Annotated in this window: 213 protein-coding genes and 2 tRNA genes (2 of these 215 only partly in view); 85 read left to right on the top strand and 130 right to left on the bottom strand. The window is 43.1% G+C overall.

The genetic code is table 11. The features are described 5' to 3' along the window. On the top strand, positions 1-2221 hold the 3' portion of the coding sequence (locus tag AAFN85_RS00245; RefSeq protein WP_347524761.1) for an outer membrane beta-barrel protein. Its footprint begins 488 nt before the window's first position; 2221 of the gene's 2709 nt are visible here — the last part of the coding sequence; its start codon lies off the left edge, out of view; its stop codon occupies positions 2219-2221. Between the two features lie 91 nt (positions 2222-2312). Here the strand turns inward: AAFN85_RS00245 and AAFN85_RS00250 are convergent, their stop codons facing one another. The 7 genes from AAFN85_RS00250 to AAFN85_RS00280 form a co-directional block, all read right to left on the bottom strand. After that, positions 2313-3893, bottom strand: a complete 1581-nt coding sequence (locus tag AAFN85_RS00250) for a M1 family metallopeptidase (RefSeq protein ID WP_347524762.1) — start codon at positions 3891-3893, stop codon at positions 2313-2315. Between the two features lie 99 nt (positions 3894-3992). Further along, positions 3993-4916, bottom strand: a complete 924-nt coding sequence (locus AAFN85_RS00255; protein WP_347524764.1) for a hypothetical protein — start codon at positions 4914-4916, stop codon at positions 3993-3995. 84 nt (positions 4917-5000) lie between these two features. After that, positions 5001-5744, bottom strand: a complete 744-nt coding sequence (locus tag AAFN85_RS00260) for a hypothetical protein (RefSeq protein ID WP_347524766.1) — start codon at positions 5742-5744, stop codon at positions 5001-5003. Positions 5745-5972: 228 nt separating this feature from the next. Next, the gene (locus AAFN85_RS00265; protein ID WP_347524768.1) at positions 5973-6716 is read right to left on the bottom strand and encodes an energy transducer TonB; all 744 of its coding nucleotides are present in this window, start codon (positions 6714-6716) and stop codon (positions 5973-5975) included. Between the two features lie 109 nt (positions 6717-6825). Next, positions 6826-8154, bottom strand: coding sequence for a signal recognition particle protein (gene ffh, locus AAFN85_RS00270; RefSeq protein WP_347524770.1), 1329 nt, complete (start codon positions 8152-8154; stop codon positions 6826-6828). 422 nt (positions 8155-8576) lie between these two features. Then, complete coding sequence (locus AAFN85_RS00275) at positions 8577-9266, bottom strand: response regulator transcription factor (protein WP_347524772.1); 690 nt, start codon at positions 9264-9266, stop codon at positions 8577-8579. Next, positions 9263-10774, bottom strand: coding sequence for a HAMP domain-containing sensor histidine kinase (locus AAFN85_RS00280; RefSeq protein ID WP_347524774.1), 1512 nt, complete (start codon positions 10772-10774; stop codon positions 9263-9265). The genes AAFN85_RS00275 and AAFN85_RS00280 overlap by 4 nt, the downstream gene beginning before the upstream one ends. A gap of 128 nt (positions 10775-10902) precedes the next feature. Between AAFN85_RS00280 and AAFN85_RS00285 the strand changes: the two genes are divergently transcribed. After that, positions 10903-12105, top strand: a complete 1203-nt coding sequence (locus AAFN85_RS00285; RefSeq protein ID WP_347524776.1) for a redoxin domain-containing protein — start codon at positions 10903-10905, stop codon at positions 12103-12105. A gap of 6 nt (positions 12106-12111) precedes the next feature. On the opposite strand, the gene AAFN85_RS00290 is transcribed toward AAFN85_RS00285, so the two are convergent. From AAFN85_RS00290 to ruvX, 7 genes are all read right to left on the bottom strand, one after another. Beyond that, positions 12112-13134: a DUF3078 domain-containing protein gene (locus AAFN85_RS00290; protein ID WP_347524778.1), complete on the bottom strand. Its 1023-nt coding sequence runs from the start codon at positions 13132-13134 to the stop codon at positions 12112-12114. A 361-nt stretch (positions 13135-13495) separates the two neighbouring features. After that, on the bottom strand, positions 13496-14284 hold the full coding sequence (locus tag AAFN85_RS00295) for a hypothetical protein (protein WP_347524780.1): 789 nt from the start codon (positions 14282-14284) through the stop codon (positions 13496-13498). Positions 14285-14455: 171 nt separating this feature from the next. Next, positions 14456-15289, bottom strand: coding sequence for a glucosaminidase domain-containing protein (locus tag AAFN85_RS00300; protein ID WP_347524781.1), 834 nt, complete (start codon positions 15287-15289; stop codon positions 14456-14458). 64 nt (positions 15290-15353) lie between these two features. Next, complete coding sequence (locus AAFN85_RS00305) at positions 15354-15899, bottom strand: glucosaminidase domain-containing protein (protein WP_347524783.1); 546 nt, start codon at positions 15897-15899, stop codon at positions 15354-15356. A 3-nt stretch (positions 15900-15902) separates the two neighbouring features. After that, positions 15903-16541 (bottom strand): O-methyltransferase, encoded by a 639-nt coding sequence (locus AAFN85_RS00310; protein ID WP_347524785.1) that lies wholly within the window; start codon positions 16539-16541, stop codon positions 15903-15905. Between the two features lie 311 nt (positions 16542-16852). Continuing rightward, positions 16853-17266 (bottom strand): acyl-CoA thioesterase, encoded by a 414-nt coding sequence (locus AAFN85_RS00315; protein ID WP_347524787.1) that lies wholly within the window; start codon positions 17264-17266, stop codon positions 16853-16855. 100 nt (positions 17267-17366) lie between these two features. Next, positions 17367-17777 (bottom strand): Holliday junction resolvase RuvX, encoded by a 411-nt coding sequence (gene ruvX, locus AAFN85_RS00320; protein ID WP_347524788.1) that lies wholly within the window; start codon positions 17775-17777, stop codon positions 17367-17369. A 247-nt stretch (positions 17778-18024) separates the two neighbouring features. Here ruvX and AAFN85_RS00325 point away from each other — a divergent pair, with 247 nt between their 5' ends. The 6 genes from AAFN85_RS00325 to rmuC all read left to right on the top strand — a co-directional run bounded on the left by AAFN85_RS00325 (position 18025) and on the right by rmuC (position 24374). Continuing rightward, positions 18025-19170: a hypothetical protein gene (locus tag AAFN85_RS00325; protein ID WP_347524790.1), complete on the top strand. Its 1146-nt coding sequence runs from the start codon at positions 18025-18027 to the stop codon at positions 19168-19170. 3 nt (positions 19171-19173) lie between these two features. Continuing rightward, positions 19174-20724, top strand: a complete 1551-nt coding sequence (gene ricT / locus AAFN85_RS00330) for a regulatory iron-sulfur-containing complex subunit RicT (protein WP_347524791.1) — start codon at positions 19174-19176, stop codon at positions 20722-20724. Then, positions 20721-21203 carry a gliding motility lipoprotein GldH gene (locus AAFN85_RS00335; protein WP_347524793.1) on the top strand — a complete coding sequence of 161 codons (483 nt, stop codon included), beginning with the start codon at positions 20721-20723 and terminating at the stop codon, positions 21201-21203. The genes ricT and AAFN85_RS00335 overlap by 4 nt, the downstream gene beginning before the upstream one ends. Positions 21204-21274: 71 nt before the next feature. Then, positions 21275-22558 (top strand): tetratricopeptide repeat protein, encoded by a 1284-nt coding sequence (locus AAFN85_RS00340; protein WP_347524795.1) that lies wholly within the window; start codon positions 21275-21277, stop codon positions 22556-22558. A gap of 56 nt (positions 22559-22614) precedes the next feature. Continuing rightward, positions 22615-22845, top strand: coding sequence for a hypothetical protein (locus AAFN85_RS00345; protein ID WP_347524797.1), 231 nt, complete (start codon positions 22615-22617; stop codon positions 22843-22845). A 158-nt stretch (positions 22846-23003) separates the two neighbouring features. Further along, positions 23004-24374: a DNA recombination protein RmuC gene (gene rmuC / locus AAFN85_RS00350; RefSeq protein ID WP_347524799.1), complete on the top strand. Its 1371-nt coding sequence runs from the start codon at positions 23004-23006 to the stop codon at positions 24372-24374. Here rmuC and AAFN85_RS00355 read toward each other — a convergent pair whose 3' ends face one another. From AAFN85_RS00355 to nadA, 4 genes are all read right to left on the bottom strand, one after another. Next, positions 24375-25235, bottom strand: a complete 861-nt coding sequence (locus AAFN85_RS00355) for a hypothetical protein (protein WP_347524801.1) — start codon at positions 25233-25235, stop codon at positions 24375-24377. A gap of 44 nt (positions 25236-25279) precedes the next feature. Beyond that, positions 25280-25717 (bottom strand): hypothetical protein, encoded by a 438-nt coding sequence (locus tag AAFN85_RS00360; protein WP_347524803.1) that lies wholly within the window; start codon positions 25715-25717, stop codon positions 25280-25282. Beyond that, positions 25718-26764, bottom strand: a complete 1047-nt coding sequence (thiL, locus tag AAFN85_RS00365) for a thiamine-phosphate kinase (protein WP_347524805.1) — start codon at positions 26762-26764, stop codon at positions 25718-25720. Between the two features lie 473 nt (positions 26765-27237). Beyond that, on the bottom strand, positions 27238-28230 hold the full coding sequence (gene nadA / locus AAFN85_RS00370) for a quinolinate synthase NadA (RefSeq protein ID WP_347524807.1): 993 nt from the start codon (positions 28228-28230) through the stop codon (positions 27238-27240). A 408-nt stretch (positions 28231-28638) separates the two neighbouring features. On the opposite strand from nadA, the gene nadB reads away from it, so the two are divergent. Next, entirely contained in the window at positions 28639-30231 is a 1593-nt protein-coding gene (nadB, locus tag AAFN85_RS00375) for an L-aspartate oxidase (protein WP_347524809.1), read from the top strand. A 41-nt stretch (positions 30232-30272) separates the two neighbouring features. Beyond that, complete coding sequence (locus AAFN85_RS00380) at positions 30273-30758, top strand: hypothetical protein (RefSeq protein ID WP_347524811.1); 486 nt, start codon at positions 30273-30275, stop codon at positions 30756-30758. An 11-nt stretch (positions 30759-30769) separates the two neighbouring features. Here the strand turns inward: AAFN85_RS00380 and AAFN85_RS00385 are convergent. Beyond that, positions 30770-30842 (bottom strand) — tRNA-Gly (locus AAFN85_RS00385). A gap of 75 nt (positions 30843-30917) precedes the next feature. Between AAFN85_RS00385 and AAFN85_RS00390 the strand changes: the two genes are divergently transcribed. Further along, positions 30918-31430: a gamma carbonic anhydrase family protein gene (locus AAFN85_RS00390; RefSeq protein WP_347524813.1), complete on the top strand. Its 513-nt coding sequence runs from the start codon at positions 30918-30920 to the stop codon at positions 31428-31430. Here the strand turns inward: AAFN85_RS00390 and AAFN85_RS00395 are convergent. From AAFN85_RS00395 to AAFN85_RS00415, 5 genes are all read right to left on the bottom strand, one after another. Then, entirely contained in the window at positions 31420-33066 is a 1647-nt protein-coding gene (locus AAFN85_RS00395) for an Ig-like domain-containing protein (RefSeq protein ID WP_347524814.1), read from the bottom strand. The genes AAFN85_RS00390 and AAFN85_RS00395 overlap by 11 nt on opposite strands. Positions 33067-33181: 115 nt before the next feature. Next, the gene (gene mnmG / locus AAFN85_RS00400; RefSeq protein WP_347524816.1) at positions 33182-35044 is read right to left on the bottom strand and encodes a tRNA uridine-5-carboxymethylaminomethyl(34) synthesis enzyme MnmG; all 1863 of its coding nucleotides are present in this window, start codon (positions 35042-35044) and stop codon (positions 33182-33184) included. Positions 35045-35320: 276 nt separating this feature from the next. Next, positions 35321-35566 (bottom strand): hypothetical protein, encoded by a 246-nt coding sequence (locus AAFN85_RS00405; protein WP_347524818.1) that lies wholly within the window; start codon positions 35564-35566, stop codon positions 35321-35323. Beyond that, positions 35566-37431 carry an ABC-F family ATP-binding cassette domain-containing protein gene (locus AAFN85_RS00410; RefSeq protein WP_347524820.1) on the bottom strand — a complete coding sequence of 622 codons (1866 nt, stop codon included), beginning with the start codon at positions 37429-37431 and terminating at the stop codon, positions 35566-35568. The genes AAFN85_RS00405 and AAFN85_RS00410 overlap by 1 nt, the downstream gene beginning before the upstream one ends. Beyond that, the gene (locus AAFN85_RS00415) at positions 37428-38084 is read right to left on the bottom strand and encodes an oxidoreductase (RefSeq protein ID WP_347524822.1); all 657 of its coding nucleotides are present in this window, start codon (positions 38082-38084) and stop codon (positions 37428-37430) included. Before AAFN85_RS00415 ends, AAFN85_RS00410 begins: the two co-directional genes overlap by 4 nt. Before the next feature lie 82 nt (positions 38085-38166). Between AAFN85_RS00415 and AAFN85_RS00420 the strand changes: the two genes are divergently transcribed. The 4 genes from AAFN85_RS00420 to AAFN85_RS00435 all read left to right on the top strand — a co-directional run bounded on the left by AAFN85_RS00420 (position 38167) and on the right by AAFN85_RS00435 (position 41373). Then, positions 38167-38877 (top strand): pirin family protein, encoded by a 711-nt coding sequence (locus AAFN85_RS00420; RefSeq protein WP_347524824.1) that lies wholly within the window; start codon positions 38167-38169, stop codon positions 38875-38877. Positions 38878-38973: 96 nt separating this feature from the next. Next, positions 38974-39753 carry an ABC transporter permease gene (locus AAFN85_RS00425; RefSeq protein ID WP_347524826.1) on the top strand — a complete coding sequence of 260 codons (780 nt, stop codon included), beginning with the start codon at positions 38974-38976 and terminating at the stop codon, positions 39751-39753. Between the two features lies 1 nt (position 39754). Next, positions 39755-40546: an ATP-binding cassette domain-containing protein gene (locus AAFN85_RS00430; RefSeq protein ID WP_347524828.1), complete on the top strand. Its 792-nt coding sequence runs from the start codon at positions 39755-39757 to the stop codon at positions 40544-40546. Further along, positions 40543-41373, top strand: coding sequence for an MlaD family protein (locus AAFN85_RS00435; RefSeq protein ID WP_347524830.1), 831 nt, complete (start codon positions 40543-40545; stop codon positions 41371-41373). Before AAFN85_RS00430 ends, AAFN85_RS00435 begins: the two co-directional genes overlap by 4 nt. Positions 41374-41569: 196 nt before the next feature. Here the strand turns inward: AAFN85_RS00435 and AAFN85_RS00440 are convergent, their stop codons facing one another. From AAFN85_RS00440 to AAFN85_RS00465, 6 genes are all read right to left on the bottom strand, one after another. Then, positions 41570-43549, bottom strand: coding sequence for a glycoside hydrolase family 97 protein (locus AAFN85_RS00440; RefSeq protein ID WP_347524832.1), 1980 nt, complete (start codon positions 43547-43549; stop codon positions 41570-41572). A gap of 268 nt (positions 43550-43817) precedes the next feature. Further along, positions 43818-44708 carry a hypothetical protein gene (locus AAFN85_RS00445; protein WP_347524834.1) on the bottom strand — a complete coding sequence of 297 codons (891 nt, stop codon included), beginning with the start codon at positions 44706-44708 and terminating at the stop codon, positions 43818-43820. Between the two features lie 62 nt (positions 44709-44770). Then, positions 44771-46003: a family 16 glycosylhydrolase gene (locus AAFN85_RS00450; protein WP_347524836.1), complete on the bottom strand. Its 1233-nt coding sequence runs from the start codon at positions 46001-46003 to the stop codon at positions 44771-44773. A 40-nt stretch (positions 46004-46043) separates the two neighbouring features. Continuing rightward, positions 46044-47936: a glycoside hydrolase family 30 beta sandwich domain-containing protein gene (locus AAFN85_RS00455; protein ID WP_347524838.1), complete on the bottom strand. Its 1893-nt coding sequence runs from the start codon at positions 47934-47936 to the stop codon at positions 46044-46046. A gap of 757 nt (positions 47937-48693) precedes the next feature. Continuing rightward, on the bottom strand, positions 48694-50601 hold the full coding sequence (locus tag AAFN85_RS00460; protein WP_347524840.1) for a 7TM diverse intracellular signaling domain-containing protein: 1908 nt from the start codon (positions 50599-50601) through the stop codon (positions 48694-48696). Positions 50602-50787: 186 nt separating this feature from the next. Continuing rightward, positions 50788-52278 (bottom strand): glycoside hydrolase family 30 beta sandwich domain-containing protein, encoded by a 1491-nt coding sequence (locus AAFN85_RS00465; protein ID WP_347524842.1) that lies wholly within the window; start codon positions 52276-52278, stop codon positions 50788-50790. 223 nt (positions 52279-52501) lie between these two features. Between AAFN85_RS00465 and modA the strand changes: the two genes are divergently transcribed. From modA to AAFN85_RS00480, 3 genes are read left to right on the top strand one after another with little or no spacing between them, the layout of a single operon-like run. Next, on the top strand, positions 52502-53278 hold the full coding sequence (gene modA, locus AAFN85_RS00470; protein ID WP_347524844.1) for a molybdate ABC transporter substrate-binding protein: 777 nt from the start codon (positions 52502-52504) through the stop codon (positions 53276-53278). A 16-nt stretch (positions 53279-53294) separates the two neighbouring features. Next, positions 53295-53966 carry a molybdate ABC transporter permease subunit gene (gene modB / locus AAFN85_RS00475; RefSeq protein ID WP_347524846.1) on the top strand — a complete coding sequence of 224 codons (672 nt, stop codon included), beginning with the start codon at positions 53295-53297 and terminating at the stop codon, positions 53964-53966. Then, a complete protein-coding gene (locus tag AAFN85_RS00480) occupies positions 53963-54586 on the top strand; it encodes an ATP-binding cassette domain-containing protein (protein ID WP_347524848.1) in 624 nt (207 codons plus the stop codon). The genes modB and AAFN85_RS00480 overlap by 4 nt, the downstream gene beginning before the upstream one ends. Positions 54587-54900: 314 nt before the next feature. On the opposite strand, the gene AAFN85_RS00485 is transcribed toward AAFN85_RS00480, so the two are convergent. The 3 genes from AAFN85_RS00485 to AAFN85_RS00495 form a co-directional block, all read right to left on the bottom strand. Further along, positions 54901-55530, bottom strand: coding sequence for a hypothetical protein (locus AAFN85_RS00485; protein WP_347524850.1), 630 nt, complete (start codon positions 55528-55530; stop codon positions 54901-54903). A gap of 120 nt (positions 55531-55650) precedes the next feature. After that, positions 55651-55929 (bottom strand): NifU family protein, encoded by a 279-nt coding sequence (locus AAFN85_RS00490; RefSeq protein WP_347524852.1) that lies wholly within the window; start codon positions 55927-55929, stop codon positions 55651-55653. A 31-nt stretch (positions 55930-55960) separates the two neighbouring features. Continuing rightward, positions 55961-57049 (bottom strand): Mrp/NBP35 family ATP-binding protein, encoded by a 1089-nt coding sequence (locus AAFN85_RS00495; RefSeq protein WP_347524854.1) that lies wholly within the window; start codon positions 57047-57049, stop codon positions 55961-55963. A 115-nt stretch (positions 57050-57164) separates the two neighbouring features. On the opposite strand from AAFN85_RS00495, the gene AAFN85_RS00500 reads away from it, so the two are divergent. The 3 genes from AAFN85_RS00500 (at position 57165) to AAFN85_RS00510 (ending at position 61458) form a co-directional block, all read left to right on the top strand. Further along, entirely contained in the window at positions 57165-59417 is a 2253-nt protein-coding gene (locus AAFN85_RS00500; protein ID WP_347524856.1) for a transglycosylase domain-containing protein, read from the top strand. Between the two features lie 243 nt (positions 59418-59660). Then, complete coding sequence (locus tag AAFN85_RS00505; protein WP_347524858.1) at positions 59661-60467, top strand: hypothetical protein; 807 nt, start codon at positions 59661-59663, stop codon at positions 60465-60467. Between the two features lie 361 nt (positions 60468-60828). Then, entirely contained in the window at positions 60829-61458 is a 630-nt protein-coding gene (locus AAFN85_RS00510; RefSeq protein WP_347524860.1) for an NAD(P)H-dependent oxidoreductase, read from the top strand. A 100-nt stretch (positions 61459-61558) separates the two neighbouring features. On the opposite strand, the gene AAFN85_RS00515 is transcribed toward AAFN85_RS00510, so the two are convergent. Next, positions 61559-62572, bottom strand: coding sequence for a LacI family DNA-binding transcriptional regulator (locus AAFN85_RS00515; protein ID WP_347524861.1), 1014 nt, complete (start codon positions 62570-62572; stop codon positions 61559-61561). A gap of 209 nt (positions 62573-62781) precedes the next feature. On the opposite strand from AAFN85_RS00515, the gene AAFN85_RS00520 reads away from it, so the two are divergent. Both AAFN85_RS00520 and AAFN85_RS00525 read left to right on the top strand, forming a co-directional pair. After that, positions 62782-63150, top strand: coding sequence for a response regulator (locus tag AAFN85_RS00520; RefSeq protein WP_347524863.1), 369 nt, complete (start codon positions 62782-62784; stop codon positions 63148-63150). Positions 63151-63269: 119 nt separating this feature from the next. Beyond that, entirely contained in the window at positions 63270-63500 is a 231-nt protein-coding gene (locus tag AAFN85_RS00525; protein WP_347524865.1) for a hypothetical protein, read from the top strand. Positions 63501-63781: 281 nt separating this feature from the next. Here the strand turns inward: AAFN85_RS00525 and AAFN85_RS00530 are convergent, their stop codons facing one another. The 4 genes from AAFN85_RS00530 to AAFN85_RS00545 all read right to left on the bottom strand — a co-directional run bounded on the left by AAFN85_RS00530 (position 63782) and on the right by AAFN85_RS00545 (position 66732). Then, positions 63782-64054, bottom strand: a complete 273-nt coding sequence (locus AAFN85_RS00530) for a hypothetical protein (RefSeq protein ID WP_347524867.1) — start codon at positions 64052-64054, stop codon at positions 63782-63784. A gap of 39 nt (positions 64055-64093) precedes the next feature. Then, complete coding sequence (locus AAFN85_RS00535; protein WP_347524869.1) at positions 64094-64831, bottom strand: MauE/DoxX family redox-associated membrane protein; 738 nt, start codon at positions 64829-64831, stop codon at positions 64094-64096. Between the two features lie 257 nt (positions 64832-65088). Next, positions 65089-65649 (bottom strand): AraC family transcriptional regulator, encoded by a 561-nt coding sequence (locus tag AAFN85_RS00540; RefSeq protein ID WP_347524871.1) that lies wholly within the window; start codon positions 65647-65649, stop codon positions 65089-65091. A gap of 12 nt (positions 65650-65661) precedes the next feature. Continuing rightward, the gene (locus AAFN85_RS00545) at positions 65662-66732 is read right to left on the bottom strand and encodes a serine hydrolase domain-containing protein (RefSeq protein ID WP_347524873.1); all 1071 of its coding nucleotides are present in this window, start codon (positions 66730-66732) and stop codon (positions 65662-65664) included. Positions 66733-66947: 215 nt separating this feature from the next. On the opposite strand from AAFN85_RS00545, the gene AAFN85_RS00550 reads away from it, so the two are divergent. Further along, positions 66948-67910, top strand: a complete 963-nt coding sequence (locus AAFN85_RS00550) for a heme-binding domain-containing protein (protein WP_347524875.1) — start codon at positions 66948-66950, stop codon at positions 67908-67910. 4 nt (positions 67911-67914) lie between these two features. After that, complete coding sequence (locus AAFN85_RS00555) at positions 67915-68382, top strand: hypothetical protein (protein ID WP_347524877.1); 468 nt, start codon at positions 67915-67917, stop codon at positions 68380-68382. Positions 68383-68453: 71 nt separating this feature from the next. Here the strand turns inward: AAFN85_RS00555 and AAFN85_RS00560 are convergent, their stop codons facing one another. From AAFN85_RS00560 to AAFN85_RS00575, 4 genes are all read right to left on the bottom strand, one after another. Further along, positions 68454-69956, bottom strand: a complete 1503-nt coding sequence (locus AAFN85_RS00560) for a TonB-dependent receptor (RefSeq protein ID WP_347524879.1) — start codon at positions 69954-69956, stop codon at positions 68454-68456. Between the two features lie 140 nt (positions 69957-70096). Then, positions 70097-72325, bottom strand: coding sequence for a S41 family peptidase (locus tag AAFN85_RS00565; RefSeq protein WP_347524881.1), 2229 nt, complete (start codon positions 72323-72325; stop codon positions 70097-70099). A 74-nt stretch (positions 72326-72399) separates the two neighbouring features. Next, positions 72400-73014, bottom strand: a complete 615-nt coding sequence (locus AAFN85_RS00570; RefSeq protein ID WP_347524883.1) for a hypothetical protein — start codon at positions 73012-73014, stop codon at positions 72400-72402. Positions 73015-73055: 41 nt separating this feature from the next. Then, positions 73056-73547 (bottom strand): hypothetical protein, encoded by a 492-nt coding sequence (locus AAFN85_RS00575; protein ID WP_347524885.1) that lies wholly within the window; start codon positions 73545-73547, stop codon positions 73056-73058. A gap of 133 nt (positions 73548-73680) precedes the next feature. Here AAFN85_RS00575 and AAFN85_RS00580 point away from each other — a divergent pair, with 133 nt between their 5' ends. From AAFN85_RS00580 to AAFN85_RS00590, 3 genes are all read left to right on the top strand, one after another. After that, a complete protein-coding gene (locus AAFN85_RS00580) occupies positions 73681-73938 on the top strand; it encodes a hypothetical protein (RefSeq protein WP_347524887.1) in 258 nt (85 codons plus the stop codon). An 83-nt stretch (positions 73939-74021) separates the two neighbouring features. Beyond that, positions 74022-75527, top strand: coding sequence for a cryptochrome/photolyase family protein (locus AAFN85_RS00585; RefSeq protein WP_347524888.1), 1506 nt, complete (start codon positions 74022-74024; stop codon positions 75525-75527). Between the two features lie 66 nt (positions 75528-75593). Next, entirely contained in the window at positions 75594-75962 is a 369-nt protein-coding gene (locus tag AAFN85_RS00590; RefSeq protein WP_347524890.1) for a hypothetical protein, read from the top strand. 56 nt (positions 75963-76018) lie between these two features. Here the strand turns inward: AAFN85_RS00590 and AAFN85_RS00595 are convergent, their stop codons facing one another. From AAFN85_RS00595 to AAFN85_RS00605, 3 genes are all read right to left on the bottom strand, one after another. Next, complete coding sequence (locus AAFN85_RS00595; RefSeq protein ID WP_347524892.1) at positions 76019-76402, bottom strand: DUF4440 domain-containing protein; 384 nt, start codon at positions 76400-76402, stop codon at positions 76019-76021. 63 nt (positions 76403-76465) lie between these two features. Continuing rightward, complete coding sequence (locus AAFN85_RS00600) at positions 76466-77236, bottom strand: isocitrate lyase/phosphoenolpyruvate mutase family protein (RefSeq protein ID WP_347524894.1); 771 nt, start codon at positions 77234-77236, stop codon at positions 76466-76468. A 76-nt stretch (positions 77237-77312) separates the two neighbouring features. Next, positions 77313-78125, bottom strand: coding sequence for a helix-turn-helix transcriptional regulator (locus AAFN85_RS00605; RefSeq protein WP_347524896.1), 813 nt, complete (start codon positions 78123-78125; stop codon positions 77313-77315). Positions 78126-78389: 264 nt separating this feature from the next. Between AAFN85_RS00605 and AAFN85_RS00610 the strand changes: the two genes are divergently transcribed. Both AAFN85_RS00610 and AAFN85_RS00615 read left to right on the top strand, forming a co-directional pair. Beyond that, positions 78390-80411, top strand: a complete 2022-nt coding sequence (locus AAFN85_RS00610; RefSeq protein WP_347524898.1) for a PAS domain-containing protein — start codon at positions 78390-78392, stop codon at positions 80409-80411. A 25-nt stretch (positions 80412-80436) separates the two neighbouring features. Further along, positions 80437-80823, top strand: coding sequence for a VOC family protein (locus tag AAFN85_RS00615; protein ID WP_347524900.1), 387 nt, complete (start codon positions 80437-80439; stop codon positions 80821-80823). A 10-nt stretch (positions 80824-80833) separates the two neighbouring features. Here the strand turns inward: AAFN85_RS00615 and AAFN85_RS00620 are convergent, their stop codons facing one another. Next, entirely contained in the window at positions 80834-81301 is a 468-nt protein-coding gene (locus tag AAFN85_RS00620) for a hypothetical protein (protein ID WP_347524902.1), read from the bottom strand. Between the two features lie 401 nt (positions 81302-81702). Between AAFN85_RS00620 and AAFN85_RS00625 the strand changes: the two genes are divergently transcribed. Continuing rightward, complete coding sequence (locus tag AAFN85_RS00625; protein ID WP_347524904.1) at positions 81703-83250, top strand: PAS domain-containing protein; 1548 nt, start codon at positions 81703-81705, stop codon at positions 83248-83250. 12 nt (positions 83251-83262) lie between these two features. On the opposite strand, the gene AAFN85_RS00630 is transcribed toward AAFN85_RS00625, so the two are convergent. Continuing rightward, the gene (locus AAFN85_RS00630) at positions 83263-84009 is read right to left on the bottom strand and encodes a metallophosphoesterase (RefSeq protein WP_347524906.1); all 747 of its coding nucleotides are present in this window, start codon (positions 84007-84009) and stop codon (positions 83263-83265) included. A 137-nt stretch (positions 84010-84146) separates the two neighbouring features. Beyond that, positions 84147-84698, bottom strand: a complete 552-nt coding sequence (locus AAFN85_RS00635) for a hypothetical protein (protein ID WP_347524908.1) — start codon at positions 84696-84698, stop codon at positions 84147-84149. Positions 84699-84867: 169 nt separating this feature from the next. Here AAFN85_RS00635 and AAFN85_RS00640 point away from each other — a divergent pair, with 169 nt between their 5' ends. Further along, positions 84868-85137, top strand: a complete 270-nt coding sequence (locus AAFN85_RS00640) for a hypothetical protein (protein WP_347524910.1) — start codon at positions 84868-84870, stop codon at positions 85135-85137. An 81-nt stretch (positions 85138-85218) separates the two neighbouring features. On the opposite strand, the gene AAFN85_RS00645 is transcribed toward AAFN85_RS00640, so the two are convergent. Beyond that, positions 85219-86592, bottom strand: coding sequence for a hypothetical protein (locus AAFN85_RS00645; protein ID WP_347524912.1), 1374 nt, complete (start codon positions 86590-86592; stop codon positions 85219-85221). A 509-nt stretch (positions 86593-87101) separates the two neighbouring features. Between AAFN85_RS00645 and AAFN85_RS00650 the strand changes: the two genes are divergently transcribed. The 9 genes from AAFN85_RS00650 to AAFN85_RS00690 all read left to right on the top strand — a co-directional run bounded on the left by AAFN85_RS00650 (position 87102) and on the right by AAFN85_RS00690 (position 96486). Beyond that, positions 87102-88331, top strand: a complete 1230-nt coding sequence (locus AAFN85_RS00650; protein ID WP_347524913.1) for a site-specific integrase — start codon at positions 87102-87104, stop codon at positions 88329-88331. A gap of 53 nt (positions 88332-88384) precedes the next feature. Further along, entirely contained in the window at positions 88385-90043 is a 1659-nt protein-coding gene (locus AAFN85_RS00655; protein ID WP_347524915.1) for an RNA-binding domain-containing protein, read from the top strand. 335 nt (positions 90044-90378) lie between these two features. After that, positions 90379-91527, top strand: a complete 1149-nt coding sequence (locus AAFN85_RS00660) for a hypothetical protein (protein ID WP_347524917.1) — start codon at positions 90379-90381, stop codon at positions 91525-91527. A 71-nt stretch (positions 91528-91598) separates the two neighbouring features. After that, entirely contained in the window at positions 91599-91886 is a 288-nt protein-coding gene (locus AAFN85_RS00665) for a helix-turn-helix domain-containing protein (RefSeq protein WP_347524919.1), read from the top strand. Between the two features lie 8 nt (positions 91887-91894). Then, positions 91895-93121 (top strand): primase-helicase family protein, encoded by a 1227-nt coding sequence (locus AAFN85_RS00670; protein ID WP_347524921.1) that lies wholly within the window; start codon positions 91895-91897, stop codon positions 93119-93121. A 253-nt stretch (positions 93122-93374) separates the two neighbouring features. Further along, entirely contained in the window at positions 93375-94292 is a 918-nt protein-coding gene (locus AAFN85_RS00675) for a toprim domain-containing protein (RefSeq protein WP_347524923.1), read from the top strand. 205 nt (positions 94293-94497) lie between these two features. After that, entirely contained in the window at positions 94498-94875 is a 378-nt protein-coding gene (mobC, locus tag AAFN85_RS00680) for a plasmid mobilization relaxosome protein MobC (protein ID WP_347524925.1), read from the top strand. Then, on the top strand, positions 94865-95845 hold the full coding sequence (locus tag AAFN85_RS00685; protein ID WP_347524927.1) for a relaxase/mobilization nuclease domain-containing protein: 981 nt from the start codon (positions 94865-94867) through the stop codon (positions 95843-95845). Before mobC ends, AAFN85_RS00685 begins: the two co-directional genes overlap by 11 nt. Positions 95846-95883: 38 nt before the next feature. Beyond that, positions 95884-96486, top strand: coding sequence for a hypothetical protein (locus tag AAFN85_RS00690; RefSeq protein WP_347524929.1), 603 nt, complete (start codon positions 95884-95886; stop codon positions 96484-96486). 324 nt (positions 96487-96810) lie between these two features. On the opposite strand, the gene AAFN85_RS00695 is transcribed toward AAFN85_RS00690, so the two are convergent. The 14 genes from AAFN85_RS00695 to AAFN85_RS00760 form a co-directional block, all read right to left on the bottom strand. Further along, complete coding sequence (locus AAFN85_RS00695) at positions 96811-97074, bottom strand: hypothetical protein (RefSeq protein WP_347524931.1); 264 nt, start codon at positions 97072-97074, stop codon at positions 96811-96813. Positions 97075-97076: 2 nt separating this feature from the next. Next, positions 97077-97499: a helix-turn-helix transcriptional regulator gene (locus AAFN85_RS00700; RefSeq protein WP_347524933.1), complete on the bottom strand. Its 423-nt coding sequence runs from the start codon at positions 97497-97499 to the stop codon at positions 97077-97079. A gap of 449 nt (positions 97500-97948) precedes the next feature. Beyond that, positions 97949-98755, bottom strand: coding sequence for a hypothetical protein (locus AAFN85_RS00705; protein WP_347524935.1), 807 nt, complete (start codon positions 98753-98755; stop codon positions 97949-97951). A gap of 83 nt (positions 98756-98838) precedes the next feature. Further along, positions 98839-99354 carry a hypothetical protein gene (locus tag AAFN85_RS00710; protein ID WP_347524937.1) on the bottom strand — a complete coding sequence of 172 codons (516 nt, stop codon included), beginning with the start codon at positions 99352-99354 and terminating at the stop codon, positions 98839-98841. Beyond that, positions 99341-101902 carry an ATP-binding protein gene (locus AAFN85_RS00715; RefSeq protein ID WP_347524939.1) on the bottom strand — a complete coding sequence of 854 codons (2562 nt, stop codon included), beginning with the start codon at positions 101900-101902 and terminating at the stop codon, positions 99341-99343. The genes AAFN85_RS00710 and AAFN85_RS00715 overlap by 14 nt, the downstream gene beginning before the upstream one ends. 16 nt (positions 101903-101918) lie before the next feature. Beyond that, on the bottom strand, positions 101919-104819 hold the full coding sequence (locus AAFN85_RS00720; RefSeq protein ID WP_347524941.1) for a TrlF family AAA-like ATPase: 2901 nt from the start codon (positions 104817-104819) through the stop codon (positions 101919-101921). 454 nt (positions 104820-105273) lie between these two features. Continuing rightward, a tRNA-Pro gene (locus AAFN85_RS00725) sits at positions 105274-105347 on the bottom strand. 107 nt (positions 105348-105454) lie between these two features. Then, positions 105455-105946 carry a hypothetical protein gene (locus AAFN85_RS00730; RefSeq protein ID WP_347524943.1) on the bottom strand — a complete coding sequence of 164 codons (492 nt, stop codon included), beginning with the start codon at positions 105944-105946 and terminating at the stop codon, positions 105455-105457. A 201-nt stretch (positions 105947-106147) separates the two neighbouring features. Further along, a complete protein-coding gene (locus tag AAFN85_RS00735) occupies positions 106148-106546 on the bottom strand; it encodes an energy transducer TonB (RefSeq protein ID WP_347524945.1) in 399 nt (132 codons plus the stop codon). Between the two features lie 24 nt (positions 106547-106570). Then, entirely contained in the window at positions 106571-106885 is a 315-nt protein-coding gene (locus AAFN85_RS00740; protein WP_347524947.1) for a hypothetical protein, read from the bottom strand. A 216-nt stretch (positions 106886-107101) separates the two neighbouring features. Next, positions 107102-108187 carry an efflux RND transporter periplasmic adaptor subunit gene (locus AAFN85_RS00745; protein ID WP_347524949.1) on the bottom strand — a complete coding sequence of 362 codons (1086 nt, stop codon included), beginning with the start codon at positions 108185-108187 and terminating at the stop codon, positions 107102-107104. A gap of 2 nt (positions 108188-108189) precedes the next feature. Further along, positions 108190-111444 (bottom strand): efflux RND transporter permease subunit, encoded by a 3255-nt coding sequence (locus AAFN85_RS00750; RefSeq protein ID WP_347524951.1) that lies wholly within the window; start codon positions 111442-111444, stop codon positions 108190-108192. An 11-nt stretch (positions 111445-111455) separates the two neighbouring features. Further along, complete coding sequence (locus tag AAFN85_RS00755; RefSeq protein WP_347524953.1) at positions 111456-112847, bottom strand: TolC family protein; 1392 nt, start codon at positions 112845-112847, stop codon at positions 111456-111458. Positions 112848-113102: 255 nt separating this feature from the next. Beyond that, on the bottom strand, positions 113103-113489 hold the full coding sequence (locus tag AAFN85_RS00760) for a hypothetical protein (protein WP_347524954.1): 387 nt from the start codon (positions 113487-113489) through the stop codon (positions 113103-113105). Positions 113490-113733: 244 nt separating this feature from the next. On the opposite strand from AAFN85_RS00760, the gene AAFN85_RS00765 reads away from it, so the two are divergent. The 8 genes from AAFN85_RS00765 to cysM all read left to right on the top strand — a co-directional run bounded on the left by AAFN85_RS00765 (position 113734) and on the right by cysM (position 121523). Next, positions 113734-114162 carry a hypothetical protein gene (locus AAFN85_RS00765; protein ID WP_347524956.1) on the top strand — a complete coding sequence of 143 codons (429 nt, stop codon included), beginning with the start codon at positions 113734-113736 and terminating at the stop codon, positions 114160-114162. Between the two features lie 144 nt (positions 114163-114306). After that, positions 114307-117642 carry a hypothetical protein gene (locus tag AAFN85_RS00770; protein WP_347524958.1) on the top strand — a complete coding sequence of 1112 codons (3336 nt, stop codon included), beginning with the start codon at positions 114307-114309 and terminating at the stop codon, positions 117640-117642. Between the two features lies 1 nt (position 117643). Next, positions 117644-118066, top strand: coding sequence for an ATP-binding protein (locus tag AAFN85_RS00775; protein WP_347524960.1), 423 nt, complete (start codon positions 117644-117646; stop codon positions 118064-118066). Continuing rightward, entirely contained in the window at positions 118066-118491 is a 426-nt protein-coding gene (gene ybeY / locus AAFN85_RS00780; protein WP_347524962.1) for an rRNA maturation RNase YbeY, read from the top strand. Before AAFN85_RS00775 ends, ybeY begins: the two co-directional genes overlap by 1 nt. Positions 118492-118534: 43 nt before the next feature. Then, positions 118535-119050 carry a glutathione peroxidase gene (locus tag AAFN85_RS00785; RefSeq protein ID WP_347524963.1) on the top strand — a complete coding sequence of 172 codons (516 nt, stop codon included), beginning with the start codon at positions 118535-118537 and terminating at the stop codon, positions 119048-119050. 191 nt (positions 119051-119241) lie between these two features. Then, positions 119242-119589, top strand: coding sequence for a hypothetical protein (locus AAFN85_RS00790; RefSeq protein WP_347524965.1), 348 nt, complete (start codon positions 119242-119244; stop codon positions 119587-119589). 204 nt (positions 119590-119793) lie between these two features. Further along, on the top strand, positions 119794-120624 hold the full coding sequence (epsC, locus tag AAFN85_RS00795) for a serine O-acetyltransferase EpsC (protein ID WP_347524967.1): 831 nt from the start codon (positions 119794-119796) through the stop codon (positions 120622-120624). Positions 120625-120650: 26 nt separating this feature from the next. Further along, positions 120651-121523 carry a cysteine synthase CysM gene (cysM, locus tag AAFN85_RS00800; RefSeq protein WP_347524969.1) on the top strand — a complete coding sequence of 291 codons (873 nt, stop codon included), beginning with the start codon at positions 120651-120653 and terminating at the stop codon, positions 121521-121523. A gap of 173 nt (positions 121524-121696) precedes the next feature. On the opposite strand, the gene AAFN85_RS00805 is transcribed toward cysM, so the two are convergent. From AAFN85_RS00805 to thrA, 5 genes are all read right to left on the bottom strand, one after another. Beyond that, positions 121697-122302: an HAD family phosphatase gene (locus AAFN85_RS00805; RefSeq protein WP_347524971.1), complete on the bottom strand. Its 606-nt coding sequence runs from the start codon at positions 122300-122302 to the stop codon at positions 121697-121699. Beyond that, a complete protein-coding gene (locus AAFN85_RS00810) occupies positions 122299-122655 on the bottom strand; it encodes a hypothetical protein (protein ID WP_347524973.1) in 357 nt (118 codons plus the stop codon). Before AAFN85_RS00810 ends, AAFN85_RS00805 begins: the two co-directional genes overlap by 4 nt. Before the next feature lie 182 nt (positions 122656-122837). Next, the gene (gene thrC / locus AAFN85_RS00815; RefSeq protein WP_347524975.1) at positions 122838-124148 is read right to left on the bottom strand and encodes a threonine synthase; all 1311 of its coding nucleotides are present in this window, start codon (positions 124146-124148) and stop codon (positions 122838-122840) included. Between the two features lie 160 nt (positions 124149-124308). Then, positions 124309-125307: a homoserine kinase gene (locus AAFN85_RS00820; protein ID WP_347524977.1), complete on the bottom strand. Its 999-nt coding sequence runs from the start codon at positions 125305-125307 to the stop codon at positions 124309-124311. A gap of 54 nt (positions 125308-125361) precedes the next feature. Then, on the bottom strand, positions 125362-127812 hold the full coding sequence (gene thrA / locus AAFN85_RS00825) for a bifunctional aspartate kinase/homoserine dehydrogenase I (RefSeq protein WP_347524979.1): 2451 nt from the start codon (positions 127810-127812) through the stop codon (positions 125362-125364). A 492-nt stretch (positions 127813-128304) separates the two neighbouring features. Between thrA and rsgA the strand changes: the two genes are divergently transcribed. Beyond that, a complete protein-coding gene (gene rsgA / locus AAFN85_RS00830) occupies positions 128305-129225 on the top strand; it encodes a ribosome small subunit-dependent GTPase A (RefSeq protein WP_347524981.1) in 921 nt (306 codons plus the stop codon). Positions 129226-129408: 183 nt separating this feature from the next. On the opposite strand, the gene AAFN85_RS00835 is transcribed toward rsgA, so the two are convergent. From AAFN85_RS00835 to AAFN85_RS00850, 4 genes are read right to left on the bottom strand one after another with little or no spacing between them, the layout of a single operon-like run. Then, entirely contained in the window at positions 129409-130596 is a 1188-nt protein-coding gene (locus AAFN85_RS00835; RefSeq protein ID WP_347524983.1) for a serine hydrolase domain-containing protein, read from the bottom strand. A gap of 49 nt (positions 130597-130645) precedes the next feature. Further along, positions 130646-133129, bottom strand: a complete 2484-nt coding sequence (locus AAFN85_RS00840; RefSeq protein WP_347524985.1) for a hypothetical protein — start codon at positions 133127-133129, stop codon at positions 130646-130648. Continuing rightward, the gene (locus tag AAFN85_RS00845) at positions 133092-134150 is read right to left on the bottom strand and encodes a hypothetical protein (RefSeq protein WP_347524988.1); all 1059 of its coding nucleotides are present in this window, start codon (positions 134148-134150) and stop codon (positions 133092-133094) included. Before AAFN85_RS00845 ends, AAFN85_RS00840 begins: the two co-directional genes overlap by 38 nt. Positions 134151-134190: 40 nt before the next feature. Further along, entirely contained in the window at positions 134191-135426 is a 1236-nt protein-coding gene (locus AAFN85_RS00850) for a cystathionine gamma-synthase family protein (protein WP_347524990.1), read from the bottom strand. A gap of 228 nt (positions 135427-135654) precedes the next feature. Here AAFN85_RS00850 and dtd point away from each other — a divergent pair, with 228 nt between their 5' ends. Beyond that, complete coding sequence (gene dtd / locus AAFN85_RS00855; protein WP_347524991.1) at positions 135655-136113, top strand: D-aminoacyl-tRNA deacylase; 459 nt, start codon at positions 135655-135657, stop codon at positions 136111-136113. A gap of 161 nt (positions 136114-136274) precedes the next feature. On the opposite strand, the gene AAFN85_RS00860 is transcribed toward dtd, so the two are convergent. After that, positions 136275-136544, bottom strand: coding sequence for a hypothetical protein (locus AAFN85_RS00860; RefSeq protein ID WP_347524993.1), 270 nt, complete (start codon positions 136542-136544; stop codon positions 136275-136277). Between the two features lie 3 nt (positions 136545-136547). Continuing rightward, positions 136548-137123: a sigma-70 family RNA polymerase sigma factor gene (locus tag AAFN85_RS00865; RefSeq protein ID WP_347524995.1), complete on the bottom strand. Its 576-nt coding sequence runs from the start codon at positions 137121-137123 to the stop codon at positions 136548-136550. A 242-nt stretch (positions 137124-137365) separates the two neighbouring features. Here AAFN85_RS00865 and AAFN85_RS00870 point away from each other — a divergent pair, with 242 nt between their 5' ends. After that, complete coding sequence (locus AAFN85_RS00870; RefSeq protein WP_347524997.1) at positions 137366-138151, top strand: DUF1223 domain-containing protein; 786 nt, start codon at positions 137366-137368, stop codon at positions 138149-138151. 104 nt (positions 138152-138255) lie between these two features. Then, the gene (locus tag AAFN85_RS00875; RefSeq protein WP_347524999.1) at positions 138256-139608 is read left to right on the top strand and encodes an MFS transporter; all 1353 of its coding nucleotides are present in this window, start codon (positions 138256-138258) and stop codon (positions 139606-139608) included. Between the two features lie 217 nt (positions 139609-139825). Here the strand turns inward: AAFN85_RS00875 and AAFN85_RS00880 are convergent, their stop codons facing one another. The 11 genes from AAFN85_RS00880 to AAFN85_RS00930 all read right to left on the bottom strand — a co-directional run bounded on the left by AAFN85_RS00880 (position 139826) and on the right by AAFN85_RS00930 (position 150194). Continuing rightward, positions 139826-141064, bottom strand: coding sequence for a cyclopropane-fatty-acyl-phospholipid synthase family protein (locus AAFN85_RS00880; protein WP_347525001.1), 1239 nt, complete (start codon positions 141062-141064; stop codon positions 139826-139828). Positions 141065-141138: 74 nt separating this feature from the next. After that, positions 141139-141948, bottom strand: a complete 810-nt coding sequence (locus tag AAFN85_RS00885) for a DUF1365 domain-containing protein (protein WP_347525003.1) — start codon at positions 141946-141948, stop codon at positions 141139-141141. 15 nt (positions 141949-141963) lie between these two features. After that, the gene (locus AAFN85_RS00890; RefSeq protein ID WP_347525005.1) at positions 141964-143250 is read right to left on the bottom strand and encodes an FAD-dependent oxidoreductase; all 1287 of its coding nucleotides are present in this window, start codon (positions 143248-143250) and stop codon (positions 141964-141966) included. A 1-nt stretch (position 143251) separates the two neighbouring features. Continuing rightward, a complete protein-coding gene (locus tag AAFN85_RS00895; protein WP_347525007.1) occupies positions 143252-144388 on the bottom strand; it encodes an alpha/beta hydrolase in 1137 nt (378 codons plus the stop codon). Further along, positions 144385-145419 carry a cyclopropane-fatty-acyl-phospholipid synthase family protein gene (locus tag AAFN85_RS00900; RefSeq protein WP_347525009.1) on the bottom strand — a complete coding sequence of 345 codons (1035 nt, stop codon included), beginning with the start codon at positions 145417-145419 and terminating at the stop codon, positions 144385-144387. Before AAFN85_RS00900 ends, AAFN85_RS00895 begins: the two co-directional genes overlap by 4 nt. Positions 145420-145515: 96 nt before the next feature. After that, positions 145516-146310, bottom strand: coding sequence for a DUF1295 domain-containing protein (locus tag AAFN85_RS00905; RefSeq protein ID WP_347525011.1), 795 nt, complete (start codon positions 146308-146310; stop codon positions 145516-145518). Next, entirely contained in the window at positions 146303-146638 is a 336-nt protein-coding gene (locus AAFN85_RS00910) for a DUF1475 family protein (RefSeq protein WP_347525013.1), read from the bottom strand. The genes AAFN85_RS00905 and AAFN85_RS00910 overlap by 8 nt, the downstream gene beginning before the upstream one ends. 1 nt (position 146639) lies before the next feature. Then, entirely contained in the window at positions 146640-147182 is a 543-nt protein-coding gene (locus tag AAFN85_RS00915; protein ID WP_347525015.1) for a peroxiredoxin, read from the bottom strand. 109 nt (positions 147183-147291) lie between these two features. Next, positions 147292-148176: a sugar phosphate isomerase/epimerase gene (locus tag AAFN85_RS00920; protein ID WP_347525017.1), complete on the bottom strand. Its 885-nt coding sequence runs from the start codon at positions 148174-148176 to the stop codon at positions 147292-147294. 195 nt (positions 148177-148371) lie between these two features. Beyond that, positions 148372-148944: a peptide deformylase gene (gene def, locus AAFN85_RS00925; protein WP_347525019.1), complete on the bottom strand. Its 573-nt coding sequence runs from the start codon at positions 148942-148944 to the stop codon at positions 148372-148374. 17 nt (positions 148945-148961) lie between these two features. Next, a complete protein-coding gene (locus AAFN85_RS00930; RefSeq protein WP_347525021.1) occupies positions 148962-150194 on the bottom strand; it encodes a pitrilysin family protein in 1233 nt (410 codons plus the stop codon). Between the two features lie 146 nt (positions 150195-150340). Between AAFN85_RS00930 and hpt the strand changes: the two genes are divergently transcribed. The 4 genes from hpt (at position 150341) to AAFN85_RS00950 (ending at position 152383) form a co-directional block, all read left to right on the top strand. Beyond that, positions 150341-150880 carry a hypoxanthine phosphoribosyltransferase gene (gene hpt, locus AAFN85_RS00935; RefSeq protein ID WP_347525023.1) on the top strand — a complete coding sequence of 180 codons (540 nt, stop codon included), beginning with the start codon at positions 150341-150343 and terminating at the stop codon, positions 150878-150880. A gap of 116 nt (positions 150881-150996) precedes the next feature. After that, entirely contained in the window at positions 150997-151497 is a 501-nt protein-coding gene (locus AAFN85_RS00940) for a hypothetical protein (RefSeq protein WP_347525025.1), read from the top strand. A gap of 96 nt (positions 151498-151593) precedes the next feature. Continuing rightward, a complete protein-coding gene (locus AAFN85_RS00945; protein ID WP_347525027.1) occupies positions 151594-152124 on the top strand; it encodes a hypothetical protein in 531 nt (176 codons plus the stop codon). 49 nt (positions 152125-152173) lie between these two features. Then, positions 152174-152383 carry a DUF2281 domain-containing protein gene (locus AAFN85_RS00950; protein ID WP_347525029.1) on the top strand — a complete coding sequence of 70 codons (210 nt, stop codon included), beginning with the start codon at positions 152174-152176 and terminating at the stop codon, positions 152381-152383. 432 nt (positions 152384-152815) lie between these two features. On the opposite strand, the gene mfd is transcribed toward AAFN85_RS00950, so the two are convergent. Next, a complete protein-coding gene (gene mfd / locus AAFN85_RS00955) occupies positions 152816-156163 on the bottom strand; it encodes a transcription-repair coupling factor (protein ID WP_347525031.1) in 3348 nt (1115 codons plus the stop codon). Positions 156164-156320: 157 nt separating this feature from the next. Between mfd and AAFN85_RS00960 the strand changes: the two genes are divergently transcribed. The 3 genes from AAFN85_RS00960 to AAFN85_RS00970 all read left to right on the top strand — a co-directional run bounded on the left by AAFN85_RS00960 (position 156321) and on the right by AAFN85_RS00970 (position 157918). Continuing rightward, complete coding sequence (locus AAFN85_RS00960; RefSeq protein ID WP_347525033.1) at positions 156321-156731, top strand: DUF4199 domain-containing protein; 411 nt, start codon at positions 156321-156323, stop codon at positions 156729-156731. Further along, entirely contained in the window at positions 156724-157032 is a 309-nt protein-coding gene (locus AAFN85_RS00965; RefSeq protein WP_347525035.1) for a DUF2752 domain-containing protein, read from the top strand. The genes AAFN85_RS00960 and AAFN85_RS00965 overlap by 8 nt, the downstream gene beginning before the upstream one ends. A gap of 511 nt (positions 157033-157543) precedes the next feature. Beyond that, entirely contained in the window at positions 157544-157918 is a 375-nt protein-coding gene (locus tag AAFN85_RS00970; RefSeq protein WP_347525037.1) for a TM2 domain-containing protein, read from the top strand. A 186-nt stretch (positions 157919-158104) separates the two neighbouring features. On the opposite strand, the gene AAFN85_RS00975 is transcribed toward AAFN85_RS00970, so the two are convergent. After that, positions 158105-159751 (bottom strand): M28 family metallopeptidase, encoded by a 1647-nt coding sequence (locus AAFN85_RS00975; protein ID WP_347525039.1) that lies wholly within the window; start codon positions 159749-159751, stop codon positions 158105-158107. A gap of 169 nt (positions 159752-159920) precedes the next feature. On the opposite strand from AAFN85_RS00975, the gene AAFN85_RS00980 reads away from it, so the two are divergent. Further along, on the top strand, positions 159921-161084 hold the full coding sequence (locus tag AAFN85_RS00980) for a hypothetical protein (protein WP_347525041.1): 1164 nt from the start codon (positions 159921-159923) through the stop codon (positions 161082-161084). 135 nt (positions 161085-161219) lie between these two features. Here AAFN85_RS00980 and AAFN85_RS00985 read toward each other — a convergent pair whose 3' ends face one another. The 4 genes from AAFN85_RS00985 to AAFN85_RS01000 all read right to left on the bottom strand — a co-directional run bounded on the left by AAFN85_RS00985 (position 161220) and on the right by AAFN85_RS01000 (position 165877). Then, entirely contained in the window at positions 161220-162599 is a 1380-nt protein-coding gene (locus tag AAFN85_RS00985) for a hypothetical protein (protein WP_347525043.1), read from the bottom strand. Between the two features lie 40 nt (positions 162600-162639). Beyond that, positions 162640-164016, bottom strand: coding sequence for a hypothetical protein (locus AAFN85_RS00990; RefSeq protein ID WP_347525045.1), 1377 nt, complete (start codon positions 164014-164016; stop codon positions 162640-162642). A 329-nt stretch (positions 164017-164345) separates the two neighbouring features. Next, the gene (locus AAFN85_RS00995) at positions 164346-164891 is read right to left on the bottom strand and encodes a ferritin-like domain-containing protein (RefSeq protein WP_347525047.1); all 546 of its coding nucleotides are present in this window, start codon (positions 164889-164891) and stop codon (positions 164346-164348) included. Positions 164892-165106: 215 nt separating this feature from the next. Then, on the bottom strand, positions 165107-165877 hold the full coding sequence (locus tag AAFN85_RS01000) for a Ku protein (RefSeq protein WP_347525049.1): 771 nt from the start codon (positions 165875-165877) through the stop codon (positions 165107-165109). Positions 165878-166230: 353 nt separating this feature from the next. On the opposite strand from AAFN85_RS01000, the gene AAFN85_RS01005 reads away from it, so the two are divergent. From AAFN85_RS01005 to AAFN85_RS01035, 7 genes are all read left to right on the top strand, one after another. Continuing rightward, positions 166231-166929: an SIMPL domain-containing protein gene (locus tag AAFN85_RS01005; RefSeq protein ID WP_347525051.1), complete on the top strand. Its 699-nt coding sequence runs from the start codon at positions 166231-166233 to the stop codon at positions 166927-166929. A 133-nt stretch (positions 166930-167062) separates the two neighbouring features. Then, on the top strand, positions 167063-167911 hold the full coding sequence (locus tag AAFN85_RS01010) for a neutral zinc metallopeptidase (protein WP_347525053.1): 849 nt from the start codon (positions 167063-167065) through the stop codon (positions 167909-167911). Positions 167912-168115: 204 nt separating this feature from the next. Further along, complete coding sequence (locus tag AAFN85_RS01015; RefSeq protein WP_347525055.1) at positions 168116-169450, top strand: APC family permease; 1335 nt, start codon at positions 168116-168118, stop codon at positions 169448-169450. A gap of 431 nt (positions 169451-169881) precedes the next feature. Then, complete coding sequence (locus AAFN85_RS01020) at positions 169882-170037, top strand: lmo0937 family membrane protein (protein WP_022832777.1); 156 nt, start codon at positions 169882-169884, stop codon at positions 170035-170037. Positions 170038-170135: 98 nt separating this feature from the next. After that, positions 170136-170981, top strand: coding sequence for an AraC family transcriptional regulator (locus tag AAFN85_RS01025; RefSeq protein ID WP_347525058.1), 846 nt, complete (start codon positions 170136-170138; stop codon positions 170979-170981). A gap of 156 nt (positions 170982-171137) precedes the next feature. Continuing rightward, positions 171138-172193 (top strand): alpha/beta hydrolase, encoded by a 1056-nt coding sequence (locus AAFN85_RS01030; RefSeq protein ID WP_347525060.1) that lies wholly within the window; start codon positions 171138-171140, stop codon positions 172191-172193. Positions 172194-172364: 171 nt separating this feature from the next. Next, entirely contained in the window at positions 172365-173198 is an 834-nt protein-coding gene (locus tag AAFN85_RS01035; protein ID WP_347525062.1) for an N-acetylmuramoyl-L-alanine amidase, read from the top strand. A gap of 232 nt (positions 173199-173430) precedes the next feature. On the opposite strand, the gene serS is transcribed toward AAFN85_RS01035, so the two are convergent. Beyond that, positions 173431-174702 carry a serine--tRNA ligase gene (gene serS / locus AAFN85_RS01040; protein WP_347525064.1) on the bottom strand — a complete coding sequence of 424 codons (1272 nt, stop codon included), beginning with the start codon at positions 174700-174702 and terminating at the stop codon, positions 173431-173433. Between the two features lie 117 nt (positions 174703-174819). Between serS and rsmI the strand changes: the two genes are divergently transcribed. Beyond that, positions 174820-175551 carry a 16S rRNA (cytidine(1402)-2'-O)-methyltransferase gene (gene rsmI / locus AAFN85_RS01045; protein ID WP_347525066.1) on the top strand — a complete coding sequence of 244 codons (732 nt, stop codon included), beginning with the start codon at positions 174820-174822 and terminating at the stop codon, positions 175549-175551. A gap of 121 nt (positions 175552-175672) precedes the next feature. Continuing rightward, positions 175673-177295, top strand: coding sequence for an apolipoprotein N-acyltransferase (gene lnt / locus AAFN85_RS01050; protein ID WP_347525068.1), 1623 nt, complete (start codon positions 175673-175675; stop codon positions 177293-177295). Positions 177296-177301: 6 nt separating this feature from the next. Here lnt and AAFN85_RS01055 read toward each other — a convergent pair whose 3' ends face one another. From AAFN85_RS01055 to AAFN85_RS01090, 8 genes are all read right to left on the bottom strand, one after another. Next, positions 177302-177883, bottom strand: a complete 582-nt coding sequence (locus AAFN85_RS01055) for a TetR/AcrR family transcriptional regulator (protein WP_347525070.1) — start codon at positions 177881-177883, stop codon at positions 177302-177304. Between the two features lie 75 nt (positions 177884-177958). Then, entirely contained in the window at positions 177959-178708 is a 750-nt protein-coding gene (locus AAFN85_RS01060; protein WP_347525072.1) for a glucose 1-dehydrogenase, read from the bottom strand. 533 nt (positions 178709-179241) lie between these two features. After that, entirely contained in the window at positions 179242-180108 is an 867-nt protein-coding gene (locus AAFN85_RS01065; protein WP_347525074.1) for an N-acetylglucosamine kinase, read from the bottom strand. Next, positions 180105-180485 carry a response regulator gene (locus tag AAFN85_RS01070; RefSeq protein WP_347525076.1) on the bottom strand — a complete coding sequence of 127 codons (381 nt, stop codon included), beginning with the start codon at positions 180483-180485 and terminating at the stop codon, positions 180105-180107. The genes AAFN85_RS01065 and AAFN85_RS01070 overlap by 4 nt, the downstream gene beginning before the upstream one ends. A gap of 486 nt (positions 180486-180971) precedes the next feature. Next, on the bottom strand, positions 180972-182294 hold the full coding sequence (locus AAFN85_RS01075; RefSeq protein ID WP_347525078.1) for a TolC family protein: 1323 nt from the start codon (positions 182292-182294) through the stop codon (positions 180972-180974). 6 nt (positions 182295-182300) lie between these two features. Further along, positions 182301-185468: an efflux RND transporter permease subunit gene (locus tag AAFN85_RS01080; protein ID WP_347525080.1), complete on the bottom strand. Its 3168-nt coding sequence runs from the start codon at positions 185466-185468 to the stop codon at positions 182301-182303. Positions 185469-185475: 7 nt separating this feature from the next. Further along, positions 185476-186558: an efflux RND transporter periplasmic adaptor subunit gene (locus AAFN85_RS01085; RefSeq protein ID WP_347525082.1), complete on the bottom strand. Its 1083-nt coding sequence runs from the start codon at positions 186556-186558 to the stop codon at positions 185476-185478. Positions 186559-186566: 8 nt separating this feature from the next. After that, a complete protein-coding gene (locus AAFN85_RS01090; protein ID WP_347525084.1) occupies positions 186567-187037 on the bottom strand; it encodes a MarR family transcriptional regulator in 471 nt (156 codons plus the stop codon). A 181-nt stretch (positions 187038-187218) separates the two neighbouring features. Here AAFN85_RS01090 and AAFN85_RS01095 point away from each other — a divergent pair, with 181 nt between their 5' ends. From AAFN85_RS01095 to AAFN85_RS01105, 3 genes are all read left to right on the top strand, one after another. Continuing rightward, positions 187219-188973, top strand: coding sequence for a PDZ domain-containing protein (locus AAFN85_RS01095; RefSeq protein ID WP_347525086.1), 1755 nt, complete (start codon positions 187219-187221; stop codon positions 188971-188973). A 112-nt stretch (positions 188974-189085) separates the two neighbouring features. Then, positions 189086-189289: a DUF2683 family protein gene (locus tag AAFN85_RS01100; protein ID WP_347525088.1), complete on the top strand. Its 204-nt coding sequence runs from the start codon at positions 189086-189088 to the stop codon at positions 189287-189289. After that, a complete protein-coding gene (locus AAFN85_RS01105; protein WP_347525090.1) occupies positions 189280-189540 on the top strand; it encodes a Txe/YoeB family addiction module toxin in 261 nt (86 codons plus the stop codon). The genes AAFN85_RS01100 and AAFN85_RS01105 overlap by 10 nt, the downstream gene beginning before the upstream one ends. A 38-nt stretch (positions 189541-189578) precedes the next feature. Here the strand turns inward: AAFN85_RS01105 and AAFN85_RS01110 are convergent, their stop codons facing one another. The 4 genes from AAFN85_RS01110 to AAFN85_RS01125 all read right to left on the bottom strand — a co-directional run bounded on the left by AAFN85_RS01110 (position 189579) and on the right by AAFN85_RS01125 (position 193829). After that, positions 189579-191306 carry a carboxypeptidase-like regulatory domain-containing protein gene (locus AAFN85_RS01110; protein ID WP_347525092.1) on the bottom strand — a complete coding sequence of 576 codons (1728 nt, stop codon included), beginning with the start codon at positions 191304-191306 and terminating at the stop codon, positions 189579-189581. A 201-nt stretch (positions 191307-191507) separates the two neighbouring features. Continuing rightward, entirely contained in the window at positions 191508-192491 is a 984-nt protein-coding gene (locus AAFN85_RS01115) for a FecR domain-containing protein (protein WP_347525094.1), read from the bottom strand. Continuing rightward, positions 192488-193129: an RNA polymerase sigma-70 factor gene (locus tag AAFN85_RS01120; RefSeq protein WP_347525096.1), complete on the bottom strand. Its 642-nt coding sequence runs from the start codon at positions 193127-193129 to the stop codon at positions 192488-192490. Before AAFN85_RS01120 ends, AAFN85_RS01115 begins: the two co-directional genes overlap by 4 nt. Before the next feature lie 19 nt (positions 193130-193148). Next, on the bottom strand, positions 193149-193829 hold the full coding sequence (locus AAFN85_RS01125) for a DUF6134 family protein (RefSeq protein WP_347525098.1): 681 nt from the start codon (positions 193827-193829) through the stop codon (positions 193149-193151). A 243-nt stretch (positions 193830-194072) separates the two neighbouring features. On the opposite strand from AAFN85_RS01125, the gene AAFN85_RS01130 reads away from it, so the two are divergent. Continuing rightward, the gene (locus AAFN85_RS01130; protein ID WP_347525100.1) at positions 194073-194267 is read left to right on the top strand and encodes a hypothetical protein; all 195 of its coding nucleotides are present in this window, start codon (positions 194073-194075) and stop codon (positions 194265-194267) included. A gap of 76 nt (positions 194268-194343) precedes the next feature. Here AAFN85_RS01130 and AAFN85_RS01135 read toward each other — a convergent pair whose 3' ends face one another. Next, positions 194344-194688 carry an HNH endonuclease signature motif containing protein gene (locus tag AAFN85_RS01135; protein ID WP_347525102.1) on the bottom strand — a complete coding sequence of 115 codons (345 nt, stop codon included), beginning with the start codon at positions 194686-194688 and terminating at the stop codon, positions 194344-194346. Between the two features lie 229 nt (positions 194689-194917). Next, positions 194918-195757 (bottom strand): AraC family transcriptional regulator, encoded by an 840-nt coding sequence (locus AAFN85_RS01140; RefSeq protein WP_347525104.1) that lies wholly within the window; start codon positions 195755-195757, stop codon positions 194918-194920. A gap of 200 nt (positions 195758-195957) precedes the next feature. On the opposite strand from AAFN85_RS01140, the gene AAFN85_RS01145 reads away from it, so the two are divergent. Then, the gene (locus tag AAFN85_RS01145; RefSeq protein WP_347525106.1) at positions 195958-196899 is read left to right on the top strand and encodes an NADP-dependent oxidoreductase; all 942 of its coding nucleotides are present in this window, start codon (positions 195958-195960) and stop codon (positions 196897-196899) included. A gap of 439 nt (positions 196900-197338) precedes the next feature. Here the strand turns inward: AAFN85_RS01145 and AAFN85_RS01150 are convergent, their stop codons facing one another. After that, positions 197339-198877, bottom strand: coding sequence for a Do family serine endopeptidase (locus AAFN85_RS01150; RefSeq protein WP_347525108.1), 1539 nt, complete (start codon positions 198875-198877; stop codon positions 197339-197341). 193 nt (positions 198878-199070) lie between these two features. Between AAFN85_RS01150 and dapF the strand changes: the two genes are divergently transcribed. After that, a complete protein-coding gene (dapF, locus tag AAFN85_RS01155; RefSeq protein ID WP_347525110.1) occupies positions 199071-199856 on the top strand; it encodes a diaminopimelate epimerase in 786 nt (261 codons plus the stop codon). Positions 199857-199977: 121 nt separating this feature from the next. Here dapF and AAFN85_RS01160 read toward each other — a convergent pair whose 3' ends face one another. The 5 genes from AAFN85_RS01160 to AAFN85_RS01180 all read right to left on the bottom strand — a co-directional run bounded on the left by AAFN85_RS01160 (position 199978) and on the right by AAFN85_RS01180 (position 204906). Continuing rightward, the gene (locus AAFN85_RS01160; protein ID WP_347525112.1) at positions 199978-200391 is read right to left on the bottom strand and encodes a hypothetical protein; all 414 of its coding nucleotides are present in this window, start codon (positions 200389-200391) and stop codon (positions 199978-199980) included. A 224-nt stretch (positions 200392-200615) separates the two neighbouring features. Continuing rightward, entirely contained in the window at positions 200616-201485 is an 870-nt protein-coding gene (locus AAFN85_RS01165) for a DUF4349 domain-containing protein (protein ID WP_347525114.1), read from the bottom strand. 116 nt (positions 201486-201601) lie between these two features. After that, a complete protein-coding gene (locus tag AAFN85_RS01170) occupies positions 201602-201928 on the bottom strand; it encodes a nucleotide pyrophosphohydrolase (protein ID WP_347525116.1) in 327 nt (108 codons plus the stop codon). Positions 201929-202185: 257 nt separating this feature from the next. Then, positions 202186-204609: a TonB-dependent receptor gene (locus tag AAFN85_RS01175; protein ID WP_347525118.1), complete on the bottom strand. Its 2424-nt coding sequence runs from the start codon at positions 204607-204609 to the stop codon at positions 202186-202188. Between the two features lie 123 nt (positions 204610-204732). Further along, the gene (locus tag AAFN85_RS01180) at positions 204733-204906 is read right to left on the bottom strand and encodes a hypothetical protein (protein WP_347525120.1); all 174 of its coding nucleotides are present in this window, start codon (positions 204904-204906) and stop codon (positions 204733-204735) included. Positions 204907-205071: 165 nt separating this feature from the next. Between AAFN85_RS01180 and AAFN85_RS01185 the strand changes: the two genes are divergently transcribed. The 7 genes from AAFN85_RS01185 to AAFN85_RS01215 all read left to right on the top strand — a co-directional run bounded on the left by AAFN85_RS01185 (position 205072) and on the right by AAFN85_RS01215 (position 211149). Then, entirely contained in the window at positions 205072-205668 is a 597-nt protein-coding gene (locus tag AAFN85_RS01185; RefSeq protein ID WP_347525121.1) for a Crp/Fnr family transcriptional regulator, read from the top strand. Positions 205669-205783: 115 nt separating this feature from the next. Continuing rightward, entirely contained in the window at positions 205784-206371 is a 588-nt protein-coding gene (locus tag AAFN85_RS01190) for a DUF308 domain-containing protein (protein WP_347525122.1), read from the top strand. A gap of 465 nt (positions 206372-206836) precedes the next feature. Then, positions 206837-208171 (top strand): hypothetical protein, encoded by a 1335-nt coding sequence (locus AAFN85_RS01195; RefSeq protein WP_347525123.1) that lies wholly within the window; start codon positions 206837-206839, stop codon positions 208169-208171. Positions 208172-208190: 19 nt separating this feature from the next. Next, complete coding sequence (locus tag AAFN85_RS01200; protein ID WP_347525124.1) at positions 208191-208712, top strand: hypothetical protein; 522 nt, start codon at positions 208191-208193, stop codon at positions 208710-208712. A 10-nt stretch (positions 208713-208722) separates the two neighbouring features. Next, positions 208723-209193, top strand: a complete 471-nt coding sequence (locus tag AAFN85_RS01205) for a hypothetical protein (protein ID WP_347525125.1) — start codon at positions 208723-208725, stop codon at positions 209191-209193. Between the two features lie 18 nt (positions 209194-209211). After that, a complete protein-coding gene (locus AAFN85_RS01210; RefSeq protein ID WP_347525126.1) occupies positions 209212-210174 on the top strand; it encodes a DUF6175 family protein in 963 nt (320 codons plus the stop codon). An 18-nt stretch (positions 210175-210192) separates the two neighbouring features. Then, positions 210193-211149 (top strand): hypothetical protein, encoded by a 957-nt coding sequence (locus tag AAFN85_RS01215; RefSeq protein WP_347525127.1) that lies wholly within the window; start codon positions 210193-210195, stop codon positions 211147-211149. A gap of 109 nt (positions 211150-211258) precedes the next feature. Here the strand turns inward: AAFN85_RS01215 and AAFN85_RS01220 are convergent, their stop codons facing one another. The 18 genes from AAFN85_RS01220 to AAFN85_RS01305 all read right to left on the bottom strand — a co-directional run bounded on the left by AAFN85_RS01220 (position 211259) and on the right by AAFN85_RS01305 (position 225885). Beyond that, the gene (locus tag AAFN85_RS01220) at positions 211259-211618 is read right to left on the bottom strand and encodes a hypothetical protein (RefSeq protein WP_347525128.1); all 360 of its coding nucleotides are present in this window, start codon (positions 211616-211618) and stop codon (positions 211259-211261) included. Next, positions 211608-212255, bottom strand: coding sequence for a hypothetical protein (locus tag AAFN85_RS01225; RefSeq protein ID WP_347525129.1), 648 nt, complete (start codon positions 212253-212255; stop codon positions 211608-211610). The genes AAFN85_RS01220 and AAFN85_RS01225 overlap by 11 nt, the downstream gene beginning before the upstream one ends. After that, entirely contained in the window at positions 212218-212838 is a 621-nt protein-coding gene (locus tag AAFN85_RS01230; RefSeq protein WP_347525130.1) for an outer membrane lipoprotein carrier protein LolA, read from the bottom strand. Before AAFN85_RS01230 ends, AAFN85_RS01225 begins: the two co-directional genes overlap by 38 nt. A gap of 172 nt (positions 212839-213010) precedes the next feature. Continuing rightward, positions 213011-213784 carry a polysaccharide deacetylase family protein gene (locus AAFN85_RS01235; RefSeq protein ID WP_347525131.1) on the bottom strand — a complete coding sequence of 258 codons (774 nt, stop codon included), beginning with the start codon at positions 213782-213784 and terminating at the stop codon, positions 213011-213013. Continuing rightward, on the bottom strand, positions 213778-214827 hold the full coding sequence (locus AAFN85_RS01240; protein ID WP_347525132.1) for a beta-ketoacyl synthase chain length factor: 1050 nt from the start codon (positions 214825-214827) through the stop codon (positions 213778-213780). Before AAFN85_RS01240 ends, AAFN85_RS01235 begins: the two co-directional genes overlap by 7 nt. Before the next feature lie 3 nt (positions 214828-214830). Continuing rightward, positions 214831-216036 carry a beta-ketoacyl-[acyl-carrier-protein] synthase family protein gene (locus AAFN85_RS01245; protein WP_347525133.1) on the bottom strand — a complete coding sequence of 402 codons (1206 nt, stop codon included), beginning with the start codon at positions 216034-216036 and terminating at the stop codon, positions 214831-214833. 6 nt (positions 216037-216042) lie between these two features. Then, positions 216043-216306: a phosphopantetheine-binding protein gene (locus AAFN85_RS01250; RefSeq protein WP_347525134.1), complete on the bottom strand. Its 264-nt coding sequence runs from the start codon at positions 216304-216306 to the stop codon at positions 216043-216045. Next, complete coding sequence (locus AAFN85_RS01255; protein WP_347525135.1) at positions 216299-216913, bottom strand: hypothetical protein; 615 nt, start codon at positions 216911-216913, stop codon at positions 216299-216301. Before AAFN85_RS01255 ends, AAFN85_RS01250 begins: the two co-directional genes overlap by 8 nt. Before the next feature lie 23 nt (positions 216914-216936). Further along, positions 216937-218217 (bottom strand): NAD(P)/FAD-dependent oxidoreductase, encoded by a 1281-nt coding sequence (locus AAFN85_RS01260; protein ID WP_347525136.1) that lies wholly within the window; start codon positions 218215-218217, stop codon positions 216937-216939. A gap of 1 nt (position 218218) precedes the next feature. Continuing rightward, positions 218219-219358 (bottom strand): beta-ketoacyl synthase N-terminal-like domain-containing protein, encoded by a 1140-nt coding sequence (locus tag AAFN85_RS01265; RefSeq protein WP_347525137.1) that lies wholly within the window; start codon positions 219356-219358, stop codon positions 218219-218221. A gap of 12 nt (positions 219359-219370) precedes the next feature. Then, on the bottom strand, positions 219371-219796 hold the full coding sequence (locus AAFN85_RS01270) for an acyl-CoA thioesterase (RefSeq protein WP_347525138.1): 426 nt from the start codon (positions 219794-219796) through the stop codon (positions 219371-219373). Positions 219797-219808: 12 nt separating this feature from the next. Further along, a complete protein-coding gene (locus AAFN85_RS01275) occupies positions 219809-220453 on the bottom strand; it encodes a hypothetical protein (RefSeq protein WP_347525139.1) in 645 nt (214 codons plus the stop codon). 8 nt (positions 220454-220461) lie between these two features. Further along, a complete protein-coding gene (locus tag AAFN85_RS01280) occupies positions 220462-220887 on the bottom strand; it encodes a 3-hydroxyacyl-ACP dehydratase (protein ID WP_347525140.1) in 426 nt (141 codons plus the stop codon). Positions 220888-220890: 3 nt separating this feature from the next. Then, positions 220891-221769, bottom strand: coding sequence for a hypothetical protein (locus tag AAFN85_RS01285; protein ID WP_347525141.1), 879 nt, complete (start codon positions 221767-221769; stop codon positions 220891-220893). Continuing rightward, the gene (locus AAFN85_RS01290) at positions 221769-222026 is read right to left on the bottom strand and encodes a phosphopantetheine-binding protein (RefSeq protein ID WP_347525142.1); all 258 of its coding nucleotides are present in this window, start codon (positions 222024-222026) and stop codon (positions 221769-221771) included. The genes AAFN85_RS01285 and AAFN85_RS01290 overlap by 1 nt, the downstream gene beginning before the upstream one ends. A gap of 11 nt (positions 222027-222037) precedes the next feature. After that, complete coding sequence (locus AAFN85_RS01295; RefSeq protein ID WP_347525143.1) at positions 222038-223258, bottom strand: beta-ketoacyl-[acyl-carrier-protein] synthase family protein; 1221 nt, start codon at positions 223256-223258, stop codon at positions 222038-222040. A 326-nt stretch (positions 223259-223584) separates the two neighbouring features. After that, positions 223585-224313 carry a 3-oxoacyl-ACP reductase FabG gene (gene fabG, locus AAFN85_RS01300; RefSeq protein WP_347525144.1) on the bottom strand — a complete coding sequence of 243 codons (729 nt, stop codon included), beginning with the start codon at positions 224311-224313 and terminating at the stop codon, positions 223585-223587. Positions 224314-224346: 33 nt separating this feature from the next. Continuing rightward, positions 224347-225885, bottom strand: coding sequence for an aromatic amino acid ammonia-lyase (locus AAFN85_RS01305; protein ID WP_347525145.1), 1539 nt, complete (start codon positions 225883-225885; stop codon positions 224347-224349). Positions 225886-226549: 664 nt separating this feature from the next. Between AAFN85_RS01305 and AAFN85_RS01310 the strand changes: the two genes are divergently transcribed. Next, positions 226550-227746, top strand: coding sequence for a DUF2062 domain-containing protein (locus tag AAFN85_RS01310; RefSeq protein ID WP_347525146.1), 1197 nt, complete (start codon positions 226550-226552; stop codon positions 227744-227746). Positions 227747-227749: 3 nt separating this feature from the next. After that, positions 227750-230686 carry the 5' portion of a 1-acyl-sn-glycerol-3-phosphate acyltransferase gene (locus AAFN85_RS01315; RefSeq protein WP_347525147.1) on the top strand. Its footprint extends 918 nt past the window's final position, so 2937 of the gene's 3855 nt are visible here — the first part of the coding sequence; the start codon lies at positions 227750-227752; its stop codon lies off the right edge, out of view.

Genomic DNA, 230686 nt, shown 5'->3' on the forward strand with positions numbered 1-230686 from the left:
CATAACCGTTAACGGAAAAGACGTAAGCAAACTGCTTATTGATGGCAAGCAGTTTTTTGGCACTGACCCTAAAATAGCTACCAAAAATCTCGATGCCGATATTGTGGCTCAGATACAGGTTTATGACGACCGGGAGAACGACCCGGACCACCTCATCAGTGAAACCAAAGTACCCAAGATCATCAACATCAAACTAAAAAAAGCCATTAAGCGTAGCATTTTCGGTAAAGTGTTTGCCGGTGCCGGCTCGCGCGATAGGTATGAAACCGGCGGCTTGTTCAACATGTTCAGGGACACTTTGCAATTAAGCGTAATTGGGCTGAGCAACAACCTGAACCATACCGGTTTTTCGAACCAGGAAATTTACTCGGAAGGGGGCTTTGACCGCAGCGGAGGGAATACCTCATTTAATGGCCGTCAAAATTTCGGCCGCAGTTGGGGAGGGATAGAAAAAATCACATCGGGCGGTTTTAACCTTAATCAAAACTATGGCAAAAAGCTGAAGCTTAACCTGCAGTACTTTTATACGCAACGCAATAACATCAATAACTCATCAAACTATCAGCAGCAGTTTTTGGGCGATACCACGTTGTTAAGCAACTCAACCAATAACCGCACCTCGAGCAACTCCAGCCATACTGTGAGCGGCTTGGTTGAGTGGCAGCCGGATACGGTTCGCCAGTTGCGGTTCAACCCATCGTTAAGCTTAAACTCCAACAATAATAATTCCAGCTCGTTTGGTGATGCGCACAACAACTTTGATATGCCGGTAAACAAATCTGTTGGTAGTAGCTATGGCGACGGCCGTTCAACCCAGTACCGGCAGAGTTTTTATTTTCATAAGCGTTCACGGAAGCACAAAGGCGAATCGTTCAATATATCAAACAACCTGCAAATCAATCCGGGTAAAAGCACCTCGTTTAATAACAATGATGTGCTCAATTACCAGCACGTAAACCTATCCGATAGCCTGCACCGCCGTTCAAGCCGTACCAACAACAATGTTTCGGGCAATATTGATCTGAGCTACCGTTACCCGGTTACTAAAAAACTTACGCTTGATATCACCACATCAAACGCCTATAACAAAAGCAGCGACCAGCTTTTTACCTACGATATCAAAAAAAACCAATTTGACTCATTGCTGGTAAATCAGAGCTCAGACCTGAAACGCGATCAGTGGACTGAGAACGTTAAGCCTGGGCTTACCTATGAGCTTGGTAAAAACACGCAGATAATAGCTGGACTTAATACCCAATGGCAACAAATTAATAACAACTTTGTAAGCAGCAGGCTTAATCAAAACTACTTTTTCCTGTTGCCAACCATCCGCTTTGAAACCGACAGGTTATCCATTAGTTATGATAGGGGAGTAAACCAGCCATCTATATCAAGTTTGCAACCTATTACTATTGTTTATAGCCCGCTGTACACGTTTACAGGCAATCCCAATTTAAAACCAGCCATTAACGATTCGTATAACCTGAATTATCGCCTTTATACCACCCAAAGCCAGATAAGTGTTTGGCTTTATAGCAGTATGTACAAGCAAAAAAACATGTCGATAAATCAGCAGATCATTCGGTCGGACGGATCACAGACGGCAACGGTGGTTAACCGCGATGGCAGGCCAAGCTATAACCTGAATATTGGGTTCAATAAGCGTTTCAGGAAGATGAAAGACTGGCAGATCTATTTCACTTCGTCGGTTTATGGATATTACAATCAAACCCTTAACCTGCTTAACAATGTTGAAGGCTGGCAGAACACCTTTAGCAAAGGCCTTTATGAAAACGTTTATTTTGACTGGAAACAGAAAGTTACTTTAAACCTGGGTGCCGGTTACAGCGTAAACGATACCAAATACAATTACGACGATTTCAAGAAAGTACATACCGGCAACTTTAACCTTAACAATAACCTGGTAGTAAGGCCCGTGCACAACATAACCTGGGAGACCAAACAGGATTTTTACTACAACACCCAAATAGCGCCTGGCTTAAAGAAAGGGGTAAACGTGATCAGCACTTCGCTGGCTATAAATATGTTTAAAAAGGATAGGGGCGAACTTAAATTTACCGTATATGACTTGTTTGATCAAAACGTGAGCATATATCGCTATACAGGCACCAACTCGATAACCGATTCGCAGAACAATACCCTGAACCGTTACTTTTTGGTTACTTACAGTATTAAGTTTAACAAGTTGAGTACGAAGTAAGAAAAACGTTAGGATCAGAATTTACAGAATTATAGTATTTACAGCATACATTCTGCTCATTCTCAAATTCTGTAAATTCTGATTCTGATAATTACATCTCCTCATCAAACGTTGCCAGCAAATTCACGTTCGGATCTATTTTAACATCCGCCGGTTTCGCTTTCAATTTATAGTGTAGCGTTGCCGATTTCTCCTTTACCTGAATGGTTATTATCTGTCCATCAACAGAAACCTCTAACGGAAAATGGTAAACAAAATCCTGGTTTTGCAATACGTTGATGGTTAAGTTGCTTTCTTTATCGTCCCAGGTCCATTTAACGGCCAGTTTGGGATGGCCTGCAGTACGCAGCCACTGGGTAAAAAACTGTTTCAGATCTTTACCGCTGGTTTGTTCCATTACGCGGCGCAGGTCGTCGGTATTGGCGTTCCCGCCCTGGTATTTGGCGTAGTAGTTACGTACACCTTTCCAAAAAATATCATCACCCAATTTGCGCCTTAGCATATGCAGTACCCAATTGCCTTTTTCATAGCTATTGGCGTTAAGCAATTGCATATAATTGGATTTAACCGCAGTATCAACTACGGGCGTTAAACGGGCTTTTTCAAAAGCGATCACTTTTCTTCTATCGGCCGAAAGCCTTTTCTTCAGCGTATCAACACCGTATTTATTTTCGAGGTAGAGGCTGGTCATGTATGTGGCGAAACCTTCGCTTAACCAAAGATGACCAAAGCTCTTTTCGCTTGCGCCATCTCCAAACCATTGGTGGGCAATTTCGTGTGCCATTAACTCTTCTATTCCGGGCGCATTAACCGATTCTTCAAAATAGAATATAGCACTGGCATTTTCCATGCCGCCAAAAATGGTTTTTGATTGTACGTTGGCCAGTTTTTCGTAGCTGTAAGGGCCAACATTTTTAATAAAGTAGGGGAGGATATCTTTCGCTACAGCATAGCTTTTAAATCCAACTTCTTTGCTTTCCGGAAAAACGTAGGTAAACACCGGGATCCCGTTAACATCGCCGGGGTGGTCAATAGCAAACTCGGCCACGCCAATTACCATTACCTTGGTTGGCAGGGCAACGGTTTCAACCCAGTGGGTTAGTTTTAATTTGCCGGGGAGGTTTTTTTCTTCGGTTTTCAATCCGTTTGATACTACTTCGTAATGATCGGGAGCGGTAACCACAAAATCAACCGGGGCTTTATCGGCTATATTATCAACGCAGGGGATCCAGTTGTGCGCACGGTTTGGCCAGTTATCGCCAAAAAAAGTACGGTGACCGAAGGCATTGGTTGATATGATCAATCCATCGGCCGGGATACCGCTGTAAGTAATTGTATAATCGCGGGTATTTCCTTTATAGGCGTTTACGTTTATTTTCAGCTGCTCATCATCCTGGGTAAACTTTACCGGCTTTCCGTTTTCAGTTACTGCCGATACCAGCATACCTTTTCCCTGGGCATTCTTTTTTACCAGGTCGAGGTTAACAGAATTTGCATTAGTTAAAAACCTGGCGGTAACTGTGGCTTTGCCTTCAATATTATTATCGGCATCGTTAAGTTTAATGTTAAAGGTATAGTGCTTAACATCAATAGAGGCACCGGGTACCTGGGCGAAAACGGGAATGGTAAAAAAAGTTGGTAACGATAAAAGAACTGAAAAAATCCTGCGCATAGCTTCCTCAAAAATTGTATTATTCAACAACAAAGCTAACAAAAACAGGCTTTTATTAGTGCCGACACTCCATATGCTCTACTATATTTTTTCAAATAGCTAAAACGTTACATTAACACCTGTGGTAAATAAAAAGTAAAGCCCGTTCATTTTGGTATTGCTCACATAATCAACCTGGTTAAAAGGTTTGATAAGGTAGGGGGTAAACAGGATCTGCACTTTATTAATATTATAAGTTACCGGCAACGAACCGCTAAAGGCCAACAGTTTGTACTGCCTCACTTCGCGCTGGTTTTGCTGAGTTACCGTTTGGGTAATGATGGTTTGTTTAGGCTGATTAGGGAACAAAACATTGATAGGTGTTTGTTTCTGCGGAACATCGACCGAGCGGCTAACCTGCGATTCGGTATAGTACGTTTGATAGAACGATTGCGTACCGGCATACAGCGTGGCCGTAGGGGTAACTTTCAATCCGCTCTTTTTATCGGCCCCGGTTTTAAGCGCGAAGATCTCTTTAGATAGCTCGGCGGTATTAACTACGTCATTACTATTGTTTTTATTGAAACGATAGCTGATGCCGGCTGTTAGTTTTACAATATCATTGGGGTTGGCGTATAACTGGCCATCTAATGTGGCATTGAAAGAAGATAGGATAATTGGGCTGCTACCGGTGATGAAATATTTAGTAGCCGATACATTCCCGCCATAATACCGTTTAGCATCAAAGGCAAACACATAACCCGGCGTAACACTCAACCCCTCGGTACCGGATTTTGCTCCGTTTAAATCAAAATAGCCGATAGCGCTCACAAATATTCCGTGCTTACTAACCAATGTAAACGAGGGGAGGAGCACCGGTACGCTGCTTTCATCGCGCCGGCCGGCATAAGTTAAGTTTGAAAGATATTGAACACCCGCGTTCACAAAAATCTCTTTGGTTTTAGTAACGGTATCTGCTTTTTGTTGGGCGAATGCTGCAGGGCCAGCCAAAGCCAGCAACAGGATAAGTTTAAGTTTTTTCATGGCAAGGGGAAATGATCTGAAAAATGTCCGGATAATCAAAAAGGCCGTAACCGGCCTTTTTGATTTGATATATGTTAAATGCTATTACTGTTTGGTAGCGCTCAATTTAGAGGCACTACTTCCCGAGGTTTTAACAGTTACCGTTTTTTTACCTGCTTTAACCGCAGTGTTTGAAGCACCGCTATTTGAAACTGCCGACCTTAGGCTTTTAGCGCTAACCGCAGTATTGCTTGTGCTGTTCAGGTTACCTGACGATGTTACACTTACATTTTTGCTAACGTTATCAATCCCATTACCCGCAGCAACAGCTGTATTGCCCGCAGTGGTAGTAGCACCGGCACGTAAAGCCGCGGCATTGTTGCTCACTTTTTCGGATGTGTTAGCTGCAACACCTTCGGTTGTAGTTAGGGCTTTTTCGCCTGTTGCGCTTACGGCGGTTGTGTTGATATTACCTGTAGCATTTGTTGTGCTATTGATACCAGCCTGCGCGGCAGTTGAGCCAGCTGTAGCATTTACAGTTGAAGCAACGTTGCTGTTTACATTAGCTGCCTGGTTAACCGCGGTACCAGCCACAGCCTGGTTGGTGCTGGCTTGTGTTTGTGCTGCCGTACGTGCTGCCACATTTTGAGCCTGCGTAGCCGCCTGGTTGGTTACTGTTGAAGTAGTGTTAACTGCCTTTTGGGCGATGGAAGCCGCGTTAACTGTTGGGGTTGCCACTTTTGTAGCTATTTTGGTTGCGGTAGTTGCACCGATATTAACCTGTGCCGAACTAACTTTAAAGGCAAATAACGCCGCGGTAAATAATACCGGTTTAATTAAACTTTTCATGGTCAAATATTTAGTTACTAATATATTAGGATCGCCATAAGCAAATCCCTTTCATATCAGTAGCTAATCAAACCCAGTGCCATCGCCCTGTTCATGACAATTTCATGACTTTTACACACAGAAGGTGTGAAATTGTGTATCATAAATTGTACATGTGTTCATTTTGTTCATCATGGATTGACGCAAATTATCTTTCAAGCCCAAAAACTACGCTTGCACTATTCTTAGTTAATAGTCAAGTGTAAAGCTAACCGGCAACTCCTTTTCAACCACAACCTGTTTTCCCTGATAGATAGCTGGAAGCCATTGGCCACTAATTCGCTTTATTGCGTTAAGCGCCTCTTCGTCGCAGCCGTAGCCTAAGGACTGTACAACCCGGTAGCCGCTCGCGGTCCCGTCCAGATTTATTTTAAATGCTACTATTACCGTTCCCTGTATGTGCTGATTTCTTGCTTCTGCCGGATATCTGATTGTAGAGATCATTGGCTTTCCCATAGCGACTGAGCCATCCAGAAAAATTGGCCCCCGATCAACAGTTACTACAGAGGTATCCTTACCGTTTATTAAATGATATTCCGTTTGAATACTATCCCTGTTTGTTGGCTTATAAAATATCAAGCTATCGCTATCATAATCATACTGCAATTCCAACTCGCCTTTATAGTTATAGGCATTCCAGGCACCTATGCGCTTATCCGCTTTATAGTTTCCTATTTCGGCCAATCGTTGTGTGTAACTGAAATACTTCCAGGTGCTATCTTTCAAGTTATTTTTATAATATCCTTCGCAAAGGAGTTTGTTGTTATAAAAATCGTATTCGGTGTATTTACCGTCCCATATTTTCTTGTCCGATTTAAGTACGGTTATTTTTTGCCTTATCCGCAGTTTCTCATCTGATTTAGTAATCTGGGTAGTTTGTGCAAAAAGTTTTACACTAATAAATATCAATATAAGGGATAGGTTGTATTTCATATCTTAAATATAACCCTTTTATTGAGAGGCATATGCTGACTTTACCTATTTTATAAAAAAACGCCGCTTATTTAGGCAAGCGGCGTTTTTTTTATAATGTGATATAATATTACATTTTAGGCATCCTGCGCATCATGTTGGCCATGGCTGCAGGGTTGCTCATTTGCTTCATCACCTTTTTCATATCGTCAAACTGCTTCATTAAGCGGTTAACTTCATTGATATCGGTACCCGAACCTTTGGCAATACGCGTACGACGGCTTTGATTTATGGTTTCAGGATTTTCTTTTTCAAACGGGGTCATGGATTGGATAATGGCCTCGATTGCTTTGAAAGCGTTGTCATCAACCTCTACGTCCTTCATCATTTTGCCTACGCCCGGTATCATGCCCATCAGATCTTTCATATTACCCATTTTTTTGATCTGCTGAATTTGGCCGTAAAAGTCGTTGAAGTCGAACTTGTTTTTACGGATCTTTTTCTGGAGTTCGGCAGCCTCTTTCTCGTCAAACTGCTGTTGCGCGCGTTCAACCAGGGAAACCACGTCGCCCATGCCCAGGATCCTCGATGCCATACGATCGGGGTGGAAAACGTCCAACGCTTCCATCTTTTCGCCGGTACCTATAAATTTGATAGGCTTGTTAACTACCGATTTGATAGATAACGCTGCACCGCCACGGGTATCACCATCCAGTTTGGTTAATACCACACCGGTAAAGTCCAAACGATCGTTAAACACCTTGGCCGTGTTCACCGCATCCTGACCAGTCATCGAATCGACAACGAACAGGATCTCGTGTGGTTTAACAGCCGATTTAACCTGCTCAATCTCCACCATCATGGCTTCGTCGATAGCTAAACGACCGGCGGTATCGATGATCACCACGTTATGGCCGTTCTGCTTAGCTAATGCTATACCTTCGCGGGCAATAGCAACGGGATCTTTCGATTCGCGGTTGGCATAAACAGGTACACCTATCTGCTGGCCCAATACTTCCAGCTGATCGATAGCCGCGGGGCGGTAAATATCATCGGCAACCAGTAATGGCTTTTTATTGCGTTGTGTTTTTAAGTAGTTGGCCAGCTTACCGGTAAAAGTAGTTTTACCCGCACCGTTCAAACCTGCAATCAGGATAACGGTAGGAGTGGCCGGGAAGCTCAGATCGGCAGTGGTACCGCCCATCAGCTCGGTGAGCTCATCGTTCATGAGCTTGGTAAGCAATTGGCCTGGCGATATCGATGTTAATACGTTATTACCAAGCGCTTTTTGCCTCACATCATCAGTAAATGCTTTGGCGGTTTTATAGTTTACGTCGGCATCAAGAAGGGCCTTGCGGATCTCCTTCATGGTTTCGGCCACGTTTATTTCTGTAATAGTTCCCTGACCCTTCAGGACCTTGAACGCCCTGTCGAGTTTATCCGAAAGATTTTCAAACATTATATTAAAAAACTTTAATCTTTTTTATGAGGATACAAAGGTATGATTTTGAACTATATTAACTCAATTAGTTGGCAGAATAGATGTTTTGATATGATTTATTATAGAGTGGATGAGAAACTTCACGCTAATTTTTCGAATAGATCGGATAATACGAAGGTTAATAGGAGGGGATGCAGGGTAGCTAAGACTTACGAAGTTTTAGAAACTTCGTAAGTCTAATTGGAAAAGATCAGCGAAATCAAAGCAATCATTCTAATCAACGGTTCAAATATGGGCGTTCCCGTTAGCCAACGGGCCGGGCTTTCCGTTACAAGTCCTCGCTTTTCCGCCCCTCAATCCCAACCCGCGCTGTGGGCTTTTCACTACAATCCCTAACGCGGCCTGCGCTCATTTCCCCAAACAATCATGGCGTCGTACTTCTAATATATCAACTTATATCCCCGCCCACGAATATTCAAAATACTCACCGACGGATCGTCCTTCAAATACCGCCTAAGCTTGGTGATGAACACATCCAAACTGCGCCCGCTAAAATAATCGTTGTTTTGCCATAGGTTTAATAACAACTCGTTCCTATCCAATAGCTGATTTTTATTCATGATAAGCAGGTTCAGGATCTCGCCTTCGCGGGTGGTAAGCGCCCGGCGGTTGCCTTGAAAAACCAGATCACCTTGTGGATAGAAAAACTGGTACTTGCCAATTTCTGTCAATCCGTTATTGGTTGGCTTACTAACTACCAAGCGGTTTTTACTCAACAAAGCGCGGATCCGGATGATCAGTTCCTCCAAGCTGAATGGCTTTTTCAAATAATCATTGCCTCCACTTTCAAACCCTTCAACTACATCCTGCGGTAATGAGCGGGAGGTTAAAAATATTACAGGCAGTTCGGTATCTACATTCCTGATCTGTCGGGCCAGATCAAAACCGCTGCCATCCGGCAACATTACATCAAGCACAATAATATCGGGCTTGTTATCATAATATATTGTTCGGGCAGCGGCAATTGTATCCGCCAAAACCACCTCAAAGCCACGCGACTGTAGGCTTTCCTGAACAATTTCGGCCAGTACAGGTTCATCTTCAACCAGCAAGACTTTAACCTTGTTCATATTGCCCATGCTAAGTTTAATGTTGTCCCCTTACCCGGTTCGCTTTCAATTTTGCACCAGCCGCCGTGGCGTTCTACAATGCTTTTTACATAGCTTAACCCCAGGCCGTGGCCTTTTACTTTGTGCATTCCGGTTGGTACGCGGTAAAACTTTTCAAAAACCAGGGGCAGGTCGTTGGCGGCTATGCCTACGCCATCATCTTTTATGGATATGATCAGAAAGTTGTTTTTTACGCTGATGTGGATGTTTATATTCACATCTCCATCTTTTGAATATTTGACCGCGTTATCGATAATGTTATTCATCGCATGCTGAAAATATAACTTATCTGCTTTTACGATAGATACGCCTGTGCTGTTATTGTAAACCCAATGCAGTTCGTTACCCGGTAAAACGGTGGCGTTGGCTAATAGTGATTGTATTTCTGTATCGATATTGAGCGGTTCGGGCTTGATATTAAATTCACCATCTTCATAAACGGCTATACTCAATACCTTATCTACCAAAGTAGATAATTTATCCAGTTCATTTTTGGAATGGGAGAGGTAGCGTTGGGTTCTGGCAGGATCATCAAGTACACCAAACCCACTTAACGCCTCGATAGCCGCCGAAGCCGTGGCAATAGGCGTTTTAAATTCATGGGTAATGTTACCGATGAAATCATTTTTTACGGCTGACAGCCGTTTCTCCCGCAACAATAGCCTTAATAAATAGATCAGGCTAAAAGCCACTACCGCAATAAGTATTATCGAACCTGCAAACATATAACCCGTCCGCGCTATCACGTAAGTAAAGGGGTTGCCGAACAATGCCCGTACAAATTGCTGTTTGGAGTTCTGTTTATAGGTGGGATATGATTTGGTGATGATGGGAAATTTATCCAGCAATTTTTTATCAAAATGACTGTTGTTAAAAGTGCTGTCTCTCTCTCGTAAATAAAACCCGAAGGGAATATTAATGCCCCGCTCGTCAAGATACTTTTTAAGCACCGGCCTTAACCTAAGTGTGTCGAAATCATATTTATTCACCTCATCAACCATAAACGCACCCAGGTTCTGGGTGCGGTAGTAAACTATATGGTTTTGAAGATCTTCTGTGCGCATATTATAGGCAAAGCGTTTGGCAATTACCCATTTAAAAGCCGTATCGCCGGGCAGCACAGCTTTATTAATATCTCTGAAACTTACCGACGAAAAGTTAAAAGCATCTTTAGGTCGGCGTGCGTTGGCTATGGTATAGATCTGCCTGTCCTTCGTGCTATCCCATTTGCTGGTTATCCTAAACTCCGAGGTATCCATCAGGTGTTTTGCAATAAGCATCTGTATGGTATCACAACGCAGGCTGAACTCTTTTTTCAGTGCGTCTTCAAAAGCCATATTTACTTCTTTTTCAAAAGTGGCCTGGTTAACGGCGTAGTAGTTTTTTACCCAATAAAATTGCAGCAGCAGTACCATGGCTATTGCTATAGCGCAAACAACAATTACTACACGGGCATTTTTCTGCATCATCAAATGTAAAACATCGGTTTTAAAAGCCACCTGCCGTTAACATAATATAACGTTAGTTAACCGAGTCGATAACACAGTTTTATTTTTCCACTGGGCACTTTTGCAGGTATAAAAATCTATACCCCGCAATGAAAAAGATCCTCGTTATTATTTTATCGGCGTTTTGCCTTTCTGCCTCAGCCCAATCCAGTTTAAAAACCGGCGATGCCATGCCTGCCATTGTTATCAAACCTATTATCAATGCCCCGGTTTCGCAGGTTAACCTAAACGCTGCTATGAAACCCCGCTTTTACATTTTAAACTTTTGGGGAACCTGGTGCAGCCCCTGCATCCCAGAAATGGATAATCTGGCCAAACTGCAGAAAGCCAACGAAGGCCGCGTACAGATAATTGGTGTTTCAAACGATCCGGTTGATCGCCTGAAAAAATACCTGGCCAAAAAGCCATCTACACTGTGGTTGGCCAGTGATACTTCGTTTTATTTATATAAAGCATTCGGTTTTACCTCGGTTGGGCAGGCCGCAATCATCAATAGTCGGCACCAGGTAGTGGCCCTTGTAAACACCGACTCCGTAAATCAGCACATGGTGAATAAACTGCTTAGCGGCAAACCGGTTAAATCTTCGGCCGACCTAAAAGAGTTGCCGGTAAATACCAGTAAAGATGTATTTGGTGTAGATAGCACCATGGCCGAAAATTTTACCATTCGCGGTTATATGATAGGTCAGCAAGCCATGGCCAGGCATTATTTAAACCCGCCATATTCTGGCCGACGGGTAAGTTATATCAATACCTGCGCCGAGTATTTATATAAAGATGCCTTCGATATCACCTCAAGCAAGCAGGTTATTTATGAGGTTGATGAAAAAACCGTGTGCGACTTTGATAACAAAGCGAGCCGTTACTGCCTCGATCTGCTTGTTAAGCCCGAAGATAAAGATAGCCTGTACAGCATCTTACAAAAAAAGCTCCTTACATCCCTGCCCATAAAAGCCCGCCTCAGTGAAAAAATGATTCCGGTGTACGTGCTAAAAACAAATCCGGCACAAAAACAAGCTTTTAGTACATCTACCCAAAACAAAACAAGCTACAGTTTTAACGGGAATGGATATGATGGCATAGCAGTAACCGTAGAAGACTTTGCAAAAAACTACCTAAGTAATGAGTTTGATTTGCCGGTAGTTGACGAAACCGGACTCAGCGGAAAATATGATATCAAAACCACTGTAGACCTGCGCACTAAAGAAGGCATAATGCAGTCTGTAAACAAGCTCGGCCTTGTGTTGAGCAAGGCCGAGCGTAAAATGAAAGTATTGGTGTTTTATAAATGATCTTGTTTATGGGAACCGGTATAGCATCCCCAGGCCTATGCCTTCGTAGCCCTGGGCCTGGTCGGATGTGTGCCTGTCGTATAAAAACGTTCCGTTTACTGTGGCGCTGATCAGCCTGTTAACTTTGGCGGTGAGCGTTAAATCAACACGATGAGTAATATACTTCATTGATTGGCCGTAGGGAATGAACAACGCGTAACGGGTATTGAGGTGAACGTTTTTGGCAATGTCCTTATCAAATAACGCCACCACCTGAAACGCCAGATCGTTCTTTACGGTTTTCAGGGTATCTACACCGTAGTTATCCGGTTTAAAGCGTTTAATATCATGATCCAACACAAAAGTTTGACGGGCGGTACCGGTACCTAAACGCAAATCGAACCAGCCGGTTGGCTTATACTCAAAACCGACAGATTCTGTCAGATAGCCCGGCGACATGAAGTTGGAGATATACTGTGCATCAAACCTACCGTTGCCCAGATCAACGTAGTTATAACCTTTATCAAACTGCGACTCGAAGGTTAACGCGCCGAAAAAGTACCAGCTTTTTGATAATTGCGAGGCTACTTTATTATCGAAGTAAATACGGTCGTTGGTTTTACGTTTGCCCTGGCCTTTGTTTTTTGACACACCATAGGTAAGGTTCAGTTCGGATACATAGCTGAAAGGCGCTTTGTTGTATTCGGTATGGTAAATAAAGTTGGATCCCAAAGCCACCGCACTTACACCACCAGCCGAATAGTTATTACTGAAAGCCGATTGGCTAAAGTTTAAGCCGAAGGTAACTGCCTTTTTCCAGTAATTGATCTTGTAATCGAGCATGCTTACAGGCACCTGTTCGCGCTGAATTTGGATGGGCCTTGAGCGGGTTGGGATGGCGTTTTTCCGGGAGTCGATCCGGTATTTGTTAAGGATGGCAGTGTCAATTTTAACAGTGTCTTTTTTCAAGGTATCGGTTTGTGCTTTGGCAGATAGCACGCACGTGACAGATACCGCAATTAACAGTAGTACCGGTTTTGTTTTTAACATAGTAAACAAATTAAAGCAAAAATCTCCTTTTTTACCTACAATAAACAAAAATGTTGGCTGTGGGTTTAATCGGGTTGGCAAATTTTGCTGTAAAAATATTCAAAATGTGGGATGCTAAAATGAAGGCGCTGTTATATTTATGGAAATCCCTTTAAAATAACATGCATATATAAATAAAGCGTGATCAAGAAATTTTCACACGAATTTACTTTCAAGTAGGTCACAATTTATCGAATTACACGAATTTCAAATCCTGGTCAAATAAAAATTCGTGTAATTCGATAATTCGCAAAAATTCGTGTGAAAATTTCTATTGGTACGTTTTTCCTCTGTACACATTTTTAAACCCGGTTTCTCTGTATTAATACTGTGGGATATCGCCTTTACCCAAATCCTGCTTATCATCCGATGGAGTAACAAGCGGAGTAAGCGAATATGAGCGCTTAGTGCTGTACCTCAAAAACCGTTTAAGGTTTGTTTTGATGGAAGCGATAAACTCATAATCGCTGGCTGTTTTTACCGTGTAATACCCAGGCCGGTACCTTAGCATAAAATTAGTAAGCTGCTCGCCCTGCAAGTTGGTGATGGCACCAACATAGGTACGGTTAAAGCGATAATCGATAACGCTTTGTTCATAATCTTTCTGGATGGTTTCGCGCAAATGGGCGGCATTGCGGCCACTACGGCTTAATGCACCCCAAATAGCATCAATACTTAAACCGGCGCCCCCTGGGCCAAAACTTAGCAAATCCTGGTTATTAAGTGGACCAAATATCTTTGTGTAGTCGTTTTTGGTAGCGGCGAGTTGCTTCTGGGGGTTAAACATGGTATCGCGCACAATCACCTCTTTAAGCTGGATGGCCTTGGGTTTCATGTAAACAACTAAACCATCATTATTTTGAACTTTTAAGGTATCTGGATGATGATCAAATTTAGTAAACACGAGCACATCTCCAGGCTGGGCCTCTATCTTAAAATCTCCTTTAAAGGTATTATAGATGGATTTGCCGGTGGTAATGTTCTGTACGTTTACTTTGGCAATACGGTCTTTACTGTCCTTATCAAACACAACACCGTCAACCGTTTTTTGCTGGGCAAAAACCGGCACATAGGGGAGGGCAAAACATATAAACAGCAACCAAAATTTCATGGAGGCTGTAAATTTAAGTGTTATGCCCGGCGTGATCATTTTATTTAACAACAATTAACTATTCGGGGAAGAGAATCAAGACATCAGGAGGCAAGATGCAAGACAAAATGAAAGAAAATTCAATCTCCTTATTCTTGCTTCATGACTCTTGGCTTCCTGCCTCTAAACCTTCTACTTCACTACTACCAGCTTCTGACCAATTTTTATGCCGTTGTCGCTCATGCTGTTCAAGGCTTTTAGGTCATCAACTGTAATTCCAAAACGTTTGGAAATGTTGTATAGTGTATCGCCCTGTTTTACGGTGTAGATCTTATCGTCGGGCGGGGTTTTGCTCAGGGTATCCTGGGCAGGGGTGTTAATGGTATTGTTTATCTGGGTTAGTACGCGGTCTTCACGTTTAATTTTGGCTATTTCGCCTTCCGGACGATCGTACTGGGTGAGGTTATATTTTTCGATGATGCCGATAAGCAGATCTGGATATTTAGGGTTGGTGGCATAGCCTGCTTTTTTCAAGCCATAGGCCCAGCCTTTATAATCGTCTTTATCCAGTTCGAAAAGTTTGGCGTAGTTTTTACGTTTCAGGAACGCCGAGTGATCGCGGAAGGAATCTTCCGGGTTATCATAAACGCGGAAACAATCGTTTACCTGGTCGTCGTTTTTATAATACTTTCTGCCTGTCCAATCAGAAGTACATTTGATGCCGAAGTGGTTATTGGCAAATTTAGCCAGTTCGCTGTTACCAGCACCCGATTCAAATAAACCCTGACCAAGCGTGATACTGGCCGGGATACCATATTGGTTCATCTCCTGTATGGCGATATCTTTAAAACGCTCAATATATTCTAACGATGAATACGATTTGTAGTTGGCGGCATCCTTGTTAGATTTTTGGATGTTTTTGTTATTGCGGCTGGCATCTCTGCCAGATACCGACGAAGAGTTTTTACGGGCAGAGCACGATGTAAAACAGGCTAAGGCAGCAAACAGGTATATAAATTTTCGCATTATGCTTAAATCTTATGTAGTGGCTTTTAAATAAATAGGGCCAAATTAAGATTTATAAACGTAATTATTGTTTTTTAGTTGTAGTAGCGTCGGCCAATTGGGTTTGAGTGGCCGGGTTTTCGTCCAGCTCGTTCAGGTTGTAATGGTTAATGATACCTAAAACCTGCGAAGCCCATCGGCGGCTACCGGCATAGCCAGAACGCTGAATGCCCTTTGCCCAACCTTTGTAATCGTAGTGGGTAAGCGCGTCGGCCAGGTGGCTGAACTGTTTACGCTCGGTCATGATGCGGGCAAAATCCTGGAACGATTCAAAAACCGAATCGTAACGTTTGTATGAAGTACGAACCTTTTTGTTGTGTTTGGTATAAACTACAGTGTTGTAGCCCTTTACTCCAAATTGATTATTAAGATTTTGAGCGATGGTGCTGTTGCCGCAGCCCGACTCGTGCATGGCTACACCTAAAACGATGCTGGCCGGGATGCCGGTTTCGTGCATAATACGAATGGCATCATCTTTGAATTTATCAATGTACGATTGTGAGGTATTTTTCTGTGCTGAAGCAGCTAATGTTGAGATCAACAGTGTTGTAATCAGTAAGATTTTCTTCATAATTTATTTTTTTCTGATAACCAGTAAACCGTCACGTACCGGCAGGATCAGTTTTTCTATCCTGCTATCAACAGCTATCTGGTCATTTAGTTTGCGAATCCCCTCAGTGTCGGCATCTTTTTCTGGTCCGTACACCTTTCCTTTCCACAAAACATTATCAATTATTATTAATCCTCCGGATCTGACTTTGTCAAAAACTAATTGAAAGTAGGTATAATTATTCTTTTTATCAGCATCAATAAACACTAAATCGAAAATATCTTCCTGTAAATCAGCAATAACGGCCTCTGCCTGCCCAAAATGCAGCTTTATTTTATTTTCAACATTTGTTAGTTTGAAGTGTGAATTGATGATCTCCTCCATTTCGCGGTTAACCTCGATGGTGTGAAGAATCCCATCTTCAGCCAATCCTTCGGCCAGACAAATTGCCGAGTAACCGGTGAAAGTACCTATCTCAAGAATGCGTTTTGGCTGTACCATTTTGCTCAAAAAACTAAGCAAACGGCCCTGATAATGCCCCGATAACATATGCGGTTTCAGCACTTTAATATGCGTTTCGCGGTTGAGCTTTTGCAGCGCTTCCGGTTCGGGGTCGCAATGGTCATCTAAGTAAGCCAGTAGGGCATTAGGGAGAATATCCATGGGGGCAAATGTAAGGATTTTATTTTTATGCGGGAATTTCAGGATATTTAGCGCTGATAAACAAAGCTTTAGCTTACTCAAAGCATTCGTTGTACAAACTCGATTCTCTCCAAAACGCTATTGCGAGGTATGAAGCAATCCCCGATCGGCAGAGCAGCTGTGCAGGTTTCTCTGTAAGTAGGGGATTGCTTCGTACCTTATAATGACGTGGTTGTTATTTATTTTATGAGGATTTGCCACCATTTTCCCCGAATGGAGAAAATGGTCACACTACCTCTATTCGTCATTTTTAAACCGATTTGTTAAATGGTCTATTGCTCTAAAACAGGTTTGTCTTTAATTTGCTCCAAAATCCCCTCCGGCAAATAAGGCCTTCCACCCGCCGAAATACAAGTCCCCGTAAATACCCCGGTAGTCATCACTTTACCTTTAAAGGTAATAGTCTGCTTAAAATGTAACCTCGGCAAACCTTTCGCATCGCCAAACAACTCACAGCTAACGGTGAATTCATCACCGCTCTTTAACGAGCGCACAAACTTCAGCGAATATTCCGAAAGTACCATGTTCACCCCTTTATGCGCCTGCTCTTCAAAATCAAAGCCCAGCACTTCGCGGATAAAATCATGACGGCACCACTCCATATAAAAAGGATAATATAGGCCATCCATTATGTTTTGAACATCTATGTGTTCGTCTTTTACAGTATAAGTTTTAGTAAAGCTCATTTTATTGTTTTTTATAGATAAAAGGGAAGTAACGGAAAAAGCAGCCGATAAATTACAGCGTATTCGTCGGCAAATTGTAAACGACTGTTTTCAAAGCAGATTAAAATCGGGTGCCCATCCAGCTTTGTAATAGTATCACGGCCGATATGGTATCAACAAGTACCTTGTTCTGCCGGTTCTTTTTGTTCATGCCGCTTTGAGCAATAGTTGCTGATGCCATTTTGGAGGTGAAACGCTCGTCAACCATTTCGATAGGCATCTCCGGGAAAGTTTTCTTTAACAGGTTCACAAAGCCTTTTACATGCTGGGCCGATTGCGATGGGGTGTTATCCATTTGCTTTGGTTCGCCTACAATAAAACGTTCCACCTGTTCGGTTTGCATGTATTTTTTTAGAAACTCGATGATGTTGTTTGGGTGGATGTTATCAAGCCCGGTAGCGATGATCTGCAAAGGGTCGGTAACCGCGATGCCTATGCGCTTGGTTCCATAATCAAATGCCATTACTCTCATGGGGTAAAGATAGGGGATGTGAGAATAGGAGATGTGAGATTTTTTGAAGATAGCACTTCTACCACCCGTCATTGCGAGGAACGAAGCAATCCCCGACTTTACAGGGCGGATTTGCATAACCCCTCGGCTTCAGTGCGATTGCTTCGTTCCTCGCAATGACGAGTTTTTATATTCCACTATGCCATTCCTGTCTCAAATCTCACATCTCATATCTCACTTCTAAAATCTAATTCCTATTTTGCACCAAATGCAGTTTAAAGAAATAGTAGGACAGGAGGCAGTAAAGCAATGTTTACTTAACACGGTGAGCGAGAACCGGGTAAGTCACGCGCAGTTATTTTTGGGTCCCGAGGGTTCAGGTAGCTTGGCACTTGCTGTTGCCTATGCCCAATACCTATCCTGCGAAGATAAACAGCCCGGCGATTCTTGCGGGGTATGTTCATCATGCCGCAAGTACCAAAAACTGGCCCATCCCGATCTGCATTTTTCATACCCCTTCTTCGCTAAACATAAGGATGATACCGCGCTAACTTTTATTGAGCAATGGCGCGATGCCCTGCTGGCCAACCCATATATCAGCCTCGATACCTGGCGCGGATACCTGGATGCCGATAACAAGCAGGCCAATATCAATATTGCCGAGTGCCACCAGATCATCAAAAAACTCAGCTTCAAACCATTCGAATCCGAATATAAAATCCTGATCCTTTGGCTGCCTGAATACCTGGATAAAGAAGGAAACTCGCTGCTTAAAATTATCGAAGAGCCACAACCTAATACATTGTTTTTATTAGTAGCTCAAAACCAGGATCAGATCCTGAACACCATCCTTTCGCGTACACAACTGGTAAAAATCCCGGGATTAACGTACGATGAGGTAAAAGATCATTTATTAGCCGCCCATCATCAAACTGAAGAAGCTGCAGCCGAAATAGCTTATTTAAGCAACGGCAACATGACCGATGCGTTGGCGATGTTACAGCAAGACAACAAAAGTTACCATGAGCTGTTTGTACAATGGTTGCGCTATTGTTTCGGGAATAAAGGTCTCGAGGTAATGGCTTTTGTTGATCAGTTTGCAAAAATGGGTCGCGAAAACCAGAAAAACTTTTTGCGTTATGGCGTAAGCTTCGTTCGTGAATGTTGTTTGCTGCTGGCCGGTGCCGGCAACCTGGTTCACTTACCTGCAAAGGAACTGGACACGGCGCAAAAAATGAGCAATGTGCTTACTATCGACAAGGCACAATCTATCATAACCGAACTGGAGAAAGCGCATTATCATGTGGAGAGAAACGCTAATCCAAAAATTTTATTTTTAGATGTATCTTTACAAATTATAAGAGTGTTAATTACAAGAAACGTCCCCGCGGGGAATCAATATATGCCGAATTAAATTATGGGATGTGGAAGTTGCTCAACAGGTGGCGGATGTTCGCCTGCGGGCTGCAAAAGTAACGGCAGTTGCCTTACTAATGGTTGCAGCAAATTAGATGTTTACGATTGGCTGTCGCATATGGACATGCCGACAAACTATAAACCGTTTAAAGTTATCGAAGTAAAGTTTAAAGGCTCGCGCAAGGAGTTTTTTGTAAACAACGATAATATTTATCTCGAAGCCGGCGAACTTGTTGCTGTTGAAGCTACTACCGGTGGATATGACATTGGTCACGTTTCGCTAACCGGCGAACTGGTGCGCATGCAAATGGTTAAACGCCATGTTAAGGAAGCCGATGTGGTAAAAAAGATCTACCGCAAAGCTACCGTCGCCGATGTAGATAAGTGGAAAGCTGCAAAAGATATGGAATGGGAAACCATGCATAAATCGCGCAAGCTGGCACTTGATCTTAACCTGAGCATGAAGTTGAGTGATGTTGATTACCAGGGCGATAAAACCAAAGCTACTTTTTATTATACTGCCGAAGGTCGTGTTGATTTCAGGGAACTGATCAAAAAAATGGCCGAAACATTTCGCATCCGCATCGAGATGAGGCAGATAGGCATGAGGCAGGAAGCAAGCCGTTTAGGTGGTATCGGCTCATGCGGTCGCGAACTTTGCTGTTCAACCTGGCTTACCGATTTTAAAACGGTATCAACCTCAGCTGCACGTTATCAAAACCTTTCATTAAATACCCTGAAACTGGCCGGCCAGTGTGGTAAGCTTAAATGCTGCCTCAACTATGAGTTGGACACTTACATGGATGCACTTAAACACATCCCTGATAATGTAAACATTCTCCGCACCGAAAAAGGAGATGCCCGTTTACAAAAAACGGATATCTTTAAAAAGATCATGTGGTTTAGCTACCCAAGGGAAGAAAACTGGATCCCGTTGCCAATTGCAAAGGTTAAAGAAATTCAGCAGTTGAATAAAGATGGTGTGATCCCTGAAGACCTGGGCGAAATTGAAGAAGTAGAAACAGCACCTGCAAAAGTGTTGGATTACGAAAACGTAGTTGGCCAGGATAGCCTTACTCGTTTGGATGAGCGCCGTAACAACAATAAAAAGAAGAACAACAAAAACCGCAATAAAGGCGGCCAAAGGCCCGAAGGTCAGCAACAGGCAGAGGGTAAACCCGCTAACCAGCAGCAACGCCCACAGCAACAACAACAAGGTGGTAATAATGCCGGGCAGGACAGGCAACAACAAAAGCCACGCCCTGAAGGCCAGCGCCCGCAGCAGCAAAACAGGCCGCAGCAACAAGGCAACAGGCCTCCGCAGCAAAACAAACCTCAAGGAGAACCACGACCACAAGGTGAAGGTAAACCGCAGGGGGAACCAAGGCAACAGGGAGAAGGAAAACCACAAGGAGAGGGTAGGCCACAAGGCGAACCAAGACAACCAGGTGAAGGCAGTAGCAACAATAATAACAGGCGCCGCAGGCCAAACCGTCCGCATAACCCTAACCGCAATAACAACAACAATAACCCACCCGCCAAATCTGAATGAAACGGGCTTTAAATATCTTTTACCCGGCAGCATTGTTACTTTTAACAATGCTGGCCGGTTCTTGTACCGATCCTAATGCCGTTATTGATAACAACACCGAAATTGCCGATCATAACTGGTCGTACGTAAATAGGGTAAAGTTTGATGTGAAAATTGATGATGAGCAGGCGGCTTATAATGAATACCTGAATTTACGCGTTACCGGCAATTATAAGTACTCCAATATTTTCGTGTTGGTATCGCAAACCCTTCCCGGTAAAAAGAAACAAACTACACGATTTGAAGTAAAACTGGCCAATCCCGATGGCGAATGGCTGGGTAAAGGATCGGGCAATTTATATAGCTACCAGGTATTGTTACGTAAAGGATATCATTTCCCGGGAAAGGGAGTTTACCATTTCGAAATTGAGCAGAATATGCGCGATAACCCATTACATAAAATAAGTGATGTGGGCTTGAGGATAGAGAAGGTGAAGTAATCCGTACTTTCCTTTTTGTGCAGGATGATATAAAAACTTACTTTTAGGCAGTTTTTATATCCTTATCATCAATGAAAAAACTGCTTTTAGTTTCCCTGCTCTTCCCCTTATTTGCGGAAGCACAAAACAATGCCGATAGTTTAAAGCAGGTTAGCAGCCTGAAATATTACACCAAAGCCATCACCCAAAATCCGGGCAGCGCCGATTATTATCATAAACGAGGCGTCGCCAACTACAACCTTCAAAACTACAAAGACGCGATAACCGATCTTACCAAAAGTATCTCTATCGATTCAAAAACGGAAGAGACTTTTTTTGATCGCGGCCGAACTTATTATGCACTTGAAGATTACGATAAAGCCATTGCCGACTATAGCAAAGCCATTATTCTGAAAGCGAAAAACACCGATGCTTTTTATAATCGGGGATTGGCAAAACGTGTTAAAGAAGATTATAAAGGCGCCCTGGCCGATTATAACCAGGCTATCCTTCTAAACCCCAAAGATCCCGATGCTTTTATAGAACGCGGCATTTGTAAACGCCACCTGGAAGATTATAAAGGTGCTATCGCCGACTATACTAAAGCTATAGCCTTAGATCCGAAAGAATACGATGCATATTATAACCGGGCTTTAGCAAAAAACGCTTCGGGCGATTATAAAAGCGCGCTTACCGATCTGAATTTGGTTATAGGTGCCGACCCGGAGCGTTCCAACGCTTTTTACGCGCGTGGAAACTCCAAAAGAAATCTGGACGATTATAAAGGTGCGATAGCCGATTTTTCAGTCTACATCAATTTCAAACCTAATGAAGCCGATGGCTACAATAGCAGAAGTCTTGCCAAAATAGATCTTGAAGATTATTACGGAGCTAAGGAAGATGCCGCTAAAGCCATAGCTATAGATAGTACGTATTCGTTACCTTATTATAACCGCGGATTGGCCGAAGATGGCCTGAATGATTTTAATTCATCGGTAGATGATTATACCAGGTTTATAGCATTAGAGCCGAAGGATGCTGATGGCTACTTTAAACGGGGAAACGCAAAGTTTGATCTGGAGGATTATAAAAGCGCTATCGACGATTATAATTCAGCTTTAAAAATTGACCCTAAATATGTTGATGCACTGTATAACCGCGGCCTGTGCAAGCGTAATTTAAATGATTACAAAGGTGCCATTACAGACTACAACCAGGTAATTATATTTAACCCAAAATACAGCGACGCCTATAACAGCCGCGGCGTGGCCAAAAATTTACTTAATGATAAAACCGGGGCCTGTGCCGATTTTAATAAAGCTTTAGCGCTTGGCAACAAATACGCGCCAGATAACATTAAAAAGTATTGTAAATAAACAATAGGCCTTAAAACAACTTATTCCATTTGCTATTTTTATTAAAAAAACTCCCCATGAAAAAACTGATCATTTTATTTTTCGCAGCCTCTGTTGCCTTGAGTGCATGCCATAGCAACGATAAAAAAACAGACAGGCAGAGCGATACCAGCGCAGCCAAAGGCAGCGGCGGCCCTGCAGATTCGGCTAAAAGTACAGCACCTGGTAACAGTGCTGAAACACCTAACTCGTCGGATACAACAAGCCTTCATGGTGATACTGATTCGGCTGTTCATCCGGTGCATTGATATATCTAAAATATTGCACTTTCTATATTGCCTGGTAAGACTTACGAAGTTTTAAAAACTTCGTAAGTCTGCCATGTCATCCGGCTCTCACTTGTATATTAATTTTATTAGCATTTATAAATTTTAATTCTTTACTTTACTAATATTTTTATCAAAAAATGATTGATATCGTATTAGTTGTTGTTTCCCTCATCATCCTGCTCATAGCTGTTTTTTTATTCCTGAAAAAACCAAAAGCTATCGAGTTGATCTCGCCCGAAGAACTGAACCGTTTACGTGCCGATCACGATCTGCTTAAAATATCGCTCGCCAAAGCCGAAGAAAGGTCAGCCGGTTTAGCAGCCGAAAAAGAGAATATCACCAACTTTTTAAAGGAAGAAAAAAACCGCCTCATTGACGAACTTTTATACGAGCGTACCCAGCTGGCCGAAGCCAATAAATCCTTAGAAAATGCCCGCGCCTACTACAAATCGCAACAGGAAAAACTGCAGGAACAGAAAACCGAGATAGAGCAGATCCGCACACAATTTCAGAGAGAGTTTGAAAATGTGGCCGAAAAACTGCTTAAAGAAAAATCTAAAGAGTTTACCGATATCAACCGTAGTAATTTGGATGTTATCCTCAATCCGCTGAAGGAAAACCTAAAGGCTTTTGAGGATAAGGTAGAGAAAGTTTACAATATGGAAGCTGCCGAGCGCAACACCCTGAAAGGGGTGATCACTCAGCTGATGGACCTGAACAAACAGATCAGCGATGAAGCCCAAAATCTTACCAAAGCATTAAAGGGAGATAACAAACGCCAGGGTAACTGGGGTGAGATGATTTTGGAACGGGTGCTGGAACGTTCAGGACTTGTTAAAGACCAGGAATACCGCATCCAGGCAGCTATGCAGGCCACCGATGGCACGAGGTTTCAACCCGATGTAATCATCGATCTGCCGGATGATAAACACCTGATTATCGACTCGAAAGTCTCATTAATAGCTTATGAAAAATTGGTAAATGCCGATACCGAAGATGACCGTAAGCTATTCGCCAAAGCACATATCGAATCTATCCGCGGGCACGTGGCGGGTTTATCAGCCAAAAAATATCACGATCTGTATAAGATCAATTCGCCAGATTTTGTATTGCTTTTTGTGCCGATAGAATCATCATTCAGCATAGCCGTGCAGCTGGATAATGAACTGTTTAATTATGCCTGGGACAGGAAAGTGGTTATTGTTAGTCCATCTACATTATTGGCTACCCTCCGCACCATTGCCAGCATGTGGAAGCAGGAACGCCAAAACCGTAATGTATTGGAAATTGCCCGTTTAAGCGGCGATATGTATGATAAGTTTGTTGGCTTTTTAGGTGATATGGATAGTATTGGTAAAAACATCAACCAAACGCAATCGGCCTATAATAATGCAATCAACAAACTGTCGGAGGGTAGGGGCAACCTTACTACAACTGCAGAAAAGATCAAAAAATTGGGTGCTAAGGCTGATAAGCAAATCGACCAGAAATTTATTGGCGATGAGTAATTATCGCTTTTTAACCTCTGCAACATAGGATGAAATACCTGCTGATTTCGCCTTAAACGTTATGCCCTGCATTCCCAAATTAAAATTAAAATTCATATTTGAGTTCATGCTACTCATGTAATTATTTTTAATGCTGTAAGCAAGTTTGCCAGTTCCTTTTCCTTCTCCGCTTACGGTAATTTCGGCTCCGTTTTGGATTGTTTTTAAATCCATCGACATAGATTGATCAATATCAAAATTGGCGATGTCATTATCAACTGATAAAAGCTTGTAAACAAGTTTAATATTCATTTTAATATTAGAAAAACCGGGTATAGGCAAGGCCACAGGCATCTCCTGCAAAAATGTCTCGCCAATTTTCATCGGCTTATCCGGAAATTGTATCGTGCTGCTGATATTATTGATCATAGCAGTAACCAGCGATCTTATCTTTTCATCACCATTTTTCCCGGATACCGAATCAACATGTAACTTTCCCTCGGCAGATCCTATACCGTAAATGGTTTGTCCATCTAAAGGATGAGGCGTATCCATCTTTTGCCCATTCAAAGTCATTACTGACTCAGTTACTGGTAGGGTCATTGTAAATGGAAATGAATTATCATTTCTGGAATTTTCCGTAACCATATCCAAATTCTGGATATTATGCCCGGCTATAGTCATCGGCAATTTGGTACTCTTCCTTATTTCGGCCAAACTTGCTTCATCGCCGGTGGCATCCATCTCCATATCAAGATCCGTTTTTATTATAAGATGGTAAGTATGGGAGGGTTTATATTTAACTTTAAAAACAACTGATTTTTGAGCAAAACCATAAGTTGCCGTGAACAACAAAAAGCAAGAGATAATGTAAGTCTTCATTTAAAAGATTTAGGTTTAATTACAAATACGAGTTTTATTTACTTTTATTTTTTCCTGCTAAACCACCAATCGGCCTCTTTATTGATCATCAATGCCCAGCCCCACAACTCAAAACCCATTTCGGCAAGGGTTAAAATGATCAAATAAACCGGCATTTGGAGCTGCTTTTTAGCATCCTTTGTTTCGTGCAAAATACCTAATGCATACAACACCGACCATCCTAACAGCAACACATTCAGTAATATCAATACAGAAAGAATAGATTTAGCCCATTTTCTGCCTTCCCCTGTGGCAAATATTAAAAAGCCACCAACCAGGAAGAAGAATAAAATAGCTGAAATATTAAACCCACCCAGATAATTATTTGCTGTTTGAATAATCAGTGCCAGGTAAAGTATCAGGATCCCTTTAACAAAACCCACCGGTGGCTTACCGTCCGGATGGTTATTCAGGTAAAATTTATCAAAAATATCCTGCAGCATTTATTCTGACTTTTTAAACGCGTTCCATCCTTGCGCTTTCAACTCATGCACAGTACCGCTTTTAGTAACCAAATTGCAACCAGCCGAAGCTTCAGTTATATAACCGATAATGCTGATATCCATTTTAAATTTAATCTTATCATAATCGGCCTGTTTCACGGTGAACAGCAATTCGTAATCCTCGCCGCCGCTTAAAGCGCAAACGGTAGGGTCGAGGTTAAACTCCCGGGCCGTTTCAAAAGTCATCGGATCGAGCGGGATCTTTTCTTCGTACAGGTTACAGCCTTTGTTACTTTGCTTGCAGATATGCAAAAGCTCTGAAGCCAAACCATCCGACACATCGATCATCGAAGTTGGTTTTACCTCAATACTTTTCAGCAATTCTATCACATCACGACGGGCCTCCGGTTTTAACTGACGCTCAACTATGTAATCTTTGCCTTCCAGATCTGGCTGAATATTAGGATTTTCGAGGTAGATCAATTTCTCGCGTTCCAGCAATTGCAACCCGGTATAAGCACCACCCAGATCACCAGACACACAGATCAGGTCACCCTCTTCTGCACCATTGCGGTAAACAATATCGGCTTCATCAGCATATCCTATGGAAGTTACACTGATTACCAAACCTTGTTTCGACGCAGTGGTATCACCACCAATCAAATCCACATTGTATTTTTCGCAGGCGATGTAAATTCCCTGGTAAAGTTCTTCAATAGCTTCCAACGGAAACTTGCTCGACATACCGATAGAAACCGTAACCTGCGATGCGATACCGTTCATCGCATAAATATCGCTCAGGTTTACCTGTATAGCTTTGTACCCCAGGTGCTTAAGCGGCGTATAGGCCAAATCAAAATGAATACCTTCCAAAAGCATATCGGTGCTAATCAACGTTTTTTTGCCGGAAAAATCCAGCACGGCAGCGTCATCGCCAACGCCTTTGTTGCTGCTCTCGTTGGTAAGCTTGATGTTTTTGGTGAGATGACCGATCAGGCCAAATTCGCCAAGTTCCTCTAAATTAGTCCTATCCTGATTTTCAAACATATAGTTTCCCTTAAATCTCCCGAAGGAAGACTTTTAAAAGCTTTTCATTTATAAATTTTCGGGCCGCAACCCGGTATCAAATATTCCGCCGAAGGCGGGAAAATTTTTTTGAGATTTTTAGCTGTTTCCAACTAAAATCAATTGCTACCCCCAAAAGAGGGCTGCAAATATATCGAAGCACTTTGCAGTTTACTGCTTAAGCCCCCCTTGTACTTTTTAACAACATTGTGGATAACTCAAAAATCCGGGCCGCAACCTGTCACCATTATATCCGCCAAAGGCGGAAAAATTTTTGGCGATTTTTAGCCTTTTAAGAGCCTCAAGGTACTTTTCTACCAAAAATACCCTCCAAAAACCACCTGTCAGTTTTCCACAATTACCAGGTTCATAACTTACCGATCAAGACCATCCAACCAATCAAAAAATCGGTGTAATCAATCCTCAATCGGTGTAATCCCAAAAAACAAAAAGAACTACAGCCCTAATTGCGCCGAAATCTCCAGCATTCGCTCGATAGGCTTTACAGCTTTCTCGATGATATGTTCTGGTACGGTTACCTCTGGTGTTTCATTTTTCAAACACAGGTATAACTTTTCCAGCGTGTTACGTTTCATGTGCGGGCAATCGTTACATGCACAGTTGTTGTTTGGAGGTGCCGGGATAAATATTTTATCCGGGTTTTCCTTCTGCATCTGGTGCAATATGCCCGATTCTGTTGCAACAATAAATTCCTTTTCCTGGCGACTGCCGGCGTATTTCAAAATACCGGTTGTCGAACCAACATAATCGGCCATTTCCAGTATAACGTCCTCGCATTCAGGGTGCGCCAACAGTTTTGCACCGGGATGACGCTCTTTAAGTTTGGTGATCTTTTCTCTCGAAAATATCTCATGCACCATACAGGCACCATTCCACAATACCAGGTCACGACCGGTTTTCTTGGCCACATACGCGCCAAGGTTTTTATCAGGACCGAAAATGATCTTCTGATCTTTCGGTAAGCTCTCCACAATCTGCACCGCGTTGCTTGATGTACACACAATATCGGTTAAAGCTTTCAGTTCGGCCGTGCAGTTTACATACGTGATCACCAGGTGATCGGGATAGTTTTCCTTAAACTTTTTAAACAAGTGAGGAGGGCAACTATCTGCTAATGAACAACCTGCCTTCATATCCGGCAGTAAAACCTTTTTTGTTGGCGACAGGATCTTGGCTGTTTCGGCCATGAAATGCACACCAGCAAAAACAATAATGTCGGCATCAGTTTTCGCGGCTTGCTGCGACAGGCCCAAACTATCACCAATGTAATCGGCAATATCCTGAATGTCGCCATCCTGGTAATAGTGCGCCAGGATCACCGCGTTCTTTTGCTTTTTTAATTTTTCGATTTCGGCGAAAAGATCAAGCGTTGGGTCGATCTCTTCATCCACGTATCCTTTCAGATTAATTTCTTCGAAGGTATTCATTTCCACAATTCAATTAATAACAACTACTTTTTAAATAAAAGAAAACTATTGTTTGTTATGGTGTTGGTATTGTGCAAAAGTCGCTCTAATTTTTCTTTTATAAATTAGTTTTCACAACTTATTAACACATATAAACATTTTTCCACCAAAAAGTATGCTGATTTTTAGATATCTGTGACAATCAATTTTTATTTAAAAAAGTTTTATGTTAAAAATTAGCGGGTGGGGAAAATGTTAGCTTTATGACTAAAGTGTCGTAAAAGTCGCTCAAAAAATATTGATATTCGACGCTTAAACAGGAGTTATACACATTCAAATCTATTTTTAAGTTTTTCTTTACATAAACTTAACAGGTTTTACAGCTGTTATTAACATTAGTACTACTTTTACACACATTTCATATAAAACATGACCCGATCTGTTGATTTCCTCGTAGTGGGTTCAGGCATTGCCGGTTTAAGTTTCGCGCTCAAAGCGGCGAAGCATGGTAAGGTTCTGATAGTTACAAAATCTAACGAAGATGAATCGAACACTAAGTACGCCCAGGGTGGGGTAGCTGTAGTTGTGGATAAAAAAGAAGATTCGTTTGAAAAGCATATCCAGGATACCTTAATAAGTGGTGATGGCCTTTGCGACCGAGAAGTTGTTGAAGCCGTTGTTAAAGAAGGTCCGGAACGGATTAACGAAATTATTGAATACGGAACCAATTTCGACAAGACAAATGAAGGTGTTTATGACCTTGCCAAAGAGGGTGGCCATTCCGAGTTCCGCGTATTACATTATAAAGATGTAACTGGCTGGGAGATAGAGCGTTCACTTTTAGAAGAAATTCATAAAAACCCTAATATTGAGATACTTACGCATTATTTCGCTGTCGATTTGATCACCCAGCACCATTTGGGCCAGCTGGTAGGTAAATCAAGTACTGATATTACATGTTTTGGTATTTATGCTTTTAATACGGAAACAAAAATTGTTGAGAAGATCCTATCTAAAGTAACAGTAATGGCTGCCGGTGGTGCCGGGCATATTTACGCGGTTACTACAAACCCAACCATTGCAACCGGTGATGGTATAGCGATGGTGTACCGCGCAAAAGGTAAAGTGCGTAATATGGAGTTTATGCAATTCCATCCTACGGCATTATATAATCCAGGTGAATATCCTTCATTTTTAATTTCGGAAGCTGTACGTGGTTTCGGCGGTGTTTTGAAACGTACGAATGGCGAAGAGTTTATGCACGAGTACGATGAGCGTAAATCGTTAGCGCCACGTGATATTACGGCAAGAGCTATTGATGCCGAGATCAAAAAATCTGGCGAAGATTATGTTTATTTAGATGTAAGGCACCGCAGTAAAAAAGATATCCTGAATCATTTCCCTAATATTTATGCTAAATGTTTAGAGATAGGTATTGATATGACCAAAGATATGATCCCCGTTGCGCCGGCCTGTCATTATATGTGTGGTGGTATTTTGGTTGATCACGTTGGCCAGTCATCTATATTAAGGTTATATGCCTGCGGCGAATGTTCATCAACAGGATTGCATGGTGCTAACCGTTTGGCTTCAAATTCATTGTTGGAGGCTTTGGTTTTCGCACATAGAATTTATGAAGACGCTATAAAAAATTTCGAGAATAATGTGATCCCTGATAACATCCCGGATTGGGATGAGAAGGGTGTACAGCTCTCTAATGAAGATATCCTTGTAACCCACAACGTTCGCGAAATGCAAAAATTGATGAATGACTATGTGGGTATTGTGCGTTCAGATTTTAGGTTGGATAGGGCCTTGCGCAGGTTGAAATTGTTATATGAAGAGACGGAGGATTTTTACAAGAAAACCAAACTTTCAGTAAAACTTTGCGAGCTGCGTAATTTGATCCAGGTATCGTTTATTGTAGTAAAATCAGCTATGTTACGTAAGGAGAGTAGGGGACTACATTATACTACGGATTATCCGGAGCACGCTGCTGAAGTGAGGGATACGGTGTTTTAGTACACATAATTTATATATCTTGCTGTATATATAAACCATTTATGGGAACTCTTAAAGAAGATATTAAAACTCAATCTGATTGGATCGTTAAAGCTTTTGCAGCTGATGGTTTAACACTTGATTACTCTATTAAAAGTTTTATTGAGATAGATAAATTTTTCAATAGAAATTCTACTCCCGGAAAAGCCAAACGTGGAGGACGATTGACTAATAAATTAGGTAGTACGGTATTTTCGATAGGATCTTATATTATTGAGACTATTATGAAGCAGGTTCCCGATGCTGTTTTATTTACAGATGATGAAGCCGCCGATGGCGAAGTTACTATGTCGGTTACCCTACCTGATGGCGGAGTTATTTTTCCGGTACAACGAGTAATGAAGAGATTTAAAAATGGTGAAGAGGATTCTATTTACGTATATGGTCATCAGCTTACAAAGGATTTTACCAAAGAGCCATTCGACGAAAGTTATTGGACTATGAATAATGCCAAAGGCGAGATTAAAAGTTGGTGGAAGTTTTGGTAGTAACTTAAGAGAGCGAAAAACGGGATTCGAACCCGCGGCCTTCAGTTTGGGAAACTGACGCTCTACCGACTGAGCTATTTTCGCTTATTTTGTACTCAAACATAATTAAAATTTCGGATTTCAGAATTTCGATTTCGGATTTAGTTTTAAATTTAAGTCATGCCATTAATATTACCTGTAAAAGATAAAAGCCCGGTTTGGGGTAATGATTGTTTTATTGCCGAAAACTGCACCATAGTAGGGGATGTGGTGATGGGCGATAATTGTTCGGTTTGGTTTAATGCCGTAATTCGTGGTGATGTGCATTATATTAAAATAGGCAATAACACTAATATTCAGGATGGCGCGGTAATTCATGCCACTTATTTAAAAGCCGCAACTAATATTGGCAACCAGGTATCTATAGGCCATAATGCGCTTGTGCACGGCTGCACTTTGCATGACCATACATTGGTAGGGATGGGTGCCATTGTGATGGATCACGCGGTTGTAAACGAGTTTGTGATCATTGCTGCAGGTGCTGTTGTATTGGAAAATACCATTTGCGAATCGGGCTATTTATACGCCGGTATCCCTGCTAAAAAAATAAAGCCCCTTACTGAAGAGCAAAGGGCTATGTTGAAGCAACTACCTCAAAATTATATTATGTACTCCGGTTGGTTTAAGGAGTAATTGGCTCCTTTGGCACCGTTATAGGCTCTTCTGCTTCCCAATTGGGCCTTAGGGTAATGAGCTTTTCATTCAACCATATTTGCTCTGGCTGGCGGCGTTGTTTTACATTGCCGCTATCCCATTTACCATTTTTATTATCATCGTAAATAACCCTGATATAGTATTTGGCTGCCAGGATACCTTTATAAACTATCGAACCGCTTTTGGTTATCGGATTACTCTGGATCTTCTTTTTGTCTTCACTCAAAAGCTCAACTACGTAGGCTTTACCGGTATCGGCCGGTAAAGTTATTTTGGCTGTAAGCTGACTATAATTTTCTATTTTATTGATCTGGAATTTTTTTCCCGGAAGCCGTTTATTTTTATCGCCGTAAACATCCGTCAAAGCGCCTTCATTTAAAATCAGTTCATACCTGCTTTGTTCCCGCCATCGATATTTTAAATTGAGCACTTTGTAATTACCGGTATCCTTTTGGATGGTGAAATCGCTTGTAGCTACCGAGTCTTCATTTAAAGTAATTAATGATTGATCGAAGTTTTCGATAGGGATATTTGCCGTTATTTTAAGGTCTGTACCGGGTTTTAATTTACTATCGTTACCAAGGTTGTACCCGGCTGTAAGTATGCGCGTAAAGCTTTCATTTTTCCGTTTAAGCTGATAAATGGTATCAATAGCTTTTCCTTTTTCATATATGGCTACACGGATAGAATCGAAATTCATGTTGCGCAAATAAACCGAAGCGGTATCGTTATTAGGCGTGTAGGTAACCTGCTTTCGCTCGTCGATATTAGCTGGGTAAATTACTTTAATACCGGGCTGGATCAATCCACGGTTAAATATCAATTGAAGTTTTCCATCCTGGTCAAAACGTTTTTCAGATACCCTGAATTTATCTGCATCTTGCTTAAATAAATTAAGTTGGATATTTGAGGTATCCGATTTAAGGTGAACTACTTTTTTCTGGAAAGCGATCAACTCATTATCGTTATCAAATATTTTATTCGGGCTTGCTTCTTTCAATGCGTAGATACGATAATCATCTTCACGCAAATTGTTCAATGCGAAATTTCCGGATGAATCCGTTAGGGCGAAAATTGCCGGCTTCTTTTTTCCGAATAGGGTATCCTGCTTAACCGGGAAAATAAATACCAATACATCTTTCTCTTTTTCCTGGGTGAGGGTGTTGGTTACCCTACCCGACATACTTAATGAATCGATGTGGTTACCGGTAGAAAAAACGTAAGTGAAATTTTTAAGAATATTACTTTCGTTCACATCCTGGATCGACTTGCCGAAACTGATCACATACGTTGTGTTTTTTTGGAGCGTATCTTTAAACTCAACTTTTAGTTTTCGTTTGTTAGACGAATACTCCGGTTGCTTTTCCATCGCCGGGCTCATACTGATTTCCTGGTAAGCGTTGGTGAGTTTGATAAACTCGTCAAATTCCAGGTCGATTTCTTTGGCGTTAAAATTCCGGGTTTTATTTGCCGGAATTGCCTTCACCAATTTTGGTGGAGTCTGGTCGCGCGGGCCTCCTTGGGGTGGTTGTTGGGCCGCACAGCCTAAAATGAACAAAACGATAAAAATCAGTAAGTAATTTTTGTAAAAAATAGCCGGTTTTGTGTTTAACATGGTTTTTAGGCGATATAAGCGATTTTTATGTTTTTATGAACAGTAATATTAAAATTTTGAAATAATTGATTTAATAAGACTTTTTATAATTATCTAATTACCAGTTATTTATGAATTATCTTGACACGTGAACCATCAAAACAGAAATATCCGAGGGTGAAACGCCCGAAATGCGTGATGCCTGGCCTAAAGTGCGTGGTTTGATACGCATCAATTTTTCGCGGGCCTCTTTTGATAACGACACCAAAGTGTGGTAATCAAAATTTGGATTGATCTCGCGGTCTTCCATTTTTTTCATCTTGTCTACTATCTCCATTTCCTTGATGAAATAACTCTCATATTTAATTTTTATTTCAGCCTGCTCAATAGTTTCTTTATCATAGGCCGATAGTAGTTCGGCTAATGGTGCATCGGCTTTTTTCAGATCTTCAAAAGTTACCTGCGGCCTGCTTAATAAATTGAATAGTTTATTGCTTTGGGTAAGAGCGCTTGTACCTAACTCTTCCAGCAACCCGTTCACGGTAGATGGATCGATAGATTTACTTTTGGTATAAGCTACAATATCATCCGAGTTTTTTACCTTTTGATTTACCTTTTCTAAACGTTCATCATTGATCAATCCCAACTCATGACCAATAGGGGAGAGCCTGATATCGGCATTATCCTGGCGAAGTAACAAACGGTGTTCCGCTCGTGAAGTGAACATGCGGTATGGTTCTTCGGTGCCTTTGGTTACCAGGTCATCAATCAAAACGCCGATGTATGATTCTGATCTTTTAAGGATCAGCTCATGTTTATCATTGATTTTTTGGTGCGCATTGATACCCGCAATGAAACCTTGTGATGCTGCTTCTTCATACCCGGTAGTACCATTGATCTGGCCCGCGAAGTAAAGATTTCTGATCTGTTTAGTCTCTAAAGTTAAACTCAATTGAGTAGGCGGGAAGAAATCGTACTCAATAGCGTAACCTGGCCTGAACATTTTGGCATTCTCAAATCCCGGAATTTTGGTGAGTGCTTTGTATTGTACATCCTCGGGTAGAGAAGTAGAGAAACCATTTACATAGATCTCAACGGTATTCAAACCTTCCGGTTCAACGAAAATCTGGTGACGGTCACGTTCGGCAAAGCGGTTAATTTTATCTTCGATAGACGGGCAATAGCGCGGACCTAAACCTTTAATTCTACCGGTAAACATTGGTGATTTTTCGAAGCCTTCTTTCAAGGTTTCGTGTACATCCGTATTGGTATAGGTGATCCAGCAGCAACGTTGCTCTTCAATCATCGGTACATCTGTGTAAGAGAATTTGCCTCTTACAGGGTCGCCCCATTGTTCCTCCATCAGGCTATAATTAAGGCTTCGGCCATCTACACGGGGTGGGGTACCGGTCTTCATCCTACCTGCTTCAAAGCCTAATTCAACCAATTGCTCGGTTAAACCTGTAGCTGCTTTCTCTCCGGTGCGGCCTCCGCCAAACCTTTTCTCTCCGATATGGATCACACCATTTAGGAAAGTACCATTGGTTAATACTACAGCATCAGCCTCAATTTCGATACCTATAGATGTACGAACGCCACAAACTGTATTGTTTTTTACCAATAGAGAGGTAACAGTATCCTGCCAAAAATCAACATTAGGGGTTGCTTCCAATGCCAATCGCCACTCTTCTGCAAACCTCATCCTGTCACTTTGCGCACGTGGGCTCCACATAGCCGGGCCTTTTGATTGGTTTAGCATCCGGAATTGGATAGATGTTTTATCAGTTATAATGCCCGAATATCCTCCCAAAGCATCCACCTCACGTACTATCTGGCCCTTGGCTACACCGCCCATAGCAGGGTTGCAGCTCATCTGAGCAATAGTACCCATATTCATGGTTATCAGCAAAACTGACGAACCTAAGTTAGCAGCAGCAGCGGCAGCTTCACAGCCCGCATGACCAGCACCAACTACAATAACATTATATTTCTTAAACATTTTATCCTCCTTGTTCCCTTTTTGGTAAGTCTCGAGTCGTAAGTTTTAAGTCTGAATTAGGCTTGTGTTATACGTTTATTAAAGACTTGTTCCACGTGGAACGTTATTTACAATTCTTATTTGTGAGTTTTAAGGCTTTTATTTAGGTAAGCTAAATACTCTGTTTTTTAAACGTTCCACGTGGAACGTTAGCTTTATATGGATCTGATAATCGTTTTGTGAAAACTTTCGACTTCCTACTTAGAACTTCAGACATAGCCTACAAAATTACCTTATCTAAACAGATGTTCCACGTGGAACCCTGAATAATGATATTAAAGCTACAATTGCCCAGATGCTCTCCAATACTACAAAAGGGTAGAAGCTTATCATATACGAAGCATAGCCACATGTGCCTGCTCCTATAAAGTTCATTAAGCTATAAACCTTGCTTTGTGCCGATAATTTACCTGCTAAATTCAACAGGAAGGCTATTAGTAGAATGATAACACCTGTTGTAGCTATAATATCTGAGGTTTTCATTATCCTTCGTTTAATTCGGTTAGTTCCATCCAACGGGCACTTTTATCGTCCAATTGTTTATTCAAAACATCTATTTGCTTTAATATTTCATCAAGCTTTTTAGGGTCGATACCTGTAGCATTCAGTTGTTCATTTTTATCTTTAATATTGGCTTCAATGGTGTTTATCTCGCCTTCTATGCCTTCTAATTCCTTTGCTTCTTTAAAACTTAATTTGCTTTTCTTGGCAGCAGGAGCAGCTTGTTGCACTACAGGAGCAGGTTTTTTAGCCTGTTGTTTTGCTTCTTCCAGTTCTAAACGATATGACGAATAGTTACCATTAAATATGCGTACATGGCCTTTCTCTTCCATAATGAAAAGCTGGTCGGTTAGCTTGTCCAGTAAATACCTATCGTGCGATACCATCATTAATACGCCGCCGTAGTTGGTTAAAAACTCTTCCAGTACGTTTAGGGTATCAATATCCAAATCGTTGGTAGGCTCATCCAGTATCAGGAAGTTGGGGTTCTTCATCAGGATGCTCATCAACTGTAAACGTTTCTTTTCGCCACCGCTTAGTTTCGATATAAAGCCGTATTGCTTGGCAGGAGGGAAGAGGAATAGCGTAAGCAGGGCAGAAGCCGAAATTGTTTTACCATCGGCCATGGTAATAAACTCTGCTACGTTCTTTACTATATCAATTACACGTTCATCCTCTTTAAAGGTGATACCAGATTGGTGAAAGTATCCTATTACAGTAGTTTCTCCTTTTACTACAGTTCCTTTATCGGGCTGTAATGCGCCAGTAATGATATTTAACAGAGTTGATTTACCGCTACCATTTTTACCCGCTAAGCCAATCCTGTCGCCTTTTTTAAATATATAGCTGAAGTTATCTATATAGGTATTGCCATTAAATGATTTGTAAAGGTTATCCATCTCCATGATCTTGTTGCCCTGGCGTGCTGTTTTAACACTCAGCTCAACTTTATCACGCGCACCTCCGTTTTTGGTCTTCTCTTCCAGATCATAATAAGCATCGATACGGGCTTTTGATTTGGTGCCACGTGCCTGTGGCTGGCGACGCATCCATTCCAACTCTTTCCTTAACAGGTTGGAGTTTTTTTGAAATGCTGCTTCGTCGGCTGCTTCACGTTCGGCTTTCTTTTCGAGGTAATAACCGTAACTGCCATTGTAGGGTTGAATTTTACCACGATCAATTTCTAAAATCTCGTTACATACGTTATCCAGAAAATACCTGTCGTGCGTAACCATCAATATAGTTTTATTGCCCTCGGTCAACAGTTTCTCCAGCCACTCTATGGTGTCGATATCCAGGTGGTTGGTGGGCTCATCCAGTATATAAACCTCGGGATCCTCAATAAGCAGCTTGGCTAAGGCCAAACGTTTCTTTTGACCGCCCGATAGGGTAGTGATCTTTTGATTGAGGTGGTGGATATCTAAACGGCCTAAAATGGTTTTGATCTTGTACTCATACTCCCAGGCATCAACCTCGCTCATCTCTTCCATTATCTTTTCAATGGCTTTGGCATTGTCAGGCTCATTCTCCATTAATTCTTCATACCTGCGGATTAGCTGTTGCTGTACATCATCGGCATGAAAAATATAATCGCTGATAGTTACAGCATTTTTAAAGTTTGGATCCTGCTCCAGGTAGCCCATATTCAAATCGCGGGCTTGCACTACTTTACCTTCGGTAGGTTTAATAGTACCACCCAGTATTTTTAACAGGGTTGATTTGCCGGCACCGTTAACGCCTACAAGGGCAACCTTGCGGCCGCGGTTAATACCAATGGTTACATTTTTAAATAACCAGTTGTCATGAAATTGGTGGCCAAGGTTCTCGGCAGATAGATAAGTACTCACGATATTTGTTCTATTTTATCCGACTCGTACACAAATACACCAGTCGCTTTTTTTAATGATTGTTTATACATGGCCATGGCAACAGTAGCGCCCTTTATGGCACGATACTTTTTCCAGCCGCCAATAAATAATGGTGTAAGCAGTTTCATTACTACTACCCAAAATTTTTCCATCGGTCTTTTCTCTCCCCTGTCACCTGCCAGGAATGATGGCCTGTAAATATGTAATGCCGGTATGCCTACAGTGGTGATATCCGCTTCGGTTTCACCTTTCAGTTTAGGATAAAACATCGACGAATTTTTATTAGCCCCTATCGACGATACCAGGTGATATTGCTCAATGCCGTTTTGCTTAGCTATTTGCGCCATTAATAACGGATAATCGTGATCAATCTTGCGGTAAAGCGCTAAATCGGGCGTTTTTTTCTTTGTTGATCCCAAACAGGAAAACACAACATCACCTTTCAACTCTTCAGCATACGATTGGAGTTGATCAAAATCTACCACAAGCTGCTTTAATTTATGATGCTGAAGCGGTAACGTTTTCCTTACCAGGATCACTACTTCATCATAATAGGCTTGTTCTAATAAAATTTGCAGGAGGTGACTGCCAATAAGTCCGCTCGCGCCTGCTAATACAGCTTTTTTGGCCATTACTTATTGATTTTTCGCAAAAATAAGCATTATTAAATTGTGGAATAAATATTGTGTGTTTAAACATATAATATAAAATAACATGAAAGCGATATTTTATCCCGCTGCAGAACGCGGCCAAAATGATATAGGTTGGTTAAAAGCGAATTTCTCGTTCAGCTTTGCATCGTACTACAATCCCGAAAAAATGAATTTCGGTGTTTTGAGAGTTTTAAATGACGATATTATTGCTGCCGGCAGGGGCTTTGGTAGCCACCCGCACGATAATATGGAGATCATCACCATACCTTTAAAAGGAGGTTTGGAGCATAAAGATAGCATGGGCAACACAGGTGTAGTAAAGGCCGGTGAAGTACAGGTTATGTCGGCCGGGACAGGTGTATATCATTCTGAATATAATGCATCTCACAAGGAAGAGGCGAATACTTTACAAATTTGGCTTTATCCAAAACAAAGGGATATCCAACCAAGATATGATCAGATGAGTTTTGCGGATAAATTTAAATTGAATGAGCTTACTACCTTGATCTCGCCACAAAAAGGTGAAGATACACTTTGGATAAACCAGGATGCCACATTTTCGATAGGTGAGTTTGAAGCCGGGCAAACTATTGATTATACCATCAAAACTCCTGGTAATGGGGTTTATGTATTTGTTTTGGATGGAGTGGCTAAAATAAACAACCAGCTTTTAAACAAAAAAGATGCGCTTGGCGTTTATGATACAGATTCACTTGCAATTATAATCGAAGAGCCATCCCGTTTCCTAATCATTGACGTACCGATGTCGTAATCAGTACTACCTAAAACCCGTTAAGTGAATTTTATTAGAGTTCAAAACAACCGGGCGCAGCTTGGTTGTTGTTAACAATTATTTAAGATCACTTAGATGGATGCACAACAGGAACTAAGCGGATGGCGAAAATGGATGGAAAGCATAGGTGACTATGTGCTGTTCTTTTCAAGATTTTTCCGCAACATATTTGCCGGTGGCTTTGAATGGTCGGAGTTTGTGAGGCAATGTTATGAGATAGGATACCGATCAATGATGCTGGTAGGCATTACATCATTCATTATGGGGATGGTGCTTATTTTACAGCTTAGGCCATCGCTTATCTCGCTTGGTGCTGAAAGTATGTTACCTAAAACACTTTCGGTAGCCCTGGTGAGAGAGATTGGGCCTGTAATTACCGCTATTATCTGCGCCGGTAAAATAGCTTCAAGTATTGGTGCCGAGTTGGGTAGTATGAAAGTTACCGAGCAGATTGACGCCATGGAAGTATCTGGCGCTAACCCGGTACAATACCTGGTAGTTACCCGGATATTGGCCACCAGCTTTATGATCCCTTTATTGGCAATTATTGGCGATGCTATCGGTTTGCTTGGTGGTTTCCTGGCGCTGAATCTTACTGATAGCATTAGTTTTTCCCTCTACTTTAATAAATGTATAGCCTCGTTAGATTTTACCGATTTGCTGCCAGCCGTAGTTAAAACTGTGTTGTTTGGTTTCGCGGTGGGTTTTGTGGGATGTTATAAAGGATACCACTCCAATAAAGGTACTGAGAGTGTGGGGATTGCTGCTAATTCGGCAGTGGTAACTGCTTCACTGTGGATCTTTATTATTGATGCCATTGCTGTTCAGATAACCAGTTTGCTGTTTTATAAATAAGATGAAAGGGCCAGACGAACATATCGAACCAAAACAGGAAGCACCTGAAACCAAGCCCGAGGTGGTGATCCATGCCAAAAGCATCAAAAAATCCTTCGGTAAAAAGCAGGTGCTTAAAAATATCAGTTTCGATTTAAAGAGGGGGGAGAACATTGTGGTGTTGGGAAAATCAGGACAGGGAAAATCAGTAACCATTCAATGTGTTGTGGGTATGTTACAGCCCGATGCCGGTACGCTGGAAGTTTTTGGTGAGGATGTTACCGCCATGAGCGATGATGATCTTAAACAGCTTAGAATGAAGATAGGCTTCCTTTTCCAGGGAGGTGCGCTATATGATTCGATGACGGTGAGGGAAAATCTTGAATTTCCGTTAACGAGGGTTTTAAAGCTAAAGGATAAAAAGGAGATAGATAAAAAAGTAGAAGGTGTATTGGATGCGGTTGGTTTGCTGGATGCGATTGATAAAATGCCATCTTATTTATCAGGTGGGATGCGTAAAAGGGTAGGTCTGGCCCGTACGCTCATAGTTAACCCGGAGATCATGTTGTACGATGAGCCAACTACAGGCTTGGATCCCATCACCTCACGCGAGATCAGCGAACTCATCAACCGCCTGCAACGCAAATACGAAATATCATCCATCATCATTACCCACGATATGGAATGCGCCCGCATCACTGCCGACCGCATCCTGGTAATGGACGAGGGCGGGTATATAGCCGAAGGTTCATACAAAGAACTCGAAAAATCAGACAATGAAATGGTCAGATCATTTTTTAACCAACCATCATGAAAACCACATCATCCCAAAAAATAAAGATAGGCCTGTTCACCTTTTTAGGGTTGGCAGTGCTGTTGGTAGGTATATTTTTAATAGGCAATCAAAAAAGTCTGTTTAATTCAACGTTCTACGTGTATGGCCGGTTTAAAAATGTAAGCGGTTTGCAGGTGGGTAATAATGTGCGTTTCGCGGGGATTAATGTGGGTGTGGTACAATCTATCAACATTGTAACTGATAGCTCGGTACGGGTTGACTTGACCCTTAATAAAAGCGTTAAAAAATTCATCAAGAAAGATGCTAAGCTAAGCATTGGCAGTGATGGTTTGATGGGAGATAAGCTTGTTGTAATTGCACCGGGAGGCATTGTAAGCCATGAAGAGATTGAAGATGGAGGAAGGTTAAGTTCGATAAACCCGGTTGATGTAGATAAAATCATCAATAAACTAACCCGGGTTGCCGATAATGCCGAAGCATTAACTACCAGTCTTAACGGGATAGTTGGTAAGATAAATAACGGTAAAGGCAGCATAGGCCGACTGCTTAACGATGATAAAATGGCCCGCGACCTTGAAGGTACCGTACAACAGGCCCGTAGTACCATAAAAAATGTTCATAGAACTACCAATACGCTAAATGAAGACTTAACCGCCGCGCAGCATAACTTTTTGTTGAGAGGTTTCTTTAATAAGAAAAAAAAGATGGAGCAAAAACGGCAGGATAGCATTAAGAAAGCTCAGGAGAAAATTCAGGAAGATAAAGAGAAGGCTGCTAAAGAGGTACAAAAGCAAAAAGAAAAAGCCGCTAAAGAAGCGGCTGATAAGCAGAAGGATAATAATTAATTTTGTCATTTCGACGAACAAGTAAGGGGCATTGTGAAGAGGCCGTGAGGAGAAATCTTGTACGCCCTGCTTTAACAAAACCATAGCCGCTTTGCGGGGCGTACAATATTTCTCTTTCGCCCCTACGCCCGCTTCCTTCGCTGCTCTATCGAAATGACAAATTTATTTTATAATTATTTGATTGTTAATTAGTTATTTAATTAACCTTCTCCAACATCGCCGCCCAACCCCCGCCCGAAGCCAGTTTAATATTCAATTTATCTTTTGAAGTAAGATTAACCACAGTACGTTTATAATCAGTACCATCCCTGTCTGCATTCAAACCATCTTCAAAAATCACCGCTTTATAAATACCCTCACCTAAAAACGAAAGATCAATAGTCATTTCCCGTGCATCCCAATTGGTCATCGCGCCAATGTGCCACGTGGAACCTTTTCGGCGGGCAAGGGCTACGTACTCGCCAACTTTTCCGCTAATGGCTACGGTTTCGTCAAAAGTTGTGGGCACAGCGGCTATAAAATCTGTGCTTTCCTGTTCTTTTTGATAGGTTGTGGGATTATCGGCCATCATTTGCAGCGGAGCCTCAAATATGGTGTACATGGCGAGCTGGTGGCAGCGGGTTCCCTGGCTCATGGGGTTACCATTTACCGGGCGGAAGTTGGCTTTGCTGGCATTGCGCATAGCACCGGGCGTATAATCCATGGGTCCGGATAACATGCGGATAAATGGGATGCTTACATCATAACCGGGATGATCTTTAACTCCCCATTTTACATTCTCTAAACCTTTAACTCCTTCAAAGTTAAGGATGTTTGGAAAAATACGTTGGATTCCGCTCGGCTTGTACATGCCGTGATAATCAACAATTAAATGATGATCGGCGGCTTTTTGGGCGATATCATATAATGATGAAACCATTTTCTGATCATCGCGATCAATAAAATCTATCTTAAAACCTTTAATGCCCATTGCCGAGAATTTTGCCATTGCCGCGTCGGTTTGGCGGGTGAGGGCATACCAGCTTGTCCATAAAATAAGGCCTACGTTTTTCTGGTTGGCATAAGCTATCAGCTCGGAAAGATTGATATCCGGAGAGATCTGGTTCAGATCAACAATGTTCGACCAGCCTTCATCTAACACCACATATTCCACTTTATTGGCCGACGCAAAATCTATATAGTATTTATAAGTAGGGTTATTGATACCCGCCTTAAAATCAACGTGGGTAATATTCCAATCGTTCCACCAGTCCCAGGCCACTTTGCCTGGTTTGATCCATGACAGATCTTTAACCCTGGATGGTTCGGCTATTTTTTGAACCATATCATTGTTAGCCAGTTGTTTATCATCTGTACTGATAACCACAACCCGCCATGGGAAACTACGTGTGCCTTTTGTTTTGGCAATATAATCGGTCCGGCCATTAACCACATAGTTCATATTGGCGTACCCTCCGGTGGTTTCTACGGCGGGGTATTTGGCAAATGCACCCTGCAAACTGTGGCCGTTGCCGGTTAAGTACATTCCCGGATAGTCCTGCAGATCGGCCTCGAGAATCGCCGCTTTTTTACCCTCGCCTACGTCAACCAAGACCGGTAAAAATGCCAGGCTATCTTTAGTTACTTCGGATAGTTTAAGGTTACCGTACAAAGCCTCGAAGGATGTTGTCCATTTATCTTTATTGCGATAATCATTTACAAATGGGAGCCAGGCTTTATCATCGGCCTTAAAATTAAAACCGGCCTCTTCGTTCATAATGGTGATGTCATTCTTTTTTTGAGTAGTGAAGTGATAGGCCACACCGTCATTATAAGCCCTGAATATTAACCCATAATCTCCTTTAAAACTGATGGTTAACTGATTGTATTGGTCATGAACCTTATCTTTTTTATAAATAGGGGTGTTGAAGTATTCATCTTTTGACGAGATTTTTGTGCTTTTTACAACAGGTGATTTGCCCAGTACTTCCCCATTTTGAAGTGTTAGGGAGATAGCCGATGGTGTGATGATGTCAGTACTTTCGTGCTTCACCGACCATTGAATATTATTGCCGGTTGTTATGCTCAAGTCAACCTTACCATCTGGCGATTTTACGTGATAGTTTTTTGACGTTTGTGCTATCGATATAGACGCTGAAAAGCACACAAAAAATGCGGAAAGCAAAATTTTATTCATTGAAGATGGGAATTACCGGGTTTAACGATGGTTTATCGTTAACTAAACTAAGTAATAATCAGCTCAATGAATGATGGTTTTATGACGATTTGTAGTGAGATATAAACGCCCCTTATGTCATTGCGAGGGGGGACGTCGAAGCAATCGCACGGAAGCATAACCGCCCTGTATAGTATGCGGTTGCCGCGCTGCGCTCGCAATGACACGTTTGATATCTTGCTCTTAACATATTCGATTGGAACCAAATGTTGTTTGTGGTAATCTTGGCTTACAACGAAACCTTCAATCCTCCAAACACCCTAAATCCATTCCTATACGCCCCATTCATCTGAGTTTTATCAATCTCGCCACTCGTAAGATAAAGCTCATCGGTACCATTACCGGTTTGCCAGTGCAAATAACCTGCACCTGCTTGTAACCCAATATTTTTAGTGATATCATAAACAAACCGTCCTGCCAAATTAAGCCCGTAACCATTGGCATGATGCCTGTAGCTAACCGGGTGCTGAAAGGTAGTGATCAGGTTCCAGTTGCCCTGAGCGTTGTAACTTACCTGGTTATAGGTAACATCAGCATTAAAATGTAATTGCTCAATAAGTTTTAATGAGGCTATGGCTTTGATAAAAACGCCTTTCCAAATAGTTGAGTAACTGCTGTTTAAATCCGGAAAGCGATTGGCACTGCCGTATAAAAATAATGATTGGCGGTTATCGCTATAACCAGCGTAGGGGGTAAAGCTAAATAAATTGTTGTTGATCAGTTTGTAACCTGCACCTACAGCCCATCCTTGTGTATGGCCCTTTCCGGCATCAAAAGTTTCGTTATAGGTGTTACTGGTACGGTTATCACCGCTGTAATCCGAATCATTTACTGTACCCGATGTGATGAACTGCCGGGTATAATCGGCATAAAAAACAAATTTTTGGTACACGTTCCATTGTAGGGAAGCGGCTGCGTTTTGCCCGCCCAGTTTTGTCCATTTTAATTCAGAAAAAATGTTTGGATTTTGCCCGCTGTTGTTACCGGCTATCGACCAGTGAAAAATTTCGCGCTGATAGCCATCGGTAACATCGATCTGAACTTTATGATCTGCCGATTGTGCAAACAGCCGCGCAGCCGGTATCGTCAGTAAAAAGCAAAAGCCAATAAATTTTTTCATAAGTAGGTGTAAAAAGGAAGCCTGCCCTTGCAACAAGAGCAGGCTAAATATATCATTTTAAATTATTGGTTAATACCAAACGCTTCCCAGCCCGATGCTGTAGCACGGGTGCAGGTCATGGGTTGTGTACCGTTTTCGCTTGAGATGAATTTGCCGTTATTGCCCCTGAAGGTTACTTTACCATCGGTTGTAGGCACCCAGTCAAATTTTTCCCAATCGCTTATTGTGGTACGGTTACAGGTAATGGCTTGTGTACCATTTTCTGACGATACGTATTTGTTCATACTGCGTAAAGCCACTTTGCCGCCGCCTGCATCAACAATGGTAAACTGCTCCCAGGCCGAAGCTGTAGGACGGTTACAGTTCATGGCTTGTGTACCATTTTCGCCACTAACGTATTGATTATTGAAACCTTTTAAGGTAACGGTTTGACCGATAGGAGGGTTGCTTGGATTGCTGGTACCCGATAGGTCATACACCCTTACGTAATCAACTACCATGTTGCAAGGCAGTGCTGCATCATTAATGGTATTACCAGGCAAATCGCCACCGATGGCCAGGTTAAGAATAATGAAGAACGGATTATGGAACGCTCCGGTGTTATTGATGTTGTTGGCAATGTTGCCGGTTACATACAAGGTATTATCTACATACCAGCGGATAGAGTTAGCATCCCATTCAACGGCATAAGTATGGAAGGCAGTGGGAGTAGTGGTAGTGCTGCCGCCATATTGCACGTGGCCATTGCTATTCCAGTGCATAGTACCCAGAATGGTGTTAGAAGTATTTGTTTGCTCCATAATATCGATCTCACCGCACTGTGGCCAGCCTACCGAACCAATGTTGGCACCTAACATCCAGAAAGCAGGCCAGGTACCCTGCACCGCAGGCAGTTTAATACTGGCTTCAATACGACCTGATGTTGGCTGATACTTACCGGCAGTAGTCAATTTGGCCGATGTATAAGGCTGACCTCCGACTGATTGCTTGCGCGCGGTAATAGTTAGGAAACCGCCCGATACCGTGGCATTTGCCGCCTGGTAGTATTCTTTTTCGTTATTAACGTTGGGGTTACCTACGTCAATATTCCAGTTGGCGGTGTTAACGCTTGTACCGTTAAACTCATCGCTCCAGAGTAATGTACCAGCCCTTGGCGTGGTGCTTGAACCGGAAGCAACTGCATCAGTTTTAATGGAAGGTGATGGTTTGTTGAGGTCTTTACTACATGATGAAAAAAGAAGCAGCAGGGAGGATGCCGCGATGGCAACCTTTGCGATAGTTAAAAGTTGTTTCATAATAGTGTTATTTGGTAAATAAATAATTGGTTTTCAGGTGTTATTGGTTTACGCCAAAAGCTTCCCAGCCCGATGGGGTTGCCCGGGTACAGGTCATGGCCTGGGTGCCGTTCTCGCTTGAGATGTATTTGCCGTTATTGCCGCGTAAAGTCACTTTACCATCAGTGGTGGGGATCCAGTCAAATTTTTCCCAGTCGCCGGCGGTAGCGCGGCTACAGGTGATGGCTTGCGTGCCGTTTTCTGAAGAAACATATTTATTCATGCTCCTTAATGAGATCTTACCGGCACCGGCATCAACCACGGTAAATTGTTCCCATGCCGATGTGGTAGCTCGGTTACAATTCATGGCCTGAGTGCCGTTTTCGCCGCTTACGTATTGATTATTAAATCCTTTAAGGGTGATAACAGAGCCGATAGGTGCGCCGGTTCCTGTTCCACCACCGGTTGATTGTGTGCCTGTCCATTTAAAGGTTACTACAGCGCCCGCAGCAAGGGTATAGGTGAATGATTCCGCACCCCATTTTACTTTAAAAGTGCTGCTTGATGAGCCGTTATTTAACGCGATAAGCACTTTACTGCCATCAGAGTTTTTAAACGCCACGTTTTGAATACTTCCCGAAATATTTGAAGAGATCCGCACAGCTCCAGGCCTCACAAATTTTGAAGCATGGCCAATAATGTAATAGCCCACGTTACGGGTAATAGAAGTACCACTAACTGTAATACCGCCTAAGCAGGTGCTGCAACCGCCGTTGGTATGCGGATTATTGTTAGGATCGGCAGCAAGGTTCCACTCCAATACGTTACGGCTCCAGTTACGGGTAGCGCCGATGATGAGCGTGCCTACATGCCATGACAGATCTCCGCCGAAGTTGCTTGGCGCGCCCACCCATTGCTCGGTAAAGTAAACGTTTTTGCTCGGGTAAGCGGTGTGTACATCACTTAACTTATCAATAGTACCCGAATAAAGGTGAAAGGCCGAGCCGTCTACATAAGGATTGGCACCGCCATCGGCCAGTACGGTTTCAGGATAATCGATCCTATCGGTGTTATGATCATAGGCGATGATCTTGGTTTGAAAACCAGCCGCCCTTAACTGCGGACCGAGGTTATTTTTAATAAAGTTGGCCTGTTCGTTAGGTTGCATCACCATACTTGGGTTATTGTATGGGTTAAGTGGTTCGTTTTGAGGAGTTACGGCATCAATGGTTATGCCTTGCGCCTGCATGGCCTGTAGGTATTTTACAAAATAGCGGGCATAGGCATCATAGTAACCTGCTGCGGTATTGAGACTACCGCCGGTGTAACCATTATTACCCGTGGTGTTCACCTTCATCCAGGTAGGGGCCGTCCATGGGGTGGCCAGTATTTTTATAGATGGATTAATGGCGATGATCTTTTTCAATATCGGCAGCAGATCCTGGTTTTCGGCACTGATGCTGAAGTTGTTCATGTTAAAGTCGCCCGAAGTTTGGTTGTAGGTAAAATCATTGGCGCTGAGGTCGGAAGCACCGATGCTGATGCGCACATAACTGATCCCGATCTGGTTGGTGCCGGTACCAAAAAGCTCGTTCAATACACTGGTTTGGTTACTGCCCAGGCCGTTAAGCAAGCCCGCACTGCCACCGGTTAAGGTAAAACCAAAGCCATCAATACCTTGAAAAGTTTGGTTTTCATCCACAGTTACCGTAGTGGCGTTGGTACCTGCATCTGCAGCGAAGTTGAAACTGGTTTGCGGCTGAAGCAGGTTTGACTTGTCGCCGGTAGTTAACCAGGCGTTTACCACTTCGTTAGCAGCTCGGGCTACGGTTCCGCCCGATTTTTGGTCAGGGGCCTCGCCGCCTTGGCTTACATTCTTTTTACAGGAATAGAAAAACAAAGCCGACAGCATGATAGCGGCCGCCAGCCATTTGGTTTTGTAATTGATTTTCATTTGGTTGTTATTTAGTTGATTGATTTGATGCGCAAAAAATTATAGCATAGGTCACCTGCCCACAATTAAAAACATGTTTTAATGTATTTAACTGTAGCTTAATTACACCCGTTAGCAAGGGAATTGGATCACACCCAAACGAGATGGTTTTTCAGCAGGTTAGTTTATTTATAGTTTAATATTGGTTATCACAAATCTACATCAATTTAAACGTAACAAACAAAATAAATGTTCATAAATAATTGATTTATAGTGTATTATGTAGAATTTAATACGCTTCCATCACAGGCCATAAAAACCAAAAAACAGGTTTAAATAAAGTGTGTAGCGTTTTTGTTGCAATTAAATTTTTTTACTGATACGCTTACTTCGCAATTAATTGTAAGTAAAAAAAGTTATAAAATATAGTTGCGGGGATAGGTGTATGGGGTACACGAAGAGAACCGTTGATTGTTTTTTTGATTACGTTGATTTCGCTGATGTCTGAACCGGGATTTGGGGAGTATTTGATTTTTGTCTGAACTCGAATTTGGGGGAATTATAAGAATTTTTTGAATTTGCTTAGCATTCTGTTTATTCCTTAATTCCCCCAAATTCGAGTTCAGACAACTTTTGCGTTAGGGATAGGAGCGGATACCGGCCTGCGCGTAATGCCTGCAGGCGTATGAGCGTATAGCCCGCCCGTTAATTAACGGGAACGCCCATATCATTACCGAAAAATCAATTCGTGAAATTCGTTTAAATATTATCCGCCAGCTCAGACATTCGTGCTATTATCAATCACCAACTTACTCCATCCCTTATCCCCAGCGTTTTTAATTTCTTTTTTACGCAGCTCCATCACCTTTTTAATACGCGAACTATAAGCCCAGCAGGTACTTTGGCGGATGGATAGTATTTCAGAAAGTTTATGCGATGAGATCTTGCCTTTGGTTGAGTACATCAGGAAGATCATGTAAAACGCTTTGTTGATAGGGATCCGGGTGTTTTGCAAAATGGTATAAGCGATCACCGATTCCTCATACCCGCATTTTGAACACCGGCGACTGTAGGGGAGGTGCCCGCTGCCATAGTGGGTATTGCTGCATTTGCGGCAGGCATAGCCATGTTCCCATTTCAGGTCGGACAAGAATTTGAAGCAGGTTTCTCTGTCGGGATAAATACGGCTAAACTCTTCAAAATCGACCTCCGTAAGCATCACCCTGTCGTGGGTTACTTTTTCGATATCGTTGTGAAGGATGATGTTATCTTTTTCCAGCAGTACATTCATGCGCGAGATCTCTTCGGCTTGCTGTTGTAGCAGTTCGTTAACCGATTTTAGTTCTTCGTTTTGCTCGGCTATCATGGTCGATTTTTCAACCAGTTCGCGGGTGCGTTCCTGTACCTGGACTTCGAGGCTACGGTTTAGGGTATCTTTTAGTTCCTCGTTCTGTTTCATTTGCTCTATGGTGCTGAGCTGCGCGTCGTCTTTTTCTTTTTTAAGGATGCGCACCTTATCGCCAATGGCGAAAGAGATGAATAGCATTTCCATAATAAAGCATAGGCTAAGGCTATAGTAATCAAACTCGGTAACGGGCAGCCACCAAATGTTTAGCGCTATACAGGTTTTAATTACAAAACCGGTGAGCAAAAAACTATAGCCGATAACAAAAAAGCGGGCCGGTTTATAACCTTTTATCAGCACATAGCAACCGGCGTAAAAAGAGATACAGAGTGGCAAAAACTCGATGATCTTGTAGTTGAACCAGGCCATATTGGTAAGGCAGGCCAGGAAATAAACACACCTGAAAACGATAACGCCCTGAATTACTTTGTTAAGCCGCGGCGCGTTCACTTTTAAATTGAGCAGTTTTTGCGCAAACAGGATAGCGAAAATACTCGCTGCAAAAAGGGCTATGCCATAGGCATAGTTATTAAAACCCGGATTATTTGGCCAGATGTATTGATAGGCAATGCCATCCACACACATCTCGTACAAACCGATGCTGAGGTTGTAAATGATGTAATACAGGTACTGCACCTGACGCATGGCAATGAACATCATGAAATTATAGAGGCCAAAAACCAGGATCATGCCGTAAAACACGCCGAAAAAGAAATACTCATCCAACGCGTAACCAATAAAACGGCTCACGGTGCGCATCACCATAATTACGTTTACCGAGTGGTTGGCTTTTACGCGGATATAATACACATCATCGGGTCCGTGGTTGCTGTTAATGTTAACGCTGAAATTTTTATGGCGATAAAAGCGGTCGGCAAAGGGATGGTTGCTGCCAAATGAGGCGGCTTTATAAGTTTCGCCAAATGGCGAATAGACCGTAATACTATCGATGGTTTGATCAAAAAACTCGAGAATCCAATTGTTATTGGTAGGATTAGCCTTGCCAATTTTAATGCGATACCAATAAGCCGAATTGTTATGGCGTGTTACAGGGGTAGGTTCGTGGTTGGGTTGAAATTTGCCGGCTATATAGATTGCATGAATACCATCCAGACCGAGTTTGCTTGTGGTATCTTCAAAATAAACAATCTGCTTATATTCAAAAATGCGCTGGTTTACATTGTCGTTTATTTGTACGGTAGTTTGAGCTTTTATACCTGTTGCGGGGCATAAAAAGAGGGTAACAACAACTACAAGATACCTTAGTACAAGTTTAAACATAGGCTCGGCAGGTGGATGTTTTTCGCACCTGCAATGATGGTTTCATTGCAGGCGCGAAAGAAATGGTTGTTTGGTTAGCGTCAGGCCGGATACAATTATAATATATTTATTTTTCTATTCCTATTAAAAGTATGTTATACAGTTATTTAAAATGCTAATTTATAGTAAGTTTTGGTTAAAATACGGTTATTTCCATACGTAAGTGGCCACCGCACCACCAGCTAAAGTACTGTTAGCCGATTTTCCATCTATCTTAAAATTAAAGGTTTGCTGACTTCCGCTTGAGTTTAGTACAATGAGCACCTTACTGCCATCGGTATTTTTAAAGGCCACGTTAGGCAATGTGCTAACCGCGGTAGATGAAATCCGAACCGCACCCGGACGTACAAATTTGGATGCATGTGCTATAATGTAATAAGATACATTGCGTGTAACATCCGATGCTGAATTGATAGTTAAAGCCCCTTTACATACATCGCAGCCACCATCGGTATGCGGACCGTAGTTAGGATCGGTAGCGAGGTTCCATTCCAGTACATTGCGGCACCAGTTGCGGGTTGCACCTACAATAAGGTTGGTAACGTGCCAGTTTAAATCGCCGCCGAAGCCGCCATTTGCCGGGGTATATTGTTCGGTGAAGTACAGGTTTTTAGCAGGATAGGCATCATGTACAGCTTGAAGCGCATTGATATCACCGTTATACAGGTGAAATGCCGAACCATCAACATAAGCGCTGGCCGATGCGTTTTTAAAAATATCCAGCGGATATTGAGTGTTATCAGCATTATGATCCCAAACAATAATTTTGGTATTTAAGCCGGCAGTTTTAAAAGCAGCACCAAGATTCTGAACAAAATTGGCCTGATCGGCAGATTCCATGTACATGGCCGGGTTGTTATAAGCATTAAGCGGCTCATTTTGCGGGGTAACTGCATCAATGGTAATACCTTCGGCTTTCATGGCCTGGATGTATTTTACAAAGTATTTGGCGTAAGCATCGTAGTAAGCAGGGTTAAGGGTACCGCCTTTAAAGCCGTTAAAGCCAAGGGTGTTAAGCTTCATCCAGGTAGGGGCCGTCCATGGGCTGCCTAATATTTTAATGTTTGGATTAATGGCGAGGATCTTTTTAAGGATAGGAAGTAGGTCTGTTTTTTCTACATCGATAGAAAAGTTTTTCAGGTCGACATCTGTTTGGCCTGGTAAAACTTCATCATAGGTATAATCAGTAGCGCTCAAGTCAGACGCGCCGATGCTGATGCGGAGGTAGCTGATACCGATATGGTTATCATCGGTAGAAAAAAGGTCTTTTAACAGATCATCTTTCTTCTGCGCCGACATGGCATTAATAACGCTGGCGCTGCCACCGGTAAGGCAAAAACCAAAACCATCAATAGTTTGGTAGGTGGTACCGGCATCAACGTTAATAGTTGTACCGGTACCGGCAGCTGTGCTGAAATTAATAGGGGTAGTTTGTTTAGTGAAAGCAACGCTTTGATCGGCAGTGGTAAGCCACATGGCCACATCGCTTGTGGTTGGCGTTACCGGCGGATCGACTGGTTTGGTTGGCGTTGTTGGGTTAGTGGGTGTAGCGGTTGATTTTTTACCGCAGGCCTGCCCGCTAAAAACTCCTAATGTAATACATGTTGCCAACAGCGCGTGCGTAAAATTCTTTTTCATGATGGGGTATAAAAGCCGCTAAACTTATGACGGTTTAAAAGCCTTATTTTTGTTAAAATTTGGTTTATTTGATAGCTTAACATCACTAATATATAAAGCGGTTACGGCTATAACAAGTGTGTTTTTGTGGTGTAACAGTATCAAAACCCATGTTTTGGTAAATTATGATACGCTTCAATACCAAACTAAACGGAGGCCATTAAGCCGAAAAACCCTTAAGCCCATGAAAAACGAACAATACAATAGCAGGCTAAAAAAAATGATATTTTTTTTCATCGCGCTGCTTTTTGCGGGTCGATACCCTGCTTTTGCCCAAAATATTAAAGTGGCGGCGGCTGCCAACCTGCAACCGGTGATGGAAGTTTTACAGAAAGATTTTAAGCAGAAAACAGGTATCGGCATTGATCCGGTTATCGGTTCATCGGGCAAGCTGGTAGCGCAGATCAGTAACGGCGCACCCTTCGATGTGTTTTTGTCTGCCGATATGGATTTCCCGGAAACGCTTTTTAAAAATGGTTTCGCCAAACAAAAGCCTGTGGTCTATGCCTCGGGTAGCCTGATCATTTGCAGCACACAAAATATAGGTTTTGATAACTGGGAGAGACTGCTGTTAAGCGCCCGGATAAAAAAGGTAGCCATCGCCAACCCGGCCATCGCGCCTTATGGTAAAGCCGCCGAACAATCATTAACCGATAAAGGCATCCTGGACGATGTAAAACCAAAAACCGTTTATGGCGAAAGCATTTCGCAGGTAAACACCTACATCACTACAGGGGTGGTTGATGTTGGTTTTACCACGCAATCGCTGGTTAAGGAGGTGGGCAATAAATCGCCCTTGTACTATAAAGTTATCGACCCTAAAACATACGAACCTATTTTACAAGGTATGGTGATACTGAAACACGGCGCCACCAACGCCGATGCCGAAAAATTTTACAAGTACATACTAAGCCCGGCAGCAAAAACTATTTTTAAAGCTTACGGCTACCGCATACAATAATTAGTATTTTTAAAAGATGGACCTATCGCCCATATGGCTCACCTTAAAATTGGCCGGCATCACTACGGTGCTACTGCTGCTTATCGGGCTGCCTTTTGCCTGGTGGCTATCCAGGGGCAGAGCATTTATTAAAATCATTATCGAAGCTATCATTACCATGCCGTTGGTGTTGCCGCCCTCGGTGTTGGGATTTTATTTGCTGTTGGCTTTTAGTCCGCAGCATGCTTTTGGAAAATGGCTGCACGATACCTTTGATGTTCAGCTGGTTTTTTCTTTTCCGGGGTTGATTCTTGCATCGGTTATATACAGCATGCCCTTTATGATAGGCCCGGTTAAATCGGCTTTGCAACAATTACCCTCTTCTCTGGCCGAAGCATCATATACTTTAGGCAAAAGCCGTTGGCAAACCTTCTGGTATGTATTATTGCCCAACATCAAACCATCATTATTTACCGCCGCTGTTTTAACTTTTGCCCATACTTTGGGTGAGTTTGGCGTAGTACTGATGATAGGCGGAAATATTCCCGGCGTCACGCGGGTGGCGTCGATAGCGGTTTATGATTCGGTTGAGAAAATGGACTACGCATCGGCCAATAATTACTCGTTGATTTTATTTGCCATCACATTTGTGCTGGTGATAGGTGTATTTGTGTTTAACCGTTACCAGGCAAAAAGCCCCTTGGCATGATCAGGATCAATATCGAAAAAAAGCTAAAGGCCTATAACGGGCAGCAGGTGCTTAAAATCGACCGGACTTTTCCACGTGGTGGTATTACCAAAATTTACGGCCCATCCGGCTCGGGTAAAACCACATTGTTGAAATTGATTGCCGGGCTTGCTAATCCCGATAAAGGCGAGATTATGGTTAATGGATTGCCCTGGTACGATTCGTCCCGCAAGATCGATCTATCGCCACAAAGAAGAAACACCGGCTTTGTATTTCAAAACTATGCGCTATTCCCTAACATGACGGTTGTTGAGCATTTGCAGTATGCCACTAAGGAAGCTGAATGGATTAAGCGATTGCTGTATTTAGGTAAGCTGGACACTTTAAGTACGCATAAACCAGATCATCTCTCGGGCGGGCAACAGCAGCGGTTAGCTATTTTAAGGGCGCTGGCCATTAAGCCTAAGGTGCTTTTGATGGATGAGCCATTTTCGGCATTGGATAGTAAGATGAAGATGGAATTGATAGGGGAGCTGAAATCAGTTTTGGTGGAGTTGGGGGTGACCACTTTGATAGTGAGCCATAATCAGCAGGAGTTGGAGATGTTTGAGGGGGAGGTGATGGATTTTGAGGCGATTTAATCTATTTGTAAAAACATGTCATTGCGAGCGTAGCGCGGCAATCGCACGAAAGCAAAGCATCTTCGCCCTGTATAGCATGCGATTGCTTCGTACCTCGCAATGACATATTGTAAGGCATAATCACGCAACAATAAGAATATAATTCAGCCTGTGGTCGGTGTTTTCACCGTACCACATGATTTAATAGTAAATGTTTAATTGTGGATGTTAACCGACAGCATAAGAGTGGTGCGGTGAAAACACCGACCATAAGCTCTAAAAGCTTTGCGCCTCCGCGCCTTTGCGTGCTGAAATAATAAAGAGGAAGGAAAAATTTACTTTTTACTATCCGCGTCAGAAATAGTCTTGATCAAACTACCCCATGCAAATGGGTTAAGCAGTGGGTTAGGAGTAAGCGAATGCTGGTTAAGGATGCTGGTATGCATAGCCTGCGCATTGGCCGACTGGATTTCCTGAGCGTTACGTGGCAACGTATTGTATAAAGCCGACAACGTTGCTTTGCTGATATTTTTACGGGCAATTTCCAGGTCGTCATCAGCCAGTTTAATGGTCAGGAAATCTTTCTTAAACTCATCGGTAGTAGCCCATGGAAATACGTGGAATGTAGGCAGGTTAATGATCTGCGCTTTTAAGGCTACCTCGGTAGTGTAGCTTTTGCTTGGCACATTTGATGGAATCACCACCAGCATTTGGCCGTAACCTACACAGCTAAAGCGCAGGGTATCCTGCTCGTGCGCCACAAACGAAAAATAGCCCCTGTAATTACTGGTATTTACAACCTTATTGGCCGATAGATTGGTAATGGTTACATAGGGGATGGTAACCTTGGTACTATCGGCATTGCGTACTATGCCTGTAAATTGCACAATAGGCCTGTTATCGCTTTTTTGAGCGAAAGCACCTATCGAAACGAACAGTAATAATAAGCCAACTAAATATTTCATAACAGTATTAACTACTTAGCTCCGGTATATATTACGCCATGGATGCTAAAATAGTTTTCAATCTTTATCAAAATTACCTTATAGCGCGTAATTAAGCATTGTATTTAACAATTCTTAACATTAGCGCAGGTTTTCGGGCAGTACCGCGTTCGGATCATCAATATCCGTTAGGTTAATTGCTTCGATAGCGGTAACCTCGGGCACAGCTTTTTTAATGGCCTGCTCAATACCTGCTTTAAGGGTCATGATACTCATTGGGCACGATCCGCACGAACCCAATAATTTTAATTTAACTACACCTTCAGGGGTTATCTCCTCAACAGAAACATTCCCACCATCAGCTTCCAGATACGGACGGATGGTATCTAATGCTGACTCGACCTGACTTAATAAACTCATTTTTATTAATTTATAACGATATGTAAAGTTATTAATTATTTACAACATTTTCGGCACTCAAAGCCTTAGCGTTTGATATGGCCACCTGTTGTGCAACACGCTGTGCCATCGCGACAAAAGCAGTCGTCATCGGGCCATCTTCCTCAAGCACAGTAGGCATACCTGCATCACCCGAATCGCTGATGCCTTTTATCAACGGGATCTCGCCTAAAAACGGAACCTCAAGGATCTCGGCAAATTTACGGCCGCCGCCTTTTCCAAATATATAATATTTATTTTCCGGCAGCTCGGCAGGGGTAAAGTACGACATATTTTCAACCACTCCTAATATCGGTACATTGATGGCCGGCATCATGAACATGCCTACACCTTTTTTAGCATCGGCCAAGGCCACATTCTGCGGGGTGGTTACAATAACTGCGCCTGTTACAGGGAAGCTTTGCGTTACAGTGATATGGATATCGCCGGTGCCCGGTGGCAGATCCACTACCAGGTAATCCAACTCGCCCCAATCGGCATCGTTGAACAATTGTTTTACAGCGGTTGATACCATTGGTCCGCGCCATGGCACAGGCTGGTTAGGATCGGTAAAGAAACCTATCGACAATAGCTTGATACCATATTTTTCAATAGGCTCGATACGGGTTTTGCCGTTCTCTTGCGTGGCCATTGGGCGTGCGCCTTCTAAACCAAACATAATAGGGATTGACGGACCGTAAATATCAGCATCTATCATACCCACTTTTGCTCCGGTTTTTGCCAATGCCAAAGCCAGGTTAACCGCTACCGTTGATTTACCTACACCGCCTTTACCCGATGCTACCGCGATAATATTTTTAACGCCCGGAACGCCGGTGTTTTTTTGTGTGGTTACGCGCGAAGTCATGTTGATATTGATAACGGCTTCTTTGCTCACAAAATGCAGGATGGCATTACGGCAGGCATTTTCGATCATGGCCTTCAGCGGGCAAGCCGGTGTGGTGAGGATGACCGAGAAGCTTACGTTGTTGCCATCGATATGGATATCCTGGATCATGTTGAGGGTAACCAGGTCTTTTTTCAGGTCCGGCTCTTCAACATTGCCCAGTGCTTGTAATACTTGTTCTTTAGTAATTGTCATAATATGAGGCAAATTTATGAAAACCGGGCGTTGATTGGCTTTGCTTAGAAACAATTTGATTAAACATCCGTTTGCAGGGGATAAGATTTAGTTTAGTTTTGGATAAAATTGACAAATGAAGCGCCTTAATCCTAAATATATACGCATAGCCGCATACATCCTTGTTCCCTTAATTCTTATTCTGCTAATCGGCGGATTTATTGCCTACTCAAAGCGCGAAGCCCTGCTTGAAAAAGCCATTGACAAAGCTAAGTTAAAAGCCAAAAACGAGTATAATTTAGATGTAAAAATAGGCTCGGCCAAATTTACAGGACTAAGCACCGTTTCGTTTTCGGACGTAAGCATTGTGCCCGAAGGCCGCGACAGCTTATTGAGCATCAAAAACTTCGCGGTTAGTGTACGTGTTATGCCATTGCTTTTAGGCGAGGTAAAACTATCCGATGTAACGCTGGAGGACGGATTCATCCACCTCATCAATAACAAGGGCGTAAAAAACTTCGATTTTCTGTTTAAAAAGAAAAAGGATACCACCGCCACCGGCAACAAGGCCGACCTGAGCGCGCTGGCCGATAACCTGGTTAACCAGGTGCTTTACAAAATTCCGGATAACCTTTCGCTCAATAATTTTACCATCAGCTTTAAAAGCGACAGCGACCAGATCAAGCTACAGGCTCAAACCGCACTGATCAAAGACGGGCAACTAACATCAACCATTAAAGTTAATGATGGCGAGGCTACCTGGCACTTTGCCGGTAAAATGCATCCATCAGATAAAGACATTGATGTAATGCTTTATGCAGATAACAAAAAAGTGGAGTTCCCACTCATCGAAAAGAAGCTTCATCTGAAACTGAACTTCGATACACTGCAAACCAAACTCACTAAAGAAGATCACAGCAGCGGCGAAACCAAAATTTCCGGCTCATGGTCGGTTAAAAATTTGTTGATCCATCATCCGGGTATTTCATCAACAGATATTGTTTTCCCATCGGCCTCTATCGATGCTGACCTGAGCGTAGGTACAAATTATGTAGCTATTGATAGCACATCGCTTATCCACATCAAAAAACTAACCGCGCATCCTTACATCAAATACACGCTTAACCCAACCAAAATTTACGAACTGAAAATTAACACCGGCTGGCAAAATGCACCCGATGTATTTGATTCTTTCCCTTCGGGGATGTTCGACGCGTTGGATGGCATCCAGGTGGCTGGCAAGCTGAACTACCACATGAACTTTTTCATGGATACCAGTAAACCTGATGACCTTGTATTCGATTCGGGCCTGGATAAAGAAAACTTCAAGATCCTGAAATTTGGCCGCACCGATCTGACTAAGTTAAACAGCCCGTTCGTGTACACGCCATATGAAAATGGCAAGCCGATGGCACCGCACCTGATAGGCCCGGATAACCCGGAGTTTACCCCGCTAAGCCAGATCTCGCCAAACTTAAAATACGCGGTAATGACTGCCGAAGACCCATCATTTTATACCAACCACGGTTTTGTGATGGAGGCTATCCGCAAATCGATAGCTACCGATTTCAAGACAAAGAAATATAAACGTGGCGGTAGCGGGCTGTCGCAACAGTTGGTTAAAAACGCCTACCTGAGCCGCGAAAAAACACTGGCCCGTAAAATAGAGGAGATCATGATAGTTTGGTTGATCGAGAACAACCGCATCATGACCAAAGACCGCATGCTGGAAGTTTACTTCAACATTATTGAATGGGGCCGCGGTATTTACGGTATTGCCGAGGCATCGCACTACTACTTTGGCAAAGCGCCATCTGAGCTTAACATTGGTGAAGCCATTTACCTGGCCAGCATTGTACCGTACCCTAAGGGAGGCTTGTACGCCTTCCAGCCAGACGGGACCCTGCGACCGGGACTGCATGGCTACTTTAACCTGATAGGCAAGCTGATGGCCATGAAGGGCTATACCGCCCGCGATACCAATGCCTACGGCTTTTACGATGTGCGGCTGAAAGAAAGCCTGCGCCGCCAAATCGCACCCGTTGATACCGCCACCGCCGATAGTCTAATGAAACAGGGAGGTGCCGATGACGATAGCATTTTACCGGTTGTAGAAGAGCCGGCAAAAAAACCAAACTTTTTCCAACGCTTGTTCGGTAAAAAAGACACCACCGAGCAAAAGGCCGAAGAGAAGCTGAAACAAAAAGAAGAGAACCTGAAAGACCAGATCAAGGCACAAATAGAAGCCCTGAAAGCTGAGTATAAAATCAGGATAGACGCGGTGGATACCACAGGTGGCAAAACCCGAAAGGATGTACGGCAGGAAAAACGGCGGTTGAAGGATGAAGAGAAGGAGAAAGAAAAAGAATTGAAGGATAAGATGCCGTAAGGCGATTAAAGGGGCGAAAGCCCCTTTTGTATTTCTCTTAACTGCCGCGGGTTTAGCGTAGCGTAACCCGTGGTAATAATTGGTTAAGTTGGAAACTTAACCCCCAGAGTTGAAAATGTGTACATATGAGCATCACGCATTCTGCAACGCCGAACTTGTGACAGCAACGATACCTAATATCTTAGAAAGGTCTTTTTGTTTTAAAATATAAGGTTATACCTTAGCTCAAAACTTAAACTTTTCATGAAAATAAAAACAAGGTTTCTTTTCGTTTTATTGGGCTTGGCGGCTATAATAGCTGGGTGTTCGCAGCGGCATAAATCAAAACCTGTTTCCAAAACGGTTAAACCCAAAGCTGTGGTTATTCAAGATTCTGTTAAAAAAGTAACGATCGTTGAGCCAGACCTCAAAAAATTAGTTGATGAGTTGAACCTGCGTTTAGACCTTTATGATTCAATCGCTGTAAATTATGATTATACTAAGGCCGAGTTAGCAAAGTTCAAATTATCAACGGCCGACAGAGACAGCCTGGTTGCGCAAAATGAGGAGCATATATCGGGATCGAGTTTAGCTTCCACCTGTCAATTTGTTATTTATGATTTGTTCAAGGGCGTATTAAATCATCCAGCCATCAAAAACTATCAACTTGGCGATATCCTGCATATTGAAATTGTAGTATCAGACAATAAAAAAGTTTTTAATATCACATTACCCGAAAATACGGGTGGCACTTATCAAAGTAATTTATCATGGATACACTATCGTGCCGACGATGGAAAAATTTATAATTATTATCCCGAGCAGTTAATTGCCGAGCATGACAGCATAAGCAAGCCCGCGTTTAACATTGATGGGTTCTCGAGAATAACAGCTATCCATACCGCAAAAGGCACAAAGTATTTGTTTATGGGCGGTGTTATAGGCTGTTCTACATGTAGAATTGAATATGCTGAATTAGGTTATTTTGACAGAGGAGAAACTATACTCGATTTTTCCTTTTCAATACAGAGCAGGTTTAGAGAAGATGACGATGATAAGGGAATAAGCTAGGATGTAAAAACCAAAACCCTCCGTATTGATCATACCCCCAGCGATTTGGATGAGGGGGGATGCAGTTGCAATCCGGGCAAGGAAGTAGATGAAAACGGCGAAGCCATTCAACAGGAAGGTTCAATGAGTAATGCACCTATCAGGCATGGCGAAAAATTAATTTGTGTTTTTAAATTTAACGGGAGCACTTTCGTGTTAAACAGAAGGAAAAGCCGGGTTCCATGTTGATACGATAATCTCAGAACTACCTCTATGCGCTAAGAACGCAGCATATTTTGGTTTTATCTCTCTACAATTCCATGACGAAATTAAATGTTTAAACATCTAAATTTGTTTCAACAAAACAACAAAGATAACAATCATGTCATTAGTAGAAAAATTACAATGGAGATCGGCAGTAAAAAAATTCGATCCCAGCAAAAAAATAAATGCAGCACAATTGGATTCATTGAAAACAGCTATCCAGTTGGCACCATCATCATTAGGCCTGCAATCATACAAAGTAATTGTAGTTCAGGATGCTGAAACTAAACAAAAACTACGCGCGGTAGGTTATGATCAGGCACAGATCACTGATTCATCGGCTTTATTTGTATTCGCTTCATTAACCAACCTTGATGAGGATTTCGGTAAAAGATTTATCGATCTGGTTGCTTCAACCCGTGGCATTGCCCGCGAAACCCTTGCCGGTTACGAGCAAATGGTATTAGGCACATTGGCCAGCCGTACCAACGAGCAAAAAGTAGCTTGGTCGCACAAACAGGCTTACATTGCTTTAGGTGTTCTATTATCAGAAGCTGCTGAAATTGGTGTTGATGCCGCCCCAATGGAAGGTTTTGATGCTGAAAAATTTGATGAAATCCTTGGTTTGAAAGAACAAGGTTTAACCACTTCGGTAATTGCAGCCGTAGGTTTCCGTGCCGAAGACGATGCTTACAGCAAAATGATCAAGGTACGCCGCCCGTTAAGCGAATTGTTTATTGAAGCTTAATTTTTAGGTGAATGGTTGATTGAGTTGATTAGGTGAGTGGTTTAGTTAATGAATCAACGCAACTATTCACCCAATCAACCATTCTCTACTCACCAAAAAACTATTCTCCAATCGAAGATTTCCTGAGATAAAGCTTCGATTTTAATACGTGCTCTTTTTTTGCCACACCATTGCCGTTATTTTCCAGGGCTTCAAACAATAGCGTAGCAGCTTTAACGCCCATTTCATAAGCTGGTTGGGTTATGGTTGAGAGGGCAGGGGCCAACAGTGGGGCCACCCGCAGGCTCGAGAAGCTGATCACCTTTAAATCGTTCGGGATGGAAATGCCCAGATCGTTACAAACGTAGTAAGTAGCAAAGGCCAAACGCTCTACCGAGCTGAAAATACCATCGGGCTTAACTTCCTGCAGTACTTTTTTCAGGATCTTGTAGTTTACCTTTTCGTCGTTGCTGCAATCAATCACCAACGCATCGTCAAAAGGCACCTTGTGTTTGGCAAGCGCGTTCAGGTAACCTTGCATCCGCACTTTACCTATCGAAATGCTTTTGTTTACCACCAGGTAAGCTATTTTTTTGCAGCCTGTTTTAATGAGATGTTCCGTAGCCGAAAAGCTGGCATCATAATCATTAGTGGTTACTTTGGCCGCATCGATATCTTCATAAACCCTATCGAAAAATACTACCGGAATATGTTTCTGTTCCAACTGGCGTAGATAATTGTGATCGCTGGCCTCGCCAGATACCGACATGATAATACCATCGGCCTTGCCATTGTTCAGGTAGTTTACAAACGATACTTCTTTTTCAAAAACATCATCGGTACGGTAAAGCAAAATATAGAAACCTTTTTTGCGGGCAACCTCTTCAATGCCATTAATGGCCTGCGAAAAAAAGTCGTTAGCAATTTCGGGAACGATAACAGCAAGCGTTTTGGTTTTTTTATCGCGCAGGTTGCTGGCGTAGTGGTTGGGCAAGTAATTATGCTGTTTGGCGTAGGCCAGGATCCGCTCTTTGGTATCCTTATTAATATCAGTATTTCCGTTAAAAGCTCTCGATACCGTTGATGTGGATATGTTGAGCTCCTTCGCGAGTTTTTTAATATTGATACTATCCATTTTCCGGGCCGCTAAAACTGTTTACTGGAACCAAATGTAGTAAAACAGTTCAATTGTGATTATACATTTTATGGATAATTGTTAAAATATCATTACAAAAATTCGGCAAAACAGGACATCCCGGTCAGTGTCTCCTCCCTGTGCTTAACTGTAAGTTAATCAATGGCATGCACTTTGCAATACGCACGTTTAGAAAGGAGGACATAATCATGACCAAGAAAATATTGATACTGGAAGACAACGAGCTGATGATAGAGGTTATGACCTACATCCTTTACAATTACGGATACGAAGTTGTATCATCCATATACCCCGAAAAGGTATTCGACCATATTAAATCATCCCGCCCAGATCTCGTGATCCTTGATACTTGGCAACCTGCTTTGGATAGCCATGAGGTTTGCCGACTGCTGAAACTTAACGTAGCCACCCGCAACTTGCCGGTAATTATCTGCTCGGAAAATGAAGATGTAGTGGCCCTTTATCCCGACGAAAAGTGCGCGCCCAATGGTATTTTATATAAACCTTTCGGCATGAACAGCCTGATCAGAACTATAGAGTATCAACTTGCAGCATAAAGTATTTTTAATTTAATTGCCTGTAGATTAGTTTTTTATGTCTGCTCGTAGATAGATCGGCCGTTATAGGTTGCTTTTGAAACAAGGGTTGCGTATGTTTACTGCCAGAGAAGATAAAGATGGGACTGCCACTAAGAATAACCTTTAACGATACCGATTATGTGTATCAACTCAATACCTCGCCAATTACCCCTGCCACCAGCGAACTTGAAATTTTATTAAATGGCGAGAAGATCATCCTGCAAAAAGATGCCCGTCGCGTTTGGATCCAAGCCGGTGAAGGCCCTATAATCGAGCCCGAATTTGCCCAGGCATTGGGGAGATCGGTGGCGCTGCGATTTAGGATGTGATAGCTTTTTCAATCAAAAGTTCTTTACCTTTTAGCTTAGTAAGTTCTGTTCTAATCACTTCGGACTCGCTGGCGAGTTGAAATGCTACGAAAGGCTGAAAAGGATTTTTTTCTAACGGACTCTATATTTGTAACGGATATAGGCCGCTTATAATAAGCGCCGAATCTCCGATATGTATCTCGCCTGTAACTATTTCACCTATGATATAGAACCCCCGGTTTGTAATATTGAAATAATCTTCAAGCCGGAACACGCTGTAATCCTGGATATTTTTCATGCTGTTACGACGAAACACGTTTTAATTTCTTTTTTCTGTTGATGAAAGCAACTGCTATTAAGCCAAAAATCATGGCGAAAACAATATCTATCAAAAAATTAATTATTAAAAAGTGATAGGTTACACCATAGCTATAAATTGTTTTGCCTGATGTAAAGCTGTAAAATGTTTTAGGAAATCCATAGTTGCTCATGCCATCCGAAGCGGCGTGGTTTTGCATGGTGATGAGCGTTATAGTGATGAAAGCAATAAGCGTAACAGGCAGGAAAATTTTCATAATCAAATATATGATTTAAGATTTTCCTGCTTGCCGGTTTTACATCAATCCTAACATCACAATCCCCATTACAATCATCAACCCATCCTCAATAATAGTAACCGTACTCATTGGCAAATTAAACACAGCCCCCAAGCACGCGCAACGGATCTGCCTTTTGTTAAACACGCTTTGTAATACACCAACCAGGCTGATGCTCATTACCCCCACCATTATGGCATTAATAATAACCGGAGCAAGGTCAAGCGCGAAGGCTATCCCTAAACCCAACTCAACAAAAACATACACAAAACCCCATTCTTTCCAACGTTTGGCAACAATATCATACATACTGTAACTATCGGCAAAGCCCCGGATATCCAGCAGTTTAAAAAAGGAGAAAACCAGAAAAAAACCGCTCATAAAAACACGCATCATGGTCATGATGCTGAAGCCGCTATGGTAACCCGCTATTAGTGAGGCTGCCAAAAGATAACCAAAAATGAGCAGGATAGGTTTATAGGTTTGTATCCAGGTACGGTTTTCTTCATCGGTAGTGAGGGCTGCGCTCATCTGGTGGTGATGGTTTTCAGCTTCGCTAAGCTGGTATTTAGGATAGGCGGCCAGGGCCTGTTGCAGATCGGCGGTGGCCACATGTTTTTTCATGGTGATATCAGCTGTTCCTTCGGCCTGTGAAATATCAACTTTCTCAACGTTGGCAACCTGTTGTAAAAGCCCCTGAACTTTGGCGAGACAACCGGTACAGGTCATCCCGCTGATGTTATAAGTATGTGTCATGGTAATTTTATTGTTTGTTGATACAAAATTACCGCGGGATGGGGAGGTAGATGTTACAGGATTATGGGTATGATTTATAAGATTTACATGTTGGCACGAATGCTTGGCAGGTTGATTAGAATTTAATCGAATTGACACGAATGCTCAGCGTGTTGATCAGAATTTAATCGAATTACACGAATTAATTTTGAAGCAGCATTCGTGTAATTCGTTTTTAATTCGAGAAAATTAGTGTAGAAATTAATTAGTGTCAATATTTATATATCCTCCAAATTCTTCCGCTTACTTCCCTGCAAAGCTTTAAATGCCGATGGCGTTAACCCCGTAACCTGCTTAAACTGGCTGGACAAATAAGCAACGCTGCTATATCCCAGTTGAAAAGCAATTTCCGAAAGGCTCAGTTCATTATAAACCAATAGCTCCTTCACCTTTTCAACCCTTTGTGCTATATGATATTTTTCGATTGTAGTACCCTCAACAGCAGAGAACAGGTTGCTGAGATATCCATAATCGTAATTAAGTTTTGAAGTAAGTACCGCCGAAAGTTTTAATGGTGATTGCCCATCGGCATAATGCACCTGTTCAATAATTAAAGTTTTGATCTGCTCAATGAGGCGGCTTTTTTGATCATCAATCAGTTCGAAGCCCAGCTCGTTTAATGATGAGCTTAGCTGTTTAAGCTGACCATCGGCCGGGACTTGCTCCAGCTCTACTTCGCCCAGCTCAATGCTGAGTGGATGTAAGCCAGCCTTTTCAAGTTCGCTTTTCACCATTATTTTACAGCGACGGCAAACCATGTTTTTGATGTACAGCTTCATGGGGCAAAAATACTATTTCACTGCTTCATCCACCAATTGCTTCAGTTCCTTGTAACGCTGCTGGCGGCCGTCGCTTTTTATATAATAGCAAAGCATAAAGGCCGCGTAATGCTTATCCTTATCTATCCACGGAAAACTCCCAAACAACCCCGGACTGCTTACCGTATGCGCATCAAACACCCACTCGCCGTAGCCATAACCCAATCCGCCAGCCTCGGCAGGGGAGTAGGCTATTTTAACATCGGGTGTGATACGGTTTACCTGCATTTGGGTTATGCTGTTTTCGCTTAAAATACGTTTGTCGTTAAATACGCCCCGGTTCATGATCATGGTTAAAAAGTTTATATAATCTTCGGGCGAACTGTAAGCGCCGCCTGCCGGTAAGGCTACTTTGGCCTGGCCAAAATCGGTATTCTTCATGCCAAGCGGCTGGGCAATGCGCTCCGCAAACAGAGTTTCGAAACTTTTGCCGCTTATTTTTTCGAGGATGGCTCCGGCAATTTGCAGCCCGGCATTGCTGTAGTGAAATACTTTGCCGGGCGTGCCCTCCATGGGCAGGGCAGCAATATCGGCCATGGCATCATCCATTGAGTTATCCTGCCGCACATCTTCCAGGCTTTCTTTTAATGGAGGTGTTTTGATCCCGGTTTGGTGCGATAGGCATTGACCAATGGTGATCATCCCCTTACCATGCTGCGATAATACGGGAATGTATTTGCCAACCGTATCAGTAAGTTTCAATTTGCCTTCATCAACAAAAGTCATTACCAATGCTGCGCTAAGCCATTTGCTGCAACTGGCTATAGCTATTTTTGATGTGCTGTTAAAATCATCCAGATCGGCTTTTTTACCTTGTTTATGGGCTATCATACGGGTAACAAATTTTTGTTTGATGCTCATGTTGTTTTCGGTATGGTTGTAAAACAGCTTGCCACCTTTATAAACAATCAGCACAACCCGGCCGCCCATTTCGGGAGCATTATCTTTTAGCCAGGTGTCAACTTTGTTGAAGTTGGATTGTGCGTGCACTTTAACGGCGTAGCTTATGATGAGTGAAAGAATAATAAAAGCTTTTGTTTTCATAGCGAATAACTGCCCTTGTGGAGCTAAGCTAATTTAATATTTGTAGCCGAGAACAAGTCGTCTACAGCAAATCAAAAAACAGCGAAAAACTATTCGGTTTTGTAAACTCAACTTCCTTTTTTCCCTCTTTACCGATTGTTTTTCCCTGCTCAACTAATTGGAGTAGTCGTTGTTATGTATTGTACTTTTCTTTGTATCACAAAACCGAAAGGGCCATGAAAACCAACAGAAAACCGTTATACCAGCGAAAAGCGTTTATCATCATTTTAATATTGCTTGTGGGCTTTATAAGCATCCAGTTTGTGCGCCCCGATGTTCCCAACCCACCAGTAACGGGCGATTTCAATGCCCCGGCCGATGTGAAGGCCATTATACAAAGGGCTTGCTATGATTGCCATTCCAACCAAACCAATTTGCGGTGGTATGATAAAATAGCGCCGGTTTACTGGGGTGTGGCCGATCATATTAAAGATGGCCGCGCGGGGCTAAATTTTTCGGAATGGAACAAACTTGCTCCCGGCGACCAGAAAGCTAAACTATGGGAATCGATAAACCAGGTGCTGGCGGGTGCTATGCCTTTGCCAAGTTATACCGCGGTACATACCGAAGCTAAATTATCGCCTACTGATATCAGTGTATTGAAAAACTACCTGGCAAGCATGATCCATAGCAAACCTGCCGATACCGCTGCCATTAACACGGCCGACAGGCAATATCAGCACTGGCAAGGTAAATCGACCGAGTTTGCAAAACTGCCCGTTGCAGCTAACGGCATCGCCTACATTCCCGATTACAAAAACTGGCAACCCATCAGCACAACCGACCGCGAGGATAACAACACCTTAAGGGTAATTTTCGGCAATGATGTTGCGGTTAAAGCCATCAAAGAAAACAATATCCACCCATGGCCAAACGGCGCCATTTTTGCAAAAGTAGCCTGGGCGCAATTGCAGGATAAAGATGGTACTACCCGCACCGGCGAATTTAAACAGGTGGAATACATGATCAAAGACGATAAAAAATACGCATCGACCGCGGGTTGGGGTTGGGCCCGGTTCAGAACACCTAAAATGGTTCCCTATGGAGGTGCAAACGTGCTTTTTGCTAAAGAATGCGTAAGCTGCCATAAACCATTAGCCAACGAAGATTTTGTATTTACCCAACCCATTAAACACTAAACCCATGAAAGCATTACATATATTTTTAGGTGGATGCGCTTTATTGCTGGCCGCCTGCTCAAACAACAAACCTGTTAAATTATTTAATACCGATGCCGCGCTCCCGGCATCGCCAAAATATAACCTGGATGGGCTTAAAGTGATCACATCCTTTGTTAACAAAACCAAAGGTACAGCAAGTACGCTTTATGGCAACGATGCTGCACTGAAATCAGCCATCGACGCAAATAAAACCACAAGCGCTGATGAAGTATTTACGCTGGTTACCTGGAAACAACAAGAAGATGATCACTGGTTTGGTGCTAAGATCCCTTCAACGGTGCAATCTGTTGAGGTATTAAAAACCAGTACCACCGGGACATTGGATTATAGCCGTTTGGAAGGAAAGGAGCTGGCCTCGCCTAAAGACACTTTGGGACAGGGGGAAAGGATAGCATATATATTAGGGCAAAAACCATCGGTGATGCCCTAATAAAAAAGGTTTAAAATAGAAAACGGCGTGATGAAGATAGTTCATCACGCCGTTTTTTTATGGTTGATACTTTAAGCGATATCTATCTCCGTCCTCGGATCTGCTTCTTTCTCCGCAGCCAGCTTTTGTTGGGCCAAAACTTCCGGCGATTCGCAGGCGTAGCCAAACAGACAGCGTTCTTTAATAATGGTTGCTACTTCGGGTGGTACAAATTGTTCCCAGCCGCCTGCGCCTTGTTTAATGAGTTGAAGCACGTTGTCGGTATCAACATTCAGGTTATTTTCGTTGTAGTGCCTGATATCTTCAATTTTATTGTTGGCTATCAGGTATCGGTACAAGTCGATAAGGTGAGCAGGCAGATAAAAACGTAAACAGTTCCAGATCACGCCATCGCGCAGGGTTGGATAAATGAAAAGCTTCACCTTGCGGCTAAACAGCGTAGCGAACGATTCGAGAATGCCACCGGGAAGTTCTTTGTAATGTTCTTCCGAAAATATGTACTCGAGGTTAGGGAAGCCTAAAACCACGCCCATTTTTAGTTTGGTGATCTTAGATAGATAGGCCACCAGCTTATAATACTCATGGAAATTGGAGATCATTACCGTTTGACCCAGCGAGCAAAGGATATCTACACGATCAAGGAAGTCTTTTTCGTCGATATCGGCATTGCTATCGGCATTGCGCTCTTTTAGGGATTGCAAGGTAAGCTCGGTAACTACCACTACATTGTCTTTATCCACATCTGGCTCCTGCAAAAACTGCTTTACGCCAGTGTTCAGCATATCCATATGTACATTGATAACCGGACGGAAACGACCGCGCACCATCACCAAATGTTTTTTATACAATGCTTCGGATGGTTGCTGGTTTTTGCCATCGGGCCCGAACAACGCTGCATCCGAAAAGCCATATTTTACCAGGTGAAGGCTCATTAAGCGGTTGTCAACTTTGGTAAAGCTTGGCCCTTCAAAGCGGATCATATCAATCTGGATCCTGTCGCGCGAGAGGTTGTCCATCAGCGAAAGCAGGAAAACAGGCGGGATCTCGTTATAGTAAAAACAGGCGTACATCAAGTTTACACCCAAAATGCCTGCCGCCTGCTGCTGCAGATTGTTGTCATTATCCAACAACTTAACGTGGATGATCACATCATTATACTGCCCGTTAGGTTCCTGCTGAAAGCGTACGCCCATCCAGCCGTGGCCTTCGTTGGTTTTATTATAGTTAAGTGCCGATATGGTATCTGCGAAAGCAAAAAAAGTAGACGTATCCCCGCGCTGCGCGCCAAGACGTTCTATAATGAGGCCGTATTCGTGGCTCAGCATAGCCATTAGGCGTGGTTCGCTTACATACCTGCGCGCTTGCTGTACACCGTAAATGGCATCCGAAAAAAGCATATCATAGGCCGACATGGTTTTGGCAATGGTGCCCGATGATGCCCCTGCTTTAAAAAAGTTCGCTGCTACGTCTTGTCCGGCTCCAATTTCAGCAAATGAGCCATAAATTTCGGGGTTAAGATTAATGGCCAGTGCTTTTTGCTTGGTCCCAATATCTTTATTGTGAATGGCATTCATACCCATTAAATTAATTTTGCGGTTAGTCAACCCGTGGTAAGAAGACCTAAAATTACGCTTTTTATTGCAAACAGGTGTTAAGAGAATATCACAAAATAATAAAGCATTGATTTTAAATGTATCGATGACATAAAACGATTTTATTTGCCGTTAATAATGGTTATCGCCCTTTCCAAAAGTTCGTCACGCCCCGCCCGGGTGCCTTTGATGGTTGGTTCGATGTGTTCATCTATTTTCACGCCTTTTTGCTGGCTTTCGGTACCTTCGGGATATAACACCCCTAAACCGGATATGCCGGTGTGAAGGCCTCCGGGAAGCAGGATCGAAGCAACGCCGCCATCGGCCCCCGCGGTGATACTGCCAATCACCTTTAGATCCGGTGAACTTTGAAACTCCATAGTGGTGTATTCGGCCGCGCTTTGGGTAGCTTCGTTTACAATAACAACAACTTTGCCCTTGTAGTTATCTTCAACAGGGATAAAGAGCGGGGCGCTAACCTCCATTAAGCCGGGCGACAAAATTCCCATCGTTCTGAATTTAACAAAAGGGCGTACACTTGCTTTGCTAACAGGTATAAACCAGTAAGGAACGGTTTCTGATGGATAGCAACGCATATCTATAATAATCCCTTTGGTATCGTTAAATACTTGTTTAATAACAGGCAGATCCCGGTTGTGATACCTGCCGGGGTATAAATAGCCAATATTGTTATTAATAAGTTTATAGGCGGGCTTTTGGTAATTGCTATCCGCTAATTTTTCAAAATTCGCGTGGCTGGATATAATGCCGCGTACAGAAACCTGTTTCTCTATGCCGGGTTTTTGTATGCCTATTTTAAAGTTGGGGTTGTTGCTGCGCAGCAAATATTTTAAAGGCATATCGCGCAGCTGGGTTTGATAATTGGAAGCGGAAGTTATGGGTAAATATTTTTTGATGAGCGCGGCAACAGGCTGGCCGTTAATGGATTTAATAACATCGCCAGTTTTAAAGCTTTTACTTATGATAGCACTATCGGCGATATAACCGGTAATTACCAATTTGCCTTGTATAAATTTAGTCATGAAGGGCGTAAGGTATTTACCGCGATAAGCTTCAAGTTCGGGCGTGGTCCAGAGATCGGCATGGGTATCGTGGATTTGGCAGATGAGGGCAAGCGTGGTTAAAACATATTGCTGCGCGTTGGCATCGTTTATAAACTGCGGGATGAATTGAGGCAGCACTTTGTTCCAATTGCCGGTTAAGTGGCGGTAAGGGTAAAAATATTGAATCATGTTCCAATACCTAAAAAGGCAAAGCAGCCTGAATCCCGTATCCGGATATTTCATGAACGCGTAACCCTGTTCGTGTTCAAAAACCGGCCCGTTGGGGAACGAGATGTAAAAATTTTCAACATCATGATAATTGAGCACATTCCTAAGTTTTGCAGTAAGCGAAGGGCTTAGTATAGAGCGATCAAACAGGTTTCCGTAATCGGGCAATATACTTTCGTTGTTGCCTCTGTATGGTTTACAGGTAGTGCAGGGGTTAAATGTGCCAATCCTGTCAAGCCATTGTTCAAGCACTTTACTTAATGCGGCATTATCATTTGCTTTTAACACGCCCGGCATTACCCGGAATAGTTCGGCATCCATATTTACATTACCCACCGAAACCGCGCTATGGTGATACTTTATAAAACCCCATACCTGTGCAAGCATAGTTAAGTTAAGCAGTTTGCGCGGCGTTAATTTAATATCACTTATGCCCGAGCCTTTGTTAAAAGCGGTATCCTGCTCGGCTTTGGCCAATACTATTTGCTTTGGTGCAGCCTCATTTATCAGTTTTCCGTCGATATAAAGGCGCACATTATCAACCCAGATTTTTCCTTTACCTATAAGGCGTGCACCGCCTGTAATTTTGGTGGCAATCTTATCGTTATAAGGCAGTTTAATGCTGTATTCGGTAAAGTTGGTGGTGCCGTTTATTTTTTGATTCCTCATATCGTCGCCGGCTTCGGTGCCGGCAACCTGTAGCCAGAAACCTGCCCAGCCATCTACATCTTCCGTTTTCAGGTAACCGCGCAATTCAATTTCTTTTCCTTTAAATGTTGCTGGGATATTAAAACCTGAGGCTCCTATATCAACATCCTTGCCCTTGTTGCTGATGGATATGGAATACTTACCTTCTTGTTTAATGCCGCTATCTAATTTGAAATTATATATCTCTGCAACATCAGCAAGGTATGTCCATCCGGCAGGAAACCGGCGGGCTGGGTCGATGGTTTCCATATCGCCCCGAAATTTTACCTGGGCTTGTGATGTGTTTAAAGCCAAAAAGCCGACCATTAAAAGAATGACAGATTTGCTGAGCATTACGCGTAATTGAGGCATAGGTTTGGGCATGTTGGTTGCTGTTTAAAACGGATAAGTAAACCCAATAATATTTAACAAAACAAATAATTTTTCTATTGCCTCCGCATCGCAATATTTTGATGAACCCAAATTACTTCCTCTTCGGGTGAGGTTTTATCTACCGTACTGCTTATCCTGCTAAAAGTAGCCCCGGGGAAATCATAAGGTTTACTATCGTCAAAAAATGGCCCCACAATGCCTAATATCCAATTATTGCCTTTGGCCCAGTGTGGCGCATAAACGCGGTATTGAAAAACCTCGTAATGAATAAAATTATTGCGGCCGTCAAAATCAATCGTAACACGTTTTATATATTCTATTTCATCGGGGCAGGCATCCAGTTCTGTAGGGAACTCGAGCCAAACTGCGAGTGAACTTTCGGCCCCTTTTACGAGGGTGTTATACTCTTCCGGAAACAGATGGAGCTGATCAACTTCCCTTAAGTACAAAAAAGTATCGTAGCGGGTAAGCACATTTTGCGCGTAGGGCAGTATATCATCGGCTGTTAAGCCCTTCGTACTTTCTGCTTTTTTATAAAGCGCCAATATCCTGGCCGAGCGCTCCAGCTCCAGTTTCTGTTTTTTCTTTTTTACATCAAACAACCTGAAAGCTGCGAAAGCTATGATGAAAACAAAAATGGTTATGACAAAGAGGGTGGTTATATCCATAATAAAATGAATATAGGACTTTGTTTAACTGCTTAGGCAAATTAACGGTCAATTAGTGGGAAATCTATGTTTAATGTTTTGCCTGCGGCAGGAGCTGTAACGGTTAGTACCTCGTCGTACCGGTCAATAGCACCATCGCCATTGATATCCTGGTATCGGATGCCGCCGACAGTTGCCGGAGGAGTTTGTCTTGGCCAATTATTGATTTCCTCAGCCGAGCTAAATACGCCCGCTTTTATAAATGATGCAACTGAAGGGGCAATAATTTGTTCATCACTTATATAGTGATATAGATAGTAGGTTTTATTGGGGATAACTTTAAAACTAAGTTGCCCGTTGGCGTCGCTTATGGCTGAAAGTGTATCTTTTCTGAGATAAATTTTAGTTTGATCAGATAGTTTGGAGATATATACATTTACTTTCCTGCCTGAGCCAGATTTTATGTTCACAATAATCCGGGCGCTTTCTGGATCTTTTTTACAAGAGGCAAATAATACAACTACAGATAAAATAATAACGAGCTTGATCCGCATAAATAATTTGTGATTAAGGTTGGGCTAAAATAATCAAATATGCGCAAACATCGGTGTTGGGTGTTTAAAATTCGTGTAATTCGATCTAATCTATCTTAACAATAAAAGCATTCGTGTTACTTACATTTGCACTATGAAAAATTTTAAGGTTGAAGCAGAAGGCGCGGAGTTTGATTTTGTGACCATGCACGTGCGCGAGGTAAGGCTGTTCCAGGTGTATGTACAGCACGAGGGCGTTACCCTCCGCTTCCACATGCAAAAAAATGAAGAGGGCGACTTTAAAATAATGGATAAAGACCACTGCCCCGAGCAGTATCATATTGCCGAAGACCTGCTAAGCAAAGCCATTAAAATTTATGGCGGCGAAGAGCGAAAACCGGCCGCGGTTTAAAGCAACTCACATCCCAGGTTTTAACTTGAGCTTATTCATGCTTCACAGTAAAACATATTTTATCGTGAAGCATTGTTTAATACATGGATCAAAACGGAGTAACGCTCATATTTCCACATCAGTTATTTAAGGATCATCCGCAGGTAAAACCATCCCGGCCGGTTTACCTGGTTGAAGAAACCTTATTTTTCAACCACTATAACTTCAATAAAAAGAAACTGGTGCTACACCGGGCATCGATGAAATTTTATGCCGATGAGTTATCAGCAAAAAATATCAATGTAAATTATATTGAAGCCCATGATGCACTTGCTGATGTGCGAAAACTTGTATCCGCACTTGCCAAACAGGGCATCAAACAAATCTATTATGTTGATACAGCCGACAACTGGCTCGAGGCCCGGCTCAACAGTAGTTGTGCCAAACACGATATCGCACTTAGCAAACACCACAGCCCCAATTTTTTAAACAGCGCCGATGATGTAGCTGGCTTCTTCGATAAAAAGAAAACCTATTTCCAAACAGATTTTTACACCGCCCAGCGCAAGCAACGAAACATTCTGCTGGAACCGGATGGCAAACCCATTGGCGGCAAATGGACATATGATAGCGAAAACCGACTGAGGTTTCCTAAAAACGGCGTTGTGCCATTGTTGGATGTTCCTGCCGAAAACAAATACGTACAAGAAGCCCGGCATTACGTAGATAAAAGCTTCGCAAACAACTACGGTACCACGACATCGCCTTTTGGTAACCTTGGCGGTTTTTATCCAACCACCTACCATGAAGCCGAACAATGGCTGAATAATTTTTTGAAGCAGCGGCTTCAAAACTTCGGCATTTACGAAGATGCGATGGTTGCCAATGAGAGTTTCCTGTATCATTCGGTATTAACCCCCATGCTTAATATCGGTTTATTAAATCCGCAACAGGTAATTGACAGGGCATTGGATATAGCTGCCGATGCGGAGATCCCGCTAAACTCGTTAGAAGGTTTTATACGGCAGATTATGGGTTGGCGCGAGTTTATCCATATTGTTTATGAGCGCGAGGGAGTAAAGCAACGCACCAAAAATTATTGGGGCTTTAAGCGGAAAATTCCTCGCTCGTTTTGGACAGGTAGTACCGGCATACACCCGGTTGATGTGGTGATCAAAAAAGCACTGGCTACCGGGTACACCCATCATATTGAACGCCTGATGGTAATGGGTAATTTCTTTTTACTGTGCGAGTTTGACCCCGATGATGTGTACCGCTGGTTTATGGAAATGTATGTGGATAGCTACGATTGGGTAATGGTGCCCAACACCTACGGCATGACCCAATTTGCCGATGGTGGCCTCATGACTACCAAGCCCTACATTAGCGGCAGCAATTACCTGCTAAAAATGGGCGATTGGAAAAAAGGCCCATGGCAGGATATCTGGGACGGTTTGTTCTGGCGTTTTATGCATGTTCATCGCCATTTTTTTCAGCAAAACCCGCGTTTGGGTATGCTTGTGAAAACATTTGATAAAATGCCTGCGGAGAAACAGAAGGAGCATTTACAGAATGCCGAAAAATTTCTTGATCAGCTTGATAAATATTGACTGTGTTAAAATCTGTTCAGCACAAATTTTAGGCTAAAATTGTATTTTGCAGTTATAATAATACTTATGGATCCTGTAAATGAGAACGATTGGAAAACAATGCCTTTGCCAGAGCAACAGGAAGGTTTAGCATTAAATAGAACCCTATCTGACGAAGAATCTAAATATTTACTACCCGGCCATCGGCCAAGGGATATGGACGACAGATGGTTTATTTACATCAAAGACCAGTGGATGTACTTCCACCGGAGCTGGACAGGGGTTTGCATTTTTAAAATAAGGCTGATTTTGGCTAATGGAAAATATACGTTGACCGAAGGGTTTGTAAATCGGGATCCTGAGCAATTTAAATCGACCAGCGTAGAAGCAGATGTAGACATGCTTAATCGGGTTATTGATATCATTGTCAAGATTGAGCAGAGGGAAAGCAGGTAATGTTTACAAAGGGTTAAAGGAGAGCTACAACCCTCCCTTAACCCGGTACCGGATTATTATTTTGCGGTTAGAAAACCCTCCGCCCCAAAGGCGTGGTCTATGATGATTTTCCAACCTCCATCTGCCTGCTGTTTCATTACCTCAATGCCTTTTGCTGCTACTTTGATTTCATTTCCATCGGTGATACTCCACTCCGAGCGGCCAACGGCTATATTACCGGATTGTGCGCAATAAACAGTTTTGATTTGCATAGTGCCGGGGATGGCCAGTATGCCGGATACAGCATCAGTCCAGCCTTGCAGGCCGCTAACCGGTTTTTCAGGTTCGGGAAACATAATGCCTTCGGTATCGTACATGCTTAATACAGTTTGCAGGTTTTTAGTGTTGAATGCCGCTGCTAAACTTGCATGGGCTTCTTGTGGTGTTTTTGGTAGGTTCATTTTATGTTTTTTGTGATTTTTTTAAAAGTGGAGACGCCTGATCGCGCCTCCCCGAATGCTTGTTTAAGAAAATAAGAAACCGAAGTTTTTATCATTAAACATTTGCGTGGCTGCTTTGCCGGCAGCTTCATAAACTTTGCTGAAGAGGAAGCCACCCATGCTTAGCCGTTTTACGCCCAGTTGCGTCAGCTCATCAAAGCCGGGCAGTTGTGGCATGCACATTACGTTGATCGGCAAGACGGTAGCGTTTACCACGGCTTTAATATCATCAGGAGCTGTTATGCAGGGCGTAAATATTCCCGAAGCCCCGGTGTTTTCATAGAGTTTAATGCGGCTGAGTGTTTCATCAAGGGCGTTGGGTAAACCAAGCAAAAAGCCGTCGGTGCGGATGTTGAGGAACAGCTTGATGTTAGTGCGACTAAGGTGATCGGCAATTGCTGTAATGGTCTTTGCAAAATCATCGGCAGGCAGGAGTTCGCGGGTTTGGCCGGCAACGGTATCTTCAATATTGATACCTGAAACGCCTGCATCTGCCAGCTTTTGAATGTTGGCGATGATACCCTTAACAGAACGATCATATCCGCCTTCAATATCTACAGTGAAAGGGATATTTACCGTTTCCACCACTTTTTTGGCCACAGCAACCAAACGCTCGAAGGGGAGTTGTTCGCCGTCGTCATATCCGTTGGCTAAAGCAAGGGCCTGGCTTGATGTACCTATAGCCTGGTAACCCGCTGCCTCGAACATTTTGGCGCTTGGCAAATCCCAGATATTCCCTAACAACAGAGGTGTGGCCTGCTGATGTAATTGATTGAATTTTTGAAACTGGTTCATAACATTGATGTTTTTGTTTGAACCAAAATTACCCTGGCAAAGCCGCCGGAAATTGTACAAAAAGGAACAGTTGAAATTATTGCATCAAAAGCTGGTTTACGGGGGTGATATTATCCAGGTAGGAGGATGGGGTAATACCGGTAAATGCCTTAAAATCGCGGATGAAATGCGATTGATCAAAATACCCGCTGCTGTAGGCAATGGCAGTAAGCGACTGGCTCCCTTTCGAGATCAGTTTAAGGCTTTGCTGAAAACGGTTGATCTTGTTATATGCGGTTGGCGTAAGGCCGGTGTATTGGTTGATAAGCTTGTGCAGGTATCGTGGGGTAACATTATGCTTGTTAGCAACAATACCAAGATTGCTATCGGCCGCGTTGGTTTTGATAGAGCTGAGCATATCGCCAACCTTATCTATTTTAAATAGCCTCCGCTCGTTGCTGATAAGCCGTCTTATTAAAAAGTTTTCGATAAGGTTGATGCGCGCTTCGGTCGGTTTTGTGTCGAGCAATTGCTGGTGCAAGGTTTTTATGGGAGCGCCCATAACCTCGTACAGGTCATAAACACGATCATTAAAAATAGTGATCTCCTCGTCAAGGAAATAGGCTGCCGAATGGGTGAAAAATTTAATCCCCAGCATGCTATGCTTTCCTTTTGATTTAATGGGAAGCGGCCGGGTGATCTGTCCCCAAAGTTCAACCGGGGGGGTGCGGTAATATTGATCGCCTACAGAGGCTTCCCAAATACCATTGCCTAAATTAAAGATCATTTCCATATCGCCGCTCGGGAAAACAGTATCGGCAAATTCGGTATCAGCATCCGACTGAAAGAGATAGTAATGCCTTACATAAGGCTTCAATAGCTCCGATGGTGTAAATTGCTGAAAATCCATAAAGTAAATTTAAGATGTTTGTTGATGATTTGATGAACCATCAAATTTATCTCAGCTTGTTTTACATAAATTGTACAAAACAGAACAAAGCCGAAAGGGGTATATTTTATACCATTAAAAACGCTGAAAAGGAGTGAATAGCCTAAACTTTGTAGTAGAGGTAAGATTTTAGCTGATAGTGGGTTATTGATCTTGAAAAATATTCTAACAACCGTTGTGTATTCTTTTTTTCTCCAACAAAAATCACATTTTAGGTGTTAACCAATGATGATAACCGACCAAGGCCTGTTATATATCCTATCCCAATCAAAAGATGCAACCGCTGTTTATGACAACGCGGACCTTCGCATACGCTTTGTAAACGATGCTATGCTTGCTATATGGGGTAAGGACAGATCGGTTATTGGTAAAACGTTTGAAAATGCTATCCCCGAAGTAATTGACCAGCCCTTTAAGGATCTGCTAAAAAATGTTTGGCAAACGGGCGAAACCTTTATAGCCACAAATAGCCCGGCAAGCCTGTTGATCAATGGGAAACTGAAAACCTCGTTTTTTGATTTTGAATACCGGGCGATTAGAGACCCGGAGGAAAAGATCATAGCCATATTGCATACTGCTACCGATGTAAGCGACAGGGTACATACCCAGCGGGAACTCAACATTAAACAAAAACGAGAGAACGAACTGATTGAAGAACTATCGGCCAGTAGCGACCGTATCCAGCAGGTTAATGACGACTTATCCACTATCAACAAAAACCTCAGGGCATCTAACGAAAACATCACCCGGCTTAATACCCGTTTGCTGGAATCTGAAATGGATTTTAAACGCCTGGTTGAACAAGCCCCGGTGGCTATTTTGGTTTTTCGGGGCCAGGAATTAGTGATTGAACTGGCCAATCCTCCTATCCTTGAAATTTTGCATAAAGATGCATCCATCATAGGCCGGCCAATATTAGAGAGCATGCCCGAACTGAAGGGGCAACCTGCCGTAGAGCTCATCTTTAATGTTTACCGAACAGGTAAGGGCATGGATGGAAATGAGGTGCCTGTTAATATGATGAAAAATGGGATAAGCGAAACCCGTTACTTCAATTTTAGCTACAGGCCGTTATTGGATAACGGGACAGTTGTTGGCGTGATGGACCTTGCCGTTGAAGTTACCGACCAGGTGCTTGCCCGTATGAAACTGGAAGATATTATTACAGAAAAGACCAGTTTGGAAGAGAACCTTCGGGCTAACGAACGCCGCTTGCAGGGCATATTGGATACCATGGCCGAAGGCGTAGTAATTGTTAATTGCACCGGTCAGCCAACCTACGCCAATCCCATGGCCCAAAAGATAATGGGCATGACCGAAGAGCAGTTCACCAACAGGCAGTACAACGACGTGAAATGGCAAAACCAACGCCTTGATGGGTCAGTGTTAGCCCGGGAAGATCACCCTATGCACATTGTGCTGCAAACCGGTAGGTCGGTTTATGACCAGGAGATAGGCATCGTTTTTTCAGATCGTGAAAAGATCTACATCTCCATAAACGCGGCGCCGCTTATTGATGCCCACGAACAGATCTCGGGCTGTATAGTTACGTTTACTGATGTTACCAACCGCGTTAAAACCCTGCGCGAAAAGGATGATTTTATAAGTGTGGCCAGTCATGAACTTAAAACACCTATTACTTCGCTCAAAGCATCGTTGCAGATTTTAAGCAAGCTTATACCTGCCGATGCCGGCCTGCAGGCAAAAATGACCCAACAAGCCAACCGCAGCCTCGATAAACTGAGCGACCTGGTTAACAAGTTGCTTAACACCAATCGGGTAAGCCAGGGCCAGTTCCAGATCCATAAAACAACATTTAACCTTACCGAGCTGATTGACGACTGCTGTCAGCACCTTCGTACAACCGAAACCCATGCTGTTACGCTTACCGGTAACCAAAATTTGGAAATTTGCGCCGATGAACAATTGATAGACCAGGTAATAGTTAACCTGCTAAACAATGCGGTTAAATATGCCCCAAACTCAAAAGAGATCATTATCGATGTAAAGAAAGACGAGGCCCGGGTAAAAACCTCTGTAACAGATTTTGGCCCCGGCATCCCGGAGGATAAACAGCAACATATTTTTGACAGGTATTACCGGGCCGACCATGATACGCATATCTCCGGCATAGGCCTCGGCCTGTATATTTGTGCCGAGATAATCCGCAAGCATGGCGGCGAAATAGGGGTGATAAGCGAGTTAGGAAAGGGGAGCACCCTTTGGTTTACCTTGCCGCTAATGTGATCCATCAACCATAAAAACCAATATTATGAAACCAAAAAAGATCTGGGCAAACTTCGGCGTTCAGGATTTAGAACGGACCACCCACTTTTACCAACAACTCGGCTTTAAGCCCAACGGCGCATCAGGGCAACTCACCAGTTTCTTTTTTGGAGAGGAGGATTTTATAATCCATTTCTTTTTGAAAGAACTGCTTGAACCGGGCATGAAAGGTGAGGTAGCGGACACTAAGGCTGGTAACGAGATCATATTCACCATTTCGGCCCGAAGCCGTGAGGAGGTTGATACCTGGGCCAAAGAAGTTGAACCGGCAGGCGGCACATTGGTGTCAAACCCCGAAGCCTTTGGCGAAGGTTACTACGGTTTTGTATTTACCGACCCCGACGGGCATAAGTTCAATGTGTTTTTTATGTAGAGGGTATCCCTTAAAGAGCAATGTAGGTTTCTTCGAGTAATGTTTTTAACGAACCAAGGGTACGGCTATCGTATAGCTGAAGCTTAGGCAAGCTTAAACCGGGTAGTTGCGCCAGTGAAAGCCCGGCCAATTCCGCGCTTTCGTGCATAATAGCATCGGCAATGGATACGTAATCAAGCAGAGATAGATAAGGTGCAGTGTTTTCCGGGTTTTGTATCGTACTAAAAGTACCTTCCATGAAAAAGATGGTAGCTTCACAATCTGAAGCAGAATGATCTGCTTTTAATAAAGTAAATATATTATCGGTTTCGCTAAGCTGTAACTCGAGCGATTTAATGGCGGCTGCTACAATAACTTTAAGGTCGGCAAACAAGGGTAAGTCTGCCAGGTCGTCAAGGCGCTCCGCAACGTGCGAGGCCGCGTAATAATTCCGGTTAAGGAAGTATAAAAAATGTTTTTCTCCAGATAGTTCTTTCATGAGGGCTTTTAACCGGAATAACTTTATAATTAGCGGCTATACGTATTGCTGTTCTTGTTATTGTGATTTATTTTTGAGCGGATAAAGATACACTCATTTAACTTAATGTATTCATTACACTTACTTCTTTTAGTGATACTTAACCAAAACATATATAACAAGATATTGTTTAACAATAGCAGTGCAAATACTAAACCAGTTGGCTTTTACCCCCTTTCCAGCCAGCCATACTACAAATTAGCCAACATAGTTTAATTTTTATCGATTCAGGAGCCGATGCAAGCGCTATGAACTTTAATGTAAATCCTCGTCACCTCGAAGCGATAAAGGCGTTAGCGCTGTTTGTGGCCGGCATTAAAAATATGTCGCCTGCGGGATGCCGCACATTATCTTTTTTGATAATGGAAAAAACGCAAATTGCTATCAGCGAAAATACGCTTAAGCGCGTTTATGGCTTTGCAATTAGCCGGTTTAGTCCATCGTTTGCCACCTTGAATGCGCTTTCGGTTTACTGCGGATATGAAAGTTGGGAAGTATTTGGCAAAACACAGCCAAAACCTTTGTTTGATATTAACGTTGCTGCTAATTTGGTTAATGAGCCGTTGGTTGCAGCATTGCTTGATACGCCTATCCCTACAGTTATCTTTAAAACCAATGCGCCCGATTTTACAATAATTGCATATAACCAGGCATACCAGGAGGCAACATTTACACAAAAAAGAGATGTTAAGGGGCTTACTTTATGGGAAGCATTTAATCCGGCAAAGGCAGGAGGCAGCGGACCAACTTTACTTTTGGAGGCTTTTCATGAGGCCGTTTATACGCAACAAGCAGTGCAGGTTGGGCCATTGCATTATAATATACCGTCGGCAATACCCAATATATCCGAACTGAGTTGGTGGGATATAAAAGTTGTGCCCGTAATATATGATGGGTTTGCCAGCTACCTTTTGGTTAATACCCATAATATTACAGATAAGGTTTTGCACCAGGACGCCATTGAGGAAGCCATTATTAAAGAGCTTACCATGACCGAAAACCTTGCAGCCACCAATGTGAAATTGAGCGCGGCCAATAAAAAATTGGCAGATAGCCATAGCGACCTGCTCAATGCAAAACAACAGCTGGAAGAGCTTAATATAAACCTGGAAAACCGCGTTTTTGAACGCACCAAAAAGCTTTTTGAGAGCGAAGCCAAGCAGCGTAAATTAATAGATAATGCGCCCGTAGCCATTGCTGTATTGAGAGGCCCGGAACACACCATAGAGACTGCCAACAAAAAAATAATTGATTATTGGGGCAAAAACAACGATGTGCTTAATAAGCCATTGGCGGTGGCATTGCCCGAATTGGAGGGGCAGCCTTTTATCGAGATATTAAGCGAAGTTCGCGAAACGGGCGTGCCGTATATTAACACTGAACTACGTGCCTTTTTGGTTTATAACGGCGTTTTCCAGCCGCGCTATTATGATATGGTATATCAGCCGGTTCAGTACCAGCAGGGCGTTACCGATAGCATTTATATTGTAGCAGTTGATATTACCGAGCATGTTATTGCCCGCAAAAAGTTAGAAGAATCAGAATCGATGCTGCGATTGGCCGTTACCGCGGCAAATATTGGCACATGGTCATTCCATCCCAAAGAAAAGATCATTAGCTATAACTCTATTTTTGCCGAAATACTTGGCTGGGACCGTGACGAGCCACTCACCTATGAGACGGCCCTTGGCCAGGTAACTGACGAGTATAGGGATAAAATAGCCCAATATGTTGAAGCCGCTATTGCCGATGGAGGAGAATACGACTTTACTTACACCCAAAAAAGATTTAATGATGGAAAGTTGATCTGGCTGCGATCAACCGGTAGGATAACGCAGGATGGAAGGCTTGATGATTACGTGTTTTCGGGAATCATCAGAGAAATTCCTGATAAAGGCATTGAAGGTTAAATTATACTATTCTCAAACCTCTATCAGCAGATCGGGATCAAACCCATCATCTTTTTCATGAATATAACCGTATGGGTTGCAGATCACTTCGGTTTCGCCCACCCGGTACCTGCGGGCTTTATGGATATGGCCATGGATCCAATAATCGGGCTGGTGCTGTAAAATAAAATCTTCCAGATCAGATGCGTAGGCCGAGCTTACCACATCGTTTTTATAAATTTCGGGGATGGATTGGGCACTTGGCGCGTGATGCGTAATAACAATGTTTTGTTTGCTTGATGAAGCTTCAAGACTTTCGGTTAACCATTTTATTGAAGCCTGATGGATATTATACGTATCGATAGAGCGAAGTTTGGAGTAGGATGGCGTCCGCCTGATGAGTTTGTAATCGTTCATCTTTTCCTGGCAGATGCTACCGCTTACACGCGGGTTTCCAAATAGCTCGAAGTTGGTCCAAAGGGTAGCGCCGTGAAACGTTATGCCATCAAGGGTAATGGCCTTGTTCTCCAACACAAAAATATTTGAGCCTTCGGCAGCTTCGGTTATTTTATGCAATGTTTTAGGGTAGGCTCCTTTGTAATACTCGTGGTTGCCCAAAATGTAAATAACCGGAATTGTTTTTACGCGTGCTTTTATCCACTCGATGCCTTTGGTTCCAATATCAATATCGCCGGCCATTATCACCAGATCGGCCCCTGCGAAGGCCACTTCGGTAAGGCCGAACTCCTGGTGCAGATCGCTGATTATCCGGATTTTCATTTTTTAAAGATAGGAGAGCGGTACCGGTTGTCAATATCGCCCTGTGATATTTTTTATTGCAACGAAACTATCATTAGCTCCAGCGTGTGGTGGTTTTTTTGATCGATGCGGAAGTTTTTATAAAAGGGGTGAGTTAGTTACTCGGTTTCCAATTTTAGTATAACCTTTCGTTTCCCTTCATCAAGATAACAGATCCTTACAAAAAGATCCTGTTTTAGCGGATCAGATTTAAAAGTTCCTACGCTATATCCGTCCCTGTTTTGGGTATTATCATTAAATTCAAAATAAACCCCGTCAATGTAAAACCGTTCAGTATCGTGGTAGGGGCTGTTTGAATGATGAAATTGTGTTATCCTGCCTTGTACTGTTTGATAGCTTTTATCTTTGCATACCCTTTGATAAAACTGAAACATTTTGGCCTCGCTAAAATATAATAATAGAGGTACTACACATCCAATAAGTGTAAATAACGCACCAAATACAATTCCCTTTGTTTTAGTATTTATCCCTTTTGAATCTGCCCCCGGGAAGATGGGTTTAAAGGGACCATGAACACCATCTTCTTCTTTGCTTAGATTTAAATGATAGATAAGTACAATTAAACCAGCAATAAAGAATACAACAGGGGGTAACCAGATTTGAGGAAGCGATTCATTGGCAAAATCATAAATGAGATGAAGGTTAGGCATAAGATAATTTATATAACTAAGATAGATAATCTTAAATTAATTGTGTGCCCTCTCCGGTGGCTTTTTCCTTAGGATAGTCACGGGTAAAAATAGACAGCTCGAAAAATTTGCTTGTTTTAGCGTAACTCATTTGATATGATTATCGTAATAGAATATAAAATTAATTATTATGACCTGCGGCAAATTTGTTTTTACACAACTTAAAACCGACACGATGCGGTGGCGGCAGGTATTAAACGCGTCGAAAGCCCTTGCTATAAAATTGAGCCGCCCATCGGCCATTGATTACATTACCAATGCCATACACGAAAATAACGAGATCATGGAGCTTATTGAAGAGCAGCTGGCAAGCATATCACGGGAGGGCCAGGACTGCCAGCCGGATAAATTGGCCTTGCAGCCGCCACCCAAATTTGAAGCTACCCCAATACTCGTATAAAAATTCTGTTGATTCCCCATCAGCTAACAAAAAAGGTTCGGCATTAAGCCAAACCTTTCTCTATATAAATCAAAGCAGATCCTATTTCCAAACCGCCCAATTACTCGCCGCTGCCCAGTTACTGGTGCCCATAGCACCACGATAGGTAACCTGGCTGAAGAACGCGTTGCTAAAATCGGCCCCGGAAAAATCGCTGCCCGAAGCGGCCGGCGAACCATCGCCCAGGCTCAGATCGGGTGCGCCGTTGTTGTACATGGCTTTCAGCTTAAAATCGGCCGAGGCGGTTAATACTACGTTTTTGTTTACCGAATTGGTTTCGAAAACGGTAAGTTCCGGATCGGCAACTACGTCGTAATCCCTGTCGCGGGCGAAGGTGCGGGCAAGGGTATCTGATTGTACCAGGTTGCTCCTGAACTCGGCATTGTCATTAGCTAAAATTACCGGTCGTGTACGCGGACAAACCATAAACGCGCCCTCAGGATATTCGGCCACTATCGAATTGCGGATGGCCAGCCTTGTGCCTTTCCGCATATAAACGCCCTGGTTAAGGTTTGTTTTTGGTGATTGGAGGCCCTCGATGCCGATAATGGTCATGTTGGATACCACCGGACGGGTTAGTGGCGCGTTGGCCGTAGGCACCTCATCATTATAACTTTCAAAGCCATTGGCCCTCAAAGCTTGCGACGATGCCGCGCTTCGGTAACTCACCAAAAACTGCAGGTGACCGGTATAACCCAGGTCGAAATCAAAATCATCATCGCCGTTATTGTAAGCCAGCAGGTAGGTGGCGTTAATCGTACCGCCCACAAACTGAAAAGCGTCATCGTTAGAGTGCTCTACCATTACATGATCAACCTTGGTGCCCGAGCCTACGCTGGCCAGCAGCAGTCCGCTGGCTTTATCAACAATCCACTCATCTTCGGCAGGCGGGTTAATGCCGCCCGCGTACTCCACGCGCAAATACGTGATACTGCCCGAATTATCGGTAGCGTTGTTGCCGCCGTATTGGGTATCGTTACTGACCGCCAAACCAGCCACATTGCCCATGCCGGTATTGGTAGGCGCGCTGCCCAGGATAACGATAGCACCCCAATCGCCGGGAGCTTTGGTGCTTGCTGCCGAAGTGAATACTACCGGCTTATCGGCAGTGCCGGCTATATTGATTTTAGCGCCGCGGGTAATTACCAGTACGGTTTTTTTGCTGCGGTCGTCGGTTTTTTCGGCAAATATGGTTACCCCGGCCGGGATGCTGAGCGTAGCGTTATTTTTAACGTACACCTGGCCTTTTAAATAATAATCCTTACCGGCATCAAGCGCCAGATCTGCAGTAATAGCCCCCTGCAAAGTATCAACTTTGCGCGATGAAGAGCTTCCGTTATTGGGGTTTATAGAATCTGTTTTACAGGCAGAATAAAATGCAACAGCTGCAAGTAATAGCAGGGTAGATTTTCTCATAAGTAGTTCCGTTTTTACAGAACAACCTTGTTTGTGTGGAATTGTTTAGTTTGAGTTTAATTGGAATGCAATACAATCATTAATAGTTTATTGAAATAAGTATTACTGTAGATAGGGTTGAACTAAATCCATTCAAGGGATACTTTAGCTCTCAAATTGAAAACATTGTCTTAAAATGATAATCTAATAACAGAGGAATAGATTACAAAAATAAAGCTCCTATATATTCTTTAAGAGCTTTATTTCTTCTCAGTCGGGATGGCGGGATTCGAACCCACGACCTCCAGCACCCCATGCTTTCATGCTTAGATTTTTAAGTTGTTAAAAACCGCTTAATTTTACTCAAAACACACTTTTTGCATTTTTTTCTTGTTGTATTTTAAGTTTAATTTGGCTAAATTAGATCAAAATGTTAGACCCATGTTAGACCTAAATTTTACCTAAAAAGGCTTAAATTTGCTTACTAATAGTGGTTTTAGAGGTTGAAAATAGAAAATGTTAGACCAATTATGGCAATCAACATCAAAATTATTTTAAGGATTAATAAAGTGCTGGCTAATGGAGAGCATCCCATAGTTTTCCGAATTACAGAAAATAGGCGTAACTACGAGCTTGCGACTAAGAAATCTTCTTCATCAAAAAACTGGGATAGCCGTTCTCAATCTGTCCATACCAGCCACCCTAATCATAAACCTATCAATGCTTTGTTAAACAACATTAAAGTAAAAACTACCTTATATTTTGCAAGCCTTCAGGACGATCAGCAACCACGAGTTAGTGCCATAAAAGAAATTGTTAGCCGTTTGACAGGAGCAACGCAAAAGACCCTTTCAAAAAAATTATTAGAGTTTTTCGATGATGAAATTGAAAGGCTTAAAAGTATGGAAAGATTGGGGTACGCCTCTGTGCACGTCATGACAAAAAGTAGGCTAAAGAAATACATGAATGATACAGACTTAGTTTTTGAAGATATTGATTTAAATTTTATTAGGAAGTTTGAGGATTGGATGATTAGAAAAGAAATTGCTATAACGACCAGAAGCATTGATTTGCGAACATTTCGTACTGTGTGGCGTAATGCAATAAAGGAAAAGCATTGTAAGGAAAGCCATTACCCGTTTAAAGACTTTGCATTTTCCAAATACAACAATCCGAAAACAAAAAAACGGGCAATTACTCAAGAGCAATTTCAAAAGATTGCCAGCCTTAAACTCGATGATGATAAGCTAATAAACTCACGCAATTATTTCTTATTTAGCTATTATTGCAGAGGGCTAAATTTTACAGACTTGGCTAATTTAAAATGGACAAACATTATTGATGGCCATATTAACTATATAAGAGCTAAGACTAAGGAGCAGTTTGATTTTAAATTGCATCCAGAAGCATTAAAGATATTAGCATATTATAAAACAATGGAAGGAAATAGCGATGATGGTTATATTTTTCCCATACTTTATAAAAGGCACGCTTCGGTAAGTTCAAAAAGGGACAGGAGGATGAAAGTTTTAAAACGAGTAAATCAAGATTTGAAAACAATATCTGAAAAGGCTGAGATTCAAAAAAATATCACTACATACGTCGCCAGGCATACTTATGCCACAACACTAAAAGCGAAAGGGGTATCAATAGAAGAGATTGGCAAAACCTTAGGTCATGATAGTACCAAGACCACAGAAATTTATTTAGATGAAATCGGCGACCCTCTATTTGATGACAGAATTAATGGGTTTATTTAAATTGTACATTTGTATTTGTTCCGCATTATTTCAGTTTTAACTAATATTCTCCTATGACCCAACCTGAACTTTCAGAAATTCTTTTACAGCTGAGATCACAATCTGAGAATGAGGTTGTTGAATTTAAAGAAGCAAAAAAAGACTACCATTTTGAAAAAATTGGCAAGTATTTTTCAGCGTTGAGCAATGAAGCCAATTTACATAATAAACCATATGCATGGCTTGTTTTTGGAATTGCCGATAAATCAAAGAATATAGTAGGGTCGAACTACAGGACAATAAGAGCGGCATTAGATAGTTTAAAAGGCGAAATAGCCAATAAAACAACTAACCGAATTACATTTATTGATATTTACGAATGTAGTTATCCTGAAGGACGGGTAATAATGTTTCAAATTCCCGCAGCTCCGCAAGGAATACCAGTTGCCTGGGATGGTCACTATTATGGAAGAGACGGTGAAGAACTGGCTCCATTGAATCTGGAAGAGATTGAGCGTATCAGAAAGCAGTTGCAATATACTGACTGGAGCGCTGGTATTATCAAGGATGCGACTTTGGATGATCTTGATCCTATAGCTATTGATGTTGCGAGGCAAAATTATAAAAGTAAGTTTCCCGATAAAGCCCAAGATATGGCAAATTGGGACACTATTACCTTTTTAAACAAGGCTAAGATTACAATAAAAGGTCAAATTACCCGCACCGCTATTATATTACTAGGAAAAGAAGAGTCGGAACACTTTTTAAGCCCCGCTGAAATAAAAATTCGTTGGGTTTTAAAAGATTTGCATAATGAAGATAAGGACTATGAAATCTTCACCTGTCCATTTATTCTGGCCATTGATAAGGTGTATGCCAAAATTAGAAATTTAAAATACCGTTATATTGCGGAAGCGTCCCTATTCCCCGAAGAAACATTAAGGTATGAGCCGTACAGCATTCGAGAGGCTCTTAATAACTGTATTGCACATCAGGACTATAAGATGGGTGGTAGAATAAATGTAATTGAAATTGAGGATGAAGAGCTGATATTTACAAATTACGGTTCTTTTATTCCGGGTTCTGTTGAAAGAGTAGTAATAGAAGATGCTCCTGAAGAACACTATCGCAATAGATTTCTTGCCACTGCTATGTTTAATTTAAAAATGGTTGATACGGCTGGTGGGGGAATAAAAAAGATTTTTAATTTTCAACGGCAGCGGTTATTTCCTTTGCCGGATTATGATCTTACTGGAAATAAGGTAAAGGTTACCATAACAGGTAAAGTTTTGGATATGGATTTTGCCCGGGTCTTAATCCAGCATAAAGAATTATCACTTGACGAGATCATTTTGCTTGATAAAGTTCAAAAGAAAAAGAAGCTAACTCTGCCAGAAGAAAAGCATTTAAGGAATAAAAAGTTAATTGAAGGGCGAAAGCCCAACTACTACATTTCATTAAATGTGGCTGGCCAGACCGGTCAGAAAGCTGAATATTCAAAAAATCGGGCATTAGATAAAGGATACTATATAGAACTTATAATAGCGGCTATTAAGCAACATAAGCGCCTGGAGCGGAAAGATATTGATGAGTTGCTGTGGAACAAGCTACCAGAATGGATGGAAGACCATCAGCGTAAAATTAAGATTAATAACTTAATATCAGAGATGAGGAAGAAAAGCATGATTCAGAATAAGGGTAATGATGCTAAACCTCAGTGGGTACTTAAATAATAGATGCTATAGAAGTAACTAGAGGAACAGGATCTCTAATAGTAGATGGTTTGATAATATTATGTATTAGAGTTTTAATTAGAGATTGTTATATAAATGTAGGCTAACAACATCCTAGAGCACATTTGTTAATTAGAGTTGGGGAATGTTAATTAGAGTTTAGGGTGTTAGTAATGTTAGATTTAGATTGACTGATATGCTAATAAGTATTTCACAACACTCAAGTAGTTAGCCTTAAAGAAAGCCATAATGTAAATGCTAATTCGTTTTGCATTACTTTAAAAATCAATTAAAACTATTTTTTAGGTTTTGGCGTTTGATTTTTTAAGTTGCCTATGTATTTCTTAAACCTTAAAGGATTTCATCCCATTGCGGGTATCAATACCGATAACCACAACAAATACCCATTTTTAGAATCGACCGATGGCTTGTTCGAACCAGATGATTTTGAATTCAACTTTAACCGAAGTTTTCCTTTTGAACGGATCGAACTGGGTGAAGGTAAATCAATTTACATGAGTGAACCGAATTTACTAAAGGTTTTTAAAAATACGATACCGGAAGATAATAAGATACTGGTTAACAACATTAAGCCAATTGAAGAGGCATATACCAGAGAACTGGCTGAAATATTTTATAATGGCTACACGGGGGGGATGGCACATTTCTATGAAGAGATCGGCCAAACCTTTTTATCCCTGGAGATTGAGCAGAAAAAGCAGACTCTTCGGGAGTTTATTACATACTGCCATACCAATCTATATTTTGAAGGCTTTGCTATTCCCGAGGTAATTTATGCCTTGGGCTACATTCAGGCATCACTGGTCAAAGGATTTCAGGAATACAGCAACCTGAAATATCTGAAGGAAAAAGAACAAATGCCGCCTGTAGTCAAAGTTTATCCTGTTGTCAAAATGCCTGAGTCCTATGTAAAACGGGAACAGGAAGTACTTGTAGAATCTGCGCCGGAACCAATACCGGCACAGGGCACAGCGACGGATTCTCATAATCATATTTCTTTACGATACCCAGCCACCGATATATTCGATCTTTGGTGCGCATTGCTGGACGAACAGCTATGCCAACTTATGCAGGTACCGCAGGTTTTTAACAGCGAAGACGATATCAAAGAGCTGCTGGGACGGCTTTTTAAATTGGATACCCAGGGACAAATTTGGCCCGTGAGCGATGGGGCACATTTCTATCAAATGGCACCTGGCTATCAGAATCTTTTATGCTTGTTAATGCACGCTACCTATAAACTCAATACGACCTATCTCAAGGTACCGCAGATGAAATATTGCGAACTGCTCAAATCCAACTTCTCTCCTTTTGAAACCTATGAATCAGTTGGTGACATCCAGCGAAACATGACCAAGAAGAAAGATTCCGCTATCGACTTTGTTCATAAAAGCGGTGGAATCTATGCTAAAAAAGCCTACGAAGTCTTAAGGAAAGTACCTACTTATATATTCAAATCTTAACGACGTTCAACTTCGTTCACTAACGTTGGGTTATTTTCATACTCTTTTGTGTTCATCAAATTTTTTAATTTATGAACGCAACATTTTTTACAACCCTATCGACACAGGAGTTCCAGGAACTCATTGAGTCTTCTGTCAGAAACGCGGTCCACTTAAAACCACCCCGCCCGAACGATGAGGATGATACTTTGCTTGACACTAAGGAAGCTGCCGAACTGATCAAGTACGAGGTCACATCAGTCTACGGGCTGGTGAAAAGAAAAAAGATTCCTTTCTGTAAAGTGGAAGGCAAGCTGCTTTTCTCCCGTAAAAAACTATTGGCATGGATCGGCAGCGGCCAGCAGGCCGTTGCGCAATAAGTACGGTCATGGCTGATCAGTTCTTTCCCTTAAACCAATCGGGCAGTTACATCCGTGTGCAGACCTCGTATTACAAGCGGACTAGGCAACCGATGGTTGCCGGCGGCTACACCGAAGGTTGGCTGCTTTGGTCGTCGGAAACACTCAAAAAGGATTTGAGTGCGGACGCGATCAAAAAGATCCGAAAGTTCGATGCGTATTGCTGTGTCCCAAGCCATACCGATTACCGTGAAACCATCGGCAATTATTTTAACAGATACCACCCTTTGGAATTCAAACCGGAGCCGGGCTCCTGCGAGACCATTTTGGGCTTTCTGCAGCACATCTTTGGTGAGCAGTATGAACTGGGACTGGATTATATATCCCTGCTCTATACACGGCCGGTGATCAAGCTGCCTATTCTTTGTCTGGTATCTAAGGAACGCAAAACAGGTAAGACAACTTTTCTAGACCTGCTCAAAGTTATCTTCGGTAACAATATGACATTTAACGGAAACCATGACTTTCGTTCGCAATTCAATTCCGACTGGATGAATACGCTCATCATCGCGGTGGAAGAAGTGCTGCTGGACAAAAAGGAGGATTCCGAAAAGATCAAGAATCTGAGCACTGCCAAGGTATCCAAAGTGGAAGCCAAAAGCAAGGATAAGCGCGAAACGGAATTCTTTGGCAAGTTCATCCTTTGTTCCAATAACGAGTACAATTTTATTGTCATTGAACCGACGGAAACGCGCTACTGGGTAAGGAAAGTACCGGTATTTGAAAAGGAGAATGTCCGGCTTCTGGAACAGATGATCGGGGAGATCCCCGCTTTTCTGTTCCATCTGTTGGAACGGCCGTTATCGGTGTCGGTTGGTAACACCCGCATGTGGTTTTCTGAGCAGCAGATCCGAACGGATGCTTTATTGCGTGTGATGCGCAATAACCGCAACCGGCTGGAAACCGAACTGTTGTTATTGTTCAAAGAGATCCAGGAGCATGACCAAGGCCAGAAAATGTGCTTTGCCAATAAGGATATCCTTGACCTGCTTAAAAAAAGCATGCCGCGCCTGACACGACAGGATGTATCGCAGCTGATGCAGCAAGAGTGGGGCCTTGTCCCCGTGCCCAATAGTTTAAGCTATTCAACCTATTGTTATAATAACCTCAACGAATTGGTAACCGTGGCCAAAACAGGCAGGTACTATACCATTACGGAAGAGTGGCTTCGGCAAAAGTTTGATGAGTCGGGCTAAGTCCGCAGCCATTGAATTGCTTTTCAGTGTATTGCACATTCATCATCGTTTGATGAGGCACGATGAGCAATGATGAGCGCGATGGGCAAACTCATCAAAGCTGAAAACCATGATGAGAGAATGATGAGTGTATAAATAATTTATTTATAAATAGTTACGGCTATAACTCATCATTCATCATAAATGTAAGGGTAGCCCTCCCGTATGGTTTGGCACCTGCATCATTTAATAACAAACCTTTAGATTTTACAACATGACACGATATAACTGTAAAACAGCAAAAGAACTCTCTATCATTAGTTACCTGGAGCAATGCGGTATTCAGCCGCAACGGATCAAAGGTCATAATTACTGGTATTTATCACCACTGCGCGAAGAAAAGACCGCTTCATTCAAAGTAAATACCAAGCTTAATGCCTGGATGGATTTTGGCGAAGGTACCGGAGGTAATTTAATTGATCTGGGAATACGTATGCACTATTGTTCCGTGGAGGAGTTTTTGGAGCGTTTGAATAAAGGCAATACTGATTTTTCTTTTCATCAGCAAACTTCGCGAAATGTAGAACCCCAGTCGGATAATCCGGTAATCATTACCGGTGTGAAAGCGCTTGAACATCCGGCTTTGATCACTTACCTGAAAACGCGCGGGGTTGATTCGGCCATTGCCAATACCTATTGCAAAGAGGTCGATTTTACAATAAGTGGCAAACCCTATTTCGCTATTGGGTTTGCCAATCGTTCGGGTGGTTACGAGCTGCGAAATAACTGGTTCAAAGGTGCATCGTCACCCAAGGACATTACCATCATTGACGGCAGTCATAAAGCCGCCATCGTGCTGGAAGGTTTTATTGATTTCCTTTCGCTCCTGCAACTGAAGGGTGGTCAATCCCAGTCAGATTTTATCATCCTGAATTCTGTTGCATTAGCTGAAAGAGCGGTGCCTGTTTTGAAAAACTATCAGGAAGTTTTTCTGATGCTCAACCATGACAAAGCCGGGATTGCAGCTGCTGAAAAGTTGCAGGAAGCCGATGTAAACTTCACCGATTCATCAGGTTTTTACAAGGGCTTTAACGACATAAATGAATATCTGGCTGCTCAAAGACAGGTTTCTTTACAAACTCAAATCCGGCGCAGAGCGCCGGAAGAAAGGAGCCGGGGAATTGGGCGCTAAGTCAATTATTGGCAAGGGCTACAATACCGGTTTGCGGTATTGGCATATATACAGATAGCTGGATATATCACCGGCCCATTTTCGAATTTGTAAGGAGCGAGTTAATGTTTTTGCTACACAAAAACCCGAAATCACCCCGACGGGGTGATTCGGGACTCGCTCCCGTTGGTCGAACTTTTATAGCAACAAAAAATGAAATGAACACATGCTAACAGCTAGTGAAAACAAAACAATAAAAAAAGCGAGGACCCCCGGCAGACCCAAAAAGACGATCAGGCGGAGTGATTTTTTAATGGTGCGTTTAACGCCAACGGAAAAAATTCTGATCGAAGGGAGAGCAAAAAATGCCGGGCTGAAACCCAGTGAGTGGTTCCGGCGGGCCGCTAAAAACGCCAGGGTTTTTCCGCGCTTTACCCCGGAGGAAACCGGCTGGTTCAGGATGCTGGCGGGGGTAGCGAATAACCTCAACCAGCTTACTCACCTGGCTCATGTGGCAGGTCTGTTTACGCTTGCCATGAAGTGCCAGACCATCCTTAAACAAGTTGACGGGTTAATTACAAAACTTAGCAGCCATGATGGGTAAACCAATAATCGGGAAAAGCTTCGGCGGCTGTATCCGCTATGTGTTGAATAAGCCGGAAGCCAAGATTTTATCAGCCGATGGTGTTCGCATGCAGAACGCATCTTCCATCATTCAGGATTTTAATTTGCAACGGAAAATGCGGCCCGAACTTGGCAAAGCAGTTGGGCACCTGGTACTCAGCTGGAGTAAGGAAGACCTGCTCAAATTAAGCGATGATATCATGGTGGAACGGGTAAGGGAATACATGGAAAAAGTAGGTATCCGAAATACACAGTATGTGATCGTTCGTCACAGTGACCGGGATCATCCGCATCTCCATATTGTTTACAACCGGGTGGATAATAACGGCAAGACCATTAGCGATAAAAATAACTTTGCTAAAAATGTCAAAGCCTGTAAGGAGATCACCCTGAAATACGGCTATCATATCGGTGAAGGAAAAGATCTGGTGAACCGCCAGGCGTTAAAGGGTAGGGAAAAGGTTAGGTACGAATTATACGATGCTATTAAAGCAGGCATGAAAACGGCCACGAACTGGAAACAGTTGGAAGCGCAGCTTGCCAGGCAGGGAATTACCATTGCTTATAAATTCCGTAGCGGTACCAATGAAGTGCAGGGTATATCCTTTGAAAAGGGCAATATTGAAATGAAAGGTTCCGCTATTGACCGGAACTTGAGCTTTGTCCGTATAGATGCGACTTTAAACCGGAACCAACAGGTACAGCAGTATCATGCGGCAAGGGAAGCCAATCAACCATTTGTGGCTAACCAGCTGCGTGAGTCAATCCGGCAGAGCATTCAGGCGGAATACAGCCATAACCCAAGTGCGGGTAAAGGGATATTGGAAGTATTGCTGGAACCACAATTTGTTGCCGGGCCTCCTGATCCAATGGGTGACGCGGATATCGCCCGCAGAAAACGGAAGAAGCACGAAGCGGAGGATTCCCAGTCACAGGGCATAAGCAGGTAAAAGAATAAAAATTAAGATTAACCTTAAAACGATTTGTTATGCAAAACGAAGAATTAGAAGAAAAGGTAAATATTATGGAAGAACTGATCCAGGGTTTTGCCGATAGGATCAGTGTGATGGAAACCAGTGTGGCCGAGTTTCTAAAAAGCTTTCTGGAACAGTACCGGGGCACATTGGAAACGATCTCATCGCGAATTGAAATGGCCAACAAGCGGTATGACGATCAAAAGATCCAGAAGCAGATCGATGAATTAAATGGCGTAGTAGCGACAGTACCGAAAGTCATTCGTGTGAAAAACAGTCACCATTTAGGTGCCTGGTCGAGTAATTTGATCGTTGGCATTGTTGTTTGTTTTACAATAACAGCCGGATCATTCGGCAGTACTTTATATCTCTATCATCAAAATGATGACCTGAATCGTGAAGCATATAACTTCTGGATGGTTAGGGCACTTTATCCAAAGGTTGCTAAGACCATTGATACCAAGTTGGCGGAGGATCCGAGGGGCTTTATAGATAAGGCTGAAAAAGCAATGGTAAAACAGCAGGCGATAATTGCTGCCGAAGCCGTAGCTGCACAGGCAGAAAAGGATCAAAAGGAGGCTAAGAAAAAGCTGGAAAAAGTGAAGGCAAGTAAGTGACGTGTTTGTGATAGACAGGCCATTCAGCTGCGCCAGGTTGCTGCATTGCACCACGCGCTACGCGCCGGGTTCCATTTCGCAGCCAGTCTCGCTGACGCGCACAGGCAAGTATTCGTTCCTCATACACGCCTGTCTTCCCGCCGTGCATAAACAACCACAACACCGCAGTCACAAAGTTAGCGACACAGGAAAACAGTCAAGGGTATAATAAACCGCGGCTACCACCGCGGCCCTTGACAATTTTGCTGTTTAAGCTTCTGGTTGTTTAAGCGGTAATGTGGTAGGTGTGTGCCGAGGAAAATACTGCACTATTCCGTTCGTTGATTAGTCAACAAAGTAATTATTGAAAATCTTGGTGATATCTTTTTTAAGATCGATTGGCAGATCGTACTCCGAATGCCAAATCAGTTTTCCTGTAATGGCTTCACCTGAAGGTGCTTGTTTGACATCGAAAACGTCAAAAATATCTTGGATGCCATATAAGTCTAAGTAGGGCCGATATTTTTCTTCCAGAGATTTAAATTCAGGATCAGCGACAACATTGCTCATCCTGTTTTGGTAAGTATCAAGGATGCTAGATTGGGTCATTTTTAGCTCTTATTTTTCAATAACTCTACTTTTTCCCGCTCACTTGCCAGTAAACGCTCATAAAGTTGTTTGTTTTCTTCAAAGAGTTCTATAAGCTTATCGATTGGATTAAAGTTGAACGTACTGTAACTACTTTGGGCACCTTGATTATTTGACCCCTCGTAATTATTCTGAATGTTATAAATTGCTTTTTCCTCATCAAAATTCTTAATTGCTTCAACAGGGACTCTCAAAATAGCTGCAATTTGAGCCAGTATTTCGTCTTCAATGGTTTCTTTGGCCTCAAGCAATGAAACTCTTCTCTGGCTCCAATCGTCTCCAAGTTCGATAGCTAACGCTTCCTGTTTAAGACCAAGCATTTCCCTAAAGCGTTTTATATTGCGGCCATGATGAATGTTTTTCGATTCGTTGGTAGCTGTACTCATGGTAGATATAGTGTTTAAGCAAATGTAAGAAAATTTCAATGTTTAAATTAACGGTGTGCTGCGGCTTATGAAGGATAAAATATGTACTAGTACGACTTTCATAGACCGTCGAGGATATTTTAGAGACGTTTAGTAATGGTGGCATTCGCTGATAATGTTCAGTTATCCTGTGTTGAATTAATTGCTTATTGTTACAATTTTTTTAAGGTAACGCAGTCGAACAGGTGTGCAATTACCTCTTTTTATTGGCACACTCAGATTTTTTTGGACAAGGGTGCAACGGCCTGAAGTTGCATCAGGTCTTCTCGTTCCAGAACGAGTGTGCACTATTACACTACCGGGAAATCTTGCGAAAACACCCCAATGAAACCCGCTTAAACGGGTTTCAGGCTTTCCTATGCCCTCCCCGAAAGTCTTCGAATAATGGTGGGGAGAAGGGGACTGGTTCTTTATGTTTTAGGCTGGCGTTGAGCGCCGACTATTAATTTCATATTCTCTGGAGCACAACGTTCAAAACGTTCATTGCGCCATTCGACAAAGTTAAGGTTTTGTTCAGAATTAACTTCATCTCCTAGGTAATAACGTTTGTTTTCGTGAATAAACCCGAAGAAACGGGCGTTGCCTGAACGGTACAATCCCACTACCTGCGCTGCACCGCCAACAGTATAATCTTTTGTCTTTTGCAATATTTCCGTGAAACAATGAAATACTGCCCTACTGGTTCGATAATCATTATGTTCAGGTCGATCATATTTTGAATAATATAGTGTACGGAAAGCGACCGCACCGCTTCCTTCTGCGATCACAAGTTCAGAGATATTATTAATAATAACACTTTGGCAATTAAACTGCAAGATCTTACTCCAACCGATTCGATGGCAGAAAAACTTGGTCCCTGCTCTTGTGCAATGAATTATGACAAAATTTTTCCTTTTAGAAAGAGGGTAAGAGTTTAAATTAGAGCTAATAAAATTGAAGATACGGTCAAATTTATCCATGGGCATCATATCACCGGTAAATATTAACCCATCATCAACGCTGTTTTTTAATTTACTAATAACGGTACTAGCAAATGTAACGTCTCCTACATAGCCGAAAATATCAGGTGAAGATTTAGAGCCAAAAACTTTTTGACCGCCGTCGAATACCTTACCTTTTTCCCAACTGATGCGACTATCCGTTGTAATATAAATTGAAGAGTGCCTTAACCCTTCCTTTTTGTTATCTGATGCAATCCAGGTTGCTAGTAAGGTCATGTATTGTAAATGAAATAAATAAACAAATAATACAAGTATTAACCGAATGACAAAAGTTGTTTTGGCCGAGCAGTTAAGCCAATTCAATGACGCAAAAATAACTGCAACTTGTTTTCACTCAGCTCGCTGTTCCAGATGCTTCCGGCCTGTTTAAATTGCCTATTTAAGAGCATCTGAAACATTCGATTCCCACGTCTAATTTCTGTCGAAGCCATCAAATTACCATCACCATACACTTCAAGTAGTCTATCAAATATCCCAGATGAAATACGATTTCCTTCAAATTTTGGAACTGTGTAAAAGTAGCCCACTTCCCAAGCAAACTTTTCACTTAAAGTTGGAATATTTGCTTTGGCGATTTGAAAATCACTTTTAGTTTTTGGCTTTATGGCTCCGATTGCAATTACATCTTCCTGAAATGAAGCTATTCCTAATATCTTGCACCTTGCTATTTTTTCAAGTGTCGGATTCCGAACTTTATTTTGTTTAATCAGCAGCTTTAAAAACAATTGTTTCTCAGCATTTGAAAACATTTCGGGCCTGTCTATCTTATAGTCGATTTCTTGGGAGTTAATAAGCATTTGATTAATCTTTCTCAAACTCAGTTTTACTTGAATAAAATTTTTCCACGAATGCTATAAGAGTTTTCCGTTCATCCGTTTCATAGCCCAATTTATCAATGGCCCCGAGATGGATTGCTTTGCTAATTATATAATTAATCATTTGATCACTTACATTATCAATATTATTCCTAGATATATCTGGAATAAACTTTCGCGATTTTATATTGGTAACAATTGTAGCTATATCAAAAACTGAGGCGGTAACGGGTAAATTAAAATGGAAATCTTTTATTAAAACATTCCTGATGAATAGCTCTTTTCTTGGTGAGGAAGGGGATGAATAATACCAATAGGGCCGCTGGCTTATTTCAAAAGGAAGATAAAGCTCGTTTTTACGACCTTCAAATAACTTGGTAGTTTCAACAAAAACATAAGTTGGATACCGAGATAGCTGTCCAATATCTACTAAATCTTCAAAAGTTACATTGTCCAAAAATTCGTTTCTTTTTGTAATTTCTTCTTCACGTAAGTTCTTCTGGTATTCTTTAGGTATTAAAATCGTTATCCAATTAAGCTGGTCTTCAAGCTTTTCTATTACTTCCTTCGTATCATCACCAGTAAATTTCATACCACTCGAAAAATCCTCGTCATTGTCAGAATCGATGATTGGTATAGTTAGATATTTGATCTCATCTACATTCGTATAGTCGTCGATATTAATTTCTGAAATATCACTCACTTTTACCAACCATTCTCTTTTTGGGGTAAATATATCATCCTCTTCTTCACTTTCTTCCGGATATTCTTTCGGTGGATTATAACGGTAAATTTCTTCATCAAGTGGAATTTCATTGAAGCTTGTTATAAAATTCGTTTTATTTCTAATGAGAGCATAACCCTCAATATCATTTAAATAATCTGAAAGCCAAATTTTAATAAAGCCTTTTTCGGCAGGCGTGCCGTCAAATAATTCATTTTTTATATCAAACTGTGTTTCAGGCTGCTCCAGTAGTTTAAAATTAATACCGTCAGTTAAAAAGAATCTGCTTAGAAACTCCTTAACTTTAACTACCTGGTTTTCAAATACACCGATGAACGGAGTATAACTTAAGATAACCTCAGTTCCAAAGAATGTAATATCTTCTTTTTCAGTTAAAGATGTCCATTCGTTACCTTTTTCTAATTGAATTAGATATTGAAATTTAGATTGGTAATGCCTAGTCCGCACGGTAACTTTATCAGAGAGCATGAAACATGATAGAAAGCCAATTCCATAGTTCCCAATTGGTTTATAAGCGAGGTCTTTAAGTAAAAACTCAAATGATTGATAGTAGGAGACACCAATGTTTAGAAAGTGGTTCTTTATGATGTCTATCGACATGCCGACTCCATTATCTTTAATAATAACCTGGCTTTTTTCCTTATCTATAATTACCCTGACCCTTGGTTCATAAGGATCATCACCAAAAGCTATTTTTTCATTTTCCTGTCTTATTCTACAAGCATCCAACGAATTTTGAATCAATTCTCTTAGGCCTAAAGATTTATTACCATAAATCTTTTCTCCCATTAATAATGAGCTAATCGCTTCAAATTTTAAGGTCATTTTGTAACCTGAAAAAGTATAGCCTTCTGTTTGAATGTTTACTTTGGGTTTTTCATCGAACGGTAGGTTATACTGATTTTTCATCGATGACACTAAAGCAATGGCCCCTACGAGTTCTGTTTCAACCCAATCTATATAGGTTAATATTTTGCGATGGATATCGGCGTTTTTCGATTTGCCATGAAAAACAATGTTGCGTTGATGCGTTTTTTCATTTTCAACAATCTTGTCATTGTTAAATATTACGAAATGTTGTCTCCATTCTTCATCGCTCTTGCCTTTTGGAGCGATTAACTCGTACAACTTGTATGGCGTTCTATTTCCGTCAATATCAAGTATATCCCCTAATCTCAAAATGCAGGAAATAAATTGCGCATTGAAGGAATAGTTACCGCGAATATCATGGGTGTTTAAATGTGCTTTTATCCAATCATAGTCTTTAGTATGGCTTTCGCAAATAAGCGCTAATTCTTCTGTGTAGTCTAGACTAGCCAAATCTGGAATAACCAATATTGATTTTAGATTTTCTCTGATGTATCTACCTGACAAGTCAGCATGTATTCTTCGCACATATTCCTGTATTGCTGCAACATCGTCGTTGTCCATTAAACGCAACATTGTGGAATACTTAAAATTTGAAAACGGAAAGTCGTCTCTTTTAATGAGTTCAATATCTGCTTCACTTATGGCCATACCTACGTCGTGAAGTAACGCAGCACAAATGAGTAAGGTTATTTCGAGTTCAGACAACTCAGTAATATTGGCAACCAACTTTGCCATATAGTTGATTATACGAAACGAATGACTTGTATTATGCAGAGTATATTTCGGAAAAATTGCCGGAATCCTATTGTCTAAACTATCCTTAACATTGTTGTAAATACCAGTTACGACGGGAAGAAATGAACTGTTCAATCCAGTCAAATACTTGACCAATTCCAGTTCATCAAACTTTAATGAATTATCAATTTTTGTCATTATTTAAATAGAATGTTTAGGATTTCTTTAAGCCATATTTTAATTCTCTCTCCTTAAAAGCGTCCTCTCCACCTTCTAAAATATCGCAAACATGCTCTTTGATGCCCATCTGGTTTAAAATTCCAATTGCTTCTGCATTCGTGAATGAATTTTCAAGAGATCCGGTAACATATTCAAATTGGTAGATTTCATTGTCTTTACTATTATCTTGACCTTTTTGATTTGCAATAATTATATTTTCTGCGTCAGTAGGGACGATGAGGTTAGCATTATGTGTGACAATGATTATTTGCCTGGTAATTTTCTTTTCTTTTATAAATTCTTTTAATTCTTTATAAACTGTCCTATTATCCAAGTTGTCCTCCGGCTGATCAACCAAAATTGGATATTCGGCATTACTTAAGTGGAGAATCAAGAACAACAATATCATTCCCTTTTTGCCTGGAGACATTTTTAAAATGCTCTCCTCATTCTGAGATAACTCGTATCTAATAATAAAATAGTCCTGAAATAATTTTTTTGAAACAGTCTGAACATCTCCGCCCCTATTGAATTTGATATTATTAGCATTGTAATTTTGAATTTTGTCAAAAAGGTCTTCCAGATTTTTTAGATGTTCAGCGGGCTTGAAGATATAGTTATTATCGGTATCGATATAGGGGCCCGTTTTCGCAGATAAATAGCCTTGATTATTTAGCAAGCTCAGAGCTGTGTCTCCAAGCTTTCTCCGGTCAAAACCTATTTTACAGCTTAGTACAATTCCTTTATCTACACTGATTTCGCTAAATGACGGATTTGAATTAACCATATCAGCAATAGATTTATAGCTGTCATAAATACGTTGATAAGCTTTTAAAAACCCCTGCTTGGCAGTGGCTTTATTATCAATAAGCGTTTTTTGTTCGGTTTCTAATTCATCAATTTCGTCCAGAATTAGTTGCTCAGCTAATATTACTTCGTTTAATTCATCTAATTTTTCTTGGTTATGAATTTTGGAAATAAAAGGGGCCAGTAAGTTTCGGTAATAGCTTAATCTGTCTTCATTTATGGTAAGCCATTGGTCAATTCGTTGTATAGTTTCGGAATTTTTAGCGATCAATTCGTCAAGAACATCATTGATTCGTTTATTGTCAGCTAGAATATCTTTACTGATCATCCCACTGATAAATTGATTACTCAAAAATTTTGCGATGGAATTTATATGAATGTTATTTAACGACGGACCTAAACTGTTTTTAAGGTTTGTCAAATGTGTGAGATATTCCTTTTCATACAATGATTTCAGCGCCGAAAGATTAGTAAATCTACGTGTAAAAACATTTTGTTGAGATTTCAATTCTTGATACCGAAGTTCTTCTTCTTCTGTAAAACCAGATTGTTTCCTTAGCTCATCTATTTCCTTAGTTTTTTGAGCAACATTGTTCTGTCGAGCCTTTTTATCCCCTTTAGATTTTATGCTAGTTGTGTTCTTTTCAATTTCGTCATCCAATTGATAAAAAGTTTCTAATTCACTCGTAAGGGTAATTTTATTTTCCTGAATAATTTTGGATTGAACATCATATAAAGTCTTAAATTCTGGTTTTTGTTCAAGGATTCCCTGAATGAGTTTTCGTAATTCTGGCTGACCACCTTTCTCGGCCAAATAATTAATGTACATTTGTGGCACGTAGGTAATTTGTCGCGATTTTTCCGTCGACGCATCTTTTAATTTATAAGATGCACCATCCTGCCAAATAACTTCAAAATCAAAATCCGCATCTTGCTCAAAATCATAGTCGATCTCTAATTTGCTATCTGAAATCTTTTGTTGTACTTGGTTAGGGTCGATACTTTTTGCGATATAATACAACAAGATCGATTTCCCAGATGACTTGCCGCCTATTATACCATTGAGTTTATCATTTATTTCAATATAATTCTTCGGGAATGCATCTGACGAAGAACTGCCCATAAATCTGACTTTATCAATAACAAGGTAATCGTTTTTGACTTCAGGCTTTTCTTTATCAATTCTAACTCTTGAAAATGGTTCAAAAATTATTTGCTTGAATCCTTCAAACGTTGGATCGGCTTTAATCCACAAAAAATGTCCATCTCTATCTGGACTTCCAAAATCCTTGAGGCATCTTGCATCGGAGGCAGTTGTGTAAATAGTTTTCGATTTAAAAAGCAAAGGTTGAGAGTCGATATACTGTGCGACTTTGCTTATACTGTCCTTACTATTCCCCTGCAGTATAATTGAAGGTATGTAATTAAATATATTAGAAAGGTGAGTTCGATCGGTTTTTCCTCTCTCCTGGAATAGGCCATTATTTGAGTTACAATGAGGAAAAATAAATACGCCGCCCGATTGTAATATCTCATCCATAACAGTCATTGGCGACTGATTTGATAATGTCAGTACTCCACCGGTAGTTGGCGAATCAATATCAATTTTGGATAGAAAAGTCTTAATTCCTTCCGAAAAAGTACCTTTCCCATATGGCGGATTGTTGAAATAGGCGAGCACATGAATTCCGCCGACATTGATTTCAACGCCACTTAAAACTTTACATGTACTAGTAGCCGAGTAGTTTATAAATTCATCTATGAGTGTGTCATCATGGTAATTGTGATCCGTTATTCCAATTAAGGCTAGATGAGGTTTATAGGTATCTATGAAGGCGAAAGTATTTCTCACATAATTAACACACCTTTCTTTTTTAGCAATCCTTGCATCACCAAAGTATTCTTTGGAATCAAAAAGTAACGCGTTGGCTTCGCCTCCAACTTTGTCTACATATGTTTGCCATTTATCGGGATCGGCCTGTTTAAACTGTGTATAATATTTACTTAAAGACTCATATCTGTCATCTAAAATGGTTTGAATTTGTAAATCCCATATTCGCCATGTCGCGCCCTTAATATATTGGTTCATTAGTTAAGTTTTAGGTTGAGTTAAATATAATTAATTTATAATTGGTTAACTTTAAAAAAATAAAGATAAGTAATAATCTAACCACAACAATTTAGACGATCTGAACATCAAGTATCTATTCACCGAACCCAAACAGAGCCTTTTCGACAATAGATAACTATTTATTATCGACTGTACACTTAAAATGGTCATCCATTGGTTAGGTTCATTTAGATACAATGCTTAAACAAATGCCTACTTAACACTTATTCGAAGTTACAAGTGCGTGCTAGTTCCGTGCGATTAATATTTGATAGCCGTTTTGATCGCTCCAATTAACTTATTTCAAAGAAGTAATTAAAATGATTTTTTTGACTTAAAAAAAGAAATATAAACCTACGTAAAGTGTTGGACCTATGTTAGACCCAAGAAAAAAGGACTTAGATTTTTCAATCGTAAGTCCTTGATTTTCAAGTCGGGATGGCGGGATTCGAACCCACGACCTCCAGCACCCCATGCTGGCGCGATACCGGGCTACGCTACATCCCGAATTAATGTATAGCCGGGTTGCAAATATAATTGTTGCGGTATAAAATCAAAATGATGTGTATTAAACATCTCATTAAATTCAAGCTTGCTTTAAGGTTGTTCGGTAATTAATTAATTCCAAATTCAAATCCTTTAATAGGTGTGGTTATAGGCATCGATTTGTTCAACAAGATCACTTTTTCATCATATTCCGCTTTAGTTAAAACGTCATTCTCTAACAGCCATGTTAGGTTGTTATATTGGAGTTCATAGCTTAAGTTGAAATTAAGCTGACCATAAAGTTCCATAAGATGCTCTTTCCTTTTAAATCTCACATGATTTACAAAATCGCCTAATTGCTGTTTTGATGGCCTGTTGTAAAGAAATTCGACAGCATTGGTATTATTGGATTTAACTAAATAATACGATTTTTTATAGGTGACAAAGTAAGCGACAGCAAAAGAGATACCTGGAAGCAAATAAAATAATTCGGCCCCTGTTTCTACATCTCCGCCCGATAATCTGTCGGCAAACAGAAATATCGAGATAAGGGTCAAAATGACAGAAGCAGTCAAGAAACCCCTAACATCGTTATGTGACTCAATTACTCTTGTACCCATGTGTTCAAATTTAAGCTCATATTCGTGGGTTCTGAAAAATCGCTTATACTTAACGTGCAGCCCGTTGTCTGTTAGGTTAAACCATCGTTGATCAAATAACCTTTTCTGATAAAAATCGCATTGCATTTTAAACCGATGTTTGATAACAGCTAATATAGTATTTTGAAAGTGATACCTTGGCTTATGGTGTAATGTCCGGGGTTAATCCTCCGCCAAAGTAAAACTTATCGGCAAAGAATATTCCTTATCAATCGCTTTACCATTAAGCCTTGCGGGTACCCAAGCCGGCATCAACCGCACTACCCGCAAGGCTTCTGCATCAAAAGTTGTATATAACGGGCGTATCACTTCCGGCTTAATGATCCTGCCGTTTTTGGCTACAATAAATTTAACTATCACGCGACCCTGAACATCGATATAAGGTTCCGGCCAACGGAGGTTTCTTTTCAGGAAAGAACCTGAGCTATCTAAGCCACCCGGAAATTGGGGGAGTGAATCTGGTAAAGTGGCAATTTCCTTTTTTTTGCTTACAGATTGTGCTTTGGCATTTATAGTATAAAGAGATAGGATTAAAATGCAGATGGTTAACAGGGTTTTCATTTGTGAATAGGAGGTTTTTAATAATTAACGCCTGGTATGATAAATAGTATCATGTACAGCAATAATTATCAATATTACAGTAGCAATTACACCTATGGGAAGGGTAATGACTAATAGCCACCCTGTAACTGCCAAGGGATTAAGCACGTTCCCGAAAGCGATGCCTGCTCTTACACATTGGTCTGTTCCGGCCTCGTTGATGTTACAGTTAAGGCATTTGCCTATAAAGCCTGCCAGCATCGCTGTAAAAAAAGGTAACAATGCAAGGAGTGCTATATAGAGATGATACAACAGCACTTTTTTCACTTTGATCTCATCACGAAATAATATCGGGCGCATAAAGATAAAGTTATAAATAAGCGCTGATAATGGTACTTGTGTAACAATAACAAATGCGCGAAAGGTATACTACACCATATCCATCAAGAACAGCAAGTATAAGGGAGCTTCTCAAAATTGTCATTCTGAGGAACGAAGGATCTTCTTCGCTTAGCATATCCGTTATGCATGTTGCAAAAGATCCTTCGTTCCTCAGAATGACAAAAAATGATAGGGTTACTCTATCTCATCTCCATCCCTAATAGCATCACTCGCCTGCGTAATGATCTTCTCATTAGGCTTCAACCCGCCAAAAACCTCGGTCGAATCGTGAGTGCTTAGCCCTTCCTTTACATCAACCAGTTTGGCTTTGCCGGCTTCAACCACCACCACATACTCCCGCTCGGTAGAGCGTACGATGGCCGTGTTGGGCACCAGTAATGATTTCGCGCCTGAGAGCATCGGGATCTTTACTTCGGCGTACATGCCTGGTTTCAGGTTGTTGTTTTTGTTTTCAACGTCGATCTCTATCGCTTCAGATCGCATGCTACCCAGCGCGTTGGCCGAGCGACTGATCCTGGCTGTTTGCTGTGAGCCGGGCATGGCGTTAAAGGTGAAAGTAACGGGTTGTTTCAGGTCAACCTTATCTACATAGTTTTCGGGGATGGCCACTTCAAGGCGCAGCTTGCGGGTATCCTGCAGTATCAGCATCGGGATATCTGCCGCTTTGCCGGGGGCTACTAATGCCCCGGGCGATACGTTACGCTGCACTATCATGCCATCAAAAGGGGCATACACGTTAAGGTAGCCCTGCATGGTTTTTACCGAGGCCATGTTGGCGCGTTCGGCTTCGGCAATGGCATTGTCGGCCCGCATACGGGCGCTGGCATTGTCAAGGTCGAGGGGGGATACCGAGCCGGGTTCGGCGGCGGCCTGTTTCAGTCGGTTGTATTTTTCTTTACTGGCATTGGCAGTTTCCTGTGCCTGTAAAAAGCGGGAGTTGGCAGCCTGGAATTGTGATTCCATTTCGGGCGCTTCGAGGGTAAGCAGCAGTTCGCCTTTTTTCACTATCGAACCACGATCTACACGTAAGTCTTTTACAAAGCCGTTAACCCGCGGAAAAATGTTTACCTCGTTAAAAGGCTTCAGCTGCCCCGGCAGGCGGGCCGAGCTGGATAGCGCCTTTTCGTTAACGGTGCTTAAAGGATATTTTTTGCCCGATGGGGATTTATTTTCGGTAAGGTCTACCGGTTTTTGGTTGCCCCCGCATGCCGCGAAAAAGCAGGCAATAAAGGCGGGAATGATGATATGTTTGGTTTTCATGATTATACTATGGTGAGGGTGCTTTCTGTGGTTTCTTCTTTTAGTTGTTCGTCGGGCATTAATGATGGCGATTGGTAGGTAGTTTTTTCCTGTACCCATGCAAATACCAGCGGCAGGATCAATAAGGCCGCCAGGGTAGAGGCCAGCAAACCGCCAATAACCGCGCGGCCAAGCGGCGCGGTTTGTTCGCCCGATTCGCCCATGCCCGATGCCATCGGGATCATCCCGGCAATCATGGCCAAACTGGTCATTAGTATGGGGCGCAGCCTGATGGATGCACTGGTTACAGAGGCGCGGGTAGCATCGCGGTATTCAAGCCGGAGTTTCTCGGCATTGGTAACGATCAAAATGGCGTTGGCCACCGATACCCCGGTAGACATGATCATCCCCATATACGATTGCAGGTTAAGTGTAGACCCGCAAATGAGCAGCGCCGTGATGGACCCCAAAATAACCGCGGGCACGGTAGATAGTACCGTAAGCGAAACTTTAAACGATTGGTAATTGGCTGCCAGCAATAAAAAGATCACCAAAATGGCAAAGGCCAAACCGTTTTGCAAACTGGTTAAAGTTTCAACCAACAAGCTCGACATCCCTTTTACCTCGGCTATTAAACCTTTTGGTGGATCGCCCACCTCGGCCAGTGCTTTTTGTACCGCCGAAGTAGCCGTACCCAGATCTTTTTTATAAATGTTGGCGCTCACGGTCAAAAACCTCCGCGGACCGCTGCGGTCATATTCGCCGGGGGCATATTCTGTTTTAAATTCGGCCACATCGGCAAGGGTAGGGCTGCTCTGGCCTTTCACCAGCGGGATCTCCTTCAGCTCGTCCATAGTGTTCATCACGTACTCGGGCACCTGTACCTGCACCTGGTAGGTATAGGCCGATTTATCATCCAGCCACAGGTTTTTTTCGGTGAAGCGGCTTGATGAGGTACTTGCCGTAACCGAGCGGGCAATATCTTTAATATTAAGGCCCAGCTGCGATACCTTCAGCCTATCCAAAGTAATAGATACCACCGGGAAGCGCTGCGGCTGATCTATCTGCACATCGCGCAGGTAAGTGATCTGTTTTAAACGGCTTAGCACCTTGTTACTATACTCCTGGATCTGCTGCATGCTTTTGCCGGCCACCTGCACCTGGATAGGGGTAGATGCACCCTGGCTCATGATCTTCTCAGTCATGTCGATAGGTTCAAAGCTGATGCTCATTTCGGGCATCTCATGCGCTATGTTTTTGCGCAGGGCATCCTTTAGCTCATCCATGTTTACCTTATAGTTTTCATCAAGGTTAACCTGCAAAACGGCCTCATGCGTTCCGGTATTAAACACATACAGATTACTGCTGCCAAAGCTGCTGGGGATAAGGCCAATATAACCCGACGAAATTTCAACATGGTGGTTCACCGTTTTATCGATGATAGTAAGCACCTGTTTAAATTTATCTTCGGTACGCTCCAAACGGGTGCCCTCGGGTTCTTTAATCCGCACCTGGAACTGGCCGTTATTAAGCTTAGGCATCATATCTTTTCCTATCACCACAAAACCAACAGCCGCCAAACCAATTACACCAATAAGGTAAACCAGTATGATAGTTTTTTTGCGCCCCATCCACCGGCTGATGATTTTCATGTAGCCCATTTTTACGCGCTCAAACAGGTCGTTCTTTTCAGGGTGTTCCTGCTCATTTTTCAGGTGATCGTTTACTTGTTGTTCTTCGGGGCGATCTAAAGCTTCGCCGGCATGGGCGTGTACTTCCCCGTGGTGATAATGCTGGTATTGCTCGGCTTTGATGAGCCAGTTGCTCATAATAGGCACCAAAGTTTGCGCTATCACGTACGATACGATCATGGTTAAACCTATCGACATGGACAGCGGCAAAAACATCGCCTTCGGCACGCCATTCATCATAAACGATGGCGCGAATACGGCCAGGATACAAAGCAGGATCAGCAACAAAGGAAACGCGATCTCCTCGCAGGCATCAAAAATAGCCTGCCGCTTAGATTTGCCCATCTCCAGGTGCTGGTGAATATTCTCGATGGTTACCGTGGCCTGGTCCACCAAAATACCTATGGCCAAAGCCAGGCCGCTCAAAGTCATGATATTGATGGTTTGGCCGAAGAGGCTTAATAATAACACACCGATGAGGATAGATACCGGGATGGTAATTACCACGATGAGGCTGCTTCGCCAGTCGCGCAGAAACAGCAGTACCATTAAGCCGGTGAGTAAAGCGCCGAGGCCGCCCTCGGTCATCAGGCTTTTTACCGAGTTTACTACGAATATAGATTGGTCAAACTCGTACGAGATCTTCACATCATCGGGCAGCAGGTTCTGCATTTCGGGCAGTTTGCTTTTCAGGGTTTGTACCACCGTCCAGGTAGATGCATCGGCGGTTTTAACTACCGGGATGTACACCGAGCGCTTGCCGTTAATGAGGGCGTAATCAACCGTAACATCGGTACCGTCGCTTACCCGGGCTATATCTTTAATGTAGATAGGCACGCCGTTTTTGGTGATCACCGGGATATTGCCAAAATTTTCGCTGTTGCGGATGAGCGAGTTTAATGTGGTTAGGTAGATGGTATTATCAAGCCTTAAATTGCCGGATGGTGCCATGGTATTGAATTTGGATAGGGCCTCAACTACCTCATCGGGCGTAAGGTTATAGCTCCGCAGTTTACTTGGGTCGATACTCAGGATAATCGATCTGGCGTTAGAACCAAACGGCGGCGGTGCCGATAAGCCCGGAATGGTGGCAAACATAGGCCTGATGCGGGTGGCCGCCATATCATAAATATCCTTCAGGCTGGCGGTTTTACTATCAAACACCAGCTGCCCAACCGGTAACGACGAGGCATCAAACCTCACCACCTGCGGCGGCAATGCGCCAGGAGGGAAAAAGCTTTGCGCACGGTTTACCTGTAAGGCTACCTGGGCGCTGGCCTCGGCCATGTTAGTGCTTTCATAAAACGAAAGCTTGATTAAGGTAAGCCCCTGGATGTTTTTACTGCTGATGTTTTTAATGCCGTTTACATACAGGAACTGATCCTGCAAACGGGTACTGAAAAACCCCTCCATTTGTTGGGGCGACATGCCCCCGTACGATTCGATTACATAAATAGTAGGCAGGTTAAGCTGCGGAAAAATATCTATGGGGATGTTGATTGCGGCAAGTACGGCAAAAATTAAAAGGCTGAGGGTGATAACCACCGTTGTGATAGGCCTTTTAAGCGCGGATGTGACCATTGACATAGTGTTCGATTTTAGTTTAAAAGGTTTAAAACAGTGTTCACCTCGTTGCCGCTCAATGCTTTCTGGAAAAGCGCGCTCGAAAACGCATACCGAGCCTGCACATAATCGGTTTCGGCACGGTAAAGGATGTTGAGGGCGGCATTCAGGTCGATGATATCCGTTAACCCGTTTTTGTACAACGATAGTTTTTGGCGATAACCGGCATCGGCGGCCCTTAACTGGTTGGGGATCTCCTTAAGGCGGGCGCGTGCCGTGTTCAGTTCAACATCGGCCTGGCTGATGCCTAAGGCCAACAGCGATTTTTGCTCGTTCAGTTGCTTTTGGGCGTAATCAATAGCGGCCCTTTGGGTAGTTAATTTTAAATGCCTCCGCCTGATATCAAACAGGTTGTACGAGATGCCGATGCCCACCAAATAGTTATTCCGGTCGAACCCCCAGCCGCTGGATAGGCTGTTGAAGCGATCATTGGCATCCACACTCGATCCTCGGCCCCAGGCTGCGGCCTCGAGTGATATTTTAGGGTTGTACTGCTTTTTAACCAGGTTTTCCTGCGCAAGGCTGTTTTGCAGCAGCGATTTGTAGTAGTTAATAAGCGGATGGTTGGTAGTATCCGCATCCGAAATAGCGGGCAACAATACCGATGCCGTTAACCGGGTTTCGATGGTAGTATCCGGAACGATATTATCTGCCGGTAAGCCGCTCATCTGGGCCAAGCGCAACTGCACCTGTTTAAGCTGGTTATCCAGTTCTATATTATTCAGGCGAGCTTTGGATAGCTCGGCCTCAGTAATACTGGTATCAACGCCCGGCCTTACACCACTTTTGGCCAGCGACCGGATTGACCTTACGATCTCCTCATTACGGCGAATGTTTTTTTGCTGTATGCTGATATAATCCTGCAGGCGCAGCAATTGCAGGTAATAACCTATAGCATAGGTTTGCAGCTGATATTTTGATTGCTGAAACTGATCCTGTGCCAGCTGCACTTCCGATCCTGCTACTTTATTCTGCGCCCCATAAGCGCCGAAATTGTACACCTCCCAATCAAGGGCGGCAATGCCAAGGTTGGTGAGTACCGCGCTGGTTTTGCTTTCGGTACGCACCCCGCGCGAGTTGGAGGGGATAATGCCGAAGCCAAAGTACGGCCCGGCGGTGTTGTTGTTGGTACCCACATCGGCCTGGTAGTTTAGTTTAAGGTTGGGTAACCAGTTGTTACGGGCCTCAACGGCCTGGGCCTGTTTAATGCCAATAGCCGCCGAATCGGTAATTAAGGAGGGGGCGGTATTGCCAATTTTGCTTAAAAGCGTTTTTAACGTAAGCGGTGGTATATTTTGCTGCGCAGATACGTTACCGGCCGTTAGCAGTAACAGTACTATGCACAAATACCTGTTAAGATGTTGCATCTTATGTTTGATGAATGATTTAAAAATTAAGAAAACGGGTTGAGGGGCTTACGGGAAGGAAGGATGGGGTTGTGGCAATTACTCCTCCACCCGTCATTGCGAGGTACGAAGCAATCCCCGATTTACAGAGCCGCTATGCAAATCCGACCTGTATAGTTTGGGATTGCTTCGTACCTCGCAATGACGGATCAGGCAATAAAAGCCCTAACAATCTTCGCGTAAGCAAAAGCAGGATGGTGTAAGCGAAAAAGAAGATCAGATAGTAAGCTTGCCCGATAGCAAGTACAATGGGAGAGAACCATCAACAACCGAAGCCGGACTATCAGAAAAAATACCTTTCGGCTTTTTGTAGTTGCCGAAAGTAAATGGGAAAATAATATTCAGTAACGATGAAAATAACAACAGCAAAGGCACAATGGGATTGGCCAAACGTTGCCGTACGTAATCCGGGTGCGATTCGCTGGTTTCGTTAAATTCCTGTTTGCGTTTGCTAAAAGCCTTGATCAATATGGTCATACTGGTTTCGGATTTGAGCTGCTCGTAATAGCTAAAGCCAATAAACGGCTTCAGCGCCAACATCAGCACTGCAATACAAAGGCAATATTTAATTTTTAATCCGGCCACGTTGAGTATCAAACGCAATAATTACCTCAAAGTTGATAAGAAAATGAATAGCAGCTACGTTGTAACAAAAAAGTTGCCTGGGTAGATTTGTGCTATTGATGTTTTTAAAATCAGCTTAATGTTAAAAAATGTTAATTTAATAACGTTTTCGGTGCCGGTTATTTAACTTGTATTACCAATAAGCCGTTATCATAATCAATGCTATTGCTCAGAAAAGCTTACTCGTTGTAAATAATAGATTATTTCACCTATCGGATAAATTATGAACACATCGTTTTTATACAGTTTAAAAGTTTGGCTACTGATGGTGATCGTAGCCCCTCTATTGCACTTGGCCTTATCCTGGTTAATGATTCACGATCCGCAGATCAGTTTGATAGATGAGATCAGAAAAGATTATATCATGGCTGCCGATATAGTGCTGTTGCTTACCATACCGTTTGCCGTCATATTCTGGATCTCGGTTTCATCGCTGTTAAAAAAGCATGGGCCGCAATACGTAAAACAGGCGCTTACCTCGGCTATATTCGCTATCCTCATCCTCGCGTTTTTTGAATTGATGTTAGAAAAAGGCCGCCCATCGGTAACATCAATAGCGGTTATTATTTTCCCTTATGCCATTACCGGCATCATCGGCATCTGGCTGCACGAACTGCAACCCGTTGATGTTGAGGAAGAAATACATACCTGAAAACCGGTACTTATCAATATAAAGTTAAAGTGAATACTATTTTAATTATTATTGCTTTAATTTTTTAACTTAAACCAGTTGTATGTATAAGATTGGCTTCTTTTGCGTTTAAAGGAAGTTATGTGCCATTGATCAACCTGCAGTATGACCCCAACTGAAAATTATGAACTTTTGCTCGGCAAAATAAATACTTTCACCCGGAAGTATTATTTCAATAATTTTCTGCGTGGGTTAATATTTTTAGGTGCCGGCTTATTTTCGGCTTACGTAGTTGTTACCCTTAGCGAATACTTTGGCAATTTCAGTATCCTTTTACGCACCATCCTATTTTACTTTTTCATTCTGCTCAATACTGTACTGATTTGCTGGCTGGTGCTACCTTCATTATTGGCCTGGCTTAAATTAGGCAAAACCTTAACGCATGATGACGCTGCCGAGATCATCGGTAAGCATTTTCATGATGTTAATGATAAACTGCTCAATACGCTTCAACTAAAAAAACTCGCCGCAGCCGATGAAAATCATCGCGCGTTAATAGAAGCCAGTATCGATCAAAAAATAGAAGCGCTTAAACCAGTTAGCTTCCCGTCGGCCATCAACTTAAAAGAAAACACTAAATACCTGAAATGGGTGCTTGGTCCGTTGGGCGTGATTATTATTATTGCTTTTGCGGCACCATCCGTTTTAACCGAAAGTACCAAAAGGCTCATCAGGCATAACGAATATTTTGTGCCCGCCGCTCCTTTTAAATTTGTGGTGATGAACAAAACGCTTTCGGTTGTGCAGGGGGATTATCTGAAGCTCGATCTGAAACTGGAAGGCGATAAGCTACCGGCCGATGTTTATGTAGAAACAGAGAATAATACTTTTAAGCTCGATAAGGAAAATATCAGCAAGTTCCACTATCAGTTCAGCAACCTGCAGCAGAATACTAAATTCAAGTTATCCGGCAATGGTTTTAGCTCGGCTGTGTATGAGATAAAAGTTAATCAGAAGCCGGCTTTGTTACACTTTGATGTTGATCTGGCTTACCCGGCCTATCTGCATAAAAAAAATGAAACCTTGCTGAATGCCGGTGATCTGACTATCCCGGCCGGTACGGTTGTTAACTGGCACCTGCATACACAATATGCTGAATCGCTGCAATTTGATATTAACGGTCAAAGCCGGAAAGCGGTTCCTGCAAAAGAGAATGAGTTTGAATTGAAAGAACGCATCCTGAAAAATTCGGTATATAAACTATTGCCACTTAACACATCGGTAAGCCATAGCGATTCGGCTACTTACCGTATTAATGTGATCACTGACGAGGCCCCGGCTATTTCGGTAGAGGAAAAACCGGATTCGGTAAGCATGAAAGCTTTTTATTTTAACGGGAAAATTCAGGACGATCATGGCTTTTCATCACTCACTTTTCATTATACCATCGAGGCTAACGGCAACAATAAAGCAAAAGAGTTCACCAAAAAAGTGAACGCTGATCTGGCTCAAACCCAAGCCGACTTTTTTTACTATTGGAACCTGAAGGATATGGGCATCAGCCCCGGCGATCATGTAAGCTACTATTTTGAGGTTGCCGATAATGATGGGGTAAACGGTGCCAAAACAGCCCGCACCACCAAACGCACCCTAAACGTGCCTGATAGTAAAGAAATAGAGCAGCAGCTGAACGCCGGCAGCAAAGCCATCAAAGAAAAAATGCAATCGGCCATTAAGCTGGCCGGGCAGGTCGAGCGTGACGCCCAAAAGCTAAATCAAGCCCTGCTCAATAAAAACAATCTGAGTTTTGACGAAAAGAAACAGGTTGAAGACCTGATGCAGAAACGCAAAGACCTGGAAGATTTGGTAAAAGATATCCAGGCTGATAACCAGAAAAACCTTTACAACCGCCAGGAAACCCAGCAGCAAAGCGAAGAGATCATGGCCAAGCAAAAACAGATTGAAGACCTGTTTAACAACGTGCTTGATCAAAAAACAAAAGACCTGCTTCAAAACCTCCAGCAATTATTAAATGAGCAGCAAAAAGATGCCACCCGCGATGAGTTATCCAAAATGCAGATGGATAATAAATCGCTGAAAAAAGAACTGGACAGGGTGCTGGAGTTATATAAAAAACTGGAGTTTGAGCAGAAGCTGAACCAAAACCTCGATCAGCTAAACAAATTGGCAGATGAGCAGCAAAAACTTTCCGAGCAAACGCAGCAACAAGGGGCTGATCAGAAAAATCTGCAGCAGCAACAAGATAAACTGAAACAGGATTTTCAGGATGTAAAAAAAGGATTTGACGAGTTAAAGAAAACCAACGACGAGGCCGAGCGAAAATCCGACTATCAAAACCCTGAAAAAGAAACGCAGGATATTGATAAGCAGATGGAGCAAAGCGCTAATGATCTGCAAAAAAAGGATAACAAAAAAGCATCAAAATCGCAGCAGCAGGCAGCAAAGCAAATGAAACAGCTTGCCGCCAAAATGCAGAAGGATAGTGAAGAAGGCGAATCGAAAGAAAATAATATAGACGCGCAGCAGCTAAGGGAGTTGTTAAAAAGTTTGGTAAACAGCTCCTTTAACCAGGAAAAATTGATGCAAACGCTGAAGGGCACTAACGCCACAGATCCGGCTTATGTAACTCTTTCACAACAACAAAAAGATATTAAAGATAACCTGAAAACCGCCGAGGATAGCCTGTACGCGATAAGCCGAAGGATCCCGCAAATTCAATCGACAGTAAATAAAGAAATAACCAGTATAAATGACCATATTGACCAGGCTTTAGAACAATTGGGCGACAGGCATACACTGGAGGCTAACCGCAACCAGCAATACGCCATGACATCCATGAACAACCTGGCCCTGATGCTGAGCGAGGCGTTGGCCCAGATGCAGAAAATGATGAACAAGGGCGGAAGTGGCAAAGGTAAACAGCAATCCATATCGCAACTGGCCAAAATGCAGCAGCAGCTAAATCAGAACATGCAAAAAGCCCGCGAGCAAATGCAGCAGCAAGGAAACGATGGGCAACAGGGAAAAGGCAAGCAAGGCAGCCAGGGAAGTATGAGCGAACAGTTCGCAAAAATGGCCCGTCAGCAGCAAATGATAAGGCAGGCTTTGCAGCAAATTGACCGTGAAGAAAACAAAGACGGAACTGGTGGGTTAGGAAATCTGGATAAAATATCTAAAGAAATGGAACAAACCGAGCGTGATCTCGTAAACAGGAAGATTACAGATGACGCTATAAAGAGGCAGCAACAAATACAAACGCGGTTGTTAGAAGCTGAAAAGGCCGAGCAGGAACGTGAACAGGATCAGCAAAGGCAAAGCAATGCGGGTAAAAACCTGCCTCCGGGGTATATAAAGGCACTGCAGGGATACCAGCAACAAAGGGCTAAACAAACCGAACAAATAAAAACTGTATCTCCGGCACTCAATTTGTACTATAAACAAAAAATAAAATCTTACTTTGATCAACTTAATGCCAAATAATATGGAACAGGCAAATGTTCAAACCAGCGAGCTTTACACGTTACAGCTGCCATCAAAAATGGATAGCATAACGTTGCTTGAGCAGCTGATAGAAGAAATTGCTGACAAGCATCATGTAGAAGAAGATACTTTTGCTAACATGATGACCTGCCTTAATGAGGCTGCTATTAACGCCATTGTACACGGAAACAAACTCGACGAAAGCAAAAAAGTAATTGTTAACGCCGAGGTTGATTCGAAACGCATTGTGTGGACAATAACAGACGAAGGCCCTGGCTTTGATTATAATAACCTTGCCGATCCAACCGCACCCGAAAACCTGGAGAATTTAACAGGCCGTGGTGTGTTCATTATTAAACACCTTGCCGATCAGTGTATCTTTAATACATCGGGTAACGAATTGGAACTTCACTTTAAGATCTGATGCCCGCGATTAATTTTTTTGAAGAGGATACTACTTTCAAGCCGAAACAAAAAGCTCAATTACGCCAGTGGATAAAGGATACCGTTGTTGCAGAGGGCTACAAACTGAAAGAGCTTAACTACATTTTTTGCTCAGACGCATACCTGCTGCAAATCAATCAGCAATATCTGGATCATGATACTTTTACGGATATCGTAACCTTCGACAACTCGGAAGTAGAAGGTGATATTGTGGGCGATATTTTTATTTCGATAGAGCGCATTCGAGAGAACGGCGATAAATTTAAAAGCGGTGAAACCAACGAATTGCACCGTGTAATTATCCATGGAGCCCTGCACTTGTTGGGTTATACTGATAAAAGTGTTGTTACAAAACAAAAAATGACACAAAAAGAAGATGAGTATCTGGCTAAAAGAAATTTTTAGCTTTACTTTTATGCTGGATTATTAAAAATCAATTAAAAAAACCATGAAAACACTGGCACTCATCATCGCCTTATTGTTCGCTGCAGCACCATCATCAGTATATGATTTTAAATTAAAAACTATTGATGGCAAAGATTTTAGCCTGGCTAAATACAAAGGCAAAAAAGTACTGATAGTTAATACCGCTTCAAAATGCGGCTTCACCAAGCAATACGCCGATCTGGAAAAACTATCTGAGCAATACAAAGGCAAATTGGTAGTAGTAGGTTTTCCGGCAAATAACTTTGGCGGCCAGGAGCCCGGTACCAACCAGGATATCAAAACTTTTTGCAAAGAAAACTTTAACGTAAAATTCCCGATGAGCGGTAAAGTAAGCGTTTTAGGTTTGGATATCGACCCATTGTTCCAATACTTAACAACCGCCCCAAACCCAGAGTTTACCGGCGACATCAAATGGAACTTCGAAAAATTTCTGATCGACGAGAATGGCAAACTGATCCACCGTTTCAGGTCACAAACTACTCCGCTATCAGAGGATATTACTAAATACCTGAACTAAGCGTTAGGATATTTAAGATATACAGGCCCCGGCGACAGCCGGGGCTTTTTTGTTTTATTTGATTTTTTGATATCGTAATTGCACATCAATCGCAATACCTGAACGATGGTTACGTACCAATGGTTTGCGACTGGGGCGTATGACAATAATGAATTTGATTGTGTAAGGGGGAGTTTTTTTATATTAGTGGGATGGATATAAATAAGGTTTGGAGTAGAATTGGTATGCTTGTATTCCTTTTTATAGTGGGAGTTTGGCCTATTTATACTGAAATAGATCTACATTATTTAGAAACCTATAACGGTATCGTACTTGAAAAGCAGGAATCACCGCCCCCTAAAAAAATGCCTGAATTAGTAATTAAAGGCGCGAAGAGAACATTTCCATGTTGGAAATGGGAGGGGATTGATTTTGATTCCGTAGAACTCGGGGATTCGATCGTCAAAAAAAAATATAATAATTTTGCCTATTACTATAAAAAAACATCCGCAGGGAAGTACGTTAAAATTAAACTTAAATACTGGACTCGCACCTTTTAACTTTAGTCGGGGGGCGTGTTTTTCACTACGTTACTTCTAATATAATCGGCTTTTCCATCATGCCATAGGGGATGGTGCACTTTATTAGCGGCAATTTTATATGCCAATATCAATTATCCGGCTCATTTTACATATAAACAACAATCTTTTATATAAACTTGTAGCGCTAACAACTGTTTACCATAAGCAGTACCACCACAAAACATGAGTCAGGATTTTTATCAGGATATATTTGCCAAGCAGCAAAACCTCGAGGCTGTGCCTTCCAATAAGGAAATTACGGCCTGGGCGCTTAAGGTGATTCACCTGCTTTACCCGGAACGTACAGGAAGGCAGTTTGCCTCGGTAGAGCAGCTTAAGGACGAGTTTTTAAGGCTTGAGAACGAGCTTTGCGAAATTATGAAGGCTACCAAAGCTTGCAGTAATTGTGATACCGCCAAGCTGGCCAAAAAGTTTTTTGAAAGCCTGCCAGAGTTATTCAGGATATTGAATACCGATATCCAGGCCATATTTAACGGCGACCCCGCGGCAAGGAGCGAATTTGAAGTGATCAGGAGTTATCCGGGCTTTTATGCCATATCGCTTTACCGGGTAGCGCATAGTTTGTATATTGACGATATCCCGCTATTGCCACGGATACTGACCGAATACGCGCACTCTAAAACGGGTATCGACATTCATCCTGCTGCCAAAATAGACGAGTATTTCTATATAGATCATGGCACAGGCATAGTAATTGGCGAAAGCTGCGTTATTGGCAAGCATGTAAAACTATACCAGGGAGTTACTCTTGGGGCATTGAGTGTTGATAAAAGCATGGCCAATACCAAACGCCACCCAACGGTACAGGATAATGTGGTGATCTACTCCGGTGCAACCATTTTGGGTGGCGATACCGTGATTGGTCATAATAGTGTGGTAGGAGGGAACGTTTGGTTGACTAAAAGCTTGCCACCAAACTCGAGGGTGTACCATACGCCAAACCACAGGATATTGAAAAGACTGAGCATAAAATTGTTTGGTCATAAAAAATAAAGTATTTACTTTAAGAAGAATATATAATGGCCGGATTAATTGACCTGATAGGCAACACGCCTATGGTAGAAATAAAAAAGCTGAACCCCAACCCCAAAGTGCAAATTTTTGCCAAGTTGGAAGGGAATAACCCGGGTGGGAGTGTTAAAGACCGCGCATCGCTTAACATGATCCGTAGCGCTATTGAACGTGGCGAGATCAAACCCGGCACCAAACTGATTGAGGCAACCAGCGGAAATACAGGAATAGCACTCGCTATGATAGCCCGTTTGTTTAATTTGGAGATAGAACTGGTAATGCCATCAAATTCTACCCGCGAACGTACCCTTACCATGGAGGCTTTTGGCGCTAAAGTTACCCTGCTGGAAGGTATAGAACTTTGCCGCGATTATGCCGAAGAAAAGGCCGCTACCGGCGAGTATTTTTTGCTGAACCAGTTTGCCAATCCCGATAATTACATGGCGCATGTTAAAAGTACCGGCCCCGAAATTTGGAAAGATACCGAAGGTAAAATAACTCATTTTGTAAGCGCCATGGGTACCACCGGTACTATTATGGGCTGTTCGAGGTATTTAAAAGATCAAAACCCGGATGTGCAGATAGTAGGCTGCCAGCCAGTTGAAGGTTCGTCGATCCCAGGCATCCGCAGGTGGCCGGAAGAGTATTTACCGAAGATATTTGATGCTACACGTGTTGACAGGGTGATGGATATATCGCAGGAAGAAGCTACACAGATGTCCCGTCAAATGGCAAAAGTTGAAGGGGTTTTTGCAGGAATGAGCAGCGGTGGTGCGTTATCAGCGGCCATACGATTAGCAGAGGAATTGGAAGAAGGCGTGATCGTATTTATTTGCTGCGATAGGGGGGATAGGTATTTGAGCAGTGAGTTGTTTGGGTAGATAGAAGCATATTATCAGGATTTCCCCTCCAAGTCATTGCGAGGTACGAAGCAATCGCACGGAAGCAAAGCGGCTATACAAGCTCGCCCTGTACAGTTCGCGATTGCTTCGTACCTCGCAATGACGTGGAGGTAATAATATCTTATAAAGTTGTGTATTGATAACCGACCCTATTATAACACCTCAATTCTTTTCAACTCATCTTCCAAAGCCTCCGAAGATGTAAAATGGATACTTTTAATCCCCATTTGCTCTGCCGCTAAAATATTGCGATAATTATCGTCAATAAATAAAGCTTCATCTGCTTTAACATCATACCTATCAAGTAAAAGCTGGTAAAAAGCAGGTGTAGGTTTCCGCATTTTCTCGGTACCTGATACCACAACGCCGTCAAACCAACCTAAAAAATCAAAGCGCTCCAAGGCGATAGGAAAAGTTTCGGCCGACCAATTGGTTAACGCATATATTTTGTATTTACCGCTTGCTTTTAATTGTTTGAAGATCTCGACAGTGCCGTGCAAAGGTTCGCCAAGCATCTCTACCCAACGGCTGTAAAAAGCGCGAATGTTGGCTTCATGTTCGGGATGTTGAGCTACAAGCAAGTCTGTGCCCTCTTGCAATGAACGACCGGCATCCTGTTCCTCATTCCAATCAGAAGTGCAGATGTTAGTCAGGAAATCTTTCATCTCCTGTTCGTCGGTAAACAGGGTGCGGTATAGATAGCGCGGGTTCCAGTCAATTAAAACGGCACCCAGATCGAAGATGATGGTGTTGATCATTTTGTTTTCACGTGCATTTCATGCACCTCGGCCTTGGTAACCACCGAATCTTTCAGAAAAACTACCAATGTTTGCTTGTCTACTACAGTGCCTTTACTGTATTTAGAGCTAATCTCATAAACCATACTATCTTTAGTACTAAACTGTGGGCGGTGAAGCAGGTGGATCACCTGTTGATACTTAAGATTGTTGAGCTGCTTGCTGGCCAACAGATCATCAACCATAATTGGGCGGTAGGCAAAGGTAAGGCCATCACCTTCGTCCCATTTATCACGATCAAACTTTTGTTTGCGGCTACAGGCGGTTAAGCCAATCGCTAAAAGACAAATAAATATCAGGGTTTTGTTGAGCATTTTTTGTTTCGGTATTGGATGCCGGTTAAAACCATGTCATTGCGAGCGTAGCGTGGCAACCGCATGCTATACAGAACGGATCTGCATAGTTCGTGATTGCTTTCCCGAAGCGAGTTCGGGACAGGCTGTACCTCGCAATGACATGTTGGTGGTTAAAGCTTCAGCATCTAAAAATACTGAAATTAATCAACCCCTAAAAGGTAACCTTTAAAATCAGCAAAATCTTTACTTATGGCTATAGCCAGTTTGGTTTTTGATTCGAGTTCTTTTACTTGTTCCGGCACATCAATTTTAGCGGCAACCTGCTCACTAAATACATCCGGGAATTTGCATGGGTGCGCGGTTGAAAGGAACACACTGGCGGTATCTGGAGTCACATGATCCTGCTGATAATCGGTAAGGGCCTGCCATGCTATAGCGGTGTGCGGACAAACCACATAATCGTAGCTATCAAATACCCAGTTGATGGCTTTTACGGTTTGCTCATCATCGTATTTAAAACCAACAACAAGCTCTTTAAGCGCTTCAGTATCGTTTTTAAACAGATCGGCAATACGTACCCAGTTGCTTGGGTTACCAACATCCATCGCGTTTGATAGTGTAGCTACAGATGGTTTAGGCTGATAAACGCCGGTTTTTAAAAACTCGGGCACGGTATCGTTAGCATTGGTTGCGGCGATGAATTTCTCAACCGGTAAGCCCATTTTCCATGCCAATAAGCCTGCGCCAATGTTGCCAAAGTTGCCACTTGGTACCGAGAAAACCACTTTTTTAATTCCTTGCCTTAACAGTTGAGCGTAAGCATTGAAATAATAAAAAGTTTGAGGTACAAGGCGGGCGATGTTGATAGAGTTGGCTGATGTTAAACGGAATTTCGCATTTAGTTCTTCATCAACAAAAGCCTGTTTAACCAATGCCTGGCAATCATCAAAAGTTCCATCCACTTCAAGCGCGCGGATGTTTTGGCCGTTTGTTGTTAATTGCTGCTCCTGCACACCGCTTACCTTGCCTTTGGGATAAAGTATAGTTACGCGGGTATTTGGCACACCTAAAAAGCCCAGGGCTACGGCACCGCCGGTATCGCCGCTGGTGGCAACCAATACGTCAAGCTGCTTTTCGCCTGGTTCGAGGAAGTAGCTCATTACGCGGCTCATGAAACGGGCACCGAAATCTTTAAAAGCCAGCGATGGGCCATGAAAAAGTTCGAGCACGTAAACATTGTCCTGGAGTTTTACGATAGGGGCAGGGAAGTTAATGGCATCATCAATTAGCGCTTTCAGGTCATCTGTCGGGATCGAATCACCAAGTAGGTTTTGAGCTACTTTAAATGCGATCTCGGGTAAGGTGTATTTATCCAGGTTATTGATAAACTCATCATCCAAACGCGGGATGCTGTAAGGCATGTACAAGCCTTTATCCTGCGGCATGCTGTTAAATACGGCCTCTTTAAAAGATACTTCGGCTGTGGTATTGTTGGTACTGTATAGGTTCATTTTTTGATTTCGGAATTCGGATGTTCGATTTCGGATTTATTTCTTCTCCCCGTCATTGCGAGGTACGAAGCAATCGCTAACTATACAGGGCGGACCTGCTTCTGTGCGATTGCTTCGTACCTCGCAATGACGAGTGGGGTGTGTGGCTAATTGTTTAGGGCTACCCCAAAACTTTCGGCCCCGCGTCGTTAATGGTTGATACATAACTATTCGAGCCGATTTTCAAGCCGGTCAAATGCTGCTGCAGCTTTTGTGTAATAGCAAGGGCAGTCGCTTGATCTTTAGTAAAAGCAAAAACCGATGGGCCAGAGCCTGATATACCAAAGCTTACAGCGCCAAGCTCCATGGCCATTTCGCGCATTTTATAAAAATCGGGGATGAGCATGGAGCGTACCGGCTCAACCAGAACATCCTTCATGCTGCGGCCGATCAGGTCGATATCCTGCATAAACAGACCGCTTACCAGTCCGGCTATGTTGCCCCACTGAGTTACGGCATCTTTCATCTGGATGTTTTTACGGATGATCTGGCGGGCTTCGCGGGTTGGCACATCTACATCAGGAAATACAATGGCACACCACAGATCTTTAGGGTGCGGTAAACTTACCACATCTAAAGGCTCGTAACTACGGATTAGTACAAATCCTCCAAATAAGGCAGGGGCCACATTGTCGGCATGACCATGCCCGCAGGCCATTTCCTCTCCCTTCATGGCAAAAGGAAGCAATTTTATCGGATCTGCATTATCGCCCAACAAAGTTTTAATAGCAAACAAACCGGCAACCGTACTGGCCGAGCTTGAACCCAAGCCACTACCAATAGGCATTTTTTTGTGCAGCTCGATATCCAAACCGATATCGGCGCGACCCACGCTTTGCAAATAATGCTGAACGCTCACGCTCACGGTGTTCTTCGCCGGATCGAGCGGTAAACGGCCATCATCACCTGTAATTTTGCTTAGGGTGATACCAGGTTTGTTGGTAACGCGCATAATTACCTCGTCGCCGGGTTCATCAACAGCAAAACCCAAAACATCAAAACCGCAAACCACGTTGGCAACGGTAGCCGGGGCGAAAACATGAATACTGTCGCGCCCCCCGCCCCCTGAAGGAGAGGCCAAAGAAGTGGGGGCTAATTCTTGTAACTTATTATCTTCCATTATTTAAAATATCAAACTATTGTTCCCCCTTTAGGACGTTAGGGGGCAGTGCGCTTAATTCGCGCCTACGTTTATTAAATCAGCAAATACGCCTGCGGCGGTTACTTCGGCACCTGCGCCGGGGCCTTTTACAACCAGCGGGCGCTCGCGGTACCTGTCGGTTGTGAAAGAGATGATGTTATCACTACCCGATAGCATGTAGAACGGATGGTTTTCATCAACCATTTGCAGGGTGATAGTTACTTTACCGTTTTCCAACTTGCCAATGTAGCGTAACACTTTACCATCTTTTTCGGCAGCGTCTTTCAATTTGGCAAAATGCGCGTCTTCAGTTTTAAGGGTAGCGTAAAAATCCTCAACAGATGTAGCTTCAAGGCTGGCTTTGGGCAGTACACTTTCAATTTCTACATCGCTTTCTTCCATGGCGTGACCTGCATCGCGGGCGAGGATGAGCATTTTGCGCATAAAATCCTTACCGCTCAGGTCGTCGCGCGGATCGGGTTCGGTATAGCCTTTATCCTGGGCCTCTTTTACCACATCGTGAAAATTGGCATCGCCTTTAAAGTTATTGAAGATGAATGAAATAGTTCCCGAAAGGATAGCTTCGATGCGCTGCACCCTGTCGCCGCTGTTCATCAGGTTTTTTAAGGTGTTGATGATCGGCAGACCGGCACCAACGTTGGTTTCGTAAAAGAAATCAACACCATGGGCGCGGGCGGTATCTTTAAAAGTTCGATACTGCTGGTAGCTGCCCGAATTGCCTATTTTATTACAGGTAATTACTGAGATATTGGCTTTAAAAACCTCTTCATAAAAACCGATAGGAACGGGACTGGCTGTGTTATCGATAAACACACAGTTTGGCAGGTTCATTTCTTTCATGCGGTTGATGAACCCTTGCAGGTCGGCCTCGTAAGGTGATGCCTGCAAATCATCCTGCCAGGTATCCAACGAAACACCATCGCTATTGAAAGTCATTTTGCGGGTGTTGCTGATACCTGCTATTTTAACCTGGATGCCGTTGTTATCTTTTAGGTATTGGGTATGGGCATTCAGTTGGTTAAACAAAGTTTTACCAATGTTACCGGTACCTAAACAAAACGCGTGCAATGTTTTGGTAAGCTGAACAAAGAATGAATCATGTACAGCATTCAATGCTTTTGACAGATCGTTAGCCGAGATGATCACCGAGATATTATACTCTGACGAGCCTTGCGCAATAGCCCTTACGTTAACACCATTACGGCCCAAAGCATGGAACAACTTGCCCGACATGCCCGGCGTTTGTTTCATGTTTTCGCCTACGACGGCCAGGATGGCAAGATTTTGTTCGATAACAAGATGCTCCAGCTTTTTAGCGGCAAGCTCCAGTTCAAACTCCTGCTCAATTACCTGTTTGGCTCTATCAGTATCTTGCGGTTGAACAGCGAAAGTGATACTATGCTCTGATGATGATTGGGTGATCAGAATCACGTTGATCTGCTCGCGGGCAAGTAGTGAGAACAATCTGCCGCTAAAGCCTGATTTACCCACCATACCGCTGCCCTCTAAATTGAGGATACTGATATTGTTGATTGACGAGATCCCTTTAATAGGTAAAGTAGATGCCTTGCAATCATGGCGGATCACGGTACCCTCGAACTCCGGTTCGAAAGTATTCTTGATCACGATAGGGATCTTCTTTAAAAATGCCGGGATCATGGTTGGCGGATAGATCACCTTGGCACCGAAGTACGAAAGCTCCATCGCTTCAGTATAAGTAAGCTCGGTTAAGGAGAATGCTTTTTTTACCATCCGCGGATCGGCGGTCATCATGCCGTTAACATCTGTCCATATCTGGATCTCCTGGGCGTTCAATGCCGCGCCGAAGATAGCGGCAGTATAATCAGAGCCACCGCGACCTAAAGTAGTGGTTTGCCCGGCATCGTTCGAGGCGATGAAGCCCGTTACGATCAAGGTTTTGCCTTTGTTTTCGGCATACAGGCCTTGAACCAGTCTTTCAGTTAACTCGGTATTTACTTTGGCGTTGCCGAAAACGCTGTCTGTTTTGATCACATCGGCGGCATCAACAAAAAGTACATCGCCAAAATGCTGAGCTGCTATTTTGCTCACCATTAGGGTTGAACAGCGCTCGCCGAAGGCCAGTATTTGATCGCGGGTTTTCGGGGTAAGTTCGCGCAGGGTAAGTACGCCCTGTAGCAATTCTTCCAGCTGGTTGAAGTGAATTTTTAAACGGGTAAGCGCCGGGTTTTGGTTTTGCACATCCAACAGGGCTTTTACCGTATCAAAGTGGCGTTTTTCCAGCTCGGCCAAACCGGCGGTAAATTCTTTGCCGTTTGCCGCGTCTTCGGCCATGGCCGAAAGCAGGTTGGTTACGCCGCCCATGGCAGATAGTACCACCACCGGCTTCTCTTCATTTTTAACTTCATCCTTCAGGATGTTTAACAGGGTTTGGATGCTGCTTACAGACCCAACGGAAGTACCTCCGAATTTTAAAACTTTCATTTATGGTTTAGTAATCGTTCTATAACAAAAAAACCTTCCTCTTTGCGGAGGAAGGTTTTTCTTTTGGTTTTCATTTTATGTTTTTACACCATACGATTATCTTCCTCCGAGGTTTATGCCGGTGGTAATAATAATGGTAGTAATGGTGTTGTTAACTGTCATATATAATGTCGGTAAAGTAAGTAGATTATTTTCTGATTTGCAAGGATTATTTTACAAATTATGATTTTGGCAATAAATATCAATGAGTTAGCGGGTGTTTTAAGAGTTTGGTAAGTGGGTGGAGGAAATTTCTACACGAATGCTTAGCTGGTTGTACACAATTAAACGAATTACACGAATGATGAAGTAGAAGAGAAATTTGTGTAATTCGCTAATTCGAATTAATTCGTGTGGAAATCCTTTAAACGTAATGCTGGCAATCGATGTAATTCGTCTCAATTCGAAAAAATTAGTGTCGAAATTAATTTGCTACTTTTGAGGCTCGATAATATGCAGGGACTCATAACAAAATCAACCGGAAGCTGGTACCAGGTGCAAACTCCTGATGGGCAAAAGATAGATTGCCGCATCAAAGGCAAGTTTCGCATTAAGGGCATCACGACAACCAATCCCATTGCCGTTGGCGATATAGTTGATTTTGAAATGGAACCCGACCGCGAGGAAGGTGTGATCACCAACCTGCATCAGCGTAAAAACTACATTATCCGCAAGGCCATTAACCTAAGTAAGCAGGCGCAAATTATTGCCGCGAATCTTGATCAGGCCATATTGGTAGTTACATTGGCATCCCCGCGAACTTCCCTTGGATTTATTGATCGTTTTTTAGTTACCGCCGAAGCCTACGATATCCCGGCGAGGTTGGTATTTAACAAACTCGACCTGTTTAGCGACGAAGGCCTGGAGATATTAGCCGATTATAAAGCCATTTATGAAGATATAGGCTATCCATGTTTCGAGATATCGGCCATAAAAGGCACCAATATTAACCACGTTCAGGATTTATTAAAAGATAAAGTAACCCTATTCTCCGGCCATTCCGGCGTGGGCAAATCAAGCCTCATCAACGCCCTACTGCCCGAGCTGGAATTGCGTACCAACATGATATCCGACTGGAGCGATAAGGGCATGCACACCACCACCTTTGCCGAAATGTTTGAGCTGCCGCAAGGCGGCTTCATCATAGATACCCCCGGCATCCGTGAACTGGGTGTTATCGACATAGAAAAACAAGAACTTAGCCATTTCTTCCCCGAAATGCGCGAGCGCATGAACCAATGCCGATTTAACAACTGCCGCCATATTAACGAGCCCGGCTGCGCCGTGCTTGATGCGCTGGAAGAGGGTGAGATCTCCCCAACACGTTATGACAGCTACCTGAGTATTTATAACGGCAACGATACAAGAGCTTGATTAGAGTCAAGACAGCAAGAATTAAGAGATAAGAAAAAAGCCGGGCATTGTGCGATTCCCTCCCTTGGGAGGGTGTAGGGAGGGGTTTCTTTGTCATGGCTATTCATTAACTGGGCGTAAAACCCCTCCCTGGCACTACACCACCCCAGCACACCCCTCCCGAGGGAGGGAATTATAAAAAAACTACTTCTTCTCCGCCTCCTTCACCAACACATCCACAATAGCCTGCTTATTCGGCAAATATTTATTAGTGAGAAACAACCCACCTCTACCGGTAGCCAGATTAAAAAATAAATAAGTCCCCACGCCGGGATCATCGCCATCATGGCCGATTGTACCATTGGTATATAAATTCCAGAAAATGCCTTTGTTGCGATAGGTTAAATTGATGTTTTTAGGTGGATGTTCTTTGCTGAACTGCGGGGTGAACATGGCTTGGTACGATGCTTCGGTCAATAACTTTTTATCATGCTTGCTTATCGCCATTAAATATTTACTCAAATCTTCGGGCGATGTTTTCAGGCCACCATCGGGATAGGTAACCAGATCGTATAGCGGGAACCTGTTTTTTTGATCCAGGTATAGCATGGCATGCTTTTTCAGATCGATATTCTGCACATGCCATCCGGAATGGTCCATATGTAAAGGTTTCAGGATATATTTTTTGGTAAACTCAGCATAGGTCAACCCCGATTTGATCTCGATGAGGTAAGCGGCTAACGCCGATCCTGTATTACTGTAAGATGATACCCCTCCTGCCGGGCCTTCGCCAAAATTAGCTTTGCTGTAATATTGACCTTGTGGCGATAGATAATTATAAAAGAATTGGGCCAGTGAAGTATCTCTCAATTTATCGCCAAAACCCATCTGGTTCAGCGTGCTTATCGATAAACTATCATATGCCCGTAGCTTAGGGTAAAAATGATAGCAGTAATGATAAACCTTGGGGTTATCAACAATGCCCGATGTATGGTTGGTTAACTGCCTGATGGTTATTTTTCCGTTGGGGTCATTGGGATTGATCACTTTAAAGGGGAGCACATCATTAATGTCGGTCTCTAAAGTAAAGTATTTGAGTTCGATGGCTTTCATCAACGCGACAGCAATTAACGTTTTACTTACCGAACCGATGTTCTGGATATTGCTTGCCGAGTATGGTGTTTTATTAGCCACATCCGCATAGCCAAAACCTTGTGAATAGGTTATTTTATTGCCATTAGTCATGATAACATACATGCCGGGCAGGCTATCCTGTTTAAAAGCCTGTTGAAGTTTAATGGTTAATGAATCGGTTTGAGCTTGCGCCTTGGCTATGCAGGCAAAAGTTATAAGGGCGAAAAAAAAGAGCGGATAGAGTTTATTGTTTTTCATATGCTATTATTACAACGTACTTGCCTTTAACCCCCATTCTCCTGAAAAATTATTGAACAATTACCTTACGTTTTTGCACGGGAACAGGTGTTTGCGCGCTTAAAAAATCCTGTAAATAAACACACTCGCTTACCGCCTGTTTATAATAAGCCGTATTTGAATATCTTTTTTTCAGTTCTACGAAATAGGGATTATGCGTTAATTTATATTCAAACCGGGCACGGGCTATATCATATTGTTTCGGGTCGTCGTATTCATATCTATACTTAAGGTTTTCTATCCGGCTCCGTTTGCAGTTTGCTGCCATAAAAGTGCAGCGGGCATTAAACTCATTGCTGTTACTTAATGATCGGGCTTTCAAAAAATACCGTTCGGCAGTATTTGTCTTTAAAAAATCCGAATTAAAATATGGATCTGGTTTTCCATCATAATTAGCCCCCATTGCATAGGCGGTTAAATACCATTCGGCACCGTAATGCGAGGTATTATACAAGCCTTTGCCCATTTCGCAATAATAAACAGCGGCATTTTTAGGGTTGGTTTTGATGAGGTTTTGAAGCTTAGCCATTTTACGGGCAAACATTAATTTGTTGTAAATAACCGGTCTGGTGCTGCTGCTTTTTTTGATGCCGTTATCAGCAAAAGGATCGTTTTTTTCTGAGGCCAGCCATTTTTCCGGAAGGTTTCTTAATACAGATGCCGGGATGTTATTAAACGCTTTTACTGCTTGTGCATATCTGTATTCGCGCAAATAGGCTGTGCCTAATACATCGTACAGGTCATAGCTTAACCTGCGGGTTATTTTGGAAGTGAGCAGCTGGATATAGGGCGTTTTTGCCGGGTTTTTATACACCGCGATCATCTTTTGCAGATCATAAGAACGCAGCCTGCGCTGAATAAAATCGGGCATGTTAAAGCCTGGATATTTGGTTTTCCATTTTCGACCGGGCGGAATAAATTGTTGCCCTCTCAGCATGCATAAGGCCGCCATTGCGGTGTCTTTTTGCTTTAAATAAGCGGGAGCAAGTACCAAGGTATAAAAATCACGTGCCGATAGGGAGTATGGTTTATGGGTTTCCGGATCCCACCAGTAATCTTCACGGTTAAGGGATGTGATATGTTTTGCCTCCCATTTAGCTTTTTCATCAAGCCAGGTTAATCCGGGCATTAACTCCTGCTCGGCTATGGTATCTAAACGGTTTATCTTTTGTGCTTGCAGCAGCAGAGCGATCATTTGCTTCTGGTCGTTTAATTTAATGCCGGGTTTTTGATCGTTTATTGCAGCCAACTCATCCAGCCCGGCCTGGGTATTGCCCTGTATCCAGTTTAAGTAAGCATTGGTCATATTACCCAAAGCGGGTTCAACGTACCTTCCTTCGGTAGCAAGCCTGGTACAAAAGGCCATGAGTTTAGGAATATAAACACGCTGTTTTTTCACCGTGCTGTCTTCGCCAATGTATGGCTGCAACATATCGTAAGGGTTGTGATGGGCGGTTTTATCCAGCTTTTTGGATAGGTAGCTTTCTTCAATCTTATTGATCTCGCGCACCAGCAACACTTTAATAAGCGGAGAATGTGGCTGCGCCTTATAAATCTGCTCAAGCGCGGTAAGGTCGACACGGGGTTTATGGAAGCCTCGTATAGCATAAACAAAAGCTTTATCATCTGGTGTTTTCGCAAATTTCAGGATGCTTGCCTGCGGCTCTTTAATGTCATTAAACTCATAAAAGGCCTGGATACGCCTTTCGGGATAGTTGGCAAACACTTTCGAGAACATAAAGGCCGCTTTAGCCGGGTTGCCGTGGTATTGTTCGTGCCCCGCCCTAAGCGAAAGCGCCCAGCCCTTAACGTGGCTTTTTGATTTGAGCTTTGCTATGTATTTATCATATATCGCGGCGCCGCCATCCGGGGCATTGCTATAAAACGATAAACGTTGGGCCTGGTAAAGGCAACGTAATTTTACAAAAGGATCTTTAGTTGCCTGGGCATATTTTAATGCGGAAGCCGATAGGGCGTTCAGCTTTTTATAATCAAGAGGAATAGACTTCCCCCAAAGCCTCTCATAGTTTTTAACAACAAGAGGCTCGGCCGTTTTGGCCAGGCGGTAGTAGTTCAGGGCATCATTATGACTGCCGGATACAAGTTTTTTTAAAAAAGTGTTTTTTCTTAAACTGTCGGGAAGCGTGCCATTCGGCTTTAAATATTTAAGCAGTAGCGAATCGGTATGCGGGCCAAGCATATACATCGCCTTGTTAATATCAGCTAATGATACTGTTTTGCCAAAATATGCGCGCCACTCGGCGGCGTTAACATCAGTCTCTTTTAGGTAATCGCTATCATCATTTAAAAATAGCATCCCGTTAAAATAAAACGATTGGTAGCCGTCGGTATCCTGGATGGTATTATGAAAAAAAGAGGCGTAATAATCGTAAGGGTCCTGTTCGGGGCCGCAGGCTATGTTAATGGCAATTTCGGCAAAAAATAATACAAGGAAGCTAACGGAACATATGGTTAGTTTTTTCCAGCGTTTCATAGGTATAGGCCTTTAAGGCGGCAGCGTCGAGATGAAAGTAAATGATATTAACAGTATCGGTTTTTAGCAGCGGGGATAAGTATTTAGCCACGGCCTGCAAATCGTTCGCATTGATGGTTTCCCAGCGTATTTCATCGTCACGGTTCAGTCCATATTGCGGTAAATCGGTTAAGGTTTGATAAATATTATTCCCCTTAAATATAAACTGATTTTTATTATCCAGCGTATCCTTATTTATTCTTTTTGTGATGCCTATATAATTTTTTTCCCGGAAGGCTACAGCCCAGCTAAACAGGGGTAAACCAATGTCGATAGGCAGGTGATAGTCGCCGATATTTTCATTGGCATACTTCTTTAACTCATTAATATCCAGTATGGAATTTTGTTTGCCGTACAGCCGCAGGTTGCCCATATTATAACACATCAGCATAACCCGGTTAACCGGCGGGATACCGCTGACTTTTTGGTTTTTAATCTGATGGAGGCGTAGGGTGGCGGATAGGGTTTTTGCCTTTAATCCGTTGGCCGAACGGATCTGTTTTAGCAGGTAAAAATAATTGTCGCGCGTGGTGGCAGTCCAGTCGCAATCTATCTGTAATTCATTGTAGGATGATTTGCCGGCTTGCTCAACTTTTCCATTTACAAAGCCGACTATCTTTTTTGCCAGTTCATCAAGTTGTGGTTTGCCTGTGTTCCGCAAAACATCGTTAACAATAAAAACAACGGGGATAAGCTCAATACTATCGGCTATTTTGCTTTGAAAAAGGATAGGGGAAACAGGTACCGGCCGCGGATCGCCATCAACAATGGCTACATCCATTATCCGCATATAAAGTTTACGCGTTTTAAAATGCCTGAGCCAATCAGATTCGGCAGGGGTATCTTTGTAAACTGTTTTCCAGTAGTAAAAGGATGTATTTACCTGTTTTTTGCGACAGGAAGTGAAGAGAGAGGCAAGAGCCAGGACGGCAAGAATCAAGAGAGGAAGAGGCAGGAATAAAGATCTCTGAGTTGTTTTCATCTCATTTCCCTCCTGATTCCTGACTCTTGACTTCCTGCTTCTATTCTAAGGCTGTTTTGAAATCCTCCAACAAATCGTCGAGGTCTTCAATACCAACTGATAGGCGGATCATGCTTTCGGGGATGCCCATTTCGGCGCGGCGTTCGGCACCAAGCTCAAAGAAAATGGTTTGTGCAACCGGGATGGCCAAGGTGCGTGTATCGCCAAGGTTGCTTGATTTTACAACCAGTTTCAATTTGTTTAAAAACGCGAGGCAATCAATGCTTTCGTCCAGTTCAATGCTCATCAAGCCGCCAAAGCGGGCGAAGAGTTCGCCAGCCAGCGCATGTTGCGGGTGCGATTCGATACCGGGGTAAAATACTTTTTTCACCTTAGGATGATCATTAAAAAACTTAGCCAGCGCCAAAGCATTGTTGCAGGCGCGGTCAAGGCGTAAAGCCAGAGTTTCGGCACCTACCGAGATGGTATGGGCTGCCTCTGGCGATAAAGTGCCGCCGGCATCGCGCAGACCTTTCTTGCGGATCTGGGTCATGCCCAGTGCCTCGGGTTTAACAGTTGCTTTGAAGCCCGGGAAAATGTTTGGATAGTTTGCCCAATCAAATAAGCCGGTATTGGTTACCGCGCCGCCCAGGGCATTGCCATGGCCGCCAATGTATTTGGTTAACGAGTTTACCACTAAACTTGCTTTTACATCAATTGGGTTGAACAGGTATGGCGAGGTCATGGTATTATCTACCACGTACATAATTCCTTTTTCTTCGCACAGATCGCCAATGTTTTTCAGATCGGCAATTTGTGTGGCTGGGTTGGCAATGGTTTCAACAAATACCATGCGGGTATTGTCTTTTACGGCAGCACGAACATTTTCAACATCGGTAGCATCAACAAAATCAATGCTGATACCCATATCAATAAATGTTTGAAAAATGCTGCGGCTGTTGCCAAACAAAAATGAGCTGGCCACAATGTGGTCGGTACCTTTTATCAGCGCCATTACCGTAGCCGAAATAGCTGCCATACCGGTAGAGAAAGCAATACTGGCCACACCTTTTTCCATCTGTGTTACTTTTTGCTCGAGCGCGGTAACCGTAGGGTTGCCCTGGCGCGAGTATGCGTAACCGCTTTTTTTGTTCTGGAAAATATCAACAAGGTCCTGAACATCCTCGTGCCCGTAGGTTACCGAAGTGTGGATGGGTTTATGTAATGAACCGTGCTCGGGTTTGCCAAGACGGTCGGCGTGTAATATGCTGGTAGTAAAGCCTCTTTTGGTACTCATTTTAAATCCTATTAATTAGATATACATAATAGCGGTTGCGAACTTAATTAATTAAGCACTAATTACACGAATTGAATTGGTACTAATTGTACTAATGATAACCAATTGACACGAATGCTTTTATGTAGTTTAGTATTTGGGCGAATTACACGAATTACATTGTTTACGGCAGATGATTGATGGAAATCGCCTAAATTGTGATCGTCATAAATAATTGGTATAAAAAATATGAGGGCTGTACTACAACGCGTTACCCAGGCAAGCTGCACTGTTGATGGTAAAATTACCGGCGAAATTGGTAATGGTTTTTTGGTGTTATTAGGTATTGAAGATGCCGATACCACCGAAGACCTGCAATGGCTGGCCAATAAAATTGCCGGCATGCGTGTTTTTGGCGACGAGAACGGCCTCATGAACAAAGCCCTTGCCGACGTGGATGGAGGTATTTTACTGATCTCGCAGTTCACACTTTTCGCCCAAACCAAAAAGGGAAACAGGCCATCGTTTTTAAGGGCGGCCAAACCAGATAAGGCTATCCCGATGTATGAGCAGATGATCCAGGCACTTGAAGGGCTTATCGGCAAAAAAGTAGCAACCGGAGTTTTTGGTGCCGATATGAAGATCAGTTTATTGAATGATGGGCCAGTTACTATTGTGATGGATACGAAGGACATGGATAATCATTAAAAATAACTGTTGTTTGTTAAGAAAGCCTCTCCTCCCGTCATTGCGAGGCACGAAGCAATCCCCGATTAGCAGAGCGATCATGCACGCCCCCCTGTAAGTAGGCGATTGCTTCGTGCCTCGCAATTACGTTGTAGGGATAGATAGTAATTGATATGAAAAAACTACCTCAATCCCTCTTCAATCCTCGCCTGCAAATCAGCTTTAAAACTATCATCAAGCTTCAATTCATTTTTCATCGAATCCTGAAATAGCTGCTGCACCATGTCATTAATAACATGGCTTTGTTTGTTGTATAACTTGCACATGCCACACCCCCGCAGGTGAATGCGCATTTCAATCTCCTCACGGAAACTTAGCCTTTTAAGCTGCTTTTTTTCTATCAGGAAAGTAGCCTGTTTACAGTTGTATATTATCCTTTTTAAATAGCTCATGGTTTAATTCCAGTTTTTTTGAAGGCAGGCCCGCAGGTTAATTTTTGCCCGGTGAATAATGACCCAAAAGTTGGCCTGGGTAACGCGCAGCTCGGTACAAATGATCTCGGTAGCGGCATCGTCCATATGTTTCATGGTAAATACCGACTTCCACAACTCGGGTAGTTTGGTGAGGCACAATTGTAAAATGTTGTTAAACTCCTTTTTAAGCAAAGGATCCTGCTCGTCCATCGCTGCAATGGGTTGAGGGGCGTATTCTGCTTTCCAGTGCCCGTTATCTTCCTCAAAAAATTCATCTTGCTGCTGCGCGGCCTTATTGGCCGATGCAATTGCTAATCCTGATGATTTTTTGCGGTATACATCAATAATTTTATTTTTTAAGATGGCCGTTAACCACGTCCGTTCGGTGCTTTTACCCTCAAAGCGGTCGGCCCTTTCAAGGGCGGCCAAAAAGGTTTCCTGTACAAGGTCTTTCGCGGTATCCTCATCATTAATGCGCACAATGGCGTATAGGTACAGGTAATCGGCATATTGTGCTACCCATGTATGCGGGTTTAATACGTTGCTTTCGGTTGTCATGAATTGCTGTATATTAAAACAGTTTCCACGTTAGTCGTGTATGTGAAGCATTCCTTACAAAAAATCATAAAAAAAATTAACTGCAAAAAACAACGGGAGTATAGTATTCTAAATTACAGTTTGTATGTTGATAATTAGTGTATAGCAACGGTATTTATAATGAGGCTTTAAATGCAAATTTATTGTAAGGGTTTTCTTTCCAATACGACAAACCTGCAAACATCATTTTAATTTTAATAGAAATGAAAGCAATTAAAGTATTCGGGGTTGCATTATTGTTTATAGGCCTTGCAGCTATGGCTTCGGCATTTGTTAAGCGCACCGGTTTTGTCAGGGATATTAAGAAGCCCGGTTTAGAGGGAAAAGGCTTTGCTTTGGTAGAGCTTTTTACATCTGAAGGTTGCTCAAGCTGCCCGCCTGCCGACGAGCTTGTGGCTAAAGTTGAAAAAGAAGTTGCTGATAAGCCTGTTTATATTTTAGCCTACCATGTTGACTACTGGGACCGCCTGGGCTGGAAGGATATTTTTAGCAGCGCCGCTTACACCAAACGGCAGAACGACTATGCCCAATGGCTAAACCTATCACAAATTTATACACCACAAATTGTGGTTAACGGTATAGCCGAGTTTGTAGGATCGCAGGAAGGGGCGTTACACAATGCAATTAGCAAGGGCCTTGAAGGTAGCAACAATGCCCTACTGAACATCAGCGCCATAAAGGGTGCGAATAACAAAGTCCTGGTGCAATATAATGTTGACGGTAACATTGATAAAACACATAGCAAATTGTTGCTGGCATTGGTGCAAAAACATGCCGTGAGCAAAATAAAAAGCGGCGAAAATGCTGGCCGTAATTTAGTGCACGCGCAAATTGTGCGGGACTTGCAGAGTTTGCAGCTAAAAAATACAGGGACCGCTACCATTGCTTTACCTGAGGAAGCTATTAAACAAGATTGGGAGATAATAGGCTTTATACAGAACAATAATAACGGTGCGATAATAGCTGCCACCAAAGGCCAGCTAAAATAAGGGTTGATGCAACTTATTTATTTGGATAATAAAATATTGAAAAGCTTATAAACAAGGGGTGGCATGGGGCGTTTATATGATGTAATATTTGCATATTGCATTAAATGCCGGGCCAAAAACTACCGCTTTCCAAACAGCTTGCTTATGCCTGCGGAATGATAGGCTGGAGTATCATGACCAATATTATCATTGTGATGCTGCCTTACTATTACCTGCCACCAAGCAATGCCGGTCTTATTGCGTTGGTACCTCAATTGCTACTTTTCGGGGTGTTCAATATCATGTCGGTCATTACGGCTTCGGGGCGTTTGGTTGATGCTTTTTTTGATCCTTTCATAGCTTCGCTGAGCGATAAAAGTGAAAACAAAAAAGGCAGACGTATTCCTTACATGAAGTGGGCTATTATCCCCGCCGTTTTGTTTTGCGGACTTACCTTTTACCCCCTGGTAAAATGCGAGAGCATTCATAATGCTTACTGGCTTGTTTTTACGCTTGTTTGCTTTTTTATGGGCGCTACGGCATACATCATCCCCTACAACGCGCTGCTTCCTGAACTTACCCGCACAGGTGCCGAAAGGGTTGAACTATCATCATTACAGCAAGTGGGTTTTGTGATCGGCATTATCCTATCAGCATTTGTAAATAACTTTGCCGATCTGGTACAACACTTCGCCCAAATCTCTAACCGCGATACCGCTGTACAATATACTATTTGGGCGCTCGCCGCTTTTGCCGGTTTAGTGATGCTGATCCCCATTTTTGCTATTGATGAAAAGCGGTATTCAAACAGTCAACCGTCGCATCTGGACTTATTGCCAGCCATTCGAAAAACATTTAAAAACCGCAACTTCAAGTATTACCTCATTTCCGATTTTTCGTATTATATGGCTCTGAGTATTATATCAAGTGGCTTGTTGTTTTTCCTTAAATCGTTATTAAATCTGCCCGAATCCATGGGTGGTGAACTAATGGGGGCTATGGTGTTGGTATCGTTGGTGTTTTATCCCTTGGTCAACTACTTGAGTAAAAAGATCGGCAAAAAGCCTATTGTAATATTCTCCTTCGGATTGTTGAGTTTAATTTTTGTAGCCATATTTTTTTTAGGAAAATTCCCAATATCGCCTAAGGCTCAGATTTACACACTGGTGCTTTGTGCCTCCTTCCCGCTGGCCTCGTTGGGTATATTGCCCAATGCTATCCTTGCCGAAATTGCCCAAAACGACGCCAAACGCACCGGTGAAAACAGGGAAGGGATGTTCTTTGCTGTTAAATACCTGTTTGTAAAATTGGGGCAAACTTTGGGCATCGCGTTGTTTGCTTTTTTAACGGTTTATGGGAAAGATCCGGGTAATGATTACGGGTTGAGGTTGAATGGTATTTGTGGGTGCGTATTATGTGTACTGGCAATTGTTTTTTTTAGCCGGTTTAGGGAGAGGAAGGAAAGGGTGAATAGTTGATTGGGTTGATTAGGTGAGTGGTTGTTTATTCCTCCCCATGACATGTTTAAAACACGTTGTCCTCCTGAGCGATAGCGAAGGAGGACAACGTGGCGGTGTCATATTTCCTTCAGATGCCTCGGATTTTATTCCTCGCAATGAGTATGTTTTTGGAGGATACAATTTTGCAGCTAAAATGAACTACTCACTTAATCAACAATTCTCCAATCACCATCAATTACCTCCCAATATTATTAGGCCTCGTATATACTAAATGCATTACGTTAATATTGCGCATGGCAAAAGCAGCCTCGCAATAGCATAGATAATAATTCCACTTGCGGATAAACCTGTCATCAAAGCCTAAAGAGCGTACAGTGGGCAAATTAGCATTGAACGCATCAAACCAAAGCTTTAAAGTAGCGGCATAATCCAGGCCAAGATCTTTCAGATCAACCATAGTCATATCGCCGGTACGGTTAATGGAATTGTTTATGGCCCCAACAGACGGCAACAGCGAGCCTGGAAAAATATGTTTCTGGATCCAATCTACCCCTTTGCGCAAGGCCGCATATCGCGAATCGGGTGAGGTGATTACCTGTATGGCCAGGATGCCGTTCTTTTTAAGCAGATCGTGGCATTTCTTAAAGTACACGTCCATAAAGTTATAACCCACGGCCTCCAGCATCTCTACGGATACGATCTTATCAAATGTACCTTCCAGTTGGCGGTAATCTTTTAATTCGATACTTACTTTATGACTTAAGCCGGCTTCTTCCACTCGTTCCACAGCCAGTTTGTGCTGCTCTTCGGATATAGTGAGCGAGGTTACTTTGCAGCCATAGGTTTTGGCCATGTAAATGGCATTGCCACCCCAACCGCTGCCAATTTCCAGTACATGGTCTGTTGGTTTAAGGTGTAGTTGGCGGCATAACCTATCGTATTTGGCCAGTTGTGCTTCCTCCAGGCTCAACCCGTTTTTATAAAAATAGGCGGCAGAGTAGGTCATGGTAGGATCGAGGAAACTGGCAAAAAAATCATTATTCAGATCGTAATGCTCAGAAATGTTTTTACGCGATCCTTCAACCGTATTGGCTCGTTTAAAATGCGAAAGTTTATTGAAAAGTTTAAGGAGGTTAAGCGATAATGCCTGCGTTTTGCTGCCCGATACGCCTGGTGCGTTCTCGATGTTAAGTAACACCCATTTAATTACATTGGTGATATTATCGGTGTCCCAAAGGCCATCAACGTAAGCTTCGCCAAAGCCGATATCGCCAAAAAGGATCAGGCGTTTATAAAAAGCTTCGTCGTGCACCATGATCATTGCGCTGATGTTGCCTTCGCCGGTGCCGATAGTAATATGTTCACCATCGGGAAGTGTAAGGTACAGCGTACCCTTATCCATTTTGGATAAAAACTTCAGAACAAGATCCTGGTAAAAACTGCTTTTTTTAACGAGGGATAGGGTGCCTGCCATAAGTGGTTGTACAGTATTAATTTATATTAATTACGTATTACACCCCTGTATAGTTTTACACAGGCTTATTCATTTTAAGCGTAAGGGCGGTAAACCTCTTTTTGTAACTCCTTGTTACTCTCTTTTTTATGAAAAGGGATCTTTTTGAGCCACAGCTTAAAGGCTTGCAAATGTATCAGCCAGATCACTTTTACGGTTATAAGTGGGAAGCTAATAAAGTACAATAACAGGTTAGCATCAGTAAGTGGTTTTTTAACGCCATTAAGCGTGCTGATAAAAAAGCGGTTGCCTTGCTTATCGTAATCGTCAATTTTGATTTTTAGTTTTTCACCAGGGATATCGAGGTCGAAATCAAAATTAGTGTCCATCTCAATAAAGGGCGATATATAAAAATACTTTTCGGTATTGAGTTTAAAGCTATCGCCTTGTTTATCATTGGCCCCTAAAAAATAAGGCTTCATCTCTAAAAAAGTATTACATACCTCTACTACCGAGCAAATCGCCTGTCCGGCCTCGTTATAACAAAAATAAAACGATACGGGATTAAACTGGTAACCCAGCGTGCACAGATTGGTGAGCACCATAATGCGGCCGCTTCCAATATCCACGCCGTTTTGCTTTAAGTAAGCAGTAATGTGTTGGCGGGTGTTTTTTGTAGGATCCGGATTTTCTCGGGGGAGTTGCAGGTGGTCCTTATCGCGGAAGTTGAACAGGTTAAACCGGTTTCGGCTCATGAATTTGAGTCGCTTGCTCAAGCCGTCTATCTCATCCAGATCGAGGTAAAACATGAATACATTATAGTGAAAGCTATGCACTTTAGGAGCAAGCCGGTGGTGCATTACTTTCGCTTTATATAAACATGAATTAAACCCTGGTTTTGCCATATATGAATATACGGATTATAAAGGTGGCTGGATGATTGTATCATCATAAACCGGGTTTCCCAGCAACTGCGAACATAAATTTACGGCGCTCGCAAAAGCATCCTCATGAAAACCATATTTAAAATAGCTTCCACAAAAATATACGGGGCCATCTTGATTTAGCGCGTGCAGCTGGGCCTGGGCGTTTATGGCAGGTATATCAAATAAGGGGTGTTCGTAATCTATCTCCTTGATGATCTTTTTTGGGTCGACGTTATCGTGCGGATTAACGGATACGAAGTAGTTTTTTTTATCGGATACGCCTTGCAGTTGGTTCATCCAATAAATGGTGCTGGGTGTAAGTTGCCCGTTTTGCATTTGGATGCGGTAATTCCAGCTGCTCCAGGCGAGCTTGGCTTTGGGCATAATGCTTTCGTCGGTATGTAGGGTGGCTTTGTTATACTGGTATTTAAAGCAGGAGAGCAAGCGCTGCTCATCATCGGTCGGATTATCCAACAGTTGGAGTGCCTGGTCGCCATGGGTGGCAATGATCACCCTGTCGTACACCTCGGCCGAACCATCAGAAGCATGTACTGTAACCTTACCATCAGCCCGGGTTATTTTTATTGCTTTGCGATTTATGTGGATCCGATCTTCAAACGGGCGGACCAGGATCTCGCGATAGCTTTGGCTGCCTTTATCCAACGTGTACCACTGGTGCTGTGTATCTAACCCTAAAAAGCCATGGTTTTGAAAAAAGCGGATCAGCGTTACTGCCGGGAAATCCAGCATCTGCTCCATTGGTGTAGACCATACCGCCGAACTCATGGGCACCAGGTATTTCCACAGCATCTCTTCGCCAAAGCCAAACTCTTTAATGTATCTGCCAATGGAGTAATCATCATATTTAGGGTCATCAACAATTTTAATGCTCTCTTCATTAAAACGCTTTATCTGCATCAGCATTTTAAGGTATTTGATATTAAAAATGTTTTTGCGCTGGGCAAACAGGTGGTTAACGCTCGATCCGGAATATTCCAATGCCGAAGGCACATGCTGTACGCTAAAACTCATGTCGGTCTTTTTTACCGGTGCGCCTATCTCTGCAAACAGGCGGCAAAGATTGGGGTAGGTTTGATAGTTAAAAACCATAAAACCGGTATCGATATAAACGGGCTTGCCATCTTCATCAACAGTTACGGTATTGGTATGGCCGCCAACGTAATCGTTTTGCTCGTAAATAGTCAAATCATGCGTTTTGTGCAAAAAATGAGCGCTGCCCATACCGGCAATACCGGTGCCTATAATGGCTGTTTTTAACATATTATTTAGTTACCGTATTTAAAAAACGTTCAACAGTGTAGGTGGCCAGCTGGCCGCCTGGTCCATTCAAATTAAAATCAAAACCATGCACAGCCCAGGGAAGTTTGAGCAGATAATGTTTAATGCCGTTTTTAGCGAGTTTTTCATTCATGCGACGGCTATGCTCAGGGGATACCAACACATCATTATCGCCATGGATAATTAAGGTTGGTGGCGATTTCTGGCTAATGAACTCCAACGGCGAACTGGCCGCAAATTTTTCAGGAACCTGCTGATACGTTCCGCCGATATAATCGCTCATTACCTTGCGCGAATCCATAATAAGCGGACTTGAAGGAATGGAATATCCCCAAACCATATCTGCCGGGCCGTAGTAATCTATTACGCCTTTCAACCCCGGCTGCTGCAACGTATAGGCCGCCAGTAAAGCAATCTGCGCCCCGGCCGAACGGCCAAGGAGTACAAAATTATTGGTATCGACGTGTAATTCGGCAGCGTGCTTTTTTAAATAATCAAAAGCCGCGTTTATATCTTCAACAGGGGCCGGATTTTGATATTTAGGTGCAAGACGGTAATTAATAACCGCCACGTTGTAACCCATCAGGGCAAGGCGATCGTTCAATTCCGGCAATTGTTTATTATCGCTTTTATTCCATGAGCCTCCATGTACAACAATTACGCAGGCACGGTTGCCTACTATTTGTGAAGGATAAAAATCCATAGAAAGTGTTGCCCCATCGGCGTACGAAACGTAATTAAGCTGTTTACTGTTTACCGTTTTGTTGCCCGAAAACATTTTCCAAAAGCTGAACGGTGGCTGATTGTTATCGCCGTTGATAACTGTACTGCCCTGTCCAAAAGCCGCGGTAAAATCTTCCTTTAAACCACTGGCTACGGCATAAGCCCTTACAATGGGCGAAATAAACAATAGCAAGGTTATCAACCCTAAAACGGTGCCTGCAAGTTGATGTTTGCTAACATAATAGCCGCTACCTAAAGCTATCAACGTAAGTAAAATGAAAAACCACGAAAACTCGGTGGCGATGATAGAAAGCATCCACATGTAGTATTCAAAAGCTTTAAATACTGTTAGCAGCGATACCAGGAATAAAATAGTGATGATGGCTAAACGGATCATGCGATGGTTTTATGGAACAAATAGTGGCTCACTATCCACTCGTTGCCGTTATTGAAATTCCAGAGTTCGGCGCAGGCCATGTAAAACAAGCGCCAGTATACCCACCATTTCACGGCCTGGTCTTTGCCGTAAGTTTGTTCAAAAAGCGGCATGATCTCAGCCTTGTGGTTATCCATGTTTTTAAGCCAGGCTTCGGCTGTTTTGCCATAGTGCTGGCCATTTACATGCCAGTGTTTTTCAACTACCATGTCATCGTTAAAATAAAACATCAAATCATCGCTGGGCATAATGCCGCCGGTAAAAAAATACTTGCTCATCCAGTCGGTGTCGTCAATTACCTCAAACTTGTATGCATACTCTTTATGGGTAAAAATATGGATCCATAGTTTGCCGTTCGGTTTCAGGAATGAAGCCACCTTGTTAAGCAGCAGCTTGTAATTACGCATGTGCTCAAACATCTCTACCGATACCACGCGATCAAACTTTTCGTCTATCTCGAAAGTATTCATATCGGCGGTGATCACGGTTAGGTTGGTGATTCCCCGTTGTTGCGCCTGTTCATCGATATGAAGTTTTTGAGTACGCGAGTTTGATACCACCTTGAATGTACTTTCCGGATATTTGGCCGCCATATATAACGACAAGGATCCCCAACCGCAACCAAGTTCCAACACATGCTGCCCGTTGGCAAGCTGCGCGCGCTGGCAGCTAAGTTCAAGCATATCGTCTTCAGATGTATTGATATCGGATACGCCCGGTTTCCAATAGCCGCTTGAATACTTGAGGTTTTTGCCAAGGCAGTACTGATAAAATTGGGTAGGTACTTCGTAATGCTGTTCGTTGGCATCGGCCGTGTTCACAGCTATGGGCGATGCTTTAAGCTCGGTTATGAGCGCCGTTAAATGGGCCTGCTGTACCTCCGGATCGCCTTTGTTTTCGTCGTTAAGGCGCTGTTGTAATAGCTTGCGGATGCCTTGTCGCAGTAAAAAGTCGGGAACGCGGTTTTGTTCAATTAATTTGTCGTACCACATAGTTTTGGATTGAACGTATTACGCAGTACGTATTACGCTGAATATAATTTGTGTTTTATGATTATACGTTAAGGCCGTGATTGCGGATTTGCAGGGTTACTGTTTTTTAAACCAGGGTACAAAAACGCTGGTTGTGGCTTGGTAACGTTTATAAGCTTCGCCCTTTGAACGAACTGCTTGCTGTTCGGTAGCTGGGATGCCGGTAACCTTTAGCAGTAAATACAAAATTATTGCCGGACTAATAACTGCCAGGTACCCATAAGGTGACGCCAACGCGAAAACGAAATAGGATACCCACATTAACCACTCAAAAAAATAATTGGGGTGGCGCGAATAGTTCCACAAGCCGGTATCGCAAACTTTACCCTTATTGGCGGGATCTTTTTTAAAGAAAGCGAGCTGTCTATCAGCCATGGCCTCGCCGGTTACGCTGATAAACCAGAGGATAAAGCCGGCATATTCAAGCGGAGATAATTCGCTTTTAATATTCATACAGCTGATGAAAAAGGGGATAGCGAGCAAAACGTTGGATATGCCCTGGAACTGGAAAAAGAAGAAGAATTTTTTCTCGGCATTGGGTGCCCATTCTTTACGGAGTTGCTGATACCGGCCTTCCTCTTCATCCAAATGACTTATAATACGTTTGGCCAGATGGGTGCCCAGCCGCATGCCGGCAATTACAACCATAGCGCAGATCAACGCCTTGCGATTATGATAGCCCGGAGCAAATAAAAACAGGATAATTGCAATAACCGGAAAATTATACGACCAGAAAATATCAACAACGCCCGCGTTTTTAATTTTATGCGCCCAAAGCCATACCAAAACCATAATACCGCAACAGGCTATAAGGCTATAATTCACCAATGCCCAAATTGAGTTGCTATCCATTTTGTTTGCCGAAAAATTCTTTTAAACCTTCGCCAGATTTGAGCCTGAAAAGTTGGATGAGCACGTACGCGCAGCTGGCTAAACTACCCAGCGTTATTAGCAGAATGAGCCACACTATTTTCCATGCCCAGTTTTTTTCTTTGTAGCAGATCCAAACATAAATAACCAGGATGTTGGCATAAAAATCCCAAAGGGTAGCGCGCATCCAGGCTATCGAACCTAAATAATCCCATTCCTTAAATAAGTTATGTTCAAGGCAGGTGCTTACCACTATGTAGCACATCCACACAAAAACAATACTGAAAAGTATTTTGAGGATATTGACCATGTTATTTGGCTTTGGCGGAGTTGATGAACGCCAAAGCATCGTCGGCATGTTCCTTGCCTTGCAGCATGGCCTCGTGGGTATAAACTATCTTCCCTTTCAAATCAACCACAAAAGTTTCCCGGCCCGACATAAAGAATTTCTTTTTCACGCCGAAGGCATTGTAAACTTTGTTATCCGGATCGCTTAAAACGGTGAAGGGCAGCTTGTAATGATCGGCAAAAGCCTTATGACTTGCTACCGTACCATTATTTATGCCGATAACCATAGCACCGGCCTTGGTAAACTTATCAAAGCTATCCCTAAAAGCGCAGGCCTCTTTGGTGCACACCATACTTTCATCTTTAGGATAAAAATAGATTACCAATGCCTTTTTGCCCACATAATCGGCAGTGTTAAAAGTTTTACCGTTTTGGTCGATAAGGGAAAAAGTGGGCATGTTATCACCCGTAAGTAGTTGTTTGCCGCTTTGCGCTTCGGCAGCACAGGCAAAAAGGAAGGATGCCGCCAAAAAGGCTATCAGGTATTTGATCATGGTTTGGCTCATTTTCCTTTACTTACGTTAATGTGTTGTACAACGATTTATAGCTATAAAATAAAAAGGCCTGCAATTTGTTTTAATTGCAGGCCTTTTGGTTATAGTTGTAAAAGCAATTTTACACCAAATTCTTTTTGATGTAGCTAATGCTTTGGCTAATGCTTGCAAACGGATCGCCAGGGCACACATCCTGCTCAACAAAAAAGTATTTTAAACCCGATTTTTTGGCTTGGGTAAAGATCTTTTTAAAGTCGATTGTACCGTTACCAACTTCAGTAAATTTCTTTTCGGGGGTTTTGTCCATATCCTTAACATGCCATAGCGGGAAACGGCCCGGGTGTTTGTTGATTAAGCCGATAGGGTCTTGATTAGCTTTAGTTACCCAATAAAGGTCCATTTCCATTTTAACAAGGTCTTTATCGGTGCTATCTAACAAGATCTCGTATGGGTATTTTCCATTCTCTTGTACAAACTCAAAATCGTGGTTATGGTAGCACAGCTGGATGCCCGCGTCTTTACAGGTTTGTCCTGCTATATCAAGCATGTTAGCTATGTTTTTATAATGATCAAGGTCGCCACGCTCGGCTTGCGAAAGGTATGCGCAAACCATGTATTCCACGCCGGCTTCGGCGGCATCATCAACAGCTTTTTTCCAATCATTAAGGATGGTACCTTTTTGGTGTTCGCCGTTAACCAACTCTTCGCCCAGGCGGTAGTGCGCGCTCGGCATGATCAGGCCGTTTTGCTTTAACACGTTCGAGAAATCTTTAGGGCTCATGCCATAAAATAACTCGGTGCCAGTGTAAGTAGCACCCTCCACAGAGGTAAAGCCGGTTTGAGCAACTTTTGCTAAAGCAGCAACCGGATCGGCAGCCATGGCATCACGTACGGTGTATAGTTGCAGGCCTATATATTTTTTGTCGTAAGCGAACAATTTTGGGGCTGCAAGCAGTCCGGCTGAAAGCAACGCCGATGTTTTTAAGAATGAACGTCTGGTAGTCATTGGTTTATGAATTTATTGATTGGTTGTGTAAATATAACGCATTAAAAACGCCAATTCAAAGACGGAAATTGTAATGATTGGTTTAATGAGGGGTTACGTGTCATGATTTTTACAAAGAGATTACCCGAGTTAAAATGCCTTACAAAACAAAAAAGCCGCTGTACAGCGGCTTTTAAATATATGTTTAGATAAATATTATCTTCCTTTTTTAACGTTCGGGAATTTCATTTTATACTCCACATCAACCATACCCTTCGAGATATCGTTCAGTTTTTTCTCGATGAGGCGCTTGCGTAGCGGGCTTAGTTTATCAGTAAATAGTTTACCTTCAATATGATCATACTCATGCTGGATAACGCGGGCGGCCATACCTTTAAAAGTTTCTTCGTGGTGTTTCCAGTGCTCGTCGTAGTATGACATCCTTACAACCGGTTTGCGGTAAACATCCTCGCGAATATCCGGAATGCTGAGGCAACCTTCGTTAAAGCCCCATTCTTCGCCGGTTTCTTCCAATATGGTAGCGTTGATGAACGCTTTTTTGAAATCTTTTAATTCTGGCTCGTCATCATCAAAAGGAGTGGCGTCAATCACAAACAAACGCATAGACATGCCAACCTGTGGAGCGGCCAAACCTACACCACGAGCCGAGTACATGGTTTCGAACATGTTTTCAACCAGTTCTTTAATATGCGGATATTCGTCGGGTTCAATTGCCGTAGCTTTCTTTCTTAAAACAGGGTCGCCGTAGGCTATGATAGGGTACTTCATCGTACAAAAATAAAGGATTATTGCTTAGGCTCAAACAGCAAAGTGATCAAGCGGTTGGGATCAAAAATTTCGTTACTTATCTCTAACAATTGTTCGGCGCTTACGGCGTTTATCTTCTCAAAAATTTCTTCCAGGGTATCAACCTGGTTAAAATCTATCATGCTTTTGGCCATGGCTATGATCACACTCATGCGGTTCTCTTCGGCCAGGGCTATCTGGCCAATAAACTTTTGCCGCGCCTGGTGCAATTGCAGGCTACCCAGTTTTTGATCGCGCAGTTTTTTTAATTCTTTATGGATCAGTTTTGAAGCTTTTGCCGCCTTTTCGGTATCGGTACCAAAATAAATGGAAAAAATACCGGTATCGGTTAAGGGGGTATAGTTTGATTCGACAGTGTAGGCGATACCATGTTTTTCCCTAACCTCTAAATTAAGTCTGCTGCTCATACCTATACCGCCCAACAGGTTATTAAGTAATAATAGTCCCCATTTATTGGCATGCGACGATGAATATGCCTCTCCGCCAATAATACAATGTGTTTGCGAAATAGGTTTGTTAATGATATGTATGCCGCTTGGCGTAACACAGGGAGTCAGCCTGTTTTTTTGAGGCTGATGACCGGCCACCGCGCCAAAGTATTTTTGGGATAACGCCACCAGTTTTTTAAAATCATAGTTGCCATGCACCGCGAAGATCATCTCGTTGGTGTTATAATTGGCCGATATAAATTGCCTGATGTTATCGCCATTAAGCTTGCCAACGCTTTCGGGCGTACCTAAAATGTTTTGGCCTATTGGGTGCCCTTTAAACAGGAGTTCTTCAAAATCATCCTGAATGGCTTCTTCCGGCTGGTCGAGGTAGGATGCTATCTCGTCTAAAATTACACCGCGCTCTTTTTCCTGCTCATCTTCGGGGAAAGTAGAGTGGAATAAAAGATCTTCAAACAAGTCCATCGTGCGCTCCAGGTGCTGGTTTAGCAAGGAGGCGTGAATGCAGGTATATTCTTTAGTAGTATATGCGTTCAAATCTGCACCTACCAGCTCAAGGCGGTTCAGGATCTGGTTGGTATTGCGGCGCTCGGTTTCTTTAAACAGCAGGTGTTCAATAAAATGCGCCAGGCCTTCCTGTCCGGGTTGTTCATCGCGCGAGCCTGCGTTTACAATAAAGCAGCAATGGGTAATTGCCGATGGCCAATGTTTATGAAGGATCCGGATGCCGTTGGGCAGGGTAAAAAGTTGATAGTCTGTCATCAGGCTGCAAAGATAAGCTTATCTGTCACAATTATTTTTCATGTTATTGTAAGTGATTTATAGTATTTTAGGCGTTTAAACCAAGTTTTGCTACGGTTAGAACTTTTAGGCAAAATATTGGGATACCTTAAACTGACCCCTTGAAAATGAAAAAACAGATTGCTGACCTCGGATTTGAAACTCTTATAACCGCCGATAAGATTGAAGAACGTGTAAAAGCCATTGGCGTACAAATAAACGAAGACTTTAAAGATACAGTACCCCTGATAATTGGTGTGCTTAACGGCGGCTTCCTTTTTACTGCCGACCTGATAAAACAAGTAACCATCCCCTGCGAAATTAACTTCACCAAACTGGCCTCGTACTACGGCGGCACCACCAGTACGCTAAAGATCCGCGAGGATATTGACCTTTCGATAGATATTAAAGGCCGCGATGTATTAATTATTGAAGATATTGTTGATACTGGTAATACCGCGCACTATTTAATTGAAAAACTAAAGCTGAAGGAGCCTGCCTCGTTAACAATGTGTTCATTGCTATTAAAGCCCGCAGCCCTGCAAAAAAAGATTGAAGAGCTTAAATATATAGGCTTTGAAATTGGAAACGAATTTGTGGTTGGATACGGTTTGGATTATAAAGAAATGGGCCGGAACCTGGCCGATATTTACAAAAAAGTAAACTAACAAAAACACCCAAAATGAGCTTTTAAAAGCTCATTTTGCTATTAAACAGGTAGTTGTACGAGAGTTTTCTAACGCCCCAATTAAAACAATAACATGCTGGCGGCGTTTTAGGCTTTATGAAATATACATCTTTACTTTTGTGTGGCTGTGTAGCAGCATCTTTTTTATTTTCATCGTGCGATAAAGAATCGCCTGCAACATCAAATGTAAATATCACGGTAACCAATGGTTTAACCGGAACAGCATCATCTGGAGCTACTATAAAGCTATACGACGATCCGAATAAAGCAAATAATGGCTCGTCGCCAGCTTATACACTAACAACTGATGCTTCAGGAAAGATAACATCGCAAGTTGATTATATAGGCGGGTACTTTATTGTTGCCGAAAAAGGCACCCAGAAAAGCTATTATAATGGTTTAATACCCATTGGCATTTTTAAAACCCAAAGTGAAATTGACAGCAGCCCGGCACAAACACCGGTTGCAACAATTGGTTCTGTAAAATTTAAAGATACCAACGGTGATGGCGTGATCAATGATTCGGATAAAACAGTAGCGCCAACACTTTATCTTGAAGCAGGGCAAACTATTAATTACAACCTTGCTATTTACTAAATTTTATTAAAGCATTTTATTGAAAGCTGTCGGCGTAGGTCGGCGGCTTTTTTGTTTTAGGTAGCTGGAATAATAAAATAGCGGTATTTTACCTTTATGAAAAAGGTTATAAAAGTGCTGCTTGCCGGTTTGCTTTTGGTTTTTATTGCTCTTGGATTAACAGGTTATAATATTGTTTTGCCGCTATCTGCAACTGCTAATGATAGACTAAATAATAGCCTTCCAAGGGCGGTATCCGGCAAAGAGTTGAACCCGTTTTCAAACTATGATTTCTCGCAGGGGGAGTGGAGCGCCTATCTTGTAATTGTTCCTGAAGATTTTCAAGACCTGCATCCGCTTATATCGAAACGCATATGCCTTAAAACAGATGATATAAACCTGTTAAAGCAAATGCAAAAAAGCTGGAGTTTTAAATGCAATGAAAATGGCGATATGGCTACTGTTAACAGTACTTTTTACCTGGTACATGATGGTATTGTAGTTTTTGAAACAGGTATTATGCTGGATAAAAATAACCAGGGATTGCAGAATGAAATTTATGGCTGGATGAAGCCTGTGCACGGAAAGGAAATGGTTGATGTGTGTAGTCGATTTAAGAAAGTGTATTGGCCTGTGGTGATTTTGTAGTGCGACGGTTGGTGCTGAGTATGTTTTCTGTTTTGTATATTTGTGTATCATGCTTGCAACTATAAAAGGATATTACGAAAAAGGACGCATCGTTATGAGCGAGGAAGCTCCTGTTCAATCTAAAACGGAAGTGATCATTACTTTTCTTACCGAGCAGGCTAATAAACCAGCTAAACGACAACCGGGAGGGTTAAAAGGAAAAATTTCGTTGCCCGATGATTTCAACGAACCGTTGAGTGATCTTAATGATTATATGTAATGGCGAAGTATCTGTTAGATACCCATTGCCTGATTTGTTTTCAGGAAAATAATCCACGTATTTCAGATAAGGTTTTATCGATAATTTAGGATCCTGAAAACATAATACTATTTAGCCAGGTAAGCTTATTTGAGATCGCTATCAAATTAAAGATAGGCAAAATCCCAAACACAACTGTAACTATAGAAGAGATATATCATCAGGCAATAGCTGATGATTTTACCTTTCTAAGCATTCATAATAATCATTTGTATTTTTATGAAGAAGTTCCCCTTTTCGAAAATCATCGCGATCCTTTTGATCGATTACTGATTGCAACTGCTGTTCAGGAAAATGCGATCATGTTATCGGCTGATGACAAGTTTAAATTATACGGCGACGTTTTGAATGTGGTTTGGTAGGGATTATACGGGCTTGAGCCTTACCAAATAACTACCCTATCCCCGCAACCTCACTCAATAAACTCACCGCTTCATCAACACTATCAATCCCCTCAATACCTAAACGAAGTGTATTCTTCACTTCTTTCAAACTGGTGCGCCTTGGGTTATTCTTCACAAAATCCAGCACATTACGGAAAGCTTCGGTTTCAAAATAGCTTGATTGCTGGTTGGTGATAAAATATCCCCGCAACACATTCTTTTTAAGAGAGATCTTTTCAAACCCAATCGCTTTACCCAGCCATTGTAAACGCATGGTATTGAGCAGGCTGTTAACCTGCGGAGGCACCGGGCCAAACCTATCATGCAGTTTTTGTTGAAAGGCCTCCAGTTCAACCTCATTTTCCAGTTTGGAAAGTTCGGTGTACAGGTTGTAGCGTTCAGAAATATTGGTCACGTATTCATCAGGGATCAATATCTCCAGGTCAGTATCAATTTGAGTGAAGGAGATGTATGGCCGTGGCTTATCCTCGGGGAATACATCTTTAAACTCATCATCTTTTAACTCTTGTATGGCTTCGTCTAATATCTTGTGGTACATCTCGAAGCCTATCTCTGCAATAAAGCCACTTTGCTCGGCACCAAGCAGGTTACCGCTGCCGCGGATATCCAGATCGCGCATGGCTACGTTGAAGCCGCTACCAAGATCACTAAACTCCTCAATGGCGCTAAGACGTTTGCGGGCCTCGCTGGTTAAAGTTGATAATGGCGGACTTAACAGGTAACAATAAGCCTTTTTATTGCTCCTGCCCACGCGGCCGCGCATCTGGTGCAGATCGCTCAGGCCAAACATGTGGGCGTAGTTAATGATAATAGTATTGGCGTTAGGGATATCCAAGCCGGCCTCGATAATGGTTGTAGCCACCAGTACATCATACTCGTGGTTTACAAACTTCAGCATCACATCTTCCAGGTCATCGCCTTCCAGCTGACCGTGGGCTATGCCTATCCTTGCTTTTGGTACCAGCTTGCGGATCATGCCTCCCAGTTGTGGCAAATCGGCAACGCGGTTATGGATAAAGAAGATCTGCCCACCGCGGTCAATTTCAAACTCAACAGCTTCTTTTATCAGTTTATCGTTAAACACATGCAGCTCGGTAACTACCGGCTGGCGATTTGGTGGTGGTGTTGATATGATGGAAAGATCGCGCGCGCCCATTAACGAGAAATGCAGCGTACGCGGGATAGGCGTAGCGGTTAGCGTAAGCGTATCCACATTGGCGCGCATCTGTTTCAGCTTCTCTTTGGTTGATACGCCGAATTTTTGCTCCTCGTCGATGATCATCAAACCGAGATCCTTAAACTTCACATCTTTACTCACCAAACGATGTGTGCCGATGATGATATCAACCTTGCCTTCCTTCAGTTTCTCCAGCGTATCCTTGATCTGACGGCTCGATTTAAAGCGGTTTACATAATCAATATTGGCAGGGAAGCCTTTAAGCCTATCGGTAAAAGTTTTGTAGTGCTGGGCCGCTAAAATGGTGGTCGGCACCAGTATGGCCACCTGCTTGCTATCAGCAACAGCCTTGAATGCCGCACGCACCGCCACTTCGGTTTTACCGAAACCTACGTCGCCGCAAATGAGGCGGTCCATAGGGTGGGGCGATTCCATGTCTTTTTTGAAATCGGCCGTGGCTTTTTCCTGGTCGGGGGTATCCTCGTACAGGAAAGAAGCTTCCAGTTCGGTTTGCAGGTAACTATCGGGCGAGAAGGCATTGCCGTGCTGGGCCTTACGTACGGCATAAAGCTTGATCAGATCGCGGGCTATGTCCTTAACTTTTTTTTTTGTTGTTTTTTTGAGGCGCTCCCAGGTATCAGTACCCAGCTTGTTCATACGAGGAACGGTACCCTCTTTGCCGCTGAATTTAGAGATGCGGTTAAGTGAGTTGATGTTTACATACAGCAGATCGTTATCGGCATAAATTAAGCGGATCATTTCCTGTTGTTTGCCGTTTACATCAACCTTTTCCAGACCGGCGTATTTGCCAATGCCATGGTCAATATGGGTTACAAAATCGCCGGGCTTGAGGTCGCGCAGTTCTTTCAGGGTGATGGCCTGCGAGCGCTGGTAGCCTTTGCGGGTTTTGTATTTGTAGTAGCGATCGAAGATCTGGTGATCGGTATAGCAGGCTAATTTTTGTCCCTGATCGATAAAACCTTCACGTACCGAAATGCTGATCGGCGTAAATTTTACGGTTTTATCCAGATCGTCCAGAATGGCATATAAACGCTCAACCTGTTTGGCAGAATCGGTGAGGATAAAATTCTCGATCTTATCGGCTTCGTTATTTTTAAAGTTGTGGATCAGCAGCGTAAAATCTTTATTGAACGATGGCTGCGGACGCATATCAAAATTGATAACCGAAGCATCGTTATAAAAAAACTGCTTCCCAAACTCTACCACCGGGAAATCATGCAGCTGATCGCCAATCAATTTCTCATCCGTAAAGCCGAATTTAGGGTCTATCCAATCCGGGTTTTGCGTTTTTTCATCGGCAGAAAGAGCCTTCCAAAGGTTAACTGCTTTTTTGTAGCCTGTTTGAATAATATCCAGTGTAAACTGAACATCTTTTATCCATACCTGCGTTCCCGGCTCAACATATTCCAGCAATGAAATATTGTTTTCGGTTAAAAACTTCGATTGCACGTTAGGTACAATGGTGATGCTTTTAACCCGCTCGGCCGAAAGCTGGCTCTCGATCTCGAAGGTGCGGATAGATTCGATATAGTCGCCAAAAAACTCCACCCGGTAGGGCAGCATGTGCGAAAACGAGAAGATATCAACTATACCGCCGCGAATAGAAAATTGACCCGGCTCGTACACAAACTCAACGCGCTCAAAATCGTATTCAATTAAAAATTCGTTGATAAAATCAATGCTCAGTTTATTTTCAACAGCGATTTCGAGGGTGTTTTTTTCGAGTGCGGCACGGTCTATTACCTTTTCGGCGAGGGCCTCTGGGTAGGTAACTATCAGCTGGCCATATTCGGTGCTGTGGTTAAGCTCATTCAGTACCTCGGCGCGGGCAAGTAAGTTGCTGCTATCGGGCTGGGTAAACTCAAATGGTTTGCGGTAAGATGAGGGGAAGAGCAGGGCTTCTTTACCGGTAAGGTTTTCCAGATCGGCCTGGAAATAGCCGGCTTCCTCACGGTCGGGCAGCACAAACACCATGTGTTTGTGCTGCAAAAAGTACAAAGCTACCGCCATGGCCGAATCGCTTGATCCCACCAAACCACGGAGCTGAACCCTTGGATTTTTTGAGGCGTTGAGCGCGGTGGCCAACGCTTTGATCCGGTCATCAGCTTTGTATCTGTCTAATATATCGCGGATATTCAAATCGGCGCAAAGATAAGCAAAAAACCAAAGCCCGATTAAAAAGCGTTGAACCTAAAAATTAATGCAAACAATATGCAGGCTTATTTACTTTTAAATGATAAATTTATGCATGTAAGCAGGCATAAACATATTTATAAACCCAAATAAATTTATAATCATGAAAAATGCAGTTTTATCAGGGGGCATTATCGGCATATTAAGCATACTATGGATCTTTTTGATGCCCCGTTTAGGTGTGATGCCGCAAAAAGATGTGGTATCCCCGGCCGAGTATTTTTCGTTCGTTATACCGGCAATCGGTTTGTTTTTTGGCATCTGGAGCTATCGTAACAACGAGTGCAAGGGGCAGATGGGTTTTTTAGAGGCCCTTTTTCAAAGTTTTAAAATTTTAATTGTAGGCGGTATCATAGCCGTTTTCGGATCCATCCTTTATATCAGCTACGTATCATCATCGGGCAATAATATTAAAGATTTTTCTGAACGGATATTTGGTGCATTGATAGTTGGGGTGCTGCTCGCCTTCGCGGCATCGCTGTTGTTCACTAATAGAGCAAACAAGGTTGATTAAGCGATTTTTTTCGAGATACTTCGAATTGTTTTTCTGGATTGCCGCCGTGCTATCCATGGCGATGACTTCACCAACCGAAGAGTCGCATTTTACACTATGCCCGCTTAAATTGATGGGAATAGGCTGGTGCCCCGGTTGCGGCCTGAGGCACAGCATTATTTACCTGCTGCATGGCGATGTAGCACGCTCATTCAACGCGCACTGGCTAGGCATCCCCGCTTTAGCAGTAATACTTAACCGCATTTTTGTGCTTACCAGGGCAAGGTTGCAGGAGGGAAGGCAGTTTAGGAGCGCGGTTTAACCCGACGTTATTTGCGAGGAGGTACTACGAAGCAATCGCATGCTATACAGGGCGACCGTGCTTACGTGCGGTTGCCACGTTGCGCTACCCATGACAAGTTAAAAAAGGTTTGTCATCCTGAGTAAGGTTTATTTGCGCGCAAATAATAGCATTGCAGATGATATTTTTGCGCGTCTGATTATCAACGCGTTATAGACTTGTCAATGGCAGCGATAGCGAAGGATCTTCTTCAACAAGCATGGCCGCTATACAGAGCGAAGAAGATGCTTCGTACCTCAGCATGACAAATGGGCGAATGTCATATTTCTTTCAGAGACCTCAGTTTTTACTTACTCACAATGAAATGAATAAGTACGCACCCCGTCGGTAAAATTTCTCCTCCATTTTTCACCGCCAAAACCTATCCTTTTACCGACATCTTATCTCCGCTAACCTATCTCCCATAGGCGTTTGTATGCTGCCGCGATACCTTTACATCATAAAACAATCGCAAACTTTAAAACTTACTAAAATGAACACCTATCAAAATCCATATATGTCATTCGACGGTATCACTTCCGAAGAATATACATTTCTGCAACAGGCTACAGCCCAGTTAACAGAAGACCAGGCACGCGTTTTTATGTCATTCTATGCCAGCAAAAGGCGTAACCCACAAGACATCATGTTCGCAACATTGGCCGGTTTCCTTGGTGTATCAGGTGTACAACGCTTCATGACAGATCAGATAGGTATGGGTATCCTGTACTTTTTCACCGCCGGTTTCTGCTTTATCGGTACCATTGTTGATTTGATCAACTACAAAACCATCGCCAACGATTACAACCGCCAAATGGCCTACGAAAGTTTCAATATCGCCAAAATGAGCAACAACAAACCTCTTTAAGGAGTAGTTTCACTATATATCAACAAAAAATCCACCTTCTGTTACGGGGTGGATTTTTTTATGTTATTAAAAACGTAAAACATGTCATTGCGAGCGCAGCGTGGCAATCGCATGCTATAAAGGGCGGCTATGCTTCTGTGCGGTTGCCGCGCTGCGCTCGCAATGACATGTAAGTAAAAGAGAATTTTACTTCATCGATTTGTCCCTGATCTCCTTAAACTCCGAACCCGCTTTCCAACCCGGGAATGTTGTTTCGGCGCTCAATTTGGTGCCCACGCGGTAAAGGATATCAGCAATTTGCGCCATGCCCGTTGCATCCATGGTATCGCTATAATTATCGGCCTGTTGATGATAGCGGTTGTCGCCATAATCTTTTTGTTGGGCCTCGCCATATGCCTTATCATGTACCACGCTGATGCTGCCTGTATTGATATCTACAGCAGGTACACCTACCTTGGCAAAGTTAAAATGGTCCGACCGGTAGTAGCTGCCAGACCCAGGGTGCCTGTCGCCAACCGTAGTAAGGCCATCATTTTTCGCTATCTCTTCAACATAATCTTCCAAGTCGTTTTGGCCTTTGCCGGTTACGGCTATGTCTTTCGTTTCGCCATAATCGCCAAGGGCATCCATATTAAGGTCGGCCACGGTTTTGTTGAGCGGGAAAATAGGGTGGGTTGCGTAATATTCAGAACCTAAAAGACCTTGTTCTTCAGCCGTTACTGCCAGGAAAACAATTGAGCGTTTCGGTTTTTCCTGCGCCTTAACAAAAGCTTTGGCTACGCTGAGCATGGCGGCAACACCATCGGCATTATCAACTGCGCCGTTGTAAATGCTATCTCCTTTGGCATTGGGTTTTCCTACGCCAAGGTGATCCCAATGTGCGCTGTACAACACATATTCGTTAGGCTGGCTGCTACCTTTTAGTGTAGCCACAACATTATGCGATGTAGAGTACTTCAGTTTATTATTGATAGTTAAAGTAACCGATTGGTTAAGCGGTATCGCTTTAAAATCTTTTTTGCGGGCCAGGGCGCGGAAATCGCCGGTGATGCCCGCTTGCGCCAGTAGTTTTTTGCCTGCCGCCTCGGTTATCCAGCCTTCAACCTTGCAACGGTTCATGTGCTTATCGGCTTGCTGCAGGTAAAGTTTAGCGCCGGTATTGCTGTTTGATACTACTTCCCAGCCGTAGCTTGCCGGTTCGGTTTGGTGGATAATGAGTACCCCGGCAGCACCCTGACGGGCGGCTTCTTCGTATTTATAGGTCCAGCGGCCGTAGTAGGTCATGGTATCGCCTTTAAAAAAGTGCGGGTCGCCGTTTTTAAAGCCCGGATCGTTTACCAGCACTACAACGGTTTTACCTTTTACATCAAGGCCCGCATAATCATTCCAGTGATATTCTGGTGCTACTACACCGTAGCCTGCAAACACCAAAGGCGAGTTTTTAAGCGATACCGAATCAACCTCACGGCGGCTAAAGGTCACAAAATCATCTGTTACTTTTAATGATAAGGGTTGTTTACCGCCGCTAATTTCCATTGCGGGCGATGGGGAACTGGTGATCTCAACCAGCGGTACGTCTTGAAAATAGCTCCCGTTATTGCCCGGTTCCAAACCTATCTTTTTAAACTGTTCAGCAATATAATTGATGGCCTTGGTTTCGCCAGCGGTAAAAGGCTTGCGGCCCATCATCGAATCGTTGGCCAGCGCCGAAATATATTTTTTGATGTCGGCACCGGTAACCGATTTTTCAGCGGGTACGGTTTTATTGTTCTGGCAGGCTGCAAAAAGGGCAAGCCCGCCCAAAAAGGAAAGTTTAAGGAGTTTGTGTTTCATAGTCAACAGATATTAAAAAAGCGGTAATTATGCTAATGAACCGAATTTACATAAATAGTTAGTAAAATATGAAAGAGGGAACGCATATACAGGAGAAATGAGAATGAAATGGCGTTGTTATTTGTAATTGTTTAATCGCGGTGTATCTTTAAGCTATACCTAAAAAACAATGAAATATATTTTTCTTTCGATAGGATTGTTAGTATCGGGAATGGCTGCAGGCCAAAATAAACTTCCTGTTATTAAAGCGACATCCAAAAGCATAGCTATTAACGATGGCGGCTTTTTGGATAAAAATGCCTGGTCGTTATCTCCCAAAACCCGACCGGATGTTTACACCGCCGACAGGACACGCCAAACCAAGTGGGTTACTTTTTACACCGATATCGATTCGATAAGGGTAAAAGTAAAACCCGGTACCCGGTTTGATTTTGTAATCCTGCTTAACGGCAAGGATTCGTGCTTTACAAGGATAGCCAGCGCTATCCCGCCAGAAAGCAAGCGGAATACTACACAGAAAAATGACACTATTCCATTTAAGCTTACCGCATTTAATGCTATCGCCGTAAAAGCTGTATTGAATGATATGGATACATTGAACCTTGGTTTTGATGTAAGCTCGTTCGATTTTCATTTAACCCGGGATGCCATCATCAAAAAAACAAAACTGTTGTCCAACCATGCCGATGTATTGGCAGATAAAGCAAAGCCCAATTTTAATACGATGAACAAAGCGGAAAAGCTGCAATTGGGCACAGCAATTTGGCATAACCAGGAAATACTGCCTACAGGCATAACCTCGCATGAGATGGATGGCCGCTTTGGTTGGAATTTGTTTGAGGGCAAACAGGTAGAGGTTGATTATGATAATAGCCGGATCATTATCCATAACCAGCCAGCCACTGGACTGAAAGGTTACGAAAGGTCGAAGATTGGCTTTGTACGAGGGTTTGGCTATGCTAACGGCGCGTTTGAAATAGCCGGTAAAAAATATACTGGCAAGTTTTCGATGGATACCGGTTCCGAACAGGAGCTGATTGTTGATAGCGGCTGGGTAGCCCGTAATAATTTTCCTACCGATTTGAAATTGATCAAGTCATCCGTGCTCCACGATCCCCGAGGAACAGGATACCAGATCAGGATTGTGGAAGCACCGCTTTTCAGGGTAAATGGCTTTCCTGTTGCCAATGTGGCCACGCTTATTTTAACAGGCAAAAACCCGGTAGGCTTTGAAATGAACTTTTTTGGTAATGGACTTTTAAAGCGTTTTAATATGATACTCGATTTTAAAAATGATTACCTGTATTTAAAGCCGAATAAATTATCTGCCTGAACTCGATTTGCTCATTACAAGGTAAAAAAGCGTTGCCATCCCTCAGTGTTACAAATGGAAGAAGAGGTATGTGACAAAGCAGATAAGACTTACGAAGTTTTTAAAACTTCGTAAGTCTTGACTCAAAAGCTGTATTTAACTCCCTTGCGGCACCGCCCAGCTTTGCGCATCAAACACCGGGTTCACATCCATATTGTCGTATTGGATCTCGAGCTTTTGTCCTCCACTTGTTGAGGCTTCGCGAAAAGGAATTGTGATGCCCTGCACCGGCCGCATGTCAGATACAACGGAGGATGAGGCTTTACTGCCTACCTTATAAGCATAAGCCATCAGTTGGTTACGATCATTTATGGCAAATACAAAATCGTTGCCATTCAGTTTACAAGCAATAGCGTAAGCATTACTGTTAGGGACTTTCTGGGTGTTCACGATCTGCATTTGATCCAATGCCGATTTACGTAAGCCAATTACACCGGTGTACAAGGCTGTTTTGATCCCGGCTACACCTACTGTCGGTAAATCTGTTTTACTGCCGTTGCTCCATTGCCAACCACTATCGCCTTCGGTTTGCTGTACTGAGACCGGTTTGCCATTTTTCCATACTTCAACTCGCACTTTATTGCCGGGGATATCGATCAATTCAACAACTTTTAACCCTGCAACGGAACCTGTTAAGCGAGCGGTTTTAAGGCTGTTCAATTTATCGCCTCCATGCGCCGCGTTAGCTTTTAATAGCAAGGCTTTGCCATCGGCAGCGGCGATGTTGGTAGTAGTAGATGTTGATGCTGTGGCCGATTTTACCGGTGTGCTTGTTTTTGCGCTTTGGTCCTCATCTTTCGCGAAAAACACTTTGCCATCGCATATAGCCATCCGGTTTTTGGTATCCATATCGCAGAAAAAGCTGTGCTGTTCGGTGTGCCCATCTTTAAAAGTAAGTATAAGCACCCCCTTGTTTAATTTATAGGTACCGCTGCCGCCGCCGCTTTTGCTGGCACCGCCGCCTATGGCATCGGCAGATACAACCGCGACTGACGAATGCGAATCGCTGAAATTGCCATTGGCATCAAACTGTAACCCACGCTGGCTCATCGAACCAACAAAGGCCATCCCGCTACCGGGGCCGCCGCCGGTTGTGCCATTGGTAAACGCGTAATATCCGGGCGGCAATTTATCGCCTTGTAATTTGAACAATTCGTAACTGTAGCAAAACAGCGAACCATACTTGGTTATGGTATAGTGGTAAGTGCTTTTAGGGTAATGCATCGTAACCTCGCCATTGGCTACCTGATATTTGCCACTTACGTGTGTTTTCCAATCGGCACCGCTCATTTCTTCGTTAAAAGTACCATCGGGCCGGAAGAGGATGGCAACGTCGCGGCGGTTCATGCCGCTACCAATCAGCGGACTAAGCGTAAACTCGCATCCGGCATAAACGCCATCAAGCCTGGTTTGGGTAGAAGCATGATCTGCACAGCAAAATAAAAAAGCAAATAGTATCAGCAGGAATTGTTTCATCGTGTGTAGGTTTTTATCTGTTGGTAAAATGGGTTATGGGCTAATTCCCTGTTGGCGTTGCCCAGTTTTGCGCGTCAAGCACAGGGTTCATATCTATATTATCGTATTGTATATTTAGTTTTTGATCACCACTTGTGGAGTTTTCATGAAAAGGGAGGGTGATGCCTTGTACCGGCCGAAGATCTGAAACCACCGAATAGGATGTTTTGCTACCCAGCTGGTAACCATAAGCCATCAACTGGCTTTGATCATTGATGGCAAATACACAATCGGCACCATTTAGTTTACAGGCAACGGTGTAAATGTTATTGTTAGGTACTTTTTGAGTTTTTACAATTTGCAGCTGGCTAAGCAGCGGTTTACGTAAGCCCAGCACGCCGGTGTATAAAGCTGTTTTAACCTCGGCAACGTTATTGGCCGGCAAATCTGATTTATTACTTCCATTCCATTGCCAGCCGGTATTGCCTTCGGCTTGTTGTACCGAAACAGGCTTGCCGTTTTTCCATACTTCAACCCGCACTTTGCTGTTAGGGATATCAATTAGTTCAATAACTTTTAACCCGGAAACCGAGCCAGTTAGGCGCACTGTTTTCAAAGTATTCAGTTTATCGCCGCCGTGTGCCGCGTTTGCTTTTAAAAGAAGTGCTTTTCCGTCCGGAGCTACTGTGCTTGCGTTATTGGAGGATGTATTAGCTGTTCTTGCTGTTTTGGCTGCGGTAGTTGGTTTAGTATTATTATCGTCACTTTCTGAAAAGTAGATACTGCCATCAACAACGGCCATGCGCGTTTTAATATTCAGGTCGCAAAAAAAGCTGTGCTGTTCGGTGCGGCCATCATTAAAAGTTAATGTAAGGGCACCCTCGTTTATTTTATATGTGCCGCTGCCGCTTGCACTGGCGGTACTGCCACCGGCAACATTCTCGCCTGATATAGCAGTAGTTGATAATCGGGAATTGCTGAAATGGCCCTTACCGTCAAAATTCAATCCCCGCCTGGTTGTAGCGCCAACATATGTGGTACTGCCGCCACTGCCGCCCATAGCGCTTACAAACGAGTAATAACCTGCCGGGATGGTGTTGCCCTGCACTTTATCCATCTGATACCCATAGCCGAAAAGCGAATTGCCTTTTAAAGTATATACCGATGAGCCTTTTGCATATTTAAGAGTTACTTTGCCGCTGCTTATTTCATATTTCCCGCTTACATTGGTTTTCCAATCAGCACGCTCAAGTACATCATTAAAAGTACCATCAGGCCGAAAAAGTACGGAAATATCACGCCGGCTCATGCCGCCGCCAAATATGGGGCTTGGTGAAAACTCGCAGCCGGCGTAAACACCGTTAAGCTTGCCCTGAGCGAAAAGGTTATCTGAACAGAAAAATGAAAGAGCAAATAATACCAGCAGGAATTGTTTCATAGGGCGTCGGTTTTTGTCCTAAACCCTGTTTGGTGATTTTTGTTTGTAGAAATGTTTTAATTAATATGTAATTAGCGGGTCGAGTTAATTAACAAAGCAGGCTTCTTGGTTCCCTCCTTGGGGAGGGGCGCGATGGCAAGTGCGGTGGCAGGGAGGGGTTTATGCGCCGAACTGGCTGAAAGGATTGGCGTATAAACCCCTCCCTACACCCTCCCATGGGAGGGAATCGCACAACCCCTGCTTTTAGTGTGGCGGCACATCTATCCATCAACAAAAACGGCCGCGAAGAAAACCTCTCCGCGACCGCTCTTAAAAAACTACTAAATAGTTTAAGCTTTTTCTGCTTTTGATGATTTGTTGATCCCCGCTTCGGCAATCTGAGTCAGCAAACCATCACAGTTTTTTTCTTCCTGTAAGGTTGAATCCAGCAATTCTGCGGCATGGTCATAGCCTAAAACGCTGGCCATGGTGCGCAGGGTACCGTACGAAGCAATTTCATAATGCTCAATTTTTTGCGCTGCCGAAATAATACCTGCGTCGCGGGTTAAGCTGCCCTTTTCTGTTTCGGCAACAATTTCTTCGCCCTCTTTGATCAGGCCGGCCATCGCTTCACATTTAACGGCCACGGCTTTTTGGCCGATAGATGCAAAGGCATCTTCAAGGCGGGTGATCTGACGCTCGGTTTCTTCAATGTGGGTTTCAATAGCCGAGCGTAGCTCGTCGGAAGTGGCAGCTTTGGCCATTTTAGGCAGTGCTTTTACCAGGTGCTTTTCGGCCCAGTAAATGTCTTTTAACTCGTCGATAAATAATTCATTCAATGCAGATTCCTGCACGCTTTCGGTTTGTTCGGGTGTTTTTACTTTAGTGGTTGCCATGATAGATGTTTTTAATGTTTTCCGGATAGGAAACTACAAACACAGCGCCAAAAAATATTTAATTGAACAATAAATTAATTATTACGACAATTTGAGTGTGAGCAACAAAGCGATCAAGGGAGAGGTTTAAAACCATAAGTTCTAAAAACTAAACAGGGTGACTGGTTTTAAGGAATTTTCCGACTTAAAACTTTTTACTTAAGACTTGGAACTTATTAAGCCCCCTTTTTTGTCTTCAAGCTCGCCATTAATTGATCGTACAAGTCATCGCTGCCGGTTTCACGTGGTTTAAGCTTTTTAACTTTGGCGCGCTTGCCTTTGGCTTTTGCTTCGATAATTTTGAGTAACTCGTCATTGTATTCATCCTTAAATTTGGATACATCAAAATCTTCCGCATACTGGTTGATGAGGTTTAGGCCCATATCCAGTTCTTTTTTGCTCACCGTTACTTTATCGGGCAGGTTCAGATCTTCGGTGCCGCGAATTTCCTGACCGAAACGGATGCGGGTTACCACCAAAACATTTTTAAGCGGGTGAACAATGCAAAGGCTTTCGGTACTGCGCAAAACAAAACGAGCCAGTCCGGCTTTTTTTGATTGGGTAAGCGCCTGGATCAGCAGGGCATAGGCCTTGTTGTTTTTGGTATCGGGTTCGGTATAGTACGATGTTTCGTAAAACATGGGGTTTACATCGGCAATATCAACAAAGCTTTCTATTTCAATAACCTTACTTTTTTCGGGAGCGGCATCTTCAAAATCGCTGTCGTCAACAATTACATATTCGTCATTGAGCTTGTAGCCTTTTACAATTTTATCGTAGGGTACTTCTTTATGCGTGTTTTCGTTAACCCGCTGGTAACGGATGCGGGCATGATCGCGGCTATCCAGCATATCAAAATCAAGTGAGCTGGTCTCGACCGCCGAAAATAATTTAACAGGGATGCTCACCAACCCAAAACCTATCGAGCCTTTCCATATCGACCTCATGATCATGTAGTTTTAATAGTTGTATAACTGATAAATGGGGAAAGGGTTTGCCAGGCGGTTTACTCACCCCAGCATCGCTGCGCTCGCCACCCCTCTCTACGCTTCGCGTAAAGAGGGGATAGTGGATAAGAAAAAAAGTTCTCTATCCCTCTTTACTGCTTGCAGTAGAGAGGGTGGTCCAGCGAAGCGTAGACCGGGTGAGTAAATTCAGCGCTATGCACATTTCCCTCAAACAAAACCGCCGCTTGTTTTATTTACATGCATATCAATCGCTTAGCAAATAATTGTAGCCTCGCTGTTACAAATTAAACCAAATGCCCGTTACCTTAGTCATATCATCAAATAACATACACATGAAAAAGCTATTTATCCTTGCCGCACTATTAGCAACTACCTTTGGCGCTTTTGCCCAAAATGTTGACTTGAGGCGTAAAATTGAAGTTACCGGCATTGCCGAGCAGGAGGTTACTCCCGATATTATCAACGTGACCATATCACTACAGGAATATATGGATGGCAAAAAACACATTGCCATTAATGACCTTGAGGCACAACTTGAAAAAGCCGTTAAAGAGGCCGGCATTCAACCGTCAGATTTTACGGTAAACAATGTATCGGCCTGGAATAACACCTATCAAAAAAAGAAAACACCGGATTTTTTGGCCGGTAAACAATACTGTTTGCGCGTGCGTGATTTGAACAAGTTTAACCAGATCATGTCGAAAATTGATCCTAAAGGCATCCAATCTACCAATATCGATAGCTACGACTACTCGAAAATGGCCGACCTGAAACGCGACCTTAAAATTAAAGCCCTGCTTGCAGCCCGCGATAAAGCTACTTACCTGCTTGCAGCCCTTGGCGAAAAATTGGGCGGTGCCATCAGTATTACCGAAAGTGATAATAGCAGCTTCCCGCAGCCACGTATGTACGCTATGGCCAACACGGTATCATTCAAAACTGCCGATAACAACGTAGGCGATTCGGATATCAGCTTTAAAACCATTAAACTGAACTTCCAGATCCAGGCTGTATTTGAGATAGCAAAGTAACTCCCCTATTCCCCGAAGGGGGAGCTTAAAAAACTGAAGCCTCTGTTAAAACAAACAGGGGCTTTTTTCATTATTTTGGATAACAAATTCTCTTTGGGTTTTTGGAAGTAAAACTTTAATCACATCCTGGATTATGCAATGGTTTGGCAGACGCGAAAGCGATAATGTTGATGACGAACGTGGTGGCGGCGGCGGTCGCCTGGCTATCAGCGGCGGTTTACTTGGCCTGATAGGGGCCGCTATTTATTTTTTTACGGGGATCGATCCTTCGGCGGTATTAAACCAGGTTGCTACCAATCAACCCAGGCAGGAGCAAAGCGCCAATAATGGTCCCGAAGATGAGGGCAAGCACTTTGTACGTGTGATATTGGCCGATACCGAAGACATCTGGACAAAGCTTTTTAATGATATGGGCCGCACCTATGAAAAACCCCGACTTGGATTGTTTAACAATTTTGTTGAATCGGCTTGCGGGAACGCCACTTCGGCGACCGGCCCGTTTTATTGCCCCGGCGATTCGAAGGTTTATATAGACCTTTCATTTTATGACGAACTAAAAAATCGTTTTGGGGCCGGCGGCGATTTCGCGCAGGCCTATGTAATAGCGCACGAGGTTGGTCACCACGTGCAAAACCTGCTTGGTATCTCGCAAAAAATGGATGCAGCCCGATCGAGATTAAGCCGGAAAGCGTACAATAAGCTATCTGTAAAGCTGGAACTACAGGCCGATTTTTATGCCGGTGTATGGGCGCACTACGAACAAACCATGAAAAACGTACTTGACAAGGGAGATGTTGAAGAAGCCCTCAACGCAGCCAACGCCATTGGCGATGACCGTTTGCAAAAACAAGCCCAGGGCCATGTTGAGCCCGATAGCTTTACCCATGGTACCAGCGCTCAGCGTGTGTACTGGTTTAAAAAGGGTTTCGAAACTGGGGATATTAACCAGGGAGATACGTTTGGGAACGGGGATTTGGAATAAAAAATGACATTTGTCCTTTGTCATGCTGAGCGATAGCGAAGCATCTTCTTCGCCCTGTATAGCAGCCGTGCTTGTTGAAGAAGATGCTTCGCTATCGCTCAGCATGACAAACTTTTTTAATTATGTCGCGCGAGGCAGATCCTATCTACTACGCCCACCAAAAAAACCTTAAAAATTACCGCATAAGTTATATTTTTATAGCTTATGCCCTCATCAGCGTCATTAAAAAAAATACGTCCTATACAGCTTGTGGCTGTAATTTTCTTTACCGTATCTGGCGGGCCGTATGGGCTTGAGCAGTTGCTTAGCTATGCCGGAAATAACGCGGCTATACCTATTTTACTGATCACCCCTTTGCTGTGGGATGTGCCGGCAATTTTTACTGTGCTTGAGCTTAACAGCATGATGCCCATTACCGGTGGCTATTACCGGTGGGTAAAATATGCTTTAGGCACCCACTGGGGTTTTGTTGAAGGCTGGTGGACCTGGTTGTATACTTTTATTGACCTGGCCATTTATCCTGTGCTCTTTGTACTTTATGCCACTTATTTTTACCCCGATCTGGCTCAGCATAAGCTGGCGGTTTGTCTGGTGATTATATGGGCTTCGGCGGGTTTGAATATATTGGGTATCGTGCCGGTTGGCAAGGTGTCGTTGGTTTTGAGTGCGCTGGTGATAACGCCTTTTATTATTGTTGTTGTTCTGTTTTTTTACCAGAAGGGTGGTAGTTTGCATATTCCGGCACCTTCATTTAGCGGGGTTAACTTTCCGTCGTTTGGTACAGCATTATATACCGTGATGTGGAACTGCCTGGGCTGGGATAATGTAACCACTTATGCTGAAGAAGTTGAAAAACCGGTGCGCTCTTACTTAATATCTGTGCTGAGTGCTTTCGGCCTGGTGATGGTTGTTTATTTCTTTACCATTTGGGTGGCGCAGCAATCGGGCATTAACCATGCTAAGCTTGAAAATGATGGCTTTCCGGCACTGGGCGAATTGATTGCCGGGCGATGGCTTGGATCTGTAATTGCGTTGGGAGGTATGGCCAGTTCGTTAGGGATTTACGCGGCGGTGCTGCTTTCGGTATCGCGTGTGCCGCAGGTAATGGCCGATGATAAGTTATTGCCCCGTTTTGTCAGTAAGCTGCATAGCAGGTTTAAAACGCCTTATATATCAATTATTATCTGTTCGTTGGTGGTGAGCCTGATGGTACTATGGTCGTTCGGCGAACTGCTCATCATCGATGTTACTGTCTATGGTGCCGGGCTTTCGTTGGAGTATGTATCGTTGATCAGGTTAAGATTAAAAGAGCCGGATAAGATCCGTCCGTTTCGTATTCCGTTGGGAGTAGGGGCGCTTTGCCTGGTTTTGTTGCTACCGCTGGGTGTTTATGCTGTTGCTTTGATCGGTGCTTTTACCTCATCGGACGAAGCTTTTAAAGCGGCTTTGTTTGCTGTACTGGCCCTATCGAGTGCATGGGTTGCTTGGGGAGGTGTTCGGTTTAATGGGTGGTTACAGAGTAGGAAATATAGCAACTAAGTGGTTTTAACCAAAGAGTTACCATTGGGGTATTGTATCTAAAAGGGAGAGGTGCGAGGGCGGCGTTAGGGATTGCAGCGGAAAACCCACAGCCGCGGTGGCCTCTGTGTAAGCCTGGCGAGGATTTGCAGCGTAAAGCCCGCCCGTTGGCTAACGGGAACGCCCATATTTTGATTTTGGATCTGTTTTCAAAGACTTGTTTAAAAATGGTTGGAGATTTTTATGTAGAGACGCATCACATGCGTCTCCCGCAGGACAAGCGGCGTTGCTCATCAATTAGCTTCCTTAAATTGCATACGATAGACGCATGTGATGCGTCTCTACAATTAATAACTTAAATCATCCTTCTTAAAAATACTTTTTCTAAAACTTTTAATCGGTTGCGGATATTATACAGATATCTATGAAAATCAATAATTAAAAAAAGTATTATGAACTCACTCCTGTATGTTATTGCAGTTATCCTGATTATAGGATGGGCAATCGGCGCATTTTTTACATCGGTAGGCGGCCTAATCCACATTTTGCTGGTGATCGCTATTATAGCACTTCTGTTGGGCGTTATCAGGCGCTCATCGGCTATATAACGCCGACCGAAATATAAAATTGATGCCCCGGCTTTTAAACCGGGGCATTTTTGTTTGGTATCTTTGCGTTTTACCTGCATCAAAACATTTTAAGCGCAATGGCTGGCTTCAAACAATTCTCTTTTAAAAAATTCGGGTATCTTGATTTTGAACATGATTACACCACACAGGTGCAGAAAAAAGATTACAGCGAATTTATCCAGATACTGTATGTAAAAGCAGGAGGCCATACGATTATTGATTTTAAGGAATATGATTTAAAACAGGATTCGCTGTTTTTCATTAACCCCGGCCAGTTTCATAAAATTGATGATAACTGCATAGGCACTATGCTGTACTACAACCGCGATTTTTATTGTGTTGAGTTACATGATAAGGAGGTAGCCTGCGATGGCATCCTATTTCATAATGTTTACGATATCCCGGTAGTGATGATGGATGAACAATACTCGGCGCTGATGCAGGCATCCATCAAAGAAATAAAGGTCGAAATAGATGCCAGCGATAGTAGCGTTGAAGAGATGCTGAGAATTTTGTTAAAACAGATCATTATCCGCTCAACCCGCATCTGGAAACAGGAACACCAGGTTACCACCGAAGAAGCCCGGCAAGAAGTAGAGTTTTCGCGCAGTTTTAGCCAAATGGTGGAGTGGAACTACACCAAACTGCACACCGTAGCCGATTATGCCGATATGCTGAACATTACGCCCAAAGCGCTTAATAAACGCATTACCCGCTACAGTAATACTACTCCAAACGATATCATCAAAAACCGCATCATCCTTGAAGCCAAGCGCCTGTTAGTGCATACGCAGCTAAGCGTAAAAGAGATAGCGTATAAATTGGGTTATGATGACCCATCGTATTTTATAAGGTTGTTTAGCAAGCAGGCTGATACATCTCCGCAGAATTTCAGGACACTTTACTCTGGAACAGAAAAATAGGCTCCATTTTACTGCAAACTGAAAACTGCCACTGTAAACTGAACGAAAGGGGAAAAACGTCCTATCCCTGTCTACATCCGTGCATTGAGTGGCCTTGATCAGCGCCCTACCTTTGTTGTGTACAATAAGAGATCAAAAACTTAATTACATAACAAAATGAAAACTCCATCAATAACCAACAAAATTGCAAGCGTAATATTAACCTTAAGCTTAGGTACAGCAGCTTCGGCACAAACCGTACAACCTATCGATCCTGCACAGGACCCGCATATTGAAAGCAACGTTAAAGCGTTTTTAAATGTGCTTAACTCGGGCAATGGCAAACCGCTTGAACAACTTTCACCCAAAGATGCCCGCGCGGTACTAACCGGCGCGCAGGAATCGGTAAAGTTTGATTACAGCGATATCACTGTTACCGAAAAAACTATTACAGAAGACGGGCAGGAAATAAAACTGGATATTGTTAAGCCGGCCAATGCCAAAGGTGTGTTGCCTGTGTTCATGTTCTTCCACGGCGGTGGTTGGGTGCTTGGCGATTTCCCTACCCACAAACGTTTAGTGCGCGATTTGGTAGTTAACTCTGGTGCCGCTGCCGTATTTGTAAACTACACTCCATCACCCGAAGCTCATTACCCGGTAGCTATTAACCAAGCTTACAGCGCCACCAAATGGGTTGCCGCCCATGGTGCCGAAATTAATGTAGATGGCAAACGTTTGGCCGTGGTTGGTAACAGCGTAGGCGGTAATATGGCTGCCGTAGTTGCCATGATGGCCAAAGACAAAAAAGGCCCCGAAATTAAACTACAAGTGCTTTTATGGCCGGTAACAGATGCCAACTTCGAAACCGGATCATACAACCAATTCGCTACCGGCAGGTTCCTGACCAAAAATATGATGAAATGGTTTTGGGATAACTATACCACCAACCCCGACGAACGTAAACAGATCTACGCTTCACCGCTGCAAGCCACAACCGATCAGTTAAAAGGCCTGCCAACAGCCGTAGTTGAAACCGCCGAAAATGACGTGCTGCGCGACGAAGGCGAAGCCTATGCCCGTAAACTGGACGAAGCCGGTGTTAAAGTAACCGCCATTCGCTACAATGGCATGATCCACGATTGGGGATTGTTAAACCCATTGGCAAAAGTTCCCGGAACAGAATCAGCGATGTTACACGCTGCCGCCGAGATCAAAAAAGCGTTAGTGAAATAAAGAACCTTAATTGGTTTGATTTTAGGATTGCCCGATGCCGCAAAGCACCGGGCAATTTTTTTAGTATAGCATGGTTTTTGTATAATTGGGTCAGATCATCAGGAAATCTTTAAATCAAGTGAATCAAGGTTCATATTGAAGAAAGTCCTTTAACCAGATGCATCAAGGTTCATGAATATAAACAGATCAGCTTTTTTACTTATCGCTTCAGTGATCGCGCTGAGCGCATGTTCGCCTAAAATACAACCGCCATATGAGGCCACGAATAAAGTGTACCACACTCAAACTGATTCGTTGGTTGATGTAATTACCCGCGAACAACCGGCCATGCTGGTTGACAGCGCGGGCGGGGTTATCCCATCCGAGTGGGTTGGTACAGTTAATTTTAACCTCCGCAAACCCAACTATGTAATTATCCACTACACCGCGCAAGATTCGGTGAAGCAAACCCTCAACACTTTTACCCTGGTAAAACCACAGGTAAGTGCGCATTATGTGGTAAGTAAAGATGGTAAGGTGTACCATATGCTGAACGATTATCTGCGCGCCTGGCATGCGGGCATTAGCAAATGGGGCAGTATCAGCGATATGAACAGCTGCTCGATAGGTATTGAAATTGATAATAACGGACACGAGCCTTTTAATGATGTGCAGGTTAAAAGCCTGCTGGCTTTGCTATCCCAACTTAAAAAAGTATATAACATCCCGCAGGCAAATTTTATTGGGCACCAGGATATTGCGCCATTGCGCAAGCCCGATCCTGGGCCGCTGTTTCCATGGAAACTATTAGCGCAAAAAGGTTTTGGTTTTTGGAGGGAGGAATTGCTGGAGCTTCCGCCGGATAATTTTGATTATGCTACAGCGCTGAAGCTGATAGGTTATGATACCAGCAACCTGCCTGCCGCCATTGTAGCTTTTAAACGGCATTTTGTACAGAGTGATGAAACGCCGGTGATGACAGGATTGGATTTGAATATCCTTTATAATGTTTATAAGAAGTATTAGCGTTATGATTAAGAAAACGCTTTAAACCATGTCATTGCGAGGCACGAAGCAATCGCACGGAAGCATTGCCGCTCTGTATAGTATGCGATTGCCACGCTACGCTCGCAATGACATGGTTTTATCAGACTATGAAAGGTGTTATTTTCACTTAGCAAAGACCAATAAAAAGCCCCGATACATAAATTGTGCCGGGGCTTTAATTTTTAAGCTCTCCCTTTAGAGGGCTGGGCGATTAGTCAATCCACTCAAACTTAGTATAAGGTACCAATACTTCCGGCACTTTAATACCTTTTTCAGTCTGGTTGTTCTCTAACAAAGTAGCCACAATACGCGGTAAAGCCAATGCGCTACCGTTAAGTGTATGCGCCAGCTGCGTTTTACCATCGGCATTGCGGAAACGCAGTTTAAGTCTGTTGCTTTGGAAAGTTTCGAAGTTTGATACTGACGATACTTCCAGCCAGCGTTGTTGCGCGGCGCTCCAGGTTTCCATATCATAAGTTAAAGCCGAGCCAAAACCCATATCGCCGCCGCAAAGGCGCAATACGCGGTAAGGAAGGCCCAAGTTTTTTAACAAGCCTTGTACGTGGTTGCTCATCAGCTCCAATATCTCGTACGATTTATCTGGATGGGCAATGGTCACGATCTCCACTTTATCAAACTGGTGCAAACGGTTCAGGCCACGCACATGCGCTCCATATGAACCTGCTTCACGGCGGAAACACGGCGTATGACCGCAATTGCGGATAGGCAGCTGGTCTTCTTTCACAATCACATCGCGATACAAGTTGGTGATAGGCACTTCAGCGGTTGGGATCAGGTACAGGTTATCGATACCTACATGGTACATCTGTCCTTCCTTATCCGGCAGTTGTGATGTTCCAAAGCCTGAAGCCTCGTTTACCATCAGTGGTACGCTTACTTCGCTGTATCCAGCTTTTTCGGCCTCGTCAATAAAATAATTGATAAGCGCACGTTGCAGTTTAGCACCTTTACCTTTATATACAGGGAAACCCGCGCCGGTTATTTTAACGCCTAACTCAAAATCAATCAGGCCGTATTTGGCTGCCAGCTCCCAGTGCGGCAAGGCATCTGCAGGTAATTCCGGTTTATCGCCGTTCTCTAAAACAACCTCGTTATCCTCAGGTGTTAGGCCTTTAGGTACCGAGCTGTGCGGCAGGTTGGGCAGCAAAACCAATTTTTGATATAGTTCTTCTTCGGTGGTGGTTAATGCCTCACCTAACTTTTTGATCTCTTCTTTCCATGCGCCTGTTTTACCTTTAAGGCCTTCGGCTTCTTCCTTTTTACCGCTGCGCATTAGTTCGCCAATTTGTTTGGCAGCTGCATTGGCCTCGGCCGAAACGTTATCCATACTGGTTTGAGTGGAGCGGCGTTTATCATCCAGCTCAATTATTTCATCAACCAGTTCGGGCTGTTTAAAATTTTTTACAGCCAAACGTTCCAAAACCTGTTCCCGGTTATCACGGATATAACTAACTTGCAGCATTATTTTATTTTTTAGGCAAAGATATAATTAGTTCATAGTTTATGGTTCATAGTTCATAGCTCATTTTGTGAAATTTAAACCATCAAACCAATATCCATGAACTATGATCTATGAACCATGAACAATACTACAGGAAAACTATATTTAGTTCCCACCCCGATAGGTAACCTTGAGGATATGACCTTTAGGGCCATCCGCGTGTTGAAAGAGGCCGATCTGATCCTGGCCGAGGATACCCGTACATCGGGGCCGTTGCTGAAACATTTCGAGATCAATCAAAAAGTATTTGCTCACCATCAGCATAATGAACATCAATCAAGCAATGAGATCATAAAGTTTTTGCTGCAGGGAAAAAACATCGCGTTGATCTCGGACGCGGGTACGCCAGCTATTTCCGATCCCGGTTTTTTCCTTGTTCGTGAGGCTTTAAAATTTAATATCGCTGTTGAATGCCTACCCGGCGCTACGGCTTTTGTGCCGGCATTGGTTAACTCCGGTTTCCCTACGGATAAGTTTTGCTTTGAAGGATTTTTGCCCTTGAAAAAAGGCCGCCAAACCCGCTATAAATTTTTAGCGCAGGAAGAGCGTACCATTATACTTTACGAGTCGCCGCACCGTTTGTTAAAAACACTGGATGAGATGACAACCTATTTTGGTGCTGACAGACAGATCTCGGTATCGCGCGAACTAACCAAAATGTTTGAGGAAACCGTACGGGGGACTGTTGTTGAAGTAAAGCAATACTTTGAAACCCACCCTATGAAAGGCGAGTTTGTGATGTGCGTAGCCGGGGCCCCGGCTAAACCGGCAAAGGGAAAGTATGATAGGGATGAGGAGGAAGAAGAATAAATAGTATAAAAACCACCAACGCGTCATTGCGAGGTACGAAGCAATCGCACATAGGCAGGTCCGCCCTGTATAGTCCTCGATTGCTTCGTACCTCGCAATGACGTGGGGAATAGCATTCTACATGAAAAAAAACCTACTATTAGCCATACTCTCGGGCCTGCTTTTATGGATTGGCTGGCCGCCAACCCGATACACCACTTTTTTATTGTTCATTGGCTTGGTCCCCATGCTGCTCGCTATCGAAAACATTGTTAAAGACGATAAAGCTAAAAAAGGCAGACGGGTATTTAACACAAGCTTCATCGGATTCTTGATCTGGAATACGCTTAGTGTTTATTGGGTTTATAACGCCCTTAAATCAATTGGCGAGGTTGTAGCTATACCTATCACGCTGATCCCTTATTCGCTCGGGCCTTTGTTAATGGCTACAGCGTTTTGGTTGTATTACAGACTGAGGTTGGTTGCCCCGCGCTGGTTGGCGTTGATAGGCCTGGTTTGTTTTTGGGTGGGATATGAATACCTGCATCAAAGCTGGGATTTGAATTTTCCGTGGATGACCCTTGGTAATGGGCTGGCGGTAGCACATTCATGGATACAGTGGTATGAATATACCGGCGTTTATGGTGGCACTTTGTGGATCTGGGCTGTTAATATCCTGGTGTTTTTGATCTATACCGGCCTCCGCGAAGCGCAAAATAAACGTACCCGCATGTCGCTTATTGGCGCGGCGGTAGTAACTTTCCTTGCGCCGCTTGGTTATTCATTATCGGTTTATAGCAATTATGTTGAGGAGCAGAACCCATCAAATGTGGTGGTGGCCCAACCCAATATCGATCCGTATGAAAAGGAGGGGAGTATCCCTACCAATTTACAGGTTGATATCCTGATCCACCTTTCGAGGCAAATTGCCCAGCCAAATACAGAGTATTTTATCTGGCCTGAAACGGCTATTTCATCTTATATAAACGAAGACCAACTGCACAGCGACAATTTTATTAGCCAGTCGAGGTTCTTTTTACGCAACTATAAAAACGCCAACCTGATAACCGGGGCCGAAACCTTTAAAATGTATAATACAAGGGCTACTGAAACTGCTAAACCATTCCCTGAAGGCGGCTTTTACGATAGCTATAATACCGCGTTAAGTATTGAAAATGGGGATAAGATGCAAACCTACCATAAATCGCGCCTGGTACCGGGAGCGGAGTCACTTCCGTTTGGCAATGCTTTATCATTTATGAAGCCGGTTTTTGAACATTTGGGAGGTGCCACAGGCACTTATGCGCCCGATAAAGATGCAGGCGTATTTTATTCGCAAAGCGGCATTGGGGTTGCGCCTTCTATCTGCTTCGAATCTATCTGGGGCGGTTATGTTGCGCGTTCGGTTAAAAAAGGTGCGCAATTCATAGCTATTATTACCAATGATGGCTGGTGGGAAAATACGTCGGGTAAAGATCAACACTTGGATTATGCCAAACTCCGCGCTATCGAAACCCGCCGCTGGGTATGCCGCTCGGCCAATACCGGGATCTCGGCGTTCATTAACCAGCGAGGCGATATTGTTAAACACACTCAATGGTGGACAAGGACAGCTATTAAACAAGATATTAACCTGAACAGTGAAATCACTTTCTACGTTCAGCATGGCGATTATATCCCACAGGCAGGCAGTGTGCTTGCGGGAGTGGGGATGTTATTTTTATTGGTAATGCGATTGAGGAAGAAGCAGGTGTTAACCGCTTAAAAAGTATTAATCGAGCACCGAAAGGGTAGTTTGGATTATATCATCAAAAAAGGCCTTTTCTTTAATTGTTTTGGCTGATACCTGTAAACCCTTAATGGTGTTGGAAATAAAGCGGGCAAGCGCGCGGGCGTCCTGGCCAAGGGTGATCTCGCCGCTTTCCTGTCCGTTTTTGATGGCGTAATGAAACGCGTTTTCCATCAGCTGCACGCTTTTGCAAATTATTTCTTTTACATTGTCATCGTGCGACGCCGCTTCGATTTCGGCATTTACCATGAAGCATCCCTTTTGCTGATCGTCTTTTATCAGATCCTCAACCGTTAGTTCGAGCAGTTTTTTGATGGCCGCTTTGGCGCTGCCGTTGGTTTTAATGATATTGCAAACCTGCTCGTCGGCTTTTTTCTGGTAGCTTTCAAGGGCTTTGATGTAAAGTGTATGCTTATCGGTAAAGGTATCATACATGCTCGATCGGCTAATGCCGAGGCCGTCTACCAGATCTTGCATAGAGGTGCCATTGTATCCTTTATTCCAAAAAATACAGATCGCTTTACCCAGTACCTCTTCCTCATCAAAATCCTTGCTTCGTGCCATAAATAAAAAAGCCTTGCCTGTTTTAAAAGGCAAAGCTATTCATTTTTAGTTAATTGTTTAAACGTGAAGCTTAGCTTACCTTATACCGCCGCTGGCAATAATGATCTCGCCGGTTAACCAACGCGAATCATCTGAGGCCAGGAACACAGCAACAGGTGCAATGTCATCAGGTTGACCGATACGGCCAAGTGGCGTAGTTGCTTCCATATTTGTCTGGAAATCGCTGCCAATAAAACCTGCGGTATGGGTACCTTCGGTTTCAACCATGCCTGGGTTAATAGCGTTTACACGGATCTTTTTAGGGCCAAGCTCTTTTGATAATACTTGTGTAATAGAATCAACCGCGCCTTTTGTGCCTGTGTAGATAGCACTTTGTGGAGGAGTGATACGAGTAACAGTTGAGCTGATGTTAATGATGCTGCCGCCTTTGTCGCCAAAGCTGGCCACAGCGCCTTTAGTTGCCAACAATAAACCAAGTACGTTTACATTAAACTGGCGGTGAAATTCTTCTTCGGTTACAGCTTCTATCGGGGTAAATTGATAGATACCTGCATTATTTACCAGGATATCTGCAGAGCCAAAAGCGCTGTGTGTTTCTGCAAAAATACGATCTACATCGGCGCTTTTTGATACGTCGCCCTGCACAGCGATCGCTTTACCGCCATTGCCGGTAATATCTGCTACTACTTTATCTGCACCGGTTTTATCCGAAGAGTAATTTACTACTACCGAAGCGCCTTCGGTGGCTAATCCTCTTGCTATTTCCGCACCTATACCTTTTGATGCCCCTGTTACAACCGCTACCTTGTTTTCTAACTTTTTCATTTTTTTCAGATGTTTTGTTTTGTATTTTGGAATGTTTGTTCCGCAAAGGTAATGTCAAATTGGAATAGTCGTTCCGGAAATAAATTTTATTAGTTAGGGATGACAAACAGAGAGGGGAGAAGAGAGGCAAGAGTTTAAGAATCAAGAGGCAGGATAGGAAATGACAAGATTTAGTGCAGCGACAATAAAGAAACAGAATAGAAGCAAGTTCATAAAATACATGTCATTGCGAGGTACGAAGCAATCGCATACTGTACAGGGAGGCTATGCTTCCGTGCAATTGCTTCGTACCTACCCATGACAAGTTTAAATTGGGTGTCATGCTGAGCCTGTCGAAGCATGGTGGGTAGGGCCTCTGCGCACGACTCTTCGACAAGCTCAGAGTGACAGGCCTGCCCGCAAATGTCATATCTCCTTCAGATGCCTCGGCTTTTACTTACTCGCAATGACATGAGGTGATTTTCAAAAACTGCGTAAGTTTGGATTCTATAATTTGTTATGGAGCATATGTGAAGGTGTACTGGCTACGGATTTTACTCTTCAGTAGCCATCGCATTCCTCTTCAGTACAAAATCGAGCAGGTCATGAATAGGCTGCTTAATGATCTTGCCGGTTTTAACGCCATGTAAGCTACACAAAGAGGTAAGCTCATCGGCAAAAGAGTAAGCTATAGAGCCTACAAAGTGACATTTGTATTTATGGTATTCGGGGTACGATTTAATATTGCTTTCAATAAATTCCACCAGGCCCTCTACCAGCATGGAGTGGCCATATTCGGTTTCTTTGATCTCGCTTACAAACTTGCTGAACGATGCCAGATAGGTATTGGCATTGGGTTTTTGATATACGTTTTTTATAACGATCTCTTTATTGAGGTGATAAGCCTGATTAAATTTGAGGCTGATATCGTGCGGCATATTCCCGTACAAAAAATCGGTGATGAGTTTTTTGCCAAACCAAGTGCCTGACCCTTCATCGCCCAAAACAAAACCCAAGCCATGCTGGCCATCATAAATGCTCTCGCCATCAAAAAACGAGATATTACTGCCTGTGCCCATTACACAGCAAATGCCTTTCTCATGCCCGCAGGTGGCATAAGCGCAGCCTAAAAGATCACTATCTACACTGATATAGGATTTCGGGAAATGCTGACTAAGCGCATTAGATACGATCTCGTGCCTGTCCGGACTGCTGCAGCCCGCGCCAAAAAAATAGATCTCTGAAATTTCTGAAGCAAAGGCCACCATTTCGGGAGCCTGATCAAACACTACGCGTGCTATTTCTTTTTCTGTTAAAAAGTAGGGGTTTAATCCGGTGGTAAGGAACGAACGTGTTTCCTGGTCTGAAACGGTGAGCAGCCAGTCGGTTTTTGACGACCCGCTATCTGCAACTAAGATCATATAGAAATTTCTTCAAGCGCTTTATTGGTAAGTGGCTTATGGATAAACTGCGTGATATGCTTATTATCGGCCGATGTCCTGATATCTGTCGGATCGAGCGACGATGATAACATATAAATCTTGATGCCTTTTTTAGCGATATCCAAACCGTCGTACTCATGCAAAAATTCAAATCCGTCCATCACCGGCATCCTGATATCTAAAAAGATCACATCTGGATTAACAGAGCCATCTTTTAATGATTGAATAGCTTCTGTTGATGACTGGCGTACAATGATTTTTTCGGCAAAGTTATTTGCTTCCAAAACCCTGCGCGTAACAAAGTTATCGATGTAATTATCGTCGATAAGCAAACAGGTTTTGAAAGGTACGGTCATATCTCAAAAATAGGATTTTAAACTTACTATTAAAAAATTTTTTATCAGTTGTTATCACAAACCAATTAAATGAAAATTGGTTTTGAGGCACTTACGCCAATTTAGAATAACACTTTTTAGGATTGATACGAGGATAAGGTTAATAATGTTGTGTTGGAGAAGTGCGCGGATGGATGTTTACCTCTAAAATTGATAGACATAGCGGAGATGTTTTGCTCCTCTGGAGCAAAGTAAATTAGGAGAACTTATTTTAGCTACAAAGCTGTTGCACCTCTGGTGCATTTATGTTTCATTGCAAACCCCAGAGGGGTTAAAGTTTTGTAGAAAATTTGCCTGAAATAGAAAAGAACCCCAGAGGGGTTCAACTGAAGCGATAGATAGTCGAAGCGAAGTAATAGACCTCATAAATTAAGTCTTAAGTGGAAACCAGAACGCCGTTTCTGCTAAGCAAAAACGGCGTTCTGATCCATTATCAAATAAGGTACTTTATTGTATATTAATACTATTAGTTATCTGCTTCAACATAACCTCGGCTTGTTTACTTTGATACTGCGCGGCAAAAAATTTCGATTGCGCGTCGAGGTAATTCCGTTGCGCTTCCCTAACTTCTAATGGGGTGATATTACCCAGTTTATACTTATCTAAAGTAATATCAAGGTTACGCTTGTTCAGGTTCACGTTTGATTCTTCGAGCTTAACCAAATCAAGACCGGATAAATAAGCCACAAAAAGATTGTTGATCTGCGCCTCTACATTCAGTTTGGTTTGCTTGGCTGTGATGCCGGCATTATCTATCAGGATCTTTGCGTTTTTTTCACGACGATTTTGGTTAAAGCCATCAAATATGTTGATCGTAGCCGTTAAGCCATAGTTAAAGCCATGCGCGTTTTGCGATATGGTAAAGCCCGCGGGTGTTTTACTATTGGTAAACACATAGCCCGATGTTAAGCCCACCTGAGGGTAACGTGTAGCCCGCACCTGTTTCAAGTTAATTTCGGCCAGGCGTTGGTTTATTTGTGCTGATAGTATGGCTGGGTTTTGCAATTGCGCGTTGTTGATCACATCGGCCAAAGCCAGTTTATCATCAACTACAATAGTATCGCCCACCGAAAAGTCCGTTTGCAAATCGCGGATCAATAGTTGGTTGAGCTGAATTTTGGCTGTTTTAAACTGTTGATACTGGATAACCAGGTTACCTGTATCGGTATTGAGGTTAACCTGCGCGTTTAACACCTCAAGGCGAGAGGCGCGGCCTACGTTAAATTTATCGGTAGCTATGCGCAATTGGGTGCGTGAGATGGCTATGGCCCCCTTTAGCGCTTTAACCTGCTCGTTTTGGCTTATCAGGCTGTAATAGGTATCAATAACATTGGCCACAGTACTTTGGATCGTGTCTTGCAAGCGTAGTGTGCCGAGCTTATCCAATTGTTTAAGCTGATCATAGTTGGCAAACATCGCGAAGCCATCAAAAATTGTCCAGTTAAGGTTTGCGCCGTAGCTATTGTTTGAGTTATGGGCGTTGATATTATTGAACTTACCGGTATTAAGTGTTTGCTTGGTTGATTGCTGGCTGTTATTATCGGTAAAGTTGCCATTTAGCTGTGGCAAAAAGCCCGCGTTACCCAGCGTAACATTGTTTGCCGATATAGTCGAGTTGTTTTTAGACAACTTGATGTTATAGTTATTGTTGAGGGCTATTTCCACCGCATCTTTAAGCGTAAGCAGTGGGGCCTGCGGCTGCTGGGCTTTCGCGATGGTTATGGCCATCGCGAAAGAGAATACCAGGCAAGCTATTTTCTTGATCATCATATTTAATTACAGGTTTTCGATCAGTTTAGGTTCTTCATGATTGTGAACATGTGGAAGGCGGGCAGCTTCGGCCATTTCGGCTTCGGCGGCCATATCTTCCGGATCATGGTCGTGGTCTTTACGGGTTTTGGCGGCCATCAGCATATACATCATCGGGATAATGTAAAGCGTTAGCACCAGCGAGAACAACATCCCGCCCATAATAACAATACCCAATGATACACGGCTTTTTGCACCTGCACCCAAGGCGAAGGCGATAGGCACGGCACCCAACACCACAGCCAAACTGGTCATAAGGATTGGGCGAAGACGCGCAGTAGCAGCCTCAATAACTGCCTCGTATTTGGCAACGCCCTGTTCCATCCGCTGGTTCGCAAATTCCACGATCAGAATCCCGTTTTTGGTTACCAGGCCAACAAGGGTGATGATCCCGATCTCACTGAAAATATTAAGCGTTTGGTTGAACAGCCACAATGAAAGGAACGCACCCGAAATTGCCAGCGGCACGGTAAGCATTACGATGAATGGATCGATAAAGCTTTCGAACTGTGCTGCAAGTACCAGGTAAATAAGTAATAGCGCGAAGCCAAATGCGAACAAGATGTTTGACGAACCTTCGGCGTAATCCCTTGATGGGCCGCTTAGCGCGGTACTGAAAGTATCATCCAATAGGCCTTTCGATATTCTGTCCATCTCCTTAATACCATCACCAACAGTATAACCCGGCGCTAAACCTGCAGATACCGTGGCCGATTTATAACGGTTAAAGTGGTAAATAGCCGGTGGCGTAGCACCTTCGGTAGTTTTAACCACGTTATCCAGCTGTACTAAATTGCCTTTTGAACTGCGTACATAAACGGATTTTAGATCAAGCGGCTGATCGCGGTTGGCACGATCAACCTGCGCTATTACCTGGTATTGTTTACCGTTGATGAGGAAGTAATCCAAACGGCCGGCACTATAGTATAACTGTAAGGTTTGAGCTATATCATCAACCGAAACACCCAGATCGCGGGCACGCTCGCGGTCGGTCACTACACGTAACTCAGGCTTGGTGAATTTCAGGTTAACGTCGGTTCCTGAAAAAACAGGGCTTTTTGACACCTCTGCGAAGAACGTAGGCAGCACCTTACGGATCTTTTCAAAATCCTGGTTCTGAATAACATACTGCACCGGTAACGAAGTTTTTGAACCCGAACCGCCGCCGCTGATGGTTTGTTCCTGCACTACAATAGCGCGGGCATCGGGCATTTTACGTAGTTTTTTGTTGAGCCAGTCGGCAAGTTCCTGTTGGGTACGAGGCCGCTCGTCTGGTGCAACCAAACCAACCCTGCCAAAGCCTGAGTTTGACGCGCCGCCACCGCCGAAAGACGGCGAAACGATCTCGAGGTTTACATTGGCTTCGGGGATAGAATCCTCAACCAGTTTAGAAACCTTATCCATGTAGTTGGTCATGTACTCGTATGTAGCGCCTTCCGATCCGGTTACGCTGTAACGCAGCAAGCTACGGTCGTCAAGTGGTGCAAGCTCAGATGGGATCACGTTGATCAGTACGCCGATAATAACTATTGATGCTCCGAGTATTACAAAAGATACCCATTTGCGTTTCATGAATTTTACCAATGATTCATGGTACGATTTGATCATGTTAACGAAGAAGGGTTCTGTCCTTTCGTAAAATTTCGATTTCTTTTGGTTTTTGCGGATCAGTTTCACGTTCAGCATCGGCGTTAGCGATAGCGATACGAATGCCGAGATCAATACCGAACCGGCAACCACCACCGCGAACTCACGGAACAATCGACCGGTAAAGCCCTGTAAAAACACGATAGGTAAGAACACCGCCGCCAGCGTAACCGAAGTGGAAACAACCGCGAAAAAGATCTCGGCCGAACCTTCAAATGCTGCCTTACGGATTGCCATACCAGCCTCTACCTTTTTGTAGATGTTTTCCGTTACCACAATACCGTCATCCACCACCAGGCCCGTTGCCAGTACAATGCCCAGCAGGGTTAGGATATTGATGGAGAACCCGAAAATGTACATGATAAAGAATGCCCCGATCAATGATACCGGGATATCTATCAGCGGGCGGAAAGCGATCAGCCAATCGCGGAAAAAGAGGTAAATAATAATTACCACCAGTACGAAGGCTACGATCAGCGTTTCCTGCACTTCGGAAATGGACTGATTAATGAACCTCGTATTATCCAAAGCTACCTTTACCGAAATATCGGGCGGAAGGTCTTTTTTGATCTGCTCCAAACGGGTGTAAAAATCTTTAGCTATCTGTACGTAGTTTGCACCCGGCTGAGGCACAAGTGCCAAAGCCACCATCGGCACGCCCGATTCTTTAAAAATGGTTTCCTCGTTGGCCGAGCCTAAAACAGCATAACCAACATCACGCAGGCGGATAACGCGGTTGCTATCCGTACGGAGAATGAGGTTATTAAAATCCTGCTCGGTAGCCAGTTTACCCAAGGCCCTGATGGTAACCTCGGTATTATTACCTTCAATTTTACCTGCCGGAAGTTCCACGTTCTCCTTTGCCAAAGCCGCGCCGATATCTGTAGCGGTAAGGCCTTGAGCTGAGAGTTTGGTAGGATCGATCCATAAGCGCATGGCGTACTGACGCTGGCCCTGTACGTTAATGGTACTTACGCCGGGGATGGTTTGCAGACCTTCCAGTAACACGTTTTCGGCATAATCATCCAACTGGGTAATGTTACGGGTGTTACTGCTTACGGTAAGGGTGATTATCTGATCGGCGCTGGCATCGGCCTTGGTTACTACCGGCGGGGCGTTAATATCCTGTGGTAGCTGGCGTTGGGCCTGGCTCACTTTGTCGCGCACGTCGTTGGCGGCAGTTTCCAAATCGGCATCCAGGTCAAACTCAACGGTAATGTTGCTCGAACCTACCGAACTGGTTGAGGAAATGTTACGGATACCCGGTACGCCGTTAATGGATTTCTCCAACGGTTCGGTGATCTGCGATTCGATTACATCGGCATTAGCACCGGAGTAACTGGTAGATACCGAAATAATAGGCGGATCTACCGAGGGGAAATCCCGCACCCCTAAAAATTTATAGCCGATAATACCGAACACAACAATAACTACTGACATTACTGTTGCCAATACCGGCCGTTTAATACTTACTGAGGATAAACTCATATCGGTTTTATTTAATAACTTTTAAAATTTTCAATGGCACTTTTGGTCGCATCTGGATCAGGCCCGATACCACTACGCTGTCGCCGGCATTCAAGCCGTCAATAACCTGGATCTTGGTGTCGGTACGCATATCGGTTTTAACCGGTTTTGATACCGCGATGCCATTTTTGTAGATCCATACAATGCTGCTTTTCAAATCGGGAATAACGGCCTGTGTTGGTAGTAGGATAGTTTTCGGGATCTGATCTAAAGTCAAATTGATCTTGGCGAAGCTGCCTGCGGTAAGTAAACCTTTAGGGTTTGGAGCTTTAGCGCGCACGGTAATGGTACGTGAAGCTGCATCGATAGATGGATCGATAGCATAAACGGTACCCTCAAATTTCTCTCTCGAACTTTCGGTACCAAACCTGATCTTGCTGCCGATGGTTAAGATAGAAAGATAACGCTCTGGCACAGCGAAAGTAACTTTGGCCGGATCGATGTTCACCAGATCGGCAATAGGTGCTGATGGTGAAAGGTAGCTACCCGGGCTTACGTTACGTAAACCGATAGTGCCCGAAAACGGCGCGCGAATTTCGGTACGGGCAATCTGGGCCTTGATAACATCGGCAGCAGCCTTTAACGAGTTTAAGCCGGTTAATGATGTATCATACTCTTCCTGGCTGATGGCCTCTTTTTGCAGTAGTTGCCTGTTCCGGTTTTCCTGCTGACGGGCCAAGGCTACCTGGTATTGGTTTTGTTGCAACGAAGCTTCCAGATCTGAATTGTAAACTTTAACCAGCAGTTGGCCTTTTGTTACCTTGCTGCCCTCGTTAAAGTAAATATTGGTGATGTTGCCGGCAGTTTGGCTCACCAGGCTTACCTTTTCGTTGGCGTCGATATTGCCGGTAATGTCAATAACGTTGCGTACGGCGGTATCTTTAACAATCATTACGTTAACGCCTACCGGGCCGCCACCTTTATTTTTACCCCCCTTACCCGAAGCCATAGCGGCAGCGGATTTTTTTGCCCCCTCGCTAAAAAATTTATTGTAAACTAAATAAGCAACCAGCAAAGCCAGCGCCGTGTAAATGATATACTTTGTTTTCATACTGTGTTTTAATCCGTGTGTGGTTTAGCTTGTAGGGTTGTTGTTTGGGTTGATATTAATGGTTTTAAATTGTTGTGCATGCGGGTAAGTACGCTTTCAAACACTTTCATGTCGGCCTCCGAGATGCCTTCGGTGCTATCGGCGTTAATGTGTTCAAACGTTTCGACAATTTGGGGGACGGCTACTTTTGCTTTATCGGTAACGCGAAGCAGTTGCTGTCGCCTGTCGTTAGGGTTGTTTTCGCGATACACGAAACCCTTTGCGGTAAGCAGGTTAATGATGCTTACCATGGCCGATTTATCTTTGCCCAGTATCTGCGCCAGCGCGTTTTGGGTAAGCTGACCGTCCTGAAAATAAATGAGCGATAATATGTAATGATACCGCGAAACATCCAGCTGCTCGGTATGTTTAACCAATACGTTCAGGTACAATTTACCCAGGCGTATCAGCTTGCGCGAAATAGGTTCAATCAGTTCCATTTTTGAAAATCAGCTGTAAAACTAACAGCCCAATGTTAAGAATGGTTACATGTATCAACCATTTTACAACGTCACATAAACGCTACGAAACGCACATACTTAACTGATTATATAATTTTTATAAATTGCGGCCATGAAACTGACCAACCTACGCACGTTAATTTTACTGACGATTTTTATTATGAGTACTACCATCAGCGAGGCCGCCGCCAATGCCACTATCAGCTATAATGTTTCGTTTCCTGAAGCCCAGGCGCATTATGCCGATATTGAGATGCATATAACCGGCCTCAAACAAAACACCCTCGAACTGAAAATGCCGGTATGGACACCGGGTTCATATCTGGTTAGAGAGTTTGCAAAAAACATCGAATTATTCAGCGCCGAGGCCAATGGAAAAGCCATCGCATCGCCCAAGATCAATAAGAATACCTGGCAAATTGTTACAAAAGGAATTTCGGCCGTAACGGTAAAATACCGTGTTTACGCTTTCGAACTTTCTGTACGCACCAGCTTTGTTGACGCTTCGCATGGCTTCCTTTCAACCACCGGTATCTTTGTTTACCCGGCCAATATGCTGCACTCGCCTGCAAACATCCATATCACCCCGTATAAAAACTGGGACAAAGTTTCAACCAGTTTAGAGATGGTGAATAATGATCCGTTCACCCGCCACTCGCCAAACTTCGATATCCTGTTCGATTCGCCTATTGAAGTAGGTAACCAGGATGTTTTCGGGTTCGACGCTTCGGGGGTACATTATGAAGTTTGCATGTACGGTGGTGGCAACTACGATAAAGAAAAACTGAGTGCCGATCTGCATAAAATTGTAGACCAGGAAGTAGCCGTATTTGGCGAAAACCCTAACAAACACTATGTATTCATTGTTCATAACCGTCAGCGTAATGGGGGAGGCCTTGAGCATTTAAGCTCGACAGTTTTAGGCGCATCGCGCGATAACTATGCTAACGATAAAGGCTACCAAAGCTTTTTAAGCCTGGCCGCTCACGAACATTTCCACCTTTGGAATGTAAAACGTTTGCGCCCAATTGTATTAGGTCCGTTTGATTATGATACCGAAAACTACACCACCAACCTGTGGATAGCCGAAGGTTTTACTGAGTACTATCAAGGCATAGTAGTGCGCCGCACGCAATTGTTCCCGGTTGAGAATTATTTTGATGCCTTGGAATCGGAGTTCAACACCCTTGAGAACCTGCCGGGGCGAAATGTACAAACTGTAGCCGAATCAAGCTTCGATGCCTGGATCAAAGCCTATCGCCCTAACGAAAACTCGAATAATACTACCATATCGTACTACAACAAAGGTGCTATTATCGGCATGATGCTGGACCTGGAGATCATTAACGATAGCAAGGGCAAATACAAGCTGGACGATGCCATGAAATACATGTACACCCAGTATTACAAAACCTTGAAACGCGGCTACACCGATGCCGAGTTTAAAGCCGGCTTTGAAAAATTCGCGGGTAAAAAACTGGATGATTTCTACGCCAAATACATCAACGGTTTAACCCCGGTTGATTATAACAAATACTTAGGCTACGCAGGCTATAAAATTGTTGACGAGCTGGCCGATAAAAACGATGCTACTTTAGGTATAACAACCGGCACAACTGCATCTAAAAAGATCATCGTAACCAGCGTGCAACGCGGTACTGCAGGTTACATCGACGGTATTAACGTTAATGATGAGATCACCGCTATCGACGGTACGCCAGCTACTGATGCTGCCAACCTCATCGCCGGTAAAAACCCAGGAGATAAGATCCAGGTGACCGTAACCCGCGATGGGCAGGCTATTATTTTACCTGTTACCCTGTTGAAAAGCACACGTGTTAAATATAATATTGTAAGTGTTGATAGCCCGAGCGAGCAGCAGTTGGCTGTGAGGAAGAAATGGTTGAGCTTGTAAGAGGTTTAGCTTATATACTGAGAAAAGGCCGACGGTGACGTTGGCCTTTTTTGTTGGGTGAAAATACCATTTACCCATTACTGTTTATCTATTTTAATAAGTAAATTTGTATATGGAAACATTTGTTGTACATCCTGAGAACAAAGAACAATCGGCTGCGATAAAAGCTTTTTTAAAGGCGCTTAAAATCAATTTTGAGAAGCATGAAAAAGGCAACTACAATCCAGAGTTTGTAGAGCAGGTGTTAGCGGGTGAAGCGGCGCGTAAAGCAGGTAAAAAAGGCGTTAGGGTAAACTCAGATGACCTGTGGAAATAGACCTGTACGAAAAGGCTATTAAAGATTTTGAATACTGGAAAAAATCCGGCAATAAAATCATTCAGAAAAAGATCGCTCAATTATTTAATGATATGAAAGCCCATCCCTTTGAGGGGATAGGGAAACCTGAGCAGCTTAAATATCAGCTTACCGGTAAATGGTCGAGACGGATTAACTCCGAGCACCGGATAATTTATGATGTAGTCGACAATACAATTAATATTTACTCCTTGCGAGGACATTACGAATAGATTTTTCATAATGCTTTGTTTACAATGTTTGGTGTTGTCTAAAACAAATTAATCCCCACGCTCCATCCAATCCATCCCGTCCAATTGCGGTTCCCTTCAATAAACGAATGATGCAGATCGCGTACATAAGCATATCCATCAACACGAGAACGCTGATCTGAATACAGGAAATTTAAAGATGGCCCGGCAGATATAGAAAACATCTTAGCCACTTTAAAAGTAAGATCCAGATCAAATTTGCTAAGCTGATTGGTTTTAAGCCAGGTGCCTTGGTACAGATAACTCGAACCTAACTCTGTATTGATAGCCAGTTTTCGACCTAACCCAAACTCCCGGCCAAAGCCTAAGCCGAACGAGTAGAGTTTGCTATTATCATCAAATCGCATTCCGCCTTGCCATATAGTGTACAGCTTATTGTTGCCGTTTTTAAAAGCGAGGTTGAGGTTTTGTGTTTCGTTGGTGGAGATCACCAGTTTATGATAGCCGCTGTTGATGATATTGAGTAGCCCGATACTGAAGCCGGACGAGGTATCTGCAATATTAACCAAACCTATCTGCACCCCAGTAAGATGCTTGGCATAGTTAAAAAGCCCGGCTGCCTGCACACCGCTAAACTTCTTGCTGGCTACGTTGCCTAAAGCGGCCAGTTGTAAAGCATCCGAATTTTTGCCGGCAATATTGCCGATCGCCCCAATCTGTAGCCCTCTTACTGATCCGCGGGTATGGTTGTATAAGCCCGAAAGCTGGATGCCATTCATATCCTGTTTTACGCTATTATGCAGCAGCGATAATTGTATCCCGCTTACATTCCCCAGCACGTTATTGTATAAGCCACCTAATTGCAAACCATTTACCGAACCGCCAACTACATTAAAGATCCCGGCTATCTGTACCGCACCAACGTCGCCTTTATCCAGGTTAAAGATCAGGCCCATTTCGAAGCCATCTACACCGGCATTGTATCCGCCAACGGCATTAAGCGAAACTACGTTTACCACCTGTCCGCCGAAATCGCCGTGGGTACTTACGCCCGGAATGGCCGAGGCCTGGAAGGGGGCCTGCGCTATCAATCCGCGCAGGTTGGCGGCTTCTACCTGTTGCTTGGTGGAGAGGAACAGTTTGCCTAAAGCAGTTTTTTCCACGCCCGAATAATCATCGCTCAGGATATAGCCTAACAGGCTTTTCTTTTTAATGGTGGTATCAGTGCTTGTAACCTGCACATCGGCCAAAAAAGTGATGGTGGTATCTTTATAAAATTCCTTGCTGATGGTAATGGTAACCGGTCGGCCCTGGTTGTGGAGGTTCAGTTCGAAGCGGCCATCCTTATCTGTTAATACCGATTGCAATTCTTCGTGTGAGTACACGCTGGCATTGAGTAGCTTTTTACCTGTTTCATCGTCGGTTACGGTGCCGCTTATGATGTAGCTGTCTCCCTGGGTTGCGGCTTTGTCTGTTACTATATTGAGTTGCAGTGGGGCGTACCGCAATATTACAAAGTTTTTGGCTTCATGGTATTCAAAGCGGTAGCTGAGCATATGGTCGAGCACTTCTTTTATCGTCCAGTTATCGGCATTAACGGTAACCAGGCTGTCAGTTTTTACGATGTTACTGTTGTACGAAAAGTAGAAGTTGCCTTTTTCTTCGATGGTTTTGAGTACCGTGCCCAGGCGCATTTGAGTTACATGAACGGATATGTTTTTGGAGAGGATGGAATTGGCATGCGCGCGGTTGGTTAGGCTGCTGAGGAGGAGTAGGGCAATTGCCAAAGTTTTAAAAAACAAAAAAAGCGAGGGCCTGTGCGATTCCCTCCTTCGGGAGGGTGTAGGGAGGGGTTTCATAAAGCGACTCGTCGACGGGCAAGGCGTAGAAACCCCTCCCTGCCACAACGCATACCCCACGCACCCCTCCCAAGGGAGGGAATGATAGGCTCGCCGGAAAATCTCGTTAGGTTTATAATTCATGTTTCATTACCTCAACACAATCCCCTTCTTGCCCTTCTCCACTTTTACCTTAAACGTTTCTTTGATCACCAGCAATATATCATCCAAAGCCTGATCTTTAAAAGCCGTAGTGATAGGCAAATTCTCAATCGCTTTATTGCCTATGCTGATATGCGCGCCGTACACCTCATTTAACGAAATCACCAGCTCATGCAGCGGAGTTTCATCACAAACCAACTCGTGCGTTACGTAATAGTTGTAAAGTTTGCCTCGGATACTTTCTTTAGCTTGTAACCCATCTTTCCCAACCACCAGCACTTTTTCGCCAGGGCTAAGGTTGATGTTTTTGCTTTTCTCACTTACGTTCACGATGCCGGTTTCCACTATAACCTGCGTTTTACCGCCGCGGCTTTTCACATTGAATGACGTGCCGACCACCCTAACCGTTACACCGTTCACTTTAATAATAAACGGTTTTGTTTTATCGGGTGATACTTTAAAAAACGCTTCACCCTCCATCGTAACCGGGCGAATTTTCCCGCTAAACTTTTCGGGATAGATCAAGGTGCTATGACTATTCAGCGTAACCTGCGAACCATCGGGCAGGGCGGCCACACGGGTTTTATCGTGACTATCTATTTTTATAACCGCGATACTTCCGTTTTCATAATAACGACTTACCGTTAACCAGGCAACAGTACAAATCAACAATACCGAAGCCGCCAAGCCCACCCAATATCGCGGCTTCATCTTACGCACTTTAGCAATGGGGGCCGCCTCCTTATTTAGTCGGTTTTGCAATCGGATAAAAGCCGCATCCTCATCAACATTGCGGGTGCCGACGATCTGCTGACTTTCGTCCCAGATCAGCTTGAAATTTTCGTACTCCTGTTGGTTGGCCTTATCGGCCGCAAGCCAGTTTTGTATCGCTTCGACCTCGGCGGGCGTAGCTTCGCCAACAAGGTATTTCACCAGCAAATCATCATTTATGGGCATACCGGTATAGCTCATACAAACCAATCAATTAATAACAATAAAATTATGGGTAAAAATTCGGCCAGCTTTTGGCGCATTACCCGTAGCGCCTTGCCCATTTGGTTTTCGATGGTTTTGATCGAAAGACCCATCTGATCGGCAATTTGCTGGTACTTTAACTGCTCGAACCTGCTGAGCTGAAAGATAATGCGGCACTGCTCGGGCAGTTCGCTCATGGCTTTTTCAATGTGGCGCTGCAGTTCGGCAGCCATTAGCTTTTTTGAGGCCGGCTCATCGCCGCCTGTGTTTTGTTCCATCTCATCAGCATAATAAACGCCGAAGCTGGCGCGCACCTTCTGGTGTTTCAGGTAATTTAAACTTTCGTTATGCACGGCACGGTACAGGTATGCTTTGATACTGCCATCGGTTTTAAGCTGATCGCGTTTTTCCCAAACACGGCAGAAAACGTTTTGCACCACCTCTTCGGCCTGTTCATCATCCTTTAAAAAAGTGTAGGCATAGGCATGTAGACTTTTAAAGTGATCTTTAAATAGTCGCTCAAAAGCCTTTTGGCTTCCCTGTTTTATTAAAGTAATGGCCGTGCTATCGCTGTATTCCACTTTCAGGGCGTAGATGTCGGCGCTAAAGATAGCAGGTTTGGCCTTTAAAATCATAGCCCTCAAATGTTAAAAATCAGGCCAGCTGAATTTGGATGGTATAAAGCGAATGGTGAATATCAACCTTGCTGCAAACGCCGTTGGTATAGCTGTAAAAATTGTAGTTGCCATCGGGCAGATCAACCCGGTATATATGCGGACTTACCTCTTTCACCTGCAAAAACTGCTGAAAGTTATCCGAATACACCTGCGCGTTATCCTGCGGTTCGCGGCAGTATAACAACATCAGGTTAGCGTTGATCTGCTGCTGATCAACCCGGCCACATTTACCTTCGGCCACGGTTTGGTAGCCCGAAGCTATGGCCTTGGTTTGGCGGTTACACTTTTCGTTACCATTAACATTGCGGCATACCCGCGAGTTGATGAGCTTGCCATTATTAAAAGTGCTCTCTTCCTGGATATCAACCTTAACGTTGAAAATGAAGCGCATTTTCACTTCCGAGATCATTTTGAGGTACAGCTCATCGCCCTGTTGCTTACGATACAAATTGAGGTGACCAACCACCTTGCCGCTATGCAGCACATTGTACTTAACCGTTTGCTCCTGCGCCAAACTGCAGGTAGCCAGGCCAAGTAGCAAAATAAGCGCGGCCACGTGTTTTACCGGTTTGAGGATTTTTACCGTAGGGAATGTTTTGTTACGGAAAGCGGGGAGTATATATTTTTTAAATAACCAAATTATTAGTGCAGGTATCATGAGTAATCATTTTAAGGTAATTGAATAAAGTAGCAAACGCGTTTACTTTATTACAACAACTTAAAGTGTTACCCCTATGCCCGCGCATTTTTTTGTTCATTTAATTTTATTCTACTTAGTCTATCTGTATGGTGTATTTTACAAGTATAATGAAAAATTTAGTTTTTCAAGTATTTGAATAAATGAGATTAAGCCTTTTTCGTTGTTAGCTGCTTCATCGGTGTATTCAATACTTTCAAATTCATGGAAAGTATGATCGAGTTCCTTATCCCAAGTCCCGAAGTGCAGATCTGGTACTTGCCATTGGTCTACATAAAACCAGTGGTGAGATATGAGTTTGGAGCGGATCAAATCATCCAGTACCGACAGCTCTATATTTTGAGGATTGTTAAATACGATGCTATTGAAGTTTTTGTAGTTACCGGCATCGCGGTATAGGTAGTTAAATTTGATATTGGGGATATGGAAAGTTATGCCGGAAGCGTGGGGTTGTCAATCGGATATAAGTGAACTTTTAGGGTTTGAATAAACCATTGTGTACTTTCAAAAACTCCACATCCGGGAAAAACTTTTGAGGTTCTATTAGTGGCATGCCATCATAATCAATAAAGTTATGGCGGATGCTGGCTACATCTTTACTTTTCATAAAGCTTGACGATATTTTGATCTTGAAATCTTCGGTAATGGTGATTAATCCACAATCAAATGCCTTATCATGCAGCGTATTTAAAGCTAAGCCATTTTTAGGATTGAGGCGGTTGCCTTTATCCTTGCTCCACGGTAAAATATGACTGGCTACTATCAGTTCGGGTTGGGTAATGCCTGTGATGCAGCATTTATAGTTGAAATTGGTAAGCACAATTTTGCGAAATAGCGATTGATTAACCGCTAAATATCTATCCGAAAATGAAAATGAGGCTTTTAAAATTGATTGTAGAACTGCTATTAAAACCCAACTTGGATTTGTTATAGTTTTCCCGGACATCCCTTTGAGTAATTGATAAAAACTATTTCTAAACAGCCATAATTAGTTCCAGTGAGTTAATTATGGCTGTTTAGACTAAGGTAAGGTTACCATACGAAATCCTTCATCCCCTCACCAACTTCCTAAACTCCTTCGGACTCTTCACCCTTTGCTTCTTAAAAAACTTATTAAAATGACTTTCATCAGTAAAGCCAAATTCGGAGGCTATTTCATTCAGTCGCTTATCGCTGAATTGGAGGCGGTGTTCAATCAGTTTGGTTTTGTAGTTGGTAACGTATTGTTGCAGGGTTTCGGAGGTGTGGCGTTTAAAATATTTGCCCAGGTAGGCTTCCGAAATGCCGAAGGTGTTGCTGATGGCTTCAACCTTTAGCTTTTCGGGGTAGTAAATATTGTTCTGGATGTATTGCAGTATGTCGGTAGCGCGTTCTTCGGTGCCGGGGTTAACCTGTTCGGGCAGATATTTGGCAATGTTGCGGGCCACTACAATAATGAGGGTGTTCACCAGTTGCTGCACCAGTTCCTGGTTGTACAGGTCTTTGTTTCCCACCTCGCGAATCATGGCATCCACCATCGGTGCAACCAGCTGTTTATCTATTATATTTTTGAGAATGCAGCCCGGCTGGTGGTTGGCATTGTGCAGGATATATTCCAGTCTGCGGATGCTTTCGTTATGCAACGCGCCGTTTTTAAGATAGATGTAGTTAAACTGCAAAAAGAAAAACCGGGTAGTAGTTTCGATGTTAAAAGTATGGCAATCGTCGGGCGTGAGCAGGAACATGTGCCCCGGCTTGTATTTAAACTTGCTTTGGTCGATGCACTGGTCGCCGGTGCCTTCAACAATATAAACCAACTCAAAAAAATTGTGTTTATGTTCCAGCTTGGGGTACACATCCAGCGTTTGATGTTGGATGCTGAAGGGTTCGTACAGGTTTTGTTTGATCATAAGCCTCACCTAAATCCTCTCAAAAGGAGAGGACTTTAATTGTCTGATTGTTATTAATTGTCCCGTGCTATTTAAAGTCCCTCTCCTTTTGAGAGGGGTTGGGGTGAGGCTAATGTACCAAAATATACCCTATTTATACCAATATTTTTATTTATACCGGTATAACTTTGACATATCAAAAACAAAAAGACATAGAAACCATGAAAGCAATAGTTTTAAAAGACATAGGCGGCGTTGAAAACCTGATACCAACCGAATTGCCTATCCCCAGTCCGGCGGCGGATGAAGTACTGATCAAAGTAAAAGCCATCAGCATAAACCCTGTCGACGTGAAAACCCGCGCGGGCAAAGGTGTTTGGGGACGGATCAAGGAGGAACAGCCGGTAATTTTAGGTTGGGATATCTCGGGCGAGATCACCCAATTAGGCAGGTCGGTTACCAATTTTGAAGTTGGCGACGAGGTTTTCGGCATGATCGGTTTCCCGCAAAGCGGCAGGGCCTATGCCGAATATGTTGTTGCCAAAGTTCACGAACTCGCTCTTAAGCCCGATGGCATCAGTCATGAAGAAGCCGCGGCCGCTACCCTGGCCCCGCTTACGGCATGGCAGGCGTTTCACAATTTTGAGCACATTAAACCCGGCGACCGGGTGCTGATTCACGCTGCATCGGGTGGAGTTGGTCACTATGCGGTACAAATTGCCAAACAATTGGGTGCCTACGTAATAGGCACATCCTCGGCCGCTAATGCCGATTTTGTACTCACTATGGGGGCCGACGATCATATCGACTACAAAGCCCAACCCTTTGAAACCGCCACCAGCGATATCGATTTTGTACTCGACACCATAGGCGGCGACTACATCGACCGCTCGTTACAGGTAATGAAGAGGGGCGGTACGATAGTGAGTATCGTATCCGGCATGAGCGAAGCTGTTACTCCCAAAGCAACCGCCCTCGGCATTAAGGGCCACAACACCCTGGTAAAACCAAGCGCTGCCGATATGAAAGTGATTGCTGATATGCTGCAAAGCAATGTGCTGTGGTCGCACGTGTCGCAGGTATTTCCGTTTGAGAAAATGGCTGATGCCCATTTGCAACTGGAAAGCGGAAGGACTGTAGGGAAAGTGGTGTTGACGTTTTAAAACATACCCGGATGTAATTGCGAGTAAGTAAAAGCGGTCGCCTCTGAAGGATTATACGACATTAGGCGGGTAGGCCTGTCACCCTGAGTAAGGTTTATTTGCGCGCAAATAATAGCATTGCAGATGACATTTTTTCAAGTCTGATTATCAACGCGTTATGGATTTGTCAATGGCAGCTTGTCGAAGGGTCGCGCGCAGAGGCTCTGCCCACCATGCTTCGACAGGCTCAGCATGACACCCTTTTTTAAACATGTCATTGCGAGGAGCCTTTGGGGGCGATGCGATGGGCGCGACGTGGCAATCGCATGCTATACAGGGCGACTCTGCTTCCGTGCGGTTGCCGCGCTACGCTCGCAATGACATATTGAAAGCAATAGCAATAAACAAAAAGCCCCGGTCAAACAACCGGGGCTTTCCTATAAAATCACTCTTAAAAAACTTATTGAGCCGGGAACGCGCTGCTAAAGTGCGATCCGTCAGGATATAAACCTGCAATAATGATATTGCCCTGTATCGGTTTTACGATAGCCTTATCAATATCATCAATGCTGCTAACCGGTACTTTGTTAATGCTGGTGATCACAACACCTTCAGGAATTTCGGCAGCATCAAATAAACCGCCTTCACGTACCTGGGTAACCAACACACCGCTGTTAACATGCAGTTTGTTTTTCTCGGCAGGGGTTAAAGCGTGAAAGCTTGCACCCAGTTTGTTAAACAATTCCTCGGCCGATCTTGAGTTAGCTGCGGTGCGGTTTGGCGCTACAGCCTCACCTTTTAGCGTTACCGCAAAATCTTTGTTCTTACCATCGCGCAGCACAGTAATGTTGATCTTATCGCCCGGTTGCAAACGGCCAACACGTTCCTGCAGATCAGATGACTCATAAACCGGGTTGCCTTCAACTTTTACAATGATATCGCCTTTGCGTAAGCCGGCTTGTTCAGCACCTCCGCCCGGAACCAGATCATTCACATACAAACCGTTGGTAGTTGTGATATCAAGCTTCTGGGCATTGTCCGGATTAAGTTCTGTAAAGGTTACGCCTACATAACCACGTTTTACGGTACCGAATTTTTTGATATCATTCAACACTTTTTTGGCCAGATTAACGGGGATAGCAAAGCCATAACCCTCGTACGAACCAGTGTGTGAAGCAATAGCCGCGTTAATACCAATCAGCTCGCCACGGGTGTTAACCAATGCGCCACCGCTGTTACCTGGGTTAATTGCAGCATCAGTCTGTATGAACGATTCGATAGCCTTGTTCAACTTCGGCCCTGTTTGCTGGTTACGTGTACGGCCAAACGGGTTTTCATCTTCATTATTTTCACTGCCGATAATATTAATGTTACGGCCTTTTGCGCTAATAATACCTGCCGTTACTGTAGAGGTAAGGTTAAAAGGGTTACCTACGGCTAATACCCATTCGCCCACTTTAGCATCATCGCTGTTGCCAAGCTTTACAATAGGCAGGTTGTCGGCACTGATCTTGATCAGGGCAAGGTCGGTATTAGGGTCGGTACCGATAACTTTTGCGCTGAAAGTACGGTGGTCATTAGTAGCAACGGTGATTTTATCGGCCTTTTCAACCACGTGATTGTTGGTAACGATATAGCCATCTGGCGAAATAATTACTCCCGAACCAGATGCCATCTGCGGCCCCTGTTGCGGACGCGAACGCTGACCGAACATATCGCCAAACATTTGCTCCAGTTGGTCTTGACCGCCACCGCTTGATTTAGCAGTGTAAGTAGTACGGATGTAAACAACTGCCGGGGTAGCTACTGCCGCCGCCTGGGTGAAATCCAGATCGCCGGTTGACGATACCGGTGCCGATGGGTTGCTGGTGAAATACACTTTTTGTTTGTCCTCAAAACTTTGGTTGTCTGAGTATTTGCTTTCGATGACTTTATATACTCCCAGAGCCATCGCGCCTCCAGCAAAAGCGGTTAATAATGTTAAACCTATCTTTTTCATCTATAAATTACCTTTCTTATTATTAAGTTTACTTATTTTACAAATCAAATTTAATACCATATAGACGGGATTATCAACGATAAGTTATCCCGGATTTTGTTAAATTTTGTTAAATAGATTAAACATTGGTCGGTTTAATTGTTAGCACGGGTTTTGCTTAGGTTAACAAGCTGACATTAAATAGCATACTTACGTGAATTTACACTTTTATAAATACCAGGGCGCAGGTAACGACTTTATTTTAATTGATAACCGCGATAATAGGGTTGACCACCGCAATCCGAAGCTGATTTCAAGCCTTTGCGACCGCAGGTTCGGTATCGGCGGCGATGGACTGATGCTGCTGCAAAACAAAGAAGGTTACGATTTTGAAATGGTTTACTACAATGCCGATGGCCAGCCAAGCAGCATGTGCGGCAACGGTGGACGTTGTATAGTAGCCTTCGCCAAATTTTTAGGAATAATTGACACTGAAACTGAATTTTTGGCGGTTGATGGTCCGCACCATGCCAAAATTACTGCCGAGGGCAATTGGGTAAGCCTGCAAATGATAGATGTAAACGATGTAACACGCGATGCTGAGGCTTATGTACTTAACACAGGTTCGCCCCACTATGTAAAATTAGTTGATGGCCTTGCCGAGCGTGACATGTACACCGAAGGCTATGCCATCCGTAATAACGAAACTTACCACGAAAAAGGCATCAACGTAAACTTTGTTGAGCCGATGGATGAAGGCTATTTCGTTCGCACTTTTGAGCGTGGGGTAGAAGATGAAACTTACGCCTGCGGTACGGGCGTAACAGCTGTGGCTTTAGCCATGGCTCAACACAAAGAGCAAACCGGACATATTAATACCCCCATAAAAGTTTTGGGCGGTAATATGAATATCCGCTTTGATTATGATGGCAAAGCTTTTACCGATATCTTTTTAGAAGGCCCGGCGGAAAGGGTTTTTGAAGGGGATGTGATGATTTAAATTAATTCGTCTTTTTCACAACGTCATTGCGAGGTACGAAGCAATCGCACATAGGCAGGTCCGCTCTGTATAGTTCGCGATTGCTTCGTACCTCGCAATGACGGGATTAAAAAAAATGGCCTTAATGCGCCGGCTTCGCCAATAAATTAAGCACTGGTACATCCAGCACTCCGCTTATCGATTCGAAAATATTTTTCCTCACAGGCTCTTCTTTCATATCCTCGGCATAAAAAATATGATCAACACCAAGGCTTTTCAAAAAAGGATCAATTTTAGAGTGCCATTTGTTTTTGTAGCAACAGATCTTGATGTTTTTATAAGAAGGATTAGTACTTAAACGGCGCAATATTTTTTCGATATCGTTAATGAGGTAGTCGTAGTCTAATATAAGCAGGTTGGGTTTGGTCTCGTGGATTGACGGGAAAATTGAAGGCATGGCCGAAATATGTTTAAAAACCTTGTTATTAGGCAATACCTTAACGCCAACTATCTCGGGCGCAACCAATAGCACAATTTTAGACCGTACACGGATCATGATCAAACAATTAAAAAGGGGTGATTAAAAGTAGGCGTTAATTTTCTACTTGTCAAGCATTTATTAATTAATTTAATAAAAATGCTACCCTTATAATTAAATTTTTACGGACCAGCCCGCTTAAGTGTTGCTGTTTTTATAATTTTAACATCAATTTAATTTAAAGTGTAAATTCATTAACGAAAACGTGTTTATTTGATAGGCCATTTATCATCCTAACTAAATCACTCAGTAGCATTTGGAGCGGCTATTATTACGACTTTTCTCTTTTTCCAGCGTTTGATGAACAGGAAAACAATCAGTATCACAATCAATAAAGGCCACAGAGCTATAATAACAAAAAACATGTTCTGTAAAATATCCCAACCTTCGCCGAATGCTGTTTTAAATTTATAAGCAAATCCGGTTCCCTGGTTTACCTCACCCGCTTGCCTGGTATAAAAACTGATATCAAGCGAACTGTAACTTACCTGGCTGCTGAGGTAATTGAGCTGTCCCTGTGCCGAATCGATAGTGGTGCGGATGCTGGCCAGTTTATCTTCAATAGCCAGCAGGTCGGTCATTTTTGTGGCTTTTGCCGCCAATTGCAGGTAGCGCTGTTCCAATTGTTTGTTATTGCTGATCTCGGCACGGGTATCAATAAACTGTGTGGTTACATCGCGGATATGGATATTTTTCGATTCGATATGATCGGCACTGGAAGCAAGGTTGTTTAAAAACGAATCGAAATTTTTAGATGGCACCCTGATCTGGAGGCTATATTCTTTTTGGTTTGTTTCTCCGCTGTTGGTCTCATTTTCTTCGGCAAGGTAGCCTCCTGATTTTTGCAGCGCGCCAACTATATTTTGCCTCGCTGCTTTTGGATTGTGGGTTTCAAAGCGGATGTTGCCCTCCTTGATGATCTTTTTGGCGGTGTCGATGGCCGGGCCGGGTGGATTTATGTGAGCTTCTATAGCTGGTGCTTTTTCGGCTTTCAAGGGAGGAGGAGGCGCCATGAGTACAACATCGGATACCGTAGCTTTTTCGGCCGGAGCATGGCTACAAGATGATAGTCCCAGGCAAAAACCAACTGAAATAATAAAATACGTTTTCATAATAAGGCTGTTTAATTGTTTTAGATAAAACGACTATTGCCTCATTAAATTATATAAAATCAAATAAAAACAGAATTAAATTCCGTGGATTGTATTTTTGTGTAATTTAATTCCGATTATTTTAATTTTTCATTGTTTTTATGTCGATCAGCATCGCGGATGCTTTTCTTCTCCATGTTTTTCTCCAAAGCTTCGGTAAGGTTGATACCGGTTTGGTTGGCCAGGCAAATGAGCACAAAAAGCACGTCGGCCATCTCATCCGCCAGGTTAACTTCGGTATCCGATTTTTTGAATGATTGTTCGCCGTATTGCCTCGCCATAATGCGGGCCACTTCGCCTACCTCTTCCATTAAAATGGCTGTATTGGTGAGTTCGTTAAAATAACGGATGCCCATTGTTTTGATCCAGTTATCAACCAGTTGTTGAGCTTCATCTATAGTCATAGGTGGATTTTTTATAGTGTCCGAATTTCACTAATTTTTTCGAATAGACACGAATTGGAAAATGGAATAGCATGTCGAATACACGGGACTCCTATGGAGTCGGGGATACAAACAGGTTGCACTATAAACACGTTACTCCTACGGAGTATTCTATCAAATTTTTTAGTACTCCATAGGAGTAACGTGTTTATAGCATTGATAGCAAGGGTTTTAGTCTCCGTAGGTGCCTCGTGTATCCGCGAGACGAGAAATGCCGGTTAATGTACTCTTCCCCGTTCATCCAAATTCCCCGTATCCTGTTTCTCAGCCTTATTCTGGCTATTGCCAAAATGATAACTAAGCCCCAGCATAGCATACCGGTTGATCTGAAAGTTAGTAAACTTTTGCCTCACCCCATTAACCGTAGTAGTTACCGCCGAAGCGCTGCTCCTGAAAACATCATTCATTAAAAAAGATACATCAACTTTGCGCTTGGCTATCGAAGCTTTAAAACCCAGATCAATCTTATAATAAGCATCACTCCGGCCAATATGATCTATTTCCGGAAACTGGTACCAGAAGTTCACCGCGCCTGCAATGGTTTTACCACTGTTAAAATAAACGCTGTTGTTGGTGGCGATATAAGCGCCGAAGCCACTAATGCCCTTAACCTGGTTGAGTGTTGACTTAGCATCGGTATGGTAAACGGTTAGTTGGTTATTGTTATCGAGCCAGCTAAAAGCCTGTAATGAGTAATTTTCAGAGATCCCTACCCTGTAAGTTTTAATAAAATTAAGTGGAGTGGTGAAAACTAAATTAGTATCCGGTCGGGCAATGGTTACGTTGTTAAAACCGTTGTTGGTAACATTTACAAATATGGCCGAGGTAAGCCTGTTTTTATACGTGTGTGATAGCTCGAAATTAGTATTGTACTCCGGCTGCAGATAAGGGTTCCCCTCGCCATAGCTATAGGCGGTGAACAGACTTTTGAAAGGGTTAAGGTTCCAGAATGTAGGGCGGTTTATCCTGCGGCCAAAATTAAGCGCGACGCTATGATCAACACCGGCCCGGTAAGTGATGGTTGCTGATGGGAACAGTTTGGTGTAATTGTTAACCGTAGTTTGGTTAAGCGTATGCGAAAAACCTTTGGTTTCGGTGCGCTCGACACGTAGCCCGGCCTGGTATTTAAATTTACCTTCTTCACGGTTCATGCTACCATAAACCGATTGCGTGTTTTCGGTGTAGGTAAATTCATTGCTCAGATTGCTATCGTACTTTAACGAATCATTGGCCGATCGCTTATGATAAAAAGCGTTGCTATAATTGTTAATAAAACTCAGCTTTGCACCAAAAGCGAAACGGGCGAATGAGGTAGGCACGGTGGCATCTGCCTTAAAAGTATAAATGTTGATATCCTGTTTATTGGTATCGTGATATCTATTGCGGCTGGCAGTAATTAATGAGCCATCGCCAAGGTAACTGTTGCTCTCAAAGTCCGATCTATCCGTACGGTAATAGTTAAAATAATCGGCATTAAGCACTAACCTGCCGCCTGCGGTATCGAGCTTTATAGTGCTGTGCAGGTTAACCGCATTGCTGATAGCTACCGGATGATAGGTGGCATAAGTACGTAGCGTTGAATCGATAGCACCGGTGGCATTATTGATGATGGGATTGTTTACACGGTCCGATCCATCGTAGGTATTTTTACCGCCCTGGTAATTCACCCCCGCTGTTACCTTCGAACTAAACCTGTAATCGGCCCCGGCAACAAAATTGAGGTTATGGTAGCGGTAGTTGCCGGTATCAGTTTGGAGCCAGGTTTGTTTGGGGTAGTAAATATCGGTTTCAAAACCCTCCAGCTCATGATCATGATCAACGTTTACGCTGGCATAGGCCGATAGTTTATCTGCATTATAATTGATATCGCCGCTGGCATTTAACCACCAGTAATTGCTGGTGCCATACACCGAGGCCGGGCTATGCAGCCATTGCTTATCGTTAACCTGCACACTGCCCGAGTATCCGTGCTTTTTAGTGTTTTTTAGGGTGATGTTGATCAGCCCGGCATTTCCCTCGGCATCATAAGCCGCACCGGGGTTTTTGATCAGCTCGATCCGGGCCAGTTGATTTGCCGATATCGACCTTAAATATCTTAACAGATCGGTACCGGATAACTGTACTAACCGCTCGTTCACCATCACTTTTACAGCCCCCTTACCAACAATGCTCAGGTCATTATCGCCCACGCGGATGCCCGGTACCTGGCCAATGGCGGTAAGTGCGTCGGCCCCGGTGGCGGTTACGCTGGTTGCTACGTTGTAAACCAGTTTATCTCCCCGGTTCTCAACCGCTGCTTTATTCGCGGTTATGGTTACCTGGCTAAGCTGGGTAGTTTTTGTATTGAGGGTGATGTTGAGCGTAGTATCGTTATTGAGGTTTAATTTCAGTTCGGTTTTTTGATAGCCGGTATAGCTGATGCTGAGCAGATAGATACCCTTATCAACATCGGTAAAATGAAACACCCCTAATGAATCTGTTTGTACCGCCCTTATTTGTTCAGAGTTTTGCTGCTGAAGATTTACCACCGCAAGGGCTACCGGACTTTTATTAGCATCGGTTATTTTACCATTAACTTTTACCTGGGCAAAAAGGCTGTTGCATATTAAGCAAGCGAATAGAAAGCTGTAGATGTATCTCAAAACCGGGGAGTAGGGTTGGGGTTTATAAAATTGTAAATTAAATAAAAAACCGCTGCAATTGTTTCGCGGCGGTCCGTTTTTATAATTTGTATTGTCCTGGTTTTTTAGGGAGGTAGTTAAATTTTAATTGTCGGCTTCTACATATTCCAGTCCGCCGTTGGCGGTAACCCGATAGGCCGATGGGGTTTGGGCGTCGGGCGTAACTTTAATGCCCTTCTTTTTCCTTTTCGGCGGACCGGCAACTGCCAGCACAATAACCGTTAGGAACAGGGTTATCTCTATCAAACTCACTAACATGGGGAGGTATTTTTAGTTGCATCATAATGTTATTGATTTTTGATTGTTTTTTATTTGATTTAGTTTGAAAGTAAAATAAGAAAATAAACCCAATGTTTTAACCGAGGTGAAAATTTGTAAGTTTTTTAATGCCGATATTTGAGATAATTACGTTTTGTTAACAGTATGCAATCAAAACAGGAAGTATTGAACGATGTGCTTGGCAAATTTGCCGAGCTATCGGCTAATGATATTAACGCCAGTTTGCCTTACTGGCGCAGTCGCAAAATAACCAAAAGCGATTTTTTCAACATGCAAAGCTTTGTATGTACCGATTTGGCGCTCATTACTAAAGGTATATTCCGCATTTACTTTGTACACCCCGAAACGCAGGAAGAGAAAAACATCTACTTTTTTTCGGAAAGCCAGTTCCTCGTATCCTTCCGCAGTTTTATCAATCAATACCCCTGCGCCTATTTTATCCAGGCTATGGAGGATGCCGAGATCATCTCTATCAATTATAACGATCTGCAATACCTGTACAATACCCCAACCGGTTGGCAGCGCTTCGGTCGTTTAATAGCCGAGTTGTTTTTTAACCTTTCGCAGGCCCGCGCCGAAGAGTTTCAGTTCAATACCGCCGAAGAACGCTATTTAAAAATGGTAGCGCAGCACCCTAATATTGTAAACCGCATCCCGGCTTACCATATTTCATCCTACCTGGGCATCAAAAACCCATCATTAACCCGCATCAAAAAGCGTTTAGCGCAACCAAAGCCATAAAAGCGATACTTGCCTGACAAACACCCTATCCGTTTTTCACCATGGTGAAAATTATTGCTGCGTTTTGTGCCCAGTTTTGCTTCATCAAATAAAACATAAACAAAACTGAAAAATCATGTCAGCAAATAAAACATTGATCATAGAAACTTCCGCTGCTACCAGAACGGCCTCCGCATTACGCAAACTGTATTTTATCAGGGTAGCATTTTCGGTTACCTGGGTAATATTGGTATCATTATTAGCCAAAACATCGTTTACGGCTGCAACCATACTGCTTGTAATATATCCGTTATGGGATGTGGTAGGAACCCTTTTAGATGTCCGTGCCAACCAGGGTAATGGAACATCAGTAACCCCGCAATATGTTAACCTCGCTATCAGTATCATTACCACACTGGCGGTTGCTTTTGCTATTGGCAAAGGTGTACCAGCAGCACTGATAGTTTTTGGTGCATGGGCGTTGCTAACAGGATTGATCCAATTAGTGCTCGGCTTAAAAAGGCGTAAAGAGCTGGGCGGCCAATGGCCAATGATATTAAGTGGTGGCCAATCTATGTTGGCTGGTGTATCGTTCATCGCTATGGCACACTCGCCTAATATGGGTATCGTTAATTTGGCGGGATACTCGGCCTTTGGCGCGTTTTATTATTTATTGGCGGCTATCAGGTTGGGGAAAAAAGTAAAGCAAGTTCAGGCAGTTTAATACATAAAAACAACCTGTTTATAAGGCCTCTGGTATCAAAAACCAGGGGCTTTTTTATTGAATTTATTTTGAAAAATATATCATATCTGATAATCTGATATTAACAAAATCTTATTGTGATTTAGGGTAAATATTTTATAATTTGGCTGTACCTAATACTTATTAAAATGAAACTATTGGCCCGTTTGTTATCCCATCTCTCCTTTTTTAAATATTTAAATCTATCGCATTTGCTTGATAATCAATTAATTGTTTGGTCGCTCGCAAAAGATTAACTATTGCTTATAGTTGCTTGGCTAATTAATCTATTCGTTTATAAAATAATATATTAATTAAACCTTTTGGGTTTTGATATAGCACGCTGTTATCAAAATATCCCCCAAATTAGCGGCCCCAGCCTCTTATTACGCTTGGTTTTTGTTTAGAAAAACTACCCTATCAACCCATTATCTCAATTTAAACTATATGAAAATTTCTACTAAAATTGTTGTGCTTCCGGCACTGTTGTTAACATTCGGCCCGGTGCTAAAAGCACAAACCGCCGATAGCCCTAAAATTAAATACAGGCGAAGTTCGCTTGATATTGTCCTGATCGAATCGGAAGATTTTCCGCATAAAGAAACGGTGATCAAAGCGCATAAGGAAGTCCCTTTTCCTGATAAGTATAATCAGCATACCGTTGATATCCCCGCATTTGAATCGCGAAACTATAGGCTTACCCAGGAAGAAATGGCTGCCTGCTCAAAAAAAAGCGGCCTTTTGGCAGGCGTGGGAATGGATATGGTTTCGAGTGTAACCGGAACCAATATTGACCGCACCGGTGCCTACATGCCGCAAATGATAGATAAGTATAACAAGACTAATAAAACCGCCAATAAACTTGTTGCCAAGTGGTTTAACAGGCAGGCCGATGGCTCCTTTGATATGAAGCTTGTTGGCGAACGCGGCGAATACAATGCCTCGGAAATGGAAGCCAACATTGCCAAAGGTACGGTACGCGGAACGGCATCACTGGCCGATGCAGGCGAAGAGCTAATAGGTAACACCTTTGTGGTGTACTCAAAATTGCAATTTATACCTAACGAGGTAGTGGCCGCGGCAGTAAGAGAAGCCGGAAAAACCAAAGTTTCCCTATTGCCGGCCTTTTTGCAGGCAGGAGGATATAAAGCATTGGATGCCGCTTACGAAAAGGCCAAAGAAGGCTATTCGGTATGGACAACCACATATTTATATAAGCTAAAATGGAACGACTCTATATCTACCGTATTTTATAAAGATTACTGGATGGATAAAAACAGCATCGATAGCAAAAAGAAAGCTGCATTTGATAATACCGACCTTTTTCAGCTTGAATATGTAGGCAGCGCCAAATCAAGTACGCTGGTTACCTTCAAATTGGCCAAACGTACCGAAGATGAGATCATTGAACTGGCTACCGTACGTAACGAAGAAGCTGTTTTTGCCAAACTGCAAAAAGAATACGAAGTATTTAAACCTAAAACCCCGCTTTATTCTGGCGAGCCGATCACTGCTAAAATTGGCCTGAAAGAAGGACTGAAAGGCGGTGAAAAATTTGAGGTACTTGAGCAAATTGTTGATCCTAAAACAGGCCTTACCGAGTATAAGCGTAAGGGAACCATAACGGTTGATAAAGACCAGATCTGGGATAACCGCTTCAACGCGGGCGAAGAAACTGAGACCGACGGTACCAATGTTGCTGCAAAAACTCCTGTAGACAGGACTCTTTTTAAGGGCGGCAATAAATTTTACGCGGGAATGCTGATAAGGCAATTAAAGTAATAAACATTAATTAAACAGTATGATGAAAATACAAATCACAATAGCGTTCATATTAGCATTGATGCTGGGCACCTCATTATCGGGCAATGCCCAGGCAAAAAGACACGCCAATGAGGATACCGAAAACTGGCGGTACGAACTGGAGGTAGTAGGAACCGGGGTAGAAGGGACTTACCTGGTTAAGGTATGGTCGTACTCAAAAAAGCCTGTAGTAGCTACCGAACAATCAAAAAAGAATGCGGTTCATGGCGTGATATTTAAAGGTTTTGCCGGTAAACGTGGTATTGAGGGTAAACCTCCCTTGGTTACCAACGTGAATATAGAGCAGGAAAAGCAACAGTTTTTTGATGACTTTTTTGCCGACGGTGGCAAGTACATGAAGTTTGTAAACTTAACTACAGATGGTGCAGTGGCTGCCGAAGACCGCATGAAAATAGGCAAAGAATACAAAGTAGGGGTAGTTGTTTCGGTAAATGTTGAACTACTGCGCAAAGACCTTGAAGATGCCGGTATTGTTAGATCGCTTAACTCAGGCTTTTAATTATTTGATCATGAAAAATAAAGTAAGCCTGATAGTAACAGCATTGCTGCTAACGGCATGCGGCAGCCCAAAATATGCCCCTAATTATTATACCCATCAAACAGAATGTATTGGTGTTGAGCTCGACGGATCGCAGATATTACGCGCCTGGGCCAATACCGGGCAGGAGGTCGATGCCATTGAAGCAGCTAAACGCAACGCCATAAAAGAAGTGTTATTTGGGGCAAACTATGCCGGCAAGCCGCTATGTGATAATAAACCCTTGCTTCCTGTACCCAATACCCTAACCAATAATCAAGGCTATTTCGCCAAGTTTTTTCAAAGTAATGGCGAGTATTTTAAATACGCGGTTTTGAACGAAGTTGATGGCGAAAAGGATTTTAAGAAGAACCCGGATGTTTACATCAAGGCTGGTTTTGTGATCAGGGTTTACAGGGCCGCATTAAAACAAAAGATGGCCGACGATGGCATTTCGAAATAAAAATTTAGCACAGATCATATGAAATTAAATATTATAAAAATAACCGCCCTAATGCTTTTAATGGGGCTCGGTTTCGCAAAACAGGGCTTTTCACAAGCCAAGAAACCTACCCTAATGGTTGTACCAAGCGATGTTTGGTGTAATACGCATGGTTTTATGACCACGTATGATAACCAGGGAACGAAGGAAAAAGTACCTGATTATAAAAGGGCCTTCCAGGAAAGTACTGACCTGATAGCCGTGATAGCCAAAATAAACGGACTTATGGCTAAAAGAGGTTTCCCGTTAAAAAATATGGAATCGGTAATAAAAAGCCTTGCCGCCGAAAGTGCTGAGGACGCCATGCTTACCTCAAAAGGGGGAAGTGCTGTTGCTGAAAGCCCTGTTGATAAACTTAAAAAAGTAGCCAAGGCCGATATCATTATCCAGTTAACCTGGGATGTTATTGCAACCGGCCCCAAAAAATCTGTCCGTTATATTTTACAGGGGCTTGATTCTTATACCGATAAGCAGATAGCAACGGCCGAAGGTACCGGTAACCCATCATTCGCTGCCGAAACTGCGGTGCTTTTAGAAGAGGCTGTTGTTGATAAAATGGATAATTTTTCGGCCAGTTTACAAACTTATTTCGACGATCTGTTTGCCAATGGACGTGAAATAACCATCCGCATTAAAAAATTCGATTCGTGGAGTGGAGACCTGGAAAAAGAATACGGAGGTAAAGAATTGAGTGAAGTTATTGATGATTGGATGAAGGCCAACACCCTTAAAGGTCGTTTCAGCACTACTGATGCAACCGAAAATATGATGTTTTTTGAGCAGGTACGTATCCCCCTTTATGATGCGGCGGGTAATGCCATAGATGCGCGTGGTTTTGCGCGTAAGCTTCAAAAGTTTCTGAATTCGCCGCCTTATTCAATCACCAATAAATTGATGACAAGGGGCCTGGGCCAGGCAACCATAGTACTTGGCGACAAATAACACACTAAAGAAACGATCATGAAAAAAATTATAACAATGTGTTTGGCCTTATTATGGTTTGCAACCGTACATGCTCAAACCAACACATCAAAAAATGAAAGCGATTTTGGCCGTATCATATTGGCAGCTTATGTATCACCCCAGGTTGAAAATATGCCCGAAGGTGCAAAAAACATGCTTTCGAATAAGCTGAACCAACTGATAACAGCAGGCGGAATGGGCGGAAATGCCGCCAACCAACGCTTTATCATTACGGCAAATACGGTGGTGGTTACTAAAGATATTACCTCAACGGCTCCGGTTATGACGGCCTTATCGCTTGATATTATATTTTATATAGGCGATGGCGTAGAGGGTAATAAATACGCCAGCACTACTGTAAGTATCAAAGGCGTTGGAACTAACGAGACCAAGGCATACATCGCGGCTATAAAAAATGTTAACGCCGAGAGCCCTTCATTACAAGCTTTTTTAAAAACCGGAAAGGAAAAAATAGTGCAGTACTATAAAACCCGTTGCGATTTTATTATGAAAGAGGCACAGGCACAAGCTAATCAGGGTAATTACGACAAGGCACTTTATATAGTGACATCGGTGCCGGAGGTTTGCAAGGAGTGCTATGTAAAATCGGTCGACGCTATCCCGGCGCTTTATAAAAAGCAAATTAATAAAGATTGCCAGATCAAATTATCGCAAGCCAAAGCAGCCTGGGCTGCTAATCAAAGTTATGAAGGCGCTAAAGCGGCCGGTGATATCGTATCGGAAATAGATCCCACTTCGGCTTGTTTTGGTGAAGTGAAAACCTTTATCAATCAAATAGGTAAAGGAATAAAAGATGAAAATAACAATGTTTGGAAATACACTTTTAAAGAACAGCAAAACCAGCTCGATGTTATAAAAGCGGCGCGTGATGTGGCTATAGCTTACGCTACACATCAGCCCGATATTTCTTATAGTGTTACAACCTGGTGGTAATATACAAAACGGGGCTTTGATACTTCAAAGTCCCGTTTTTTTTACCGATAATTTTAATGAGAGCAGTTTAATAAAAATTGATTTGAGCAGATGCCAGATCGATCTGATCTTATTGAAACGATCCTTTAAATTTTAAAAACACAATCCCTTCATTTACCAGCTGCGCATCTGCTTTGATCTGCCCATCAACCACAATAATTTTTATTTCCAACCCAACGTTATTATGCTGCCCCGGATCTATAAACGATAAAAACTTCACATTATCTGCCTTCACCAGCCGAAGCTTTTTATCAGCATAACTTTCTAAAACTTCTTTAACCATCTGCATCATGCAAACACCAGGCACAACCGGCTGCCCTGGGAAATGCCCTTTAAAAATATCATGCGTCGGGTTAAGGCTAATAGTTGTTTTAAGGAGGTTAGCTTCAACAAGAGGCTGAGTAAAAGTGAAGAAATTATTATTGAGCATCGTTTTTTTCAATACGTTTTAAGCCGATGTTGAATTTAAAGTTTTTATGGCTAATGCCGATAGTATCAGGGATGCCGTTGTGAAAACCGCTCATGATAGCCTGTACCACCGGCTTTCTATCCGAGGAGCGTTCCATGCGGATCAGTTCAGTTCCTGCTTTGTTGGTGATATAATAGTTGGCTCCTTTTTCCTGCGGAAAAACATAATACATAAAGTTTTCATCTTTGCGTAGGTAGCCTGTTGCCTGGTTTTGCTTTCGCATCATTACCAGCTCAAAATCTTTTTGCAGGGTAATGATCACCGGGCGTTTATCCATTTGTTTGATGATGTAATATACCTTAAACCCACCATCGGGCTTAAACTCAAAATCAAAAAACTTAAAGCCCATTTCGTTGCTGAACACCATGCGCACGCTTTTATCGGGCAGGGTTTTAATAAACAGCAAACCACTTAAATGGTGACCGCCAATTACGTCAACCTCCGTTTTGTAAAGCGCGCGGGTAAAATCGGGCGCAAACTTTTTGATCTCGCGTACATCACCCTCTGCCGGTTTCAGGTTTTTATAAACCGATTTGCAGCCGATCAGCATCAGCAGGCAGCTACTTAATAGCAAAAAGCGCGTCGGGAATTGTGGCATTGATCTCTTTATTAGTGAAATGGAGTGTGGTGCTATCGCCCGAACTTTCCAGCATCTGGATGGTGCTTACCGAGTAATCTTTTTTATCGATAGTGATCTCAATGGTTTTGAAAAATTCACTCAGCTGTTTGTTAATGGGGGAGAGGGCTACTAAATAATTACCCTTACTTTCGTAAACTGCCGATTTAAAATCACCGCTGTTGAGGGCAGTTCCTTGAATGCAATCCACCACAATTTTGTTAATCTGCTTAAATACTTTGTTTGATCGGGTAGATACTTTGTTTTCCTTCTGGCCATCTTTAATGTACACGTTATCCTTGTTCAGGATCATGAGGTAGCTGAAAGGTTGGCTGTATTCCATCCGCAGCATATCAGGTTTATGGTACCAGAACTTGCCTTTGGATGTGATCTTGTCTGAGAGCATGCTCAGGCTTTTTTCCTGGGTGAAATCGCTTTTAATGCTATTGGTTTTTTGGGCAACCTCGGCAAATTGCTGTTTGAATTTGGTAAGATCGGTAAGTTGGGTGTAGCCGGGGTGCTGGGCTTGGGTATTGAGTGAGACGAAAACAATCATCAAAGCCATTACCAATTTAAAAAGCAAGGGCCTGTGCGATTCCCCTCTCGAGAGGGGTGGAGGGGTGTGTTTCTGCGTCATTCTTAGATCGCGCGTAGAAACACACCCCTCCTCACGCTCATTCCCTTCGCTCCCCCTCTCAAGAGGGGAACTGAAAAACCGTATTCCATCTTTTATCATCTCACGCATAAGCCTGTAAATTTAGCATTTTATCCAACCGAACTATTTCATACCCCTGGGCTTTAGCCTGTTCAATAAACAATGGCAAAACCGAAATTGTTGCCTTGCCCGTATCATGAAACAGGAAAATAGCGCCGGGGTTTAAGCGGTGGGTTATCTTATTTAATAATTTTTGTTCTTCGGCAATAACTGTATCCATCGAGCGTATGCTCCAGCCAATAGGCACCATTCGACTTTTAACAATGGCTTTTTTTAAATTAGGATTGATCACCCCATAAGGAGGCCTAAATAACAGCGGACTTAAATTGATAGTCTGCCTCACAACCTGGTTTGCCAATAGTAGATCATCCAGCATTTTAGACGATGAAAATAGATCGAACCAAAAATGATGCGAAAAGCTATGGTTGCCGATGATGTGGCCCTGCTCATGAATTTGTTTCAGGATGGCCTCATTTCCGGCTATTCTGTTTCCGATGCAAAAGAATGCCGCCGGAACATCTTGCTGTTTTAGAATATTGAGTATTTGTGGTGTAGCAATAGCATCCGGTCCGTCATCAAAAGTAATAGCGATGATTTTTTTGCTCGTTTTGAGCGAGCACATCACCCGCATAAAAAAGTTGGATCCGATGTAATAGCACCCGTAAAATAATATCAGCGAATAAATAAAGATCAGCAGAACATAACCCCAAAGTGAAACACCTTCTGTAATATGCAGCCAAACCACCAAGCCCAACAGGCCAACAAAAAGGATATTGGTATTCCTGAAGTTTAACATGCCGAAAGCAAGATTAACGAATGATGGATATTTTGGTAGTGATTGTAAATGAGCACTCTTTTTAACGGAGTATCCGTAGTGCTTATTGCAGATGGGAAACTACCATTGCTGATAGCATTAGCCGCCAACCACAGGGCAAACGCCGATGAGGTTGGATATTCGCCACAAAGGTGTTTGTAGTTGATGGTTTGTTTGTTAGCAAACAGTGATTGCTCCAGTTGCTTGTAAATTCGATCATTAATTACGTCGCCATTTTTACCGTTGATGATGGCATCAATATCATTGATAATAATATTTTGCGCTGAGAGAAAATCGTTAATACGCTGCTCAATTTCGCTTAACCCAACTGGTTTATAAAAGCAGGATATCGCATCTATTTTAGCCAGATCATTTCCTGAAGCTTTATTACTCAACAGGAAAAAAGCGGAACCTTCGCCAGCCATTGTTTCCTTTTCAGGATTATCGAGAAGATTAAGATTTGAGGTTGTCGGCCAATGATATAAGCCCATCCTGCTTAAAATAGCATGACTGGTTGGTGTGATCTCATCAATGCCTCCCGCAAGCACAGTATCCGCGTCGCCTTCGTTTAACAGCATCATGGCATCGAGCAGAGCGTTTTCGAAAGATGCGCCGCCATTTACAAATGTGTTATTGTACCGGTGGCATTGAAGCAGCAAAGCTATCTGCGCGCTGATGGTATTATGTGTTGATTGAATAAACGCGGTTGGCGCAAGGGCTTCTTCGTTTTGAAGCACCAATTTGCTCAGGAAAGTGTTGGTATCTTCCAGGCAGCCGTAAGCTGTGCCTGTAACAATGGCATCGGGCGCTTCAATACCCGCTTGTTGCAAACAATCCATCCCCGTGGCAACACCCATTTTAATGATGCGGCTCATGCGGCGGATAAGTTTCGGGTCGATGAGCGATTTGTAATCAGGTTCTATACACGTAAGCTTGTTACCGGTATATTCAACCAACTCCTGAAGGAATGGCTGATTACCGAAGGTGTTTTGTGGCGATATGTTGCTTGCAGCCCTGATGTACATCGCCTATAATTTTGAAAATATTAATGATGAACAATTGCCCCCGAAGCCAAAGGAGTTGGATAGCACGTGTTTTATTTCCGGTTGTTTGGAAAAGCGGGTTTCGGGGGTAAATGGCAAACCTTCCATTGGTGTTTCAAATCTGAGGTTTGGATAGAGCATCCCTTTTTGAACCGCTAAAGCCGAATATACCGCTTCAATGCCTCCACTGGCCCCAAGTGTATGCCCGGTAAACGCTTTTGTTGAGCTCATTTTGGGATAATGCCCTGCAAATAATTTGCTGATGGCTGCCCCTTCAGAACTATCGTTGTTCTGCGTACCCGTACCGTGTAAGTTGATATAGCTAATATCAGCAGGTTGGAATCCGCTTCTTTTAAGTGCACCTTCCATGGCCATTAATGAGCCTGTGCCTTCGGGCGATGATGCCGTTTGGTGATAGGCGTCGTTGGCATTGCAATAGCCACTTAGCGAACAATAAATTTCTTTTTTGATAGAACAGGAATAGGCTACCCGTTCAGAAACCAACACCACATAACCCGCGCCTTCGCCAAGGTTAAGCCCGCGGCGGTTAGCATCGAAAGGTTGGCAGGGTTGTTTGTCTAATATCATGAGGGTGTTGAACCCGTTTAATGTAAAGCGCGTTAGGGCATCGGTTCCTCCGGCTATAACCACATCTAACAGGTTGTTTTTAATAAGCCTTGTGCCATACATGATGGCGTTGGCCGATGAAGAACAGGCCGTGCTGATGGTACTTACGTAATTTCTGATGCCCAACTTATCGGCAACTAAATTGGTAACCGCTCCGCATTCGTGGTTGATCGCATTGCGCAGGCGGCCCTTGGTATTATCATTTATAAAATCCCTGAAGAAATCTTCGGTTTTATCCATGCCACCAACAGTGTTAGCAGAGATAAAACCGGTTCGGAGGTTTGCATAGTTTTCGATCCCGGCATCCCTTAATGCTTCCTTCGCGGCGATTAAGCTCAACATAGCCGTACGGCTGATGACCGTTTTAAAGCCCGAAAGCTCAGCGAGTTCATCATTGCTCGATTTAACCTCTCCAACCGGAAACTCGTCCCGATGTTCCGTATCCAGATATTGAATAGGCGCGATGCCTGTTTCTCCCGATTCAAGCGATAGCAGGTTTTGGGCCACAGTGTTACCTATGGCCGAAATTACCCCCAGTCCGGCAATGAATACGGGTTGCTCCATTATTGCTTAAGCGTTCGGATTTTGATATCCCTCAATAAATTCGGCAATGGTGCGCACTGAGCGGAAAATTTTAGGACCATTTTCGGCGTTGGATAGCTTTACTTTATACTTCTGTTGTAACAACACAATCAGTTCCAAAGCATCTATCGAATCTAAACCAAGCCCATCACCAAAAAGCGGCTGATCATCGCCTATATCCTCCGGCTTTACATCCTGTAAGTTCAACTGCTCAATGATCTGCTCTTTCAGATCGGCGATTAATTTATCCATTTGCTGTACTGTAAATTTTATTAATATTTTCTGTTGTGAAGGCCGTTGTGCCTTCTTTCTCTATCAAAAACAAAACGGCTTTATAGCCCGAAGCCGTCATTTCAACCCACCCGCAAATACAGGCTTGCAATTGTCCAGTCTCCAATAAAAGGGAAACATAGCTGCCGATAAAACCCGCATCAAACCGTTCAAAAATATAAAAAGCGTTTTCGCCTTTAAAATGATGACGGATGCAGATCTCGCCGATAACAATATTGGGCAGTGTATAAACAAACAAGGCCGGACTTGCTATGTCCTTTGTCGATTCAAAATACCGCTTATCAGCGTCAAGACTCGAACTGGCATTGGTTAGCACCACGCCAATGTCTGTAGGCTGATATTTATCTTTATCAAAATCCTTCAGCAAAACCTCGGCGGCGAGCCAGCCCAGTTTGGCCAGGTTATCCATTTTATAAAACTTAGGATATTTTATCCCAAGGTGCTGATAAACCGAAAGCAAAAAGGCGGCAATATCATCATCGGCACCGATAAACATTTCTTCGTTATTATAACGAACGGTATTGTCGCTGATGCTGCAATGGAATGATATGTAAAACTGCTGGTTCAATTAAGGCTTCGTTTTTTCAATTGTTATAATTTGCTTTCAGCCTTAAGCGTTCCGCTTTCAGCTCCAAATTCAACCATATCCCTAAGGGTAATGGTGCGGGCCAGTTTGTGTAATGCTGTTTCGTGGTTTTTAACATATGGATTATCCAGATCCCATACATAGCCGGCCAGTACCGAGCAGATCTGGCTTTTAACAAGCGGATCCTGGTTATCAGCAAAAAATATGGTATCCAGCACGCCCTCATACCACGAGGTAACATATGAGCGGAAAGTATTTACGCCCTGCATCATGTGCTGCATGTATTCGGTATCCCAATCTACTGCCTCGCCGTTCAACTTGCGGATCACCAGTTTGGCCGCGGTTTGGCTCGATACCGTTGCCAGCGTTACGCCCGATGAAAATATAGGGTCTAAAAACTCGGTCACGTTACCCGTAAGTACAAAGCCATCACCATAAAACTTATCGGTAGTAGACGACCATGATTCTAAAGTTTTTGGAGCGAAGGCAAATTCCACATCTTCAAATCGTTCAGCGAAATATGGCTGCGAAGCTATCAGGTCACGTAAAATTTCTTCGTCGGTACCCTCGTATTGTTTAAAAAAATCCGGGTTGCCCACAAAGCCCAACGATGTAATGCCATTAGCAAACGGGATGATCCAGATCCAAACTCCGGGTTGGTGTACCACAATGGTGATGCGGTTAGGCTCATCTGCCATCGAGCGTTTTTTATCAACCGTATGCACAAACAACGCTTTACGCGGAACCTGTGTAGATGGCCTATCGAGGTTGAATAGTTTAGGGATCACCCGGCCGTAACCGCTGCCATCAATGATAAAACGGGCAGAGATATTGGTTTGATTACCTTCTTTGTCTTCAACCGTAGTTATCGAATCCTGGCCATTGAAAACGATGTTGGTAACCGAAGTTTCGTAATGAACAGGAACACCCATTTTTTCAACTGTATCTGCAAGGGTTTTATCAAAATCGGCACGGCGAACTTGCCAGGTCCAGTTATAGCCGGGGGTAAACTGATCAGCAAACTGGTAATCGCAAATTTTACCGTCTTTCACAAACTTGGCACCTGCTTTTTGCTGAAAGCCTTTTTCTGTTATTGCATCAACAAAACCGGCTTCGGTAAGCGCTTCCATGCAGCGTGGCAATAAACTTTCGCCAATTACAAAGCGCGGGAAAAGCTGTTTCTCTACAATTTTTACCTTGAAGCCGGCCTGGTGTACAATAGAAGCGGCTACCGTTCCTGCCGGGCCTGCGCCTATTACCAATACGTCTACCTGTTCTGTGTTCATGTTATAAAATTTCTTGTTGTGATTTGGTTAAGATTATGGCCGCGTTACAGCCCCCAAAGCCCGAGGCTATTTTGAGGCAATTGTTAAGCGGTTTTGATATGAGTTGGCTGCAAACATTTATCGGGTTATCATCGCCCTGTTTGCTGAAGCCTTTGGTTGGAATAATGGTATTTTGCTTTAATGATTGCGCGGATATGATCGCTTCAATAAGCCCCGAAGCACCTAATGTATGGCCGTAAAAACCTTTCAGGCTATTCAACGGCGTATTTTGCAGACCGGCCAGTGTTACGGCTTTGGCTTCCATTTCATCGTTATAAATAGTTGCCGTGCCATGGGCGGATATAAAGTCAATATCCTCCGGATTTAAACCGGCTGCATCCATCGCTTTGTTAATAGCAAAGTATAGCTCTTCACCTGTGCGCGATGGACCTGAAATGTGGTTGGCATCGTTGCTAACAGCGCCTGAAACCAATTCAACAACTTCGCCTTCTGGTTTTATTGCTGATAAAATAATGGTTGCCGCGCCTTCTCCTAAATTAATACCATCACGATCTACATCAAAGGGTTTGCATAGGCCTGTACTAACCGCCCGAAAGGATTGAAAGCCCGAAAGCACAAATTTAGAGATCACATCTGCACCAGCAACTACTGCATGATCATACTGGCCAGATTGAATTAACCTCATTCCGGTAATCATGGCGGCTAAACCCGAGATACAGGCATGTGAAATAACTACAGGCTCGTTTACAAAGCCGAAATGTTGAGCTATTTTTTTTGCTGAAGTATGCAGCGCTATCCGCTCGTCCAGTTCGGCACCCGGTGTTTCTGTTTCCAGCAGGCTGATATTGCCTTTGGTGGTAGAAATGATGAGCGCGGTGGTTTTGCCGGATATATTTTTATCTACTCCAAACAAAGTTTCCGTTAAAGAAGCGATAATGAGGTGCTCGAATTTGGTCCAGCATTCATCAGTTTGAAAATATCCTTTTTCAAATAACGATGCGAAAAAGGGGGCGTCAGAAAAAGCTTTATTATTATGTTGCCTCACGCCCGTAAAGCCGTTAACTAAATGCTCAAAGTTTTGCGCAGTTGTAGCGCCCAGGGGCGAGGTAATATTATCGGCAACAAGGTAAACCTTCTTCATCGTGGCGTTCTGTTATATCAAACCTTGTTGTTGTTTCCAATCCAAAAAGAAATCCGGGTTAGTGAGTTGGAGTTCAAAATTATCCTTACGCACAAATACCTGTACCGTCGAACCTTTAACTATCAGTTCGCCGGTTTTTGCGTTGAGCAGGCGGTAAGTAAAATTGATCTTGGCCGATTCGGTAGGGGTATAGGTGGTTTCGATGATCACCCTGTCCTCATACCTCAAAAAACGTTTATAATCGCAGTTTACATTAACAATGGGCACAACATAGCCCGCGTTATATACATCCATATAACCCAGGCCATATTGTTTGCCGAATGCCTCACGGCCATCTTCAAAATAGCGGATATAGTTGCCATGCCAAACCACGCCCAGCATATCCACATCGCTGAATTTAACTTCTATTTCGATAGTATTTGTTAACGATTGCTGCAAAACGCTGTTGGCTTAGTATTTTTTGAAACGTTCGAAATCAGAACCAAAATCATCCAGGATCACCGGCCATGGATGTGCCCAGTAATTTCTGAACCCAAAACCGCGACTGTTGCCGGTGCGGAAAACGGTATATAAAACGGTTTTCTTATCCATATCAACAAAAGTGATCCAGGCACCGCCCTGCGCGCGGCCTTTATCCATACCTTCAACAATCAGCATCATACCGATACCTTTATTGCCTAAAAAATCATAGTTTTTTATGATCGTATCGATGTCCTTTTCAGTCAGCGATTTAAAATGATCAGGATTGGTATCAAAAAAGTTTTTGGTAAGGGCGGCATTCACTTTTTCGGTAACATTCATAGCGAAGGCGACTGAAGTGCGGTGTACCGCGCGGGCAGGATTGTACTTTTTAGGTTCTTTTAAAAAGAAGTTTTCCCAAAGTGGGATGTATTTGCCAACAAATTCGGCGTTGATCAATTCTTTCCTGTAAGCCTCTTCCGAGCCAATGAATTTCATCTGCGAAAAATCCATACCTAACCAGGTAATAGGCGTTTTTTCGTCGAAAATTTCGGCTTTGGTTTGGGCTGATACCGGTTGTAAAAACAAGCCAGATAAGGCCAGTAGTAAACTCAGTTTAATTGCGGTTTTTTTCATGGTTGATATTATTGTTGGGGTTGTATAAAAATTTTCATTTCGCATTGGGCTAACGTTTCGCCCTTGCTGGTTATTTTGCCTTTAATGATGGTTACATCGAAAACCTGGTTCTCTATTTTAACTTCAGTTTCGATGGTATCACCAACTTTTGGCAATGCAAGTACCTCGAGGTTTTTTATCGCACCTATAAAGCCTGGTTGTACCGCCTTACCCAATAGTTGGGCCGCATATCCAGCACCTGCCGCCGCTGTTTGGGCAATATTTTCGGCCAAACCTGCTTCGCTTAGCTCGCCATCGTTTACCAAAACATTGTTGGGCAATACCAGCAGCGAGGTGCGTGTGGTATCTTCTGATGCCGATATCAGTGTATCAACCATTACAAATGGCCGTCGCTGGGGTATCAAAGCCAAAACATCTGTTGTTGGTAAGGTCATCGTTTATTGCCAAAAATTATAGTAGTTGTACCATTGTTCGGGGTACGTTTTTACCTTGTTTTCAAAACTGGTTATAAAATCAGTTGTTAGTTGCTTCATTGCTTCACCTTTTGGCAGTTCCGAATAGTCTTTTACCGGACTTGAGAAAAAGTGATAATGCAGCGCGCTTTCCTTCAGGGCGTAAACAAATGTTACCGGTACTTTAAATTTTTCGGCCATTACAAAAGGCCCTGCCGGAAATTTCGCTTCCTCACCTAAAAACTCCATGGTGATGGTTTTATTGCCTTCAACATACCTATCGGCATGCATACAAACCAGTTCGTTATTCTGAAACGCCGCGTTGATCTGGAAAATATGTGACAGGTCGTTTTTGATCACGATGATGTTTATTTTCCGCTCGCCTGTCACCGAATCCATGTACTGCTTGATCTGCTTGTCTTCGCCATCAAACATCACAATATTAATGCGGGTTTTGATGTGATCGAGGATCTCGCCGGCTATTTCCCAACTGCCAATGTGTGCGCTAAGCAACAATCCTCCACGGTTCATGGCTGCTATGGCCTCAAGGTTTTCGCGCCCGTCAAAATTAAAAGTGAATTTGTTGGGGATGCCTGACATCATCACCACCTTATCGATAATACTTTGCCCAAACAGGTAGTAATTGCGATAAAGCTTCAACAGCGATTTTACCTTGCCGAAACCTAACCGCTTATGGAAATAATAATAGGTGCCTTTGGATGTTTGCCACGAAAACAGGAAGTAGTAAAGCGCCACAAACCTAAGCATAAAATAGGCGGGCCTTACGCCTGCCGTTTTTAAAACGCTAACAAAAATGCGGTAACCAAGGGGAGTGCCTTTTGATTTTCCCTGCCAGGCGGGCATTATGCAAGCTCTTTAGGTTGTACGCGTGATAGTACGTAATCGTAAAAATCCTGGAAGGTAACGATGCCGGTAAAATCTTCTGGTTTTACTTTGAACGCGAAGTTGCTTTCAATCACTACTACAAGGTCGATATAATCAAGGCTATCCAGGTCGAGCGTTTCTTTCAGGTTTGCTGTGGGTACCATTTTTTCTGCATCCACCTCAAATTCCTCGGCCAGGAAGCTGTTAATTCTTTCAATAATCTCTTCAATTTGCATAATGGCTGGGTTTAAATATATTTTTTAATAATCAGGGACGAGTTAGTGCCGCCAAACCCAAACGAGTTCGACAGGAATACATCTATATTTTTTTCGACGGTTTCGGTAGCGATATTCAGCTTAGCCGAATCTTCATCGGGGGTTTCAAAATTAATGTTTGGTGCCACGAACGAATTTTGCATCATCAGCATCGAATACACAATTTCGCTCGCTCCGGCCATCCAGCACTCATGGCCTGTCATGGATTTGGTGGAGCTTACCAGCGGTTTGTATTCGCCAAAAACTTCATCAATGGCTTTAGCCTCGCTGGCATCACCGGCGGGAGTTGATGTTGCGTGGGCATTGATATAATCAATTTCAGATGCCGGCATGCCAGCATCCTTCAACGCCATATTTAATGATCGTACAGGGCCTTCAACCGTAGGGTTTGAGATATGCGCCCCATTTGATGAAAAGCCGTAACCTACAACCTCGCCCAAAATGGTAGCACCTCTTTTTAGTGCTGAATCCAGGCTTTCGAGGATCACAGTAGCCGCGCCGCCGCTGGGCACCAACCCGTCGCGGTCACGATCAAAGGGGCGGGAGGCTTTGGCCGGATCGGCTTCATGTATTGAAAATGCCGAAAGCGCATCAAAACTCCCCATCGAATAATGGCTTAGTTCCTGCGCGCCGCCGCAAATAATGCAATCCTGTAAGCCGCTTTTTATCAGGTGGTAACCCATCCCGATAGAGTGCGAACCGCTGGCACAAGCCGCGCTTATGGTAAAATTAATCCCGCGCAGCTTGAATATAGTAGCCAGGTTCATGGTAACGGTAGAGTTCATGGTTTGAAAAACCGCTCCCGAACCGATGAGCATCGTGTCTTTTTTCTCGCGGATAATATCGGTGGTTTCAATAACGGCTTTGGCGGTGCTGTCGTTGCCGTATAAAATGCCAACATCGGTTTTGGCAATATAATCAGTGTCGATACCTGCTTGTTCCAGTGCCTGTGCTGTGGCAATGTAGGCGTATTCGCCCTGCTCGGGCAACATGATACGTGCCCTGCGATCAAGAGTACCTTTAAGGTTAGGCTTTTCAACCGTACCAGTAAGGCCTGAGCGGTAGCCAAAATCTTTACGGATGGGATCATAAACAATACCCGACCGGCCCGCGTAAAGGGACTCTTTAACTTCATCAAGATTTTTCCCAATACACGAATAGATACCCATCCCTGTTATCACAACCCTATTCATATTTGAGCAAAAACTTGTAGTACATAGTCAACAAAATGCAATAAAAATACAAAAAAATAAAACTTTATTGGTTTTTGTATCCTTGGCGTTACCGCTACTTTAAATATCGGCTATTAAAATATCGCTATCCTAATAGCTGGTGGTTAAGTTTATATTAAGAGTTAATTACTCTTTTGTTTGTTACTTACTTTTTAAGTTCTTGCACTCGTTTGTAACGAGTGCTTAACGTGGCGCTGCGATTGTATCGCGCGCCCATGCGTTAAAAACGCAAACCCATTTTAAGCACTCGATGCAATCGAGCGCAAGGTTTTGGGTGTTGGTTCGTTTTACGAATACAACCCACCATTTATCGAAAGCACCTCAGCAGTAATATAAGCCGCCTCAGGCGATGCTAAAAATCCCACCGCATGGGCAACCTCTTCGGGTGTACCAAATCTTTTCAATGGTACCATCGCTTTCAATTCCTTTTCATCCAGTCCAGCCGTCATGTCGGTGGCTATAAAGCCTGGAGCAACCGCGTTTACCGTGACACCACGACGACCAACCTCTTGTGCCAATGCTTTGGTAGCGCCGATAACGCCCGCTTTGGCAGCCGAGTAGTTCACCTGTCCAGGTAAACCTTTCAATCCCGATAGCGAAACCACGTTTACAATGCGGCCATATTTTTTTACCAGCATGCTATTAAGCACCAGGCGGGTAACGTAGAAGAATCCGTTCAGACTGGTGTTCAATACACCGTCCCATTGTTCATCCTTCATCCACATCATCAGGCCATCATCCTTAATGCCGGCGTTGTTTATCAAAATTTCAATGTACTTTTCGGTATTGGTTTCTATCCAGCTACCTAATTTTTGCTGAATATCGTTTTTATCGGCTACGTCAAATTGCAGTAACTCACCATCGCCGCCGTTTTCCCTGATCTGGGCGAGGGTATTGTTAGCTTCCTCAACGTTACCTTTATAGTTTACCAGCACGTAATAACCCATGGCTGCCATTTTATAGCAAATGGCCCTGCCAATTCCTCTCGAACCTCCGGTTACTAATGCACATTTCATAAGATATATTGGATGTTAAAAGGTTTAATAGATTCAGGAAATAAGTTCGGCGTTTTCCAGCCAGTTCTTTACGTTTTTCAGATCAGGATATTTAGGCTGATCCTCTACAAACTTAGGGAAGATAGCCCGTAAGTCTGTATAAACTTTGTTGGTTTGAGTGGATAGTTTATCAGCACAATCAAGATAGTCAACAGCTTGCAACAAAGTCATGGCCTGGATAGCCAGTACCTCGAAACTGTTATCAATTACTTTTTTAGTTAACAATGCCGCGTTACAGCCCATACTTACAATATCCTGGTTATCATTATTGTTCGGGATGCTGTGTACGTACATCGGGTACGAAAGGGTTTGGTTTTCGGCAACGGTTGAAGTGGCTGTAAACTGCATACCCTGCATGCCGAAGTTGAAACCAAGCACACCTAAGTTCAGGAATGGCGGGAATTTTTGGTTCAGCTTATCATTCAGCAAATAATTCAATTGCCTTTCGGATAACATGGATAAGCGGGTAACCCCTATCTTCAACTTATCCATCTCCAACGAAACATAATCGCCGTGAAAATTACCGCCATGGAAAATATTGTGGTTTTCATGATCGATAACCGGGTTATCATTTGCCGAATTCAGTTCATCAATAACCACATGCTCGGCATGGGCAATGGTATCATAAACCGGTCCGAGGATCTGTGTTACGCAACGCAGCGAATAGTATTCCTGCACCTTATCCTCAAAAACTTCCTGATCGATATTTTCAGGATTGTATAAATGTTCCGAACGGCTGCGAACCATTTGGCTATCATTTAAGATTTTCCTTAACTGGGCTGCAACCGCGTTTTGCCCGGTATGGTGTTTTACACGATTTAGCTCTTCTGAATAATGATCATCAAAAGCGCCCACAACCTCATTGATCATGGCCGATAATCTAACTGACCAACCCAAAAGCTTTTTAGCTCGAACAATATTCAGCAACCCAAGGCCGGTCATAGCCGAAGTACCATTGATGATGGCCAGCCCTTCGCGGATATGGATCTGAAGTGGTTTAATGTTTAGTTTTTCAAAAACAACAGCGGTTGGCTGTACTTCGCCGTTATAAATCACCTCACCCTCGCCAATTAAAACCAGGCCAAGGTGGGCCAACTGTACCAAATCGCCGCTGGCACCTACGCCGCCATGTTCAAATATGCAGGGGGTAATGTTTTTGTTGATAAGTTCGGCAAGGAGGCTTACCAACTCGGGATGCACGCCCGAGTGGGCCTGCATAAAGCTGTTTAACCGGGCGAGCATCAGCGCTTTTACTAACTGAGGCTGCATTAAATTCCCCCCGCCCGAAGCATGGCTTCGGATCAAGTTGTACTGCAATTGCAACCGGTTTTCATCGCTTACCTTATATTGCGCCATAGGGCCAAAGCCGGTATTGATGCCATAAATCAACTTGTTGGCCGAAAACCCGCCCAAAAAATTAAAGCTGGCTTCCACGTTTTTCAACGCCTGTTCATCCGGAACAACGGTGCTGTTTTTAAAAATTACCTGGTAAAAATCATCCAGCGTTAGGGCCTTCCCTCCAACCTGTAACATCGGCGCAATAGTTTTTAATAAGGTTTGATCACTCGTTTCCACAAAATCAGCGCGAAAATAAGGTAAATGTTCGGATTTAGGAATGGGTATTAAACGGTTTGTGGGTGGGGGTATTGTGCGTGGAGTTCTCAGTTGTTTCTCGCAAAGGCGTTAAGACGCAAGGTTTTTTATATGTTGAGTGTCTGTTGGAGAGTTAAGGCTCGCAAAGGCGCTAAGACGCAAAGATTTTTGGTGGATTGCGTTGAGTGGATATTGTAGAATTAAGCTCGCAAAGGCGCTAAGACGCAAAGTTTTTGAAAGCTGTTTAGTTTAATTGTTTTTAATGTAGATATCCACGATATGCGCCTCCTCACAAAAAAACTCACCCGCTTTTACAACTTCTTTACGTCATAAAACTGTCCAACTATCCACAAAAAGCCTTCGCGCCTCCGAATCTTTGTGTGCTTAAAACTCACCAACCATCCACAAAAAAACTTTGCGTCTTAGCGCCTTTGCGTGCCTATTTAGCCTTCATGCTTATTCCAAGTTCTTTGCGTACCCTTGAACACAAAAATTTAACGTTTAATTTAACCCGAAACAATAACTTTGTAAAGCAACAAACGTAAACCCACAAAACCCCTAATAAAAACCTGGACTGAAGCCGGTACGTGCGATTGAATGATATATGACGGATAACTTACAACTTATACAGGCAAAGTTTAAACAATTACAGGTATGCGTTATTATACCCACCTATAATAACGAGGGCACGCTGGCTAACGTCATTACCGATGTTTTAGCTTACACCGACCAGGTTATTGTGGTTAACGATGGCTCGACAGATAGCACACCGGCTATTATTCAATCATTTCCGCAAATAAAATCCGTTGGCTACACCCAAAATGTAGGGAAAGGCTGGGCTTTACGCAAAGCATTTGAGTTTGCGACAGAACAGGGTTACCAATACGCCATCACAATAGATTCGGACGGGCAGCATTTTGCCGCCGATCTGCCTGCTTTTATCGAAAAACTGAAACAGGAACCTGGAGCGCTTATCATCGGTTCGCGTAATATGGAGCAATCATCCGTGCCTGGGAAAAGCAGTTTCGGGCACAAATTTTCCAATTTTTGGTTTTGGGTTGAGACGGGGATAAAATGTCCGGACACGCAATCTGGTTACCGTTTGTATCCTATCTATTTATTAAAAGATACCAAATTCATCACCCGTAAATACGAGTTTGAGATAGAAGTAATAGTGCGCGCCGCATGGAAAGGCATTAAGATAGATTGGGTGCCTGTGAAAGTTTACTACGCACCAAAAGAAACCAGGATCTCGCACTTTCGTCCCTTTCAGGATTTTTCGCGCATCAGCTTACTGAATACTTTTTTAGTGATCATCACCTTTGCCTGGATCAAACCACGTGATTTTTTTCGGACGCTTTTTGATAAAAAAAAAGCAAAGCTAATGCTCAAAAATCTATTCTTTAACCCTGCGCATTCGCCGCAGCTAAAGGCAAAATCGGTAGCGTTTGGTGTATTTATGGGGATAGTGCCCATATGGGGTTTTCAGCTATTGGTGGCTATTTCGCTGGCTATCATTTTGAGGTTAAATAAAGCTATTGTGATTACGGCGGCGCATATCAGTTTTCCGCCCATGATCCCGGTAATCATTTTTTTGAGTTACAAAACCGGCAAACTTTGGATGGGCGGTAAGGATGTAGAGATCCCGCTGGATAAAATTTCGCTCAAATCTATCGGCGAACACCTCGAACAATATCTTTACGGCAGTATTTCGCTGGCCATTATTGCCGGTATTACGGCCGGATTGCTCACTTTTGCTTTGTTAAAGCTGTTTAAGCGGAGGCCTGTAGCCGCGTTGTAGTACATGGAAAAAATCCTGGTAGCTATTTATAATTATTTCAATGCCCGCAAGCCGCTGTTTTATGCCGTGTTTGCGGCAAGCTTTCTGTTGGTTGGGTTTTTCGCTTCGCGGATAAAATTTGAAGAGGATATCTCCAAAGTACTGCCGAAGGATAAAAAGATCGAGAAACTCAACTACATTTTCCAAAACTCCAAATTTGTTGAAAAGCTGGTGGTGATGGTGTCGATAAAAGATACCACCCGGCAGGAGCCTGATAGTCTTATCGCTTATGCCGATAGCTTTACCGGCGAAATACAGCAAAAGTTACCCAGCTACATCAGCAAAATAAATGCTAAGGTTGATGACGGCTTAGTAATGCAGCTTTTCGGCACAATAAATAAAAATTTACCCATCTACCTTAGCGAGCGGGATTACAAGGATATTGATACGCTCATCCACCCGGATAAAGTAAAAGAAACCCTCGCTCGTGACCTGCGTACGCTTACCTCACCCGCTGGCCTCGCCCTCAAAAGCATGATCAGCGCCGACCCGGTTGGCATCTCCTACATCGGCCTCAAAAAATTACAACAGCTACAGTACGATGAAAACTTTGAACTGTACGATAGCTATGTGATGACCAAAAATCATAAGAACCTGCTGCTATTCATCACCCCGAAATATTCACCCAATAATACCGGCGAGAATGCCATCATGCTGAAAGGTATTGACGGCATCATTGATAGCCTGCAAACTAAAAATTTCAAAACTATTGATTGCAGCTACTTCGGCACCACGGCGGTATCGGTAGGCAACGCCCTGCAGTTACGCCGCGATTCGATGTTTACACAGGGTATTACCGTGGTTTTTCTGATTGTTTTTCTTGGATTTTATTTCAGGAAGAAGCGTGCGCCTGTGGTGATTTTGGTACCTGTACTATTTGGCGCTCTGTTCTCGTTAGCGGTAGTTTATTTTGTAAAGGGGAGCATTTCGGTTATCGCTTTGGGCACAGGTTCTGTAGTGTTGGGTATAGCGGTAAATTATTCGCTGCATGTGTTTAACCACTACCGCCATACCCGTAGCATTGAGCAGGTGATCCGCGATCTGGCTATGCCGCTTACGGTGGGCAGTTTTACTACCATCGGTGGTTTTTTCTGCCTGGAGTTTGTAGAATCGGAAATGCTGAAAGACCTCGGTTTGTTCGCCGCTTTCAGTTTGATCGGCGCTTCGTTTTGTTCGCTCATTTTCCTGCCGCATTTTATTGCCTCCAAAAAAGAACAGGATGAGCATATCGCCAAACTCTCATGGATCGACAAAATCTCGGCTTATAATCCCGAGTACAATAAATTCATTATTACAGGCATAGTTATACTGACGGTAATATTCAGTTACACCGCCCGCAATGTAAGCTTTGAAACGGACATGACCCGAATGAATTTCATGACCGATAAGCTCAAAGCCTCCGAAGCCAAACTGAACGCCATTAATAAATACGCCCTGCAATCGGTTTACCTGCTGGCCGAAGGTAAAACGCTTGACGGTGCTCTCCGCACGAACGAAAAGCTTTCGGCACAAATAGAACTATTGAAGGAAAAAGGCATCGTCAAAAAATATTCCGGCGTATCATCTCTCATTATATCCGATTCGTTGCAGCAAGCAAGAATAGCTCGTTGGACTAACTATTGGACGCCGGCGAAAAAACAACAGTTAATGACTGTGTTACTTAAAGAAGGAGCAGCCTTAGGCTTTAAACCTTCAGCTTTCGATCATTTTCAAGACCTTATTAACAAAAATTTCAAGCCTGTTGGTCAGGATGAAATGGCCGGCATCCGCAAAAGTTTATTGGATGATTACATCACCGAGCGACCGGGCCGGGCGGGCGTAATCACCCTGGTTAAAATATCCCCGGAAGATAAAACTAAACTGTATAAACTATTTGAAGATACGCCGAATGTTACCGTTGTAGATAAGCAATACCTCACCAACAGGTTTGTGGGTATTATCAATAATGATTTTACTTCGATCGCCATCATGTCGTCATTACTGGTGTTTACGGTATTGCTGCTCACTTACGGGCGTATCGAGCTTACATTGGTATCTTTTATCCCGATGTTCATTTCCTGGATCTGGATTTTGGGACTGATGGGGCTGCTTGGCATCCAGTTCAATATCGTTAACATTATTATCTCGGCCCTGATATTTGGTTTGGGTGATGACTATAGCCTTTTTATTATGGATGGGCTGCTACAGGAATATAAAACGGGGAAGAAAAACCTGTCATCCTACAAATCATCTATTTTCCTTTCTGCCATTACTACGGTGGCGGGTTTGGGTGTGCTGATCTTTGCCAAACATCCGGCCTTGCGTTCCATTGCGCTGATCTCCATTATCGGCATAGTTTGCGTTGTGGTAATGGCGCAGATCCTGATCCCCTTCCTGTTCAATTTGCTTATCCGGAACAGGGTACAGAAAAAACAATTCCCGTGGACATTGAGTGGTTTTGTGATCTCGGTTTTCGCGTTCACTTATTTTGTAAGCGGATGTTTATTATCAAGCCTGATGGGTTTATTTCTTATAAAACTTAACCCCTTTAAGGGTAGGCGGAGCAAATACGTTTATCATGCTATTCTGTCAAAGTTTTGCTGGTCGATGATGTATATTATGCCCAACCTGCGTAAGCGTGTGGTGGATAAGGATCCGTTTGAAAAACCTGCCGTAGTGATCAGTAACCATCAATCGTTTTTGGATATTTTGGTGCTCATTATGCAGCATCCTAAGCTCATCCTGTTTACCAACCACTGGGTTTGGAACTCGCCGGTATTTGGCGCGGTGGTGCGGATGGCCGGGTATTTTCCGGTGGCTGAAGGTGTTGAGCAAAACGTTGATGAATTGGCCGAAAAAGTAAAACAAGGCTATTCGATGGTGATCTTCCCCGAAGGTAGCCGCTCGCCCGATGGTAAAATG

It is taken from the genome of Mucilaginibacter sp. CAU 1740, assembly GCF_039839285.1.
Lineage (GTDB): Bacteria > Bacteroidota > Bacteroidia > Sphingobacteriales > Sphingobacteriaceae > Mucilaginibacter.

Bases quoted from the DNA above. Each gene is read 5' to 3' on its own strand.
- AAFN85_RS00515 (WP_347524861.1), bottom strand. From the start codon at position 62,572: ATGGATAGTATCAATATTAAAAAACTCGCGAAGGAGCTCAACATATCC.
- AAFN85_RS00540 (WP_347524871.1), bottom strand. From the start codon at position 65,649: ATGAAGCTGTACATCAAAAACATGGTTTGCCGTCGCTGTAAAATAATG.
- AAFN85_RS00445 (WP_347524834.1), bottom strand. From the start codon at position 44,708: ATGAAAAAATTTATTGGCTTTTGCTTTTTACTGACGATACCGGCTGCG.
- AAFN85_RS01140 (WP_347525104.1), bottom strand. From the start codon at position 195,757: ATGATCAAACAAAACCTGTACGAACCCTTCAGCATCCAACATCAAACG.
- AAFN85_RS00990 (WP_347525045.1), bottom strand. From the start codon at position 164,016: ATGAAACAATTCCTGCTGGTATTATTTGCTCTTTCATTTTTCTGTTCA.
- AAFN85_RS00360 (WP_347524803.1), bottom strand. From the start codon at position 25,717: ATGCTGCAGGATATTTTTGATAAATTTTACCTGAATAACCATCCGGAC.
- AAFN85_RS00985 (WP_347525043.1), bottom strand. From the start codon at position 162,599: ATGAAACAATTCCTGCTGATACTATTTGCTTTTTTATTTTGCTGTGCA.
- AAFN85_RS00300 (WP_347524781.1), bottom strand. From the start codon at position 15,289: ATGCGAAAATTTATATACCTGTTTGCTGCCTTAGCCTGTTTTACATCG.
- AAFN85_RS00950 (WP_347525029.1), top strand. From the start codon at position 152,174: ATGCTTGCAACTATAAAAGGATATTACGAAAAAGGACGCATCGTTATG.
- AAFN85_RS00505 (WP_347524858.1), top strand. From the start codon at position 59,661: ATGAAAATAAAAACAAGGTTTCTTTTCGTTTTATTGGGCTTGGCGGCT.
- AAFN85_RS01165 (WP_347525114.1), bottom strand. From the start codon at position 201,485: ATGAAAACGTATTTTATTATTTCAGTTGGTTTTTGCCTGGGACTATCA.
- AAFN85_RS01125 (WP_347525098.1), bottom strand. From the start codon at position 193,829: ATGATACCTGCACTAATAATTTGGTTATTTAAAAAATATATACTCCCC.
- AAFN85_RS00645 (WP_347524912.1), bottom strand. From the start codon at position 86,592: ATGAGAAAATCTACCCTGCTATTACTTGCAGCTGTTGCATTTTATTCT.
- AAFN85_RS00335 (WP_347524793.1), top strand. From the start codon at position 20,721: ATGAAACGGGCTTTAAATATCTTTTACCCGGCAGCATTGTTACTTTTA.
- AAFN85_RS00295 (WP_347524780.1), bottom strand. From the start codon at position 14,284: ATGAAATTTTGGTTGCTGTTTATATGTTTTGCCCTCCCCTATGTGCCG.
- AAFN85_RS00840 (WP_347524985.1), bottom strand. From the start codon at position 133,129: ATGAAACGCTGGAAAAAACTAACCATATGTTCCGTTAGCTTCCTTGTA.
- AAFN85_RS00565 (WP_347524881.1), bottom strand. From the start codon at position 72,325: ATGCCTCAATTACGCGTAATGCTCAGCAAATCTGTCATTCTTTTAATG.
- AAFN85_RS00250 (WP_347524762.1), bottom strand. From the start codon at position 3,893: ATGCGCAGGATTTTTTCAGTTCTTTTATCGTTACCAACTTTTTTTACC.
- AAFN85_RS00900 (WP_347525009.1), bottom strand. From the start codon at position 145,419: ATGTGGTACGACAAATTAATTGAACAAAACCGCGTTCCCGACTTTTTA.
- AAFN85_RS00405 (WP_347524818.1), bottom strand. From the start codon at position 35,566: ATGAAAACCTCAGATATTATAGCTACAACAGGTGTTATCATTCTACTA.
- AAFN85_RS00290 (WP_347524778.1), bottom strand. From the start codon at position 13,134: ATGTTAAAAACAAAACCGGTACTACTGTTAATTGCGGTATCTGTCACG.
- AAFN85_RS00970 (WP_347525037.1), top strand. From the start codon at position 157,544: ATGAACACCTATCAAAATCCATATATGTCATTCGACGGTATCACTTCC.
- AAFN85_RS00315 (WP_347524787.1), bottom strand. From the start codon at position 17,266: ATGAGCTTTACTAAAACTTATACTGTAAAAGACGAACACATAGATGTT.
- serS (WP_347525064.1), bottom strand. From the start codon at position 174,702: ATGCTGCAAGTTAGTTATATCCGTGATAACCGGGAACAGGTTTTGGAA.
- AAFN85_RS00500 (WP_347524856.1), top strand. From the start codon at position 57,165: ATGAAGCGCCTTAATCCTAAATATATACGCATAGCCGCATACATCCTT.
- AAFN85_RS00730 (WP_347524943.1), bottom strand. From the start codon at position 105,946: ATGGGTACAAGAGTAATTGAGTCACATAACGATGTTAGGGGTTTCTTG.
- AAFN85_RS00420 (WP_347524824.1), top strand. From the start codon at position 38,167: ATGAAAGCGATATTTTATCCCGCTGCAGAACGCGGCCAAAATGATATA.
- thrA (WP_347524979.1), bottom strand. From the start codon at position 127,812: ATGAAAGTTTTAAAATTCGGAGGTACTTCCGTTGGGTCTGTAAGCAGC.
- ruvX (WP_347524788.1), bottom strand. From the start codon at position 17,777: ATGAGAGTAATGGCATTTGATTATGGAACCAAGCGCATAGGCATCGCG.
- AAFN85_RS01285 (WP_347525141.1), bottom strand. From the start codon at position 221,769: ATGCCCGCCTGGCAGGGAAAATCAAAAGGCACTCCCCTTGGTTACCGC.
- AAFN85_RS00700 (WP_347524933.1), bottom strand. From the start codon at position 97,499: ATGAGTACAGCTACCAACGAATCGAAAAACATTCATCATGGCCGCAAT.
- AAFN85_RS01145 (WP_347525106.1), top strand. From the start codon at position 195,958: ATGAAAGCAATAGTTTTAAAAGACATAGGCGGCGTTGAAAACCTGATA.
- AAFN85_RS00845 (WP_347524988.1), bottom strand. From the start codon at position 134,150: ATGAAAACAACTCAGAGATCTTTATTCCTGCCTCTTCCTCTCTTGATT.
- AAFN85_RS00545 (WP_347524873.1), bottom strand. From the start codon at position 66,732: ATGAAAACAAAAGCTTTTATTATTCTTTCACTCATCATAAGCTACGCC.
- AAFN85_RS00340 (WP_347524795.1), top strand. From the start codon at position 21,275: ATGAAAAAACTGCTTTTAGTTTCCCTGCTCTTCCCCTTATTTGCGGAA.
- AAFN85_RS00435 (WP_347524830.1), top strand. From the start codon at position 40,543: ATGAAAACCACATCATCCCAAAAAATAAAGATAGGCCTGTTCACCTTT.
- AAFN85_RS01225 (WP_347525129.1), bottom strand. From the start codon at position 212,255: ATGCCACAATTCCCGACGCGCTTTTTGCTATTAAGTAGCTGCCTGCTG.
- AAFN85_RS00535 (WP_347524869.1), bottom strand. From the start codon at position 64,831: ATGACACATACTTATAACATCAGCGGGATGACCTGTACCGGTTGTCTC.
- AAFN85_RS00355 (WP_347524801.1), bottom strand. From the start codon at position 25,235: ATGAAGACTTACATTATCTCTTGCTTTTTGTTGTTCACGGCAACTTAT.
- AAFN85_RS00940 (WP_347525025.1), top strand. From the start codon at position 150,997: ATGAAATATACATCTTTACTTTTGTGTGGCTGTGTAGCAGCATCTTTT.
- AAFN85_RS00665 (WP_347524919.1), top strand. From the start codon at position 91,599: ATGAACGCAACATTTTTTACAACCCTATCGACACAGGAGTTCCAGGAA.
- AAFN85_RS00670 (WP_347524921.1), top strand. From the start codon at position 91,895: ATGGCTGATCAGTTCTTTCCCTTAAACCAATCGGGCAGTTACATCCGT.
- AAFN85_RS00575 (WP_347524885.1), bottom strand. From the start codon at position 73,547: ATGCGGATCAAGCTCGTTATTATTTTATCTGTAGTTGTATTATTTGCC.
- AAFN85_RS00805 (WP_347524971.1), bottom strand. From the start codon at position 122,302: ATGATCAACACCATCATCTTCGATCTGGGTGCCGTTTTAATTGACTGG.
- AAFN85_RS00905 (WP_347525011.1), bottom strand. From the start codon at position 146,310: ATGGATAGCAACTCAATTTGGGCATTGGTGAATTATAGCCTTATAGCC.
- AAFN85_RS00890 (WP_347525005.1), bottom strand. From the start codon at position 143,250: ATGTTAAAAACAGCCATTATAGGCACCGGTATTGCCGGTATGGGCAGC.
- AAFN85_RS01235 (WP_347525131.1), bottom strand. From the start codon at position 213,784: ATGTTAAACTTCAGGAATACCAATATCCTTTTTGTTGGCCTGTTGGGC.
- AAFN85_RS01290 (WP_347525142.1), bottom strand. From the start codon at position 222,026: ATGCAAATTGAAGAGATTATTGAAAGAATTAACAGCTTCCTGGCCGAG.
- AAFN85_RS01180 (WP_347525120.1), bottom strand. From the start codon at position 204,906: ATGTTAGTGAGTTTGATAGAGATAACCCTGTTCCTAACGGTTATTGTG.
- AAFN85_RS00685 (WP_347524927.1), top strand. From the start codon at position 94,865: ATGATGGGTAAACCAATAATCGGGAAAAGCTTCGGCGGCTGTATCCGC.
- modA (WP_347524844.1), top strand. From the start codon at position 52,502: ATGAAAAACGAACAATACAATAGCAGGCTAAAAAAAATGATATTTTTT.
- modB (WP_347524846.1), top strand. From the start codon at position 53,295: ATGGACCTATCGCCCATATGGCTCACCTTAAAATTGGCCGGCATCACT.
- AAFN85_RS01295 (WP_347525143.1), bottom strand. From the start codon at position 223,258: ATGAATAGGGTTGTGATAACAGGGATGGGTATCTATTCGTGTATTGGG.
- AAFN85_RS00600 (WP_347524894.1), bottom strand. From the start codon at position 77,236: ATGAACCAGTTTCAAAAATTCAATCAATTACATCAGCAGGCCACACCT.
- ybeY (WP_347524962.1), top strand. From the start codon at position 118,066: ATGCCCGCGATTAATTTTTTTGAAGAGGATACTACTTTCAAGCCGAAA.
- AAFN85_RS00910 (WP_347525013.1), bottom strand. From the start codon at position 146,638: ATGGTCAATATCCTCAAAATACTTTTCAGTATTGTTTTTGTGTGGATG.
- AAFN85_RS01130 (WP_347525100.1), top strand. From the start codon at position 194,073: ATGGAAAGTATGATCGAGTTCCTTATCCCAAGTCCCGAAGTGCAGATC.
- ricT (WP_347524791.1), top strand. From the start codon at position 19,174: ATGGGATGTGGAAGTTGCTCAACAGGTGGCGGATGTTCGCCTGCGGGC.
- hpt (WP_347525023.1), top strand. From the start codon at position 150,341: ATGAAAAAACAGATTGCTGACCTCGGATTTGAAACTCTTATAACCGCC.
- AAFN85_RS00605 (WP_347524896.1), bottom strand. From the start codon at position 78,125: ATGGATTTTCAGCAATTTACACCATCGGAGCTATTGAAGCCTTATGTA.
- AAFN85_RS00615 (WP_347524900.1), top strand. From the start codon at position 80,437: ATGAAACCAAAAAAGATCTGGGCAAACTTCGGCGTTCAGGATTTAGAA.
- AAFN85_RS00395 (WP_347524814.1), bottom strand. From the start codon at position 33,066: ATGTTAAACACAAAACCGGCTATTTTTTACAAAAATTACTTACTGATT.
- AAFN85_RS00480 (WP_347524848.1), top strand. From the start codon at position 53,963: ATGATCAGGATCAATATCGAAAAAAAGCTAAAGGCCTATAACGGGCAG.
- AAFN85_RS00945 (WP_347525027.1), top strand. From the start codon at position 151,594: ATGAAAAAGGTTATAAAAGTGCTGCTTGCCGGTTTGCTTTTGGTTTTT.
- AAFN85_RS00895 (WP_347525007.1), bottom strand. From the start codon at position 144,388: ATGATCCGTTTAGCCATCATCACTATTTTATTCCTGGTATCGCTGCTA.
- AAFN85_RS00345 (WP_347524797.1), top strand. From the start codon at position 22,615: ATGAAAAAACTGATCATTTTATTTTTCGCAGCCTCTGTTGCCTTGAGT.
- AAFN85_RS01080 (WP_347525080.1), bottom strand. From the start codon at position 185,468: ATGAGTTTATCCTCAGTAAGTATTAAACGGCCGGTATTGGCAACAGTA.
- AAFN85_RS00525 (WP_347524865.1), top strand. From the start codon at position 63,270: ATGGGACTGCCACTAAGAATAACCTTTAACGATACCGATTATGTGTAT.
- thiL (WP_347524805.1), bottom strand. From the start codon at position 26,764: ATGTTTGAAAATCAGGATAGGACTAATTTAGAGGAACTTGGCGAATTT.
- AAFN85_RS01265 (WP_347525137.1), bottom strand. From the start codon at position 219,358: ATGAAGAAGGTTTACCTTGTTGCCGATAATATTACCTCGCCCCTGGGC.
- AAFN85_RS00440 (WP_347524832.1), bottom strand. From the start codon at position 43,549: ATGAATAAAATTTTGCTTTCCGCATTTTTTGTGTGCTTTTCAGCGTCT.
- AAFN85_RS00560 (WP_347524879.1), bottom strand. From the start codon at position 69,956: ATGAATGCCATTCACAATAAAGATATTGGGACCAAGCAAAAAGCACTG.
- AAFN85_RS00885 (WP_347525003.1), bottom strand. From the start codon at position 141,948: ATGGCAAAACCAGGGTTTAATTCATGTTTATATAAAGCGAAAGTAATG.
- AAFN85_RS00810 (WP_347524973.1), bottom strand. From the start codon at position 122,655: ATGCTCAACAAAACCCTGATATTTATTTGTCTTTTAGCGATTGGCTTA.
- AAFN85_RS01060 (WP_347525072.1), bottom strand. From the start codon at position 178,708: ATGAAAAAGTTAGAAAACAAGGTAGCGGTTGTAACAGGGGCATCAAAA.
- AAFN85_RS00850 (WP_347524990.1), bottom strand. From the start codon at position 135,426: ATGAGTACCAAAAGAGGCTTTACTACCAGCATATTACACGCCGACCGT.
- nadA (WP_347524807.1), bottom strand. From the start codon at position 28,230: ATGAATACCTTCGAAGAAATTAATCTGAAAGGATACGTGGATGAAGAG.
- AAFN85_RS00610 (WP_347524898.1), top strand. From the start codon at position 78,390: ATGATGATAACCGACCAAGGCCTGTTATATATCCTATCCCAATCAAAA.
- AAFN85_RS01310 (WP_347525146.1), top strand. From the start codon at position 226,550: ATGACGGATAACTTACAACTTATACAGGCAAAGTTTAAACAATTACAG.
- mnmG (WP_347524816.1), bottom strand. From the start codon at position 35,044: ATGTTTAAGAAATATAATGTTATTGTAGTTGGTGCTGGTCATGCGGGC.
- AAFN85_RS01245 (WP_347525133.1), bottom strand. From the start codon at position 216,036: ATGGAGCAACCCGTATTCATTGCCGGACTGGGGGTAATTTCGGCCATA.
- AAFN85_RS01205 (WP_347525125.1), top strand. From the start codon at position 208,723: ATGAAAAATAAAGTAAGCCTGATAGTAACAGCATTGCTGCTAACGGCA.
- AAFN85_RS01200 (WP_347525124.1), top strand. From the start codon at position 208,191: ATGATGAAAATACAAATCACAATAGCGTTCATATTAGCATTGATGCTG.
- AAFN85_RS01170 (WP_347525116.1), bottom strand. From the start codon at position 201,928: ATGACTATAGATGAAGCTCAACAACTGGTTGATAACTGGATCAAAACA.
- rsmI (WP_347525066.1), top strand. From the start codon at position 174,820: ATGAACAATACTACAGGAAAACTATATTTAGTTCCCACCCCGATAGGT.
- AAFN85_RS01185 (WP_347525121.1), top strand. From the start codon at position 205,072: ATGCAATCAAAACAGGAAGTATTGAACGATGTGCTTGGCAAATTTGCC.
- AAFN85_RS00260 (WP_347524766.1), bottom strand. From the start codon at position 5,744: ATGAAAAGTTTAATTAAACCGGTATTATTTACCGCGGCGTTATTTGCC.
- AAFN85_RS00870 (WP_347524997.1), top strand. From the start codon at position 137,366: ATGAAAGCAATTAAAGTATTCGGGGTTGCATTATTGTTTATAGGCCTT.
- AAFN85_RS00450 (WP_347524836.1), bottom strand. From the start codon at position 46,003: ATGAAACAACTTTTAACTATCGCAAAGGTTGCCATCGCGGCATCCTCC.
- AAFN85_RS01030 (WP_347525060.1), top strand. From the start codon at position 171,138: ATGAAAACTCCATCAATAACCAACAAAATTGCAAGCGTAATATTAACC.
- AAFN85_RS01215 (WP_347525127.1), top strand. From the start codon at position 210,193: ATGAAAAAAATTATAACAATGTGTTTGGCCTTATTATGGTTTGCAACC.
- AAFN85_RS00675 (WP_347524923.1), top strand. From the start codon at position 93,375: ATGACACGATATAACTGTAAAACAGCAAAAGAACTCTCTATCATTAGT.
- AAFN85_RS00555 (WP_347524877.1), top strand. From the start codon at position 67,915: ATGAAAGCATTACATATATTTTTAGGTGGATGCGCTTTATTGCTGGCC.
- AAFN85_RS00415 (WP_347524822.1), bottom strand. From the start codon at position 38,084: ATGGCCAAAAAAGCTGTATTAGCAGGCGCGAGCGGACTTATTGGCAGT.
- AAFN85_RS01160 (WP_347525112.1), bottom strand. From the start codon at position 200,391: ATGATCCGTGTACGGTCTAAAATTGTGCTATTGGTTGCGCCCGAGATA.
- cysM (WP_347524969.1), top strand. From the start codon at position 120,651: ATGGCCGGATTAATTGACCTGATAGGCAACACGCCTATGGTAGAAATA.
- AAFN85_RS01095 (WP_347525086.1), top strand. From the start codon at position 187,219: ATGAGTACTACCATCAGCGAGGCCGCCGCCAATGCCACTATCAGCTAT.
- AAFN85_RS01015 (WP_347525055.1), top strand. From the start codon at position 168,116: ATGCCCTCATCAGCGTCATTAAAAAAAATACGTCCTATACAGCTTGTG.
- AAFN85_RS00465 (WP_347524842.1), bottom strand. From the start codon at position 52,278: ATGAAAAAGAATTTTACGCACGCGCTGTTGGCAACATGTATTACATTA.
- AAFN85_RS00975 (WP_347525039.1), bottom strand. From the start codon at position 159,751: ATGAAACACAAACTCCTTAAACTTTCCTTTTTGGGCGGGCTTGCCCTT.
- AAFN85_RS01190 (WP_347525122.1), top strand. From the start codon at position 205,784: ATGTCAGCAAATAAAACATTGATCATAGAAACTTCCGCTGCTACCAGA.
- AAFN85_RS00595 (WP_347524892.1), bottom strand. From the start codon at position 76,402: ATGAACCTACCAAAAACACCACAAGAAGCCCATGCAAGTTTAGCAGCG.
- AAFN85_RS00715 (WP_347524939.1), bottom strand. From the start codon at position 101,902: ATGACAAAAATTGATAATTCATTAAAGTTTGATGAACTGGAATTGGTC.
- AAFN85_RS01195 (WP_347525123.1), top strand. From the start codon at position 206,837: ATGAAAATTTCTACTAAAATTGTTGTGCTTCCGGCACTGTTGTTAACA.
- AAFN85_RS00510 (WP_347524860.1), top strand. From the start codon at position 60,829: ATGTCATTAGTAGAAAAATTACAATGGAGATCGGCAGTAAAAAAATTC.
- AAFN85_RS01280 (WP_347525140.1), bottom strand. From the start codon at position 220,887: ATGACCTTACCAACAACAGATGTTTTGGCTTTGATACCCCAGCGACGG.
- AAFN85_RS01240 (WP_347525132.1), bottom strand. From the start codon at position 214,827: ATGTACATCAGGGCTGCAAGCAACATATCGCCACAAAACACCTTCGGT.
- AAFN85_RS00860 (WP_347524993.1), bottom strand. From the start codon at position 136,544: ATGAGCTATTTAAAAAGGATAATATACAACTGTAAACAGGCTACTTTC.
- AAFN85_RS00820 (WP_347524977.1), bottom strand. From the start codon at position 125,307: ATGGAAGATAATAAGTTACAAGAATTAGCCCCCACTTCTTTGGCCTCT.
- AAFN85_RS00425 (WP_347524826.1), top strand. From the start codon at position 38,974: ATGGATGCACAACAGGAACTAAGCGGATGGCGAAAATGGATGGAAAGC.
- AAFN85_RS01150 (WP_347525108.1), bottom strand. From the start codon at position 198,877: ATGAAAAAGATAGGTTTAACATTATTAACCGCTTTTGCTGGAGGCGCG.
- AAFN85_RS01220 (WP_347525128.1), bottom strand. From the start codon at position 211,618: ATGCTCAATAATAATTTCTTCACTTTTACTCAGCCTCTTGTTGAAGCT.
- AAFN85_RS00875 (WP_347524999.1), top strand. From the start codon at position 138,256: ATGCCGGGCCAAAAACTACCGCTTTCCAAACAGCTTGCTTATGCCTGC.
- AAFN85_RS00740 (WP_347524947.1), bottom strand. From the start codon at position 106,885: ATGCGCCCGATATTATTTCGTGATGAGATCAAAGTGAAAAAAGTGCTG.
- AAFN85_RS00960 (WP_347525033.1), top strand. From the start codon at position 156,321: ATGAAAAATGCAGTTTTATCAGGGGGCATTATCGGCATATTAAGCATA.
- AAFN85_RS00530 (WP_347524867.1), bottom strand. From the start codon at position 64,054: ATGAAAATTTTCCTGCCTGTTACGCTTATTGCTTTCATCACTATAACG.
- AAFN85_RS00765 (WP_347524956.1), top strand. From the start codon at position 113,734: ATGAACACATCGTTTTTATACAGTTTAAAAGTTTGGCTACTGATGGTG.
- lnt (WP_347525068.1), top strand. From the start codon at position 175,673: ATGAAAAAAAACCTACTATTAGCCATACTCTCGGGCCTGCTTTTATGG.
- AAFN85_RS00255 (WP_347524764.1), bottom strand. From the start codon at position 4,916: ATGAAAAAACTTAAACTTATCCTGTTGCTGGCTTTGGCTGGCCCTGCA.
- AAFN85_RS01115 (WP_347525094.1), bottom strand. From the start codon at position 192,491: ATGAGCTATACCGGTATGCCCATAAATGATGATTTGCTGGTGAAATAC.
- fabG (WP_347525144.1), bottom strand. From the start codon at position 224,313: ATGAAATGTGCATTAGTAACCGGAGGTTCGAGAGGAATTGGCAGGGCC.
- rmuC (WP_347524799.1), top strand. From the start codon at position 23,004: ATGATTGATATCGTATTAGTTGTTGTTTCCCTCATCATCCTGCTCATA.
- AAFN85_RS00705 (WP_347524935.1), bottom strand. From the start codon at position 98,755: ATGACCTTACTAGCAACCTGGATTGCATCAGATAACAAAAAGGAAGGG.
- AAFN85_RS01250 (WP_347525134.1), bottom strand. From the start codon at position 216,306: ATGGATAAATTAATCGCCGATCTGAAAGAGCAGATCATTGAGCAGTTG.
- AAFN85_RS00520 (WP_347524863.1), top strand. From the start codon at position 62,782: ATGACCAAGAAAATATTGATACTGGAAGACAACGAGCTGATGATAGAG.
- AAFN85_RS00620 (WP_347524902.1), bottom strand. From the start codon at position 81,301: ATGAAAGAACTATCTGGAGAAAAACATTTTTTATACTTCCTTAACCGG.
- AAFN85_RS00460 (WP_347524840.1), bottom strand. From the start codon at position 50,601: ATGTTTAAACTTGTACTAAGGTATCTTGTAGTTGTTGTTACCCTCTTT.
- AAFN85_RS00265 (WP_347524768.1), bottom strand. From the start codon at position 6,716: ATGAAATACAACCTATCCCTTATATTGATATTTATTAGTGTAAAACTT.
- AAFN85_RS00280 (WP_347524774.1), bottom strand. From the start codon at position 10,774: ATGATGCAGAAAAATGCCCGTGTAGTAATTGTTGTTTGCGCTATAGCA.
- AAFN85_RS01035 (WP_347525062.1), top strand. From the start codon at position 172,365: ATGAATATAAACAGATCAGCTTTTTTACTTATCGCTTCAGTGATCGCG.
- AAFN85_RS01085 (WP_347525082.1), bottom strand. From the start codon at position 186,558: ATGAAAACAAAGTATATCATTTACACGGCGCTGGCTTTGCTGGTTGCT.
- AAFN85_RS00695 (WP_347524931.1), bottom strand. From the start codon at position 97,074: ATGACCCAATCTAGCATCCTTGATACTTACCAAAACAGGATGAGCAAT.
- AAFN85_RS01305 (WP_347525145.1), bottom strand. From the start codon at position 225,885: ATGTTACAGGTTGGAGGGAAGGCCCTAACGCTGGATGATTTTTACCAG.
- AAFN85_RS00775 (WP_347524960.1), top strand. From the start codon at position 117,644: ATGGAACAGGCAAATGTTCAAACCAGCGAGCTTTACACGTTACAGCTG.
- AAFN85_RS00305 (WP_347524783.1), bottom strand. From the start codon at position 15,899: ATGAAGAAAATCTTACTGATTACAACACTGTTGATCTCAACATTAGCT.
- AAFN85_RS00325 (WP_347524790.1), top strand. From the start codon at position 18,025: ATGCAGTTTAAAGAAATAGTAGGACAGGAGGCAGTAAAGCAATGTTTA.
- AAFN85_RS00790 (WP_347524965.1), top strand. From the start codon at position 119,242: ATGGATATAAATAAGGTTTGGAGTAGAATTGGTATGCTTGTATTCCTT.
- AAFN85_RS01260 (WP_347525136.1), bottom strand. From the start codon at position 218,217: ATGAACACAGAACAGGTAGACGTATTGGTAATAGGCGCAGGCCCGGCA.
- dtd (WP_347524991.1), top strand. From the start codon at position 135,655: ATGAGGGCTGTACTACAACGCGTTACCCAGGCAAGCTGCACTGTTGAT.
- AAFN85_RS00550 (WP_347524875.1), top strand. From the start codon at position 66,948: ATGAAAACCAACAGAAAACCGTTATACCAGCGAAAAGCGTTTATCATC.
- AAFN85_RS00650 (WP_347524913.1), top strand. From the start codon at position 87,102: ATGGCAATCAACATCAAAATTATTTTAAGGATTAATAAAGTGCTGGCT.
- AAFN85_RS01090 (WP_347525084.1), bottom strand. From the start codon at position 187,037: ATGGAACTGATTGAACCTATTTCGCGCAAGCTGATACGCCTGGGTAAA.
- rsgA (WP_347524981.1), top strand. From the start codon at position 128,305: ATGCAGGGACTCATAACAAAATCAACCGGAAGCTGGTACCAGGTGCAA.
- AAFN85_RS00495 (WP_347524854.1), bottom strand. From the start codon at position 57,049: ATGACAATTACTAAAGAACAAGTATTACAAGCACTGGGCAATGTTGAA.
- AAFN85_RS00585 (WP_347524888.1), top strand. From the start codon at position 74,022: ATGGATCAAAACGGAGTAACGCTCATATTTCCACATCAGTTATTTAAG.
- AAFN85_RS01065 (WP_347525074.1), bottom strand. From the start codon at position 180,108: ATGATCTTAGTTGCAGATAGCGGGTCGTCAAAAACCGACTGGCTGCTC.
- AAFN85_RS01075 (WP_347525078.1), bottom strand. From the start codon at position 182,294: ATGATGATCAAGAAAATAGCTTGCCTGGTATTCTCTTTCGCGATGGCC.
- AAFN85_RS00390 (WP_347524813.1), top strand. From the start codon at position 30,918: ATGCCATTAATATTACCTGTAAAAGATAAAAGCCCGGTTTGGGGTAAT.
- AAFN85_RS00920 (WP_347525017.1), bottom strand. From the start codon at position 148,176: ATGACTACCAGACGTTCATTCTTAAAAACATCGGCGTTGCTTTCAGCC.
- ffh (WP_347524770.1), bottom strand. From the start codon at position 8,154: ATGTTTGAAAATCTTTCGGATAAACTCGACAGGGCGTTCAAGGTCCTG.
- epsC (WP_347524967.1), top strand. From the start codon at position 119,794: ATGAGTCAGGATTTTTATCAGGATATATTTGCCAAGCAGCAAAACCTC.
- AAFN85_RS01010 (WP_347525053.1), top strand. From the start codon at position 167,063: ATGCAATGGTTTGGCAGACGCGAAAGCGATAATGTTGATGACGAACGT.
- AAFN85_RS00310 (WP_347524785.1), bottom strand. From the start codon at position 16,541: ATGGATATTCTCCCTAATGCCCTACTGGCTTACTTAGATGACCATTGC.
- AAFN85_RS01100 (WP_347525088.1), top strand. From the start codon at position 189,086: ATGGAAACATTTGTTGTACATCCTGAGAACAAAGAACAATCGGCTGCG.
- AAFN85_RS01120 (WP_347525096.1), bottom strand. From the start codon at position 193,129: ATGATTTTAAAGGCCAAACCTGCTATCTTTAGCGCCGACATCTACGCC.
- AAFN85_RS00625 (WP_347524904.1), top strand. From the start codon at position 81,703: ATGGAAAAAACGCAAATTGCTATCAGCGAAAATACGCTTAAGCGCGTT.
- AAFN85_RS00745 (WP_347524949.1), bottom strand. From the start codon at position 108,187: ATGAAAACCAAACATATCATCATTCCCGCCTTTATTGCCTGCTTTTTC.
- AAFN85_RS00915 (WP_347525015.1), bottom strand. From the start codon at position 147,182: ATGAGCCAAACCATGATCAAATACCTGATAGCCTTTTTGGCGGCATCC.
- AAFN85_RS00835 (WP_347524983.1), bottom strand. From the start codon at position 130,596: ATGAAAAACAATAAACTCTATCCGCTCTTTTTTTTCGCCCTTATAACT.
- AAFN85_RS00655 (WP_347524915.1), top strand. From the start codon at position 88,385: ATGACCCAACCTGAACTTTCAGAAATTCTTTTACAGCTGAGATCACAA.
- def (WP_347525019.1), bottom strand. From the start codon at position 148,944: ATGAAGTACCCTATCATAGCCTACGGCGACCCTGTTTTAAGAAAGAAA.
- AAFN85_RS00750 (WP_347524951.1), bottom strand. From the start codon at position 111,444: ATGTCAATGGTCACATCCGCGCTTAAAAGGCCTATCACAACGGTGGTT.
- AAFN85_RS00490 (WP_347524852.1), bottom strand. From the start codon at position 55,929: ATGAGTTTATTAAGTCAGGTCGAGTCAGCATTAGATACCATCCGTCCG.
- AAFN85_RS00660 (WP_347524917.1), top strand. From the start codon at position 90,379: ATGTATTTCTTAAACCTTAAAGGATTTCATCCCATTGCGGGTATCAAT.
- AAFN85_RS00635 (WP_347524908.1), bottom strand. From the start codon at position 84,698: ATGCCTAACCTTCATCTCATTTATGATTTTGCCAATGAATCGCTTCCT.
- AAFN85_RS01230 (WP_347525130.1), bottom strand. From the start codon at position 212,838: ATGGCTTTGATGATTGTTTTCGTCTCACTCAATACCCAAGCCCAGCAC.
- AAFN85_RS00865 (WP_347524995.1), bottom strand. From the start codon at position 137,123: ATGACAACCGAAAGCAACGTATTAAACCCGCATACATGGGTAGCACAA.
- AAFN85_RS00630 (WP_347524906.1), bottom strand. From the start codon at position 84,009: ATGAAAATCCGGATAATCAGCGATCTGCACCAGGAGTTCGGCCTTACC.
- AAFN85_RS00380 (WP_347524811.1), top strand. From the start codon at position 30,273: ATGGGAACTCTTAAAGAAGATATTAAAACTCAATCTGATTGGATCGTT.
- AAFN85_RS00770 (WP_347524958.1), top strand. From the start codon at position 114,307: ATGACCCCAACTGAAAATTATGAACTTTTGCTCGGCAAAATAAATACT.
- AAFN85_RS00590 (WP_347524890.1), top strand. From the start codon at position 75,594: ATGGATCCTGTAAATGAGAACGATTGGAAAACAATGCCTTTGCCAGAG.
- AAFN85_RS00735 (WP_347524945.1), bottom strand. From the start codon at position 106,546: ATGAAAACCCTGTTAACCATCTGCATTTTAATCCTATCTCTTTATACT.
- AAFN85_RS01000 (WP_347525049.1), bottom strand. From the start codon at position 165,877: ATGAGGTCGATATGGAAAGGCTCGATAGGTTTTGGGTTGGTGAGCATC.
- AAFN85_RS01210 (WP_347525126.1), top strand. From the start codon at position 209,212: ATGAAATTAAATATTATAAAAATAACCGCCCTAATGCTTTTAATGGGG.
- nadB (WP_347524809.1), top strand. From the start codon at position 28,639: ATGACCCGATCTGTTGATTTCCTCGTAGTGGGTTCAGGCATTGCCGGT.
- AAFN85_RS00690 (WP_347524929.1), top strand. From the start codon at position 95,884: ATGCAAAACGAAGAATTAGAAGAAAAGGTAAATATTATGGAAGAACTG.
- AAFN85_RS00485 (WP_347524850.1), bottom strand. From the start codon at position 55,530: ATGAAATATTTAGTTGGCTTATTATTACTGTTCGTTTCGATAGGTGCT.
- AAFN85_RS01055 (WP_347525070.1), bottom strand. From the start codon at position 177,883: ATGGCACGAAGCAAGGATTTTGATGAGGAAGAGGTACTGGGTAAAGCG.
- AAFN85_RS00785 (WP_347524963.1), top strand. From the start codon at position 118,535: ATGAAAACACTGGCACTCATCATCGCCTTATTGTTCGCTGCAGCACCA.
- AAFN85_RS00640 (WP_347524910.1), top strand. From the start codon at position 84,868: ATGACCTGCGGCAAATTTGTTTTTACACAACTTAAAACCGACACGATG.
- AAFN85_RS00880 (WP_347525001.1), bottom strand. From the start codon at position 141,064: ATGGCAGGCACCCTATCCCTCGTTAAAAAAAGCAGTTTTTACCAGGAT.
- AAFN85_RS01025 (WP_347525058.1), top strand. From the start codon at position 170,136: ATGGCTGGCTTCAAACAATTCTCTTTTAAAAAATTCGGGTATCTTGAT.
- AAFN85_RS00580 (WP_347524887.1), top strand. From the start codon at position 73,681: ATGAAAAATTTTAAGGTTGAAGCAGAAGGCGCGGAGTTTGATTTTGTG.
- AAFN85_RS00980 (WP_347525041.1), top strand. From the start codon at position 159,921: ATGAAATATATTTTTCTTTCGATAGGATTGTTAGTATCGGGAATGGCT.
- AAFN85_RS01005 (WP_347525051.1), top strand. From the start codon at position 166,231: ATGAAAAAGCTATTTATCCTTGCCGCACTATTAGCAACTACCTTTGGC.
- AAFN85_RS00430 (WP_347524828.1), top strand. From the start codon at position 39,755: ATGAAAGGGCCAGACGAACATATCGAACCAAAACAGGAAGCACCTGAA.
- AAFN85_RS00930 (WP_347525021.1), bottom strand. From the start codon at position 150,194: ATGACAGACTATCAACTTTTTACCCTGCCCAACGGCATCCGGATCCTT.
- thrC (WP_347524975.1), bottom strand. From the start codon at position 124,148: ATGAACCTATACAGTACCAACAATACCACAGCCGAAGTATCTTTTAAA.
- AAFN85_RS00995 (WP_347525047.1), bottom strand. From the start codon at position 164,891: ATGGCAACCACTAAAGTAAAAACACCCGAACAAACCGAAAGCGTGCAG.
- AAFN85_RS00285 (WP_347524776.1), top strand. From the start codon at position 10,903: ATGAAAAAGATCCTCGTTATTATTTTATCGGCGTTTTGCCTTTCTGCC.
- AAFN85_RS01070 (WP_347525076.1), bottom strand. From the start codon at position 180,485: ATGACCGTACCTTTCAAAACCTGTTTGCTTATCGACGATAATTACATC.
- AAFN85_RS00570 (WP_347524883.1), bottom strand. From the start codon at position 73,014: ATGGATATAACCACCCTCTTTGTCATAACCATTTTTGTTTTCATCATA.
- AAFN85_RS00720 (WP_347524941.1), bottom strand. From the start codon at position 104,819: ATGAACCAATATATTAAGGGCGCGACATGGCGAATATGGGATTTACAA.
- AAFN85_RS01020 (WP_022832777.1), top strand. From the start codon at position 169,882: ATGAACTCACTCCTGTATGTTATTGCAGTTATCCTGATTATAGGATGG.
- AAFN85_RS00455 (WP_347524838.1), bottom strand. From the start codon at position 47,936: ATGAAAATCAATTACAAAACCAAATGGCTGGCGGCCGCTATCATGCTG.
- AAFN85_RS00755 (WP_347524953.1), bottom strand. From the start codon at position 112,847: ATGCAACATCTTAACAGGTATTTGTGCATAGTACTGTTACTGCTAACG.
- AAFN85_RS01275 (WP_347525139.1), bottom strand. From the start codon at position 220,453: ATGAAAAAAACCGCAATTAAACTGAGTTTACTACTGGCCTTATCTGGC.
- mobC (WP_347524925.1), top strand. From the start codon at position 94,498: ATGCTAACAGCTAGTGAAAACAAAACAATAAAAAAAGCGAGGACCCCC.
- AAFN85_RS00275 (WP_347524772.1), bottom strand. From the start codon at position 9,266: ATGAACAAGGTTAAAGTCTTGCTGGTTGAAGATGAACCTGTACTGGCC.